Raw genomic sequence first — 167224 nt, forward strand, 5'->3', positions numbered from 1 at the left:
TTTCCAAAGCATTCCGAATGGCTTCGAAAAACTCCTCAACCATTGCTTTTGCGTCTGGTTTGGACAAATCCAATTCACTAAACAAGGTTTCTGCAATCATTGCTTTACTTAGTGCATTCACGATTTTAATCCCTCAACGTAATTGAAAAATCATCCTCAAGTGTTCTGAGTATAGCATCAATTACCTGGTTTATCTCGTTATCAATCAAGGTTTTATTGTCGTCCTGCAAGACCAGCGCAATAGCAGCGCTCTTCTTGCCTTGTGGAATATTCTCTCCGCGGTAGATATCAAACACATGAAAAGACTTCAACCAGTTATTGGGAATTACCGATTTAACCGCTTTTTCAATTTCCCCCATCTGGATGTTATCATCCATCAGAATGGACAGATCGCGACGGATCTGTGGAAATCGGGAAATTTGCGCATAGCGTATAACCGAGCTGGCCATCAGCTCATTCAAATACAACTCAAACAGTAATACTTCCTCCTGAATATCCAGGGCATCGGCAATACGGGGGTGAAGACTGCCGCACCATCCCGCCACTTTACCATTGATTAGTATTTTCGCTGTTTTTCCAGGATGCAAAGCAGAATGCTCGGCTAACACAAACTCTACGTCTGAAATTTGCAGCAGTGCAAACAGACCTTGCAGGTCACCCTTGATATCATAAAAATCAAACGAACGTGCAGGCTCACACCAATTCATACCGCCGCTCTCTCCGGCAATTAAACCGGCAAGGCAAGGGTGTTCTTTTACCTGGTCATTCTCGACTTCAAACACCACACCTGCCTCAAAAAACTTAATCGATGTTTGCTGCCGATGCATGTTGTAAATCATGGAAGCTAAAAGGCCAGGCCACATTCCGGTACGCATTTGCGACAGCTCGGAGGAAATAGGATTCAATAAGCTCAATGCCTTTGTATGCGGGTATAGAGCCTGCTGCAATTCGGGATCGACAAAACTATAGCTAATTGCCTCATGATATCCACGGTCAGCGAAATAATGCGCTGCACGCTTGGAGATTGACTCGACAGGGGCAATGCTGCCTGGCTGAACCGTCGTAATCATTTTTTGCCCTGGAATTCGGTCATATCCTCGAATACGAATGACTTCCTCGATTAAATCCACCTCAAGCTGGATATCAAAACGATAAGCGGGCGGCGTAACTTTCCAGCAGGATGACTCTTTGCTAACAGTCATTCCCAGACTCTGCAGCAGTGCCAATATCTCAGCCTCTTCCACAACCACGCCTGTTAATTGCTCCACCCTGGATGGATTAAAGCCGATGCAGGGAAGCTGGGGCATAAAGTTGTTTTCAACCACTTCGGTGACAGGCCCCGCTTGTCCCCCGCAAATATCCAATAGCAGACTGGTGGCTCTCTCGATAGCCTTTAATTGCAGTTGTGGATCGACCCCTCGCTCAAAACGTTGCGAGGAATCGGTGAACAGACCAAACTTTCTCGCGACTCCCGCGATGTGTACAGGTGTAAAATAGGCACTTTCCAGAAAAACAGCAGTGGTTTCATCACTCACAGCGGTTTCTTCCCCACCCATTACACCGGCCATTGCCAGCACCTTACTCTGATCAGCAATCACCAGAATATTATCGGCCAATGTAGTCTCCTGCCCATCCAGCAAGCGTAATGACTCATTGTTTCGAGCAAAACGTACTTCAATATTGCCGTCAAGCTTTTGCAAATCAAAAGCATGCATGGGCTGTCCCAGCTCAATCATCACATAATTTGTTATATCAACCACCGGATGAATACTGCGTATACCTGCACGGCGTAACCGCTCGCGCATCCACAGAGGAGTCACAGCATGGGAGTTAACACCCTGAACTACTCGTCCACAATAATGGGGGCAAGCCTCGGTGCTTCTGAGCTGAATTAAACGCTGCTCATCGATGACAGGCCGAGACGGGGTTTCAGCAATGCCAGCCAAAGTGGAGCGCGTTAATGCCGAGACTTCTCTGGCGATTCCTAAAACGCTCAGGCAATCAGCGCGATTTGGTGTTAAATCAATATCAAATACCTGGTCGTCCAAAGATAAATAAGTGCGCAGGTCTTGTCCTACAGGCGCATTTCCGTCTAATTCGATAATCCCGTCTGAACTTTCAGTCAAGCCTAACTCTGAAGCTGAGCACAGCATTCCCTGTGACAACTCTCCTCGTAATTTGGTTTCTTTAATATGAATTCCACCGGGTAAACTGGCGCCGATTTGTGCGAGCGCAACCTTTAAGCCTTTTCTGACATTGGACGCACCGCAAACCACATGCAGCAGCTCTTTGCCTGTGCTCACTTCACATAGTGTTAACTTGTCAGCCTGAGGGTGCGGCTTTGTATTTACAACTTCTGCAACAATAACCTGGTCAAAAGAGCCGGCCACGGGGCTGATGGAATCGACTTCTAATCCAGCCATTGTTAATAGTTCGGCCAATTCTTGTGCATTAAGGGAGGGTTTTACCCATTCACGTAACCATTCTTCACTTACTTTCATCGTTTCCTCTTACCAGGATTTTTCAAGCCGATTGCTCAGGAGGTGCTATTTAAAATTGCTTTAAAAAGCTGAGATCATTTTCAAACATCATTCTTAAATCGTCGATACCAAAGTAAAGCATCGCCAAACGATCCATTCCCATACCGAATGCCCATCCCTGATAGTGTTCTGGAGATATATTAACGGCTTTGAGCACATTGGGATGAACCATCCCGCAGCCCAGCACTTCAAGCCAGCCGGTAAATTTGCAGGAACGGCAGCCTTTTCCTGAACATTGGGTACACTCGATATCTACCTCAGCAGATGGTTCAGTAAAGGGGAAATAGGATGGTCTAAACCGCAATGCAAGCTCACGGCCAAAAAAGTCGGCGAAAAAATCATGGAGCAGACCGCGTAACTGAGACAGTGTGGCTGTTTTATCAATTAATAAGCCTTCAACCTGATGAAACATCGGCGTATGCGTTAAATCGGAGTCGCAGCGATAGACCCGTCCGGGTGCGATTAAACGCATTGGCGGCTGACGTTCTTCCATAGTGCGAATCTGAACAGGCGACGTATGCGTACGCAGCAAATGTCCATCGCCAAAATAAAAGGTATCATGCATTGCACGCGCAGGATGATGCCCTGGTATATTAAGGGCTTCAAAATTATAAAATTCTGTTTCTACTTCCGGCCCGGTAACGATATCGAATCCCAGACGGCTAAAATAGTCATTGACCCGTTGTTTGACCTGAGTAACTGGATGCAGAGATCCTGACTGGGTATTTCTTCCAGGAAGACTAATGTCGATTCGCTCATTACGAAGCTTTTGCTGCAGGGCTATTTCTTTAAGATCAATTAATTTATTTTCAATTAAGCTGTTAAGCTCTCGTTTGGCAAGATTTACCAACTGGCCAACTTTGGGTTTATCTTCAGCACTCAGATGGGCAAGACTTTTAAGAATTTCCGTCAAAAGACCTTTTTTACCCAGATAATCAATCCGAATAGCCTCCAAGATTTGTATACTATTGGCTTCTTGTACGGCCTTGGCAGCCTTTTCCTGTAATTCGACTATGTCTTGCATGATCTTGACCTGCATATAGAAAAGGAGGCTCAAGCCTCCCTATTCATCTAACAAAATGAAGCGCTTTGATAATAAACTCCAGTCCAATGCGTGTTTGCCCTGATCCTCTGCATAATCCAGCGAGCAGATCAGGGCGCAATGAACAATTATTATCTATTGGGCTAAAGCGGCCTTGGCTTGTTCAGCAACAGCAGCAAAAGCCTGCTTGTCATAAACCGCCATATCAGCCAGAACTTTTCTGTCTAATTCGATAGCGGCTTTTTTCAAACCATCAATCAAACGGCTGTATGACAAACCACACTCGCGAGCCTGAGCATTGATTCGAGTAATCCACAATGCACGGAATTGTCTTTTCTTTTGACGACGGTCACGGTAAGCATATTGACCGGCTTTGATCACTGCTTGTTTGGCTACTCGATAGGTACGACTACGGGCACCATAATAACCTTTGGCCTGATCTAAAATCTTTTTGTGACGTGCTTTGGCCGTCACTCCACGTTTAACTCTTGGCATTATTCACTCCTCCCCTTAACTACCGTGAAGCATACGTTCTGCGAGACGAGCATCACACTTTTTCAGTGTACCTGCCGCAACACGCAAATGACGTTTTTGCTTTGGCGATTTTTTGGTAAGGATGTGATTTCTGTAAGCGCGTCGACGCTTGATAGAACCACCCGCTGTCTTACGGAAGCGTTTACTCGCTCCACGATGCGACTTTAACTTTGGCATAGCATATACTCCGCATTTGTTTCGCTACTAATGTTGGCATCCAGTACTTTCAAACTCAAAACGAGCAATTTGCCTGTTGGCAATGAATTGCAGCAGTGTAAAGAGGTATTCAGCAATCAGCCTTTTTTCTTAGGCGACAAGACCATAACTAATTGGCGGCCTTCACGTTTAGCCTGTTGCTCAACAACAGCATGTTCTGCTGTATCTTGCATGAGACGCTCCATGATTTTCATACCAATGTCCTGATGGGCCATTTCACGACCGCGAAAACGCAGCGTAATTTTGACTTTGTCACCATGATTAAGGAACCGTATCAGGTTGCGTAGCTTGACCTGATAATCCCCGTCTTCCGTCGTAGGACGAAATTTCAACTCTTTGACCTGAATTTGCTTCTGCTTTTTCTTCGCTTCAGATAATTTTTTATTCAGTTCAAACAGATATTTACCATAATCCATAATCTTACAGACAGGCGGCTTGGCAGATGGCGATATCTCGACCAAATCATGCCCACTATCCTCTGCTGCGCGTAGAGCTTCTCGCGTAGACACAATGCCCACCTGGTTGCCGTCAGCATCAATGAGACGTACCTCAGGTACATTGATTTGTTCATTAACTCTTGCACGATCGCTATCGCGCTTATTTGGTGCAGTAATAGTTTAACCCTCCATCTGAGTTTTAAATACGACCTTTGGTCGCAATCTCTTTTTGCAACAGGTCGCAAACGCTGTCAATCGTCATTACACCCAGATCCGTACCTTCACGTGTCCTCACTGAAACGGAGCCGGTTTCCACTTCTTTGTCACCAATGACCAAGAGGAAGGGAATTTTCTGTAAAGTATGCTCGCGAATTTTAAAACCAATTTTCTCATTTCTCAAGTCAAAATTGGCTCTGATCCCCTGTTTTTGCAAAATTTTTGTTACTTGTTCGCCAAATTGCTGCTGTTTTTCACTTACAGTAAAGATTATAGCCTGAGTTGGTGCCAGCCATAACGGCATTTTTCCAGCATAATGCTCAATGAGAATTCCCATAAATCGCTCGAACGAACCCAGAATGGCCCGATGCACCATCACTGGAGTTTGCTTGCCGCCATCTTCGGCAATGTAACTTGCTCCCAAACGATCCGGCATTGAAAAATCAACCTGTATAGTACCACATTGCCAGATTCTTCCCAGGCAATCTGCCAGGGAACATTCAATTTTCGGGCCATAGAAAGCGCCTTCGCCAGGCGCATCCTGCCATCGAATGTCATGACCGGCCATCGCCTGTTTCAAGGCATTCTCCGCTTTGTCCCATACTTCATCACTTCCTACCCGTTTTTCGGGTCTTAGCGCCAGGCGATATTTAATTTCACTGAAACCGAAATCCGCATACACAGACTGAACCAATTCGAGCATCATTGCCACTTCAGACTGAATTTGCTCTTCTGTACAGAAAATATGCGCATCATCCTGCACCATATTGCGGACCCGCATTAAACCGTGTAGCGAACCGGAGGGTTCACAGCGGTGACAATTGCCGAACTCTGATAGGCGCAATGGCAAATCGCGGTAGCTTTTCAAACCATGATTATAAATTTGTACATGGCAGGGACAGTTCATGGGTTTAACAGCATAAAGCCGGTTTTCCGTCTCAGTAATAAACATTTCATCTCTGAAATTATCCCAATGGCCGGATTTCTCCCACAGAGAGCGATCGACTAATTGTGGAGTTTTTACTTCCTGATAACCAAAATCTGCCAGACGGCTGCGCATGTAACGCTCTAATTCCTGGTAAATTATCCAGCCATTCGGATGCCAGAAAACCATTCCTGGTGCGATATCCTGGAAGTGGAAAAGATCAAGGGCCTTGCCCAGTTTGCGGTGGTCACGTTTCTCTGCTTCTTCGATGCGATGTAAATAGGCTTCCAGCGACTTCTTATCATTCCAGGCTGTGCCATATACCCGTTGCAGCATTTCGTTATTGGAATCACCTCGCCAATAAGCCCCCGCCAGTTTGGTCAGTTTAAATGCTTTCAGTTTGCCGGTGGAAGGCACATGCGGACCTCGACAAAGATCTTCAAAATCTCCCTGTCGATAGAGGGAAATCACTTCGCCCTGGGGAATTTCGGCAATAATTTTAGCTTTGTATTCTTCCCCCAGACTACGGAAATAATCAATAGCTTCATCACGCGGCAGTTCACGCCTTGACACAGGATAATCCGCTTTGGCCAATTCAGTCATTTTTGCTTCAATACGCTCCAGATCTTCCGGCGTAAAGGGACGCTCAAAGGCAAAATCATAATAGAATCCATCCTCTATTACCGGGCCAATAGTTACCTGGGCACTTGGAAACAGCTGTTTGACTGCCTGTGCCAATAAATGGGCGGTAGAATGCCGAATAACCTCAAGGCCCTCTTCCTGTTTCTCGGTAATAATGACCAGATCACTATCTTCCTGAATCAGAAAGCTGGTATCCACAAGATGTCCGTCAACGGAGCCAGCCAAGGCCGCCTTAGCCAGCCCGGGGCTAATAGTATTTGCCACTTCATAGACAGTTACAGGCTGTTCAAAGTGTTTAATTTGTCCATCAGGCAATTTAATATGAGGCATCTTTATTCCTTCCGTCTTCAGATTGAAGCAAATTTTAGCAGTATGCACAGAGAAATGGGCTATCCTGGCATTATTAATTTATATATTGGCAAAACCTACAGACTAACCTATTTTTGAACAGAGGTAAAGCATGAAATAACAGTGCCTGCCTGCATTAGTCATTATCATTCATAAAAGCTGAATGAGCTTCAGCTTGGCTGTTGAGAGAATTAAGCAGACTGTCAGGAGAAACATAAAAACCAGGCTATGGGTGACTACATCTGCCACTCTCTTACTTGGTTTTTTTGGTCATATACATCTTGTAATCGGCCTGAGCCAGCATGTCTTCAAGAGTCTGATGTTCTCCTGGATTGAACTGAATGATGCCCACACTGAATTCGATGGCATACTCTTTCGGCTCTGCTGACTTCAGCGCTTGATTAAAGCGTTGAATAACTCCTGATACAGCTTTTTGATTCAGTTCGGAGCAAAATACACAAAATTCGTCGCCGCCCAAGCGGGCAATTATATCGTAATAACGAAAATTATGCACAAGAGCGTCTGCAACATGTTTTAATACTTTATCACCCTCTGCATGTCCAAATTGATCATTAATGTATTTAAATTTATCCAAATCAAAAAACAACAGGGTAAATATCTGATTCTCACGCTGGTATTTCTGAAACAGGTAGCCGGCCAGTTTTAGAAATCCCCGGCGGTTGGTTAAGCCGGTTAATTCATCGGTTATAGAAACCTGTAATTGTTCCAGATCCCTTTCAACCATCTGAGCAAGATCATGGATAAGATTCTGATCGACCTCAGCCTTCAATCGAGGCTTGTCATCAATCAGGCAAATAACTCCCACATTGTAACCTTTAATTTTTAAAGGACAGCCTAAGTAAAATCTGAAATTCGGCTCCCCTATTACAAAAGGATTATCATGAAAGCGCTCATCCCTGGTTGCATCTTCTACCACCATAATTTCATCTGAAAGAATAACATGACCACAAAATGAAGTTTTTCTGGCGGCCTCGGCAATATCAAATCCTTGGGTTGATTTCATCCATTGACGCTCCGCTTCCAGGAATGAAATCACCGAAATAGGCACGTCAAACAGCTTGCATGCGATTCGGGTTATTCTATCGAAACGCTCCTCTTTCTCGGTATCGAGTATTTGTAATTTATAAAGTGTCGCCAGGCGCTCTGCTTCATTTACTGGCTTATGCGGAGGTATCATTTATCCAATCCTTGCAAATACATTCCAATACCGATGGAGCTCTATATAGGAATAGTATATATCATAGAGGCAATCGTCTATTCCATAAATTTTATTGCTGCTTGAACAAAGCAAAACCTGATGTATGAAAATTGATTTAGATAACAGAGGGAATGAAATTGGTAGGCACGAGTGGGATCGAACCACCGACCACCACCATGTCAAGGTGGTGCTCTACCACTGAGCTACGTGCCTAGCACAACGTCGGGCATTATATTAAAGCTTTTTTCACAAAGCAAACAATTTATTTAATAATTCTGATAATAAAAAAGGCTTGAATGGACTGCGATCAATTCAAGCCTTACACGGCGAGGTTAATTGCCATGAGTTAAACCACTGCTGGCAGTTACCGGGGTAATTTGTTCCGTCTTCATACTCCCATCGCTACCAGAGCTTCGCGAAGTCGTTTCCGTTGACTTCGAGAGACATCATAGCAAATCAAAAATTAATGTCAACAATTAATTTCCAAAAGAAACCAAAAGTTTCCTTTTATCTTAGTAATTGCGCCCTGGTTTCCAATTTGTTACACTTCATTACCTTTCCTCTGATTATTAAACAATGGAAAAAGTCGACCTTAGTAAACAGTTTTCCTACCGATTACGAGACGCTATGATTGCAGCGGGATTAAACTCTCAGCGCTCAACTTCCGGTGTGTGTATTCATCAACTGGCCAGTATAACTGGCTATTCTGTGCAGATATGCAGGCGTTATCTGCGTGGCGAAGCGATTCCTGAGCCTGCCAAACTGGTAGAAATCGCGGAAAAATTGAACGTATCTCCAGGCTGGTTGTTATTTGGCGACAGTATTTCGCAGCAACCAGAAGGAGCTGAAACCCTCCTGATTCATAAGAATCTTCTGCACTATATTTTCACTCGCGCAGGAGATCTATATAATGCAAGCCGCAATAGAGGGGAGATCGCCAATTTTTTGCTGGATCTCATCAAGGACGTGAGTCAGATTAATGCAAATTCTGAACAAACCAGGAAGATTATTGATTTAGCGCTGGCATCTGCCGGGCATTTTAACCATTAGCATGGAACGTTTTAAGCAAATTCATGGAAACCAGTAGTATAGCAACAGCACATCCGCAAATGATGGATCTTCTATTTGGTCACAAGGATAAAATACAGCGCATATTTAGTGATGTACTAGGACTTCATCAAATCCATCATATGTCGGTGATATCAATTGATTCGCATGCTCGTATTCTGATTATTTCCTCTACTCCCTCGATGGAGTTTAACCTGTTTAGTCGTAATTTATGGGAATACGATTTAACTTATAACCCTGCCTGGTATCAGCGTTGTGAACAGGCAAGCTGGCAATCGCTCTATCATCCGGCGCGTTATGAGGAACTTTATTATTTACGACAGGTCAGACATGAACTGCCTGTCGGCACATCAATTGCCGAACAAGCGCAGGAAGGCGGCTATTTTATTTATTCATTAGGCAGTAACAATACCTGTATGCAAGTCCAATCTCAATTTGCTCATGAAAAAGAGTTCCTATGCAAAATTGGCCAGCATTGCAGCAGCCTGCTTGCGCCCCTGTTTTATGATTATAAGCAATAGTTTTCAAGGCTTAGCCCAGCCCGCCATAACCATTATTGATTATGAATAATAAGTCCTGCTTTTGCATTTTCACTGAGCTTTAAAGCTTCACGAATGGCCTCTTTCTTATTCTTAAAGTGTCCGCTCGCTCGCGATGCACCTTGCTTTTTCACAGTCCAGCCCTCTTCATCAGCAAATACAAGATAAAATGCGTTTTTGGCGGGTTTTAAATTCAGACTTTTTGCCAATAGTTTTTTAATGATTAGTAAATGCTCCTGCTCTTGTTTTAGAGCCGTCATAAATTCCTCTGCCAACTGTGGATATCCATTTTGCGCAGACAGTTCAATCAATGTTTCCCATGCTGCATTATCCGACAGCTCTACAGTCATTAAGGCTTCCACGGTTTGCGGAATGCTTGTTCTTGGATCAGTTAGTACCTGAATGATGCCCATCCCCAATACTCCGCTCACATCTGCACAGGGAGTCATCGCAGTAGGATCGGCGCCCAATCGGGTTATCGCTTCCTCTAACATGGCCATATGCTGAGCTTCCTCCGCGCGCAGATGCTGAAATTCCTTACATAATTCGTCTTGATTCAGTCCTTTAGCTTTTGCGAGTGCAGCATCATATATGCGAACACCAGAACGCTCATAAGCCAGGCGTTCACCCAGTTTGTCAATGAGTAATTGAAAACCCGATGGATTGCTGCTCTTGCCTTCAGCCTCAGGAATACTACCCACGGGATTGGCCTCTGCAGCCATTTGGCTTCGCTGCTTACTCAGCATGCGGCTATCTCCAGGCACGTCAGGAGGGAATTGAGTTTCCGCCTTTAGCATAGATTTCAGATTTTGTGGCTCCAGCAAGACGCCGGTAAAATTATGTCCTTGATAATTTTTCATAATAGACTCCTTGTCTTCAGTGTCTTGCACTACTAAGTTCAGTACCGGGACGCCACTGATAGCCAGCAGAGGCGATGTCAGCCGGAACACCTTCTGAATTCATATGCTCCCTGTAACGTATTGATCTTTTATCTTCTTTTTCTAAAGGTACATATTGAGCACCATTGGTGCGCAAATTAATTTCAGCTTTTAAAACTTCGAGCACAAACTCACGCTGACTTTTGAATTCAAGCATTACCGGCAAGTCACCAGTCAATAATTCAGCCGGATCTCTTTTTTCAAATTGCTTGAATAAATCGCATGCAAGATGAAATTGCCCTAATTCATAATCCAGAAATCTCTCCCATATAGCCTTAACCCGCAGGTTGCTCTCCTGCTCTACGCAGCTTAGATAAGTATAAATTTCCATTAATTCATGAATAATCCATTTTTCAATCAGAGACTCCTCTGGATCCATTAAAGAACCATATTGAGTGACATGCTGCTCTTCAATGGAGGCGATTTCAGCATAAAGCTGCCTTGCGATCGGATCAGCAAAAAGAGGCCCGATATTCATATAATAATCGTGAGTCTGGAATTCTGCGGCTGTAATCATAGCTGCATGTATTTTTGTGATTAACTGAGCCTTGTCTTTCTGATAGGAATCGCGAAGGTCATCCCTTGGTGCCCGGTGATGTTCTGATGTCGGACGCCCAGGAATTAAATCGGTATATCCCTGCAGAATATTGTTGGCATCTTTGCCTTCCAGCCGATCCAGCATTGCCGCATAGCGATACAGATGATCAAAATCTTCAAGTAATCCAAAGCGGTAAGTTTGTGCCTGATAAGGATCAGGCTCAGATTTTGCAACGGCGGCTGTTACTTCAATAGCCACTTGCTCATAGGCAATGGTGGTTTCAAGCGGTGAATGGTCAGCTGAGAGTAACCAGTTAATCTGTGTTGCCTGGTGCTGTTCTACCCGTCTTACCTGAGCTAATGGGAGCTGAAGTTCTTTATTGAAGCGGGATAAGAAATGTTTGGTGCGCAGCGCATCCAGCTCGATCCCATTTAGCAAAATAATGCGCACACGGGTAAATGCATCATCGTCCAGCTTGCTGATTGGTTTTCCTGCCAATTCTTTCCAGGTAAATTGTTGCTTATCAAGCGGACAGCCCTTCTCTTCTAAAATTGATCTGAAATTACTTGCCATATAAAGCTCCTTTTAGTTGGACTTAGCGCGTTCATCATCCTGAACAGTTTTGAAATCTGGTTTATATTATAACTATAGCATTGAACCATTTTTGACCAACCAATTCCTTGGCTTACTGCATTAAGGAGAAGTTATGACAATAGGGAAACTCATGTTCATAGGCGGTGCGGAAACACAAACAATCAATGAGTCCAAGAATTCGGAAAAATACCGCTTTGAGTTATTAGAGGAACTTTTTTCTGAATTGCGTATTGAAACACTCGAAGTGATAACCACACCCTCGAAAGAATTTGAAAAAATGAGAAAAAAATACAGTACAGTATTCGACAAAATTACCGGCACCAGACCTCATTTTATTATTTTGGGTGATGACAAGCCTGAACAATATCGCGACCGCCTTGAAAATGCCGACGCTGTTTTTTTTACAGGAGGAAACCAGGAACAGGTATTGGATTTAATGGACAATGAGTTAGTTCAAATCATTAGCCAACGCTATCACGAAGATAAATTAATTGTTGCGGGAACAAGCGCCGGAGCGATGATCCTTGCTGACCAGATGATTTGTGAAGGCGGGAATGAAGCATCGCAGGTGGATGACCATTTGAAAACAACAAAAGCTATCGGCTTGCTGGCAGAGTCAATCATTGATACGCATTTCATTCAGAGGGGCCGTTTTGCACGTCTTGCCCATGCGGTCAAACGTTTCCCGGGGCATATGGGTTATGGCATAGAAGAGAACGCCGCCCTGCTCGTTGAAAACGGTAACCATGCCAGTTGCTATGGTGGAGGAACCTTAACTATAATCGACGGCCGCAAATTACAGAAAAATGACTATAATATTACCCAGGAACTAAGCCATGAATTTGTGCTCAATTTAAAAGTACATTTGCTGATTAAGGGCTGTCAGTTCAGGCTGCCGGATTTTGATCAGGTTCATTGTTGAGGTGTCCTTCATTGTCATTTCCGCGCAGGCGGAAATCCATTTCAAACATGGCACTGTGCCAAACCATAAATAGATTTCCGCCTGCGCGGAAATGACAGGGTTGGGAGAAACTATCCATTTAAGGATTGGCGCAGATAGCGAGTCTTCAAGGCCTTCTTTATTTCCCGCCTAACAAGCGTTCCTCTTCAAAAAAGGTCACTTTTCCAGTTTTAATATCATGCAGACCAGCCACAATGCCAACCTGCCCCTTGTCCAGCAAGTCCCGGATGATGGGGCTTTGCTCCCTAATCTGTCGAACCACATTGAGCGCATTATTTCTGGCAATTTGATTGAGTAGCTGCGGACTCGTGCAATTTTCAGTGCCCGCTTCCTTTTTCGACTCTGAAACAACGGGTTTAATTTTATCCAGGATATGGTCGAGATGACCCAGATTCACATTTTCGCAGGCACCAGCCATTGCGCCGCAGGAACTGTGCCCCAAAACCACGATGAGACGCGAGCCAACCACCTTGGTTGCGAACTCCATGCTTCCCAGCATGTCATCATTGAGCACATTGCCAGCGACACGCAGAATAAACAAATCAGCCAAACCCTGATCAAAAAACAGCTCAGGTACGCTGCGCGAATCCATGCAATTGAGAATTACTGCCCAGGGATATTGTCCATAAGAGGATTGTTTAGCCTGAACCCTGTAATTTCGCTGCAGCATTTTCCCATCCAGAAAACGCTGGTTGCCTTCTTTAAGTTTCATTAACGCTTGTTTTGGAGTCATGTTCTGCTGTTTTTCAGAAGTACTGACCTTCTCAATCAGCAAAATCTCTTCCGTTGTTGCTGCAAACAGCCAGTGTCCGCAAACCCACAGTAAAACCGCTATCAAATATTTGAGCATTGTCATCTACATTCATCCTTGAAAAAATAACTAGTTAATCAGTTTCCAAGCTCTAATTCAACCCATACAGGCGCATGATCAGAAGGGCGCTCTGCTCGCCTTGGCTCTTTATCAATCCTTGAGCTAAGGCAGCAGGACGCAAGTTCATGGCTAAGCAAAATATGATCAATACGCAGACCCCGATTACGCCGAAAGGAGGCGGCGCGATAATCCCACCAGGTGAATTCAATCTCATTTTCCGGAAATAGACGAAAGCTGTCTTTTAGCCCCAGATTGAGCATGCTGGTGAAAGCTAGTCGTTCTTCAGGACTGACCATAACATTGCCAATCCATTCTGAGGGTTCATGCACATCCCGGTCTTCAGGTGCGATATTAAAATCGCCGAGAACGACTAATTTTGGGTATTGCTTCAACTGCTCTTCAATATAAGCGGTTATTTTATTGAGCCAGTCCAATTTGTACAGGTATTTATCCGAACCCACGCTGGAACCATTGGGGATGTAAAGATTTATAAAGCGTATTCCCTCCAGCGTGAGCGCCAGAATACGGCGTTGCGGATCCTCGAGATCGGGTATATCAGTAAGAATGTCCTGAGGTGCACTACGACTGATTACGGCCACTCCGTTATAGGATTTTTGACCGGAGAACACGACATGATAACCTAGCTCTCTGAATAAATTGGCGGGAAAATTGTCGTCGAGTAATTTGGTTTCCTGTAAGGCCAGAATATCAATTTCGTTTTTTTGAAGCCAATCAATAACCTGTTCCAGGCGTATTTTTAAAGAATTTACATTCCAGCTTGCAAATTTAAGCACACCAATCTCCAGTGTAGTCAATTATTAAGGGCGCATGATCAGAAAAGCGATCTGCAGCATGAATCGACACGGTATTTACTGACTCTGTTAAACCAGGAGTAATCACCTGATAATCAATCCGCCATCCAATATTATTTTCTCTGGCGGTTTTACTGCGCTGCGACCACCAGGTGTATTGCTCAGGATGAGGGTTTTTTACCCGAAAAGCATCGACAAATCCCAATTCGCCGAATAATTTATCCATCCAGGCTCTTTCTTCCGGTAAAAATCCGGAGTTTTTCTGATTGGAACGCCAGTTTTTCAAATCGATTTGCTTATGAGCGATATTGTAATCACCGCAAAGTATTAACTCTCTGCCCTCTTTCTTCAGGCTATCAAGATGCAGGGCAAACCGTTCAAGAAAATCAAATTTTACCTGTTGACGGATATCACCGCTGGTTCCTGAAGGAAGATAAAGAGAAACGACACTGAGTCTGGGATAATCAAACTGAATATAGCGGCCCTCCCTATCGCAAAAATCAAACCCCAGGCCCTTTACAATACGTTGTGGTTTATGGCGGGCATAAATTCCTACGCCGCTGTAACCTTTTTTTTCAGCGTCATAATAATCGCAAAAATAAGGCTCTGGATAATAGATGTTATCTAAAAGCAGCTGCTCGCGCTGCGCTTTGGTTTCCTGAATACAGACAAAATCGGCATCCTGCTGCATTAACCATGAATAAAAACCACCACGCGCTGCGGCACGAATCCCATTGGCATTAAAACTGATAACTTTCACAAATTGACCCTTTAGTACTTCTTACAAAATATACAGTATCTTTTAAAAGAGAAACTGAACTAATATTCCATAGTCATAAGATTAACTCACATTTTACCGAATTGCCTCGCAAAGCAAAATACTTTGCATTAAGGCTCTATGATTCGTTATGACTATCGTTTAGGATATTTCTCTAGCCACAACAGGGACAGTTTCATGCGATTAAAACGGACGACCATACTGATTAATCTAATCGTCCTTGCCATTGTTTCACTCAGCGCCTGTAATAAAGAGCAGAAAAAACCTGCCGCAGCGCCCGCTGAAGTGATTGTGGCCTATCCTTTGAAAAAGAAAATCATCGAATGGGATGAATATACCGGGCGCTTTCAGGCGATTCAGGAAGTGGATGTGCGCGCAAGAGTCACCGGCTACCTGCAGGAAATCAAATTCAAAGACGGACAGCGTGTAAAAAAAGGCGATGTGCTTTTCATTATCGATCCGCGGCCTTTTGAGTACGCACTGGCACGCGCACAGGCCCAGTTTGAAGTGGCGAAACGAGGTTATGAACGTGCAATTAAGTTGCAGAAAGAAAGTTTCATTTCCGCAGAAGTGATTGATCAACGTCTTCAGGAAATGCAAGTCGCAGAGACCCGAGTCAATGAGGCGAAACTCAATGTAGAATTTACACAGATTACCTCCCCAATCGATGGCAAGATCAGCCGCTACTTTGTCAGTGTCGGCAACTTGGTCCGCATGGATGATACGGTGTTAACCCGTGTGGTTTCAGTCGACCCTATCCATTTCTATTTTGAAGCCAGTCAGAATGACTTATTAAAATACATCCGACTCGATCGCGCCGGCAAACGTCCAAGCTCGGATCGCTATCCTAACCAGATTCTGATTCAGCTTCCCGATGAGAAAGGCTTCCCGCATCAGGGTAAAATGGATTTCGTAGACAATATAGTGGATCAGCAAACAGGCACCATTCAAGGCAGGGCGTTAGTTCCAAATCCTGATGCAGTAATCTATCCTGGCCTGTTTGGCAGAGCGCGTTTAATAGCCAGTGGGGAATATGAAGCTTTATTGCTTCCCGATAAAGCTATCAGCATGGATCAGAGCCGGCAGTTTGTCTATGTGGTGAACGATAAAAATCAGGTTAGCCGAGTCTATATTGAACTCGGTCCCTTAAGAGACAGTGGATTTTATATCATTCGCAAAGGGCTTAAAGCGAATGAAAAAGTAGTGATTGATGGGATACAACGCATTCAGATTGCTGATCAATTGGTGAAACCCAAACTTATTACGCTCAAGGAATAACTGACTCAATGAAAATTGCGCACTTTTTTATAGATCGCCCTATTTTTGCAACAGTTATTGCCCTTATTATTGTGCTGGTGGGCAGTCTTTCCTATATGAATCTGCCTGTTGAGCAATATCCCCCCATCGTTCCTCCCACTATTCAGGTGACTGCTCAGTATCCCGGGGCTGATGCCAAAACAGTAGCGGATACGGTGGCAACACCCATTGAGCAGGAAGTTAATGGAGTTGAGAATATGCTGTACATGGACTCTCAATCCACCAGTGACGGCCAGATGCGTCTGACTATTGCCTTCAAAATTGGTACCGATCTGGATCAGGCGCAGGTATTGGTGCAAAACAGGGTGGCGATTGTTGAGCCAAAACTTCCGGAAGAGGTTCGGCGCATCGGCATTACCACAGTGAAAAACTCGCCTGACTTAATGTTAGTGATTAACCTCTTCTCACCCAATAACAAATATGATCAAACCTATATCGGCAACTACGCCGTCCTGCAATTGCGCGATAAAATCCGGCGGATTGACGGTGTGGGCGATATTCGTCTTTTTGGTGCCAGTGAATACGCCATGCGCATTTGGCTCAATCCTGATCTGATGAATTCAGCCGATATTACCGCCAGCGATGTATTAGCAGCCCTTCGCTCACAAAATGTTCAGGTAGCCAGTGGGATTTTGAACCAGCAGCCACAAGATCGACAATTCGGGATCGAATTTAACATAGAGACGCAGGGAAGACTGATTAAACCTGAGGAATTCGAGAAGATCATTATCAAGTCCAAAGATGGACGCATTGTTTATCTTCGCGATATAGGAAGAGTTGAGCTGGGAACACAGAATTATTTAATCAAGGGATGGTTAAATAAATACCCTGCAGTCGCATTACCTGTTTTCCAGCGACCAGGCACTAATGCCCTGCAGACGGCAAAAGAAATCGTTGCAACCATGAAAGAGCTCTCCCCTCGCTTTCCTCCAGGCTTGTCCTATAAAATTGCCTATAACCCCACTCTATTTGTTCAAGAGTCAATCAATGCTGTACAGCATACTATTTTTGAAGCGATTGCTCTGGTTGTGCTCGTTATTATTATTTTTCTGCAGACCTGGCGTGCAGCAATTATCCCGATCATAGCAATCCCCGTTTCCCTGATTGGGAGTTTCGTAGTTCTTGAAGCGATTGGTTTTTCATTAAACTATCTGACTTTGTTTGGATTGGTTTTAGCTATTGGTATTGTGGTTGATGATGCGATTGTAGTCGTCGAAAATATGGAAAGAAATATCCATAATGGCATGGAACCGCGCGATGCGGCCAGGAAAACCATGACCGAGGTGGGCTCTGCCCTGGTCGCAATCGGGCTGGTTTTAGTCGCAGTCTTTTTGCCCACCTTATTTTTAGAGGGTATTTCCGGGAAATTTTACCAGCAGTTTGGAGCCACGGTTGCCGTCGCAACGATAATCTCGGTTTTTGTTTCCCTGACTTTAAGTCCGGCACTGGCGGCACTTCTACTTAGAAAACCACCGGAACATCAGCAGCAAAATCTGCCCTTCTGGCGAAAACCCTTTCACCGAATGGCCAGAGGATTTAACCACTGCATGGAAAGAGGTTCAGAAAAATACGGCAGGCTGGTCTGTAAGCTGACTCGCCGAAATGGTTTGATGATAGTGATTTATCTGATTTTAATAAGCTCCACCATTTTTCTGTTCAGAAGCATTCCCGGCGGCTTCATTCCCAAACAGGATATTGGATATTTTATCGTCTCCATCCAGTTACCCTCAGGCGCCTCACTTTCCCGCACTGATGAGGTAGTTAAACAGGCGATTGACAAACTGCTGGCAATTCCTGGCGTTGCGAATGCGGTTGGCTTCACCGGATTTTCGGGCGCGACCTTTACGAACTCATCAAATAACGGGGCAATTTTTGCAGTTCTCGAGTCCTTTGAAAAACGAGAAAAAAAGAATTTGTCTTATGATGGCATTCTAAATCGCATGCGTCAGGAGCTTGGCAGTATCCTTGATGCGACCATTGTGGTGATTCCACCGCCTCCGGTGCGCGGGATCGGCAACGCCGGTGGTTTTAAAATGATGATTCAGGATCGGGCCGGTCTTGGAACGAATGAACTTGAGAAAGCCACGCTTGATTTAGCTGCCCGCGCTAATCAGGCAGAGGCCACTACTTCAGTGTTTACCTTTTTTGAAAATAAGACACCGCGTCTTCGTCTTAATTTCGACAGGGATCGCGCGGAGCGGCTGGGCGTTCGTGTGGCCAGCGTTATTGAAGCCCTGGAAGTGTATCTGGGTTCGGTATTCATTAATGAATTCAACTATCTGGGCCGGACATTCAGAGTCATCGCGCAGGCAGATGCCAATTATCGCCTGACCCCGGATGACGTGCTGCGTTTAAAAGTACGTAATGAAGAAGGACAGATGGTTCCCATTGGCTCAGTAGCGAGATTAGAAAACACTACGGGCCCCTCGCGTATTCCCCATTTTAATTTATATCCCGCTATTGAATTATTGGGGGATACCAAGCCTGGCTATAGTTCAGGAACCGCACTGGACACAATGGAACAACTGGCCCGGCAGTTTTTGCCTTATGGCCTGGACTTTGAATGGACTGAAATCGCCTTTCAGGAACGAGCGGTTGGTAATACTGCGGTAATTGCCTTTACCTTAAGCGTAGTCTTCGTTTTCCTGCTGCTAGCGGCTCAGTATGAGAGCTGGATTTTGCCTTTAGCCATTATTTTAATTGTACCGATGTGCCTTTTTTCTTCACTTATTGGTATTAAATTATTGGGCATGGATAACAATATCATGACGCAAATCGGCTTTTTGGTGTTAGTCGGCCTGGCCTCCAAAAATGCGATTTTAATTGTGGAGTTTGCCCGCCAGCTTGAAAACCAGGGGGAGAGCCGCTGGAAAGCCGCGATGGAAGCCGCCCGGCTTCGGTTACGACCCATTTTGATGACTTCTTTTGCGTTTATCCTAGGGGTTTTTCCTTTGGTTATCGCAATTGGTGCAGGCGCTGAGATGAGACGAGCATTGGGGGTTGCGGTATTTAGCGGAATGCTGGGAGTTACTTTTTTTGGACTTGTCTTCACACCGGTGTTTTACGTTATCAGCAGTTATTTAGGCTCTCTCTGGAAGAAAGATGAAAAAATCCCCTCTCCCAAGCTGGGAGAGGGCAAGGGTGAGGGTTAATTTTAAATCCCTCTCTAACTCTCCCTGAGGGAGAGAGGATTTTCAGCAAAGAAAAGTGCCCAGATAATCGTCAGTTTTTAAAGGACAGTCCTCCACGCCCTCCAGGAGATTTAATTCCTGGGTTTGCTTCAGAAAATTATCTGGATTCTCAATGACGCGCTTTACCAATTCAACCAAGGCCTGCTGGCAGTACATGCTATCGCAAAGCGTTGAATAATATTCATAGCCTAAAACAACCTGGGCAACCGCGGTTAAACAATTATTAGGGCGCTGCATACTGCCATCTGGTTTCCTTTCCGGAAACAAATGATAAGGCCTTTTATATTCAATCAATTCTTTTTCCCTTGCTAAATAATCATCGGAACTCACTTTAACCCCAGGGCCTAAAGGCAATTGAGCAATCAGCAGAGGATAAGTGCCATTCAAGTTCAGGGATCGCTGATACCATTTCCTGATATCGCCCTTAAAACCATCAAACGTCGGATTATATACATACATTTGCTCGTCTAACTTCTGCTCCGAAGATTTACCCTCGAACTGAGCATCCCGATAGGCATTCCGCTTACCGACTATCGATAATGTATCAGGTCTTTTACTGACATGCCCCATAATTTGACCTTGAGTATTCGTCAAAAAGGAGAAGCCATGACCAGGATACAAACCAGCTCCCTTACTCATTTTCTGAGTGGGCGTCACCCCTATGAATAGTGAATTGGGATGCCTTTTGACCATCTGTTCCACTGAATCAGTTACGTGAATGATCGACTCTTGCTCCTTTTCTTCATCTTTATTTTTCTTATGAGCAACATCTGATGCATAATGAGTCTGCAGATTGATTTGAAGCAAGTGACCATTCCTGGAATGATTCTGGCTAAATAAAAATCCAAGCTGTCTGGTAACCAGTTGCTCAGGGCTGTTCAAGCCGCATATGCTGCGCACTTGTGGAGCTGGGAAAGCAGTTAATCGTGGACTCTGCTGTGTACTGAATGCTTTGAAAAAATTAAACATAAGATTCTCTCAGTTAAACCAAGATTATCTGTTCCATTGATAAATATGGTATTTGCGTATAAGTAGTTGCGCTAATAATGTCCTGTTCAAGCACAATGCCGAGGTTACAACGACAAGAGGCAAGGAAGGCGAAGGACAGTCATCTTATTCTTGAGTGTTCCAATAACCAGAGCAGCAGAGATTGAGGAGGCTTTGGTGTTTATCTGGATGTGAGAATAAGTTGCATGCATAATGACATCTCTAACAAGTTGGATTAATTTTAAACTGATACAGAATGTACTGTTACTATACATGATGAAGAGATTGTTATCAACATGAAATATACATCTCTGAGCTATCTAAAAATATTGACTGAGGGAAGATAGGTACACAAAAAACCGTCTTTGCGAGCGTTAGCGAAGCAATCCACCTCCTTACTTTGTTCAAATTTGATCTGGATTGCTTCACTTTGTTCGCAAAGACAACGACAGGTTTGGCTGCTGTTGATTCTATTTACGTAACAACGCCTCGCGGGAACTTCTTAACTTGATGGCAGTGTCCCTATAGCTCAGGGAACTGTCTCAAAGCCGCTTGAGCCAATCGCTGTCCGAGGCGGCGAGCCAGAACGATTTCATCTTCAGTTAAGGGACTTTGATTATCGAGTCCCGCCACATGAGAAGCGCCATAGGGAGAACCTCCGGATTGAGTTGTGTTAAGCGCCGCTTCCGTATAAGGGATCCCTAAAATTATCATGCCATGATGCAGCAAAGGCATCATCATACTGATTAATGTCGTCTCCTGGCCGCCATGCATGGAGCCGGTGGAAGTAAATACACAGGCTGGTTTATCCACTAAAGCACCTGAAAGCCATAATGCAGTGCTTGAATCAAGAAAATACTTAAGCGGTGCCGCCATATTCCCGAAACGAGTAGGACTTCCCAAAGCCAGACCGCTGCAATGCTGCAAGTCTTCGAGACTGGCATAGGGAGCTCCTTCCTCTGGAACCGGAGGAGCTGTCGCCTCACAGGCCGGCGAGACGGCTGGAACAGTTCGCAGGCGGGCCTCAATCCCTTCAATGCTTTCAACGCCTCTGGCAATGTATTTCGCCAATTGCGCGGTGGCCCCTTTGCGTGAGTAATATAAAATCAAAATATAGGGTTTTTGTTTCATCATAGAAATTCCTCTCTGAGTTCCTGAGCAGAGGAATGCACAGGAGATGCTATTCGAATGGTCGATTTGACAATCCAGAGCACCCAGGCACTAAACGTCAACCCGCCTACCGCCAGAAGCATGGGTAAACTGGCACCTACCTGCGCTATCATCCCGGTGAAAAGAGAGGTCAGGCCAAAGCATAAGGCCATAATCGAGCCGGTAACGCCCATAACCCAACCCTGCTCTCTGGCACTTACCAGATGAGAAAAAATAGTCAAAAGCACTGAGTATGCGACTGACAGGCTAATACCGATAATAAAAGTAGCCGTCCATGCAACCCAGGCTTCGCCGGCCAATAGCATAATCAACACTTGCGAAGCAGTTATCAATAACCCAATAATCACTACCCGGTTATATTCAAAGCGCCTGGTGCAAAAATCAACAATATAGCCGCAGCCAATACTAAATCCAAGTCCCATGAATGCCAGGAAAAAGGAATTTTCCATTACTGAATAATGGTAATACTGGAAAAGATACATGGGGATGAATGAAAAATAGTTACTCCAGCCAAAAATCATGATCAGAAGTACCACCGAATATTTGGCAATTTTGGGATGTTTAAAGGCTGAAATAATAATATTGATGGAATGATGCCAGCGGATATTAATTTTCTCATTGCCTGCGGTGAAGGTTTCTTTAAAGGAAAACGCCAGAATAATCGCGTTAAACAGCGAGATCGCCGCAGCAAAATACATCGGTGTGGAAAAATTAAACCAGCTTACCAGACGGGAGTCTGAAAGAAGACCTCCAAAAACAGGGCCAAGCACGAATCCCAGGGAAACCGCCAGGAGGATCCAGCCGATATTTCTTGCCTTGTTATCCTCGGAACTGACATCAACAATCGCAGCCTGCGCAATAGGCTGACTGCCAGCCGTAAATCCTGCAATCATTCTGCCGAGAATCAAGGCCCAGAAACTGCTGTACATAATTGCGATTGCCGATAGCAAATAGCCCAGGAAAGCCCCTACCAGACAGATCATCAATGATTTTTTACGCCCGACATTATCAGAAAGATCACCCAACACTGCCGCGCCAAAAAACCAGCAGAGCATAAAGATGCCAATGGTCAGTCCGTAATAAAAATCGCGCATACCTTCGCTGAGAGAAGCTGGTAGAAAGCCCGATCCTGGCTCAATAATGATGGCATTTAATATGGGAAATAATAAACCCAGCCCCATTCCATCGATAAATAATACCAAAAACAAAGGCAGAATTGCCGTCAGTGATTTTTGCTTAGTCATAATTCAATCCTAATAAAGCACTCTCATAACCCGCTGAAATATTAATAGCAACATGAGAGAACAGGAGCGCTACATTCTTGTAACAATCCCGACATTGAAGCGTCAGGTACTTTGATATGCACCAGGGCATAATATGAAGTTAGTTGTTCATTTTCTTAGCCAACCAAAAAGAGGACAACAGTCAGGAGAACTGATGAGCCTCTATATTAGCAAGAAGTTTGACGGATAGCCATCTATTAAAAAGCAATGTATAATAAGTGAACTTTTTTCGAGACTATTCATTCGCTCTACAAAGTACTCTGCCCATTTGTGAAAATCAGCAGTCGGGCCTGGATGACTGGCGGCTATTGGTAACACCATCTATGAATGCTCTCTTTTGTTTATGTTGATTGCCATGTCACAGCCTTTAATTAATATTTCCCGGAAACAGGCTTTATACTTTGCAGGTTTCCTTGTTCTGTACCAATTCCTGACCTACATTGCCAATGATATGATCATGCCAGGAATGATCCAGGTGGTTTCATCATTTAATGGTTCAGAAGCAGCCATCGCTACGTCTTTAACCGTGTATATCCTGGGTGGAGCCAGTCTGCAGCTTTTTTTAGGCCCACTTTCGGATGCCTTCGGCAGACGCCCGGTCATGCTCGTCGGAGTCGCTTTGTTTGGAATTTTTACATTACTCATTGCCGGCTCACACTCAATGACCCAGTTTTTGATCGCCCGCTATTTTCAGGGGATGGGCTTATGTTTTATTGCGGTGGTGGGCTATGCCACTCTGCAGGAAATTTTTGCCGAAATGGATGCTATTCGTTTAATCGCTGTTCTATCCAATGTTGCCTCTCTGGCTCCTCTTATTGGGCCGCTGGCTGGTGCCGCCTTCATCCTGTTATTTCACTGGCGAGGCATTTTTCTGCTGATCGCATTCTTTACTTTTATTGCCCTGCTTGGTCTGAACTATTTTATGCCGGAATCAGTGGGGGCTCGGAAAAAAGACGGTGAGCTGATACCAAAAATTTCGTTGGCGCCTCGTGTAATCGCAGGAAACTATTTCAGGTTACTAACCAACAGTGAATTCATGATCGGTGCGATTGCCTCAGGTATTCTGGCAATTCCCTGTATTGCCTGGATTGCCATCTCGCCGATCATTTTAGTTACGGATGCTAAACTAAGCGTTGTCCAGTATGCACTCTGGCAATTACCTATCTTTAGTGCCGGAATCGCCGGTAACTTTTATCTGCGCAGGCTCACCCATCATCAATCTGTCAGACAAATTATTATTAATGGTTCCCTGATTTTCAGTTTGGGTTTATTACTTTGTTATTTACTTCCAATACTATTCTCCTCAAGTTACATCTGGTTAATGCCAGGCCTTGTGATTTATGGATTTGCATTGGGCGTACTGCAGGCACCATTAAACCGCTATGTGTTATTCTGCACGCCGGTTGCAAAAGGAACAGCATATGCAATGATCAGTTTAATCAGTATGTGTGCTCAGGCGATTGGCGTGGAGATAGCTAATCATGTCTATGTAGAGCATAATAATCTTCATTTTGGCTTTTTTTGTTTTGTGGCGGGCTTTGTGTATTTGTTGGGATTAATACTAATGTTTAGATTATCCTCGAGAAAGCAGCTGAAACAAATCAGTCAGACAGCATGAGGCACGCCGTCATCTCGAACGCAGTGAGAGATCTCCCAAATCTTGGTTTGTGCCAGCATTCGGAAATCTCTCACTGCGTTCGAGATGACTGGGCATGACATGGCATGACACAGTTTGATGAACACTCTCAACGGTATCGATGATACAATAGGTATAAAAACTATAAAGGACAGTGCGAACGAATGGACTTGAAAATCTGGCTGAAAAACCGTTATGAAACCAGCAAACGTTTTGTCTATTTTGTGGTGGATCATTTTTTTGAAGATGACTGCACCTATCGAGCGTCTGCATTAGCATTTACCAGTCTTTTAGCGATCGTTCCATTAATGACCGTTGGTTTATCCATCTTGTCATCATTTCCGGTATTTCAGGGCCTTATCCAGCCCCTGCAGAATTTCATTTTCGATAATTTCGTCCCCGCTACCGGTGCGGTTATACAGACCTATATTCAGCAATTTACCGCGCAAGTTTCAAAATTACCGGTATGGGGAGTCATTTTTCTCATAGTAACTGCGCTATTAGTGATGGTGACTATTGAAAAGGCGATGAATAAAATCTGGCGAGTGAATTGCTCTCGCCATGGTGTTTCGGCGTTTTTACTTTACTGGGCTATCTTGTCGCTTGCACCAGTCTTTTTAGGCTTAAGTCTGGCTGCCAGCTCCTATCTTTTTTCTCTTCCCTTAATGAAGACCCCATTTACCCCTTCTTTTTTATTCAATTATTTACCTTTTTTTCTATCATTAACCGGTTTTACGTTTTTGTATGTGGTCGTACCTAATCGACCTGTGCAATTTCGCCACGGGTTTTGGGGCGCATTATTCGCAACTATTTTATTTGAATCAGCAAAGCAGGCTTTTGCCTATTATCTGGGGCGCTACAATACCTATCAGCTGCTTTATGGTGCTTTTGCCACCGTTCCCATCTTTTTTGTCTGGATATACTGGGTATGGATTATTACTTTATTGGGTGCGGAAATTTCCTATGCATTGGCTGTGCATCATCAAAGACGAACCGGCACGGCACTACCAGGCTTTCTCCATGCCTTACTGTGGCTTAAGCTTTTATGGGAAGCACAAAAGCGAGGTAAAGGATTAACATTGGCAGAACTAACCGAAGCCAGTGTAAGACCTTATGCGGTAGACATTGGTAAAATGATTGAAATTCTGGAAAATTTAAAGCTGATTCACCCTGACAACGATGAGACCTATCATTTAAGCCGTGATTTAAGTGATGTTTCGCTTTATTGGCTTAGCCAGCAATTACCCTTTCAGCTGCCGGTACAGAATGAATTGAAACATGATGACTGGCAGCCTTGGGCCAAGGTGTTTAGCGAAGCGGACAACGAGTTAAAATCGACACTGTCTCTATCCCTGAGAGATTTGTATACGAATGCTGACAGTAATGAGATAGCAATGGCCTTTTCCAAAAAAATCGACGAATAACTGCGCATTGATAAATTGAATATAGGGGCACAAAAACCGTCTTTGCGAACGTAGTGAAGCAATCCAGCGTCTCCCCCCGAGCAAGTTTCGATCTGGATTGCTTCACTACGTTCGCAAAGACGACATGGCTGGGAAGTCACGGTACGTGGCATCGTAAAGCCGTACATTGGGCCAAGGTCATCGCCTACTTCTTCTCTCCACCGCCATCCTGTTTATTGACAGTGCGCCAGGCTCGTTCTTCGGCCTCTTTATGAGAGACGCCTTTTTTCTCATAACTGTCTTCAATATGTTCGGCTTTGCGTTTTTGTTTGGCCGTATATTTTGATTTATCTCCACGTGGCATGGTAATCTCCCTAATGAATACAATCCTTATTAAATTATAGCAAACTGAGATCATCCGATTCTGATTGGTCTCAAATAAGACTATAGTTAAAGAATGAGACACCGATAAGGAGATCGTTATGTCTACCTGTCAAGTATGTGGAAATGCTTATCAGAATCCTTTGGTTATCCAGCAAAATGGCAATCACTATACTTTTGACTGCTTTGAATGCGCTATTCAGGAATTAGCCCCTGAATGCAAGCATTGTTCCTGTAAAATAATAGGACACGGAATAGAAGCGAACGGCGAGTTTTATTGTTGTGCTCACTGCGCCAGAGAATCTGGGAAGTGAAGGTTGATTGAGCTCCATTAATTACTGGATAATCATAAATTCAGTTTATTTATACTTATATCAATGTTTAAAACTATTTGCATTGCGGGCGATGGGCCAATCGGTTTATATCTTGCTATACGTTTAACCCAGCTTGGCGTTAAAAATGTAAAGCTGATAGGTAAACGCGAGGGAGTCTATACACGACCAGGACAAGTTACCATCCAAACCTTTGAGAATATTTCAGATAAAATAAATCACCACTTATTTGTTCATCGCTCAAGTGATATCCATATTGCTAATAATCATCTAAAGGAATTAGAGAGAGAACTTTATCAATATGCAGTATCACTTAACATTCAGTTTATACATCAAAGCTTTTATCAAGTGTCAGACGCGAAAAATATAATTATTGTCGATAAGGAAAATAAACAGACACTCGAGACATGTGACTTACTGTTTGATGCAAGTGGTTCCAAACGAGTTGTTGTAACTGACATCAATAAGAAAGAAAACAGTCCTCAATTCATTGTTTCTGATGTGAGTTATAACCCTCTGCGCAGGCATTATCAAACTCAAGTTGTAATGGATGCTGAAAGTGTGGAACGTATTACCCTTAAGCGAGGTATCATGAGCCTGTTTCAGCCTGAATTGACAATATCTGAGAAACTAAAGCGAAAGCTGGCTTTTTACGAGGTTTACAAAAAATACGGTTGGCCAACGTTTGCCACCCCCGAGGTTCATCGTTTCATTTTTCAAAAAAACAAGGTTATTCTCTGTGCTGAAAAGCCGGCAAACATGCCGGAAGAATTTAATGATGAATGGGTCAGAGAATTACTTGCCTGTGAAACCTTACAACCCGATTTACGATTTAAAGACTTACCTCCTGCAAGAAAATATAAAAAGAAACCTCGCAAACAAGAGTTTGATGTCAATCCAAAAAAAATTGAACCTTTCTTTCGGGAAGCTACTCCCTGTTGTCCTGCTATTATTCCCATAGGTGACGCATTATTTGAACCCGATTTTCGCCTGGGGCAAGGAGTAAATGAGGGTATCAAAAGGGTGGACGCTTTTTTGGAATGTATACAAGTAAATGAAGGCGAAATTACATCAATTGAATGGAATGCTTATACTCAAAATCTTAAAGAATTAATTTCGGCTCAAACGAAATCTATTCAAGAAGAATATTCGGAAAGAATTAGAAAAATTGATTGCGCTGAATTTTATGAGGAAGAGAAAATTAAACGTTTAATTGAAGATTCATCAATAGTTGCAGAGGATCAAATTTTGGAGGAAGGAAAGCGGCTATTCGACTTGTTTAATGAACTCACTAAAATGCCAACAAATTTTAGACACCGACTGGCAGAATTTAAATTCAGTCTATCGCAAAAAATAAAACTATCTCAGAAATTTGACCAAAAAGGCAAGCTTATTGGAGAAAATGATTATTATATTAAACAGTCTTTATTAGAAGAGGCTTTAACATTCCACAATCCCGGTCGATTAAAAAATGAAATTGAAAGGGCTTTATTAGAGCTTGCGGAAGACTATTTACAAGCGGCCTTATGCGCGCTTAAAACGAAATGTAATTCTCGAGTAACAGCACAGTTTTTCAAACAATCGTTTAAAATTTATGAATTAGTTTTTTCCAGAATAAATCAATGTGTTTTTTATACAAGCTCTTTTTTTAAAGTGTCCTCAAAAAATAGCACTCCGATATTCTTATTGATTAGCCTTCATAAAGCGATTGAGCTATTTGGCGATAGCTCTAACTTCCAAAATAGAATCGACAAATTAAACTATTTTAAACTGATGACCATGATGAAAGTTATTCTTAAAGAAAGCTCTTCTATAAGAAATATTAAAAATACAGCGACTTATAATGAAATTAAAACTTTATACGCAGATCTGACAACGAGAAACTATTTGAGTATAGATAAGAGGAATCAATTAACCCACATTATTGGTGATATAGAGAGGAATTTTCAAAAATCAGAACCATCTTATTCAATGTGGCTTCATTGAATAAGATGAATGTACCCATGTGAGAAAAGAGTCCGGGCTCAGGGGGGCCCGGGATCATGTGTAATCAATTAAAAAAGTCGCGGGACAGGCATCCTGTTAAATGCTTATTTCTGTAATTTTTTTACAGAACTGACCCTGTGGAAGTTCTTCCAGAAGATTAAGCCATTGATCTCTGATTTCATCAGGAATTTCTTTCACATGTTGCGCATGGCTTTCATGACTATCCCAATATTCGACACAGGTAAATTTATTGATGTTGGAACAGTCCTGGTACAGTTCAATACTTTGGAATCCGGGAACTGATTTCATCATTTCAAATGAATGAATAAACTCATCACGAGCATAATCTTTTGTTGTAACAGTAAATATAAAAACCATTTAATCTTCCTCTTTTTTAACCAGGACAGGATATCATAAATTCAGTTTTTGAGCAGGGGTAAACTATCGATTAGTTTTCAAGGCTTAATGGTAAAAGATGATTCTTCAGCTGTTTCAATCCGGCTATCCTCAGGCCCTAAATTATTTTCCTGGGCATCCAGCTCTTCTGTCGTATCAACAGGGCTGCCCGCTTGCGTATCAAGAAATCTGCTTTTTATTTCAGCGTCGGTATCCACCGGAGAATGATTATTTTCTGCTTCTGTCTGTTCTTTGATTTTAAGCCATTTGGAATGAGGGGGTCTTGCCATGATACATCTCACAAATCGTGTGTATGATTTTAGTATAGAAGCACAAACGCCTGAAGATGAATTAAAATACAATATAACAAGCGGCTATTTGCTCACATAATCAGCCAGTAATTTTTGAAAATCGGCCTTCGTCAGCGGTTTCATAAATAAATCATTCATTCCTGCCGAGAGCGCTTCTTCATTCATGGCATGAACAGTGAGCCCAATTATAGGAACAGGTTTTTTATTATTTAAAACTTCCCAGTCTCTGATCCTGGTTGCCAGCTCCAGGCCGGAAAAATCAGGTAATCCCAAATCAGTGATGATCAGATCAAATTGATTTTCGGTAGCCAAACTAAACGCCAGTTCAGCATTATCGGCAGATAGCCAGCGGCACTGGCTTTGCTTGGCTAAACTTTGAATTGTGGTCAAAGCAATTAAATTATCCTCTACCAACAATATGAAAGGAATTGGCATTCTTTCAGATCCTTATAAGCCATACCGCGGAACAAATACAACAATTCTTTAAATGTAATGGCTATGATTCTCTTAAATTCTGTGAGAACTCATTAACCGGGTGATATTCCCAAAAGCAATACATAAGCGTCAACTTAAAATCCTCTCTCCCTGGGGAAAGTAAGAGAGCGCACACTAGCCCTCACGGCTATTAAGTAAGGCTCATTCGCATATTATACTGTCATCCCCGCGAAGGCGGGGATCCATCTCTGAGCAAGCTCCAGTGTCTATTGCGAAATGGATTCCCGCCTTCGCGGGAATGACAAAATTCTGTAACTAATTTCAGTACCTAGTCCATCCCAACTTTAGGAGGGGGATTTCTCTGGTAAACACTCATCAATACGCATCTAATATTCAATCCTTTATAGGATTATAGTCCGAGGAATAGCTAGTGTCATAATTCTATAGCATTAAATTGCGCTGTCTATTTAATCAATAGGCATCGCAACCAACTTATAAAATATATCGAGCCAAATCCTCATCATCAACCAGTTTACCCAAGTGCTTTTCAACGTAGGCTGCATCAATGTGAACCGATTCACCTGATTTATCCGTTGCCTCAAATGAAATAACCTCTAAAAGACGTTCCATAACCGTATAGAGACGGCGGGCGCCAATGTTTTCAGTACGTTCATTCACTTTCCAGGCCACTTCAGCAATACGGCGAATACCGCTATCGCCGAAGGTCAGCGTTAATCCTTCAGTAGCCATTAATGCTGAATACTGCTCGGTTAATGATGCGCTTGGCTCAGTAAGAATACGGACGAAATCTTCCACGCTTAATGCCGACAGCTCCACACGAATGGGCAGACGTCCCTGAAGTTCAGCAATCAAATCCGAAGGTTTCGCGACATGGAATGCACCGGAAGCAATAAATAAAATGTGATCCGACTTAATCATTCCATATTTGGTTGAGACAGTAGAACCCTCCACCAAAGGCAGGAGATCCCGCTGAACCCCTTCTCTGGAAACAGAACTGCTCATTCCAGTGTCTGCGCGCTGGGCCACTTTATCCAGCTCATCAATAAACACAATGCCGTGCTGTTCGACCTTTTCAATAGCCCGTAGCTTTATATCATCTTCATTGATTAACTTTGCCGCCTCTTCTTCACGCAAAATTTTCATGGCTTTGGAAATGATCATTTTACGGGTTTTAGTCCGGCCGTTGCCTCCCACTTGCTGAAACATCGATTGCAGCTGGCTGGTCATTTCTTCCATACCCGGAGGGGCCATAATCTCAATGCCTACGGGTGAAGAAGCGATTTCTATTTCAATTTCATTATCATCGAGCTTACCTTCCCTCAGCTGTTTACGAAAAACCTGCCGGGTTGAGTTCTCTTTTTCGCTGGCGAACGTGGCACCACGAGCTGCAGGAAGCAAGGCATCCAGTACACGCTCTTCAGCCGCATCCTCTGCCAGATGCTCTACTTTTCGCATCGCGTTTTCGCGTTCCTGCTTAATAGCGATATCAGCCAAATCTCTGATAATTGAATCGACATCACGCCCAACATAGCCTACTTCAGTAAACTTGGTAGCTTCTACTTTGATAAAGGGTGCTTGCGCCAGTTTGGCCAGGCGTCGTGCAATTTCAGTTTTACCAACGCCAGTTGGACCAATCATCAGAATATTTTTAGGCATAATTTCATTGCGCAATGAATCATCCTGAATCTGCATGCGCCGCCAGCGATTCCGTAAGGCAATTGCTACTGCTCTTTTGGCTTCATCCTGACCAATAATATATCGATCTAACTCCTGTACGATCTCACGTGGAGTCATCATAGTATTACTCATGCTCACTATCCAATTCTTCAATGGTTAAATTATGGTTGGTGTAGATACAAATCTCACCTGCAATTTGCAGACTTTTTTCCACGATTTCCCGGGCTGATAATTCGGTGTTTTCAAGCAAAGCGCGTGCGGCAGACTGAGCGAATGGACCTCCGGAACCAATTGCAATGAGTCCATGTGCCTCCGGTTCAATCACATCACCATTTCCGGTAATAATCAGAGAAGCCTTATGATCGGCAACAGCCAGCAGGGCTTCCAGACGGCGCAGCATTTTATCGGTTCGCCAGTCTTTTGCCAGTTCAACTGCCGCTCGAACCAAATGACCCTGATGCATCTCAAGTTTGCGTTCAAATCGTTCAAATAAAGTGAAGGCATCTGCCGTACCGCCAGCGAAGCCCGCGATCACCTTGTCTTTATATATACGGCGTACTTTACGGGCATTGCCCTTCATCACCGTGTTACCCAGTGTCACTTGACCGTCGCCCCCAATTATTACTTTATTCCCTCGTCGTACCGAAAGAATCGTAGTACCGCGATATTGCTCCAAGGCTGATTCCTCTTTTTTAAAGTCAAAGCTGTCAAATGGGGATTGATTAGTCATTTTCAATAGATATTGAAATATTTTTTGTGAGCCTCAGGCGGTGCTGCTCAATCAGGCTGGCAAGTCATGCAGCCCTTTTCTTCGCAGAGCTGGCAGAGGCCTTTCAATTCAATAGCTGCTTGCCCCAGGTTGAAATGAGAATTTTCAGTGATCTGTTTGAATAATTGCCTGAGCTGGTTATCATACACTTCCTGCACCTGATGGCAGTGATTACAGACCATTAAGAGTTCGGATGGCAAATGCTGCTCTGGCTGCTGGCAAAGGGTATAACACTGTATCGACTCTACTTTGTGCACTAATCCTGCAAAAACGAAATAATCCAGCACCCTGTAGACGGTAGGCGGCTGCGCATTAATTTTCGTTTCCAGCAGCAATTCAAGAATCTCATAAGCCTTTAGGGGCCTGTTTGCCGACCAAAGAATATAGAGGATTGATTTGCGAAGAGAGGTCAGTCGATTAACAAGTCCATTACAATATTGATTAAAGCGCTCAGGATACATTGTCAGGGGCTACTGTCTTAAGAAAAGAGACGCCGTTTTCCAGTGGCTCAATTGCGAGATATTCGGCAATACTTTGTCCAATATCAGCAAAGCTGTCTCTTCTGCCAATAAAGCAGCTGGGAGTATTCTTGCCAAAAGCGAGAACCGGAATATGTTCGCGGGTATGATCAGAACCCGGCTGGGTGGGATCGCAACCATGATCTGCCGCTATTACGACCAAATCGTCTGGTTGCAATATCGACAGAAGTTCAGGCAGGCGCGCATCAAACGCTTCGAGAGCCCGTGCATACCCAATGACATCGCGACGGTGTCCAAAAGAAGAATCAAAATCAACAAAATTTGTAAAGACCAGACTACCCGATGGTGCTGTATTCATAGCCTTCAGAGTTGCATCGAACAGGGCCATGTTGCCGTCAGCTTTAATGGTTTGAGTTAAACCCTGATGGGCATAAATATCAGCTACTTTTCCGATTGCAATCACTTCCCGATTATTTGCTTTGAGCTTATCCAGTAAGGTGGGTGCCGGCGGCAATGTAGCGTAATCTTTACGATTTCCCGTTCGAGTGAACGCTCCCGGCTTGCCGATAAAGGGGCGTGCAATCACTCGGCCAATCTGGTACTCATCCACCAGGCGCCTTGCCACTTCGCAAATTTCGTACAGCCTGTCCAAACCAAAATAATCTTCATGGGCCGCAATCTGGAACACGCTGTCAGCGGAGGTATAAACAATTGGCTGATTGCTAAGAATATGCGCTTCACCCAATTCATCAATAATGTGGGTGCCGCTCGCATGTTTAAGCCCCAGTACCCCGGCGATTTTGGTTTCTCTGATAAAATCAGCGATCAATTTTTCGGGGAAACAGTTTGGGGTATCTGGAAAATAGCCCCATTCAAATAAAACAGGAACCCCTGCCAGCTCCCAATGTCCGCTGGGTGTATCTTTACCCAGACTCTGTTCCACCGCATAACCATAATAGCCTTGAGGTTCATCCAGAGTGCTCAAATCAATGCGGGGAATACCGGTACTTGCCAAAGCAGCATGATAGAGTCCCAGGCGTGCCAGATTAGGAAGCATCAATGGACCCTGACGAACATTTTCGCGGTCGGCTTGCCCCTCGGCACAGGCAGCGTGAATATGGCCAAAGGTATCAGCGCCCTGATCACCATAGCGGATTGCATCCTGACTCGCGCCAAGACCAAAAGAATCCATCAATAATATACAAACGCGACCCAACATATTACGCCTCCACATGCCGGCCATGAGTTTCTCTTAATCCCCATAGAGAAAACAGTGCGACTAACAAGCCTATAGGCAAAATGATGGCAGCAAACTGGTAATCGCCCAACGAATAGACCGGTGTACCGCCGTGCATTTGCATTTCCCCATGACTCATTAATAGCACACTAAAGAGATTCTGATAAATAATGTAGCCGCCCTGGGTTAAAATCGAGATTACGCTGACAGCAGTCGCTGTAATCGATATGGGACTACTTTCTGCAACCAGCGCATAGCTAATGACCTGACCTGCCGTAAAAAATCCCAGCAGAAAAAATAAAATCTTCATTACTGGCAGAGAAACCGGGGCATAAAGCACAACCAGTAATGTAGCCAGTGATGCAATGACGCTGACCTTCATAGGTATTATCCTCAGACCCAGCTTGTCGGAGATCCAGCCAATGAATGGGCCGCCAATGATTGCACCAAGAAATAGCAAGGTATTCACCATTGACGCATCGTCTTTACTGACTCCCAGGCGCTGTACCAGATACAAAGAACCCATCATGGCGCCAAATACTGCAATGGCCATATTCATCAGACTGGTATATAGCGCGGCTCTTAAGGTTTGAGGATTCAGATAGGTTTGTTTAGCAACTGAAAGTACATTTAGTGATTGAGAGGAAGAGGATGACTTGACTTGTTTTTTCTCGATAATGCCAAAGAACATTAAGCATAATATAACCATTCCCAGCCATCCTACCTGAATCAGCGCATCCCGCCAGCCAACCTGAGACACCAGCTTGGTTAAAGGATATTGGGCTAACATGCCGCCAGTCATAGCTATGGTCACAATAATACCGGTAACCATTGCCATCTTGCGAGGAGGAAACCAGCGCGAGGCCAGGCGAATTGGGCCAAGAAAGCAAAAAGCGCTGCCAATACCAGTAATAAAGCGGCAAAGCAATGCCAGATAAAACGATTGAGCATTTGCCAGAATAAATGTGCTTAAAACACACAAAAACATGGCCAGCAATACTGTTTTTTTAGTGGAATAGGTATCTAAAACCAGACCCGCTACGAACAGGAAAATTACATTAGAAACATAGTAAATGCTGGACAAAAAAGCCATTTTATCAGCCTGAATATGAAAATCCTGCATGATGTTGTCAGCAATGGAGGCAAACATATTGCCCTGAATAAATTCATAAAAGAAAAATAGAGAAGCGCTCACACAAACCAGCCAGGGGAGCAATGACTCACGAAGTTTTCCAGTTTCTCGGTATTCTTCCACCATATGCATGTTCACTCCTTAATTAATACGGTTGCAGTAAGTTTCGCGTATGAGCATAGAGGCAATAAATGCCAGGATGATAGCTAAGGGAAACATCCACATTGCAAACTGAAAATCCGCCGTTGAGTAATTTTGTGTGCCACTGCCCGCATGGTGTTGAATCAGAAAGCCGAATAGAACCTGTCCAATACCACCGCCACCCATAATAAGCACTGAGGCAATACCCGTTGCCGCACCCGTATTTTCAGACGTATTGCTTTCTGCTATCAATGGATAGCTAATTACCTGCGTGCTGGTAAACAAACCCAGCATAAAAAAGAGAGCGCTTAGCTGGAACTGCGATAATTCCATATTGAAAAAGAGCGGCATTACCACGACTAAACTGCCTATAGCACCTGCGATCATTAATAGCTTTCGGCGTCCCTGGTAATCGGAAAGCCAGCCCACCAGCGGACAGCCAATAATACTGCCAATGAAAATCATACTGACTACATTACTGGCAGCCATTTCGGATAACTGATGCGCTTTCTGAAGATAACTCGCGCCCCATAAAGCACAAAGCACCATAATCGGCAGATTCAGAAAGGAGGTATATAAACCCGCTAACCAGGTTTGAGAATTGCTTAAAGCCTGGAAAAAGCCAGGCAGTAATTCAGGCCGGGAAGCAGAACGAGAAACATTGCTTTTATGGGGGCTGTCCTGAATATTGATTGCAATCCATGCTAACAGCAGCCCGCCTACGGCGCTGTCAATCAGCAAGGCGTTTCGCCAGCCGAAATTATTAACTAACTGAGCCAGAGGCGTATGCGCTGTCATTCCCCCCAAAAAGGCCATGGTCACTAAAGAACCAATCACAAATGCCTGACGGCGCGGAGGAAACCAGCGTGAAACCAGCACTACACAGGATAAAAAACAAAACGCATTACCAATTCCGGATAAAAAATGAAATATCGAAGCCAAGAGAAACGAATGAGTGACTGCAAAACCCAAAGTGCCAGCCACACAGATAAACATGGCAGTCAGAATGACCCGACGCGGTGAAAATCGATCGAGAATCAATCCTGCCGGCAGCAGAAAAAGAATGTCCGCCCACAGATACATGCTGGACATCCAGCTTAGCTGGGCCGCATTCAGGTTGAAATCATCCCGTAAGGGCTGATTGATTACATCAAAAATGTTTAGCTGAAAAAATTCATAGAAGAAAAATAAACCTGCAGAAAGACAAACCAACCAGGCTTTCATACCACCACGAGGCACACCAACTACACCCGAATCCAAGGCCAATGAGTCAGACAAGCATTCCCCCAGAAAATAGACGCCAAAACTGGGGCGCATTATATCAAATATTTGCGTTAAATGGTATCGCTATTGGACAAATAACTTGCAATTTAATCCCAGCTCCCCGCAGGATGCAAGAAAGCATCGCTTGCTGCACTGAAGCAATAACGATTATCCATTATTTTGCATTTTTGTTTTTATCGGCCTAATATGTGGATTACTTAAAAATAAGTAAAGAGGACTAAAATGATTCCCGCAAAAGGATATGCTGCCCTGCAACCTAAAAAAGAACTTACTCTCTACAATTTTGAACGCCGCGCTCCTGGCGATCATGATGTATTAATCGACATTAAATATTGTGGTATCTGCCATAGCGATATTCATCAGGTTCGGGAAGAATGGGGAACAGGACTGTTTCCAATGGTTCCTGGGCATGAAATAACCGGGATTGTCCATAAAGTGGGCGCCAAAGTCAGCCGATTTAAAAAAGGCGATCATGTCGGCGTGGGCTGTTTTGTTGATTCCTGCCGGCATTGTGAAAACTGTCAGGAGCATGAGGAACAATATTGCCGGGAAGGCACTACTTTTACCTATAACAGTAAAGAAAGAGTTAACGGACATACCACCCAGGGCGGATATTCCGATGCCATCGTGGTCGATGAAAATTATGTTCTGCGAATTCCTGAAAACATTCCTCTGAATAGCGCAGCACCTCTTTTATGTGCGGGAATAACGCTCTACTCTCCCCTGAGGCATTGGAATGCGGGCCCAGGTAAAAAAGTAGCCATCATTGGGTTAGGCGGCCTTGGGCACATGGGAGTCAAGCTTGCTCATGCAATGGGTGCCGAAGTGACGGTCCTTAGTCAATCGATGAAAAAAGAATCCGATGGGAAACGATTGGGAGCTGACCATTTTTATTCGACCAGCAATCCCGAAATCTTTTCCAAACTCGCTAATCATTTTGATCTGATTATCAACACGGTGTCTTCAGCGATTAACTGGGGGGATTATATGCAACTTCTGAAAACCAATGGAACAATGGTTATTCTTGGCATTCCACCGGAAAATGTGCCTATGGTTGCTATGCCGCTGATTGCGCAAAGACGAAGTATTGCAGGCTCATTAATCGGTGGAATTAAACAAACTCAGGAAATGCTCGATTTTTGTGGTAAACACAATATCAGTTCCGACATTGAACTCATTCCCATCGATTATGTGAATGAAGCTTATGAGCGCATCCTCAGGAGTGATGTGCGCTACCGTTTTGTAATTGACATGCAAAGTCTCAATGATGATCATACATTGATGTAATACCTCATTTTTTCAAGGAGAGAAGTTAATGGCAAAAGTACTTTGTGTTCTTTATAAGGATCCGGTAAACGGCTATCCCAAATCCTACGCCAGGGAGGATATCCCTGCGATTAATAGCTATCCTGGCGGTCAGACCGTGCCAAACCCTGAACACATTGATTTTAAACCGGGCGAGTTATTAGGTTCAGTCTCCGGCGAATTGGGTTTGCGTCCTTTTTTGGAAAAAATGGGGCATCAATTGGTGGTTACCGCTGACAAGGAAGGACCAGATTCTGAGTTTGAAAAAGAGCTGGTTGACGCAGATGTCGTGATTTCCCAGCCCTTCTGGCCTGCTTATTTAACTGCCGAGCGGATTGCCAAAGCAAAAAATCTGAAACTGGTGATTACGGCCGGTATCGGTTCTGATCATACAGATTTAAATGCAGCGATAGCAAAAGGCATCACGGTGGCTGAAGTCACTTACTCCAATAGCATCAGCGTCTCTGAGCACGTGGTGATGATGATACTGGCTCTGGTGAGAAATTACATTCCCTCCTATCAATGGGTAATTAATGGGGGCTGGAATATTGCCGATTGCGCTGCCCGTTCTTACGATCTTGAAGGAATGACGGTAGGCTCTCTTGGCGCTGGAAGAATTGGTCTTGCGGTAATGAAACGTTTGAAACCTTTTGATGTAAAACTGCATTACACTGATCAGCATCGTTTGCCAGAAGCTACCGAAAAAGAATTAGGTCTGGTTTACCATGAAACACTGGAATCGATGATCCCGCTTTGTGATGTGTTCACCATTAATGTGCCTTTGCATGCTGAAACAGAACATTTGGTAAATGACGCCTTGATCGACAAAATGAAAAATGGCGTGTATATCGTCAATACTGCAAGAGGCAAAATCTGTGATCGCGATGCCATTGCCAGAGCGTGCAAGAATGGAAAAGTTGCAGGTTATGCAGGTGATGTATGGTTCCCGCAGCCAGCTCCGGAAGATCACCCCTGGCGCTCCATGCCTCATCATGCCATGACCCCTCATATTTCCGGAACAAGCTTATCTGCCCAGGCCCGGTATGCCGCAGGTACCCGTGAAATACTGGAGTGCTGGTTTGCAGGAAAACCGATTCGGGACGAGTATTTAATTGTCGATAAACACCAGCTTCGGGGTGCAGGCGCTCATTCCTACACCAGCGGCAAAATAACAGTCGGTGAAAATTAAATCCCCCGAGCGTTATCATCTAATGAGAATAGCAGGTCGGTCACTATGGCTAATGGCACTGCTTTAAAGCTTTAATCTACTCCCTACGTCCCTCGGCTTGAGTCCGAGGGATCCAGGCATCTCATGCTTTTTTAAAAGCATAGGGTATAAGAAAACACAGGGATAGAAACAAATATCCCCGCAGCATATTAATCAATAATTATTCACAATGGTTGAAATTTACAATATCACTGGTTATACTCAGCAACTTTTGACTCTATTGGAACCTTTATTATGCCGTCCAACTTTTCTGAAGAACGATACAAAGCTCTGAAATCGCAGGCTATTGAAGCAATTGACCAGAATAATCTGCAACAGTTGAAAGAACTTCTCAACCAATCCTATCATGGGCTTTTACCAGTACTTACAAGAAAAGGACGGGGAGTCACCTTCTCAACCAGAGAAGGCATGGTTCCTTATTTGAATACTCGCAATGAGAAAGCCTTTTTAAGAGATCGGGCGATTCAAAAAGATCACGTAGCCATCGTTGATTTTTTATTCACTGATGGCATGGGGGTCCGGACTGAATTAAACTGCGTTGACGTGGTAAGTGATGAAGTTCGTGAGAAGTCTTATAGAGAGCGCTTTCTGAATAAGGCTTTGGAATACAATAGCAGGAAGGTTATCGATCATTTGCTCACAAAAGGCTTTTCGCTTTCTGTAGAACAACTAAAGCAGTACGCCAGAAATAATAATGCAGAACAGTATTTAAATGCAGTCACCCCTCTTTTAAACAAACTTTCTTCCTTAGTTAAAAAAGCGGATAGTCTTCACAGTCGGGGATATTACCAGGAGTCTGCACGAGTTCGCTCACTGGAACTATTTATACGAAATCAAATTAAATTGTATCTTGATTCCTGTATTGCTCAGCCTGAGAAAAGTGCAGAACACTTGGAAAAGCAGCTTAAATCGCCCTGCTATCCATTCACTTCCACTGTGAAAGATGAACTCAGGAACCACAGGGGATATAAAGAATTTTTTGCAAACCTTATGATTACAATATCCACATTATTTATCGCAAATATTTATCAGGCAGTTGCCACAAAAGGCGAGTCGTTTTTCTTTAAATTCAACACAGATTCTGTAAATCAGTTAACTGAAGTACAAAACAGCCTTTATGAATGCAGCCTCTGATAAACAAAGGCTTGTATAAAAGTTGTTATGCCAGCCTGGGCTTATCTGATTTCTTGTTGTTAATTTCACTTTGTATTAGAATACAATTCAATCATTTGGCAGGAAGCCTCAATGCGTTCTTTGCACTCTGTTATCCTGCATAACTTACTCTGGACAGATCATGCAAGCACCAAGCATTTTACGCAAACTCGGCATCTTAATATCGGCATTAATCCCTTCTTTTGCAATGGCTGGCATACCGCTCTGGACCTTTAAGCCTTTGACGCCTACGGCACTTTCCTTATCCGCCAATGATACAGCGATAGTCCAATATCTGGTTACTAATCAATCCAGCCGGCCCCATACCCTGAATATGGTTCCTATTCGAGGCATCACCCAGTTAACTACAGGCCTTGGCGTTTGCGGCAGCAGCTTCGTATTATCGGCACATGCTTCCTGCACACTGTCACTGCAGATCAATGGCAGTTTAATAACCCAGCAGGTAACTAACGGTCCGAGTGTTTGTCAGAGCGGCTCTCCCAATCAATGTTATCAGCCTAATCCTGCGGACACTTTACGCATCACCATTAAACCCGCAGCTACTGATGCATTGATCTCGGTAAGCAACTCGCCGTTAAGCCTGCTTGCCGGAGAAAACGGGGTATTAATTATCCACAATAATTCACTTGAAGTGAGCGCTACAAACATTGTGTCCAATTTTTCAGGGACGGCTCTTGAAGGAAAAGTGATTGAAACAGGAAATACCTGCGCCAGTGTTCTTCCAGGGAAAAATTGCACGCTGACTTATACGGGGCTTCAGCCAGCGTTGCCTGGCAGTTTCAGTATAAAAGGGAGTAATACCAATACAGTCTATGCGGCCATTGAAATTAAATCCGCGGCCACTATATCCTCGATCAATCCCAATTCTGGACTGACAAATGGAGGCACAGGATTTGTTTTAACAGGCTCTGGATTATTGGGCGTGACTGGCGTCAGTTTTGATGGGGTGCCAGCCACCTATGTGAATGTAGTGAATTCAATGACCGTTACGGGTGTGACACCTGCGCATGCTGCAGGTACCGTCGATGTAACTGCTTTGACTGCGAATGGAACAGCTACTTTAAATAACGGATACACATTCGTCCCTCCCGCGATTGGAGAAGCCACTCAGGGGGGAATCGTTGCCTGTTCGGGCGGTCCGCAACTCAATTTGATTGCGGCTGTCACTGACAACAGTCCTGGCATGAACTGGGGGGGAGACGGTATTCCCACGGGAGCAACGAATTTCTTGAATGGGACAGCGAATACGGAAACGATTATCAGTGTTTTAGGTGCCAATGGCGGTAACCCCTATGCCGCTTTACTGTGCAGCAATTTTGAAGTGGACTCGCAGGGGAACACTCCCTGTGAGCCAGGTAATGCCTGTTACAATGACTGGTTTTTACCTGCTCTATTTCAGTTAAATTGTCTTTACAGTAATCAGGTAGCTATTGGAGGTTTTTCTGCAGTTCCTTACTGGACTTCTACCGAATTTAACCCCGCATTTGCCTACAGAGTCAATTTTGCAAATGGAGATAATCTATTTGCAGGCAAGGACACTAGTGGCTATCGCGTCCGCTGTGTGCGAAATCTTATGCCTTGACAGGGTTAAGATCTAAGCTCTTAAAATTAATTGCTTTCCAGAACGGGAGGGAATTTTTTCGCCGGGTAATAATACACCCACTAGATTTAAAGGGTCTACCGCAAAGATAGAGATTTCCTGCGCCTCAGTTTGCGCTGGAGTGGCTCGTAATGAGTCCACTGCATAAGCCAATGCAAACTGCTCACCGGTAAAGCCGCTGATAAATCGTCCGCCGCGGATTTCTCCCTGCGCTTCCAGTCGACGAAAACCGCTTAGCAATTCTGACCAGGATGCCGCGATTTTTTCCCGCATAACAATCTCACGAAAACAGACCCCGTAGCGCTTTAACAGGATTCGACAGATGGATTCAATACGCCGCTCTGGCTCTACTGGCTTAGCGGCACGCAATAAGGACCAGCGTCCCTGACTGAATAAATTATGGCGGCGAGGACGTCGGCCGGTCCGCCGCTGCGGGTCTATCATGGCACGTAAGTTATCGAAGCTGTCAGCGCTTATCAAACCTGCCGCCACCAACTCCCAGAGCGCATTTTCAACTTCTGTCTTTAACTTCTGCACATCACTGACAATATCGCTGAAGAATGAAGCGCCATGCGTTTGCAGGTAGCTATAAACCACTTGGGCGTTATAGCTTAAACTTTTTAATTCCTCTGCAGTATAGGCGGATTTTCCAGCCAGCCAGCCTGATTCTTCCCGGATTAAAAAGGTTATAGGCGTGACACTGTTCGCCTGAATCGACTTGTAACTGCTGATTTCAAGATCCTTCTCTTTCAGGGAGGATTCAATACTGGGATGGAGGCTGGGTCTGCCCCACATGACTACCCCCGAGAGACAAAGCCTGTCTAGCAAATCCGGACTGTAATCACTTACCCGTTTGGCAAAAATCTGCTTTTCCCAGGCATTTGCCGGAATTTCATAGGCCTGTAACTGGCGGATGACTTCTAAAACACCCTGCTCACCCTTAAGCTGGCTTTTGCCGGTGATATGCTGCCATTTAGCCAGCCAGCGAATAAATTGCAGAGCGCTTACCGGTTCAATTTCCTTTCGTAATTTCGCCAGTGTCTGCTGATGAATTCTTGCCAGTAGACGCCGTTCACACCACTCCATTACGCCCTGGTTTTGTCGAAAATGTCCTCGTAGAATCTGACCGCTTGCTTCCAGTTTTAACAGACCATTATTGATCTGGCTTTCAGGTAACTTTAATAAATCGACAAGCTCGCTTACATTGACTGGGCCAAGATGCTGCATCCACCCTCTCAGCATCATCAGCAAGGCATCATCTGCATCATAGACTTGACTATCCCATTCAATAAAATCCTCTGTAAAAACAGCAGATGGATAAACTGCCTGATAGGCATTCTTTTTCTCGGTTGCAACCCAGAATGCCTGACCCTCTACATGGGCAGTACCCGCACGATTCGCATTTTGCAATTGTTCAAACAACATAGACCAGCTATCAGAGATGCGCAGATTATCACAGGAAAGACCAATCATCGTTTGCAGAAAATCATGCAATTCGTCCGCGTTTCTGATATCTGGCCAGGCCTGTCTTTGTACATCGGCAATCACTTCCCCATCAAGCTGCCCCATATTGCCCTGCAGCCATTCAGGTAAAATCCGCCGCATGGCCACTGCCCGCGTTCGCCGCTCTTCCAAAGGCGCATCGTCAAGGAAAGCATAAGGGTTTGCATTGAGGATCTCATGCGAAAATACTGAAGGGGTTGGCGTATCCACGGCGATACAGTGTATCGTTCCCGCTTTAATCGCTTTAAGCAGTTCACGCAAGCCCTCAATATCCATCGCTTCGGTCAGGCAGTCTTTCATGGTTTCATCGATCAAAGGATGTTCAGGCAACTCCACATCCTTTCCACCCAGATTGTCCTGACAAGCGGCGGCTTGCGGGAAAACTGCAGCCAGAAGATCATCTGCACGCATGCGTAATATATTAGGCGGCACTTTGCGGCCATTGCGGTATCGCATTAAAGCCAAAGCCCTGATTGCATCCCAACGCCAGCGGGTTGTGAAAACAGGTGATTGCAAAACTGCCTGCACCAGAACCTTTTTTATTGTTGCCGGATGGAGAAACTGAAAAACATCTTCAAGCGGAAAGCTGTGTTGCTCGGCTAAAGAGATTGCTAACCCATCGTCCGTTGCCGCTGCCTGTAATTCAAAATTAAAGGAACGGCAGAAACGTTTGCGTAATGCCAGCCCCCAGGCCTTATTGATACGCGCACCAAATGGGGCATGAATAATTAGCTGCATTCCGCCTGACTCATCAAAAAACCGCTCGGCGATAATCGTCTTCTGGCTGGGAACTGCCCCTAATAAAGCACGTCCTTCAAGGACATAATCAATCATTTGGCCCGCAGCATAATCACTGACACGACAGTGGGCGGTTAACCATTCCCTTGCTTTTTTCTGAATTGCAGAGTCAGTAGCTGTTGGTATTGGAAGTAATTCATCTATTTTGTTTCTTAAGCTGGAAACCTGTAAAGACAATTCATTACTACGGGCTGGTGCTTCCCCCAGCCAGAAAGGCACTGTGGGTGCTGCACCCTGAGCGTCCTCAACAATGACTCTTCCTCTGGTATTTTCAACTTTGTACACCCTCCAGGACGTATTGCCCAACAAAATGACATCGCCGCGATGGCTTTCCACAGCGAACTCCTCATCGAGAGTACCCACTACAATTTCTTCAGGAGCGGCAATGACCGTAAATAAATTGGTTTCCGGAATTGCACCGCCATTCATAATGGCCGCCATGAGACTGCCTCTTCGCCCCTTTACAATGCCATTGATTCGATCGCGAAAGAGATAAGCTCCGTAGCGCCCGCGAGAAGCGGCAATGCCTTCACTTAGCATTTCCAGAACGGTATTAAAAACCTCTCTTTTCAAATGACGGTAAGGATAACTGCGTTTCACTAATTTGAATAATTCCTCTTCGCTCCATTCGTCGGTGGCGCAAGCCGCTACTATCTGCTGTGCCAGAATATCCAACGGCTGCTCGGGTATTATCAACCGATCCAAATCACCGCTGTAGATGCCATATACCAAAGCGGCACACTCCAGCAGCTCATCGCGGGTAGTAGCAAAAAAATGGCCTCTTGAAATTGCGCCGTGCCAATGGCCGGCACGGCCCACGCGCTGTAATGCAGCGGCCAAGGCCCGTGGTGATCCAATCTGGCACACCAGATCCACGGTACCAATATCAATGCCAAGTTCTAAAGAGGCGGTTGCCACAATCACTTTTAAGGCGCCGGTTTTCAACCCATTTTCGGCTGCCAATCTTAATTTGCGCGACAAACTGCCGTGATGGGCGGCCACCAATTCCTTGCCTATGCGGTTAGCAAGGTGATGCGACATGCGCTCTGATAGTTTCCGTGTATTGACAAAGACCAGCGTGGAGCGATTCTGCATGGCCAATTCTGCTACGCGATCATAAATTTCATCCCAGACATCATTGGAAGTGACAGCCTCCAGCGCGGTTTTAGGAACCTCTACCTTAAGATCCAGATGGCGCTGATGACCGATGTTAACGATATTCGGAACGGCGCGGCAACTGCCGCTTAAAAATTTAGCCACTTCTTCGATGGGTTTTTGGGTCGCAGATAAGCCAATCCGGACAGGCAATTCATAGGTCAGTTTTTCCAGGCGCTCGAGAGACAAGGCCAGATGAGTTCCGCGCTTACTATTAACCAGAGCATGGATTTCATCGACGATGACAGTGCGAACTGTTTTTAACAAAGCTCGGCTCTTTTCTGCAGTCAGTAACAAGTAGAATGATTCCGGTGTTGTTACCAGAATATGAGGCGGCTTTTTTAACATCGATTGCCTGTCCTTTGCCGGTGTGTCGCCAGTTCTGACGGCCACCCGAATATCATCCATTATTATGCCCGCCGCATTCGCATTCTCCTGAATTTGCTTTAAAGGGCCAAGAAGGTTCTTTTGGATATCATTGCCCAGGGCTTTCAGAGGTGAGATATAAATCACTTCGGTTTGATTCTCCAATCTGTTTTCCACTGCCGCGCGCATGAGTTGATCAAGGCAAACCATGAAGGCAGCAAAGGTTTTGCCCGAACCGGTTGGCGCAGAAATTAAAGTATGCTCGCCAGCCAGGATTCCTGGCCAACCTTCAATCTGCGGTGCGGTAGGCGTCTCAAACTGATTAATGAACCATTCCTTAATTAAGGGATGAGCCCAATCGATACTATGTGGATAGGAAGAGATCATGGCTATAGTATAGCAAATCTCGGCTTCGAAAAGGGCAAACCTGAGATTTGCAAAAAACGGATTTCAATCCTAAGTTTATTAAATGACAGGGAATAGTGAGACCCAACATGCTAGCCTTCAACCAGGATAAAGCAGAACAATTTTCGCAACATTTATTACTGCTTCTGAACCACGCCGCTTTAGCCTTAATGATATCAATAGGCCATCGCAGTAAACTCTTTGATGTAATGAGTACAATGGACGCTGCAAATAGTGAAACAATTGCCCAGAATGCAAACTTAAATGAGCGCTATGTCCGGGAGTGGCTCAATGCGATGGTTACAGGCGGCATCATTGATTATGATACGCAGCAAAAGCTCTATTCTTTACCAGCGGAACATGCCGCGTTTCTAACCCGGGCAGCCTCTCCGAATAATATTGCGGTGATCGCCCAGTTTATTCCTATTCTGGCCAACGTAGAAGATTTAATCCTCAATGCATTTATCCATGGCGGCGGCGTGCCTTATGAAGCCTATCACCGTTTTCACAGCGTCATGGCAGAACAAAGCGGACAAACTATTTATCTGGCTTTACTGGATAAGATTATTCCCTTAGTCAATGGTTTGAGGGAACAACTCCAGCAAGGGATTAAAGTGCTCGATATTGGCTGCGGTTATGGACGCGCGCTCAGCTTAATGGCCGAAAATTTTCCCAATAGCCAGTTTTATGGATTTGATTTATGTGAGGAAACCATTGACCATGCCAATGCACTGGCCCTGCAGAAAGGTCTGACTAATCTTCATTTTATGCGTAGGGATTTAGCGAAATGGCATGAACAAAATCAATACGATTTGATTACCAGCTTTGATGTGATTCATGATCAAGCCCATCCAAAGGACGTCCTCAAGGCTGTTTATGAGGCCTTAAAACCACAAGGAGTGTTTCTGATGCAAGATATAAAGACTTCCAGCCAGGTGGAAAAAAACACTAATCACCCGATTGCACCCCTGATTTATACCATTTCATGTCTGCATTGCATGACGGTTTCGCTGTCACAAAATGGAGCGGGGCTGGGGGCCGCCTGGGGAGAGGAGCTGGCGGAGGAAATGTTAAAAGATGCCGGATTTACCCAGATTGAAAAAAGCTATCTTGAACATGACATCATGAATACTTATTACATTGTTCACAAATAAAGGATTTTGCTTAAAATTCAATCTATATTTTAAACAGGCTATTTTCGCAGGTTAAACGTCATGAACTCTTTGCATCAGGCTCTTGTCGTGTGTTCCTTAAGCCTGATTATTTCTATTAGTCAGGCCCAAACTGTTCCAACTCAGCCTGGCACACTGCTTAATGATATCCATTCCGGCTTAAATCCTACTCAGCATCTACAAGTTATTCATCCGGTTTCGATAACAGAAATTCAAAATACAATTCAGAAAGCCAGGCAGAAGGGTTTATCAATCAGTATTAGCGGCGGTCAACATTCAATGGGCGGACAACAATATGGCAGAGGCACTATTAATCTGAATATGTCTCGCTTTAATAAGGTAATTGGTCTTGACAGTGACAAAGGGATTGTCGAAGTTCAGGCCGGAATTGAATGGCCAGAATTAGTTGCCTGGCTGCGTAAGAATCAAACTAATCCGCCACAGTGGGGAATCCGGCAAAAGCAAACCGGGGCGGACAAATTGAGTATTGGCGGCGCCCTGTCCTCCAATATTCATGGGAGAGGTCTTAATATGTCTCCCATAATTGATGATGTCGAATCGTTTACACTCGTGGATGCCAATGGAGATTTGCTGGAATGCAGCCGCACTCAGAACGCCGAGTTATTCAAGCTGGTTATTGGCGGTTATGGACTGTTTGGCGTTATTGCAACTGTCAAACTGCGCCTGGCACCGGTAACCACACTTGAAAGAGAGGTACAGGTAATTAATATTGATCAATTCATTCCTCTGGTAAGTCAGCGCATCAAAGAGGGTTATTTATATGGCGATTTCCAGTTTGCAATTGATCCCGCCTCGGATGATTTCATGAAGAAGGGCATTTATTCATTGTATAAGCCAGTCAATATTCAAGTGGATACGCAAAAACCCCAGAAAGAATTGACCAATCAGGACTGGACAAAACTGCTGATATTAGCCCATAAAAATAAATCGGCAGCCTTTACAATTTACTCAAACTATTATCTGGGAACCAATGGCCAGCTTTATCGATCTGACACGCATCAAATGGGATTTTATTTAAATAATTATCATCAGCTGATTGACTCCAATTCCTCGGAAATGATTAGCGAAATTTATGTACCGAGAGATCAGCTGGTTCCTTTGTTTAATCAATTACGCGGTGATTTTCGCAAATATAAAATCAATCTGATATACGGAACAATACGCCTGATAAAAAAAGACAATGAAAGTTATTTACCCTGGGCCACACAGGATTATGCCTGTATCGTTTTCAATTTTCATGTAGACCATTCAAAACAAGGCATAGCAAAAGCCCAGCATGATTTCCGATTAATTATCGACAGGGCCCTGGAACATGATGGCAGCTACTTCCTGACCTATCATCGCTGGGCCAGAAAAGATCAGGTTCTTAAAGCATATCCGCAATTTATTGAATTTTTAAAACTCAAAAAAAAGTATGATCCTGATGAAATTTTTCAATCCAACTGGTACCGGTATTACAAACAACTGTTTAATTTGGATAGCAGCACCTCTTGATGTTATAATCTTCAGCAAATTCTCTGTTTAGTCTGATATGCGACGAATCGCTTTTCTCTTTATTTTACTGCTCTTATCAATGCATGCCGACGCCCGTTCACACTTTAAAAGCCGCATCGAATCCATTCCTGAATCGACTCAAGTTTTGATGAAACAATACACATGGAAACCGGGCTGTCCTGTTCCTATTAACCAACTGGTTTTAATCAAACTTTCTTACTGGGGATTTGATAAGAAAACACACCAGGGAATGATGATTGTTCATCAGGATATTGCCCCGGAAGTGGTGGAAATTTTTCGCCGTCTGTACCAAAAAAAATACCCTGTTCAGCAAATGAAATTAATGGAAGAATATAAGGGCAATGACGAATTGTCCATGCAGGCGAATAATACATCCGCTTTTAACTGCCGCCAAGTGACCAATCAGCCGGGCATCTATTCACAACACAGTTATGGACGCGCTATTGATATTAATCCTCTCATTAATCCCTATGTTAAAGGTGCTTTAATTTTACCGGAGCAAGCAAAGAATTTTGCAAGCCGAAAGCAATCCTATCCAGGAAAAATTGCAGAAAATACCCCGTTTTATCAACTTTTCAAATCCTATCACTGGGATTGGGGCGGGAGTTGGTTTGATTTGCAGGACTATCAGCATTTTGAAAAAAGAGCCAATGGGGAAAGAAGAAATCCCTACGGCTATTCCTGATTTAATTAGACCACTATTCGCGCCAAAGGTTGTTTACCTGCCAAATCTGTGCTTAGTTTTAATGAGGGATATTTAAAATAACCGCAAAGGGAGCTTGTGATTATGGCAAATGGAATCACTAAACGAGCTAAAGCAGCAAGAAAGAAATCAGGTAACTCCTGGGAACCTATGCAACATACTCGCAGTATTGTACAACGCTGGCATAAGCAATTACTGTCCGCCGATTTTTCAATTGAGGATATCAAAAGACTGGAAAATGAAATTCTTCAGGACAGCCGATTTCATCCAATTGATCTAAGCTCCAATGAAAAAATAACTTACAGTGATAGCGCTTATACACAAAAAGAAGCCATGATTGATTTTGTTCTGGCTGTATGTCCTTATCTGTCATTACATGGCTTGCATCAACTGACGTCTTTAGCCTTAACCAAAGAAATCAATACTATTGATAATACCTTCTTGCGCAATAATGAACTGGCTCGTTATTTACTGGTTTACGAAGCAGGAATTTATGCCAGCCAACCCAGTGAATTAGAAGCGATGTTATTGTCTCAGTTTAAAGAAATTGCCGGTTATTTTAGCGAAGAAGGCTGGTTCAATGTCATTAATCACAGTATCTTGCAGACTCTGAGTAATTTAAAAAGAGATTATGCCGGCTTTGAACCCCTGCATCTGTCAGAAGGAGTTTCTCCGGAGATGATTCAACGCTTAAAGCACGCAGAATCTGAAATAGAAATATTCAAACCTGAGCTGGATCAGCCAGAGCTTCCTGAATGGTTTCATCCCCAAGGGGAACGAAAATGCCATCGTAAACTGCGCTTTTTTGGTTTTCGAGACAAAGAAGCCTCGCAAACCTTTAGCCACCCTTCACAAAGTGCATCCAGGATGGATTGAACACTGATGTGCCTTTGCCTTTTGGGGTAGCAACTTGCGAGACTTATTTTAGTGGCGGTGAAAAATAACATCTTACAGCGGGTATTTTACTTCCCTGAATTTCGTGATATTTTGCAGCATCGAAGTTCACAGAGGCTATTTCATGCCGCAGCTTCATTTGTTCTCTCAGGAGAAAAAAACAATTGTACTGGCTGCCTTGGGTGGAGCGCTTGAGTTTTATGACTTCATTATTTACGTCATCTTTGCTCCCTTAATCAGTGAAATATTTTTTCCACAAAGTGATCGCCTGGCCTCATTGATGAGCGTCTATGCGATTTTTGCGATTGGCTATTTTATTCGTCCGCTGGGCGGAATAATTTTCAGTCATTTTGGCGACAAATACGGGCGAAAAAAAACCTTCCTCGTTTCTATTGCCCTAATGGCAATTCCTACCTTTCTAATAGGTCTTTTGCCTACCTACGAGCAATTGGGTCTGGGCGCGAGCCTGCTGCTGATTATTCTTCGGGTTTTGCAGGGGCTGTCCATCGGCGGTGAAATACCTGGTGCACTGACCTTTACCTGCGAGCATGTTGCCAGGGGAAAGCGAAGTTTTGCCTGCGGTGTAATCTTCTCTTTCCTTAACATCGGTATTCTATTAGGCAATAGCCTAAGCCTGCTGCTCAATCAGCTATTAACAGCAGAACAATTAGCCAGTTACGGCTGGCGTATCCCCTTCCTTTTAGGCGGGGCCTTAGGCCTTATCAGCTTTATTATCCGCCGTCAGCTCAGCGAAAGTCCCCTTTTCCTGGCCTTGCACTCACAACATAAAAAAACCCGCCTTCCATTTTTTGAAGCCCTTGCTAATCACTGGCGGCAGATTTTGCAGGGAGTAGGACTTACAGTGTTAGCCTGTGCCGTTATTAATTTATTATTCCTCTATCTGCCGGGATATCTCTCCGGCGTTTTGACTTATCCCAAACAACAGGCCCATCTCTTTACTACAATTACACTGGTCATCTATACATTCCTCATGCTCTTTTTCTGCTGGATGGGCGATCGTCTTGGCCGGCGTCGACTTCTTTGTCTTGGCGCCCTCGGATTTAGTATTTTCAGCTATCTTATTTTCGTGATATTAAGTTTTGAAACAACAGCAAGCTTAAGTGCGGCGCTGCTGCTGATTGCCTTATTAAGCAGCATGATAATGGTTTATCCCAGTCTTTTGGTGGACTTATTCCCCACATCCATCCGTTTTACCGGGATTGCAATAGCCTACAATATCACTTTCGCTATTTTTGGAGGATTAACTCCATTAATTGCAACGCTTTTAATTAAATATACTCAAAATAAGCTCGCACCAGGATATTATTTAATCCTTTGTGCCTTACTCTGCCTCTTCTCACTCACGACAATCAGGACGTTGTGTTTTAACAAAAATGGCCCTGGTAAAATCCACAACGAATTATCCGCTTCTTTCGGAGAATAATATGAAACGATTGAGTAAACTGCTTATTCCGGCTTTCTTTCTAAGCTTAATTTTCTCGGGTAATGCCCAAGCCTGGTATGGTGTTTATGGCGGCGGAGGGTATAGAGATCACCATCATCACGGCTATGAGCGCGGTTATGGCTGGGGTGGTTTTTACGGTGGCGGCTGGGGTCCGGGACCAAATGTCATCATTAATATTCCAGCAGAGCCACGCTATTATGTGCCCTGCGAAACCGTGCGCATTTGCGATCAGGCCACCGAACAATGCTGGCTTGAACGACACTGCGGGTAAGCAGGCTGTTCTAAAATCCTCTCTCCCTCAGGGACACTGCCATTAAGTAAGGGCTTCTGTCATTCCCGCGAAGGCGGGAATCTATTCCTCAGTCGGCATTGTGGCTAGCTCAGAGATGGATCCCCGCCTTTCGCGGGGATGACAGTTTAATATATAATTGAGCTTAACTTAATGGCAGTGTCTGTGAGCATTATTTTTATCAGGCTGCTTGAGTGCGAGGGCATACACTTTGTATTGATGTTTCAGAATTACAATCTTTTTCCTCTCGTGTTTCAGCACCAGGCTTCATCAGCGGCATGTTTTTAAGTGCTTTAAGGAAACAAACAGAGTTTTTTCTGGTGGTTTCCAACTGGATAAATCCTGCTTTTTTATATAGGGATTGAGCTTGTTTAAGCTTGGGTTCCGTACCGGCATAGATTGAGCTATATCCTTTCTCTATTGCCGCCGCCAGGATCTTCTCCAATATTCTTAAACCAAAGCCCTGCCCGCGAAGCTCCGGCAAAAAATACAGTTTTTCCAGAGCGCAGGTTCGATTGATTAAATCCTCAGAAAAGAATCGGTTGGCATTGGAATACTTTAAAGAAGCCGCATTGGGCCGAAAACCGCCCCCACCCAAAATGCATTGGGTTTCAGTATCCTCAATCACAAAATAAACGCCTCCCTCTTTTTGGATGAAACCATAAAGATCGCTGATTCTATCTGGTAAGTTATCAATGTCATAACCGCCAGACCGGCTATCTCGATATCCGTATTCGGTTAAAACATCAACGATAATTTTAGCCATACTCGCATTGTCCTCAGGCTTCATTTTCCTGATTATTTTCATACCATTCTCCTTAACAGTACTAAACATCACTTCATGAAATCATTCTTCAATCTATGAATAAACTTTTTTTACGAGTTTTGTCTACAATAAAAGGATTGGCCACCAGTAATCTTCTGGAGCAAATATGCCCTGGACAACGTTGTTTAAGAAAATAGACGCAATCATCTTTGATTTTGACGGGGTTATTTTTGATAGCGAGTTCCTGCATTACCAAGCCTGTTGCCATGCACTAAAGCCCTTGGGAACTCCATTGAGCTATGAAGAATATGTTGAGCATTATCTGGGCTTTGTGGATAAGGAAATGTTCCCTCGACTGATCCACAATAAAAACCATAAATTATCGGCACAAGAGATTGATGACCTGATTGATAAAAAGGTCGCCGCATACACCCAGCTTATCCAGACCCACAATGAATTACCTCTGATTGCAGATTTCGAGGCGTTTCTTTTTAATGTGATTTCCAGGGTAAATCAGTTAGCCATTTGCAGCGGCTCTTCAAGAGCTGAAATATCAGCCGTGCTTTCCAAAGTCAACGAGGGCAGACTGTTGCAATATTTTCACACCATTGTCACAGCAGATGATGTCAAAACGGGAAAACCCTCTCCTGAAGGGTATTTATTGACTGCCAGCAAGCTGAATATTTCTCCAGAGCGCTGCCTGGTCTTTGAAGATACACCCCATGGGATCGATGCCGCCAAAAATGCCGGAATGCATGTTATTGGCCTGTTAACTACCTATAAGAATCATCATATTGCCAATGCGGATCAAATTGCCACAGGCTTCAGGCAATTGCTGGACGAAGCCCACCCGCTATGATTGAGGGCATTTAGTTGCTTCTCATTCTATCTTTGCTTAGAATAATCCCTCCTGCATTTCTCTTTAGATCGCCTGCTAAGAGATGGCCACTCGCAAAGACGATTCCCTAGCGATGCTATGGGCTGCCTTGTCGTTTTTCAGTTAGCTTATCGCCCCATTGGAGATTTCATAATGTTGGTTAAAGGACTATTTTTTATCCTGCTGCAATGCATAATCACACCGTTATTTGCACACACTGCCGATGTTCGGCTGCCCAATCCCGAGTTATCATTAATCCAAAAGGCAGAACGTCTTGGTCCATTCAATCAGAAGAATAAACTTAGTTTTACTCTCTGGCTTAAATTACGTAATCAAACACAGCTGGATCAGATAGTTAAGACTATATACGACCCGCAAAGCCCAGCCTTTCAGCAGTTCCTGAATGCGGATGAAGTGAAACGTGATTATCTACCCGATGAGAATATGATCAGGGCAGTTACAAGCTATTTTAAGCAAAGAGGCATGCAGGTTGAGCCGCTCTACTCCAACCTGAAAATTACCGGAACCGCAGGGCAAATCGAGCAGATTTTTCATATCAGGCTGAATAATTATCGTTACAAAAACAAGATTGTCTACGGCAATGACCAGGCCCCACTGATTCCTCAGGAAATCGCCGCTCATGTGGCAGGAGTCAGTGGACTGAGCAACATCCCTTATGCAAGCCCAAAACGGAGGTTCAAACCCAAAGATGTTAATATCGACACCACACATTGGCAGCCAGAGGAAATAAAACTGCTTTGGGATTCGTTTACCCCGGCCGCTCTGCCAACCACCACCTCTTTACAAGGCGTGTCCGGCAGTCATCTGAGAACGGTCTATCAGCTTAATCAAATTCCCCCGGTTAATGGGGTAGCCATTGATGGAGCTAATCAAACTATTGTGATCATCGATGGTTGCGGAAACTCAACCCCAAACCAGATACTGAACCATGTTAATCATTACAATACAGAAAATAGCCTGCCCCAGCTTAATGCCAGTAACTTTGCGGTAGTCAAGCCTGACGGCTCTCCCTACACCGGCCCCTGTGCAAATCCCAATGGATGGGATGGTGAAATTATCCTGGATATCGACGCCTCACATACCATTGCTCCCGCCGCCAATATTGTATTGGTGATGACCGATGATGTGAACAACGCAGAAGTAGCGCATGCGCTGACCACCATCACCAGCAACCAATTTTCCATTGGCGGTTTTTCCAATGCCTATGTGGTATCCAACAGCTGGGATAATGATGTGGAACATCCATTTGAAATGCTGGAAGCCATTTTACAGCTTTCTGCAGCCCAGGGTTTAAGCGTTAACTTTGCGGCCGGCGACTGCGGTGATCAAACCTATGCCAGCAGTTGGCCATGCACTATTATGGGTGCTGAACCGAGCGTGCAATATCCGGTCAGCTCAGCTTTTGTAACTGCTGTAAGCGGTACCAGTCTGTTTGTTGACCAATCCTGGAATTATGCCTTTGAAACAGGCTGGGGAACCCGGGTCAATGGCTCCTTCTACTCAGGCAGTATGGGTGGAGTCAGCCGCTATCGCAGTGCGCCAGCCTGGCAAAGTGTTATCAGTAATTTTATTGTCGGCGGCTATCCCCAGGGTACGAATAACAAACGAGCTCTGCCCGATATTGCTATGCTGGGCGACCTTTACACCGGCTTATTAACCTATTCAGACGGCTGCAATCCTTGTTGGGATGGTGGCGCCAGCCTGGCAACTCCTTTATTTTCAGGTACACTCACGCTGGTCAATCAGGCGAGAGCGGCTCTGATGGGTAATCCACACCCCCTAGGCCTCGCCGCCCCCTATTTCTATGTTTATAACGCCAGTTTACTGCAGAACAAGGCGATCAACCTGATTACCCCGCCCCATCTTGTCATCAGTGGAGCAACGCCCATCAACGGAGGCCCTGTTTCTGCCTTCAAGTTACACGACCCTTATTTTAATCAGGAGATTGGATTTAATTGGGATTCATCACTCACGATTGTAGAAAATCAGTTCTGGAATGATGTGGTCGGTGTGGGCTCCCCAAACATCCCTAATTTTGTGCAAATGATGGCTAGAATGTGAGAAGCAAAGTGAACAAATTAAATCAACTATTCAAAGTCTTAAGCCTGTTAACTTTATCTCTCGTAAGCAATCTGGCACTAGCCGGCTCGCCAGTATTCACCATGATTCCGCAAACACCAGTGGTTTTGCAATTAGTAAGCGGTGAGACAGCCATTGTTAAATATCTGGTGACTAACCAGTCGCTCAAACCGCACACTATTACAATGAAACCTATCGCCGGTGTCATTCAACTAACTGATGCCGGCAGTTGTTCGAATCCTTTTACCCTGACCGCCAGACAATCCTGTATTCTAAGTTTGCAGATTATTGCCAGTCAGATCCCCGGCAAAATCAATGAAGGGCCGATTATTTGTCAGATAGCGCCTGACGGGAATCCCAGTCCACTGCTTTGTAATCAACCCAGTTCTGCTAACAGCCTGAATATCAGCGTACAGGCAGCAAATCAATACTCAGTGAACATCAGCGCCGGCTCTGGCGGCAGTGTCTCTCCCAGCGGCACTCAAGCGGTTTACAGCGGCGCAAGTCTGCCATTGTATGCCAATCCAGCCCCGGGATTTTCTGTTTATCAGTGGCTTGTCGATGGCTCGGTAGTTCAAATGGGCGGCAGCAATTTTACACTGACTAATATCATCGCTAATCATCAGGTTTCAGTCAGTTTTACCAGCAATCCTGTTTTTTTTAGCGGCGCTCAAAACGGCAATATCTATTATTCATTTACTGGCGGCTTAAGCTGGAGTGCAACGGCACAAATGCCAGGCGCCGGCAGTCCGGTCAATAGTTTATGGATCAACCCGCTGGTGATGTATTCAGGGAATGCCAATGGCTTTATTTATTACTCCTTAAATAATGGGAATAGCTGGCAGCAAACCGCCTCTCCCGATGGCAGCGCCATTAACGCGGTGTTTGTACTAAATAATCAGCTGTATGCAGGAACCGCCAGTGGTTTTATTTACTATTCCGTCAATAATGGCAGCAACTGGAATCTTCTCTCTTCTCCGGATGGAAGCGCGGTAAACGCTCTGTTTTTAACTACCAGTGCCTTTTATGCTGGAACCAGTAATGGGAATGTCTATTATTCCTCCAATAACGGCATCAGCTGGACTGCAATCAATGGTTTGGTAGATGGCAGCCCGGTTAAGGGCGTTTATGTTGCGAATAACAGTCTGTTTACGAACACAGCAAACGAATATGTGTATTCCAGTAATGCACTTACAGGAGGAGGTAACTGGGGAAGTATTGCTCAGACAGTGTTTAGTCTTTTTGTTAATTCATCGGGTCTTTTATTCGCCGGAACTCAGGGAGGCTATGTCTATTCAGTCAGTGAAGGCCTGGATTTAGGTTTTATTACTTACAGCCCGATGAACGCAGTAGCGGTTTTAAATTGAAGAATAAATTGCTTAAGCATTAAGCAAACCTGTCGTCTTTGCGAACGAAGTAAAGCAACCCAGATCGAATTTTGAATAAGTAAGGAGCTTGATTGCTTCGCTAACGCTCGCAAAGACGATTGATGTATCTTAGCAAGCTAATAGCTCCTCTGTTGCGGAATGATACATTCGGAATCGAGCTTGGGAGCCCATGAGGGATCACTTGTACAATCCTTTTTGTAAAAGACCTGCTGGTAAACTCGCATATTAACGAACTTCCCTTCTTCATTCTGATCGGAATAGACCCAGAGCGTCGTCCTGGAAGGATCCAGAGCAAATGAACCGTCGGCGGGAAGTTTATTAGGGAAGTTCTTAAGCAATGGCGTAAAGTCTTTATAAGATATCTTCGACTCGGGTGAACTGAGCCAGGTAACCAGCTTGGCATAATCTTCGGCGGTGGGATTTAAACCTTGCTTATCCCAGGCAATTATTACCGAAAATTGTGCCTGGTTACCGCTATAATCAAAAAGCTTTTTCTTGGCATCCGCATTCCATTGAAAGCTGCTCCAGTATTGGGTTTCTCCATTGTCTGTAGTAATCGGAATTCCCAGGCTTTCGCTAACTTTCAGGATGGTCTGGTAGGGGTTTGAGCTGGGATTGGGGTTGGGATTACGCGGTGAAACATCCCCGCCCTTGTCGCTGATACTTATTATTTTCCCGACAGGACAGACACAGGCAGGACTTTTGTCCTTGCCGATGCTGTGCGTATCACCCCATATGTAGTCATTGAATAACCTGATATATAACTCTGCATGCTTCGTTCCTTCAGCAGTTAATGCATGAGGACCGGATGCGGTATCCTCCGCATGGCGTACCACAAAAACGACAGGCATACAGCCATTGGCATTTCTGAAAGCCCCTGAGGAGCTACAGGCTGATTCGGCAGCTGAGACATCAAAAGCCATCCATCCTAGAAATAAAGCAATAATGAGTCTCATCTTAAGCTCACAATCTGTTTATCTTCTTAACAGTTTAGCAGATGGCTGGCTGTTCGGAGCTGATTCATTTGTCCTTAATTGATGACATAACCAGTTCTTCCAATGCCCTGGTTATGTGGTATTTAAGGGATTTAATCTTTGAATTTTAAAGCATTTACAATCTGTTGTACGTGAGTATCAATCTCGCCATCATCTGAACTAAGGGAAAATACAGAAGCCTCCTTATACAAACGGTCATGCAGATGATGTCTTTTTTCTAAAAAATTCGCATAATTTTCGACTGGCAAAAGAGGACGATTATATGAGATTCTTTCTAATTGAATATTTAAACTGACTTGTAAATAGATAGTGAATTCAGAGGCCAATAATTTTCTGTTTTTTTCACTGAAGATAATACTTTCATCAGTAGTAACCACGATATTGTTTTTAGTCATTTGATAAGCCAATATCTCCGACAGGCAATTTTGAAATGCCTCAGCACCCTGCTCACTGATTATTTCCTCCATGTTTCGGCCAATAGAAGATTCCAGTGCAAAATCTGTACTTATAAATTTCCAGCCAAGCTCTTTGGCTAGTGCTTGCGCCAAAACACCCTTTCCGGCACCAGAATGGCCAATAATGAAAATGCGTTTACGCTCTGCCATGATAATTGCCCTCCTAATTGATACTAAAGAAAAGCATTGTAGATCACTCTGAAAAATGCAAGAAAAAATCAACACTACAGTGCCCGAATATATAAAACAGCGGCTTCAAATGAACTGATTCATTTTCACTAAAAGATCTGATTTATAGCCTACACTTTTCTTGAGCATGCCCATTTTATAGACAAGGAGAGTTACAATGAAAACTAAATTAATAGGTCTGGTATTCCTGAGCGGCTGTTTTATTGCCAGCCCAATTGCCTTTGCTTCACAAACTTTGAGTACGCAAGGTCAAAGCAGCAACGGCTGCCAGCCTTCCTGTGCCGGCATTCCGAAAGGACAATGTTCCTGTGTAACCACAAATCATATTAAGTGCTGCGGTAAGAAAACTGATGGCCTCACTTCCAAACCAGCATCTAACGACTAACATTCAGGAGATGGGCAAAATGCCCATAGCCGTCAGGCTAAGAATATCTGATCCCCTCTCCACCGCGCGCAGCGGGGGAGAGGGTTAGGGTGAGGGGGCTATAAACTAGGTCGCGTAGCGATTCATTAATCATATTTCTGTGGTTATGGTTTATTGCCACAACAAAATAGAATCACTAACGTGATAAATTATTTAACCCCCCCCTCACCCTACCCTCTCCCCCACGCTGCGCGCGGAGGAGAGGGGATACCATTACTTCTTAGCCTAAGCGCTATGGGCAAAATGCCCATCTCCCCCTTAGGGATGGTTGTTATATCCATGGCATTTTATGGGCAAAAAAAGTATACTGCGTAAAATTTTTAACAAGTGTATGGCAAATGCTTAAATCCACTATCAAATTTAAATATGAGTCAAATCCAGATTATTATGTGAGATTCAGGTGCTTAATCGATATCCCTCATCATGATTTTATTAATCAAGTGAATATTTGCATTACAGAATATGAAAATACAAAATATGAAAAAAAGACAGTGTGTAACCTCAGCTTGAGAATCCCGCAGTCTTGGTCAGACAGCCCTGAAACACTCAAGAAAACTAAAGAAGAGGAGGTCTCATCCTGGTTTAATAATGAAGAGAATTTTCTCTCTATTGACGATGAATCAAAGCTGATTTTTGCTTACATAACAGAACAGGAATGTGAACAAAAGCTGCAGATTATTCTTGATAAGCTTCCATTCGCTCCTGATGAAGTGCAGAAAATTAAAGGCTTTATTCAGAATAAAATGTATCGAACTACTGACGAGGCTTTGACTGATATTGAGAAGTTAATTAAAGAGGAACAGTATGAAGAGGCACTTAAAAAGACATTAACATGTATTGATTGGGGATATGGATGTGATTTATTACTGGTTGCCGGCGATCAGTTTTTTGAAAAACGCCGTTTTTTGGAAGCGATAGAGTGTTTTTCCAAGGTGCCCTTTGAAAGTACGCAGATAAAAGCAAAAATAGAAGAGGCAAAAAACACAATCAATGAGGCCCTTCATCAGCAAGCCTCTCTGCAAACACAAATAAAATCCCTTGCAGCCGAACTGAAGAGATATAAGAAACAACCTATAGAGATAGTTGGCTTCTTTCCAAGTGAAGAATCAAGCTCACCGAGAATGCCAAAATAGTTAGTTCAGTGAACCCATTAATCGTTTCCAGGCAGATAAAGCTCGCTGGTGGATATTGTTAATGGGTTAAAATATCTTAGATAATTAAATGTATTGCTTATGTTCTGATAACACTGGTCCCAGAACAGAATGCTGCAGGCACTGTCCAGTAAGCTAGAGGCCTGCTCCATCGAATCCCCATTCTTAACAAAACTTAGAAATTGATAATTAACAGGGAGTTCAGGTCTTTTAATCTCACTCAAAGTACCTTCAATTTTCGGAAAAGTGATCCAGCCCGCAAGCGTTTGCGGCTTTCCAATCGTTAATTCCTGCTCAGGAAATAACTGGACGTGATAATGCAACTCCTCCAGATGCTTGCCCATGATCATTTTGTACATGTCAGGAACCATTGCGCCTGGCGTTCTTGCAGCTGCTTCCAGGAATATTAATTCTCCAGTTTGACTATGCTTGAATACTTCTATATGAAATGCCGATGAAAAACGCCCAAGCGCGTTTAAAACCCTTTCAGTGAAATCTTTTAAACGGGAAAGCAGGCTATCATCGTTTACTGGAATGCTCCCCATAGGTGAGCCTTTGGAAAAGCGTGCCAGTGGCCAGGCATATTGACCCGCCATAAAAAACTCGCTGCGATTTTCACGAACAATTACATCACAATGGAACAGTTCGCCTTCAATGAATTCATCAATTTCAAAATCCCAGGGCTTTTCCGCTATCTTTTCAAATACTGCTCGCAATCTGTCCTTATCGGTAACATGAAATGTATCGATGCTGCTGACTAAATCAATCGGCTTGATAAACATTGGAAAGCCGATAGACTGGACCACTTCATTGATGTAAAGTTCCGCGTCAGTCTGGTAGGCTTTTTTCTCAAAGGGGGTAAACCGGGGAATTCTCAACTGCCCCTGAAGTTTATTCTTTGACACCAGCTTATTTACATAAGGCAATACCTGTACAAGAGAGTTTCCAGGGATACCATACTGCTCTCTTAATTGCGCACAGACCAATTGGGTACTGTCTTCGTTGGATAAGAGCCGTAAATTTTCTGCGCCATAACGTTTAATAAGGCTCAATACGATGTACTCTGCTTCCTGATAATGGATTTGATGGAAATTCCTGTTATGCACAGGATGAATTTCATCAAAAAGCGCTTTATTCTCAGCGGAAAGATGACTTAAACAATATTGGCTTCCAATCAGGATAAATGGGGTATCGGGCCTGTTTTTAAGCGCTGTCAAATCGGCTTTGACAGGAACCACATTGTATAGAAAAACATTAACGGTCATTTTCCCTCGAGGCGTAGAGTATCCTGAATAATCATAATATCAAATTAAATACACAATGTACAATATTTTTTCAGCAAATGCATTTTTCTCATCGCTCGACCCACCGATATCATCGATCACAACTCACTATTGTTGTTCAACTAACACCCAAATCAATCTATACTAGACGTATGTTAATCTGATGAACGCAACGGATGAATCCGACTCAGAAGTTAGAAATTCTCGAATTGCTCTTTAATAGCATGCCTTTTAATTACATTTTCTGGAAAAACAAAGAAGGCGTTTATATGGGGGCAAATACCAATCAAATCGCCCTGTTTGATCATAATGGACAAGGTTTCATAGGTAAAACAATTTATGAAATAATAACAGATTATGAAGCTGCCAGAAAAATCGATGAGATTGATAGGAAAGTAATGCAGGATGGAACCTCACTAACGCTTGAGGACCTGGTCACAACCGCGCAAGGCGAACAGCGGGTTTTTCTGACGCAAAAGCAACCTATTCGTAATCGCAGTGGAGAAATTGTCGGCCTTCTGGGTTTCTCAGTCGATATAACCGAGCGCAAAAAAATGGAAGATGACCTGAGGCGCTCCAAAGAGATGGCCGAAGAAGCCAATAAAGCCAAAACCGAGTTCCTTGAGAACATGCGCCATGACATTCGAACGCCCCTGACTGGAATTGTTGGATTTGCTGATTTACTCAAGATGGACTCCAATACCCCTCATATTCATGAATATGCCGATAACTTAATCGCCTCCAGTCATGCGCTGCTTGAGCTGATGGATGAAGTACTGGAAGCGATTCGCGTAAGCTCGGGAGAAATTCCAAAACTGAAGAAAAAATTCGACCTGCGCCATTCTTTAGAACACGTGATAAAACTGAACCGGGCCCGCGCCGCGCAAAAAAGTTTATCGCTCTCTTTGGATTTTGATAAGTCGATACCGCGTTATGTGATTGGCGATAAGGTGCGAATTCATCGGATTGTCCTTGAGTTAGTAGCAAATGCTTTAAACTTTACGGACACGGGATTTGTGAAGTTAACGGCGCTGCTTGCCAAACGTCAGGGGCAACAGCTGGTAATAAAATTGGCCATTGAAGACTCAGGGATTGGCATCCCCAAAGATAAACAGCAGGAAATCTATGTTCAATTCAAACGCCTTACCCCTTCCTATCAAGGCATTTATAAGGGCGCAGGTTTAGGACTATCGGTAGTCAAACAATTCGTGGACGAATTAAATGGTGAAATTTATGTTACCAGTGAACCGCGGATAGGCTCCTGCTTTACCTGTATTATTCCGCTGCAAGAGCCGCTGCTTGATGACGATTTGGGAATTGAAGAGTATTCATCAACAGCGGAAGATGAGCTCTACGAGACAACCTATGCCCAGCAAATTAAACCACCCGGGCCTTTTGTTCAATCTCTCGAACATCGGGTGCTTGTGGTCGAGGATAATATTATCGCCCAGCATGCGGCTAAATCGCTTCTTACCAAGCTTCAATGCACTGTAGATATCGCCGAAAATGGAATAAAAGCGTTGGAACTCTGGAAAACGCAGCACTATGATTTAATCTTAATGGACATCGGCTTACCTGATATTGACGGTTACGAAGTAACGCATGCCATTCGTGTCCATGAATTAACTAAAAAAACACATACGCCAATTATTGCTCTGACAGCTCATGCGGGTGATGAAAATAAAAAACGCTGTATTGATGCAGGGATGAACGCAGTACTCACCAAACCTTTAACCGCTAAAAATTGCTCTGATATTGTCATTGCCTTTATTCCAGGACGTCATGCACCTGAGAATGGCGCTGAAAATAGCTATCGTTCCGACCTGCCTCAAATTGAATCGCATCTGTTCAAACTGAATGCGTTCCCACTGCTAGATATTGAAGAAGGTCTAAAAACCAATGGAACGGAGAGTCAGCTCGCCGACATGCTTAGCTTCATGGTGAAAGACTCCCTGCCTCAGGACTTTCTTTTAATGAAGGAAGCCCATAATCAGGGAAATTGGGAGAAAACGCAGCAACTGGCTCATAAGATAAAAGGCGGCGCAGTCTACGTGGGAGCTCTTCGTATCAAAATGGCCTGTCAATATCTGGAACGCTACTGGAAGTCAGGCCAAAGAAAATTACTGGAGCCTCTTTATCAGCAGGCCGCAGCGGTCATTACGGAGAGTATTCGAGCGATTAATGATTGGCTGGAAGAAAGATTATAAGCTATTTGTTTATTTATGCTTGTCTACCAGACGAATGCCATTCGACTCGATAATAATTTCGCCACGTTTATAAAGCTGGCCAATGGCGCTTTTAAAGCTTTTTTTACTCTCGTTAAATGCTCTCATTATTTCGAGAGAAGTACTCTTGTCGTGCAGGGGTAAAAAGCCTCCATTTTTTCGTAAATCATTCAGAATTCGCTGAGAAAGATCAAGAATATTTTCCTGCCCCATTTTCCTCAGAACCACATCGATTTTCCCATCATCGCGCACTGTTTTGATATAGCCACGGGTTCTTTTACCATACTGCAAAGGCTGAAAAATATCTGAAGAATGAATAAGCCCCCAATGACGATTATTAATAATCACTTTTCGACCAAGAGGACTGGTATCCGCAATTAATAAATCCACTTCTTCACCACGCGTGAACTGACCAGGATTTTTTTCTAAAAAGCGATCCAGTTTGGAGCTTGCAATTATTCGTCCCTGATTATCCAGTTTCGCATAGACGAGATAGGATTTATTTTTTTCCATCGGACGCTGTTGTTCAGGAACCGGAACAAGCAAATCCTTATCCAGCCCCCAATCAAGAAATGCGCCGACGCGATTCACATCAATCACTTTCAAAAGCGCACAACTACCCACCAGAATAGCAGGCCTGGAGGTAGTGGCAATCATTCGATCGTCGGAGTCAAAATAGATAAACACCTCGACCAGATCACCCAAAGCGGTGTCTTTAGGCACATATTTTCTGGGCAATAAGACCTCTCCCCAATCATAGGCATCCAGATAAACACCAAAAGCAACCTCTTTAATAACCCTTAACTTATTATACTGTCCGACTTTAATCATAATCTGCTCTATTTTGTACTATTGCCGAGCTTACCATAAAAAGTGTTTTCCCGCTTGCGAGTTAAAAAGCGCAGCTAAACCAGAAAACATGATGCTATGTTATTTTAGGATTTGCGAAATAGTTATATTTTTTATATAGTAAATCCAGCTATATTCAGCGTCACGAAATAAAAGGATTTAGAAATAATGATGTATAGAAAAAAATATTTATCTTTGCTTTTAGCAAGTATATACGCCTCAGGAACTGCCTTTGCGGGAACCATGGGTGAAGCAGGATGTACATCAGTACTTTGTGCTGTTGATGCACCTGGTGGTTTCTATATTGGTGGAACAGCTTTTTATGTAAAACCCAGTGAAACTGGAATTGGCATGGTCACTGATAGCTGGGTTATTTAATAGCCCAGGCGGTTTTACAGCCAGAAGCAAACCCTTTAACCCTCCGCATCGTTGGGCAGGAAACGTCAAGCTGGGATACGATTTCCCTATGTCTGCCAATAATGTCGAAGCCAACTATCTGTTTTTAGAAAATAAAACACATGCAATCAATGATTTCTCAAATGGATCCATTGGATTTGGCAGTATTTTATTTCCTGATGCAACCATTCCCCCATCCTTCGATTTTGTAAGCGACGCTTATTTAAAATACGAAGTTGATCAGGTTGATCTGAAAGTTGGAAGAAAATATACCGATGTAAATCATAATTTCTCAATACGGCCTTCAGTAGGTGTCCGCTATGCTGAGCTGAAACACTCTCTTACCTTTGCTGCTCCTGGTAATATGATTAGCAAATATGACGGTGCAGGCCCAATGGTCAGTATCGAGGGAAATTATATGCTGGCTTATGGAGTTGGACTGGTAGGCTATTTTGATTATGGTTTGTTAGCTGGGCAAAGCAAAACAAACTCCTATGTAAGTCTGGCAGGTACAAACTTCGGGTTTAGCTGGCCAAAACAGGACAGAGTCGTTAGCAGTATAACAGCAAAAGTGGGTGCTAATTATTCTTATGCATTCTCAAATGCTGCCAATTTAACTCTGGAAGCGGGTTATCAGGTTAATGAATTCCTCAATGCATTGGATACAATCAGAGGAACACTCGCTTTTGATGGTATTCAGCGCATTAATGGGCTTGAAACCAACGACTTCGGCTTTCGTGGACCCTATATTAGTTTGACAGTACACGCTTAATTCTTCATTAAACAAAGCATCAGGTTTTCCACTCCTGATGCTTTGCTCAACATAGATCAACCTACTGATTTAGTATCATTTATCTGACGTAATTCATTCTTACTTATGGCAAAAAGCCAGGCATTGACTTAATGGCATTTACTTAAGTCTCCGTCCCTCACTTGTCCGAGGGATCTCCTCATTTTTTCATTTAAAAATACGTACCTTATCAGGTCAAACTGACTTTAAATAGTGTCGTTTCCGCGTAGGCGGAAATCCATCTTGCAAACAAAGTTAGGAATTACCTTGAGAAATAGATTCCCGCCTTCGCGGGAAAGACACGATAATAGAGCTATTTGAGCTAATGTTAAGTCATCCGCTGACTATATAAAAAAGGAGGGGAGCCCTCGGTTTGTCCGAGGGACGTAGGTAAATATCTTAACTAAAAGATTCCAAAAACAAAATCTGATCACCATTCAATCGCTTTGTATTAAATTATCCATGAATATCTCATTTTAAGCTAAACTAAGCATAAATATGTCAATGCTTAATTGAAATGGTTCACTCGCAATGGAAGAAAAAAGAGAAATTAAGGAAAATAATGGAATGCCATTCTGGCTGCAGTATGCGGATTTATATCTCAATCCTGAGTTTTTTAAACGGGGGCTATTAGTCGTTACACCGCACACGGAGGATGAATTCGTTTCCCGGGAAGCGCAGAGTTTCGTAATCAACAATCGTGAATTTTGTTTTCACCAGGAACAAAACGATAAAAGCTTACCCAGCCCGAACGCCCGTGCTGTTAAAAAAACCCAGGCCTTATTGGCAGCACTAACCCATACCTCAGGCTCGCAGAACCTTTTGCCACTGCCTGAGAAACCCGCTGTGCTGTTTAATAAACAACGACGGGATGAAATATTTTTACCCCTTCTTTTTAAAAATCAGCAAGAAACCTTTGGCACCTATGTTTATCCCTGGTTAGGTAAGTCATCCTCTCCTTTTCAGCAATTTAATGGGTTTAGTCAATTTGTTACAGCCGGATGTATGTTTGGAGCCAGCCTTCGGGCTGTGCCCGATAAAGGAGAAGAAATTGAGCTGATCAATCATCAGATTCGCCTGGAGCCTGGTGCTACGATTACCGCGGTTCGCCATGATAACCCTCTGGATAACGCCCAGGATAAGACCAGTAATCCCTTTGAGCTAATATTGTTAAATGAGTTCGAGAAGAACTGTCTGTTAATGAAATCACTCGCCAAGCCCAATGCAGATATTACAATACATTATCATTTGCCTGTTTATGATTATCTTTTATTTGGAATCAAACTCTCCTTGCATCACCAAATTACCGATCAAGCCTTTGGCGAATTCATTAAACTGATTTTGGAACGAAAAACTTTTTACCAGAAACAGCTGAGCCAAGTCGCCTCTCGGCAAGGAATCAAAGTTATTTTTCAATCTCCGTTTGACAACCTTTTGCAGGAATTAAACTCAGAGAATCCATCGGCCTCACTATCCAGCCAATTAAGTCTAAGTCGTTTTTTTGCCACTCAAAACCCGTATGAAAGAGAAAAATCATTCGTTAAACTATGCCTGAATCGCTTAGCTGAAAATGAAATAAATCCTTTACATAAACAAGTCTGGCAAGATGCTTTAAAAGCCCAGGAAACACTGCCAGAGACATTAGAAGATCTCTTCAAATTAGCCAATGCAGTGTTTATTGCGGCATCTGCCAGGAATCAAAAACCCTATGAAACCTGTTCTTTGCTTCCATTATCCGAAAAACAAATCCAGTTACATTATGAAACCTTGCATACTCAATTCGAGAAACACTTTCAGAAAGACCAGAATCCCTATTCTCCTGCTGTTAATATAACCGGTATGGAACCGGTGATAACCTACTCGCCAAACACCAAAGGTTTACTGTTTTATTTCGCCTGCTGCCTGCAAACCTTATCTGGTTTAATCTCTAATCAGAAACTCGCCCATCATGCCTCTCGCAATCTCGGCTTTTTCGCACAATCCGCATCCAACAGCCCCAAAGAAAAAACCACCGACGAGTTATCTGGCCCCCTGGACTTGCAATCACTGCTCCCCGAAGCAAAACCAGTTTTGAAACACTAAAATTGAGATAAGAGATTGATAAAAGGACCTGCTGATGAAAAATTCAAGTATTAGCCCTGAAACGCAACTAGGTGAGATAGAGCAACTCTTAAGCATTGACCATCGCCAGAATCATAGCGTTGAAGAAGTTCTTGAAAAAGTCATCCGTTATTATGAAACCATTATCGGCTGCATGCCAGGCAACGTGTATTGGCTTGATAAAGAGGGACGCGCAGTGGGCTGTAACAAGAATGTTTTAAACATGTTCGGCTTAAACTCTATTGATGAATTCAAAGGCTTGAGTTTCGATGAAATGCGCACCATCGGACGATGGAGTGATGATGCAGCTCAATCTTTTAAAAAGGACACACTTGAAGTCATTGCCACAGGCCTTCCCAAATTAAACATTGAGGAACCACCCATTCCCCATAGCGATGGACGTATTATTCATTTTCTAACCCATCGGGTTCCGCTTTTTGATGACAAAAAAGAAATCATTGGCGTGGTTGGGATTTCAATTGATATCACTGAGCGAAAACAATTGGAGCAGGCACTTAAGGAAGCCAAAGAACGTGCGGAAGCCGCCAATCAATCTAAAAATGAGTTTATGGAAAATATGCGGCATGACATTCGCACCCCATTGACTGGCATTGTAGGCTTTGCGGACCTGTTGAAGATGGAGCCTGATTCTAATAATGTTCAGGAGTATGCGGAGAATTTGGTCGCTTCCAGCCACGCTCTATTAGAGCTGCTCGATGAAGTCCTTGAAGCCATTCGCGTGAGTTCAGGCGAAATTCCCAAACTTAAGAAAAAGTTCAATCTTTTTGAGGTCCTGGAGCATGTGATTAGATTAAATCGTGCCAAAGCTGCACAGAAAAAATTGTCTCTTTCCATGCATTTTGATTCATCCCTGCCAAAATATGTGATTGGTGATAAGGTGCGGCTTCACCGAGTCGCCCTGGAGCTATTGGCTAATGCCTTGAATTTCACAGATAAGGGTTTTGTCAAACTGTCAGTCTGCCTTGCCAAATGCGACGAACAGAAACTGGTCATTAAACTCACCGTCGAAGATTCCGGGATAGGTATTCCCAAGGATAAGCAGGAAGAAATTTATGTGCAATTCAAGCGGCTTACCCCATCCTATCAGGGGATCTATAAGGGAGCTGGCCTTGGTTTGGCCGTGGTGAAGCAATTCATTGATGAACTCAATGGCGAAATTTATGTAGAAAGTGAACCTCTGAAAGGCACCTGTTTCACCTGCTTCATCCCTCTGCAAAAGCCCCTTCTGGAGGATGAATTTGGGGTGGATAGTACATTGGGCGCAACGATTGTTAGTGCCAATGAAACGACTTATGCTCAGCAAATAAAACCTGCCGTTACTACTAACCATCGTTTTCGCGTTCTGGTTGTGGAAGACAATGCCATTGCACAGACGGCTGCCCGCTCCATTTTATCAAAATTAAACTGCGAGGCAGAAATTGCAGAGTCAGGAAGAGCGGCGATCGATCTCTGGAAGAATGACCATTATGATGTGATTTTAATGGACATTGGCTTACCAGATCTGGATGGTTATGAAGTAACTCATCAAATCCGTGTCCAGGAATTAGCAAAAAAAACACATGTCCCGATCATTGCACTAACCGCCCATGTGGGTGATGAAAGCAAAAAACGCTGTATTGAGGCCGGCATGAATGCGGTACTTAGCAAACCTCTGACGATAAAAAACTGTGAGGATATGCTGGACACATTCATTCCTGGCCGCAGGTCAAAAGCAGAGGATTTAGCAGAAAAGAAAAATAATATATCAACGCTTAACCCACAAGAACATTGGTTTCAGCTTTCCGACTTCCCTCTGTTAGATATTGAGGAAGGATTAAAGACCTTAAACGATGTTGACAGTCTCTCTGAAATGCTTAAGTTCATGCTGTCTGAATCCCTGCCAGTCGATACCGAGCAATTGATACTTGCTCATCAGCAAGGAAACTGGGATAAAACTCAGCAGCTGATACACAAGATAAAAGGCGGTGCTGTGTATGTCGGCACAACCCAACTAAAAATGGCCTGTCAATACTTTGACCAATATTGGAAATCAGGAGAGCGTGAGTTATTAGAGCCGCTGTATCAGCATGTACTCACTATTATTGAAAACAGCAAGGATGCCATTTCTGATTGGCTAAACAAGAATTATTTACCAAACACCTGACCCTGCAACTAGAAAACCAGCGCATTGCAATCCATTTACGATGGAATACTTCCATGATACTTTTTAATGTGGCCAGATGCAGGATGCGTTTGACCCAATTGATTGAGTTATTGAACTTATGAATGTTTACAATATACAGCCTGAAAAGCGGCCATACCTGGGCTTCGGTTTAGGCTTGCGAACGCAACATTATGAAGACATATTGAATTATTTACCTGACATAGACTGGTTTGAAATCATCAGCGAGAATTATCTCATTCCAGGTGGAAAGCCTTTGTATTATCTTGACAAAATTCGCGAACATTATCCTATGGTTATGCATGGAGTCTCTCTGTCATTAGGCAGCAGCGATCCCATTCAGTGGGATTATCTTAAACAAGTGAAGGAGCTGGCTTCCCGCATTGAACCAGTCTGGATATCCGACCATCTTTGCTGGACAGGCGTGAATGGTTTGAATATGCACGATTTGCTGCCTGTACCCTATACGAAAGAAATAATTTTACATATCGTGTCACGACTGACACAGATTCAGGATTACCTGAAGAAACCATTTCTAATAGAAAATGTCTCCAGTTATCTTGGTTATAAGCAATCAGAGATGACAGAATGGGAGTTTATCACCAGTATCCTGAGACAATCCGGTTGTTATATGTTGCTCGATGTGAATAATGTCTATGTGAGTGCGGTGAATCATGGTTTTGACCCCATGGATTATTTGAACGCACTGCCGCCGGAGAAAATCATGCAAATTCATTTAGCCGGGCATTCAAACTGCGGCAATTATCAGATAGATACCCACGATGCATCCGTAATTGACCCGGTCTGGGAACTATACGAAAAAGCCGTGCAACGATTTGGCTCGGTATCAACCATGATTGAGCGTGATAACCATATCCCACCATTAGCAGATTTATTGACCGAGCTTGGGAAGGCCAGAGAGATTGCCAGCCTTGCTATGCAGGAGCTTTGCTCATGACTAACTGGGAACAATTACAACGTGATTTCCAGAATTATTTACATTTTGGGGATTTGGACATTGAAGAGGCGATTGTGAATGCCCCGCTTGCATCCGCGAAGACCCGTCTGCAGATATATCGTGATGCCTATCAGGCACGCCTGGAAGAGGCAATGGCCAGCAACTTCCCTCATCTTAAGACTTGTTTAGGGAATGAGGTCTTCCATCAAATGTCCCTGGATTATCTGGCCTCTTACCCATCTACCTATCGTTCGATTCGCTGGTATGGGGATAAACTGGCGTCTTTTTTAGCGAGTTATTATCGAGAACCGTTTATCGCCGAACTTGCGCAATTCGAATGGAATATGACGCTTGCCTTCGATGCTGCAGAGAGCCCTGTATTTCAGTTAGATCAGATGGCAGCGATTCCAGCCGAATTATGGGAAAGCATGATACTGAAAGCCCATCCTTCACTAAACCGCATGAATTTTTCATGGAATGTGGTTGACCTCTGGGAAGCATTGGCTAATGGTCAGAAGCTCCCGACAATGAACAAGAGCCTTAAGCCCTCGCCCTGGGTATTGTGGCGCCATGAATATATGAATCGCTTTTATTTACTGGCAGATGATGAAGCCTGGGCTCTTGACAATACATTACAGGGATTATCGTTCGGGGAACTCTGTGAAGGTTTATGCCAATGGCATGAGGAAGATGCAGTTGGCATGCGAGCTGCTTCTCTTTTAAAAAGCTGGATTCAGTCAGGATTTATTACCGATATTTCATTTCAATAATAAGGATATTTACAATGATTAAAAAAGACAAGCTTGTTCAATCAGCAATTACAGCTTTTTTAGTGCTGTCTTCCAGCCATTGCGCCATTGCAGCCTCAGATAACACAGACTCAGGGTCTAATGAAAAATGCTATGGCATTGTAAAAGCAGGTATGAATGATTGCTCTACAGCAACCTCCTCTTGTGCAGGATCTGCCACCAAGGATAGTCAACCCGACGCATTCGTATTTATGCCCAAAGGTCTCTGTGACAAATTGGTGGGCGGGAGCCTTAAATCAGAAACAAAACCAGCTAGTTAGATGCAGGCGTTTTTGTCAAAATAAGAATAATCAAGGGAGTTAATGATGATAATAACGGTTCTCTTTCGCCAGTTACTGGTGATGATGATAGCATTGCTAGCCTGCTTTCCCCTTCATGCGGCAGAAAAATGGACACTCGATAATCAGCATAGCTATGTTTTATGGCGAATTAAACATTTAGGTTTTTCTACCCAGACAGGCAAATGGTATGTGAACGGATCTGTGATTCTGGATAAAGAGAATCCTCAGAACAGTAAAGTTGAAGCCACAATTGATGTCGCCAAATTTATTACTGGAATACCGGAATTAGATAAGCATCTGCAGGGCCAATTATTTTTTGATGTGAAACGTTACCCCACAGCCACTTTTGTTAGCGACAAGGTGGAAATGACGGGTAAGAATAGCGCTAATGTGCATGGAATACTCACAGTGCGCGGGGTGAGCAAGCCAATAACGCTGGCTGTTACGCTTAATAAGGTTGGAAAAAACCCTATTAATGATCGAATGACTGCCGGTTTTGTCGCGACCACTGAATTGAAACGCTCAGATTTTGGTATCAAAACCTTATTACCTGATCTGGGTGATGATGTCAGCATTGAAATTGGTGCAGAAGCCTATCAGCCTGATAGTTCGGGGGATAACAATGCTACTCAAAAACAGTAACAATCATTTTGGACTGGTTGCTATTTTGTTGCATTGGATTATGGCGATTTTAATCATAGGCTTGCTGATCATGGGTATTTATATGGTAGAGCTGCCTATCAGCCTGCAAAAACTGAAACTCTATGGTTGGCATAAAGAATACGGCTTATTGGCGCTCGCTTTGGTGATAGTCAGATTGTGCTGGCGGATAATCAATATTAGTCCTGAACTATCATTACCGCGATATGAAATTATTGCAGCGCGGCTTGTGCACTGGGCTTTTTATGGCTTCATGTTCGCTATGCCCATTACCGGCTGGCTTATTACTTCCGCAGCCGGCTTGCCTGCTTCATTTTTTGGCTTATTTACTTTACCGAATCTCATTGCGCCTGATGAAGAACAGCGGCAGTTCTATGAGCTTGTTCATGAGTGGCTGGGGTATGGATTGATTGTGACGATCCTTCTTCATGCCAGTGCTGCTTTAAAGCATCATTTTATCAATCGGGACAATATCTTAAGGAGGATGATTTCATGATTATTGAAAAAAGGAAGTGGCCATGGCTTTGTTTGGCTATGATACCTCTGTCAGTAAAGGCAGCCCCGCCTTCCTGGGAGATTGTTCCGGCTGAAAGTCAGTTGATCTTTACCGCTACTCAGAATGGAGCGCCAGTTTCAGGGGAATTCAAGCATTTTTCCGGCACAATCCTGGTTGACCCTGCTGACTTAAAAAATAGCAGCATTGACATTATTGTCGATATTAGCTCCATCAGTGCTTCCTATGCTGAATTAAAAGCGACATTGATTACTCCGGATTGGTTTAATGCCAAGCTTTTCCCAAAGGCTGAGTTTAAATCCACCCAAATTGAGAAAACAGGTGAAAACGCTTATCAGGCAAAAGGAATGTTGACCATTCGCGATAAAACACAGCCGGTTGTCTTATCGTTTACAGGAGAGCAGCCTAATCCTGACAAGGGGGTTGTTAATGGAAGCACTGGAATTAAACGAATCGCTTTTGGAGTAGGACAGGGCGAGTGGTCAAGCACCGATGAAGTAAAGGACGAAGTAACTATTAATTTCAAAGTGACTGCAATTAAAAAATAGAATGACAGGAGTTTATTATGCGACTTTTCAAAACCCGATTGCTGGGTGTTTTGCTATCTTTTTTTGTAGTGCAATCTGCCGCCTTTTCTGAAGCCGCTGATTTTGGCGTGGCAGTGCAAGGCTATGATGTAGTAGGGTATTTTACGGATAAAAAGCCTGTCAAAGGTAATGGCGATCATGTGGTCTTCTATGATGGATTGAACTACTTGTTTGCCAGTGATGAGCATAAGAAAATGTTTAGTAAAAATCCTGAAAAATACCTGCCTCAATATGGCGGTTGGTGTGCTTTTGGTACTTCGGTGGGCAAAAAAATACCCAGCGATCCCCTGGCTTGGGCCATCGTTGACGGAAAGCTTTATTTGAATCTTAATACAAGGGTACAGGGGATCTGGAGTAAAAATACTAAAGATTATATAAATAAAGCGGATAATAATTGGCTAAAGATTAAAGACAAAGATCCTTCATCGCTTTAAGTTTTCAAGGGGAGATGTGTGCACTCCCCTTCAATTAATGCTAAACGCCAGGATTATCGCCTTTCGCAATGAACTTAAAATAATCAATTAAATCGTCCAGATCGTCATCTTTTAAACCCACATAACTAGAACCACTCATGCGGGAATTCGGGAGCTTTCGCACAGAATCCGGATTTCGTATAAATTGTTTCAGTTGATTTATGTCAGGATAATACTCAAAGATGGTCTTAGGATATATGAGATCTGGGCCTATTGTCGCTTTCCCAATATGTTTTAACGTATGGCAGGATGAGCAATGACTAACGTAAATATTGTATCCATTTAAAACTCTTGTTTTTATTTTTTGCGGTATGCGAGCAGGAGCAGAAATAACAATCGATTCATTAATACGCTGATGCTCAATGATTTGGACCACACTCCATGCCCAGTACTCATCTGAAATATAAGAAAGTTCGGGATCTGTCCAAATGACCGCATAGGGGCCCGCTGTGGTATTCGTATGATTAAACAAAAGAGGCCATTTTTTACCGGGTTCAATAGCCAGATAAGCAATAGAAGCATTCTTTTGACAATTTAAGATTAGACGAGCTGGAATTAAAACAGAAAATTGATCGTTTGCGACAAACTCTAAAATGTTGTCAGGATTAATTTGATATTTATCTAATAAATCACATAGCCTAATTGTTTGATACTTCATCTTTTTATTAGGATAGGCGCGGCTATAGTCCATCTCCAGCGTTTCCAGCTTTAAAGTTTGCAGCGCTGCTTTATTCAAAACAGCGCTTTGCTTTTGCCCTTTAATTTCTAATGGGAATGAAAAACAAACTTTGACAGGAAAGACCTGTAAAGCCATAAAAATCAAAATCATGAGGCTTGAAAACTTAATCATTAAAATCCTTTTTAATACAATGATGAGTAACTCAATACAACCCAATGATTCCTAGGCAGTCAGCTTGCAGTTATAGGGCTGAAAGCTCCTTGAAAGCAAAAACTAGGAAACTCTGTCAATAAGACTTTTAATTTCATCATAATTAAAAAAATTTTCTAAATTTAGGCTGGATTTATTTTTAAGAATGTCGCCAAATATCAGAAAATGTTTTTCGTAATACAATGAATCCAAATAATCAATCAGATTTTTCTTAAAAAAATCGCCAGACTTCTTACTTTTTTTAAATTGATTTAAATCAACAATTTTCTCTTTCTTCTCTAACTTCTGTTCGCTAATATTGATTTCCTTATTCAATTTATGCCTGTAAAGTGCCTCTATTTTCCCAACGGATATTGCATCTACTTTCAAAAATTGAGAAAGCGTTGTCAGGAAGCATAAGTCTTTATACTCATGAGTTTGCTTATAAATGTACTCTTGAGACCAGTGAGTGTGCAAAGCGACTGAAGCAGTATCTAAAAGAACTCCAACAGACCATTCTGGCTGACTGCGTTTAGTTTTATTCTCATTCCGCGAGACAAATTCCAAACCTTTAGCAAAAGCAATTATTAAGTCATGAACCAGCACTTCATCCTTAGCCTGGAATAAATAATCAGAATACCGCTCCCTGGCATACACAGTCCAGGTATCGAATAGTAGTCTTGCTGTTCCTTTTATTTTGAATATCAAGTGGGATTCAATAACAGCCTTAAAATGAACAGAATTTTTATCTATTATTAAATCCTCTTATATTCTAGCAATTTACTTTCAATCTATTATACCCAAAAATTTTATTAAAAATACGTACTATTGGTATCTCATTTCAATGAGATTATTTGAATCATCGTCGGCATCTCCTCCGAAAGAATCCGCTTCATCCAACACAGAGGATAAATCGTCATTTGCCGATTGATTTTTTGAGTTTTCACGAAATAAACGAAAGTATTCCTTATAAGTCTCTGTTTTTTTGAGCTTACACGCTTCATACGCTTTACTCTCTGCCTCTGGCGAAACTCTGGTCGCCTGCCCCTTTTGCACAGATTTTTCAAATTTTCGATGTACATCAATCAATAAAGCATGCATTTGATTAATGGAAAGTTCATCGTTTTCAGCCTTCTCTGCCTCATTTAACAAACGCGACATTCCTGGATTGGTTTCGATTGTCCGTGTTGGAGATTTTTTTGTTAATACTAAGTTAGTAGCTACTTTAAGGGGCATTAAAAGACTTGTTACCCCCAGCATCAGTCCAAGCCCTATTTCAGCGGTACCATCTACCATTCTGCCGAAAGAACTTACCAAACTGCTTTTAACCTGCTGCCAGTGCATTTTAAATTCTGACATTTTTGAAAGATTAACCGCAACAGTGAAAAGAAATCCCCCTAAACTCAGTGGAACATAAATTACTGAAGCCAAAGGAGACAATATTAATTTTGCAGCCCCTACCAGAATATGTCTCAATGCATTAAATGGCTGCAGCAGATCCCTGTATAGGTACTGATTGGATTTATAGGCACCAAAAAAGTTTTTAAAGTGACTCTTAATATCATTCCCATACTCTGAAAGGGGGACCGGTGTGCTTGTTAATATGGGATAGAAATAATTGCGTCGATGGAGATAAGGTGAGGTAAATGACTCCTTATCGGCACCATCTCGTTGACTAACATGATATAAATCAGCAAAGCGCTCAGCTTGTGCAGTATTGAGGATAAAGTCTCGCCCCAACAGCCTATTAAAAAATGAGGTGACGTATTCCGTAGAACGCGCAATATATTTACTATAAAAAGCAACCTCATTTATTTTACGCGGCGCTAAATCTTCATCAAACCAGGCCTGATATTCATCAAGCTTTTTTCTGCGTTCTGAAGCGGACTCGGTGTTCAATGCAGTCAGGGATTTTGACATGTTTTCGAGACCAGCATCTACACCTTTAAAATAGGATAATCCTAAGGCAGCGTCACCAGACAGCATAACGCAAACTTCACGGCCATCCTCGAGTTGATCGAATTTCACTACTTTTTGGGCGCGTGTCGCTGGCGCTTCGTTAACACTGAGGCGCACATCCGACATATCAATGCTTTCGCCGGTATTATGTTTGGTATAATGAGCGAGCCTGAAACCAAGATAACCTTTCACTTTTTTCATGACTCCAGGAGGAACCTGCTCTAATTTTGTTTCTCCATCATGAAATGGTCTGATGGGATCTTTTGAAAGAGCATAGGGTTTTAATGCATCGAAATCTTCTTTAGGGATCATAATTTGCATGGTGATCGGCGTTTTTCCATCAACTGTCTTACCGATAATTTCTTCTCCTGCCAATCCATAAGCTTGCAAATAAGCAGGCCATGTAGGCAAATCGACTTTGTCAGGTGTTTGGCCGGATACTTCAAAACGGACCTGCAACACATAATCAAATTCATGTTTTTGCTGGTTTTCTTTACCAAACATCTTGTCTGAAATTACACTGTGGGTACCATCGCAACCGAGAAGAACTTCAAGATTCGGATACTCATTATAAATATCCGTTTCCTCTGTAACTTCTGTATAATCAATCTCAGCCCCGGCCTTTTTGGCAATTTCTCTTAAAGCTTCTTCAAGCTCCCGAATTCTTATTGCAGAACTCTTCTTCATCCTACGATATAAATTCATGAGTTCAGGGATGTTCTCACCGCCAATTGCTTTTATGTATTCTTCAAGTTTTTTATGATTAAAGCGAACGACATGATTGCGGCTATAGGTTTCTCTTTTTTCGAGAATAAGCACTTTTTTTCCTGGATTTTTATGCAGCAATCCGATGGCATTCAATAATCCTGAGGGGCCTGCCCCAACAATAAGTGTATTTACTTCATTTTTATCCATCGGGTAACTCCAAAAACTACTTGCAACAGGCTTTTAAACTAAATTAAATCATTGAAGATTATTATAGAGCAGTAAGATTAGTGTTTTATTAAGGAGTAGATGCTTCCCTGGCGCTCGAAAAGACATTTTTTTGCGCTTTCTCATTATGCAATAACACCGAGTGGATGCTTCATAGAAGCACTTATTTAATTGACATCATCTGGCAAATAATGAACACTTTGTTAAAATTAGTATAAATATACAAGGAATCTAGAAATGCCGGGTTCAGATTCATCCAATAATAAACGACACCACAGCTCTATAGAACCGAACGTACAAAAACGACAAAAAAGGGATGAAGAGTCTGTTTCAACGAAGCAATACACCATTGAGCAGCTATTTAATATTATTGCAGAACTGGCAAGAAAAGTATCTTCAAGAGAAAGCCGGTCTGCTCCAGATCTCTTGGCAAATATTGAAAAAATCCTGGGAACAACTCCAGATCTTCTTAGGCTTCACTTTGAAAAAACTGCGGTTTCTGCCAATTTGTCACAGTTTATTTCCAATTTACGTGAGCTTGTCAGCCGCGGTTATCCAATAAGAGCCTTCCCTACCGCCATTATTGTCAAAATACTGGAAGCGATGCTCCGTGATGAGGCCTCGGCCTATTCATTTTCCACTATATTGTCTTGCCTGGGCTCGACATTACACAAAGTTCTTGACCAGAATATTCCTGCTGATTTGATTGAACAGGTTATACTCAAAGCAGTCAGACTAGATGCCGACTATCTAGCGTTAAAAGGCTGTATTATGGGAATATCGCAGCTCAACGAACATAAAAAAATAAACGGCCAGTTGCAAGCGAAGAGCTTGCAAAAAATCTTCCCATTAGTGGAGAATCGCTCGGATAATACTATTGTCACCTCAGCCCTTTGTGAATTACTTAAGAATCTCAAAAAAAATGAAGCCCTTTCTGGAAAGATAAGCGCGCCCCTGATTACTCATTGTCTGAAACATTTTACTCTTAGCCGAAGCAATAGATACAACGCAGACACTAAAGATAATTTCGGAAAAAAAAGTCGAAGTTTTATTTTCTTTAACATAAAAGCATTAGGTGATTATGAATGCTTAACTGATAGTTTGAAAATGTCAGACCTTATTCATACATTGAAGGAATTTCTGATTTATACACAATATGACAGATACATTGGAAATTATGTTTATTATCTGGGTATGTTATCGTTTCAAGGCTATATCCAGGGGCGTGCTACAGCTGCTGATTTAATGAAATGCCTTAAAACAATCTCCGGCAATGACGACAGCCTGGGATTGGCCATTTTTGGCTTGGGATTATTATCCGATAATGGCAAAATTCAGGGGCGAATTAGTCTTAATGAAATTTACCCCTATTTCCTGAAGCAAAAAACCCTGCAAAGGATTTCTCAAGGCATGGTCGCTCTGGGGTTAATGTCCAGAGATAATATGCTTTCAGGCTGTTTACCCCTGGACCCATTAATCGCATTCATCACCCCTTTTCTCGAAAAAAATACAATTCCTGATGAAAACCCTGCTCATTCTTATGTGTCCATTTTGGTGAATCTGCAAGAGATATTAAAAAAAGGCAGCTTTGAGGGAAAGATTCCACTTAATTTTCTTAAAAAAATACTTAATGGGCTCTTAAAGGATTATACCCCCAAACAATTGGGAGTCGCACTCAGTATGCTGAATGAACTTCTCACCCAGGGAAGCATCAGTCAATGGGAGGGTGCCTGGTTAAACGCGCTTTTAATTAAAAAGAAGATAAGCCAGCATATTAATTATGAGGTTGATCGCGGCGAAGCTATTTCTATTTTTTCTGAATTAGCACAGATTTCTCAAACCTGCCATGATTTCAGTAAAGAGCTATTGCTTCCATTGGCCGAGGGGATCCTTACGGATAACCTGGAGATAGAAGATGCTTTGGAGTTTCTTGATTCTGTAAAATTACTGGCTCACAAGGATAGAAACTATCTCTTCTGCTTCCTGAAGGCTCTTGATTGCATACCTCCTTATCCAGGTTTAGACGAGGAGCATCAGGATCTTGTAGAAGCACTGGCTGACAATTTAAAAAACCTGCCTTATTTACTGAACATAATGAAAAAGCAGTTAAAAATCCCTTCGAGTCAAACGGTTCGTTCCAAAGCTCCAGGCGTGCCATTTTCCAGACAAGAGACAAGATCCTCCGTAGAAATAAGGCCAGCTAATACAGCAATAGAAGCGAGTGAGCTTGAAAGAAGCGAAATCCACTGGGAGACACCGAGCAATGATTTTCATTCGGAAGTTGATAATGAAACGACGGGAGGGGAAGGAGATACCCTCCTGCCGAAGACAGGAAGAAAATTGAATTCAACTTCTAAAAAAACAGCGGAGAAAATCAATATCCCTGATAGACCAGGTATTGATCTTTACACCGCTATCTCTAATAACAAAAAAGCGGAATTATGCGCCTTACTTGGAATTCAGGATAAGGTATATGTACGAAAATTCAGAAGAGTACGCCTGACACAAGGGGAAAGCAATGACAGCTCAAGACATGAACCTATCCCCTTTACTAATTCCGAAGATCTTGTATTTGCGTTTTTTTCCCTTGAAGAAGAGGTTCTGAACCCTCTCATAAACCGCATTAACAATGCGGATTATTTATTAGCCTTATTTGATGCCTGCTCTATCAAAAAACGCTTTGAGCTGGTAAAAAGCACCGCCTGCATTCCCTTGATTATTCAAAATTTCAACTCACTCAATGAATTGGCTCGATTTGTAAAAATAGTTACCTTTGAGTTTCAATACTACAGGGATCATAAGGCTGTTTTAAGCCTTAATGACGAGTTAGCAGCGCGACGCGATAAAAATCTGGATGAGGCTTATCAATTATTAGTTTTACAAAAAATATTTTTAAAACGAGCCCTTAAAAATCATTTCAAACATACCCGTGTTCGTCCTCTGATAGAAGCCGCATTGGCCAAAGTCCAGATTGAGCTGGATAAATTGCCCAGACCGGCTCCAGAAACGGCACCAGTGGTCACTCAGGTTTCTTTTTTTCAAAAACGCCCACGCACTTTAAGACGAATTGACTCCCCACCCCCACAAGAGCCAGTTCGGGAAAAACCTGCAAGACCAGAAGGAGCAACAGGGTTTGCAAGAGTCAGAATCAATTGCAACTATTTCTATGAGACAGAAGATATACAAGCTATTCTGGCTGCGCGCATAAAACAGTTATTGATTCGGCAACCTTCTTTACCCAGAGTTTCTGTCCTTGCCTGCGCACAATTAAATATGTCAGGCAATAACATCGCGAATGTTTTGCTTGATTATTTGGAACATGAGCCACTGGGAGATTCAGAAACCCTGCTCATTCCCATTCAAGACCATCAGCATTGGGTGGGCTTACGTATTGATATACAGAATAAAGCCATTGTTAAAGTCAGTTATTTCGACAGTAATCGCGGTGAGAATTATGACTACCGCGAGGATGCGAGATACGAAGAGATATGCAGGCAACTGCGAGAAAATAATTTCCTAGGAAAGGAAGACGAATTAACTATTCCACCGAACTGCATGCAACAACCCGATGGCTCAAGCTGTGGTGCCTGGCTTATTGAGAATTTCTATTGTGACTTGAAAGGGAGATGGTACATGCCAGAACCGCGAGCTGATGAAATCAGAAAATTGCATCTTAGAACCCTGTATTCAGAACGGCCGGATTATTACGCAGGTTTTGCACCAAGGCAGGCATCTGGACAAAGTTCAATGCCGAGCGAAAGTGAGCAGCGAAGTGCGCATGGTTTAAATTCAAGGCCCTAGGCCTGTAAGCAGCAGGCTCAGTTTACGCTCCCAGGTTTTTCTTGTCTTTCTCCTCGTTGTCTTTTATAGTTCTAAAAAGCTTATTCCCGCCTTTAATTTTAACACACTGACAAAATATAGAGGCATCAGTCTTGCTCGCAAGATGCCAATTGGATGTATTTTATATGGAATTTTTATGGAAATCATAAATACAAAGAAGACTCGACATACATTAACTCAATCCATTTATGATTCTATCGCTGGAGGTGCCGGCGATGACTCTACCAGGAACAGGAACCATCCAAAATCATTGCGCGTTTTCTTCGCAACAGAGATGTGGGAACGCTACGGCTTCTACGTGATACAAACATTGCTGGCACTTTATCTTGCAAAACACTTTAATTGGAATGATAAAGATATTTATGCTCTTGTAGGTTCCTTCACAGCCCTGACTTATGTTTCCCCAGTTTTAGGCGGCTGGGTTGCCGATAAACTACTCGGCCAGAAAAGAACGATCATTACTGGAGGGATTATTTTATTCTGTTGCTATTTACTGCTGGGATTTATCGACTCCAATTTTGCTTTACTCTGTTCTCTGGCAGGAATCTCTGTTGGCACAGGGTTATTTAAGCCTAATATCTCCTCATTGCTCGGCAATGAGTATCCAGATGATTCTAATCAGAGAGAAAATGGGTTTACCATTTTTTATATGGGCATCACCTTAGGAATCATTTTTGGCTGTACTTTTCCAAACCAATTGACCTTCTATTTTGGATGGCCTGTGTCATTTATTAGCGCAGCTATTGGCATGCTATTGGGATTACTAGTCTTTGTTTTGGGCATTATTAAATATCAGATAAAAGATTATGCCGTCTACGAATATTCATTTAAAAGTATTCTATTAGCAGCTCTGATAGTGGTGATTTTATGGTTGGCGTCCTTTTTTATTCTGACCTATACCACCTTAGCCAATTTTGCATTTACAGGTATAGTACTGCTCTCGGCAGGTTATTTTGCATACACCATAAAAGTGCAATCCTCTTATGATGCACGAAAAACAATAGTCATCAGCTTGTTATGTATTATTTCTATTATTTTTTGGGCTTTTTACTTTCAAATGTTTTTGTCATTCACTTTGTTTATTGCACGAGTGGTAAAACAAGACTTATTCGGATTACACTTTCCCCCGCCTTACTATGTGAGCATTCAAAGTTTTGGCGCGATTGTGTTTGGTTTGTATTTATCTCGACGAAAATATAATACCGTCACCCAACATGCAGGAATTCAATCAGCCAATAAATTTTTGCTATCCATGTGTTTTATGACCGCAGCCTTTTTATCGTTAACCTTTATCTGCAGAACCAGTGAAAACGACCAGCTGTTATCACCCCTGCTGTTTATTCCTATTTATCTGATGATCTCACTAGCTGAATTATTGTTATATCCGATCGGACTTTCTATCGTTACAGTGCTCGCACCCCGTAAAAAAGTAAGCACCATGACAGGTATTTTTTTCGTCTCCCTGGGAGTCGGTGGTTTTCTGGCAGGAAAGTTAGCCGAATTAGCGGCGGTTCCACATCAGGAATTGTCTTTGCCGGTATTAAAAGCCTATTATGCATCTGGCTTTAGTACTATCACCTGCTTATTGATAGCCGCTCTTTTTATAAGCTTTATTTTGAATCGACTTATAAAACGCTTGCTATCCAATGCGCCTGGAGAATACAAAAATACTGGAGATCATTTCGCTCAAAATCAGATTGAATCGTGTTGATGCAGGAGAGCATTATGGCTGAATAATCTGCATATGGTTACAGACATAGGAACTCATGACAAAATATGTGGCAAGAGGGCCCGCTTAATCTTCGGGCCGAGGAACTCAGATAATCAACCCCATTAAAAAATCATCGAAATAATGCTCCCCAATCCTCAAGGCTTTAACTACTGTTCCCTCACAAACAAAACCGAATTTTTTATATAACTGAATTGCCTGATGATTATCTGTACGAACCTGGAGCTGGAGTTTGGCTAATTGCTTCTGTTTTGCCCATTCAATTGCCTGTGCAAGCATTTGTGAGCCCACTTTCTGCCCCCAATAATTACGAAGCACAGTTAAACCAATATAACCAATGTGCTTCAATCTGGATTGAGCAGAGGTTTCCAGGAAAAGTTGCGATATGATCTGATCATTCACCTTTCCTACTAACATTAAATTCCTTTCCTCGCCGATACATTCATCAATAATTTTGCTTTCATCTTCTACAGAAAGTGGAAACTCATTCAGACCAAAGGTAAGGAAATCCGTTTCCCCTCCAACAGCGTTTAAAAATTCAATAATGGCCTGGGCGTCCTCAGGCATTGCTTTCTTAATTTCACAATGGTGACTAATTGTCATTAATCGGACTCACAAATTAGAATTTCCACCATTCTGCCATCATCCATTGTGATTGTTAAACCATTACTAAATACAGATTGATTTGCCAATGCGTCTGGCTCAACCTTACTGATTTCCAATTTATTTTTTCATACAGTCATTTATATTTAAGAAAACCTGGCATAATCAGCACCGTAGCCTGATTGGCGCCTTGCGACAACCAGGTCTCTTGAAAGGTATGAAATAGTTAGAGAACAAGAGTAGCAAGTGTCTGTCGAGCTACAAATAGTCCAACAAATCTTTTTCGCCAAATATCCATCGAAGAAATTATTTACGCAATCGAAGGGGTTTTTTGCTAAATAGCTTTTAACAACATTAGATGTGTGTTTTTTATGTCAGGCAAATACGCAAGGTAATCATAAATATCAGCCGGTTGGAAGCTGGTTAAGTATATCTTATAATTGGCATAAAGAATAAAAGTCATCCTTAAAGAAGAGCCAGTGACATTTTGTCACCAAAGTATGTTCTTTATCGTTTTACCTCTAATTTTATTCGAATTGAAACTTATTACTCAAAACTTTGTTGTGTAATGGTCAAGTAAATTCGGACACTTATTTAAACAATTTACTTAACAAAACTCATCCCTGCTGACGCACCGCCTCTGCGGTTTGTCGACTACTCAATCCCGCGCAATCCAGCGCTCCTGATTGAGCAGTTTGATAAAATTCCTGTTCAAACGCCAATGGTGTTTTATAACCTAAAGTTGAATGAAGCCGTCTACCATTATAAAAGGCAAGATAGTCAATAATAGCAAGCTTGGCGCAGGCTTTGGTAGTGAAGCGCTGATAATTCAAGCATTCATGTTTGATGCTACGAAAAAACCGTTCTGTAGGCGAGTTATCCCAACAATTGCCTTTACGACTCATACTTTGCTTCATCCTCATTAATTTCAATAGCTCCCGGTATTCATAGCTGGCGTACTGGCTACCCCGGTCTGAGTGATGCAGTAATCCCGGAGATGGTTTTTTCCGCCCAAACGCCATCCGCAGAGCTAGAGCACAAAGCTGTGCGCATATGATCATCGACTGCCCAACCAATGATCTGGCGTGAATACAGGTCCATGACGACTGCAATATACACCCAGCCCTCCAAAGTCCATACATAGCTAATATCCGTGGTCCAAGCCTGATTCGGAGCAGCCATCTTAAATTGGCGATTCAAGAGGTTAGGAGACAGTTCAAATCCATGCCGACTATCAGTTGTAAGTTTGAAACGCTTTGGATAACATACAGTTAACTGTAGCTTCTCCATAATCCGACGGACTTTATAACGTCCCACTGGAAATCCCTGAGCCGTTAATTCCTTGGCCAGCCGCCTGGAACCATATGTATTTTTACTGTCCTCAAATAATGCTTTCAATCTAGCCTCAAGCATTGCGTCTTGTGGTTTGGGATGGTGGCCCTTAGAAGACCAGCGATAATAAGCACTTCGGCTAACCTGCATCATTTTGCATAACAGTTTAATCGAGTAGGCTTTCTCTTGCTCTTTGATAAATTCATATTTTATTTCTGTTCCTGAGCAAAGAAAGCGGCGGCCTTTTTTAAGATTTCTCTCTCCATCCTAAGCTTGTTATTTTCTTTTCTGAGGCGTAACAACTCTTCGCGCTCGTTTAAGTTCAGCTGAGAGCCTGAGGGACTAGCCCCTTTCTTTTCAGCCCCTTTTTCCATACTAACCCATTTCCTTAGAGCACTAATTGAAACTCCTAAACTTGTAGCTGCTTCTGGAATGCTATAGCCTTTTGATAACACCAATTGAACAGCGTCTTGCTTAAATTCCAAACTGAAATATGGTCTCTTTCTTTGATTCATTGCTTTCACTCCTATTGGTTATATTTTAACCTATAAAAGTGTCCGGGCATATTAGACCACTACAGTAAAGCGCTATCTCAGGAGAGTGTGACCAATCCAGAAAAGGTGTCCATAAACCATAATGTTGCCCAATAGCCCATAATTGTATTTTGTTATCAATGCCACACTTCATCATTTGTGTAAAATTAGATAACTGAATATCCACTACTTCTTGCCTTAAAAGCGAATCAACATTCATTCTTGACAGTGAAGATTCTAAGCGCCACTCTGAATTTTTATATTCTCGGAAAATAAAATCCATTGTGTTTTTTTTGAAATATGCATTAATAAAATGGAAATAATCTTCCCAAGAACCTAAACGTAAAGCATTTATTAAGTTTCCGAAAGAATCCTTCAGAATTACCATTTGCTCCTCTGTTTTCGTTGGATCCCATATCGGCACCTCTTCTATTCCTATGAATATCTTGCGCTCAGACATTTTTAACCTCACAGAAAATATCTTGAAATCACAACTTCATAACATCAATTTCAAAACCTTGGCTTACCATTTCTTTGGCTAACATAGGTCCCGCCTCTTTTTGAAGATTATCCTTAAATGCAATATAGATTAAACCTTGAATATCCGATGGTCTTTCCATCGTTTCTGGATCTTTCAACAAAATAGCTACTTTGTGTCGACCTAATTTTGTTAATAAAATACCTAACTCTAAAACAACATTTTGCCGCGTACGAAATGTTTTTTCATCTACTCTCCCCTTTTGATGCCCTTCATCATCAGGAGTTGCTAAAACCACTCCAAACCCAATTCCCTCCGTATACTCTTCCAGCTTTTCAATGATTGTTTGCCCTTTTGAGGGCAATTGATCAAGAATCAGTGGCTCTAGCCCCCAGCGTCTTAACATAGCATCTAACTGATCTCTTGCATGTTCATCATGCCCGTAGACAACAAAAACTTTGTTGCAAACATGCTTTTCTTGTTTGTTTAGAAGCGAATTATCTTGTAACAGAATTGAATGCATTTTTTTTTCAAGGTCTTCTTTACCCGGAGAGGTACCTTGGAAAGTTAGTGTACCCTTGGTACTCCACCAGTTAAGAACTGCACCATTATTAGCCTTAAATTGCTTTACACCATTAGAACTGTCCTTCCACTCGCCATCACAACCCGCCAGCTCTACAGTTTTCTTTAATGATTCAAAGTCATCCTTGTATTTCATCTAAGTTATCCAATTAATTTTCTAACCTATTAAAATTTTAGTTTGCGCTCTTATATATTCCAGTCCTACGTTATGAATAGCTGAGCCCTCCTTCTTGAATATTTTTGTCCAACTATCTGACTACAGTTTGACAAAATCAAAAGAGTAATATGGTCGTTCCTCTTTAAAAACATTTCAATCATCTTGATACTACTATCCCTCAGAGTTAAAAAATGACCCGTTATTGGGACTTGCTATGATGTTTATGGCTTGCTTAATAAAATGCTATTATGCAGTATCTGAAATATTATTCGATGCAAAATGTCTAAGCAGACAATGAAGAAAAAAGTATTTATTCAGGATAAAGAATTTGACTCACTTGAGAGTGCTGCTAAAGCTTTTGGTAAATCACGAAATACAGTAGATTATCGTCTTTCAAAAGGTTGGACTCCTGAGCAAGCTGTAGGACTTGATCCTCCTCCAGATTTTGCATCTAAAACTGCGGGTATTTCTGTTCAAGTGGAAGGGCGAGAATTTAAAACTCTAAAAGATGCAGCAAAATACTATAATCGAGCTTATACACACGTCATTGAAATGGTAAATAAAGGACGTTCAATTGAACAATCTCTTGGTTTGGTTAAAAGAATTGACACCTTACAGTCAGAAAATCCAAAACTATCACAACAATGGCACCCACATAAAAATTTACCTTTAACCCCTCAAGATGTTTCATCTGGTTCAGGAAGAAAAGTTTGGTGGTTATGTCCAAATAACCATGAATGGGAAGCTGTCATAAATAGCCGGAATCGTGGATGCGGCTGTCCTTACTGTGCTAGCCAAAAACCAACAAGGGATAGAAATTTTGCTACTGAATACCCTGAGTTATTGAAAGAGTTTGACTTAATTAAAAACAAAAATCTTAAACCGGAAAACCTTACTCCAAGAGCGAAGCAAAAAGTATGGTGGGAATGCCTAAAGGGGCATTCTTGGCAAGCTACAATTACAAACCGAACAAGAAATCAATATAACAATTCCTGTCCTTACTGTACCAATCGAAAGCTATGTGATGACAACAGCCTTGCTCAACTTCGCTCTGATATTGCTCAAGATTGGCATCCTACCAAGAACCAGCCATTAACTCCTCATGATGTTATTGCTGGCGGGGGAATAAAAGTCTGGTGGACTTGCAAGCATGGCCATGATTGGCAGGCAACAGTTGGAACAAGAGTAAATAATGGTGCGGGTTGCTCGAAGTGCGCACTGCAAACATCAAGAATTGAAATTGCTGTTTACACAGAAATAAAAGCATTATTTCCTAATGTTTCTTGGCGTGAAAAAATTGGAAAATACGAATGTGACATATTTCTCCCTGATAAAAAGCTTGGGATAGAAATTGACGGTGTTTACTGGCATAAGCCAAGATCAAATATTGATTCCATCAAGCAAAAATTGTTTGAAGAAACAGGTATTCTATTATTTCGCTTAAGAGAAGAGGGATTGTCGTTATTAAGTGCTCGAGACATTTCTTTTAAATGGTCAGGCAATACTTTTCCAATAATTTCTAGCCTCATTAACCAAGTCATTAAGTTTGCTGACTTCTCCGATTCAGAGCGCGAAAAGCTACAGGATTATATTGATAATGGCTTACTTATTAATAACAAGTTATATAGAGAAATAGTTTCCCAGCTTCCAGCTCCACCATATGAGCTTTCATTAGCGGCTAAAAAACCAGAGATTGCTAAAGAATGGGCTTATGATTTGAATGCTCCATTATCTCCTGAACATTTTCGCCCTGCGGCAAATAAAAATGTCTGGTGGAGATGTGAGCAAGGTCATACTTGGGAAACTTCACTAAATAATCGCTCATGCCAAAACACTGGTTGCCCTCATTGTCCTCGTGTTATTCCTAACAAGGCGACCAGTAAGTGGAATTTTGCAAAAATAAATCCCCAACTTGTTAACGAATGGCATTATGAAAAAAATGGTGGAGCTATTCCCGAAGAAATAACTCCAAACATGAATATAAAAGTTTGGTGGAAATGTAGAGAGGGACATGAATGGCAAGCAGCACCTCACAGTAGAACAGGTGGTACGGGTTGTCCATTTTGTTATGGCCGGTATGCTTCAGAGACAAATAACTTAGCTGTTTTTTACCCTGAACTGTTGGCCGAGTGGGATAGCGAATTGAATAAAGGATTAAATCCATCTGACTTCACTCCGCATGTAGGCAAGAAAGTATGGTGGAGATGCAAAGAAAACCACACTTGGCAGGCTACGATTTATAATCGAACGAAAAATAAGTCGAGATGCCCCATCTGTGCGCAAAGAAATTCTCGAAAATATTCAATAGACTATTTCCACGAATTCGCTAGCAGACATGGTGGTATATGCTTAACAACAGAGTATTTGAACGGTAAATCCAAAATTAAAATGGTGTGTAAAAATGGTCATAAATGGGAGTCTCGTGCCGATAATATATTATATAAGGAAAAGTGGTGTAGCAGCTGCAGCAAGGATTAACAACTTTTTTTCTTTTTTTCTTCAAAACTTACATTCTCCTTTTCTTGTTGCGGGATAGTAATACCAAGAGCCGATAAAGTAGTTACCAGGCATCGGATAAATATAAAGTTTTCTACAGCCATACCTACCAGTAATGTGATTTTTTCTATAACGTCCTTTTAGCCAACCTCCACCAATCTTAGCTTTTTCAATTTCCTCCCTAACTGCAAAAACTCCAGTTTGGTCCTTAAAATTGATTTGATTTGTTCCAACAGTCTCCGGGTGTATTGGAGAGGCCAGAACTATGCCATCAAAATTAATTGCAAAAATACGACTGGACTTTTTCCGAAACTCTAAAATTGCATTTTCTTTACCATGATGTGCAACATGGTTTTCTGCTTTCTTAACACTCTCAATTACTTTGTTTTTATTCAAATTTATAGGATTTGCTACAGCCGAAACATGAACAGGAAGTAAAACAAAAGTCAAAAATGAACAAATGCACAAGATTAGATTGACACTCATAAATGATTACCCATATTCCATATACAATTGCAACGAACATCTAATTTATTACAATATTAATGTGCTTAAACCTTCAAAATACCAAATCTGAGGCAAATAGACATTTGTTTTTACTTCTTCTTGGTTGATGGATTAATCCGATATTTCAACTGAACAAAACCACCGCTGATACATTGTGTTTCAGAATGTTCCAGCTCAAGGTCTTGCATCAAAGGTCCAAATAATGAACGACCAGAACCAAGCAATACCGGTGCGATGGTTATTGTTAATTCATGGATTAAATGCGCAGCTATAAAATTTTGGACCGTTATACCACCATCAATATAAAGATGCTTAAACCCTTCATCAGTTAACCGCCTCACGAGCTCAGTGGGCGTTTCAGAAGAGGTTGAAACATGTTTTAGTTGAGCTGGAATTTCTATAGGGTTGCTACTCATAACTACAACCGGAAGCTCCCCATAAGGCCAAGGGTCAAATGACAATACTTTCTCAAAAGAATTCCTACCCATAATTAGTCCATCGACCGTGGATATGAATTCTTTATAACCACCATCCTCACCTGAGGGCACCAGCCCATTTGCTTTCATTAACCAGTCAATAGAACCATCATCTCTTGCAATAAAGCCATCAAGGCTTGTAGCAATAAAAATAGAGCATTTAGCAAGCATCATTGGTTATATCCTTTGTATACAGACTTATTTATGGAGTTCAAGCAGCGAAACAGCATTTCCTTCAGAATTGATGATAATTGCCATTCTACAGACTGGTAATGAGAAAATATCCAGCTTGAATTTTACGCCATTCTTTTTTAATTATTGCGTGTTCTTTTAAAATTGATTGCAAACCAGATAATAAGTCATTAAATAAATGGTGAACTACCTTAAACTCTGTATGTCGTTTATTCATTTGCTACCTCATTATTCACTAAATCTTGAGACTCTTTTTTTCGTTCATCAGGTAAAAACCCACCTACCTGCGCACCCCACAGAGTTTTGTACAACCCATCGCGATTCAATAGTTCTGCATGTGTACCGTCTTCAATGATATGGCCTTTGTCGAATACTAAAATTCGGTCCATATGCAACAACGTCGATAAACGATGCGCAACAACCAGTGTTGTTTTTCCTTGCATCAACTCCCAAAGACTGTCCTGAATGTTGGACTCTGTAATGGAATCCAGTTGAGATGTGGCTTCGTCCAACATTAAAATGGGCGCATTTTTTAAAATCGCTCGAGCAATGGCAATACGCTGACGTTGACCACCTGAAAGCTTCACGCCACGTTCACCGACCAAGGTTTCATATCCTTCTGGCAAAAGACTGATGAATTCATGCGCATGGGCTTTCCTGGAAGCTAAAATGACTTCCTCATCCGAAGCGTTTGTCCTGCCATAACGAATATTATCCATGAGGCTTCGATGAAAAAGAGTTGGGTCTTGTGGAATCATGGCAATGGCTTGTCTTAAACTCTCTTGAGTCACTTCGGATAGATTTTGACCATCGATTAGAATTTGCCCTTCCACTACTTCATAAAGTCGCAAAATCAAATTAACAAAAGTGGACTTGCCACTTCCTGAATAGCCCACCAACCCCACTTTTTGACCTGCTTCAATGGTTACCGACTTATTCTGAAACAGGGAGTACCCCCCTTGATAATGAAATTTTACCCTGGAAAATTCAATTCGTCCTTGTGTAACCACTAATTGAGATGCATTGTTTTTATCCTGTATCTCATGGGGGATGACCAATGCATTTAAACTTTGCCTTGCTTTGCCTAAGGCTTGGTTAAATTGGTCCACTTGGTACATGGTGTACCACATCATATGCCCCAATTCCATGGAAAGCCCAAGAATCAAAGCAAAATCACCAATGCTCACTAGTCCCTTGCCATACAAATGGATTAATGCAATCGATGCCAAACCCATCATTACCGCAATCATTCCACCTTGTGCGCAGCATAACAAAACAATAAACAACTCTTTTCTTTGAAAAGCTCGTTGTACCAAGCTAAAAAACGTGTTCATACGTTCCACTTCATAGATTTTTCGCGAAAAGATACGAATATTGGATTGATTCGCTAGACTATCGACTAATTGCCCAGAAAGCTGCGATTCAGAATTTGCATAGTCATCGGACAACTGCACCAATCGTGCCGACATCCAAATACTAAATGAAGCAAAGACAATGAACCAAAGAAATAAAATATAAAAGAACAGGACATTAACGAAATAGGCTGTAATAAATGAAACCACTAATAATGAAGCACCACGAAGAAAGTCGACAGACACGCGATGCAAAATAATCTCAAGATTATCAGCAAGAATCGTAATTTGTGTGGCAATTCGTCCAGATAGGTTATCCTGAAAAAATTGCGTACTACTTCCCAACACATACTCAAACATTTGGCTAATGATTTGGTTTTTAATCACCGCTTCATATTTATAATTCAAGTACCCGATTGTTCGCCAGGTGATATTGTCAAAAACAATGAAGTTCACCACCAGTAACCCAGCAATCCAATACAAAGAGGAAAAGTCCATACTTGTTTTGGCCGCCAAGGTATTAATAAAGGATTTAATCAATAAACTATTAAACGGCCCCCAAAATCCAGCCATTAAAGCAAGCAGGATAAATAAAAAGACCATGCGTCGATACGGTTTTAAAAAATGCCATATAAAAGGGCCTATGTGATTAGGCAAACGATTAGTCATAATGAACACCCTCTGATTGTTCCCCATTGAAATAATGTATCTTCCGTCGATGAACGTGATACCTGGTCTCAATGTGAATGGATTCTAAAAAATCATGGTCGTGAGAAATAACCAACATTGCGCCAGGAAACTCACATAATACTTGAATGATATGAGCACGTGTTTCCAGGTCTACATTGTTGGTTACCTCATCTAAAATAAGCAGCTTGGGCGGATTGGCAGCAATTAAAGCTAAAGAAAGCCTTGCCTTTTCACCACCAGAAAGATATTTGACCTTTATTTCAACTTCTTCATTTTTACGAAATAAAAAGTCATTCAAATGGGCACGAAGTTCAGCATAAGAAGCATGGGGCGCCTGACTTTTCATCAAATCCAAAACTGTTTCATCACAATCCAGATGTTGATAATGCTGATCGAGATACCCAACTGTATTGCGCTGAGGAAGAGTCCACTCACCCGTTCTCTTAATGTGACTATCCACCAAGAGCGCTTTGACAAAAGTGGACTTCCCTGATGCGTTGTCCCCGTACAATGCCACCCGTTCGCAGCCATTCAAGTGAAAATGAATCTCTTCAAGAATCACATCTCCAGACTCGTAGGCAATAGAAGCATCTTGAATCCTGATTAAAGGTTTACGGTGGTCAAGACCGTTTAATTTAAATTTGGGTTTAATCGTTTCCGGAAGGTTTAGAGAAGAAAGCTCTTCAAGCAAGTGTTGTTTTTTATGATTAATCTGACTTAATCGTTTATTTCCTGTGGTCATTGCATTGGCGAGCTTTGTATGAGACTGAATCGTTGGCCATTTACGCTGCACTATCTTTTTTTCACCTTGAACACTAGAACGTTTATTACGTTCTTGTTCTCTCATTAGAGCAAGATGTGATTCTTTTTTCTGATGTGCAATCCGTGTTAATTCCTGTTCAATTGTTGCCTTCTTATCTTCAAGCAGTTGCTGATAATCACAATAAGCTCCTCTAAATACAGTCACTTGACCTAAATCAATATGCCATAGGGTATCTGCGACTGTATTGATGAGTTCTTTATCATGAGAAGCGATAACCAACGTCCCAGTATAATGCAGAAGCTTACGCACTAAAGAACGACGATTACGTCTATCCAGATGATTCGTTGGCTCATCTAATACCAAAACATTAGGATTCTCAGTCAATATTTTAGTCAACATTTGGTTTAATCGTTGACCACCACTTAAGTCAGGATATTCTTCAATCACTTGGGGTAAATAACCAATACGGACATCCTGAGGCATTTTAATTTCGCCATCAGAGGCCGAACAAAGACCACCAAGCATCTTAAGTAAGGTTGATTTTCCTGAGCCATTTCGGCCAATCAGTGCAATACGCTCACCAGAGCGAATTTCGCCACTGAAGTCTTGAAAACAGGTGTTATGCGGATAGATAAGACCTAGGTCTTTAAATTGAATCGGTTTATGGTGCATGGATTACTCTTAAGGTGTCTTTTAGGACAATAAAAAATAGAAACCAAAAATGGTTTTCTCTATTTGCCCTATAGATGGGCGTACTTAAGATGTAATTTTCATGGCGTCACAAACCTGCTTTTTGTATGGTTTTAAAAAAACTTGGAATTTTAATGCAAGATAGTTACTGACGTCAATATAATTTTTGTCTACCTAGAGGAGGTAGAAGCTTATTGCAAACATTATCACCGGCGCCACGGTAACATTTCTGGGCCGTTTTTTTGCCAAACAGGTGATGCATTAGGCCCTATAATTTTCAGAACACTTTCTCATTTATTTATTAATATATATGATTAGAGATTTAATCTCATAAGCAATAAATATGACCGCTTTAAAAAAAATAATAACACTCCATGATGACGATCTTTTTGAAGTTGAACTTAACGGTAATACTCTTCAAGCTAAAACTGCAGTTATTTTTGTACACGGCTTTGGCGTAAAACGTCAATCCAGAGGATTGTTTGTAGATATAGAATCTATCTGTCTTGATACTATGCTTTCAGTGCGAGCTGAGTATTCACACGTGTTAAATGACCGATGCATTGCTTTACCTTTTCAGATTCAGCGCCAACGCTTAAATAAAATTATCCACTATATTCAGGATCATTATAATATCGATAACTTCATTTTTGTTGGTCATTCCCAAGGTTGTATTACTATTGCTCTCGAGCGCCCCCATAATGCATTAATCCTATTGTTGGCTCCGCCACTTTTCTCTCCTTTTGAAGAATTTATTAATACGAAAGGATGGAAAAATCCAGGCTCACATCTAAATATTCAAGGCAACTCTCGTTTAGTTCGTTCCGATCTAATTATTGAAGTTCCTACGCATTTTTGGTCTGAATTCAAAACCATTGATGCACAATCATTATACAGCGATCTTGCTAAACACAATGATGTTCGTATTGTCTTTGCTGAAAATGATCAAGTTCTGGGAAATCAACAGCCAATCGGTCATATCCCAACCTATAGCATCAAAGAAGCTAATCATGATTTTTCTTCAATACCTCGTGTGAAATTATTGCAATTGATTTCAAAACTAATCTTGGATAGAATCTGATCTAATTTTTATAGTTGCAATCGATCTAAGCTTAGGTGATTAAAAGAAAAACAAAACGAACTGACGTAATGGATTTATGGATGGTGGTTCTTTGGTTTTCGTCTTTCTAATCCATACTTGCTAGGTGTTTCGGTGTTTCTGACTTTTTTCAGCGTTTCACCACCCTCTTATTTGTTGCAGTCTAATTTACACTTACTTTATCGTTTACTATCTACAAAATGTTCCATAGGCTGCAATAATGGATCTATTGGCTATAATATATCGATATCTGTCACAAAAATCTTGCGGATGACTATGCCAAAAGAAACAGACCCTCCTATTCTAGCCATTAGCTCAGCACCAAAAACAGAGTCTGGTGCAATTGATTTAACAAAAGCCCAACATATTGCAGAGGGCGGGACTCATGTGCTTTATCGATTTCCAGACGCTCCTTTTGTTATTAAATTAATGAAGCAAAATCCTAGCCCACAAGAGCTTGACGAGTTAGAGAGGAAGTATGCTGTCTTATATGATTCTTTTGATAAAGATGGGAAACAACGATGTATTCGAGAACAACATATAACCCATCAAGTACTACTTCCTGGAAAAGAACCTCAAAACGCGGCTTTATCATTGGTTCCATATGAACAGTGCTTTAAAGCTAAAGTTAAATTTGATTTTAAAATAGAACCTGCTGAACTCGATCCTTACTTAATGGAGCACAACAAGGAATTGTTCGATAAAGCAAATAAAGCGCTTACTCATAAAGAGGTAGATGAATCTGATTTTGATCTTAATAATTATGCAATTATTGACGAAAGAATTGGTGCTATTTTGCAACGCTTGGATGACGACCCCAAGCTCAGAGACACTATGATTGAATTTCTAAATCATTATCGTGATTTTTATCAAAAGACAGATATCATCCTCGATGCCATGGGTTTTGAAAACATCCTTTTTTTTAAAGACGAAACTGGTGATTGGCAATTTAAAGTTGGGAGCGCTATCAAACATGACACTGGAAAATATACAAATGAATTGTTTGATACAATGCACACAGGAAAAGTGGATTTAAATGAGTTTGTTAATTTTACTCATGCATATTTTTCACCAGCAAACATTAGGGCTGTTAATGTATGTGCGATGAAACTTGGTTTAGAGCCTGTTATTGATAATGTAACCATCGATTCAGAAGATTTACTTGCAATATCCCAAAAATTATCAATAGGAGAGCGAATGCTTGCCTACGCACGACATGGTGATTTTGAAAAAATGGAGCAAATACTCCAGGAAAATAAAGAACAGCTTAGTTTTAATATTAGGGATTTCTGGGCATATTCTCAAATCGCTGATGAATATATCAAGCATGGGCAGCCTCCACTAGCACTTAAAAATTATCTCGATACTGTGAATAAATTCCCTGTCGTTTTACCGGAGCCTCCAAACGAGGAGATTGTAAAACGAATACAAGATTCAAAAACAGACATGATAGATCGTAGAAATATGCACGATAAAAAAATAATGCTTCATCAAGAACTAAAAGCTGTCATACATAGAACAAACGCTCACAATGATAAAGAACAAACTGTCGCAGTGGCTAGGGATCAAAAACATAAAGAAATACCTGAATCAACACATATAGATGCGGTCGATAAACCTACAGAATCACATATTTCACAAAAAATGACAAAACAGTACAGAGATAAAACGCAAGAAATAAGGAAATCTGATCCAGGGTATATGGCTCCTACAGAATCCTCTATAGCAAAAGAAAGAGAAAAATATACTCCCTTTTCAACGACTCCAAAACCACCATGGAAAGCATAATATAAATTTACTTTATTGTTAGCGCTCTGTTTAAATATTATACCAATTGTTGGCCTTTCTCTGAAATCCCACTTTTTGCAGTTCTTTCAGTATCTAAGAGAAGGATGGCGAACTTTTTGTTTCTAATACCTCTTCAGCTGCCGAAGGTTTTACCTCCTCACATCTAGCATTGCCCACAGCTTCTCGAAATCGTTGATTTAAATCCCGAGCGGATTCTAAATTAACTACTTCTTGTGTTTCATGCACAGGCACATCAACCCTATCAGTATGTTGTCCCTGTTGAGCAGGCTGATGGCCTGACAATTCTAAAATAGCTGCAAAAAATGAAGAGTGCTCTCGAGATTCTGGTAAAGACTGTTCAAATAAAAATTTCGGATCGCTATGGATAAAATGGATGGTCACTTGGTCTCCCTTAATAGTTATTTTGAAATCTTGATTCTTTTCAGGTAAAAAATCAGTCTCTGAGATTCGCACCAATTTTATTTCCCTATCGAATTCCTTGCATATTAAACCGCCATCTTTGCTGTATATTTCTCGCTTCTCACCGAATGGATTCTTATATACTCCCGCAAATGTTTCCAATGGCTGGGAGAATTCTTTCTTATTGTGCTTGAATTTCTGTACCAAATCGAACCATTCCAAACGCTTTTTGGTTGTGTCATCGGGTAATGACACAACCGCTGCGGCAAAGCAACTTCTAGCCTTTTCAAGGTCTTTAATGCCACCCTGATTTTCCGCGATCATCCCTTCCAGGGTTTCTTTCCATCCTGGCTTATCACTTTGGGGATATTGAGGCATTTTTTCAAATAATGCTTGTGTCTCACCAATAGGCGCTAAATCAGGAGAACTCAATATTTGAGTTGCAATACTCATCCCCTGTTCAGAATTTGTAAAGAATGCCGCACCTTTCTTATCTGTGACATTGATAGCCATAAAAGCTCGTGTATTAAGGTTTTCACCATATTGATAAGCCATTACCTTATTATCTGTATTTTTATATATATGCCAGCCTAGGCCGCAGGTTTCCGTAATGCTGTAAACCCTTGTTGGCACAAGTTTCTGACTAAACACCTTGATTTCTGTTTGTGTAGATTCGTCTATTTCACGTTTTAAGTCATTAAACTCCGTTTTGCTGAAAGAAACACGCTTATAATTATCATCTGTTGCATTCTTGAGGTATTTTGGAGTGTTATCAGCTTTGCTTAGGCGCTTGAACTCTTCAGGTGTCAAATCTGAAAGTGCGAAACTCGTTTCAAACTCAAATGCTTGTTGGAAAGTAGGATCGTCCATATTTTTTAACCAGGCAGTCATGAATTTTGAAAAATCTTCGGCCGTTGTAAGTAGTGAACCGGCGGCATTAAGATGAGGGGTATGACCTGCTTTTGATGTTATTTCCAAGATATCGCGTTTGAATGAAAGATTATTAAGTTTAATTGCCAGGTTTGTTAAATCAATTTCTGGAGGCAAGGACGTTGGCTCACTCATTCCTTTTACATAGTATTTACGGAGATTTTCAGATAAATAAATTGTACCATTTTCAGACTGTTTGAGATCAGACAATGATGACATCAACTCAAGATCATACCTAAGGTTTGGGATGCTCTCATAGATTGATGTCGGTTCTCCTAACTCAGTATGAACTGATACAATATTGGTCCTGCTATCTGGTTGCGATAAAAACGTAGAGTGTTCCATTTTTAAAGGCGCAAAGACATACTTATGAGCCAAGGTTTCTAAATCTTTGCCTGTTTTTGTTTCAATGGCTTTTTGTAAGTAAAGAAAAGCTTCACCTGAATAAGAATATCCCTTGCCTAGAGCTAATTTATTATCAAAGGATAGTGGAGAAGATAAATCTGACCCTGACCCAAAATTGGGCAATCCAGTAGTGTGTGACAATACATGTCTGGCTGTTAATTGCATAGCTTTCTCAGGATAGGCACCGTTTACCTTTAATCTTTCATATTCCCGTTCTTTCTGTTGCATTATAGGAAGTAATGGTTCATCTAAATCGATTTGCTTATCCTTGACCAACTGTAACACTAAATATGTAAATACAATTTTACTAAGTGAAGATGCTGGAAATTGAGTATCATTATCTACTTCATCCTGACCAGCATTTGTAGTTTTTCCAACAGCGAGTGAAGTGCTTGCAAATTCATGCCCGCTTCCTTCTTTGGGTTCGACATAAGCATAACTTACGCCTGGAATATGAGCAGGCTCAGCTATATTTTTTAATTTATCTTTGGATGGTGTAGGCATAATATGGAAATAGCTCTAAAGATATATTCATTATAGGGCATAGCTTTCTACTGGATTGATATCTTCATATGGCAAAGTAAAATTTTGCTTAACCACACGCGAATGCCACGGGACTGCCTAATTTGCTAATACTCCTGCACTCAGGATGGACATTTACTGTACTTCACCACCCATAGACATTCCACTTTTTTTCATCTCATCCCGATGTTTTATAAGATAATCTATTTACTCTAATAACGACGAGCTTATGGGACTCCACTTTAATGCCTCAGGCTTTTTCTTCTCGCTTTAGCGAGCACAGGATAACTTTCAAGTTCAATTAAGTTCATTTAATAACACCCTCAAAATTCCATTGACTCTAGCAATCAAACACGCAAATATAAATCACAAATTAAACAATATGTTTAATTATTTTATATCTATTGATACTGATTGATATCAGATGTAACAACAAAAAAGATGGATTTAATATGGATTTTTTATTTATAAACTCCCAGGAATTATCGGCATTAGCTGGTCTTCCTTATGTTCAACAAGTCGCTTATTTGACTGGCATAAGACCTTATATGGATCGTAAAACCTTCATTGTTGGTGGGGTTAAACGGCGAATAAGTTATCAGTCATTATCTGAAGCTCTTTATGTTGAACCGCATCAAGGCATTACCAACTCTGGCAGTCCAAGTCGACAACAATTACGCAGGATTATTAAAGGTCTTGAAAAAGCAGGATTAATTCAGATTCAGTCTGCTGATATGCACCTCATTTTAAAGTGTCTTTTAGCCAATTCAGATATTCCTGACCAAAATAAACCCGACACAAAGCCGACACAGCAATCAGGCACAGTAAACCAGAGAAAAAATAACGATATTTCAGGTTATTACAATCAACAATCAGCAAAAACCCAACACAGGTGGAATTGTAAAACCCGACACACCTCATAACTCAGATCTTGATCTTGTTTGTTTAGGCGAACAATTTGAAAAATTTTGGGAAAGTTATCCACAACCCGCAGACAAACTTAAAACCTGGAATGCATTTCTTAAAGTTAATCTTGACAAGGCTTTATTCGCCAAAATGATGAATGCCCTTAAACAACAAATCGTTGCCCATCAGCAACTACAGAAGCAAGGAGAATGGGTTCCCAATTGGAAGTACCCTGCCAATTGGTTAGCTCAGGAAAGCTGGAATCAGGTTCTAACAGTACAAACAACAAAGGAGTCAGCAATAAATGAAAAGAGCCAACGAAGTCATACACCAAAAAATACTTTCGATGTCTTCTGGGCATCCTGCGGTCAAGGAGCCCACCTCGACTTCGATGACATCAAAGCAATTCAGTAAGAGAGATAACATGAACACTAGCTCACAAACGTCATCAACTTACGATTTGCGAATAGATATTTTATTCACTCGCCTTGGCGCTATCTATGGGCAGCTTTGGTGGAACAACTATAGAACTGAAGAGTTGCTATTACTAGCCAAACAGGAATGGTCCGAAGGCCTAAAGCGATTTGATAATCAAATTTTTAAAGATGTATTGGTGGTATATCGCGAACAAAAAAACTACCCCCCTTCACTACCTCAGTTTGCTGAAAGTTGTAGAGCCACACAGGCACGCAGAGTACCAATACCTGAAAGAATGCGAGAGGAAAGACGCCCATCTAGTCTCGAAACTGCAAAACTGCACCTCGCTGCCATGAAGCAGATGCTGAAAAATTAATAATAACCGGAGCTATACCATGCTAGTACTTACACGCCGTGTTGGAGAGCAAATCTTCATCGATAAAGGTCAAATCAAAATCAAGGTTTTATTTGTTCGTAATGGGAATATCGCCCTTGGGATTCAAGCACCTTCACAGATAGACGTGGACCGTGAAGAAATTTATTACCGTAAACAAGATAACCACGAAAACATTCCCGTTGAGTCCAATTAACCAGAAAAGCCGGGCATAAAGCTTGGCTGGAGTTTGCCATGTTGAAATTATCATTTGTTACTTCTTTAGCCTTGGTTGCACTAACAACCCAGGCAGCAAATGTTACACAAATTAACCGCTATGCCACCGTTGCTAATAAGCCACTGGCTGCCCAGGTAAACCCCTTACTAGCGGTACAACAAATTCATTTTCCTCAAGAAGTTAAAACCATAGGTCAGGCCATTGAATGGTGGCTTCGATATTCAGGTTTTACATTAGTCGCTAAAGAAAAGCAGTCTGAGAGTCTGCAAGCGGTTATGTCTCAATCCTTACCTCAGATTGACAGAAACCTAGGGCCACTAACTGTCAAAGACGGCCTAGAGGTCCTTGTTGGCCAACAAGCCTTTACTCTGATTGAAGACTCCTTGCTGCGACAGGTGAATTTTCAATTAAAACCAATTGTTAAGCCAAGGAGTAAATAATGATTACTTGTCCCTTAATTACAAAATATATAAGTATCGCAAGTTTGGGGATAGCGCTCGGCTGCAGATCTGTTTTTACACATGCTGAGCTATAAGAGTCTTGAAACTATATTTTTTGTGAGTAGATCTGTAAGTGAGTAATACTAGTGATGTAATAAAGTCAAAAAAGTAAAGGATTAGAAATGACAGGTATTTTAGATAGTTGAAGAGTCAAGCATAAGATTTAGCAGTTGAATCTTTATTGATGCAAACTTTATTGTCCTATTTTGATACAAAGCTCATGTTTAAACGCTACCGTTTTGCTGAATGCCGATCACCAAAGAAAACAAAATAGATAATTAAGTTGCCGCTTAATCATATGCATACTAGACATTACTATTAGCCTCAAACAGAATAATAGCTGCATTATTATTCATTCCATTTGAGGCTTTCTTACTATTCTAATTAGAATCTAGAAATTGATTTTGATAAATTATCTAATTCTAAATCCTCTTCTTCAACTGCCGGTAGTTTACCCTGGGCAATTGAGCTTAACTTTTTCGCAGGAATTTTAGAAACATCTTCTTTAATCACTTTCAAAGTATCTTTTTCTTGCTCTTCTTCAGTATATGGCTTTTGGCCTGGTAATAACGCAGCAGCTCCTGCTTGCGCAAATAATCCTTGTTTTGCTAATTTATCTGCCTTACGCTGATTTTTTTGATGGACAAGGGCCCCTTGAACCAACGACTCAACATCAATTTGATTAATTAAAATACATATCTTGGCAGCTAAAATAGCTGAAATTAAAGATTTCTCATGGGAGTCTGTCGTTGCAAAAGAAATCTGTTGTTCAGCAACCGCATTACTCACCTGGGGTGTTGGAGCGGGCAACATTTTTTTCTTTTTTGACTTCTTATGACTATCTTCTAACATCAGAGAGGCGCTAACAGATGGTTCAATAGCCAGGCCCTTCTGTGTAAAACTCTCAATTTTTAGAGGTTCATAGGCAGGCAACTGATATGAAATACCTAATTTATCTTTCTTAATCTCATCGTAACTAATAACTACTTCTGCATCCGGGTTTAGTAGACGGCTGAGTATACAATGGGTTAGATTATATGCGATAAACTCTTGCATATTGAGGCTAGAATTTGAAAGGTATATGCCTGCTTTTTTAAATCCTTTCTCTATTTTAGGTGCTAAATCATTAAGCGCTTTTTTATAAAACTGGTTGCGATTAAAATCATAGCCAAATACATCGTTTGGATTCCAGTGATCTAAGTCATAAGATTTATGTTTAAAAAGTGCCAAACCTTTTTCTTGTATGTTATCTAAGCAGAGCTCAGCAATTTCTCGCGAAATTGTTCCTGACATTACGTTTCCCATATATACCTTCTTAATAGTAAATAATGAAATGTGTAGCGAAAGCATTTTATCATAATCCGCCTGGAATGAACAATTAATGACCAGTGAATATTAATTTAATCGATTGAAAATGTAATTCATTCAGCGTTGAGCCTATAGCTTAGAAGTTTTTGAAATAAACGAAAAAGTTTTAGTGCCTAAACAAGAGGCTCGTGATTTTGAAAGTGTAGCCAAGAATTTTTATTTTGGAAGGATGACTCGTTATAACCCTTACTGGGGTTGGTCGGGACGGAAGGATTTGAACCTTCGACCACTAGCACCCCATTCTTAAAAAGACCGTTTTCAAACGGTATCATTTGATATCAAATAGTAAAACTAACTCATTGTATTTTATATATTTTCACCATGTGCTATACTTCAAAAAATATCAAACGATTTCATGTGAGATCTCACGAAAGTACACCTAGAAGTACACCTAATTTTTTGCAAGGTGCAATGATGGAAAGACAATTTACAGACGCCTATATTCGATCGCTAAAACCAAGATCTGCTCGCTACGAAGAGTTCAGAGATGGCGGTTTTGGCATCCGTGTCACCCCCAAAGGGCTAAAGACATTTCTTTATCGTTACAGAATCAACGGCCAAAGACATTTCATAACCATAGGTCACTACCCTGCTATAAGTTTATCGGAGGCGAAGAAACGTTTTATCGACTTAAGCGACATGCGTCATGGAGAAGTGAATCCCAAAGAACATATTGAAGAGCAAAAACAGAAAGACCAAAGCACGGTAAAAAATCTGATACTCCACTGGTACGCCAACTACATTGAAAAGCACCGCGCTCAACCGCTGCAAATCTGGCAACACATCAAGGTGGATATTATTCCCCTGTTGGGCAATAAAAAACTCGAACATTTAAAAACTCGTGAGATCACCCAAGCCCTAGATAAAATTGTAGGCCGTGGCTCACCTGTTCATGCCAATAAAGTACTAAGCACACTAAAGCAAGCCTTTAACTACGCAGTAAGCCGAGGCGAAATGCTGCTTAACCCTGCCATGACCATACGTGCCAGAGACATAGGCGGCATAGAAAAACCCAGAGAACGCTATTTAACCCTAGATGAAGTAAAAACACTATGGCAATTCCTCGACAGCGAAGAACACGGAACCTCCTTCCAGATCAGAGCAGCCCTAAAAATCATCCTGTTAACAGGTGTTAGAACAGGAGAAATCCGAGTAGCCAAATGGTCAGAATTCGATTTTGAAAACTCCTTGTGGACTATCCCAGCCGAAAATACCAAAACCAACATTGTCATGAGAATCCACCTCACAGAAATGACCAAAAAAGTATTGAGAGAACTCAAAGCTCACAGCAATTCAGAATACGTCATTACAGGCGCAGACGGCCAAAGCATTTTATCCGACCGAGCTATGCCAAGAGCAGTAATCAGAATACAATCACGAGTCGGCATCCCCCACTGGACAGCCCACGACTTAAGACGAACCTTTGCAACCCAGCTTGGTGAGGCTTTGCATGTTGATCCGGTGGTAATTGAGAAATGCCTTGGACATAAAATGCCGAAAATCATGGCCACTTATAACAAGAATGAAATGTTGCCTCAAAGAAAAGAGGCATTGGAACGATGGAGCCAACACCTTGAATATTTATCTCAAGACAATGTAGTACCAATTTTACTGAATAAGTACTAACACGGTTTATTTCTCAGTAGGTGACGTATTGTCACCTACTGAGATCTATCAATTTTTAAAGTACGAATTAAAAACGAAGATCATCCAAAGGATGGGGACAAATAATCCCTAGCCATACACTAGAAATTTGAATTAGTGCAACTATAGTGGTACAATTATAATGAATAGAGATATTGAATATATCGCCTATCAAGGTGAGAAATTTACGATTGAATGGTACTTTGATGAAAAAAAGCATAGCCAATCTCAAGAATACTATTGCTCTTTGACTAAAGACGAACGTATTCAGTTGTTAAAGCTCTTAAAGAGAATGGGTGATGCTGGTGTCATTCACGATAAAACTAAGTTTAGAAATGAAGGAGACAAAATTTACGCCTTCAAACCTAAGCCAGATAGATTTTTATGTTTCTTTTTTGAAGACAGAAAAATAATTTTAACTAATGCCTTCAGAAAGAAGCAGGATAAGTTACCTTTAACCGAAAAGGAAAAAGCCTTGAAGGTTATGGATCAATATACCAGTAGAGTAAAAAGAGGTGATTATTATGACTAAGAAACATTTATCTACTTTTGAACGAGAAATGCAAGACCCTCTTTTTCGCGAACAATTTGAAAAAGAATATGATGAATTTCTATTATCTGAAATCATCAAAGCACTTATGAAGAATGGTAAAATGACTGTGCGAAAACTAGCCGAAAAAGTAGGACTGTCCCCAACTGTAATTCAAAAAATTCGTTCCGGCGAACAAGAAGATGTAAAACTTAGTAACTTTCTCAACATCTCTCACACTTGCGGTTTTAAAGTAGTTTTAGAAAAAGGTGATGACAAGTATTACCTATAACACACTGACTGAGCAGATGTTTCCAGTTTGTAAACATTTAAAAATAAAACATAGTAGTAACTTTTCATACACAGCAATCAAAAAATACATATGTTCCAAAATGGAACATATGCTCTTTTATAAAAAGGTAATTCAAAATGCTGGTTCGCGTAAATTATTTATTTGGCGTTTGCCAAGTATAAAAAAATAAATAAGTAATAAAACAAATAAAAAAAGTAATAATATCAGAAATAAATTATTTAAAAGCTATATAAATCAATTAATTAAATTTAATTAAACTCTTTATAAAAAGTATAAAAAGATGAAGCAACAAGTAATAACTATGATTTTAAACGCACTGCTGTAGAGAGCACCCGAAGAATTGTATCTAAAACAACATCAAGCCGTTTACTAACATCTTCGGCGAGAAAACGCAAAACCATATATCCATGCTCCTGAAGTAACAAATCCTTGCGCCTGTCAGTACGATAGGCTTCTTTGGATGAAAGATGCTGAACCCCATCAATTTCAATAGCAACCCTCGCATCAAGGCAAATCAGATCCACTTCCATCCCACCTAGTCCGTCAAATGGGATAGTTAGCACATGATTTAATTGAAATCTCCCTTTGGTTTCCGGTAATGTTTCCAAACGACAAAACAAGAAAGCCTCAATGAGGCTACGAGCGCGATCAATTTGATCAGACTCCAACATCGCAACATCCGAGAATAATTGCGCTAATGAATTATCAATACCATCTGAAACCAAACGTCTAATGGTACTGCCATAATCATTTTTCCAAAGGGGTTCAACAGGTAGAACAACGTCCGATGGCCATCCTGGATAAGCACTTGCAGGTTGTATTATTTTATAGCCAACAGATTCATAAGCACTAGATCTTCGTTGGAACATACGCTCTAGCATAGGCACAGCGAAATCAGCATAATCATATACATGTACTTCCTTTTTTGTATCATGTAATCGATGCAGGCGACCAACATATTGTGCAATCGTTCCTTTCCAGGAAATAGGTAATGTCAAAAACAAAGTATCTAATCGCGCATCATCAAATCCTTCACCAACAAATCTCCCTGTTGCAAGTACAACACGCTCTTCGTTTAATGGGATAGATGTTAACTGCGAAACAGCTTGTTTCATTTCTTTAGCGCCGAGGCCACCTTTCAGCACAATTAAATGATGAACTTCTGAGCTTAATTGCTGATGAAGGATATCAAGATGTTCATTTCGTTCCGTTAAAATAATAGGCGAACGTCCTTTTTTAACGGCATGAATCACATCATTACAAATCATTTGATTGCGATAATCATCATGCATTAATTCTTCATATAAATCCTGAAATTGAATGCGCAAGTTTTCATGGATTTGCTTGTAAGGACGAAAACTTGTTGGACGCACAAAAACATAATGTTCAAAAGGTCTAACAATGGCTTGTGCTTTAGCATCCACTCGATGAAGAATAGGACCACAGCGCATCATAATAATAGGATGACGACCATCTTTACGAACAAGCGTGGCTGATAATCCTGTAATAAATTTAGCTTTGACTTGCCGAATTATATCGTCAAAACTTACTGACGGGATATGGTGGCATTCATCGACAATTACATAACCATATTGAGAAATCATACCCTCAATGTCAGTATGCTTGGTGAGACTTTGAATCAGGGCAATATCAATAAATCCTGTAATTTTCTTTCCCCCCCCACCAAAGCGGCCAATTTTTTTAGCAGGAAGCCCAAGAAAGGTTTGTAATCGCTCTACCCATTGATCTTGCAGTTGTTTCGTATGAACTACTATTAAGGTGTTAGTTTTTCTCTTGGCAATCATCCAGGCAGCAACAACTGTTTTACCGAATGCCGTCGTTGCAGACAGTACACCAATATCTGATTTAATTAATGCATCCACGGCAATTTGTTGTTCAGGTCTAAGCTCACCACAAAATTGAATATCTAATGGCTCACCCGCAAACAATTCTTCTTGGATGGTGTATTTAATTTTTAGCTCACGCAGCAATTTCGTAATATCATCAAAACATCCCCGAGGTAGCCCAATATGGTGCGAGTAATCACGAGCACACCCAATGATACGAGGCTTTTCATAGACTGGTAATCGCATAGCTTGAGCTTTATAGAAATCAGGATTTTGAAAGGCAGCAATACGAATCAGTCTATTTAATAATGGCGATGGCAATGATTCCTTTTCAATAAAAATCTCATTACTGATGACCAAGTGTATCTTTTTTGGTAATGTATCAATGATTGGCAATGGTACTGGTGGTTTCCAAGGCGTTCTATTTTCTTCTTCAGTAATTTCTAATCGAATACCAACAACACGTCCTTTAGTCTCTGCCTCATTTACTAATTGTTCTATTTCAAAACGAGTTATTTTCTTAATACCTGCAAGATAAGCCCATTGATCTTCAATAATTTGTAATTGTTCATCAATAAATACACTATTACCGGTATGTCGTGCTGCTTTTTGTAGAGGTAAAGCAATTAGGTTGCCAAAACCACCTCGGGGTAGAGTATCTTGATTGGGAAAAAATCGATCGTATGAATCCAAGCCAACTTCAGGATTAGACTCCATGGCCTCTGTTAAAATTGAAGCACCTAATTTTCTTGCTAGTGCTGCGGGGATTGATTCCTCAAAAAACAGCCAAACATGTGCGCCATTACCAGAGCGAGAACGCTCAAGTACTGCTGGCAAGTTTTTTTGATGACAGGTTTTCAAAAAAGCAACAGCATCCTGCTCCCAAGTTGCTTTGTCAAAATCAGCTGCAAGAAAATAACAGGTTTCATCCAATAACATAGGATAAATACCCATCACAAAATCCTGGCCTTTATTGTCATATCCTTGCAAATGCCAATATATAACCTCATCGTCTATGGGAATGAATTGTCGATGTTGGCAATCCATGCACTTGATGCGTGGTTTTTGGCAGACATTTCTAACCCATTCATTTTTACAAGCAGGCGCATATCCAGATTTATGTGTTTTTCTATTTTGAAACCGGCGAGGATAGACATCAGAACGCCCTCGAAAGAGAGATTGAAATAATGCGATTTTTTCTGCGGTTGAAGAATGTTGGGTAATCATAAATATCAGCTGGTTGGAAGCTGGTTAAGTATACCTTATAATTGGCATAAAGAATAAAAGTCATCCTTAAAGAAGAGCTAGTGACATTTTGCCACAAAAGTATGTTCTTTATCGTTTTACCTCTAATTTTATTCAAATCGAAAATTTATCACCCAAAACATTGTTGTTTGTTTTGTGCATGCTATAATATTAAAAAGCACTTTTTTATATAAATTATAAATAAATGTTATATATCATATGGATATAAAATAAATTAAATAATTTGATGTAATGTTTTTTATATAAAATATATTACATAGGCTAATCATGAAATCGACGAGCGACAGCATTTTAAGGCGAATCAGAGCGAAACAACGCGGTTGGGTTTTCACGCCTAAAGATTTTCTTGATATAGCGCCTCGCAATACAGTAGGTGTGACTTTACACAGGCTGGTTGAAAAAGGTGTTATCAGGAAAATTGGGCATGGGATATATGATTTTCCTGTCAAACATTCAAAACTCGGAACTTTATCAGCAAACCCAGATGCAATAGCAAGAGCGATTGCATCAAAAAAAGGTGATACTATTCAACCCGGTGGTGCTCAATTAGCTAATCAGCTTGGCTTTGATGATCAAGTATCAGCTACCCCGTCTTATATTGTTTCTGGTATCTCCCGACAAAAAACCATAGCGAACTATCCAATAAAATTTAGTCATTCAAAATTTATGAATAATATACCTTTAAATCCCAATGTGATTAAGGTACTTAATGCATTAAACCATATTGGAAAGAATCATATTACTGAAGACATGGTGCAGAAAAGTAAACAAATATTGTCGCAAAGAGATAAAGCCCAACTAAAAAAAATATTAAATCAGCTACCAGACTGGATGATTTACGTTGTTTTAAAAATCATAGGAAAATGATAATGCAAGATCTATTGGAATTTAGCCCTAAAGAGCGCCAACAAGCTTTTGAAGAAGCCACTGCTCGTTCCACAACAATTAAGAACCCAATTATAATTGAGAAGGATTTTTGGGTATGCTGGACTCTAGATCATATTTTCTCTAATAAAGACCTATCTCCTCATGTGATTTTTAAAGGAGGGACTTCACTTTCAAAATGTTACAACATCATTGACCGCTTTTCAGAAGATATTGATTTAACGTTCAGCAAAGAATATATGGGCATAGACGATGAAAATGATCCTGCAAGTTGTAATTCACGAAAACAGAGAGATAAGCGGCTTGAAGAGTTGAGCAAGACAGTCAAAAACAAAATTAGCGGGGAGATTAAGCCCATATTACAAACTGAATTTAGCAAGAGTCTTTCCGAATATGTTGATGATTCTGAGTGGCGATTGGAGCCAGATGAACATGATGAGCAAAGTCTGATATTTCATTACCCCAATAGCGTTCCTAAAAAAGATAATGAATATATTCAATCAGCCATAAAGCTGGAGTTTGGTGCCCAAGGGGGTATAAGTCCGTGTGAAAATAAAAGTGTTACTTCTTATTGTCATCAGCTACTACCCGAACTTAGAGGCAAAGCGCCAGAAGTTACTGTCCGTACTTTATTAGCTAAACGAACTTACTGGGAAAAGATCACGTTACTACACGCGGAATACCACCGTTCTCCAGATAAATTACTTCCTTATCGACTCTTTCGACATTATTACGATATTGTTATGTTAGATCACAAAAATCTAACCCAAGAAGCATTAGAAGATATTGCATTGCTAGAAGACGTTAGAAAGAATATATCAATTTATTTCCCTGCAAAATGGGCGAATTATGATAAAGGAGTCATTGGTTCATTGCGTCTATATCCTAATAAACTATTTATAGAGCAATTAAAAGCAGATCATAGCAAGATGGTTGATATGTTCTTTGGTAAAACCCCCGATTTTGATGAAACCTTAGAACACATAAAACGAATTGAGAAAATGGTTAACAAAACCGAGTAGTATAAAATAAGAAAGGAATATCCTCTAAAAAAGAAGGAAATACCATGAATACTAAAGTTGAACCCATACTCCTCTACGAAGGACTTGGTTTTCCTATTGAATTAGAAAATGTAGAAATGATTAATATCAATAACGAATGGCATCCCCAAATTGATGTCCGCTACGTGGCTGATGAAATAATCAAAAAATTGGCTACCCAAGCAGAAAGATTAACTGGTAATCAAGTTAAATTCATTCGTACTTATTTTTCCATGCCTCTACGTGAGTTTGGTGAAACCGTGGTTCATGAACCGCACACCGATGTCAGCGAATGGGAAAAATGTGGGGATGAAAAAACCAGTATGAATGAAAATACTGAGCAAGTGTTACGGATTTACATTATCGAACAAACACAGACCAAAACCTAAGTTGAACAAAAGAATTTCCATTCAAACTTCAAAAGAAGCCAAATATTTGTGAATACCGAATGCAAAAAGCCCAAGCCGATTCAATTAATTCATTGCGTATAACTGCTCCCCCCAATCTAAATTTATTTAAAATTTATCTTCCATCTCAAAATCAGACAAAGTCTTACCATTTATTTAAATTTGGTAAGACTTTGTCTGATTTTGATTAAATTAAACCGTGACAATTTGTCACAGTTTGAAAATAACTTCATATATATTCAATCAATAACAGGTAGAAAAAACCTTTGACAAATACTCCGATTTAAATAAACATCATCAATAGATGACCATTAAACTAAACTTTCACCACAATTTTTTTAACTCCCCAAATCAATGAGCCTAAATCCGTCCAAAACAAGGCCGACCTTAACCCGACACATCATCCCGACACAAACCCGACATAGCAAGATCCAATAGTAGCAAGGAGAAAAAACCTGTCGAATCTAAAAACCAGACAATGCAAAGTTCTCTAGGCCGACCCACCTCATAACTCCAAAATCTGTTTTTTATGTGTTTACGCGCGCGAGGAAAAAATTTTTAAACAATTTTGAACAAAAATAACCAATTACCAATGCAAAAACTTCTCAAAAAAAAAATATAAGGTTCATTTAATATCATTTGCTATCAAACCCATTTCCCCTATTGACACTCTCAACCAATTTCCTAGAATGAATCAAGTTTAATGCATCTTGGTTATCTAAATGTCATCGATTGATAGTATTTGATATCAATTGAAATCAAAATACAGGGTTAAAATAGGAGTAAAAATGGATTTCTTATTCGTCACCACCTACGAACTGGACGCACTAAGCGAAATCCCTCTCATGCAAAGAGTGGTCTATCTCATGGGCATCCGCCCCTACATGGACAGAAAAACGTTCATAGTCGGCATTAAACGCAAAATCAGTTACCAGTCACTGAGAGAAACACTTTATGTCGCGCCCATCAAAGGCGTAAAAACAGGCTGCCCCAGCCACCAACAAATGAAACGTGTAATAAAATCCCTGGCACGACAAGGCATCATAGAAATTCGCTCTACAACCAAAAACCTCATTGTTAAATGTCTTCTGGCTAACCCATATGAACCTATAGGCTTTGAAAATGAATCACATCCTGAAAAAGGTCCATCACCCCAAGCAGAACAGAATCAATCATTACCATCAGAAAATCTAAAATCAATCAAACCTGGAAAATCAGCCTACTCAAAACTAGACGTCAAAGCTCAGACCAGCAGTAACCTAAAAGATCTATACCAAAAATTCGAACAATTCTGGCAAGTCTACCCCCTCCCTAGCTATAAAAATGAAGCCTGGAAACAATTTCAGCAGATTGATCCTGATGAGAGACTTTTTGTGCAGATCATGGATGAATTAAAAACTCAGTTAACTAAAGTTAAAGGGTCAGGAGCTTATTGGCCGTATCCTGCTAGTTGGTTGGGTCAAAAAAGTTGGCGAAATAATGTCTAATCTCATATTGTCTCTTTCATATGCAACCTACATGCAAAATAAACTACTCACCAATCAAAAGACTTTTTTCTTAATTGTTCTAAAAAATGATTATTCTTAGCATCCATACAATTGTTCTGAACATAATAATCATAGAAAACAATAAACCTGTTTAGGTCTATTAAACTCAGCGACTGTGAAGTAGTGCGCTTAAACTCTATTGTCTTATAGTAAGCCCAAACAAAACTATTCCAATAGACTGGATAACATTTAATATCTAATGAAGAAAGTCCTCTACGGAGTATATTGGCCACATCATTTGGAAATGGATCAATTATAATAACTTGTGCTTTATTTTTTTGAAGATAATCACATATCAAATCATAAGTAACTACATCATAAATTTCATCGAAATTTTTCTTAAAAAAAGAATAGCCAACTATAACAATGTTTTTAAATTTATTGACCTTAAGAATATCAGAAAAAAGTCTATAGCTATCTCGCTTTATTAATAAACTCTCACTTTCTCTTGTTGCAAAGTATAAATCCTTGAAAAAATACCTCCTCAAATCTAAGTCTAATGAAAATGAGAGATACTTCATAATAATTTTTTTTTGTTTAGGTGTAATAGTTCCATGCAAAGTTATTACGTTTAATTTTTTAACGAAAAATTCGGCTAAATTATCATGATTTAAATTAATGATTATGGAAGCTGAATTAACATAATTAAATATTTGATATTCAGGACAAAATTCTGGGTATTCATCTAATGTATAATTTTTAGCACATATATATTCAATAAACTGAGGGTTGGCGTGAATCATTCTTTCTAAATAATCCTGCATATTGTTGTTATCAATAATCAATTTACCATCTTCAGGATTGTTCTTAATGAATTTGCTACCTATTATTTGTAACCTAATTTTCTCCTCTTCCGTATTATCATACTCATCATTTACTAATGGATAAGAATAAATTTTCACTAACTCCTCTTTAGCATCATTCATTAAATCATATCGAGATTTTATATAGGAATACGAAACCCCTGCACCAAGTATAAATAACGATTTGAAGCGAGATATTTCTATTATTTTTTTGAGTAAATTTACCGGATCCAGGCTACATTTAAACATTTACTCAAATTCCATTTCATTGTTATTACAAATTATAGTTTAAAAAAGAAACTCTCTGCGTCACTGCAGAATTATCCTGCAGTGACGCAAACAAACTTACTAAAAATTCAAATTTAAAATCAAACAATTAACAAATAAAATTCAATCCCACACCACAGGATTGAACAAAATATTCCTCCAAAACCTATTGCTCCAAGATCTCGCCTTTGCTAAATTTTTCATAAGCATAACTGATGAGCCTGTGCAACTCAGGCGAAACCTTCGGGTCTTATGCTAAGCCACTCTCATTCCCTAACCTGTGGCTGGACGTCTAGTCGGGAATCTGTAGTTCTAGGATAGGCTACCATCGGGTAGATAAGTTAATAATCACTTTTTTATTAACCATGGATCAGCGGCAGCTGCTGTTGGATTGCCGTGCGTTTTTGTATTTAAACAATAAGGAGATAAACCACTAAAAAACCGTTGTACCAAATAATCATTAACCTTTGATTTGCCCCACCATTTCGAGCCTTGCAGCGCAAGCTGGATATCCTCTTTGAGTGAATCGCTCGATTAACACTAAACCAAAGACAGGGCAAATAAATTGATTGAATAAAACTATGCGCAAACACTCTTTAAGACAAATAGCGAGCCAGTATCTGGATCATGATAATAGCGGTAGCCCTCGTGGCAAAAAATATCGTCGCTTTGTTATTCTCAGGATGATTGAGGATCTCTTTGTTCTTGGACTTGCACCATCCAATTGGCCTGGTTTGACTTCTCTCCATTTGCAGCAACTGATTCAACATTGGCATAAGAAAAAGGTTAAGCCTTCGACTCTTATGAATTACATGACCATCATTCGCAAATTCCTCTGCCATGTAGGCCATAAGGCAGAGAATATAGATAATCTCAGTCTAGGTTTGCAAACTAAGAAAATTAAGAAGAAAACTCGGAAATCCCCTGCTGATATAGTAGAGAAGCTCAATGACCCTGTTGCCAAAATCCTTTTGCGTTTTCAAATTCATTTTGGTTTGACCATGAGCGAAGCCATGCGAATTTTGCCCGGGGTACATATTCAAGAGCATGAATTACTACTGACACGAGAAATCACTTTTAATAGCAAGGATAGGAAGATTCCTATTCGCTCTGAAGCTCAAATAAAGCTTATACAGGATTTTAATATATTAACCCAAGGGAACGGCTGTCTTATCGCCACTCATGGTTATAGAGCTATCTGTTTTAGCTGGCAAAAGGTCATGAAGTCCTTAAGGCTCCCTGGAAAGAAATGCTGGCGTTATCTTTATGCCCAGCAATTAAGTTCAAAATTATCATCTCAAATATCCCATTACCGTTTGACCTTACTCATCATGGATGAAATGGGTCTGAAATCCCGTACCACACTTTGGAGTTATCTCAATGAGCAATAAACTACGTAGCGCACTTTACTCAGTACACCAATTAATCAGACAGATGCAGGGTTATTCCTATGCCAGCAAGGCAGATATGAAACATATGATTAACCGCTGCATGAAAGACCTGCATGAGTTGGGTTTTAAAGTTGGCCATTTAAATGGCTTAAAGCCCAAACATATTTATGTGCTTGTTGAACATTGGAAAAAACAGGGTAAGAGTCCCGCAACTATCAAGAATTATATGTCCAAACTGCGTAAACTCGCTTATTTTCTGGATAAGCCTAAACTGGTTAAAACTGGTAATGACTCCTATCAAATTGATAAGCGCACTTATATTCCTACTCAAAATAAAGCCATCCACCATATCGATTTAAATTTATGTACCGATCCGCACATACGCCTTTCACTTGAAGCACAAATGCTTTTTGGCCTACGAAGGGAAGAATCCATGAAATTTGTAGTCAGTGAAGCATGGCATGGTGATTGTTTGCATATCAAACCCAGTTGGACAAAGGGTGGTATTGGACGATTGCTTAAAATTACTAATGAAGAGCAAATGAAATGGCTATTAAAAGTCTCGCAACAGATTAGACGAGGTGAGTCCCTAATCCCTGCGGAAAGAACCTATAAGCAACATTTAAGTCATTATCAACAGCAGGCTAAGTTAATGGGTGTCTGTAAATTACATGGTATCCGTCATGCTTATGCTCAACGTAGATATATCGAATTAACGAAACAGTTAGATCCTTTAAATATAGGTTTGAGATGTCCAATTGCTGGGGGAAAAACAGCTCAAGAGCTAAGTCAAATAGAGAAAAAAATCGATAAACAGGTTAGAGCAATGATCAGTCGTGAACTTGGCCATTCACGTATAAATATCACCAGAACTTATTTAGGTTAACTGGACTAATTATGTTACACCTCGCTAACAGAAGCAGAGTTAGCTGCTTTATAGTGATCAAGCATTTCATTCCATAATAATTGAATATTAGCTCTTGAAATAGGAATATTAGTTACATTACTGGATAGAAACCCAGCGTGCTCACATGAGTTTACAAATGAGAATAACCCATCAAAATACCCCTTAATATTTAAAAAACCTATGGGTTTTATTAATTCTCCAATTTTTATAGCGTTCCATGTCTCAATTGCTTCTTCTAGCGTTCCAAGGCCACCTGGCATCACAACAAACATATCAGATATTTTTTGCATCATGGCCTTACGTTGTTGCATGGAATCAACAATATGTAATTCGTCTATTATTTTTAAAGGCTTTTCTTGTGCGATAAGATGATTAGTAATTATCCCTACTACCCTTCCGCCATATTCTTTTACAGTATTGGCAAGAAGCCCCATCATCCCTAGACTTGAACCACCATAAACTAGAGTAAAACCATCTGCAGCAATTTTTTTACCTAATAAAATTGCTGCATCACTATATTCATTATCATTACCAAATTGAGCGCCCAAATAAACGCAAACAGTTTTCATATAGATCCAGATAATTTCGAAAGAGAATTACAAATATGATGCCATGGTAGGTTAATTTAAGGCTGAGAGGCAAGCGTAGACTTGGTGCAGCTTACGCGCCAATAGGGTCGCTCCTTGCTTTTCCGTCATGTACCTACGGCTTTTGTTTTTCTAATAAAATTTAATTTCATTGAATTGTTAAAGATAAAGGCAAGACGCGACCCCATTAGCTGATTAAAAAACAAGAGCTTATTATTTAATTGTATTGTTACTATAAAACAAAACTACTTGTTCCTGTAAATGTTTTATAAAGCTTTGAAATTGTGAGACGACTTCTGTTAAATAACCTTCGCTAAATATAATTTCATCTCGGGAATACTTTTCCAGATTTAAAGTTTGGCTTGTAGAAATGATATTCAAAATATCATTATGTTTATCTATATAACCACCAGCGTGTGAAATTTTATCACGTATTTTATTTATATTATTTATTTTATTCCATTCATCTATGTCATCTGGAAAATCAAGTTGTATTACCTTCTTTAAATAAGTTCTTGCACGCTTAATACCTGAACCATACATATCATTATATGAAATTTGAGATTCAAGCTCTGATTCAAAACATACGCACAACTGATTCATGAAGTCCTCAAATTTTGCAAAAATTAACTGTATATAAGCTTGTCTCTGTAGTTGTGGAAAGTTATTTTTAAACTCCGTATATAAATCAACTCTTGATTCAAACGAGTCGATATGAGGAGATAATGCAGGATCGTCAACCTCTAAGTATTCGTTATAATCTTGCAAATCCTGAACCCAATGATCATTTGATCTTTTAACAAAAAAATTAAAGTCCTTCAGAAATTCTTGAAAATAGGCAATTTTTTGTAAGGGTACTAGTTGATTTTGATTAGCCATCATTATGAAATCCAATGTTTACATTTATTTAATTATAGTCCTCTGTTTTTTTCTTGATCGGCAAGCACGGCAATTATTAGCCGAAAACTTGGGCATTCGCGTTTGAATATTACTAAAACTTATCTTGGATGAATATTGTGATTATAAATTTGATGATCGAACAAAAGTAATGGAATTACATTTTAAAAATTGGAGACGCTACACAAACGACGAGTTATTCTCCATTAATATTGGCACCTTGCTTCATTTGAAATAAAGTCAGGCAATTAAAAATACTCCTAGCTGCAAAATCAACCATACCTACAAGTTTATAAGCAAAACTTCAATTACTGATCTATTATCGAAATAAAACAAATTAATTTTTCAAGTTTAAAGGCATTCTATGGATATTCAAGACTCAAGGATTGATGCAAGCCATAATACTCCGCAAATTAAATTTAGAACCTGGAGTGCATTTCTAAAATTTATCATTAAAAACAAAGACAAACTACAGAATTGTATATATAGAGGTCAGCGAAACCCAGACTGGTCATTAACACCTACTTTTTATAGAATTATCACTGGAAATAGGGATGAATCCATTAGGCATAGCAATTTTCATCTAGAAAATTTCAAAAAAAATACACGTGGACGACATACTATCTCGTACACTGATCCAATTGATTTCGATGATAACTGGTGGGCTCTTGGTCAGCATTACGGCTTAGCAACTCCACTATTAGATTGGGTATCTTCACCGTATGTAGCGGCTTTTTTTTCTTTTCACAAAGGAAATTCATTTGCGAAAAGCACTTATCGGTCAGTTCATGTATTAGATTTTGATAAAATTGAAAATATTCTGACCAGATATAATCGAGGTAACTCAGATCAGCTGAATGAAATAAGAAGAGTCGACCCATTAACACATGAAAATCAAAGATTAGTTAGTCAGCAAGGTATTTTTACTTTTATTCAGGAAACTAACAATGAGGATAATTATTCCTCTATTGATAAATACTTAATAACATTTAGAAATAAATTTGCTGAAAATATAGGCGACGAAATTTTGCATTTAAAAATTTTAATTCGTGAAACAGAAAGGAATAAAATTCTGGAACATCTCGATTTAATGAATATCAATGAATCAACCCTTTTCCCTGATCTAAATGGAGCGGCCGCTTATTGCAACTATTTACTGAAAAGGAGGGAATAGTAATGTGGATGAATATATCAAATTTCTTTCTCAATAATATAGTTGGTTTCATTGGCATATTTTTTTCATGGCTATTTACATACAAGTATTATAAGAAAAGCTTAAATCAGCAAGCCACAGAAGCCAACAAGGAAATAATAAATTTGATAAACCAATCCAATAACCAAACAATCTCAAAACAGTATTTGATTGAACAAGCTGTCACAGAATATTTAAAAAAAGGAACTCCTGTGAATTTTATTGATTCTCTTGCCATCTCAAATGAAGAAAAAGCTGAAATCTATGATACTGCTGTGCTTAGAGGCAAGGGAAGAGCAGCCAAAAATAATCCTTACCGATAATTAAGCAAGCGTAGGTCGGAATAGTCAATTTACCTTACTTAAGAATTATATTGTTGGGATGCCAACTTGACTCAGATAGTCATATACAGAATCATAAAATTCCGGCAATCTTGTTTCATCACTCTGATCGCCCTCTGGAACAAAAATTACCATTCCCTGTCGGGCCCTGGTAAGCAATACCCTGTAGGTATTTAATAAGTACCTTTTGCGTGTTTCATCATTGATGTTTGACCATTTTGTCCCGCTAAATTTTTTGTAACTCCAACCAGTAGCTGTTTTTCTTAAATTTGCATCCCAAGCAACACAGGTCCAATCGAGCTCTAGGCCTTGGATATCGAATTCCGTAGCGACGTCCTCCAAAAAATTAGATGAACGTACATCATCATGAGGATTTAAAAACCATTGAATTGGATCTATCTCAGACTTAATATGAATTCCATAAGGTTTTAATCTATATGCTCCTGACGAGGCAATGATACCCATGCTTTCGGAGCCCCTTGCCTTACTTTTAAGCCAATGTTTTGCTGTATTGAGATCTCGTGTTAAAACAATTGGATAGAGTGGATTTAAGTTATCCAGAATTCGTTTGGCATCTTCTAATTGGCAATCTAAAATTGCCTTCACGAACATTGAGAGCTTCTCTGACCGAAAAGACCTCATTGAAACCGCAAGATGAAGTTCATCCCTTATATTGATTTGACCTTCTCGAAAATCTGAGTAAATATTTTGTCCATTAGTATACTCAGTATCTGTAAGTTTGTTGGAAACATACACATCCCAATGAGGATAATCTTTTTTTATGGCATGAAACCACTCAGAAAGTCCTGCTTCACCAGTATTGATTTCTTGGCCACCGCCAATTAAGCATATAATAATGGACCAATCCTGGTGGCGATCCATAACACTAATTAAGAACTCAGGTTCTGACATATCAAAATCTGAGATACCTTTTTTTCTTTTCATGAAAAAAGTTGTTTGCTCTAAGGTCCAGGCCCGTTGAGCCTCATCAAATACAGCAACTCGCTCAACAGGAGGAAGGAAATGCTGAAGGGCATCATCTCTAAAATGATGAATATTCTGTATAAATGCCTTAGTTTTAGATTGTGCTTCCTTTTTGGATATTTTACTTTTAGTTCTTTTTCCGTCTGCCACTTCATCGCGTGCAAGTGCCTCTTGAAGCACAGCAACCAACGGACCATTACCAGATAAAAACACTGCATGTTCACCGGCATCTATATCATGTCGTTCGTTTGCAATATTAAGGCCAGCAAGAGTCTTTCCAGCACCAGGAACCCCTGTAATAAAACAAATTGATTTACGATTGTTTAACTTGGAACTATCAATTATCTCTGAAATTGCTTTAGAAGTGAGACTAAGATTAATTGCTCCAGAATCTGAACGGGAAATTTCTGTAACACTATGCCCTTTATAGAGTGCTTGTGCAGCTTCAATAATTGTTGGTGTTGGTTTATATATTGAGTCCATCCATGTTTCTGAAATGAGATTAGCAGCTGATATCGACCTCGTAACTTCATTTATGATTGCAAGAAGATTTTCCTTATTTGCCCTAAGCGGTGAATATACTTTGTCATTATATCTATCTATATTGTTATAGAAATTCGGTGCATCAGTAGCTACTAAAATTGGCACTATATAACGAGAATGGCTTTGTTCGTGAAAATTTTTCAAATCTAAAGCGTAATCTAGCGCCTGGGTTAACGCGCTATTTGTGTATTGTTTATCCCCTACTTTAAACTCTAAAACAAAGATGATTCCTTTGTGAAGAAGGATAACATCCACTCTTTTCCCCATTCTTGGAATAGAGAATTCAAATGCAATATAGGAACTCGCTAAGGCTGATCCAATGGTTTTACAGATCTCGATCTGTTTTAGCCAAGCGTTGCGCTGTAATTCATCAAGAGAAAAGGAATGGAAGGTAGATAACTCGCCAAGAATGTAACTTGGGGAGTCTTTGATAAATTGTTCGATGTCAGAAGCATAGTAAGCACGAGACATTGTATTAAGTTTGCTATCCCAATTATTTGTTGTTTAAAAGTCTATCCCTTATGAATTATAGGTCATTTAACTATCAATATTTAATGATGATTTATTTTGATTTAATAATTTCTAAAAAACAAAAGTACACCCAGAAGTACACCTAGCAGAATTTTTTATTTTTAAGAGGTTTAACTAAGAAGATGCAAGGTACTGATTTTAAAGGGTATTTATTGGTCGGGACGGAAGGATTTGAACCTTCGACCACTAGCACCCCATGCTAGTACGCTACCAGGCTGCGCTACGCCCCGAGATAGCGAATAATACTCTGATCTCTTGGAAATGACAAGATCACTTTTGGAGTTGCTGGGTAAATTCGTAGGCTTGTTTTTGCAGGTTGTTGCCGCTGCAGATGGGGCTTGCCCATTTATCCGGGCAGGGGCGGTCTCTGGCGATGGACCACATGGATAAAGCTCCGATGTTTTTGCTTATTGCAAATTCACGGAGTTTTCTTGCATTTTCGAGGGTGAATTGCTCTGAATTGATGTCGTTCACGCCAATCATCGGGGTTATTTCAATCATGGACCAGAGTTCGGACTCTGTTTTTTTGGGATAGAGAATTCGCAATTCATCTCGGAGAGAGTTTGCGGATTCGATTGCGTAATCGCCCATATCGCCTGTGTAGGCTGGGCCATAATCCATTGCCATGATATTGACGTTAAACACCAGCTCCGTCGCTTTGGCCATTTCAATCAGTTCTTTTCCCTGACTGGTTAGCCCTTCTGGCAAGATGGGCAGGGTAAAACTAATGGTGACTTCTGGATTTTGCTGCTGAAAAATCTGTAAAGCCTGAATCAGGGTGGGCACATCCGCTGTATTGTTTTCCACATCAAAATCCAGAGCTTTTGCATTATAGATCTCCCTGACTTTGCTTAAAATTAATTTCAACTGCTCAACATTACAATTCATGGATAAATCAGTGCCGGAGGCCCCGCCAAATGAAACGGTCACCTCCACATTATTCTTCATCAATTTGTCAGTTAAATGCTGGCCCCACTTATCGGAAACAAGATAGGCGGCATGGCCGCCCCAGGCAGGCTGGCAGTGTCCTGAATCGGTGATGAATGCTAAACGAAATGCTTTTAAATCCTGCTCCTTTGCAATCTTGCTTAAGTCCATTGGTTCTATCGACTGATAGGACGGATCCCAATAGGTATTGATAGTCATATCGGCATAGGGGCTAAACGGCGGTTTTGCCGTAGCTTCCAGAGGATGCGCTAAAACGCTTGTTTGAAAAAATGCACTGATTAATAAGAATCTTGTTAATTTATTAATCATTATTGAACCTTTTATTATCCCTAGCTAAAGGATAGTCCATTATTTGGCCATATGATTACATGCTGTTATTCAAATTATTGGTCTCATCAAACTGCTCTGCGGTTTCATCAATACCGGCATCGACACCGGTGGTGTAATAACCGGGAACCCCGTTGCCTAGCATGTTGACCATTCCATCGCCCACACAGGACTGTTGCATGAGTTCATTAGTACCGATTTTCAGGGATTCTTTCACGGACTCAGGAGTTAAAAGTTGCAGAGGATTCAGGCAAGTATCAGGCTTTTCACCCAGTTTTATGTCTTTTGCCTTTTTCTTTGCAAGAGACTTGTCATCATCCTTATCGTCTTTTGACTTGCTGGTATATTCACGAGTAAGAATAGGACGCGTTTTTAGAATGCCCATGAGTCTTCGCCTGTACAATTATTTATTTAATTATACAATATAAGACCTGATTTGGTCTACAGGAATACAATTTACTCTGAAAATTTTTATTAAAGCAGGAAACTCTATTACAGATGCCGCGGACAAAGCCGCGGCAGGCAGCGATATCAGCCAAAGGCATTAATACCCGTAATATGGCGTCCTAAAACCAGAGTATGCACGTTATCTGTTCCTTCGTAGGTAAAGACGGACTCCAGATTGAGCATATGACGAATCACTGGATATTCAAGACTGATACCATTGGCTCCCAAGAGATTACGGCAGGAGCGGGCGATTTTTATCGCTTCCCGGCAGGCATTGCCTTTGGCGAGAGAAATCATCACCGGTGTTTCGCGATGCTGATCTTTTAAGCGGCCAATTTGCAAATTAAGACATTGGGCTTTAATAATCTCGGTATACATATCCGCCAGGTCTTTCTGAACCAATTGAAATGAAGCCAATGGTTTGGCAAATTGTTTACGTTCAAGCAGATAATCCCGGGTCGCATCGAAGCAGGCCATAGCAGCACCCATTGCTCCCCATGCGATGCCGTACCGCGCCTGGCTTAAACAGCTTAGTGGAGCGCCCAGACCTTTAGTGCTGCCCGGCAGATAATTTTCATCCGGCACAAAGACGTCTTCAAATACCAGCTCGCCTGTCAGAGAAGCGCGCAACGACATTTTATGTTTTACTTCCGGTGCTGAAAATCCCTTGGATTTTGCGTCAACAATAAAGCCGCGGATCCCTTCTTCGGTTTTAGCCCAGACAATAGCGATGTCGGCAATAGGCGCATTGGTAATCCACATTTTAGAACCATTTAAACGCCAGCCGCCCTCTACTTTTTTAGCATAGGTACGCATACTGGCCGGGTCGGAGCCTGAGTCTGGCTCAGTCAGCCCAAAACAGCCAATGATATCTCCTCTGGCCATGCCGGGTAAATAACGCAGCCTTTGTTCTTCTGAGCCATAGCGAAAAATAGGATACATACATAAAGAGCTTTGGACAGAAACAAAGCTTCGTAAACCGCTATCCCCTTTTTCGAGCTCCTGACATACCAAACCATAGGAGACATAGGATGCCTCTGCCCCGCCGTATTCTGCAGGCAAGGTTAAACCGAGTAAGCCCAATTCCGCTGATTGCTTAATGAGTTGACGCGGAAATTCACCGTGCTCAAAGGCCTCCGCCATCAAGGGTATTACATCATGGTTTACAAAACGGGCGACACTGTCCCGAATCATTCGTTCATCATCTTGTAATTGTTCTTCAAGAAACAGCAAGTCGTCCACTTTCTTTCTCCCTTTTCACTGAATTCAAATCAAGAACCGCTTCAACAATGGATTCTTTGCTGGGCAATAGGTATTGCCATGCAGTTCCTAATGGGATGAAGCAATCTTCACCCGTAATGCGTTTTATTTTCAAACGAGATGAGGCTTCTTCCGCAAGCAAGGTGGTTAATCCTTCGCTAATGGAGGCACTGCGCCGTCCCTCATCGACAATCAGAACACGCTTTGCCTTTGCTACTTCGCGTAAAATGGCTTGTGCGGGCAGAGGGCTTAACCAGCGTAAATCAACGATCTTCACTTTGATTTGGTATTGATCGCGTAAAATTTTGGCGGCCTGCCGTGATAAGTAGTAGCCATTGGCATAGCTAAGAATCACCGTATCCCCCTCACCGAATACGCCAACCTCTCCCGCCTCAATGGTTTCATGAGCAGGCGGATACTCAAACAGCCAGCCATTGTCACCGTTTTCATGCAGATCTTTAGTCATGTACAGAGCGATAGGCTCAAGGAAGACCACAACACGGCCTTCTTCATGGGCCAGCTTTATGCAGGTCCTCAGCATTTTAGCAGCATCAGGGCCATTTGAAGGGCAGGCCACAATCACACCGGGTAAATCCCGAAGTACAGCAATCGAATTGTCATTATGAAAATGACCGCCAAAGCCTTTCTGATAGGCTAAACCGGCAATGCGTATGACCATCGGGTTACAATATTGACCATTGGAAAAGAACGACAAGGTCGATGCCTCTCCGCGCAACTGATCTTCCGCGTTATGTAAATAGGCTAAAAACTGGATTTCCGGAACCGGAATAAAGCCATTATGTGATAAACCAATCGCTGTTCCAAGAATTGTCGTCTCATCCAGAATGGAGTCAAACACACGACGCTGACCAAATCTTGCCTGCAAATCAGCAGTCACCCGGTATACACCGCCCTTTTTACCCACGTCCTCGCCAAAAACCAGCATATTAGGGTATTGAGCCATAAGATCAGTTAAAGCGAAATTGATATTCTGGCAAAGATTTCGTTTTAGACTCAGCTGGTTATAAGCACTGCCAAAAGCTTTGATCCGGGCAGCTTCGTCTGGCACGGGATAAGGAGTAGCTGATGTGGGCTTAGGGATAATCGAGGACATGACTTCCGCGGCGCTGCTCATGCGCGGCAAACGAACAGCTTCCATTGCCTTCGCTTCAATCAGCGACTTGTTATCAAGGTATAACTCAGCCATTGATTCCAGGCTCATCCAGTCCTGTTCATGTAATATTCTTGCAGTATGAAGCAAGGGATCATTGGCTTCTATCCGTTCAATCTCAGCCTGACTGTGATATTGCGACTCAATATCGGAACCCGCATGGCCTAAGAGGCGTACGCATTTCATATGCAGGAAAACTGGCTGCTTTTTCTGCCTTGCTATTTGTTGAGCTTCCTGCGCTTTCAGGAAGGTATCCGCTATGTTCAGCCCATCACAACTCAGGTAATGGATGGCCGGCCGGGTTTTTATAGAAGATTCAATCCAATGATTGGGCGTAGGCACGGAAATCCCAATCCCATTATCTTCACAAATGAAAACCAGGGGCAGCGGATAACCCTGACTGGCAATCCAGGAGCAGGCGTTTAAGGTGGTTTGTGAAGACGCGTGATTGGTAGATGCGTCTCCAAATGAGCAAAGGACAATGGAGTCAGCTGGGAGTTTCGATTCAATACTCAGTTCTCTGGCACGGGCAATGGAAATTGCCGCGCCCAGCGCTTTGGGCAAATGTGAGGCGATTGTTGAGGTTTGCGGGGGAATAGATAAAGGCACGCTGCCAAACACCTTATGCCGGCCTCCGGCAATCGGCTCTTCTGCAGCCGCCACCAGAGAGAGCAGGATATCGCGAACCCCGTCACAGCCTGCGACCTGTTTAGCCCGCTGAAGATAAAATCCTCCGCTTCTGTAATGAAGAAATGCCATATCAGCAGGGCGAAAGACTTGTCCGAAAACGGCATTACCTTCATGGCCGCTACTGCCAATCGTATAAAAAGATAAACCTTTTTCTTTCAGTTGGCGGGCGATTAAATCAAGCAGGCGCGATTTAATCTGCGAATCAAATAACTCCATGGCCAGTTTTTTATCGAGTCCAGCCTGCCCAGGTTGCGTATTACTTAACGCAGCCGGGAAATCAGCAGCCTTTATTTTTTTAAGGAACTGCTCATCCACTACACTTGCTCTATCCAGCATCATCACACCCTGTCAATTAGTTCCAATCCTTTCATGAACCATCAAGTATGCTCAATGAAAATCTGCGTATAAGCTACGTGAAAAAAGCGGTAATAGCCAGATCTTGCGTTATAAAAAGTGTATACTCTTATAAGAATTGCAGTAAATGTGCAAGGCTTATCCTTGGGGGTCACTGCCATTAAGTTAAGCTTAGTTGTATATTTAATGTCTTCCCCGCGAAGGCGGGGATTCCATCTCTGGGCTAGCTACAATGCCAGTTTAGGAATGGATTCCCGCCTTCGCGGGAAGGACAAAATTCCTTAACTCAATGGCAGTAATCCTTGGAGTGAGTGCCTGCGGCCCTAAGGAAGAACAAGATGGCCACGGAATTGGTTATTGCCCAAAACCTGCGTTTAAATCCTGTTTCCAGCGAACCTCGACCTGGCAGAAGTCAGGAGCTTTATATCGGGCAGCTTTTAAGAGCAGTCGTTAATTTTCAAAATGCGAATGAAGTCAGCATTAATATCAATGGTCAGAACATCAATGCCAAAACCTCTCACCATTTCACACCGGGCGAATTACTGGAGATCAAAGTCGCTAAAACAGGTGAATCTACCGTTTTACAAGTCATTAAAGACCCTGTTCCCTTAAACACCTTAAATCAGGCCTTATTACATTACTTACCGCGGCAACTGCCTGCCACCCAGTTAATGCCCCTGCTTAGCGTTATGCAGAATCAGGAAAATCTTCCTGAACCACTTAGAACGCAAGCACAGCAATTGCTGCAAAGTATCATTCCCTTAAACGATCTGCCGCAGAAATTTCAGCAGGCTTTGGTACAAAGCGGTTATTTTCTGGAAGCTTCCCTGCTTAATTTTAATAAGCAATCTAACCTGGGGAATGATTTTAAAGGCCAATGCCTGCAATTGCTGGCGGCCATTCAGAAAAATTATCCTGATAACAGCAGCGTTATCACAATAGCCAGCGATCACTCGGTTCAAAAAGAAAATCTGCCTCTGCCTGGTGTTTTGCCGCAGCCCTATGCCAGACCTGCTCCGATTGCCGATTTAGCCATTGATGAATTGCTGCCGCTGGTGCGTGACCACCTGGAACATGTACTGGCACGAATTACGGCGGGCCAACTCACTCACTTACTCCATACCAACAACATCCCTTACAGTGTAATGATTGATTTGCCCGTTAATACTAGTGAACAAGCCGATATTATCCCGCTTTTAATTAAAGAAGAACCTGAACGGAATGCCCAGGAAAGTAACTGGTCTATTCGCTTTGCAGTCAATTTGGAACATTTAGGTGCCATACAAGCTAAATTAACTTTGCAGGGAGATGCTCTGGATGTCCAGTTAAACAGCGAAGTCGCCTCTACACTGGAAATACTGCAGGAAAATGCAGCGGACTTTAGTGAATTATTGAAAGAAGCCGGATTAAACTTACGCAGTTGGCATTTGCGCCAAGGACTTGAAGAAAATCAGCTGGATACGGCCAATCTCAAATTATTGGATATTAAAGTATGATTAAAAAAAATCGGCAGGCAGTTGCTCTGCATTATGACGGGAAAAAAGCACCACGTGTAACCGCCAAGGGCGAAGGAGAAATTGCCGAGCGAATTATTCAGGTGGCAAAACAGCATGGCATTCCTCTCCAGGAAAATAAGGAATTGACTGCCTTACTTGCACAGGTGCAACTGGATAGTGAAATACCGCCGAAGCTTTATGTCGCTGTCGCTCAACTATTGGCATTTCTTTATTTTTTGAATGGCAAAACACCTAAAGACTATCATTCCTGATGAAGACGAAGCCCTCGTTTCAGGATTTAGTCTGATAGAATTCTTCAATCGTGCAATGCACCGATCCAAAGGCATAATGCAAACTGCTGTACGGGACTTCAATAATGTCCATTCTGTTTTCAGTCAAACTTAAAATAGCATCTCTGGTCTTTTCACTGAGGGAAAAAAAGTGATCGTAAACAGCAAACTCACTCTCTCTTTCTGTTGCACCAGAGCTGCCATTCACGAACATTTTATAACGAGAATCAGCATTACTTTTAAGAATAAGTCCATTCGCTCCATAGGCAATTGCCTCAGGAGTGCTTAACAGAATAATTTTCTCAGGATCGTAGAGCTTGCGCAGATAAGCACGATGGTAATCACTGATAGTTTGTGTGTGTTTTATCAATAATGGCAAACCCTGTTTATTTTTCAGTAAACGCGCCTGTTTATCTCTGATATATTCACCTTCGTAAAGTAAAAGCACATCATTGGGTAAAGGGGTCAGGCAGCAGTCCAAATGAAAAAATTCTTTGCGTAATAATTGGATGGGAATGACCTGTTCATCTATTATTTGGCTGATTACGGCATATGCTTTCTTTTCAGTCCTTTGGCCATAGCCTAAAAAATACAAAGCACGATCGGGCGCTTTAAGAAAATCCCCTCCCTCGAAATAAATCCCCTGCTCATCTGACGATGAAAGCGGCTGAATCCTTGCACCCAGCTTCTCGGCTTGTTTTATAGGCGTCTTTTCCTCACCCTGTCTTGAATCTTTTCTGAAATAACCCGGAATAAAAAATAGCTCTTCCTTGCTGGAGTAATAGTGGCCTGTATCGGTCAGGAAGACCTGATAAGGATAATAATACGTTTTATTATGCTCAATATAAGTGTCTTCATTAACTGCACATACTTCAATGCCCTGAGCCTCTATTTGCTGTTTCAAATGACTCATTTCTTCGTATACTAATGCCGCCCTTAGTCTTCTTATTTTTTCATCAAAGCTGATGTCTTCTTTTTCAAACTCTTCCTCACTCTTGTAGCCAAATTTATCGGTTAGCCGGATAAGCGCGGCATTGGGAGCGTCAGAAAAAGGAAAATCATCAATAGGCATAATTTGTTACATTTTTTGTATAAATATTATTATATTAGTACAAAACAAATCCTTTCCATAGTTTTGTGTGGATAAGCTTATGTGTGTAATTTGTCATTAATTGGCAAAGATTAAACAAGTAAACTACAATTAAATCAATAACAAAGACAAGAGGTCAATCATGCGATGGATAGCCCTGCTTCCTACAATTCTTCTTCTGGCAGCCTGCTGTAACACGAATCGAGAAGTCATTGAATACCGTCAGGTCCTTGCCACGCCGCCTTGCTATACCTCCGCATTTGTGGACGAGGAGCCAGTGGATGTCACTACAACAACGGTGCAATATTTTTAGGGAGGTTTTTATGACTCGTCACACATCCAGCCCACAGCCGCAGGCGGTAGAGAGGAAAGACAAAGCGGTCAATAAAGAACCGCCTTCCAATTTACAGGGAACAAAGCCTGATAAGTTACCCAAAGATAAACGCTTTAACCGATAAAGCAGCGTTTCGAACATTCCTCACGCAGATGAGTCTTTGCCCGAATCAAGGAAATGTCGGGCGCTTCGCCCATTAGCCGTCAGGCTTAGAATATCTGATCCCCTCTCCACCGCGCGCAGCGGGGGAGAGGGTTAGGGAGAGGGGGCTATAAACAAGGTCGCGTAGCGATTCATTAATCATATTTCTGTGGTTATGGTTTATTGCCACAATAAAATGGAATCACTAACGTGATAAATTTTTTAACCCCCCTCACCCTACCCTCTCCCCCACGCTGCGCGCGGTGGAGAGGGGATAACAATACTTCTTAGCCTCACGGCTATGAGCGAAGCGCCCGACCTACGCTGTTGAGTCGCTTATTATAGTAAATGAAGCTCCTGATCTCTGGCTGCAGTGTAAGTGGCAAAATCATTGCTAAACTCTTCCACCATGACTTTGGCCACTTTGTGGGCTTGCATTGACGAGGCATTTTTTTGCACGAGGCGATCGACATAACCGCTTTCGGCAATATTGGTATTGAAATCAAAAAAGCCTAGTTTTCCACCCTGATGATCTGTTTTTTCCAATTTGGAAGGGCCTCCCTGATCCGCATGGCTATGATAACAGGCGCCGCCATACGGTATGGAGCAATTGTAGGCAATATCCAGCTGTTTCTGCACTTCTTTCATCGGGACCGCTTCATTAACATAAGCTTTTAGACTGGCAAGCAATTCTTCCTTTGGTTTACTGGAATGCTCAACAGGCTCCGCCATACTCCATAATAATGCCACCCGCCCGGCAACCGCCTGGTATCGCTCATTCGCACTTTTACAGCCCGCCATTGAGGTCGGCTCGATAAAGATAGACAGCGATTGCATCAGCATACCGAACTGCTCATTACGATAATCGCCATTAGCCAGCGCTTTAAGCAGTACCTGAGCTACCAGCACATGAAGATCATTATCGCAGGGCTGGATGACTGCGTTTTTCCATTCACCTCGCATCATTTCAAAATAACCGAGACTCTCTTTTCCAGACGAGGAATCCTTATAAAACGGACACTCCGCCATGTCTGTATTTAGATAATTGAAGTAATTGCTTTGTAAGCGTTCATGAGCCTTGGCCAGACTCTCACTCAATGAGGGCGGCAAATGGGCACGATAATGCATTAAACTTGAGATCATTGCCATTTGAGTCATTAAGGTAGCTTCTCTGGTCACATCATCAAACGCCGAAGGATCCAGTTTGAGAGTATGCTGATTAACCGGAATATTCTGCACATAGACGAGAGAATCGAGTCTGGATGCGCTCAATTGTTCTTTATTATATAAATGCGCTCCCTGCAGAATTAATCTGGCACTTTCCCGCTGCTGATTGGCTCCCGGCCCATTATCACCAATGCGCGTATACAAAGAAGTCAGCAGATTATAAACAACCGGTGAGCGGTAACCTGGGTTTTTATTGTGTAATCGAGTCACATCAACGGCCAGTTTATCAGCCACATCTCGAATTGCATCGGTCGCACCCAGCACTGCTATCGAGGGCACACGTGCGTCTACTGCCTGATGTTTGAAAGCTGCAACAGTTTCTTCCTGTGGATTATAGCGGTTACGTGCAATCGCTCGGAATGCCTGGCGGTTAGCCCCTTTCTGTTTATTGTGCGCTGTCTCTTCCGTTGCGCTAACTCGCATCACCAGTTGATTGCTGGCATCTGTATGTAAATAATCCAAAGCCGAACCTGTGGTACTGGTAAAATGGTCTTTCTTTAACTCTTTAATTGCCGCCTGATAGTCGTCAAGATTATCCGCTTGACTTAACTTCTCCCGCATTGCGTTACGCAATAACTCTCGCACCTCAGAGGACAATTTCTTTCTTGTGCCATCCAGCTCTTTATTTAACTCAGTCACCACCAATGAACCCTTTCTGGCAATACTATCCCTTAGAGCTGCATGATAGCGAAGCATTACTTTCTTATTAATTTGTTCAAACAGTTGCTGCTTTTCTTCAGTTGAGAATATGGACTCATTGGCGTTTAGTAAACCTTTCTGAATAAGCAGGCGCTCAATTGCCCTTAACGCAAGAGAAGCATGCATGGTCATTTCTTCCTGAAGCGGAATAATGCTTCCCTGCTCTCCCTTGTCAAATAACTCTTCAAGATGTGAAGTGATGCTTTTTTCCTCAGGTAAGGGCTTATAGGATTCATGGATAATCACGGAGGGATTCACGGCTTGACCTGCGGATGCTTCAACATAGGCTAGAAACTGTCTGCGCAGACGTGGATGAAAACTGACATCGAGATTGCAAAAGGTAGTTTCCGTAATGCGTTCAACCCCCATCGCTGCAGCAAGTTTTTCGAGGCTGCCCTGGGTATCATTGCCTTCAGTGATTTGGCCGATTATCTCATCCATATCTTCCTGAGTTAGGCGTACTTCCAGCAGCACGTGCCCTTGCGTATCAAAAACCGGCTGGTCTTGTCTCTCAGCAATTGCTATTCCTTTATTGATTAAAAACTGCTGATAAATCGCTTCTGCACGCTGGCTGTTTTTTCCAAGGTTATATTGACCGAGATTAGCCATTGTTTTGTAAACACTCAATTCACTTTCAACAGTGCGGCCTAGCAAAGAGCCGCGGGCTCTTAGCGGGTCCATCAAAGATTGTTCAATATGATTGTTGATTACTCTGTCCAGTTTGTCCTCTTTATCTAACACTAACGGCAGCTCACCATCGGTTACCATTCGTTGTTGCTCAGCAGGTGTCAGGTTCTCTCCAAAACTGGCGATGTTAAATAATTGCGTCATTAAGCCCGCAGCCCGGGAGCGGGTGGGACCTGACCATTTGGCAAATAACCTGGGTAAATCGGCTGATGCCAGGATGTCCTGAAGCATTTCCACACTGATGTCCTTTTCATTCCTGATTCGGGATGCCAATTCGGAAAAAACATGGCTTTTATAATCGTCCGGGTTTAGTTGCAAATAGGTTCGAATGGCTAACAAGGCCTTTCTTGCCTGAGCGGTGTGGACAAATGAAGCCGCTTTCTCTCCCTGACGGATTTTAATATGATCGCGCAAACTGATTAAAACAGAGTCCGAGCCGCTTTGTTCATGCGAGCCTTTTTCTCCAGCCAAAAAGTTGGAAATTTCTCCCAGCCCGTGCTCAGCCATTACCGGATCAACCTTGTTCAAATAATCAGTTAAACTGGCTTCTAAGGCGGTGGTTTCTTCAAAACTTAGCGCATTGAGTACATCTTTTTGCGCAGACTGATTTAGTGAGAGGAAGAACCTTGGCCGTGCTTTAGTCAGAGCAGTCAGGATAGGGACATCGGTCTGGACCAATGAAATAAGTAATTGCTGATTACGCTCTGCATGCTCTTCGTCTTGCTCATCAAGCAACGGGAGTATTTCGCTTTTTAAAGATTCAGTGAACTCCTGTTCTCTTTCTTCGCCTTGATACTGTTTATATAGCTTATTGATTAAAACAGTCAGAAATCGGGGGGCACGCTTTATCACAGTCAGGAAACTATCGTCTAAGCGGACAGTGCCATCATCCAGGCCATTTTTTAATCCAGTTTCCAGTATCTCTGTATTGACAACCTCAGGAATTGTAAGCTTCAAATCGCTTAAAAGCTGGCGCTGCAACCAGACCTGGCGGGAAAGTCGAGATGGTGATTTTAACCATGCGTCATAAGGGTGCTGGCAAATCCTGTTAAAATTAGTATCGCTAAGGCCTTCTGCGACAAGCACGGCGAGGGAGAGGTCGCGAATTGGAATACCCAGATAATATACATAAATATCCGAGATTAACTGAGCGGCTCTACTGGAAATGGATGCCTTTCCACGCGAACGTTTGTAAAACAACGCATCTCGTTCCTCTTTAGACAATTCAGAAATTTTTCTACTCAGATATTCTGCGGATAACTTGCCGTTCTCAAGTTGCTCAAGAACATCGGAAAAAAATTCTTTCTTAATTTTGTTATACGCTACAACATCATCTTTGCTATCGATGTATTTTTTAATATCCTCAGCTAAAGACATTAGCTACTCCAAAAAATCTGGTTCTACTCAAATTATAGAATTTCACTTAAGGAAATATTATTATTTAGACAGCATGCATTTAATTTACACTTTTGTTACATTTATTTTGTCTGTTTTTAACTAAGAACTAACCCCCATAGGAATACTTATGCGTCGTTTTAAAGGATTACTTCTCTTTCTGGTCAATTTCCCCTGTTTCGCTCTGCCCTCAGATTTTGTGTATTTGCAGGATGCAGCTCCGGATATTATCGAGGAGCTACGTTACGCCAACTCCAATAACTTTACGGGAAAAGTGGTGCCAGGTTATTTGAGCGGGCGCTGTATTCTGACTCGGCAAGCGGCGAATCACCTGGCAAAAATAGAAGCGCAGGCGAAACGTTTGGGTTATACGCTAAAAGTATATGATTGCTATCGGCCTACGAAAGCGGTTAAAGCTTTTTATAACTGGAGCCAAAATATAAAAGAGGATAGCGAGAAGCCTTATTATTATCCCAGAGTGGAAAAATCCGAGCTTTTCGAGAAAGGTTATATTGCGCTTTCTTCAGGCCACAGTCGAGGCAGTACCGTTGATTTAACCCTGGTGTCACTGTCATCGCTTAACAAAGGAAGCTCTCGACCAGGCACCGCTTGTTTCGGAAGTTCACGCAATTATCAGGATGATAACAGCATTAATACCGGAACACGTTTTGATTGTCTGGATCCCAGCGCCCATGTTTTTTATAAAGAGCTTAGCGCTGAGCAGAAGAAAAATCGTTTATTGCTTAGAACACTGATGATCAGGGGCGGGTTTAAACCCTACGCCAAAGAATGGTGGCATTTTACTTTAAAAAATGAACCCTTTCCGAAGACTTATTTCAATTTTTCTGTTAAATGAAATATTCGAATTGTCATTTCCGCGTGGCATTGTTGCATGAATAGAATCAAGCAACTAACCTGTCGTCTTTGCGAACAAAGTGAAGCAATCCAGATCAGAGTTTGAACAAAGCAAGAAGCTGGATTGCTTCGCTAACGCTCGCAAAGACAGTTTTTTGCGTAGGGGCTGAGCAGTTAAAGCTCAGCCCCTCACACCCTAGCTAACCGCTTCTCTGATCATCCATACTCGTTGTGAATCACCAGGCAGGCTGGCTGTGTCCATCCATAACAGGTTTCCTCCTATGGATGTCTTTGAAGACACGGCAATTGCAAAGGGATATTTTTTCTTCAAAGCCAGTAAGGCATTCAGTACTCTGCCGGGATCAGACTGGGTGTCTTTCAGCAATAGTTCATTACCGCGATAGATTACAGTCACCGCCTGCCCATTCACAGCCTGTTTAACCACTGTCTCCAGACGGCGCCAGCGGGCTTGTTTGCCGCGTTGCTGTTCCGCCTGAGTCGGGTTCATCTGATACTTGATTCTATTTTTTGAAGCAAACATCCGTGACCAGGAATTATTCCCAGGCTTTTGCTGTAAAAAATAGGTACACAAAGCGTCAATCAGATAGCGGTATTTTCCTGAAATGGAAGGACTGGTGCCCGGGCGGTTATTAATATACATCGCAAAAGCCAGTGTATGGCCATTCGCGGTGTACAGATAACCCGACAAACTCACAATACCGGTCATGGTGCCCGTTTTCGCCCGCACCATATCCTGCTGCTCAGGCCGTTTAAATCGCCGTTGCAATGTACCGTCACGCCCGGACACAGGCAACGCGGCAATATATTCATAGGCCAGAGGGAATCGTTCATATAGAAAACGAAGCAGATTTACGGTTTGACCTGCAGTTAACAAATCATTACGCGATAAGCCCGAACCATCGGTCAGAATTGCTTGCTGCAAGGGAATACCGGTTTGATCCTGTAAGAATTTTTTAACAGTCTGCTGTGCTTCAGGCCAATTTTGCGGAGAACCATGTAATTTATGCGCCGCATGCAGAAACAGACTGTCCGCATACAAATTATCCGAAGGTTTCAATGTATCAGCCATAAGTTGCGCAATGGGCTTGGAGGAGTCTGTGGCCAGTAACATCGCGCCGCTTGGTGTACCACCAAGAAGGACATTGCCGTCCAGAATGATATTCTCTTTAGATAATTGCTGACGAACCAGACCTTTCGCATAGGCTAAAGGATTGCGGATCGCCATTTTTTGCTGGATTGCCCACTGACCGACACCAATACAACCTCTCACATTTAAATGATTTTCCTGATCCATCACAAAAGAAACACCGCAACGCGCTGATTTTTCTTTGGTTTTCACTTCATTGTTAACTATAATACTTCCGCTGTCATCATCCACTTCCACAACAGCCGGCTCTCCTGGTCTCCCGCCAGGATTGACGGTTGCTATCATGCGATTGGCATCAATCATGGTCGGCCCTAATGGAGCGCCATAGCTATAGGCTAAATCGCTGGTCATCCAGCCAGGAGCGTAAGGATTCACTATTGCATGGCTGCTATCAATAATCACATTGCCCTGAATATGGTTAATGTGCCAGTTTTTTAATACGGCGAGTAAATTGGCCAGGCGCTCACGGCTAAACGAAGGATCACCAGACAACTTCAGATACAGAGAACCTTTGAGAACCCCGTTCTGTAACTGGGAAGCATTTGTACTTAAGGTATTGATGAAGCGGTAATCAGGACCGAGCACCATCAGAGCCGCCGCATCGGAAAATAGCTTCATGTTACTGGCAGGCACAAACGGCTGATTCTGGTTTCGGCGGTAAAGGGTTGTTCCTGTGTTTAAATCAATAACTTCTATGCCGATATTAGTTGCCGGATCGACCTGATTAATCAGCCGGTCAGCCCCGCCTTTGATGGTGGCATGGCAGAGATCCGTAATTATCAGGCTAAGCAATGCGCACGACAAGATCCTTTTCATCGATGAGGTTCCTTAGTGATGTGATTATAAAATCAGAAAAATGTTGCTAATCATACCGCAAGCCCATGCGGTCAAGAAGACCTGCAAGCGTATCATTATTGAAAAATTTTACCTTTAACCAGCCGCCCTTTCCTTTCTCGCTGATTATTTCGACAGGCGCCCCCACCTGTTCCGATAGTTTCATCTCAAGCTGTAAGACATCACGGTCTTTAAATGAGGCGGAAACTTCTTCCTGCTGCGTTTTAAATTTTTTTATTTCCTGCTCGCTCTGTCTGACCGACCAGTCCTGCTCGATCATTTGTCTGGCTAAAAGCAACTGCTGAGCAGGCGACAGGCCCACCAGTAGACGAGCATGGCCAAAGCTCAACTTCCCCTCTCGAAGCAACAATTGCACTTCTGAACTTAAACCAAGCAGCCGCATAATATTGGTGACATGACTACGGGACTTTCCAACCAAAATGGCGATTTCATCCTGGCGGAAATGAAACTCATCGCATAAACGACGATAGCCGCTGGCCTCTTCAATCAGATTAAGTTCCTGGCGCTGGATATTTTCGATCAGCGTCAGGGCAGCAGCCTGTTGATCCGAATATTGTCCAATCATGCAGGGTATTTGCGCCAAACCAGCCATCCTGGCTGCTCGCCAGCGTCGCTCTCCGGCAATAATTTCATAGCAGTTGCTGGCTATTTCCCGGACCACCAGCGGTTCAATCAATCCCTGGGCTGCAATCGATTGCGCAAGCTCGGCCAATAAGTGCTCATCAAAATCAAGGCGCGGTTGATAACGTCCTCTTTGCAGACAATCAACAGGTAAAAGACGATAGACAGTGTCCTGAGACAGCACTGCACTAGTTTTTATCATACAGATACCATCCCAGATAAAAAATCATATGTGCAAATATCGTAATCAGCAGACCATACTGCCAGAAAATGTAGCCAAAAATCAGCGCTTGCCACAGGGATAACAATAACATGATATAAACAAACTGGCGGCTGGCACGGCATCCGGCGGCCAGATAAGCGGGAAGCTGGCTTATTGAAAAAAATAAGCCGCTGATGACAATGGAAGTCCACACCATCGCATCGCTCTTCTGGCCGGAAAATAACATGGCGAAATAAAGAATGACATTCAATAATCCCCAGCGGGCAAGTATCTCATCAACCACACCACCATAAAGAACACAGCCATCAAGACCAATTTTCTGCCGAAATGTTTTTAGAGCAAGCAGCGTAGGCGGCTCAAGTACTCTGGCAGCCAGCCCGTAATACAGCAGAAGAAACCCTACCAGACCAACCAGAGTCAAAATGCCAGTTGCCAATAAAGCATCCTGAATATGCCGCCAGATTTCTTTGCCGCTTAATAAGGCTGACAAAAGCGGATCGCCTAATCCTGTTTTGGTGGATAAAACGGTACCTGCCACTGCCATTAACAGCACCATAATCAGGGTTTGAATAACAACGAGACGACTCATTTTTTTCTGCACCGTTGGACTGTTATTCGGTAACAGCATCGCGATTAAACGAGGTAAGGTAATAAAAATCCCGGGGAGAGCCAGAATAAATAAAAAAAGAATCATCGGCCAATACATTGTCTTTTAATCCTTACGCAGAACGCTATAAAAAAATCCATCACAATTTTCCTGGCCCGGTAAAATCTGCCAGCCGTATTCATTGGCGCTTCCCCAGGGAGGATTAATCGGCAAAACCCGGCATTCAGACTGCTCTTTTAGAAACGCTTTGATTTGATCTTCATTTTCGCGCTTTAATATGGAACAGGTTGCATAGACTAGTAATCCTCCTTTTTTCAGCAAGGGCCAGACTGCATGCAGCAACTGCTTTTGCAAGCTAACAACAGGGTCAATATCCTGCTCCTGCCTGATAATTTTGATATCAGGATGCCGGCGAATAACGCCTGTAGCCGAACAAGGGGCATCGAGCAGAATGCGGTCAAACAATTGACCATCCCACCAATCCGAAGGCGTGAGAACATTTCCCTGCAACACCGTCGCTTTAAGTTGTAATCGTGCCAGATTTTCCTGCACCCGCTGCAAACGTCTCTGCTCGACATCCACAGCGACACATTCCTGTAAATCGGCCTGGGACTCAAGAATATAACTGGTTTTTCCGCCAGGAGCGCAGCAGGCGTCCAGCACTCGAAGACCCGGCTCAAGCGCCAATAACTTAACAGCCGCTTGCGCGGAGCCGTCCTGCACTGAAAAATAACCCTCGGCATAACCAGGTAATTCGCGAATATCCACTGCGGTATCAATTTGGATGCCATGCGGTAAATAAGACGGTGCTGCCACTTCAATACCTGCCTGCTCAAGTTGCGCTAAATAAGCATCGCGGGATGTTTTCAGCTGATTCGTGCGTAAGTAGAGGGGAGGATGCTGGTCATTGGCAGTTAAAATGTACTGATAATTATTGGGCCAATCTTTTTTCAAAGCCTTGATAAACCATTGCGGATGGTTACTGGAATAGGCCGGGTTATTTTCCAGCGATGCCAGAATTACCTCTTTTTCGCGGCAGAAACGCCGCAATACTGCATTAATCAAGCCTTTTGCCCAACTCTTTTTGAGCCGGTCGAGCAAGGCAACTGTTTCCTGAACAGTGGCATACTCTGGCTTATTCAGATACTGCAACTGGAACAATCCCATGAGGATCAAGAGCCAGATCTCAGGTGCTTCCGGCTTTTTGTTGAGCAGTTGCCTGGCAATCAGCTCCAATCGATAATAATAACGGCAAACACCAAAACAAATTGCCTTGGTTAAGGGGCTTATTTCGGCGGATTGCAGCGACTGATTTAATGAAACTTTGTTTTCAAACAGATCAATCAGAATCTTCAGTGCCTGCGCACGTTCATTTGGTTTCATTTAATACCTGACCAATCAAACTGTGGTATTTGCCGGCATTCATCCATTCCGTTATCGAAAGCGGTTTTCCTCCCGCAAATTGTAACTGCTGTATCGATAAAATACCGCTGCCTGTGGCTATACAGAGCCCTTCCTTGCTTATGGATAAAACCGTACCGGGTTCTGCATTACTCACTTCTGTTTCTACTTTGGCCTGATAAATTTTGATCATCTCGCCGCTTGCGGTGCTGGTATAACTAATTGGCCAGGGATTAAACGCTCTTATCTGTCTCTCAATAACATCAGCACCCAGCTGCCAATCGATAAGGGCCTGCTCTTTTTGTATCTTTCCGGCATAGGTCACGCCTTCAGCGCTTTGTGCTTCAGGATTTATCTTGTCCTGTGCCAATAAATTCAATGTTTCCAGCAAAGGGGCTATCGAAAGCAATGAAAGTTTGTCGTGTAAATTACCTGCCGTATCCTGAGCTTCGATGGCACAGTCCACTGACATCAGTTTTGCACCCGTATCCATGCCGGCATCCATCTGCATAATGGTTACTCCCGTTCTGGGATCGCCATGGAGTATGGCTTGCTGAATTGGCGAAGCTCCGCGCCAGCGCGGCAAGAGCGATGCATGCACATTGATACAACCAAGACGAGGTATAGCCAAAACCCTTTCTGGCAGAATTAAACCATAGGCAATCACCACCATTACATCAGGCTTTAATGCGGCAAGCTCAGCGACTGTCGATTCAGATTTAAAATTAAGCGGCTGATAAACTGGATACTGATTCTCCAATGCCCAGGTTTTAACCGCAGAAGCCTGTAATTTACGCCCACGACCGGCCGGGCGATCAGGCTGTGAATAAACAGCCTGCAAGCGATGTCCTGAGTGGGCCAGAGCATCCAGACAGGGAACGCCAAACTCAGGGGTGCCTGCGAAAACAATCGATAAAGAAGACGTCATGATTTTCGGGCTTGCATACGTTTAAATTTATCCAGTTTCCTTCTGGCCATAGTGCGTTTTAAAGGCGACAGCAAGTCAACAAATAATTTACCATTCAAATGGTCAATCTCATGCTGAAAACACTCTCCCAACACCCCTTCACCGCTCATTTCATAGGGCTTGCCGTAGCGATCCAGAGCTCGAATGGTTACCTTCTCCGCTCGAACCACCGTATCATATACACTGGGAACCGAGAGGCAGCCTTCCTGGTACTCCACTTTTCCTTCGGAAGCGATGATTTCCGGATTGATTAACACCAGTTGCTTCGCCTTATCCCCTTCTATATCAATTACAGAAAGCCTTAAGCTGATACCAATCTGGGGAGCGGCAAGTCCAACGCCATTAACGCTGTACATGGTTTCAAACATATCATCAATCAGCTGCTGCAATTCTTCGGTTATTTCCTGAACCGGCTCCGCCACCAGCCGCAGACGAGGATCCGGTAGATAAATAATTTTACGTATGGCCATGTAAACTCGTGAAAAAAATAGTTGATGGATAATATTATCGCGAATACAATGTTCGACTGCAAGATACTCCAACTAAGCTCTGCTTATAAATGTGATTAATATACAGGTTTCAGGGACAGAAAAATGCGGCATTTATTTGTCATAATAGGTTTGCTCATCTCATTCGCCACGCAGGCAGTCTCCATTCTGGAGGATTCACCCCGCCGTTATGTTGTGCAACCCGGTGACACCCTTTGGAGTATCGCCTGTAAATATCTTGCTAATCCATGGGAATGGAAGACCCTCTGGCACGCCAACCCTCGAATAAAAAATCCTAATCGTTTATACCCGGGCGCTATCATTGAGCTGCGCTATGCGCATAACCAGCCCTACCTTAAGGTGCTATCGAACGGCACCATTAAATTATCTCCGAATATCCGCCCGCGTCCCCTTGAAGAGGCGATCCCTCCTATTCCGCTGATGGTTATCAAACCCTTCCTGAACTCCTCGCTGGTCATGGATGAAGATCGCCTGAGAAAAGCGCCTTACATTGTGGCTTTTATGGGTGAGCATATGCTGGGAGGACAGGGGGATGAGGTCTATGTCAAAAATCTTCATCCGAATTGTAAAATGCCGCGCGGAGCGACTATTTCCTATGCCGTTTATCGTCCCAATTGCCCTTATATAGAACCCGAAACCAATCGTTTACTGGGCTACAAGGCTACACTTGTAGGCTATGCGGAATTAGTACGCGGCGGCGAACCTGCCACCATCCTGCTGACTGAAATTACTGAGGGAGTTCGGTTAAAAGATCGAGTGATGCTTAATGATTTTCCCGAATTTAATTTATATTTCGAACCCAAGACCCCCAATAGCCCCGTGTGCGGCTCTATTATCGATTTGCCCGGCGATTACACCCAGGGCGCGGTGGGATTAGTTGCTGTCATTGATCGCGGTCAGGATGCAGGTCTTGAGCCGGGTGATGTACTTGGCATATATTCTGAACGGAAACTGGTGGCAGACCCTCTGGATACCGCCAATCCAATTCTGCTTCCACGGGAGCGGGTCGGGGAAGTAATGATTTTCAGAACTTTCTCAAAGACCAGTTTTGGATTGGTTGTGCGCTCAATTCGAGCAATTCATCTTGGCGATAAGGTGACCAATCCATGAGTAACAAACCCTTTCTTCTTTTGCTAAACCGCATTGAAGGTATTGGTCCACGTACCGCACAGCGCCTGTTGAATCGCTGGCCCAGTCTGGAAGCACTTTTTTCCCTGTCTAAAGAGGAAATGATTGCTTCTGGCTTAACACCGCTGCTTGCCACCGCCCTGAGCTCTGCTGACAGAACGATGATTGATGCGGATTTAAAATGGGAACAGCAAAGCTCAATTCATCACCTGGTGACCTGGGAGGATGAACACTATCCTGCCTTGTTAAAAGAAATTCACGACCCGCCGCTGGTACTTTACGGCATTGGAAACTGGGCTTGTATAAAAAATAAGACTTTGGCGATGGTGGGAACCCGTAAGCCTTCCGTTAATGGAGATGAAATTGCATATCGCTTTGCATTTGAACTGGCCGGAAGAGAAATTACAATCGTCAGCGGAGGTGCATTGGGCGTTGACGCGAAGGCCCATCAGGGAAGTATTGATGCCAAGGGGCAAACAATAGCGGTCATGGGAACCGGCATTGATGTGGTTTATCCTGCCCGTCATCGCTCGCTTGTAAAAAAAATTATCGGCAATGGCTTGATTTTGAGTGAATTTCCTCTGGGGAAACCACCAAGCGCTGGACATTTCCCTCGCAGAAATCGTATAATAAGTGGTTTATCTATTGCCACATTGGTTGTTGAGGCAGCAATTAAGAGTGGTTCACTGATTACAGCCAGGTTAGCACTTGAGCAAAACCGTGATGTACTTGCCATACCCGGTTCTATACATAATCCACAGGCGCGGGGCTGCCACTATCTTTTACAACAGGGAGCCAGACTGGTGACCTCAGCTGCCGATATTCTGGATGCGCTTGGATGTGATAATTGGTCTAACAATGCAGGTGGTTCCGCACAATCCCTTGCAACACATAATAAAAACCTAGTAAAGTGCATTGGTTTTGAAATCACTACCGTTGATCAGATCTGTAATCGCAGCGGTATTCAAATCGATGAAGTGGCCTGTGGCTTGGCTGAACTTGAATTACAGGGCATTGTCAAAGCAGTACCCGGCGGCTACATGAGGTGTTATTAATGAAAGACAGCTTGTTTGAAATGCTAATGAATTTATTTGAGAAAAGTCTTTCCCAATTAAAAGATGGAAGCTCATCTGATATAGGACTTGAGGCAGATGGCGAAGAAAGCGTTCAGGATAAAAACTCTTTCTTTGTCAGAGCAGCGCGTGATTCCTCTATCAGAGTGTTTACCTATGAAGAGCAGATGAAATTCACAAAGGCAAGTTATCAGTTTTTAATGAAGTTAATGCTATTGGGAATCATTGCTTCCGAGACAATGGAGCAGATCATTAATCAGCTTCTTTTTTCGGAGTCTCGTTTCGTAACGCTTCAGGAAACAAAGTGGACTATTCGCAATTGTCTGGCTGAAAGCTTAAATACAGTGCAACTCGCTTTTCTTGATCTTGTGCTATATCAAAAGGAAGATGAATTACCTCTGCATTAATGATCCTTAATTAAAAAAATAAGCTAATCTCCTTCAGGCAAGGCCTGAATAATTGCTTCATTGATAGCAAGAGACGAGTCAATAATACTAACAATACTGTTAAGAAACTTCTAAAGGATAAAGGTCTTTTATGAGTAAACACCTGGTTATCGTAGAATCACCTGCTAAAGCCAAAACCATCCAGAAATATTTGGGTAATGACTATGATGTACTTGCCTCTTATGGCCATGTCAGAGATCTGCCCCCACGAAAAGGCTCTGTAAATCCCGACAATCATTTTAAAATGACCTATAGCCCCATTGAAAAAAATGTAAGGCATATTGAGTCAATCGCCAAAGCCTTAAAAAAATCGGATTCCCTGCTTCTCGCAACCGACCCCGATCGCGAAGGAGAGGCCATTTCCTGGCATGTGTTTGAATTGATGCAAGAGCGTAATTTGCTCACTAATAAAGCGGTTCATCGTATATTTTTTAACGAGATTACCAAATCAGCCATACAGGAAGCGATTAAAAATCCGCGTCAGATTTCAATGGATTTAGTCAATGCACAGCAAGCCAGACGAGCCCTGGACTATCTTGTAGGTTTCAATCTGTCGCCCCTTTTATGGAAAAAAATACGCCGTGGTCTTTCCGCGGGCCGCGTTCAAAGTCCAGCGCTCCGCTTAATCGTAGAACGGGAAGAAGAAATTGAACGTTTTGTAGCCCAGGAATATTGGCGGATTATTGCCTCCTGCCAGCATGATGCCAGCCCCTTTTCTGCCCGATTGACTCATTATCAGAAAGATAAACTGCAGCAGTTCAGTATTACTGGCAGTGAGCAGGCACATGAGGTCAGAGAGCGGTTATTACAGGCTGCCAATGGCGAGCTTATTGTCGACAATATTGAAAAGAAACAGCGCAAACGTAATCCAGCAGCCCCTTTTATCACCTCTACTCTACAGCAGGAGGCGGCTCGCAAGCTTGGCTTTACAGCACGTAAAACAATGATGGTTGCCCAGCAGCTCTATGAAGGGATTGATATTGGCACCGGCACCGCCGGATTGATCACTTATATGCGTACTGACTCGGTCAGTTTAGCCAATGAGGCGATTTTTGAGATTCGCGATTTCATTCAACAGCGCTATGGCGAGAAAAACTGCCCCAAAAGCCCACGGATGTTCAAAACCAAATCGAAAAATGCTCAGGAAGCTCATGAAGCAATTCGCCCAACGACTATTAAGCAAACCCCGGAGTCTATCCAGCAATATCTGACCAGTGATCAATATAAACTCTACAATCTCATCTGGAAACGGACCGTTGCCTGCCAGATGGCAGAGGCATTAATTGACACCGTTGCTGTTGATTTAAGCTGCGGTGCGGGTAATCTTTTCCGCGCCAATGGCTCAACAATCACCTTTCCCGGCTTTCTTACTGTGTATGAAGAAGGAATTGACGATTCTACCGATGACGAAAACTCAGGCCTGCTGCCCGCTATGTCCGTGGGAGAAAAGGTAAAACTTATTGATATTGCAGCCAATCAGCATTTCACAGAACCCCCGCCGCGCTATAGCGAGGCATCGCTGGTTAAGGCGCTGGAAGAATATGACATTGGCCGCCCCTCGACTTATGCGACCATTATTCATACCCTGCAACAGCGTGAATACGTGATAGTTGACAAGAAACGCTTTGTACCTACTGATGTTGGTCGAATTGTAAATCGCTTTCTGCTGAGTCATTTTACTCGTTATGTGGATTATAAGTTCACCGCCAAACTCGAAGATACTCTCGATGAAGTATCGCGCGGTGAAAAAGAATGGATCCCGGTACTGGAAGAATTCTGGCAGCCATTTATAAGTCAGATTCATACTACGGATACCCAGGTTCAGAGAAAGGATGTCACTTCGGAAATACTGGATGAACAATGCCCTAAATGCAGCAAACCCCTATCAATACGTCTTGGCAAACGCGGGCGATTTATCGGCTGCACCGGCTATCCGGAATGCGACTACACGCAGGATTTGAATAATCCGGAAGGAGAGAAAGCAGAGCCGGAAGTCATTGAAGGCAGGCAATGTCCTGATTGTAAAGGAGCGCTGCATATTAAAACAGGCCGCTATGGCCGCTTCATCGGCTGCAGCAATTATCCTGACTGCAAACACATGGAGCCCATAGAAAAACCAGCCGATACCGGAGTGGAATGTCCCAAGTGTCATAATCACAAAATTCTGAAACGCAAATCGCGTAAAGGGAAGATCTTTTACTCTTGCGGCGGTTATCCAAAATGCGATTATGCCTTATGGAATGAACCTATCGATACCCCCTGCCCGCAATGCGCCTGGCCGCTGTTGACAGTTAAGGAAACCAAGCGCTTTGGAAGGCAAATTATCTGCCCGAAAGAAGGCTGCGGTTATACGGCTAAGGATGAGGGATAGGATGCTCAAAGAAAGTGGCACCCACTCTTTGCGATTTAGGGTGCCACTATCAGAATTGTTAAGGTATCAGTATAACTTCCCTGCTTTGCCAGCACCTGGTTTGCCCCCAGGAGTTGCAAACGCATCGTGGCATTATTGGGCAAAACAAGACAGGTCAATCCTCCCAGAAGTTGCGCTGGGAAGGTTGATGTGGAATTTTGCCCGGAACTCAGAGAAACAAAGCTGGGCGTACCCCCGGAAGAGCCTGCCCATGAAACCGAATAATCCAGTTTATAGGCACTGTTTAAGCTATTAGTCATCTGGAATGCCGTGGAGGCACTGCCACTGCTGGTAGCGCGAACACGATAGGTACTTGCCTCAACGACGGCAGTATAGCCGACGCAGATACTGCCATCTGTCAATGTTAAATCGGGAAAAGGGGCCGTGATGGTGCCAAAATTATAGCTTGCGTCCACTCCTGTCAGATCATAAGCGTTTGCACTCGAAACAAAGAAAACAGGCAAAAGGCACAGATACACTAATCGGCCTATAAACATGACACATCCTCCAGGTAATAATACTCTTTATTTCCCTGCAAATTGGGTAAATCAATCTGACAATTTCCAAGCCCCTCTACTGAGAGTGAACTGATATTTTGTGACAGCTCTAACTGAAAGTAGCCCTCTTCATCACTGAAAATGCCATTTTGTCCCGAGTGAATCCAGCGATTTCTTAAAGGCTGACTTTTATCTCTGTTAAGTAATCTGCCGATGACAATGATGCGTCGCTCCACTTGCCAGGTGTAATGGTCGATATTGCCAGGATATAAAGTCACATGGCGCATGGGTTCCTGAATTGCATAATCGGCACTGGAAAGATTAGCCAGTGTAAAATTCTCATCAGTATAACCCGGCAAAGGCACAAATACTTTCTCATTGACTGGGATAATTGCCACTTTCCGGTTATAGGAGTCAATTAATGCAAATTGAGCAGACTTATCATTCAGATTACCAGAAAAAACCTGCGCAATGATCCCGGCTGAATTGCCGCGATCAGCCCCATTTAAAAATACCCCGTTTTCATTTGCAGCAATTTCGGTTTCAAGACTCCCCCCATACCCGATTGAACTGCCATCCTCCTGGGTTTGGTTGTAGTTAATGTATGAGGAAATAAACTCGTTTGCTGCGGTATAATTATAAATGCCGGCAAATGATGAGGCAGTTCTTGAAACCGTATGCATTTCATTGAGAGAATATCCCAATCCTCTTTCATTCTGATGGGAATAGACGGTACTACCCTGTGCCACAACAGGCATCGCCAAGGGATTATTTTGATTATTATTTTGCTGATTTTGCCAGGAAAGCGATTCAGTTCCAGCCAGCATACCCCGACTAAAATTCATGCTCAAACCAAGATAATAAGTATTACCTATATGAACAGCTTCGTTATAGGCGGTGTTAAGAAAAAATCCCATGCCTTTATAAAACCCAATTTGCCGTTGATAATAAGCACCCGCCCCATAAGAACGGGGTTGTTCCAGAAGCTTGCTATAATTGGCCTGCATACCGATCAGATCATTTTGTGTGAGCTGATAGCTTAATGAAGCTGAATTATTGTCCTCCAGATTATTAAGAAAATAATAATCTTCATTTTTATCCTGATAGAAAATTTTGGTCGCTATCACACTCAGATTCAATTGCTTTTTTTGCGTATTGATGAGGGTATACAAGCCATAATTACTCTTGGTGGTGATTAGTCCAGCAGTTTTTACAAAGGAGTTGCCTATAAAAAATGCAGGGCCAAAATCAAAAAGACCTTGATGAGAATTTAATAAGACATCCCCCATAATCGCCAGTCTTTGATTTAGGCGATTACTAAATCCTGCCTGAACTACCGGAACGTTCAGTACATCCGGTAGAAAGTTATAACTGTTATTATCGAGTGTCAGAGCATTGGTTAAACAGCCCGCCGTCACATAGTATTGTGGTGCCTGTGGAGGAGGCAGAGAGAATCCCTTGCTGAAAAAGCGCTGGGTCGTGTTATTCATACCCACTTTGATGGTTAATTCATATCCCCCGTCCGGGAATCCGCTGGTATTTATGGTTTGATAACCTGCCGCGAGATATTGAGAGTAAATCAGTTGTTCGTTTTTAAATATACTCACCTGGGAAGCCTGCGGTACAAATATCACTAAAGGAGACGCGGTGATACTCTCTGAATTCCGCAGGGTTTCGAGAGTGGTTTTAATCCCAACTCCTGCAAGAACCTGTGTTTGAAAAAATGGGGAAGTCGGGTTTACGATATACCCTCCCGTGTATATTTTATCCCGGTTTATGTTCTGAGCGTATAAGCTTTGTATCTGGAAACGCTGGCCATCATCAAGGCCATTATTCTGTGAAATATTGCCAATCAGGCTATTGTTTCCGTAGGCCAAAACATTATTGGAATAGAGGTTGTAGTAATCAGGGGTTGAGGGATAAATCGTTGAGCGAATATCAGGCTTATTAGTACTAAAGGATCCGGCAGCTCCCAGCTTATTTATATAGGACCAGCTCGCGGTAGAATCCGGTAAAAAATCAATCGTTTGAGCGAGATCAGGTTTTTGAAGATGGGAAGACGAAAGAAATAAATAAACTATTTCATGCTGGGGATCATAGATTATATAAGCCTCATTTTTCTTTAATTGCCTACAATCTTCCGGTAATTCTGCGACACCATTTGAAAGGCAATTAATATTTAACAAATAAGAATCGTTTAATAATTTAATTAATTTTTTTGAGTGTTTAACAGCTTTCAGATGGGAAAGTAATTGTTCTGGCGATTGAAATTTTAATCGTCCTTTCCTGATATTTACATAAAAATAACCCATATTTTCATGAAGAAAATTGACTGACACCCGCAAATGCTGAGTCACAGAAACCGCCTCAAATCCAGGCGGCGGACTCTCTGAATCAACAAATAAAGTTTTGGCTGAAGGACATGAAAAATAACTCAAAAAGAAAACAACAATTAATAAATCGCTTAATTTTAGCTGCCAGCTATTTTTAATCCGTAGTAAACGATCCAAGCGATTTATCCATAAAAGAGGCCTGTAAATTAACCGGGGTTAATTGAACCAATTGCTTTTTAAGCGTTTGGCCAGCAAACAAAGTATAAGCTGGTAAAGGAATTTCTTTCTTTTTGCCAGCTATTGTTTGCGTACAGGACGTAATTCTCACTGAAGTATTTCCAGTGTTTACAATCAATAATTCATTCGCTTTTCGTTTGACAGAAATAGATGGCACAGGATTATCCGGACGCAGGGTTACCCGTGCACCATATCCAACGATCACCCGAATTCCAAGCACAGCTCCTTCGGGACTTTTTTGACTTACCAGATGAGTGGCAATTTTAGGAATAAAATCAATTTCAAATACTTTTTCTGCCGGAATCTTGCTGGCTGTTTTCACTACCCGAACAAACTGGGTCTGACCTGGTAATAATACAAGTTTTGCAGGAAAAACCATCAGGCCATCCTTCTCAGGGTTTCTAACCCGTATTTTGGCTGAATTAAGACGCGCCGGATTGGCCAGATGATAGGGGATTACTTCGACATAAGCCTGATGGTTAGTATCGAGATTTCGCACTGCAATTTCCGCGTCTTTATTCTCGCTCGTCAGATCAACGACAATAGGTCCGACACTTATACCCGCATAGACGTCAGGAAATAAACAGCAGAGTATTAGCAGGAAAAATAAACGTGAAAATTCCATAGACTTGCTACAGCGTATTGAGTTAATTTAGATAGATTATCACTATAAAAACTGAATTCAATAGAAATATAAAAATTGAAGTTAAGCGCATGATTTTTAATTGAATTGGAAAGTAACTCCCCAGGTACATCATCCTGAGCGTAGCGAAGGATCTCAAACTGCTTGGAACTGAGCCAGATTCAGGAGATCCTTCACTGCGTTCAGGATGACGTACCTGGGGAGTTACATTGGAAATTAAGCGTTAACACGGATTTTAAAATTGACTCTAATCAGGGAAAGAACCATGTATTCACTTCAGCGATTGATGTTACTAGTTGTCCTGACTGGCAGTTTTAATGCGTTTGCAGCCACCGATGGCACATTGGGAACGACCTCCACAGGAACAGTCAATGTTTCCATTACGATTCCTGCATTAGTCCAGATAAGCGGGCTTGCCGATATTGCGCTGGGAACCCCCGTTGCTTTTCCTGTCACCGGTAATACCACCGCCTGTATCTATAGCAATGTGGCATCGCCCCTGGGAAGCTATTTTGTCACTGCAACCAGTACCAATGCGAGCGCCGGCGCTTTCCGGGTAAATGATGGCGGCACAAACTTTATCACTTATTCGGCCTATTGGAATAATGCCGCTGCAGCCGCTCAAACCACCTTGCTGACCTCTGGCACCAAAACAGCCCAGCAAACGGGCGGAAACGCGGTTTCCTTAACCTGCGGCGGCACACCTAATGCAAACTTCAATATCAGTTTCAGTGCTGCTCAGGTAGCCGGAGCTCCTGCTGCCACTTATACGGACACTGTAACTCTTTTAATTACACCCACCTGACAGAATGAGGGCTATTAATATTTATTTAATAGGCAAACAAACCAGCTGTATCGCTATTCTGTGGCTGCACTGCGCTTTTGCCTGCGCAGTTAATCCTTCTGCAGCCTCAGTCACTGTGACGATTCCGGCATTGGTCCAGATTAGCGGTCTAAGCAATATCACTTTGTCGCCAGTTAATTTAAGTAGTCCTGTCACCGGTAACACAACAGCCTGCATATATACCAACACGATAAGCCCTCTGGGAAGTTATTTTGTCACTGCAACGAGTGCGAACGCCGCATCTGGCGCATTTCGTGTCGTTAATGGGGGTAATTTTATCACCTACAACGCCTATTGGAATCCAGGGAGCGCGCCCTCGCAGACCATCACGCTGGTTTCTGGCGTTAAAACTGCCCAGCAAACCGGAGGCAGCAGTACATCACTCACCTGCGGCGGCACTCCCAATGCCAATTTCAATATCCGAATCACCAGCTCCCAGGTGGCTGGCGCGCCGGCAGCTGCGTATACAGATACTGTTACTTTGTTGATTTCCCCTTCTTAACTATTAAATTGTATCGCGCCCAATTAATGGGTCATGCCATGTGAGATTTGGAGATCTCTCACTGCGTTCGAGATGACGGCGTGCCTGGGAGTAATGTCACAGTTTAATGAACACTCTCAAAATATCCTATAATTACTGTGAAGTTAAGAGTTAAGGAGAACTCGCATGTCGTTTATTGATTTAGTGAATAGTAGTGATCACATTTTGCTTAGCGCTGAGAAAAAAGCGGACGCGGATAAAAAAGCAATGGAAAAAAGACCTGGCATCGATACCCCTGATCTGCCTCTGCCTTCCACACCCAAGGAACCCGAGATTAATATTCCGCCTAAAGAGTCGGCTATTTAATCCTTGTTGGAATCCATTTCCTCTTTGCATAAAGGCTTAAAAGCGTTAAGCGGCAAGGAACTGAAGTAGCCTGTTTTCATACAGGCTAAGGTGCGCAGCATCTGCTGTTTAATAAACGGCGTTTTGCAGAAAAGGCCATGGAGCAAATCTCTCAATACTCCCATGCCCGAATGGGAAGATTGAAACCAGGGCGTGATAAACCAGCTGGCGTTCTGATAATAGCGTAATTGCGCCTTTCTTCGATGGGTATACATCGACAATGCCTGCGGTAAAGGAAACTGGCTCAGACACTCATAAAGGGTTCTGGCATCCAGCAAACTTAAATTCGCACCCTGACCCAATTGAGGGCTCATCCCATGAGCAGCATCCCCAATGACCACTACCCGCCGGTCATGCCAGGGATAAACCCTGACATCAGCATAAGAAGCCAGTGCAAATTGCTGATGACTGTGCAGCTGCTCAAATAATGGCTGCAAGGCAGGCCAAATGGTGGTGACTTCTTCTTTCCACTGTTCAAAAGGCGTAGCAAGCCATTGCGGAAAATACTGCTTTTTTATACTCCAGAAAAAACTGACCATCGTTTGCTGGCTTTCAAAACCTATGGGTAATACACCTGCCATGATTTCAGTACTTCGGTACATTTGCTCCAGGGTTTGATTAAACTGGTTGTCACAATCTCTGGCAATTGTCCATAAAGCCCCCCAGTCATAAGGTTTGACCTTAATCCTGACCTCTAACTGTTGTCTTAGCAGAGAGCGTGAACCATCGGCAATCACGACACCATCAAAGGGTCCATGCATACACCCCTTGTGGTCATACAATTCCACTGCATCGGCCGACTGTTTGAATGAAACAATCTCACAGGGATTTATAATGCGAATTCCTGTGTCTTTTATTTTGGAAAACATTTCCTGGTACAGGGCTGCTCGATGGATACCTAATCCAAAATGATGCCTGACCAAATCGCGGTAACGTAAATCCAGTACGACTTTATTTCGGTGATTAACACCAAATAAACCCGCTATGGGGGCTCCTTTAGGGATTAGTGACTGGGCAATTCCAAGCTGATTCAGTACATCGAGACCTGCGGGCTGTAGTAAGAACCCTGCCCCCAGAGGAGCTAAATTTTCAACCCGGTCAAAAAGACTGACCTCAGCATTTAATCGCTGTAAGAAAAGTGCGGCGGCAGGACCTGCAATCCCGCAGCCAATTACGGCTATTCGCAACATCACAAAACTTCTTAGTAAATTTTTATCTGCATCGGCGTATTACTGCCAATCCATGCGCGCTTCATAATTTCTGTATTAAAGGCACAATGGATTTCGCCTTTTGTATTTACTGCAATAACACCCATTTCTCTTCGAGCAATATTTCGCTGATGAATCACATAGTCACAAGCCTGTTCCAGCGACCACTGATTTAGCTCTATTAACATGGCAATGGTATGCGCAACCACCTGGGTAATCAAGGCTTCGCCTTCACCCGTACCGGAAACGGCACAGGATTTATTATCAGCAAAGCAACCAGCGCCGATCATACAACTATCGCCGACTCGCCCCGGTAAACAATTACCTGTTCCACCTGTAGAGGTCGCTGCGGCCAGATTTCCCTGGGCATCCAAAGCCACCGCCCCGACAGTGCCTTTAATTTTCTTGGCAAGAATATCTTTCGTACTCTCCCGTTTACAGGCTTCCAGATACTGCTGATATTGATATTCAGTAACAAAATAATCTTTCGGTTTTAGCTCAAGATTATTCAATTCAGCAACAGCCAGCGCGCCATATCCGGAAAGAAACACATGATGTGTCTGAGTCATGATTTTTCTGGCCAGCGAAACCGGATTTTTAACCTGCTCAACCATAGAGACGGCGCCAGCATCCAGGATATGCCCATCCATAATAGAGGCGTCCATTTCCACGGCCCCCTGATTATTAAGCACCGAGCCTCTGCCTGCATTGAAGAGCGCATCATCCTCTAATTGCCGGACGGACGCTTCGACGGCATCCAGAGCAGAGCCGCCTTTTTGCAGCACCTCGTAGCCCTTGTGTAAAGCGACTTTGAGACTCTCCTCATATTCAGGTAAATGATCTCTTAATAAAGTCGTTTCTTCACTGGCTCCTCCGTGGATGGCCATTGCAATCCTATTCATCCTTGTTTCCTCTTTTAGGCGTTACTTTGGTTGGATTGTAAAGCTTACGTGTTTTAATCGAAAACCGACAGCCTTTAACCAGCAGATGAACTTTCAGATTTTCAACATAAACCGGCTCATTATCACGAACTCCGGTTATATTGGTCTGGCGTATGTGCTTGCCGTCAATAATAACCACCATTCCTGAGCCTCGACACTCTGCTTCTGAACCGTTTTTTATAATTAAGGCAGTATCTTCACCCAGACCGACTCCCAGTTGATCGGGATTAATGATAATCGCATGAGCCAGACGCGCAAAACGCCCGCGCTTGATGAAATGAGTATCAATAATGCAATTCTGGATAAAGCCCAAACCTGAAGATGTTTTTAAATCCTGCTCAATCAGCGCCTCTGCCAATCCACCTTCTGTAATCATGATGGAAGACATCACCATAGCCCCGGCACTGGTTCCGGCCACAATAAAATGCCTGTCATCAATATAACGCTGGCGGATAAAATCAATGAGGCTGGTTCCCCCGATGATAGTTGCTAATCTGAATTGATCACCTCCGGTGAAAAAGACCGCATCGGCAGCTTCTACCCGGCTCAGGTAATGCTTGTCTCTTGCCTCCATTTTATCTTCAATATGGATAAAGCCGGGGGCCTTATAGCCAATATCATGAAAAGCCTTTTGATAACGCTCTTTGACTTCTTCCTGAAAACGGCTTCCGGAAGTAATGATTTCAATTTTTTTATTTTTTGAGGCATTGAATAACTCCCGGAGAATTTCATAACGCTGTAACTCTCCGGTATCTCTCAAAGGGAATGGAGGTTCTTTATCGCCCACATCTTCCGCGCCGCCAATAATCAGCATTTTACCTTTAGCAAGCATGTACAGGCTCCTAGTTGGCTACGAGCGTCGTTGCATGAGCACTTGCCTGCAATTTTTTAATATGGGCAATTCCAGTCATCACATCCTCAGGAAAATAAAAAATGAAGGAGCCTGGAGCCGCCTTATGCAGGACATGCTGCAGAGCATCCATTTCATCTGATATTATTTTAATCTCTTTGGATTCAAAGTCTTTTGCCTGCTCTATTCCTTCCAGAAGCAAAGTCGTTAACTCCTCATTACTGCGCCCTCTGCCGTCTTTGTCATGACGAATTATAATTTCATCAAACATTCTGGCCGCATAGGTTCCAATTTTACGAATATCCGTCATTTTACGATCGCCGGTTGCAGCGATAATACCAATTTTTCTTGTGGCCGGCTGTTGACTGATATACCCCTCCAGATGCTCAAAAGCAGCTGCATTGTGACCATAATCAATGAGGATACGGTAATTTTCAAAAGCAAACAGATTCATTCGCCCAGGAAGGTTTTCAGCGTTGGGCTGAAATTCATGCAGCCATGCAGCGATATTTTCAAGACTAAAGCCGGAAAGATATCCAGCAAGCACAGCGGGCAAAACATTTTGGATCATTCCGGAAGCTTTACCGCCAAAGGTCAGCGGAATTTTGGACAAATGCGTGATCGTTACCTCTTTGTTGCCTTCTTTAAGCACAATTGAGCCGTCCGACAAATAAATTGCCAAACCACCCTCCTGACAATGTGTTCTGATCCGCTCATTGGCTGCCTGCATACTAAACAGTGCCACCGAAGCCTCCACTGCGTTCTTCATTTGATACACCAGATCATCATCAGCATTTAAAATGGCATATCCTGTTTTCATGGTACTGCGCGGCACCACTTCCTTCACGCGGGCGAGCTCTTCCAGTGTATGAATTTCATCAAGGCCAAGATGGTCTTCAGACACATTGGTCACAATACTGATGCTGCTCTGATCAAACCCTAAACCCTCACGTAAAATACCGCCTCTTGCACATTCGAGTACTGCATAGTCGACTAAGGGATCGCGAAGAACCACTCTGGCACTGAAAGGCCCGCTGCAATCGCCTCGATAGACTTCCTGCTCGTTAATATAAATTCCTTCAGTGGAAGTCAAACCCACATGCCGGCCCGCTTTTCTGGCGAACCATGCAACCAGTCTTGCAGTAGTGGTCTTGCCATTCGTTCCGGTTATCGCAACTAGCGGAATGCGGGATTCGCTTCCTGCCGGGAATAGCATATCAATCACCGGCCGGGCTACGTTACGTGCCTTTCCGCATTCAGGAGAAAGGTGCATGCGAAAGCCAGGGCCTGCATTCACTTCAATAATAGCCCCATTACTTCCGTTCAGGGGTACACTAATATTTTCAGCCACCACATCAATACCGCATATATCCAGGTGCATAACCCGCGACACCCGTTCGGCTATAAATATGGTTTGCGGATGAACAATATTGGTCACATCCACCGCAGTGCCCCCTGTGCTTAGATTGGCGGTATGCTTAAGATACAATACTTTTCCGGCTGGCAAGATAGAGTCCAGACTCAGATTTTTTTCCGCAAGAATAGCCATTGTGCTGGCATCTACTTTGATAGTGGTCAGAAACTTTTCATGATGCTCGCCACGATTTGGATCCTGATTCACGGCATCAATGAGCTGTTGTATAGTGGCTGTGCCGGTTCCTACAATCATAGCCGGGGTACGTTTGGCCACCGCAATGACTTTGTGATTAATCACCAGAAATCGGTAGTCATGACCGCTGATGAACTGCTCCACAATAATCCGGTCAGAAATCTCAGCTGCCAGCTGAAATGCCGCCCGCGCTTTTTCCTGATTGCAGATGTTAGTGGTTATTCCTCGCCCGTGATTGCCGTCAACTGGTTTGATGACACAGGGATAGCCCACTTTTTCCAGCGCCTGCCCCAGGGAGCTCAGATCTTCAATAATTATACCGCGCGGAACTGGAATATAGTCGTTCATCAATAATTGCTTGGTTCGCTCTTTATCCGCCGCATTATCCACACCAATATTGCTGGTCAGACCAGTGACTGTGGCGCAGATTAGTTTTTGCTGGCAGCCATGTCCCAACATAATCAGCGACGAATCATTCAAACGCGCATAGGGAATATTTCGTTTGGCCGCTTCATCCACCAGGGATTGGGTAGAAGGTCCGAACCCTTCATGCTGTTTGATTTGTTTTAGCTGCTCTAAATGATGGTCGACCAGGGTATAGGGACGCTGATGCGCCAGGGTGCTTATCAGCTCGACTGCCGCTTTGGCAGCATAAAGCCCTGCAGACTCAATTTCATAGGAGAATACGACATGATAAACGCCTTTTTCGTTGGCTGAGCGCGTTCTGCCAAAGCCGCACTCCATTCCCGCCAGCCACTGGAGCTCGAGAGCGACATGCTCAATGACATGGCCAAGCCAGGTTCCATCATCAAGCCGCTTAAAGAATCCACCTTCGCTGCTTTCAGAGCAGAAATGATTATACAAAGAAGGGAGTAATTGTTTTAAACTATCATTGAATCCAGGAATTGCGCTACTTGGAAACTCCTCGAACTCCTTTAAATCAAGCTTCATGACAATCAGTTTCTGTCTGGTATTTGACCAGTAATTAGGCCCACGCAAAACTCTTAGATTTAAAATATCCATTTTTTAGTTATTCCCTGTTAAATGCAATCCACTGTCATAAACTAAGGTAAATTTAACTGAAGTTGCGAATGTTCCTTGTAGTCACATCTTCCAGAACGGGTACAGATTACAAATGAAGACTTCCAAGCAGAAATAACACATTATTACATCATAACCTGTTGATCAATAACCCAATGTAGATATAGGCGGTTATACGTAATATTTTTCCAGTGACGAGGCAAAACTGCTGTCCGCAAAATTGGGCCAGTTATCCTTGTCAAATCCCGGAGCGTTTTTCAGACGCTCTTTCTCAATCTGCAAAACAAAACAGTCATCTTCTTTATTGTAGTTGAACAAATGCCAGGGAATGGCAAAAAATTTATTACCAAACCCCATGAAACCGCCAAAGTCTAAAACCAGATAGTTCACTCGTCCTGAAATCTTATCAAGAACCACCTCATTAATATCGCCCAGATATTCTCCGGCATTATTTTTGACTTTGACTCCGCTGACTTCACTGGCCTTGACTACATGCCGCTTCCCCATGTGTTCTCCTGCAAAAATCAGTCCTTAAATTAATGATAGAACAGATTACCTGCATGCGCTTTACAAATTGTGCCAGCCCGGCTAAAAGCTCCTGTTTGCTGATATGGCAATGACCCTGCCATTCTGAAAAAGCACTTCATAAAGAAATTCATTAGGAGACTGCTGATAGGTCCAGACTTCATACACATCAGAAGCAATACCATAGGGAATATCGAAATTATTCACCAGAAGGGAGGAGTCCTGGTAAATATCCTTTGCTAATGGAGGACCGCACTTGCGCTCTACAATATATTTGCTGTCACCTTCAAATACCAATGACTGCTTACAACGCATTGCAAAACCCACATCGGAGAGACACAGGGCAATAAACAAACCAGCTAGCAATCGGTGAATGTTCATGTTGTATTTTTACAGAAACTATATGCTAGATATAGCACATGCGATTTCGCTATTGCAGTTCCAGATAAATTTTTTGCATGCGCTTTAGATTGCATTTAATGACGTTCATCGCATCAAGACTTGGTTTGAGCTGTTCAGGCGCATTCATTTTCATGATATGGAGCAACCATAATAACCAGCTATGGAAGCATAAATACCATAACAGTTCATCCTCCTGAGGAAGCCTGGCGACAGACTGGTAGCCTTTTAGCGTCATGGAAAAATTAGTTTCACAGAAAATTGCCTCTGGCACAGCGGCACAGTTGATTGCCAGGCCAATTAACTCAACGAAGGGATGAATAAGGCCGGCGCTTTCCCAGTCAATGACTGCAACGAGCTGATTACCTGACCAAAGCAGATTCCCCATATGCAAATCACGATGACTGGCCACCCAATCCTGTTTTTTGTAATCCGGACTGTTCTCGATTAGATGAATTAAATCCATTATCCAGGATTGCAGTTTAAACTCGGACGGCCAACAGAGTGCGGGCCAATACTGAAAGTCTAAATCGGGTTTCTGGGTGGAATGAATCCTTGCCAACACCTGTCCAGACATAAAGGCCTGCTTAAGATCAGGTTTCTGGATGGTTTTGCCGTGATGATAGGGATAAAGCAAATGAATAGTATGCTCTTCCCTGAAAATCTGACTGTGGGAAGCGGCCTGATAATTATTGAAATGCTGAGCCAGATTTGAATTCACCTGGTATTTCAGCGCTTCGCTATTCGATATCGATTGATAATCGGTAGTTCCCAACCAGTTTTCCTGGGCAAACCGCTTATAAATCCATTCACTCCCATCGATGAAACGAAGATAGAAAAGCTGATGACCCGAATCCTGTTTCAGAACCCGTTCAGTGAGAATTCTATCCCCGAAATAACGTCTGACCCATTGATTCACTGCCATTAATTTACGCTTAGTTGTATATTAAACAGTCCTCCCCGCGAAGGCGGGGATCCATCTCTGAGCTAGCTATAATGCCAATTGAGGAATGGGTTCCCGCCTTCGCGGGAATGACAAATTTCCTTAACTTAATGGCAGTGACCCACTGGCTATGGCTCATGCATTAATTGTTCAATATAGCGTCTGCAGGTTAAAGGTTTATCTAAAAAGTTAATTGAATAACGCGTTCCTCCGGTTCCTGTGATCATTAGAGAACCATAGCGAAATAAACTGCCAATAATGGATTGGCGAATATCGATACTCTCAATTTTACCCAAGGGAATATCAATCGTATTGCGAACCATGATGCCAGCACGCAAGATGACCTGTTTTCTTCGTATAGTTAAGGAAGAAAAATGGTAATTAACCCAGGTTACCGCAGCCCAGGCCAAAGCAAAAATTAAGAAAAACAAAGCGACAATTTTAATCTGTTCGATATAAATCCCTAACAGCATGGCCAAACAGGCCATCACAAACGGACCTAAAAAAATTATCCAGTGGAGTCTGGCCACATACACCACATTACTGTCACTATCGATCATTTTTGTATCCCGGATAAAGAGTGAAAATATAATAGTGCAGATAGGATTAATTTGCTATGCTCCTGTTCGTCGTCATCCCAAATTGAGATCCTCAGCCAATGCGGCGTATCAATCATTGCATGAACAAACAATTGCAATCCATCTGTCAAAAGGCAGCAGAAATTGACAAGCTTAATTTACTGGTAAAACAATATTTACCGAGTCATTTAAGCGCACACTGTCGTGTCAGCAGTTTTAACAAGGGAACGTTGACGGTACAAATCAATGATCCCGCCTGGGCAACCGAATTACGCTATAGCTTGCCTGATCTGCGCGATGCCTTGAGAAAAGAAGGTCTGTATCAGCTGATATCGGTGAAACTGGCACTGGCGAATGAAAACTACACCCAGCCCTCTCCCAACAGGAAAAAGCGTCATTATCTTTCAGCCACAACCTGTTCATCCCTGCATGCCTTAAGTGACGTGTGCAGCTTCGAGCCGTTAAGAAATGCTCTAAGAGATTTGGCCAACAATAATAAGAACCCCGAGTGAAGCCTTTCACGAAAAGCGTTATAAAAATGTGAAATCTATTGCATTGAACCTCAATTTGTGCAAAAATTATACCACTGCAATAGTATTCTAATTGTTCGTGCAGCGAACTTTTTACAATGGTTTTCAAGTAATGTCTAAAATTTTTACAGCCACTGGAGATGGAGCCTGTCTTTTTAATGCCTTAGCTATTGGCATGGCCATAGAGATCTTAAGCGGCCGTCTTGACCATTATGCGCAGGAAGAAAACTATCAGGCGCTACTTGACGAGTTCGCCAGACAACATCCTAACTTTTTACCCAAATCCTGGGATACATTAAAGTCATGGCTTAACTATTATAACAGCCCTCGTGACATTGAACTGCTGTTGGCCCCGGTATTATTCAAGTTCAATAAACAGTTTTTGCCTGATCCACAGGACGTATTACTGAATGAATTGACCAGCTTAATGTGGCATCGAAAAGCGGATATCCAATCCAAACGGCAATGGTTTGAAATCACCATGCGAGCACCGCAAACGGTCAGCTTCCCTGCATTGGATATGCTAAGCAAAGAGACCAAGGCTCACATCCTGGAAAGTTTGCGAACGCTCTTTAAAGGGTTTAGGGGAAGAGAGCTTAAAGATTACAAAGCACGGATACAAACTGACCAAAATCTGCTTGAGTTGGTAACCCAGGAATATAATCACACTGATGAATTTCAACGAGGCTACAGCTGCGGTGATATCAAAGGGCTGAGTCAGGCCCTGCATCTTCAAATTTATGAAAACGCGACGCCTAACCCCAGAAATACAAAACCAGGTATCTATTTAAAACATAAAGACGCACATTGGGATGTCACCTGCACAGAGAATGACGGTGATCTGATTTATATGGATGAAGCAAAGCTTAAATTCAGCTCATTGGAAGCTTACAACAATACACAAGAGGTACCAGCGCCTCCAGCCGATGCCAGCGACCACATACCTCAGTTTATTATTCGCAATAAATCAGTTAATAATCCGGGGCTAGGAAATTGCGCATTTTATGCGCTGGCAACCGGGCTCATCCATATCATTCAGGAGGAAAGCTCGGGCAACAGCAGGGGGTTATTTGACCACTGGCTTGCATTACAAGAGCAGTTCCAGCTGGAGGCGAGTATTGATACGCTTTATCCCAGGATTTGCGCTTTTAATATCGAAGAGTCGAAACGTACCAGAGCGGATAGAGAATTACTTGATAACCTGCAAAAAGCACTCCGGGAATTACTTTTCAAAAGCCAACTGGAAGAATTGGAACAGGTTTGCTCGAACCCGGGTGATGACTATACCCTGTTTCGATCTAACTCCCAGTTCAGCGATTTTGCCGCTGTATATCATGAGGATATCAATCGAATCAGAAATTATAATGAATTTGCCAATTCAGCAGTCATATTAAGAGAAATCAGAGCATTAAAAGCGAAGCACGATCAATTACTCCGTGAATTAAGAGAGGGTGATGACACAGTAGAAGAAATTCCATTTGAACGAATCAACCTCGATTTACAGTCGCTATTCCTGCGTTTACTCTATGGAAAGGAAGTATCCCTCCCCACGAATATCCCTTTTGCTCAGGATTCACCCATTATTCTGGGCATGAAAAAGATTACTCAGAATTATACATGGGGCTCTCATAGCCATCTGGATAGTCTGGCACGCACTTTACATGTTAACTTGCATTATTTAGTCAATGGCCAGGCAACTCAGCCTTTTAAGGATATTCCCAACCTGCACTGTATTACAATTGATAATCAAAATAATCTGCATTGGGTTACTCGTATCCCAATAGCCTGTGATCGATTAAAAAAACTATCGTCTCCTACTCCCGAAGCCCCAAATAGCCCCGCTGCCGATACCAGCTTCGATGCGCCATTTTTTGATCTCAGTTATCCTGCGAAATCGCCGGAGAGAGAAACAAGGTCTTCATTAATGGAGTTAACAGACCTGACTGATCTCACTGAGAATAAGGACCCCCTCCGTGACCTGATCATACAGGCCGAGCGGAGTTTTGCTGAATATCAGTTCCACTACAAGCGAATATGGTTTTCCTTATTTAACCGTCATGGCGAAACCGGGCAGCGGAATGCAAATAATTTTGTACAGAAGTTGAAAACCAAGGAAACTTATCAGGAGGCTCTGGAGTTTCTTATTGATTATCTGGAGAATAAAAAGCCAGAAAATGGCAATACCAACCCCCACTCATTCCGGACCATCCTGTTGAAGCATGTGTTGGGTGAAGAATCTCTCACCCCGCTAAAGCTAATTTCCAATGGCTTTCCCTATTTTCTACAGCAATACAAAGCGAGAGTTGTCATTGAAGATTCAGCCACTAGTGAACCAAATAACAGCTCAGACACCTTAAACGACTGCACTCTATAAATCCATAACGTTTAATCCGGATAACCTCTACCTGCCTGCTGCGACATGTAGTCGAAGGCCTGAACTGTTTTAGCGAGGCAAAAAACAGAAGCTGGACAAGTTGTTATACCACTACATCTACTTTAATATTAATTACATTTTTTTTATTTACCCAGGATTGGTCATGTTTCCTAATACAGGGAAAGTATTTGCTGCTGCCTTGCTATTTCAATTTCCCGCGTCTTCACTTGTTTTTGCGGCCTGCACACCCGGTCCTGTCGTTGTGTGTAGCGGGGTGACCCTAACGCAGGTAGGGGCAGGACCTGCAAGTGATAACTGGCAGGTTACAGTTGAGGCCAACGCTATCCTGGATACAGGAAATACACCCGCTATTTCACTGGGTGACATGGCCACGATTATTATCGGTGAAAATGCAGTAGTATCGAATTTTGGCATAAACAATGGCGGCGGTTATGGTGCCGGCGCAAATACCATTGAATTTAATAATCAATCCACTTTAATGATTGGTTTAGGGGCTCTTGTTGCAGCAAATGGCCCACAGCTCTTTTCAGAAGCGGTGAATTTTATTGGTGATGGCAATGTTTTAACAAATTACGGCACTATCCAGGGAGGGCAAAGTTCGGCTCTCTATTTTCAAAATGTCAATACCGGATTTGGCCAAAATATTGTCAATAACTTTGGTACAATTACAGCTGGCGCAAACAATGAAATCATCGGTCAATTTGGTACTGAGGGTGTTATTTTTTCACAGCAAACAGGAGCCGTGTTAAACGGGAATTTAACCTTTGGCGATGGCAATGATACCCTTAATATTTATACAGGCTCGATCATCACAGGCACTGTTGACGGCGGCGGCGGAGCCAATACACTAACACTTAATGGTTTAGGAACCGATACTCTATCAGGCGAGTTTACCAATTTTGGAACTTTAATTAAGCAGGATATCGGCACCTGGACGCTTTCCGGTTCTTTAGGCAATTACGACAATGCTCATGTAGCCACCCCTTTAGCCGCTTCTGTATTAGCTGGAACACTCATCTTAACGGGAAATAATACGAACTATCTTGGCACAATGACGGTCGGTCCGGCTGGTATTTTATCCGGTGCTGCCAGCAATCTGATGCCGCTTATTACTGATAATGGATTAGTCGAGTTTAACCAGTTGGTTAACGAAATTTATCCCGGAAGTATTACTGGCAGCGGCGGCGTGCAGAAAATTGGACCGGGTATCCTTACACTTAATGGTATTCACTCCTATCAGGGTAATACCTTAATTGCCCAAGGGGCGTTAGTGGTAGGTGATGCAAGCAACCCTGCCGCAGCGCTTACGGGAACAGGCTCGGTTCAGGTTAGTCCAAATACGATTTTATCGGGATATGGTTTGATAAATGGTGTAGTTGTTAACCAGGGCATCCTGGGTGCTGGCAATTCCCTGGGAAACCTGGCCGGGAATGTCATTGGGACTCTGACTTTAGGCTCTGATTTAATTAATGCCGGCCTGATAAATCTGGCTGGGCAGTTAGCCATTGGTAACGTTTTGCAGGTGAATGGAAATTATAGTACCGGGATGGTTCCAGGCGCTTTGACACTCGCTACGTTCTTAAATGCCGGAGGACCTTTAGCCAATCAGGTTACAGACAGGCTCCTGATTTCAGGCAATGCCGCAGATAATACCAGGGTTACGGTCATTCCATACCTGGCAGCACCGTTCATGAGTCCTTTACCTGCGGCATCCACAGGTATTTCCTTAATTCAGGTTGCTGGCAGTGCAGCTCAGACAAGCTTTCAGCTTCTTAATAATGAACTGATTATTCCCACCTCACCCTATAGATTTCAGCTGAATGCGTATGGACCTGACTCAATTTATGGTCCTGCTGATCCGGCGCAAAATCTGGTTGGCAATCCTGGCGGCTATTGGGATTACCGTCTGCAAAGTGTCTACATGACGCCCTCAGGTCCCGTACTTCCGAATCAGCCTGTCCCTGATTCACGTTTTGCTGTTGCCCCCCAGGTTCCAGCTTACATTTCAGCACCACAGGCACTGTTTTCTGCAGAGTTTGAGGATATCAGTGAATTGCATCGACGACTGGGAGAAATTCGGAATACAATGGATGAAAACTCGCAGGATCATCCAGAGTTTTTTGTGCGAGGATTTGGTGACCATTTGAATTACTCCACCAGCAGAAGCTTTGCTCAATATGGATATAATTTTTCCAGCCGTTATTCAGCGGTTCAATTCGGTACAAATCTGGTTAAAGTGAAAGATAATAGAGGAACCTTGCGTATAGGTGTGGCAGGCATATTGGGGGATCTGAATTACAAACCTGTAGCTATCGATGGGTCGACTGACAATTCAACTCATACCGAAACCGTGTCAGGGCTACTCACCTGGCAAGCACAGTCAGGCTGGTACTGGGATTTTATTTTTGGCGGCGGCCGTTTTAATGAGCACATTGATACGCTTTCCCGGACCTGGCTGGCCAGATTAACCGGTAATAATATTGATGTTTCTTTGGAAACAGGATATCCCATAGCACTTAATTGGCATCAACTTATTCTGGAACCGGAACTACAAATAGTGTATCAGCAGCTACAATTTCATTCGCAATCAGATATAAACCAGATTGGTATCCATTGGGAACACCCCAGGCAAGGTATTTTTCGGGGTGGTTTGCGTTTATTACGGACTGAAGATACCACAAACCATTTTATTACCACCTATCTAGAGGGCAATATATTGCAGGGGCTGGGGGGCGGACGTATTATCCAAATAAGCAATATTGGCTTTGATACTGGAAAATTTGGCACCATGTTACAGCTTCGAGGCGGTCTAAGTGGTCACTTAACTCCCCGCCTCAGTATTTATGGGGATATAGCAAACCAGCAGGATGTGACAAGCTATGGTTTTCATGGTTGGAGTTATAATGGGGGCTTAAGATACATGTTATAAGCCCTGCTCACCCAAGCAGTTCTGGTGTAAGCAGCCTTAAGGAACCAATTCAGAATTTAACAATAAACTAAAAAACTTACTATAGTAAATTGGAGATGTTCTGGATTTTACTGAAAGGATCTATTATGGACAATAATATGGAAAACAGCCCAATCAATTACATTCACGGATATAATCAAAAAGAAACCCAGCGTTTATACCAGCAAGCCAAACTGATTTACCATTTTGCACATCAGGATCTGCCATTTCAGAAAAAAGAGCGATTGCTGGAAATAGGCTCAGGTGTTGGCGCCCAAACAGCACTTCTCCTAAAGGATTTTCCCAATCTCCATGTAACAGGAATTGATCGCGAGCCAGGACAAGTTGAGCAAGCCAGACACTATCTGTCAACACTCCCCTGGACCAAATGGCCAGATGGTACCCCGAGATATGAGTTTCTGGTAATGGATGCTACCAATCTTAAGCTGGAAAAGAACAAGTATGACTGCGCGTATTTCTGCTATGTCCTGGAGCACATGCAGCAACCGGATCTGGTCTTATCCTGTGTACGGGAAGTGCTTCAACCCGGCTCACCCATTTCCTGCTATGAAGAGCTCAACGAGACAGCATACATTTACCCTCCATTGCCTAACGTTAGCACTTATTGGAAAGCCATGAATGAATTACAGCATGAAATGGGCTGTGATGGCGATATTGGCGTGCGCCTGGGCAATCTGTTAATGGACGCAGGGTTTCAGAATATTCAAACCCAGGTTCATACCTTCCATCATGACAATCGAAATTTCAATAAAAAAACGGAGTTCTTTCATTATTTTCGTGATATTTTGCTGACTTGTTCTCACACCCTGCTCGAGACAAAACGAATTTCCTGGGAAACACATGATTTAATGCTTGAGGAAATCAACGAGGCTGCGCAGAACCCCGAAAGCGCGATTGTATTCTTTAATATGCAGGCGCTTGGATCAGCCTAAAACGTAGGTCGGGCGCTTCGCCCATAGCCGTCAGGCTAAGGAAAATATTTTTGTTTAACAGATTGAATAAATTGAAAAAAGAGCTAGAGTACCCTTTAAATTTTTTCCGGGCAGGAATAAACAAAGGGACTCTATGCTGTTGGATACCA

General features: G+C 42.2%; 148 protein-coding genes, 2 tRNA genes and 1 pseudogene (1 of these 151 running past the window's edge). 73 read left to right on the plus strand and 78 right to left on the minus strand.

The genetic code is table 11. The features are described 5' to 3' along the window. The 9 genes from B1207_RS11200 to B1207_RS11240 all read right to left on the minus strand — a co-directional run. Positions 1 to 121: the start of an integration host factor subunit alpha gene (locus B1207_RS11200; protein WP_058507819.1), read on the minus strand. The gene continues 173 nt to the left of window position 1, outside the view; 121 of the gene's 294 nt are visible here — the first part of the coding sequence; its start codon is at positions 119 to 121; its stop codon lies beyond the left edge, outside the window. Between the two features lie 4 nt (positions 122 to 125). Continuing rightward, positions 126 to 2501: a phenylalanine--tRNA ligase subunit beta gene (gene pheT, locus B1207_RS11205; RefSeq protein WP_112220060.1), complete on the minus strand. Its 2376-nt coding sequence runs from the start codon at positions 2499 to 2501 to the stop codon at positions 126 to 128. A gap of 49 nt (positions 2502 to 2550) precedes the next feature. Continuing rightward, positions 2551 to 3564, minus strand: a complete 1014-nt coding sequence (gene pheS / locus B1207_RS11210) for a phenylalanine--tRNA ligase subunit alpha (protein WP_112220183.1) — start codon at positions 3562 to 3564, stop codon at positions 2551 to 2553. Between the two features lie 153 nt (positions 3565 to 3717). After that, on the minus strand, positions 3718 to 4077 hold the full coding sequence (gene rplT, locus B1207_RS11215) for a 50S ribosomal protein L20 (RefSeq protein WP_112220061.1): 360 nt from the start codon (positions 4075 to 4077) through the stop codon (positions 3718 to 3720). Positions 4078 to 4092: 15 nt separating this feature from the next. Then, complete coding sequence (gene rpmI, locus B1207_RS11220) at positions 4093 to 4293, minus strand: 50S ribosomal protein L35 (protein WP_112220062.1); 201 nt, start codon at positions 4291 to 4293, stop codon at positions 4093 to 4095. A 116-nt stretch (positions 4294 to 4409) separates the two neighbouring features. Beyond that, entirely contained in the window at positions 4410 to 4946 is a 537-nt protein-coding gene (gene infC / locus B1207_RS11225) for a translation initiation factor IF-3 (protein ID WP_058507822.1), read from the minus strand. Between the two features lie 22 nt (positions 4947 to 4968). Continuing rightward, positions 4969 to 6882: a threonine--tRNA ligase gene (gene thrS, locus B1207_RS11230; protein ID WP_112220063.1), complete on the minus strand. Its 1914-nt coding sequence runs from the start codon at positions 6880 to 6882 to the stop codon at positions 4969 to 4971. Positions 6883 to 7153: 271 nt separating this feature from the next. Then, entirely contained in the window at positions 7154 to 8098 is a 945-nt protein-coding gene (locus B1207_RS11235) for a sensor domain-containing diguanylate cyclase (protein ID WP_112220064.1), read from the minus strand. A 159-nt stretch (positions 8099 to 8257) separates the two neighbouring features. Continuing rightward, positions 8258 to 8332, minus strand: a tRNA-Val gene (locus B1207_RS11240). Between the two features lie 363 nt (positions 8333 to 8695). Between B1207_RS11240 and B1207_RS11245 the strand changes: the two genes are divergently transcribed. Together B1207_RS11245 and B1207_RS11250 are read left to right on the plus strand one after the other, a co-directional pair. Beyond that, positions 8696 to 9169: a helix-turn-helix domain-containing protein gene (locus B1207_RS11245; protein WP_058507825.1), complete on the plus strand. Its 474-nt coding sequence runs from the start codon at positions 8696 to 8698 to the stop codon at positions 9167 to 9169. A 23-nt stretch (positions 9170 to 9192) separates the two neighbouring features. Beyond that, positions 9193 to 9708, plus strand: a complete 516-nt coding sequence (locus B1207_RS11250) for a hypothetical protein (RefSeq protein WP_112220065.1) — start codon at positions 9193 to 9195, stop codon at positions 9706 to 9708. A gap of 32 nt (positions 9709 to 9740) precedes the next feature. On the opposite strand, the gene B1207_RS11255 is transcribed toward B1207_RS11250, so the two are convergent. Together B1207_RS11255 and B1207_RS11260 are read right to left on the minus strand one after the other, a co-directional pair. Next, positions 9741 to 10586 (minus strand): demethoxyubiquinone hydroxylase family protein, encoded by an 846-nt coding sequence (locus B1207_RS11255; RefSeq protein WP_216362466.1) that lies wholly within the window; start codon positions 10584 to 10586, stop codon positions 9741 to 9743. A gap of 16 nt (positions 10587 to 10602) precedes the next feature. Beyond that, complete coding sequence (locus B1207_RS11260) at positions 10603 to 11775, minus strand: hypothetical protein (protein WP_112220066.1); 1173 nt, start codon at positions 11773 to 11775, stop codon at positions 10603 to 10605. A 133-nt stretch (positions 11776 to 11908) separates the two neighbouring features. Between B1207_RS11260 and B1207_RS11265 the strand changes: the two genes are divergently transcribed. Continuing rightward, positions 11909 to 12718: a cyanophycinase gene (locus B1207_RS11265; protein ID WP_112220067.1), complete on the plus strand. Its 810-nt coding sequence runs from the start codon at positions 11909 to 11911 to the stop codon at positions 12716 to 12718. A 157-nt stretch (positions 12719 to 12875) separates the two neighbouring features. On the opposite strand, the gene B1207_RS11270 is transcribed toward B1207_RS11265, so the two are convergent. From B1207_RS11270 to B1207_RS11280, 3 genes are read right to left on the minus strand one after another with little or no spacing between them, the layout of a single operon-like run. Continuing rightward, positions 12876 to 13613, minus strand: coding sequence for a carbonic anhydrase (locus B1207_RS11270; protein WP_112220068.1), 738 nt, complete (start codon positions 13611 to 13613; stop codon positions 12876 to 12878). Between the two features lie 32 nt (positions 13614 to 13645). Further along, complete coding sequence (gene xth / locus B1207_RS11275; protein WP_112220069.1) at positions 13646 to 14422, minus strand: exodeoxyribonuclease III; 777 nt, start codon at positions 14420 to 14422, stop codon at positions 13646 to 13648. Continuing rightward, positions 14415 to 15200 carry an exodeoxyribonuclease III gene (locus tag B1207_RS11280; protein WP_112220070.1) on the minus strand — a complete coding sequence of 262 codons (786 nt, stop codon included), beginning with the start codon at positions 15198 to 15200 and terminating at the stop codon, positions 14415 to 14417. The genes xth and B1207_RS11280 overlap by 8 nt, the downstream gene beginning before the upstream one ends. A gap of 195 nt (positions 15201 to 15395) precedes the next feature. Between B1207_RS11280 and B1207_RS11285 the strand changes: the two genes are divergently transcribed. Next, entirely contained in the window at positions 15396 to 16496 is a 1101-nt protein-coding gene (locus tag B1207_RS11285; RefSeq protein ID WP_112220071.1) for an efflux RND transporter periplasmic adaptor subunit, read from the plus strand. An 8-nt stretch (positions 16497 to 16504) separates the two neighbouring features. Then, a complete protein-coding gene (locus tag B1207_RS11290) occupies positions 16505 to 19687 on the plus strand; it encodes an efflux RND transporter permease subunit (protein WP_112220072.1) in 3183 nt (1060 codons plus the stop codon). Positions 19688 to 19729: 42 nt separating this feature from the next. Here the strand turns inward: B1207_RS11290 and B1207_RS11295 are convergent, their stop codons facing one another. From B1207_RS11295 to B1207_RS11305, 3 genes are all read right to left on the minus strand, one after another. Further along, positions 19730 to 20695 carry a hypothetical protein gene (locus B1207_RS11295; protein WP_112220073.1) on the minus strand — a complete coding sequence of 322 codons (966 nt, stop codon included), beginning with the start codon at positions 20693 to 20695 and terminating at the stop codon, positions 19730 to 19732. Between the two features lie 540 nt (positions 20696 to 21235). Then, a complete protein-coding gene (gene wrbA / locus B1207_RS11300; RefSeq protein ID WP_112220184.1) occupies positions 21236 to 21844 on the minus strand; it encodes an NAD(P)H:quinone oxidoreductase in 609 nt (202 codons plus the stop codon). Next, positions 21844 to 23127 (minus strand): MFS transporter, encoded by a 1284-nt coding sequence (locus tag B1207_RS11305; protein WP_112220074.1) that lies wholly within the window; start codon positions 23125 to 23127, stop codon positions 21844 to 21846. The genes wrbA and B1207_RS11305 overlap by 1 nt, the downstream gene beginning before the upstream one ends. A 394-nt stretch (positions 23128 to 23521) precedes the next feature. On the opposite strand from B1207_RS11305, the gene B1207_RS11310 reads away from it, so the two are divergent. Then, positions 23522 to 24784 (plus strand): MdfA family multidrug efflux MFS transporter, encoded by a 1263-nt coding sequence (locus tag B1207_RS11310; protein WP_112220185.1) that lies wholly within the window; start codon positions 23522 to 23524, stop codon positions 24782 to 24784. A gap of 182 nt (positions 24785 to 24966) precedes the next feature. Further along, positions 24967 to 26226 (plus strand): YihY family inner membrane protein, encoded by a 1260-nt coding sequence (locus B1207_RS11315; RefSeq protein WP_112220075.1) that lies wholly within the window; start codon positions 24967 to 24969, stop codon positions 26224 to 26226. 184 nt (positions 26227 to 26410) lie between these two features. Here B1207_RS11315 and B1207_RS15980 read toward each other — a convergent pair whose 3' ends face one another. After that, complete coding sequence (locus tag B1207_RS15980; protein ID WP_058507838.1) at positions 26411 to 26569, minus strand: hypothetical protein; 159 nt, start codon at positions 26567 to 26569, stop codon at positions 26411 to 26413. 118 nt (positions 26570 to 26687) lie between these two features. Here B1207_RS15980 and B1207_RS11320 point away from each other — a divergent pair, with 118 nt between their 5' ends. Together B1207_RS11320 and B1207_RS11325 are read left to right on the plus strand one after the other, a co-directional pair. Then, on the plus strand, positions 26688 to 26900 hold the full coding sequence (locus B1207_RS11320; protein WP_112220076.1) for a hypothetical protein: 213 nt from the start codon (positions 26688 to 26690) through the stop codon (positions 26898 to 26900). A gap of 63 nt (positions 26901 to 26963) precedes the next feature. Continuing rightward, the gene (locus tag B1207_RS11325) at positions 26964 to 28904 is read left to right on the plus strand and encodes a hypothetical protein (RefSeq protein ID WP_112220077.1); all 1941 of its coding nucleotides are present in this window, start codon (positions 26964 to 26966) and stop codon (positions 28902 to 28904) included. Positions 28905 to 29000: 96 nt separating this feature from the next. On the opposite strand, the gene B1207_RS11330 is transcribed toward B1207_RS11325, so the two are convergent. The 9 genes from B1207_RS11330 to B1207_RS11370 all read right to left on the minus strand — a co-directional run bounded on the left by B1207_RS11330 (position 29001) and on the right by B1207_RS11370 (position 36780). Further along, complete coding sequence (locus B1207_RS11330; protein WP_112220078.1) at positions 29001 to 29282, minus strand: antibiotic biosynthesis monooxygenase family protein; 282 nt, start codon at positions 29280 to 29282, stop codon at positions 29001 to 29003. A 77-nt stretch (positions 29283 to 29359) separates the two neighbouring features. Further along, positions 29360 to 29590 carry a hypothetical protein gene (locus tag B1207_RS11335; protein WP_233011570.1) on the minus strand — a complete coding sequence of 77 codons (231 nt, stop codon included), beginning with the start codon at positions 29588 to 29590 and terminating at the stop codon, positions 29360 to 29362. An 84-nt stretch (positions 29591 to 29674) separates the two neighbouring features. Then, positions 29675 to 30046: a response regulator gene (locus B1207_RS11340; protein WP_112220079.1), complete on the minus strand. Its 372-nt coding sequence runs from the start codon at positions 30044 to 30046 to the stop codon at positions 29675 to 29677. A gap of 492 nt (positions 30047 to 30538) precedes the next feature. Further along, positions 30539 to 31876, minus strand: coding sequence for an ATP-dependent protease ATPase subunit HslU (gene hslU / locus B1207_RS11345; protein WP_253255846.1), 1338 nt, complete (start codon positions 31874 to 31876; stop codon positions 30539 to 30541). Then, positions 31869 to 32420, minus strand: coding sequence for an ATP-dependent protease subunit HslV (hslV, locus tag B1207_RS11350; protein WP_112220188.1), 552 nt, complete (start codon positions 32418 to 32420; stop codon positions 31869 to 31871). The genes hslU and hslV overlap by 8 nt, the downstream gene beginning before the upstream one ends. A gap of 101 nt (positions 32421 to 32521) precedes the next feature. Next, entirely contained in the window at positions 32522 to 32974 is a 453-nt protein-coding gene (locus tag B1207_RS11355; RefSeq protein WP_112220080.1) for a Fur family transcriptional regulator, read from the minus strand. Then, positions 32964 to 34211: a phosphopentomutase gene (locus B1207_RS11360; protein ID WP_112220081.1), complete on the minus strand. Its 1248-nt coding sequence runs from the start codon at positions 34209 to 34211 to the stop codon at positions 32964 to 32966. Before B1207_RS11360 ends, B1207_RS11355 begins: the two co-directional genes overlap by 11 nt. A 1-nt stretch (position 34212) precedes the next feature. Then, positions 34213 to 35493, minus strand: a complete 1281-nt coding sequence (locus B1207_RS11365; RefSeq protein WP_112220082.1) for an MFS transporter — start codon at positions 35491 to 35493, stop codon at positions 34213 to 34215. A 9-nt stretch (positions 35494 to 35502) separates the two neighbouring features. Beyond that, a complete protein-coding gene (locus B1207_RS11370) occupies positions 35503 to 36780 on the minus strand; it encodes an MFS transporter (RefSeq protein WP_112220189.1) in 1278 nt (425 codons plus the stop codon). Positions 36781 to 37008: 228 nt separating this feature from the next. Here B1207_RS11370 and B1207_RS11375 point away from each other — a divergent pair, with 228 nt between their 5' ends. The 4 genes from B1207_RS11375 (at position 37009) to B1207_RS11390 (ending at position 42074) form a co-directional block, all read left to right on the plus strand. After that, positions 37009 to 38073 carry an NAD(P)-dependent alcohol dehydrogenase gene (locus tag B1207_RS11375; RefSeq protein WP_112220083.1) on the plus strand — a complete coding sequence of 355 codons (1065 nt, stop codon included), beginning with the start codon at positions 37009 to 37011 and terminating at the stop codon, positions 38071 to 38073. 28 nt (positions 38074 to 38101) lie between these two features. Continuing rightward, positions 38102 to 39280, plus strand: coding sequence for an NAD-dependent formate dehydrogenase (locus B1207_RS11380; protein WP_112220084.1), 1179 nt, complete (start codon positions 38102 to 38104; stop codon positions 39278 to 39280). Between the two features lie 273 nt (positions 39281 to 39553). Further along, entirely contained in the window at positions 39554 to 40453 is a 900-nt protein-coding gene (locus B1207_RS11385; RefSeq protein ID WP_112220085.1) for a hypothetical protein, read from the plus strand. Positions 40454 to 40613: 160 nt separating this feature from the next. Continuing rightward, entirely contained in the window at positions 40614 to 42074 is a 1461-nt protein-coding gene (locus tag B1207_RS11390; RefSeq protein ID WP_253255847.1) for an IPT/TIG domain-containing protein, read from the plus strand. Positions 42075 to 42086: 12 nt separating this feature from the next. On the opposite strand, the gene B1207_RS11395 is transcribed toward B1207_RS11390, so the two are convergent. After that, the gene (locus tag B1207_RS11395; RefSeq protein ID WP_112220086.1) at positions 42087 to 46301 is read right to left on the minus strand and encodes a DEAD/DEAH box helicase; all 4215 of its coding nucleotides are present in this window, start codon (positions 46299 to 46301) and stop codon (positions 42087 to 42089) included. Positions 46302 to 46408: 107 nt separating this feature from the next. Between B1207_RS11395 and B1207_RS11400 the strand changes: the two genes are divergently transcribed. From B1207_RS11400 to B1207_RS11425, 6 genes are all read left to right on the plus strand, one after another. Continuing rightward, the gene (locus B1207_RS11400) at positions 46409 to 47473 is read left to right on the plus strand and encodes a class I SAM-dependent methyltransferase (RefSeq protein ID WP_112220087.1); all 1065 of its coding nucleotides are present in this window, start codon (positions 46409 to 46411) and stop codon (positions 47471 to 47473) included. A 60-nt stretch (positions 47474 to 47533) separates the two neighbouring features. Next, complete coding sequence (locus tag B1207_RS11405; protein ID WP_112220088.1) at positions 47534 to 49006, plus strand: FAD-binding protein; 1473 nt, start codon at positions 47534 to 47536, stop codon at positions 49004 to 49006. 37 nt (positions 49007 to 49043) lie between these two features. Continuing rightward, positions 49044 to 49712: a M15 family metallopeptidase gene (locus B1207_RS11410; protein WP_112220089.1), complete on the plus strand. Its 669-nt coding sequence runs from the start codon at positions 49044 to 49046 to the stop codon at positions 49710 to 49712. A 102-nt stretch (positions 49713 to 49814) separates the two neighbouring features. Next, on the plus strand, positions 49815 to 50606 hold the full coding sequence (locus tag B1207_RS11415; protein WP_112220090.1) for a hypothetical protein: 792 nt from the start codon (positions 49815 to 49817) through the stop codon (positions 50604 to 50606). A gap of 142 nt (positions 50607 to 50748) precedes the next feature. After that, entirely contained in the window at positions 50749 to 52068 is a 1320-nt protein-coding gene (locus B1207_RS11420) for an MFS transporter (RefSeq protein WP_112220091.1), read from the plus strand. 1 nt (position 52069) lies between these two features. Beyond that, complete coding sequence (locus B1207_RS11425; RefSeq protein ID WP_112220092.1) at positions 52070 to 52360, plus strand: hypothetical protein; 291 nt, start codon at positions 52070 to 52072, stop codon at positions 52358 to 52360. A gap of 199 nt (positions 52361 to 52559) precedes the next feature. Here the strand turns inward: B1207_RS11425 and B1207_RS11430 are convergent, their stop codons facing one another. Then, positions 52560 to 53186 carry a GNAT family N-acetyltransferase gene (locus tag B1207_RS11430; RefSeq protein WP_172458286.1) on the minus strand — a complete coding sequence of 209 codons (627 nt, stop codon included), beginning with the start codon at positions 53184 to 53186 and terminating at the stop codon, positions 52560 to 52562. A gap of 124 nt (positions 53187 to 53310) precedes the next feature. On the opposite strand from B1207_RS11430, the gene B1207_RS11435 reads away from it, so the two are divergent. The 3 genes from B1207_RS11435 (at position 53311) to B1207_RS11445 (ending at position 57488) form a co-directional block, all read left to right on the plus strand. Beyond that, on the plus strand, positions 53311 to 54003 hold the full coding sequence (locus tag B1207_RS11435) for an HAD family hydrolase (protein ID WP_112220094.1): 693 nt from the start codon (positions 53311 to 53313) through the stop codon (positions 54001 to 54003). Positions 54004 to 54174: 171 nt separating this feature from the next. Next, on the plus strand, positions 54175 to 56103 hold the full coding sequence (locus B1207_RS11440) for a S53 family peptidase (protein ID WP_172458287.1): 1929 nt from the start codon (positions 54175 to 54177) through the stop codon (positions 56101 to 56103). A gap of 8 nt (positions 56104 to 56111) precedes the next feature. Further along, a complete protein-coding gene (locus B1207_RS11445) occupies positions 56112 to 57488 on the plus strand; it encodes a WD40/YVTN/BNR-like repeat-containing protein (RefSeq protein WP_146740065.1) in 1377 nt (458 codons plus the stop codon). Between the two features lie 137 nt (positions 57489 to 57625). Here B1207_RS11445 and B1207_RS11450 read toward each other — a convergent pair whose 3' ends face one another. Together B1207_RS11450 and B1207_RS11455 are read right to left on the minus strand one after the other, a co-directional pair. Further along, on the minus strand, positions 57626 to 58465 hold the full coding sequence (locus B1207_RS11450; protein ID WP_112220097.1) for a hypothetical protein: 840 nt from the start codon (positions 58463 to 58465) through the stop codon (positions 57626 to 57628). A gap of 131 nt (positions 58466 to 58596) precedes the next feature. Then, positions 58597 to 59109, minus strand: a complete 513-nt coding sequence (locus B1207_RS11455; protein ID WP_112220098.1) for a shikimate kinase — start codon at positions 59107 to 59109, stop codon at positions 58597 to 58599. A 196-nt stretch (positions 59110 to 59305) separates the two neighbouring features. On the opposite strand from B1207_RS11455, the gene B1207_RS11460 reads away from it, so the two are divergent. Both B1207_RS11460 and B1207_RS11465 read left to right on the plus strand, forming a co-directional pair. Continuing rightward, on the plus strand, positions 59306 to 59533 hold the full coding sequence (locus tag B1207_RS11460) for a hypothetical protein (protein ID WP_112220099.1): 228 nt from the start codon (positions 59306 to 59308) through the stop codon (positions 59531 to 59533). 377 nt (positions 59534 to 59910) lie between these two features. Then, the gene (locus B1207_RS11465) at positions 59911 to 60705 is read left to right on the plus strand and encodes a hypothetical protein (RefSeq protein WP_112220100.1); all 795 of its coding nucleotides are present in this window, start codon (positions 59911 to 59913) and stop codon (positions 60703 to 60705) included. A gap of 17 nt (positions 60706 to 60722) precedes the next feature. Here B1207_RS11465 and B1207_RS11470 read toward each other — a convergent pair whose 3' ends face one another. Beyond that, positions 60723 to 61988 carry an ATP-grasp domain-containing protein gene (locus B1207_RS11470; RefSeq protein WP_112220101.1) on the minus strand — a complete coding sequence of 422 codons (1266 nt, stop codon included), beginning with the start codon at positions 61986 to 61988 and terminating at the stop codon, positions 60723 to 60725. Positions 61989 to 62182: 194 nt separating this feature from the next. Here B1207_RS11470 and B1207_RS11475 point away from each other — a divergent pair, with 194 nt between their 5' ends. Then, positions 62183 to 64213, plus strand: a complete 2031-nt coding sequence (locus B1207_RS11475; RefSeq protein WP_112220102.1) for a response regulator — start codon at positions 62183 to 62185, stop codon at positions 64211 to 64213. Positions 64214 to 64222: 9 nt separating this feature from the next. On the opposite strand, the gene B1207_RS11480 is transcribed toward B1207_RS11475, so the two are convergent. Continuing rightward, entirely contained in the window at positions 64223 to 65062 is an 840-nt protein-coding gene (locus B1207_RS11480) for a CvfB family protein (RefSeq protein ID WP_112220103.1), read from the minus strand. 186 nt (positions 65063 to 65248) lie between these two features. On the opposite strand from B1207_RS11480, the gene B1207_RS16100 reads away from it, so the two are divergent. The 11 genes from B1207_RS16100 to B1207_RS11530 all read left to right on the plus strand — a co-directional run bounded on the left by B1207_RS16100 (position 65249) and on the right by B1207_RS11530 (position 74791). Further along, positions 65249 to 65458 (plus strand): hypothetical protein, encoded by a 210-nt coding sequence (locus B1207_RS16100; RefSeq protein ID WP_253255848.1) that lies wholly within the window; start codon positions 65249 to 65251, stop codon positions 65456 to 65458. Beyond that, the gene (locus B1207_RS11485; protein WP_253255849.1) at positions 65415 to 66248 is read left to right on the plus strand and encodes an Lpg1974 family pore-forming outer membrane protein; all 834 of its coding nucleotides are present in this window, start codon (positions 65415 to 65417) and stop codon (positions 66246 to 66248) included. Before B1207_RS16100 ends, B1207_RS11485 begins: the two co-directional genes overlap by 44 nt. Positions 66249 to 66797: 549 nt before the next feature. Beyond that, positions 66798 to 68348 (plus strand): hypothetical protein, encoded by a 1551-nt coding sequence (locus B1207_RS11490; RefSeq protein ID WP_112220104.1) that lies wholly within the window; start codon positions 66798 to 66800, stop codon positions 68346 to 68348. Between the two features lie 34 nt (positions 68349 to 68382). Further along, a complete protein-coding gene (locus B1207_RS11495; RefSeq protein WP_112220105.1) occupies positions 68383 to 70530 on the plus strand; it encodes a response regulator in 2148 nt (715 codons plus the stop codon). Between the two features lie 118 nt (positions 70531 to 70648). After that, the gene (bufB, locus tag B1207_RS11500; protein ID WP_112220106.1) at positions 70649 to 71506 is read left to right on the plus strand and encodes an MNIO family bufferin maturase; all 858 of its coding nucleotides are present in this window, start codon (positions 70649 to 70651) and stop codon (positions 71504 to 71506) included. After that, positions 71503 to 72276: an HvfC/BufC N-terminal domain-containing protein gene (locus tag B1207_RS11505; protein ID WP_112220107.1), complete on the plus strand. Its 774-nt coding sequence runs from the start codon at positions 71503 to 71505 to the stop codon at positions 72274 to 72276. Before bufB ends, B1207_RS11505 begins: the two co-directional genes overlap by 4 nt. Before the next feature lie 14 nt (positions 72277 to 72290). After that, entirely contained in the window at positions 72291 to 72575 is a 285-nt protein-coding gene (locus tag B1207_RS11510; RefSeq protein WP_112220108.1) for a BufA1 family periplasmic bufferin-type metallophore, read from the plus strand. An 81-nt stretch (positions 72576 to 72656) separates the two neighbouring features. Beyond that, positions 72657 to 73238 carry a YceI family protein gene (locus B1207_RS11515; protein WP_253255859.1) on the plus strand — a complete coding sequence of 194 codons (582 nt, stop codon included), beginning with the start codon at positions 72657 to 72659 and terminating at the stop codon, positions 73236 to 73238. Then, positions 73219 to 73752 (plus strand): cytochrome b, encoded by a 534-nt coding sequence (locus B1207_RS11520; RefSeq protein ID WP_112220110.1) that lies wholly within the window; start codon positions 73219 to 73221, stop codon positions 73750 to 73752. Before B1207_RS11515 ends, B1207_RS11520 begins: the two co-directional genes overlap by 20 nt. After that, positions 73749 to 74318 carry a YceI family protein gene (locus B1207_RS11525; RefSeq protein WP_112220111.1) on the plus strand — a complete coding sequence of 190 codons (570 nt, stop codon included), beginning with the start codon at positions 73749 to 73751 and terminating at the stop codon, positions 74316 to 74318. Before B1207_RS11520 ends, B1207_RS11525 begins: the two co-directional genes overlap by 4 nt. Before the next feature lie 17 nt (positions 74319 to 74335). Beyond that, positions 74336 to 74791: a YHS domain-containing (seleno)protein gene (locus B1207_RS11530; protein WP_112220112.1), complete on the plus strand. Its 456-nt coding sequence runs from the start codon at positions 74336 to 74338 to the stop codon at positions 74789 to 74791. A gap of 40 nt (positions 74792 to 74831) precedes the next feature. Here the strand turns inward: B1207_RS11530 and B1207_RS11535 are convergent, their stop codons facing one another. From B1207_RS11535 to B1207_RS11545, 3 genes are all read right to left on the minus strand, one after another. Then, positions 74832 to 75680, minus strand: a complete 849-nt coding sequence (locus B1207_RS11535; RefSeq protein ID WP_112220113.1) for a c-type cytochrome — start codon at positions 75678 to 75680, stop codon at positions 74832 to 74834. A gap of 102 nt (positions 75681 to 75782) precedes the next feature. Further along, positions 75783 to 76304 carry a hypothetical protein gene (locus tag B1207_RS11540; protein ID WP_146740067.1) on the minus strand — a complete coding sequence of 174 codons (522 nt, stop codon included), beginning with the start codon at positions 76302 to 76304 and terminating at the stop codon, positions 75783 to 75785. A 219-nt stretch (positions 76305 to 76523) separates the two neighbouring features. Then, positions 76524 to 78572: a hypothetical protein gene (locus tag B1207_RS11545; protein WP_112220115.1), complete on the minus strand. Its 2049-nt coding sequence runs from the start codon at positions 78570 to 78572 to the stop codon at positions 76524 to 76526. Positions 78573 to 78827: 255 nt separating this feature from the next. Here B1207_RS11545 and B1207_RS11550 point away from each other — a divergent pair, with 255 nt between their 5' ends. Next, complete coding sequence (locus B1207_RS11550; protein WP_112220116.1) at positions 78828 to 82391, plus strand: Ulp1 family isopeptidase; 3564 nt, start codon at positions 78828 to 78830, stop codon at positions 82389 to 82391. Between the two features lie 175 nt (positions 82392 to 82566). Continuing rightward, complete coding sequence (locus B1207_RS11555) at positions 82567 to 84141, plus strand: peptide MFS transporter (RefSeq protein WP_112220117.1); 1575 nt, start codon at positions 82567 to 82569, stop codon at positions 84139 to 84141. 105 nt (positions 84142 to 84246) lie between these two features. Here B1207_RS11555 and B1207_RS11560 read toward each other — a convergent pair whose 3' ends face one another. The 6 genes and pseudogenes from B1207_RS11560 to B1207_RS11585 form a co-directional block, all read right to left on the minus strand. Beyond that, positions 84247 to 84762, minus strand: a complete 516-nt coding sequence (locus B1207_RS11560) for a GNAT family N-acetyltransferase (RefSeq protein WP_112220118.1) — start codon at positions 84760 to 84762, stop codon at positions 84247 to 84249. A gap of 617 nt (positions 84763 to 85379) precedes the next feature. Further along, positions 85380 to 85685 (minus strand): transposase, encoded by a 306-nt coding sequence (locus tag B1207_RS11565; RefSeq protein ID WP_367379939.1) that lies wholly within the window; start codon positions 85683 to 85685, stop codon positions 85380 to 85382. A 21-nt stretch (positions 85686 to 85706) separates the two neighbouring features. Further along, positions 85707 to 86307: pseudogene (locus B1207_RS11570) on the minus strand (IS3 family transposase); the annotation flags it as partial. Continuing rightward, a complete protein-coding gene (locus B1207_RS11575; protein ID WP_112220121.1) occupies positions 86304 to 86609 on the minus strand; it encodes a transposase in 306 nt (101 codons plus the stop codon). The gene B1207_RS11575 and the pseudogene B1207_RS11570, both read right to left, overlap by 4 nt. Positions 86610 to 86634: 25 nt before the next feature. Continuing rightward, positions 86635 to 87087, minus strand: coding sequence for an FRG domain-containing protein (locus B1207_RS11580; protein WP_112220122.1), 453 nt, complete (start codon positions 87085 to 87087; stop codon positions 86635 to 86637). A gap of 28 nt (positions 87088 to 87115) precedes the next feature. After that, a complete protein-coding gene (locus tag B1207_RS11585) occupies positions 87116 to 87823 on the minus strand; it encodes a TIR domain-containing protein (RefSeq protein ID WP_112220123.1) in 708 nt (235 codons plus the stop codon). Positions 87824 to 88123: 300 nt separating this feature from the next. Between B1207_RS11585 and B1207_RS11590 the strand changes: the two genes are divergently transcribed. Continuing rightward, on the plus strand, positions 88124 to 90322 hold the full coding sequence (locus tag B1207_RS11590) for a zinc-ribbon domain-containing protein (protein WP_112220124.1): 2199 nt from the start codon (positions 88124 to 88126) through the stop codon (positions 90320 to 90322). A 21-nt stretch (positions 90323 to 90343) separates the two neighbouring features. Here B1207_RS11590 and B1207_RS11595 read toward each other — a convergent pair whose 3' ends face one another. The 5 genes from B1207_RS11595 to B1207_RS11615 form a co-directional block, all read right to left on the minus strand. Next, positions 90344 to 90826: a cache domain-containing protein gene (locus tag B1207_RS11595; protein ID WP_112220125.1), complete on the minus strand. Its 483-nt coding sequence runs from the start codon at positions 90824 to 90826 to the stop codon at positions 90344 to 90346. A 110-nt stretch (positions 90827 to 90936) separates the two neighbouring features. Continuing rightward, positions 90937 to 91494: a dihydrofolate reductase family protein gene (locus tag B1207_RS11600; RefSeq protein ID WP_112220191.1), complete on the minus strand. Its 558-nt coding sequence runs from the start codon at positions 91492 to 91494 to the stop codon at positions 90937 to 90939. A gap of 88 nt (positions 91495 to 91582) precedes the next feature. Further along, complete coding sequence (locus B1207_RS16105; protein ID WP_253255851.1) at positions 91583 to 91732, minus strand: hypothetical protein; 150 nt, start codon at positions 91730 to 91732, stop codon at positions 91583 to 91585. After that, positions 91725 to 93536 carry an ABC transporter ATP-binding protein gene (locus B1207_RS11610; RefSeq protein WP_112220126.1) on the minus strand — a complete coding sequence of 604 codons (1812 nt, stop codon included), beginning with the start codon at positions 93534 to 93536 and terminating at the stop codon, positions 91725 to 91727. The genes B1207_RS16105 and B1207_RS11610 overlap by 8 nt, the downstream gene beginning before the upstream one ends. Then, entirely contained in the window at positions 93529 to 94992 is a 1464-nt protein-coding gene (locus B1207_RS11615) for an ATP-binding cassette domain-containing protein (protein WP_112220127.1), read from the minus strand. The genes B1207_RS11610 and B1207_RS11615 overlap by 8 nt, the downstream gene beginning before the upstream one ends. A gap of 361 nt (positions 94993 to 95353) precedes the next feature. On the opposite strand from B1207_RS11615, the gene B1207_RS11620 reads away from it, so the two are divergent. Together B1207_RS11620 and B1207_RS11625 are read left to right on the plus strand one after the other, a co-directional pair. Beyond that, the gene (locus B1207_RS11620; RefSeq protein ID WP_112220128.1) at positions 95354 to 96091 is read left to right on the plus strand and encodes an alpha/beta hydrolase; all 738 of its coding nucleotides are present in this window, start codon (positions 95354 to 95356) and stop codon (positions 96089 to 96091) included. A gap of 288 nt (positions 96092 to 96379) precedes the next feature. Continuing rightward, a complete protein-coding gene (locus B1207_RS11625; RefSeq protein ID WP_253255852.1) occupies positions 96380 to 97897 on the plus strand; it encodes a hypothetical protein in 1518 nt (505 codons plus the stop codon). Between the two features lie 93 nt (positions 97898 to 97990). Here B1207_RS11625 and B1207_RS11630 read toward each other — a convergent pair whose 3' ends face one another. Continuing rightward, positions 97991 to 100156: a serine hydrolase domain-containing protein gene (locus B1207_RS11630; RefSeq protein ID WP_112220129.1), complete on the minus strand. Its 2166-nt coding sequence runs from the start codon at positions 100154 to 100156 to the stop codon at positions 97991 to 97993. 470 nt (positions 100157 to 100626) lie between these two features. On the opposite strand from B1207_RS11630, the gene B1207_RS16110 reads away from it, so the two are divergent. The 5 genes from B1207_RS16110 to B1207_RS11650 all read left to right on the plus strand — a co-directional run bounded on the left by B1207_RS16110 (position 100627) and on the right by B1207_RS11650 (position 102548). Next, a complete protein-coding gene (locus B1207_RS16110; protein ID WP_253255853.1) occupies positions 100627 to 101097 on the plus strand; it encodes a hypothetical protein in 471 nt (156 codons plus the stop codon). Between the two features lie 133 nt (positions 101098 to 101230). After that, positions 101231 to 101494 (plus strand): hypothetical protein, encoded by a 264-nt coding sequence (locus B1207_RS16115; RefSeq protein ID WP_253255854.1) that lies wholly within the window; start codon positions 101231 to 101233, stop codon positions 101492 to 101494. A 10-nt stretch (positions 101495 to 101504) separates the two neighbouring features. After that, on the plus strand, positions 101505 to 101873 hold the full coding sequence (locus B1207_RS11640) for a Vir protein (protein ID WP_112220192.1): 369 nt from the start codon (positions 101505 to 101507) through the stop codon (positions 101871 to 101873). A gap of 19 nt (positions 101874 to 101892) precedes the next feature. Continuing rightward, on the plus strand, positions 101893 to 102087 hold the full coding sequence (locus B1207_RS11645; protein ID WP_112220130.1) for a carbon storage regulator: 195 nt from the start codon (positions 101893 to 101895) through the stop codon (positions 102085 to 102087). A 38-nt stretch (positions 102088 to 102125) separates the two neighbouring features. Next, positions 102126 to 102548: a hypothetical protein gene (locus B1207_RS11650; protein ID WP_112220131.1), complete on the plus strand. Its 423-nt coding sequence runs from the start codon at positions 102126 to 102128 to the stop codon at positions 102546 to 102548. Positions 102549 to 102992: 444 nt separating this feature from the next. Here the strand turns inward: B1207_RS11650 and B1207_RS11655 are convergent, their stop codons facing one another. Continuing rightward, positions 102993 to 103901: a hypothetical protein gene (locus B1207_RS11655; protein WP_112220132.1), complete on the minus strand. Its 909-nt coding sequence runs from the start codon at positions 103899 to 103901 to the stop codon at positions 102993 to 102995. 486 nt (positions 103902 to 104387) lie between these two features. Here B1207_RS11655 and B1207_RS11660 point away from each other — a divergent pair, with 486 nt between their 5' ends. The 3 genes from B1207_RS11660 to B1207_RS11670 all read left to right on the plus strand — a co-directional run bounded on the left by B1207_RS11660 (position 104388) and on the right by B1207_RS11670 (position 106441). Continuing rightward, positions 104388 to 105602, plus strand: a complete 1215-nt coding sequence (locus B1207_RS11660) for a tyrosine-type recombinase/integrase (protein ID WP_112220133.1) — start codon at positions 104388 to 104390, stop codon at positions 105600 to 105602. A 160-nt stretch (positions 105603 to 105762) separates the two neighbouring features. Beyond that, complete coding sequence (locus tag B1207_RS11665; RefSeq protein WP_112220134.1) at positions 105763 to 106152, plus strand: type II toxin-antitoxin system RelE/ParE family toxin; 390 nt, start codon at positions 105763 to 105765, stop codon at positions 106150 to 106152. Beyond that, entirely contained in the window at positions 106145 to 106441 is a 297-nt protein-coding gene (locus B1207_RS11670) for an AsnC family protein (protein ID WP_112220135.1), read from the plus strand. Before B1207_RS11665 ends, B1207_RS11670 begins: the two co-directional genes overlap by 8 nt. 320 nt (positions 106442 to 106761) lie before the next feature. On the opposite strand, the gene B1207_RS11675 is transcribed toward B1207_RS11670, so the two are convergent. Continuing rightward, positions 106762 to 109536: a TOTE conflict system archaeo-eukaryotic primase domain-containing protein gene (locus B1207_RS11675; RefSeq protein WP_112220136.1), complete on the minus strand. Its 2775-nt coding sequence runs from the start codon at positions 109534 to 109536 to the stop codon at positions 106762 to 106764. Between the two features lie 306 nt (positions 109537 to 109842). On the opposite strand from B1207_RS11675, the gene B1207_RS11680 reads away from it, so the two are divergent. From B1207_RS11680 to B1207_RS11695, 4 genes are all read left to right on the plus strand, one after another. Further along, a complete protein-coding gene (locus B1207_RS11680) occupies positions 109843 to 110442 on the plus strand; it encodes a DUF6088 family protein (RefSeq protein ID WP_112220137.1) in 600 nt (199 codons plus the stop codon). A gap of 2 nt (positions 110443 to 110444) precedes the next feature. Continuing rightward, entirely contained in the window at positions 110445 to 111482 is a 1038-nt protein-coding gene (locus B1207_RS11685) for a nucleotidyl transferase AbiEii/AbiGii toxin family protein (protein WP_112220138.1), read from the plus strand. 44 nt (positions 111483 to 111526) lie between these two features. Further along, the gene (locus B1207_RS11690; RefSeq protein ID WP_253255855.1) at positions 111527 to 111889 is read left to right on the plus strand and encodes a hypothetical protein; all 363 of its coding nucleotides are present in this window, start codon (positions 111527 to 111529) and stop codon (positions 111887 to 111889) included. Positions 111890 to 112695: 806 nt separating this feature from the next. After that, a complete protein-coding gene (locus tag B1207_RS11695; protein ID WP_112220139.1) occupies positions 112696 to 113394 on the plus strand; it encodes a Vir protein in 699 nt (232 codons plus the stop codon). A gap of 47 nt (positions 113395 to 113441) precedes the next feature. Here the strand turns inward: B1207_RS11695 and B1207_RS11700 are convergent, their stop codons facing one another. Beyond that, a complete protein-coding gene (locus B1207_RS11700) occupies positions 113442 to 114506 on the minus strand; it encodes a hypothetical protein (protein WP_112220140.1) in 1065 nt (354 codons plus the stop codon). 599 nt (positions 114507 to 115105) lie between these two features. On the opposite strand from B1207_RS11700, the gene B1207_RS11705 reads away from it, so the two are divergent. Both B1207_RS11705 and B1207_RS11710 read left to right on the plus strand, forming a co-directional pair. After that, positions 115106 to 115915 carry a phage integrase N-terminal domain-containing protein gene (locus B1207_RS11705; RefSeq protein WP_112220141.1) on the plus strand — a complete coding sequence of 270 codons (810 nt, stop codon included), beginning with the start codon at positions 115106 to 115108 and terminating at the stop codon, positions 115913 to 115915. Next, positions 115905 to 116801 carry a phage integrase N-terminal domain-containing protein gene (locus tag B1207_RS11710; protein WP_058517942.1) on the plus strand — a complete coding sequence of 299 codons (897 nt, stop codon included), beginning with the start codon at positions 115905 to 115907 and terminating at the stop codon, positions 116799 to 116801. The genes B1207_RS11705 and B1207_RS11710 overlap by 11 nt, the downstream gene beginning before the upstream one ends. Before the next feature lie 14 nt (positions 116802 to 116815). Here B1207_RS11710 and B1207_RS11715 read toward each other — a convergent pair whose 3' ends face one another. Together B1207_RS11715 and B1207_RS11720 are read right to left on the minus strand one after the other, a co-directional pair. Continuing rightward, entirely contained in the window at positions 116816 to 117391 is a 576-nt protein-coding gene (locus B1207_RS11715; protein WP_112220142.1) for a TIGR00730 family Rossman fold protein, read from the minus strand. A gap of 231 nt (positions 117392 to 117622) precedes the next feature. After that, positions 117623 to 118291, minus strand: a complete 669-nt coding sequence (locus B1207_RS11720; protein ID WP_112220143.1) for a hypothetical protein — start codon at positions 118289 to 118291, stop codon at positions 117623 to 117625. 379 nt (positions 118292 to 118670) lie between these two features. On the opposite strand from B1207_RS11720, the gene B1207_RS11725 reads away from it, so the two are divergent. Then, on the plus strand, positions 118671 to 119480 hold the full coding sequence (locus tag B1207_RS11725; protein WP_112220144.1) for an FRG domain-containing protein: 810 nt from the start codon (positions 118671 to 118673) through the stop codon (positions 119478 to 119480). Positions 119481 to 119482: 2 nt separating this feature from the next. Continuing rightward, complete coding sequence (locus B1207_RS11730; protein WP_112220145.1) at positions 119483 to 119821, plus strand: hypothetical protein; 339 nt, start codon at positions 119483 to 119485, stop codon at positions 119819 to 119821. Positions 119822 to 119866: 45 nt separating this feature from the next. Here the strand turns inward: B1207_RS11730 and B1207_RS11735 are convergent, their stop codons facing one another. The 6 genes from B1207_RS11735 to B1207_RS11760 all read right to left on the minus strand — a co-directional run bounded on the left by B1207_RS11735 (position 119867) and on the right by B1207_RS11760 (position 127076). After that, on the minus strand, positions 119867 to 121837 hold the full coding sequence (locus tag B1207_RS11735; RefSeq protein WP_112220146.1) for a DUF2075 domain-containing protein: 1971 nt from the start codon (positions 121835 to 121837) through the stop codon (positions 119867 to 119869). 213 nt (positions 121838 to 122050) lie between these two features. Then, positions 122051 to 122127 (minus strand) — tRNA-Pro (locus B1207_RS11740). A gap of 40 nt (positions 122128 to 122167) precedes the next feature. Beyond that, on the minus strand, positions 122168 to 123154 hold the full coding sequence (locus B1207_RS11745) for a chitinase (RefSeq protein WP_112220147.1): 987 nt from the start codon (positions 123152 to 123154) through the stop codon (positions 122168 to 122170). 55 nt (positions 123155 to 123209) lie between these two features. Next, on the minus strand, positions 123210 to 123557 hold the full coding sequence (locus B1207_RS11750) for a hypothetical protein (RefSeq protein ID WP_112220148.1): 348 nt from the start codon (positions 123555 to 123557) through the stop codon (positions 123210 to 123212). 146 nt (positions 123558 to 123703) lie between these two features. Continuing rightward, positions 123704 to 124861: an acyl-CoA dehydrogenase family protein gene (locus B1207_RS11755; RefSeq protein ID WP_112220149.1), complete on the minus strand. Its 1158-nt coding sequence runs from the start codon at positions 124859 to 124861 to the stop codon at positions 123704 to 123706. Continuing rightward, on the minus strand, positions 124839 to 127076 hold the full coding sequence (locus B1207_RS11760; protein ID WP_112220193.1) for a thiamine pyrophosphate-dependent enzyme: 2238 nt from the start codon (positions 127074 to 127076) through the stop codon (positions 124839 to 124841). Before B1207_RS11760 ends, B1207_RS11755 begins: the two co-directional genes overlap by 23 nt. A gap of 356 nt (positions 127077 to 127432) precedes the next feature. Here B1207_RS11760 and B1207_RS11765 point away from each other — a divergent pair, with 356 nt between their 5' ends. Beyond that, positions 127433 to 128590, plus strand: a complete 1158-nt coding sequence (locus B1207_RS11765) for a flagellar hook-length control protein FliK (RefSeq protein ID WP_112220150.1) — start codon at positions 127433 to 127435, stop codon at positions 128588 to 128590. After that, positions 128587 to 128862, plus strand: coding sequence for an EscU/YscU/HrcU family type III secretion system export apparatus switch protein (locus B1207_RS11770; protein ID WP_058506258.1), 276 nt, complete (start codon positions 128587 to 128589; stop codon positions 128860 to 128862). Before B1207_RS11765 ends, B1207_RS11770 begins: the two co-directional genes overlap by 4 nt. A 19-nt stretch (positions 128863 to 128881) precedes the next feature. Here B1207_RS11770 and B1207_RS11775 read toward each other — a convergent pair whose 3' ends face one another. After that, entirely contained in the window at positions 128882 to 129952 is a 1071-nt protein-coding gene (locus B1207_RS11775; protein ID WP_112220151.1) for an arginine deiminase family protein, read from the minus strand. Positions 129953 to 130112: 160 nt separating this feature from the next. On the opposite strand from B1207_RS11775, the gene B1207_RS15985 reads away from it, so the two are divergent. Further along, complete coding sequence (locus tag B1207_RS15985) at positions 130113 to 130283, plus strand: hypothetical protein (protein WP_165483079.1); 171 nt, start codon at positions 130113 to 130115, stop codon at positions 130281 to 130283. 10 nt (positions 130284 to 130293) lie between these two features. Further along, the gene (locus tag B1207_RS16155) at positions 130294 to 130428 is read left to right on the plus strand and encodes a hypothetical protein (RefSeq protein WP_301182693.1); all 135 of its coding nucleotides are present in this window, start codon (positions 130294 to 130296) and stop codon (positions 130426 to 130428) included. Positions 130429 to 130784: 356 nt separating this feature from the next. Here B1207_RS16155 and B1207_RS11780 read toward each other — a convergent pair whose 3' ends face one another. After that, positions 130785 to 134435, minus strand: coding sequence for a hypothetical protein (locus tag B1207_RS11780; RefSeq protein WP_112220152.1), 3651 nt, complete (start codon positions 134433 to 134435; stop codon positions 130785 to 130787). A 148-nt stretch (positions 134436 to 134583) separates the two neighbouring features. On the opposite strand from B1207_RS11780, the gene B1207_RS11785 reads away from it, so the two are divergent. After that, entirely contained in the window at positions 134584 to 135309 is a 726-nt protein-coding gene (locus tag B1207_RS11785; protein ID WP_112220153.1) for a M15 family metallopeptidase, read from the plus strand. A gap of 195 nt (positions 135310 to 135504) precedes the next feature. Here the strand turns inward: B1207_RS11785 and dacB are convergent, their stop codons facing one another. The 6 genes from dacB to def are packed head-to-tail and all read right to left on the minus strand — an operon-like array spanning position 135505 to position 141620. Further along, positions 135505 to 137292 (minus strand): D-alanyl-D-alanine carboxypeptidase/D-alanyl-D-alanine endopeptidase, encoded by a 1788-nt coding sequence (dacB, locus tag B1207_RS11790; protein WP_112220154.1) that lies wholly within the window; start codon positions 137290 to 137292, stop codon positions 135505 to 135507. 46 nt (positions 137293 to 137338) lie between these two features. Continuing rightward, on the minus strand, positions 137339 to 138154 hold the full coding sequence (locus B1207_RS11795; RefSeq protein WP_112220155.1) for a ParB/RepB/Spo0J family partition protein: 816 nt from the start codon (positions 138152 to 138154) through the stop codon (positions 137339 to 137341). Then, positions 138141 to 138881, minus strand: a complete 741-nt coding sequence (locus B1207_RS11800; protein WP_112220156.1) for a CPBP family intramembrane metalloprotease — start codon at positions 138879 to 138881, stop codon at positions 138141 to 138143. Before B1207_RS11800 ends, B1207_RS11795 begins: the two co-directional genes overlap by 14 nt. Before the next feature lie 6 nt (positions 138882 to 138887). Beyond that, positions 138888 to 140165, minus strand: coding sequence for a 16S rRNA (cytosine(967)-C(5))-methyltransferase RsmB (gene rsmB / locus B1207_RS11805; RefSeq protein ID WP_112220157.1), 1278 nt, complete (start codon positions 140163 to 140165; stop codon positions 138888 to 138890). Continuing rightward, on the minus strand, positions 140152 to 141111 hold the full coding sequence (gene fmt / locus B1207_RS11810) for a methionyl-tRNA formyltransferase (protein WP_112220158.1): 960 nt from the start codon (positions 141109 to 141111) through the stop codon (positions 140152 to 140154). Before fmt ends, rsmB begins: the two co-directional genes overlap by 14 nt. Beyond that, entirely contained in the window at positions 141108 to 141620 is a 513-nt protein-coding gene (def, locus tag B1207_RS11815; protein WP_112220194.1) for a peptide deformylase, read from the minus strand. Before def ends, fmt begins: the two co-directional genes overlap by 4 nt. 123 nt (positions 141621 to 141743) lie before the next feature. On the opposite strand from def, the gene B1207_RS11820 reads away from it, so the two are divergent. The 4 genes from B1207_RS11820 (at position 141744) to topA (ending at position 146677) form a co-directional block, all read left to right on the plus strand. Further along, positions 141744 to 142769 (plus strand): LysM peptidoglycan-binding domain-containing protein, encoded by a 1026-nt coding sequence (locus B1207_RS11820; protein WP_112220159.1) that lies wholly within the window; start codon positions 141744 to 141746, stop codon positions 142767 to 142769. Next, complete coding sequence (gene dprA, locus B1207_RS11825; RefSeq protein WP_112220160.1) at positions 142766 to 143842, plus strand: DNA-processing protein DprA; 1077 nt, start codon at positions 142766 to 142768, stop codon at positions 143840 to 143842. The genes B1207_RS11820 and dprA overlap by 4 nt, the downstream gene beginning before the upstream one ends. Further along, positions 143842 to 144267 (plus strand): DUF494 family protein, encoded by a 426-nt coding sequence (locus tag B1207_RS11830; protein ID WP_112220161.1) that lies wholly within the window; start codon positions 143842 to 143844, stop codon positions 144265 to 144267. The genes dprA and B1207_RS11830 overlap by 1 nt, the downstream gene beginning before the upstream one ends. A gap of 130 nt (positions 144268 to 144397) precedes the next feature. Beyond that, positions 144398 to 146677, plus strand: coding sequence for a type I DNA topoisomerase (gene topA / locus B1207_RS11835; RefSeq protein WP_112220162.1), 2280 nt, complete (start codon positions 144398 to 144400; stop codon positions 146675 to 146677). A 35-nt stretch (positions 146678 to 146712) separates the two neighbouring features. Here topA and B1207_RS11840 read toward each other — a convergent pair whose 3' ends face one another. Genes B1207_RS11840 through B1207_RS11850 form a run of 3 tightly spaced genes read right to left on the minus strand, consistent with a single transcriptional unit; the run spans position 146713 to position 150408 of the window. Continuing rightward, the gene (locus B1207_RS11840; protein ID WP_058506271.1) at positions 146713 to 147213 is read right to left on the minus strand and encodes a hypothetical protein; all 501 of its coding nucleotides are present in this window, start codon (positions 147211 to 147213) and stop codon (positions 146713 to 146715) included. Beyond that, positions 147204 to 149723, minus strand: a complete 2520-nt coding sequence (locus B1207_RS11845; RefSeq protein ID WP_112220163.1) for a TcfC E-set like domain-containing protein — start codon at positions 149721 to 149723, stop codon at positions 147204 to 147206. Before B1207_RS11845 ends, B1207_RS11840 begins: the two co-directional genes overlap by 10 nt. Next, positions 149701 to 150408, minus strand: coding sequence for a hypothetical protein (locus B1207_RS11850; protein WP_112220164.1), 708 nt, complete (start codon positions 150406 to 150408; stop codon positions 149701 to 149703). Before B1207_RS11850 ends, B1207_RS11845 begins: the two co-directional genes overlap by 23 nt. 283 nt (positions 150409 to 150691) lie before the next feature. Between B1207_RS11850 and B1207_RS11855 the strand changes: the two genes are divergently transcribed. The 3 genes from B1207_RS11855 to B1207_RS11865 all read left to right on the plus strand — a co-directional run bounded on the left by B1207_RS11855 (position 150692) and on the right by B1207_RS11865 (position 152117). Further along, positions 150692 to 151231 carry a hypothetical protein gene (locus B1207_RS11855; protein WP_112220165.1) on the plus strand — a complete coding sequence of 180 codons (540 nt, stop codon included), beginning with the start codon at positions 150692 to 150694 and terminating at the stop codon, positions 151229 to 151231. A gap of 4 nt (positions 151232 to 151235) precedes the next feature. Then, the gene (locus B1207_RS11860) at positions 151236 to 151772 is read left to right on the plus strand and encodes a hypothetical protein (RefSeq protein ID WP_112220166.1); all 537 of its coding nucleotides are present in this window, start codon (positions 151236 to 151238) and stop codon (positions 151770 to 151772) included. Between the two features lie 165 nt (positions 151773 to 151937). Next, the gene (locus tag B1207_RS11865) at positions 151938 to 152117 is read left to right on the plus strand and encodes a hypothetical protein (RefSeq protein ID WP_112220167.1); all 180 of its coding nucleotides are present in this window, start codon (positions 151938 to 151940) and stop codon (positions 152115 to 152117) included. Here the strand turns inward: B1207_RS11865 and B1207_RS11870 are convergent. The 8 genes from B1207_RS11870 to B1207_RS11905 all read right to left on the minus strand — a co-directional run bounded on the left by B1207_RS11870 (position 152114) and on the right by B1207_RS11905 (position 160232). After that, the gene (locus tag B1207_RS11870; protein WP_112220168.1) at positions 152114 to 153346 is read right to left on the minus strand and encodes an FAD-dependent oxidoreductase; all 1233 of its coding nucleotides are present in this window, start codon (positions 153344 to 153346) and stop codon (positions 152114 to 152116) included. The genes B1207_RS11865 and B1207_RS11870 overlap by 4 nt on opposite strands. Before the next feature lie 11 nt (positions 153347 to 153357). Next, complete coding sequence (locus B1207_RS11875; RefSeq protein WP_112220169.1) at positions 153358 to 154266, minus strand: isoaspartyl peptidase/L-asparaginase family protein; 909 nt, start codon at positions 154264 to 154266, stop codon at positions 153358 to 153360. Further along, on the minus strand, positions 154259 to 155137 hold the full coding sequence (locus B1207_RS11880) for a cyanophycinase (RefSeq protein WP_112220170.1): 879 nt from the start codon (positions 155135 to 155137) through the stop codon (positions 154259 to 154261). Before B1207_RS11880 ends, B1207_RS11875 begins: the two co-directional genes overlap by 8 nt. Before the next feature lie 10 nt (positions 155138 to 155147). Beyond that, positions 155148 to 157787, minus strand: a complete 2640-nt coding sequence (gene cphA, locus B1207_RS11885) for a cyanophycin synthetase (protein WP_112220171.1) — start codon at positions 157785 to 157787, stop codon at positions 155148 to 155150. Positions 157788 to 157976: 189 nt separating this feature from the next. Continuing rightward, complete coding sequence (locus B1207_RS11890; protein ID WP_058506281.1) at positions 157977 to 158312, minus strand: PRC-barrel domain-containing protein; 336 nt, start codon at positions 158310 to 158312, stop codon at positions 157977 to 157979. An 81-nt stretch (positions 158313 to 158393) separates the two neighbouring features. Further along, on the minus strand, positions 158394 to 158711 hold the full coding sequence (locus B1207_RS11895) for a DUF2845 domain-containing protein (protein WP_112220172.1): 318 nt from the start codon (positions 158709 to 158711) through the stop codon (positions 158394 to 158396). Between the two features lie 49 nt (positions 158712 to 158760). Then, complete coding sequence (locus B1207_RS11900; protein WP_112220173.1) at positions 158761 to 159654, minus strand: phosphotransferase enzyme family protein; 894 nt, start codon at positions 159652 to 159654, stop codon at positions 158761 to 158763. Positions 159655 to 159800: 146 nt separating this feature from the next. Next, positions 159801 to 160232, minus strand: coding sequence for a PH domain-containing protein (locus tag B1207_RS11905; RefSeq protein WP_112220174.1), 432 nt, complete (start codon positions 160230 to 160232; stop codon positions 159801 to 159803). Positions 160233 to 160351: 119 nt separating this feature from the next. On the opposite strand from B1207_RS11905, the gene B1207_RS11910 reads away from it, so the two are divergent. From B1207_RS11910 to B1207_RS11925, 4 genes are all read left to right on the plus strand, one after another. After that, entirely contained in the window at positions 160352 to 160762 is a 411-nt protein-coding gene (locus tag B1207_RS11910) for a DUF721 domain-containing protein (RefSeq protein ID WP_172458289.1), read from the plus strand. Positions 160763 to 160892: 130 nt separating this feature from the next. Continuing rightward, on the plus strand, positions 160893 to 163154 hold the full coding sequence (locus B1207_RS11915; protein ID WP_112220176.1) for a hypothetical protein: 2262 nt from the start codon (positions 160893 to 160895) through the stop codon (positions 163152 to 163154). A gap of 163 nt (positions 163155 to 163317) precedes the next feature. Next, positions 163318 to 166104 (plus strand): hypothetical protein, encoded by a 2787-nt coding sequence (locus tag B1207_RS11920; protein ID WP_112220177.1) that lies wholly within the window; start codon positions 163318 to 163320, stop codon positions 166102 to 166104. Positions 166105 to 166229: 125 nt separating this feature from the next. Next, the gene (locus B1207_RS11925; RefSeq protein WP_172458290.1) at positions 166230 to 167075 is read left to right on the plus strand and encodes a class I SAM-dependent methyltransferase; all 846 of its coding nucleotides are present in this window, start codon (positions 166230 to 166232) and stop codon (positions 167073 to 167075) included. Positions 167076 to 167224 lie beyond the last annotated feature (149 nt).

Origin of the sequence: Legionella quinlivanii (assembly GCF_003265995.1) — a bacterium.
GTDB lineage: Bacteria > Pseudomonadota > Gammaproteobacteria > Legionellales > Legionellaceae > Legionella_C > Legionella_C quinlivanii_A.

What these genes read in the sequence shown, in the direction of transcription:
- B1207_RS11610 (WP_112220126.1), bottom strand. Translation starts at nt 93,536, where the DNA reads ATGACTAATCGTTTGCCTAATCACATAGGCCCTTTTATATGGCATTTT.
- B1207_RS11630 (WP_112220129.1), bottom strand. Translation starts at nt 100,156, where the DNA reads ATGCCTACACCATCCAAAGATAAATTAAAAAATATAGCTGAGCCTGCT.
- B1207_RS11515 (WP_253255859.1), top strand. Translation starts at nt 72,657, where the DNA reads ATGATGATAGCATTGCTAGCCTGCTTTCCCCTTCATGCGGCAGAAAAA.
- B1207_RS11430 (WP_172458286.1), bottom strand. Translation starts at nt 53,186, where the DNA reads ATGAAAATAATCAGGAAAATGAAGCCTGAGGACAATGCGAGTATGGCT.
- rsmB (WP_112220157.1), bottom strand. Translation starts at nt 140,165, where the DNA reads ATGAAACCAAATGAACGTGCGCAGGCACTGAAGATTCTGATTGATCTG.
- pheS (WP_112220183.1), bottom strand. Translation starts at nt 3,564, where the DNA reads ATGCAAGACATAGTCGAATTACAGGAAAAGGCTGCCAAGGCCGTACAA.
- B1207_RS11865 (WP_112220167.1), top strand. Translation starts at nt 151,938, where the DNA reads ATGTCGTTTATTGATTTAGTGAATAGTAGTGATCACATTTTGCTTAGC.
- bufB (WP_112220106.1), top strand. Translation starts at nt 70,649, where the DNA reads ATGAATGTTTACAATATACAGCCTGAAAAGCGGCCATACCTGGGCTTC.
- B1207_RS11565 (WP_367379939.1), bottom strand. Translation starts at nt 85,685, where the DNA reads ATGAGGATGAAGCAAAGTATGAGTCGTAAAGGCAATTGTTGGGATAAC.
- B1207_RS11890 (WP_058506281.1), bottom strand. Translation starts at nt 158,312, where the DNA reads ATGGGGAAGCGGCATGTAGTCAAGGCCAGTGAAGTCAGCGGAGTCAAA.
- B1207_RS11670 (WP_112220135.1), top strand. Translation starts at nt 106,145, where the DNA reads ATGACTAAGAAACATTTATCTACTTTTGAACGAGAAATGCAAGACCCT.
- fmt (WP_112220158.1), bottom strand. Translation starts at nt 141,111, where the DNA reads ATGACGTCTTCTTTATCGATTGTTTTCGCAGGCACCCCTGAGTTTGGC.
- B1207_RS11915 (WP_112220176.1), top strand. Translation starts at nt 160,893, where the DNA reads ATGTCTAAAATTTTTACAGCCACTGGAGATGGAGCCTGTCTTTTTAAT.
- B1207_RS11725 (WP_112220144.1), top strand. Translation starts at nt 118,671, where the DNA reads ATGGATATTCAAGACTCAAGGATTGATGCAAGCCATAATACTCCGCAA.
- B1207_RS11545 (WP_112220115.1), bottom strand. Translation starts at nt 78,572, where the DNA reads ATGGATAAAAATGAAGTAAATACACTTATTGTTGGGGCAGGCCCCTCA.
- B1207_RS11925 (WP_172458290.1), top strand. Translation starts at nt 166,230, where the DNA reads ATGGACAATAATATGGAAAACAGCCCAATCAATTACATTCACGGATAT.
- B1207_RS11560 (WP_112220118.1), bottom strand. Translation starts at nt 84,762, where the DNA reads ATGACAATTAGTCACCATTGTGAAATTAAGAAAGCAATGCCTGAGGAC.
- B1207_RS11305 (WP_112220074.1), bottom strand. Translation starts at nt 23,127, where the DNA reads ATGACTAAGCAAAAATCACTGACGGCAATTCTGCCTTTGTTTTTGGTA.
- B1207_RS11650 (WP_112220131.1), top strand. Translation starts at nt 102,126, where the DNA reads ATGTTGAAATTATCATTTGTTACTTCTTTAGCCTTGGTTGCACTAACA.
- B1207_RS11285 (WP_112220071.1), top strand. Translation starts at nt 15,396, where the DNA reads ATGCGATTAAAACGGACGACCATACTGATTAATCTAATCGTCCTTGCC.
- B1207_RS11900 (WP_112220173.1), bottom strand. Translation starts at nt 159,654, where the DNA reads ATGGCAGTGAATCAATGGGTCAGACGTTATTTCGGGGATAGAATTCTC.
- B1207_RS11475 (WP_112220102.1), top strand. Translation starts at nt 62,183, where the DNA reads ATGAATCCGACTCAGAAGTTAGAAATTCTCGAATTGCTCTTTAATAGC.
- B1207_RS11710 (WP_058517942.1), top strand. Translation starts at nt 115,905, where the DNA reads ATGAGCAATAAACTACGTAGCGCACTTTACTCAGTACACCAATTAATC.
- dprA (WP_112220160.1), top strand. Translation starts at nt 142,766, where the DNA reads ATGAGTAACAAACCCTTTCTTCTTTTGCTAAACCGCATTGAAGGTATT.
- cphA (WP_112220171.1), bottom strand. Translation starts at nt 157,787, where the DNA reads ATGGATATTTTAAATCTAAGAGTTTTGCGTGGGCCTAATTACTGGTCA.
- B1207_RS11660 (WP_112220133.1), top strand. Translation starts at nt 104,388, where the DNA reads ATGATGGAAAGACAATTTACAGACGCCTATATTCGATCGCTAAAACCA.
- B1207_RS11690 (WP_253255855.1), top strand. Translation starts at nt 111,527, where the DNA reads ATGAATACTAAAGTTGAACCCATACTCCTCTACGAAGGACTTGGTTTT.
- B1207_RS11455 (WP_112220098.1), bottom strand. Translation starts at nt 59,109, where the DNA reads ATGGCAGAGCGTAAACGCATTTTCATTATTGGCCATTCTGGTGCCGGA.
- B1207_RS11715 (WP_112220142.1), bottom strand. Translation starts at nt 117,391, where the DNA reads ATGAAAACTGTTTGCGTTTATTTGGGCGCTCAATTTGGTAATGATAAT.
- B1207_RS11695 (WP_112220139.1), top strand. Translation starts at nt 112,696, where the DNA reads ATGGATTTCTTATTCGTCACCACCTACGAACTGGACGCACTAAGCGAA.
- B1207_RS11435 (WP_112220094.1), top strand. Translation starts at nt 53,311, where the DNA reads ATGCCCTGGACAACGTTGTTTAAGAAAATAGACGCAATCATCTTTGAT.
- dacB (WP_112220154.1), bottom strand. Translation starts at nt 137,292, where the DNA reads ATGAAAAGGATCTTGTCGTGCGCATTGCTTAGCCTGATAATTACGGAT.
- pheT (WP_112220060.1), bottom strand. Translation starts at nt 2,501, where the DNA reads ATGAAAGTAAGTGAAGAATGGTTACGTGAATGGGTAAAACCCTCCCTT.
- B1207_RS11495 (WP_112220105.1), top strand. Translation starts at nt 68,383, where the DNA reads ATGAAAAATTCAAGTATTAGCCCTGAAACGCAACTAGGTGAGATAGAG.
- B1207_RS11615 (WP_112220127.1), bottom strand. Translation starts at nt 94,992, where the DNA reads ATGCACCATAAACCGATTCAATTTAAAGACCTAGGTCTTATCTATCCG.
- B1207_RS11330 (WP_112220078.1), bottom strand. Translation starts at nt 29,282, where the DNA reads ATGGTTTTTATATTTACTGTTACAACAAAAGATTATGCTCGTGATGAG.
- thrS (WP_112220063.1), bottom strand. Translation starts at nt 6,882, where the DNA reads ATGCCTCATATTAAATTGCCTGATGGACAAATTAAACACTTTGAACAG.
- B1207_RS11310 (WP_112220185.1), top strand. Translation starts at nt 23,522, where the DNA reads ATGTCACAGCCTTTAATTAATATTTCCCGGAAACAGGCTTTATACTTT.
- B1207_RS11625 (WP_253255852.1), top strand. Translation starts at nt 96,380, where the DNA reads ATGACTATGCCAAAAGAAACAGACCCTCCTATTCTAGCCATTAGCTCA.
- B1207_RS11265 (WP_112220067.1), top strand. Translation starts at nt 11,909, where the DNA reads ATGACAATAGGGAAACTCATGTTCATAGGCGGTGCGGAAACACAAACA.
- B1207_RS11830 (WP_112220161.1), top strand. Translation starts at nt 143,842, where the DNA reads ATGAAAGACAGCTTGTTTGAAATGCTAATGAATTTATTTGAGAAAAGT.
- B1207_RS11550 (WP_112220116.1), top strand. Translation starts at nt 78,828, where the DNA reads ATGCCGGGTTCAGATTCATCCAATAATAAACGACACCACAGCTCTATA.
- B1207_RS11510 (WP_112220108.1), top strand. Translation starts at nt 72,291, where the DNA reads ATGATTAAAAAAGACAAGCTTGTTCAATCAGCAATTACAGCTTTTTTA.
- B1207_RS16100 (WP_253255848.1), top strand. Translation starts at nt 65,249, where the DNA reads ATGATGTATAGAAAAAAATATTTATCTTTGCTTTTAGCAAGTATATAC.
- B1207_RS11395 (WP_112220086.1), bottom strand. Translation starts at nt 46,301, where the DNA reads ATGATCTCTTCCTATCCACATAGTATCGATTGGGCTCATCCCTTAATT.
- B1207_RS11295 (WP_112220073.1), bottom strand. Translation starts at nt 20,695, where the DNA reads ATGTTTAATTTTTTCAAAGCATTCAGTACACAGCAGAGTCCACGATTA.
- B1207_RS15980 (WP_058507838.1), bottom strand. Translation starts at nt 26,569, where the DNA reads ATGCCACGTGGAGATAAATCAAAATATACGGCCAAACAAAAACGCAAA.
- B1207_RS11410 (WP_112220089.1), top strand. Translation starts at nt 49,044, where the DNA reads ATGCGACGAATCGCTTTTCTCTTTATTTTACTGCTCTTATCAATGCAT.
- B1207_RS11780 (WP_112220152.1), bottom strand. Translation starts at nt 134,435, where the DNA reads ATGTCTTTAGCTGAGGATATTAAAAAATACATCGATAGCAAAGATGAT.
- B1207_RS11920 (WP_112220177.1), top strand. Translation starts at nt 163,318, where the DNA reads ATGTTTCCTAATACAGGGAAAGTATTTGCTGCTGCCTTGCTATTTCAA.
- B1207_RS11575 (WP_112220121.1), bottom strand. Translation starts at nt 86,609, where the DNA reads ATGAATCAAAGAAAGAGACCATATTTCAGTTTGGAATTTAAGCAAGAC.
- B1207_RS11735 (WP_112220146.1), bottom strand. Translation starts at nt 121,837, where the DNA reads ATGTCTCGTGCTTACTATGCTTCTGACATCGAACAATTTATCAAAGAC.
- B1207_RS11905 (WP_112220174.1), bottom strand. Translation starts at nt 160,232, where the DNA reads ATGATCGATAGTGACAGTAATGTGGTGTATGTGGCCAGACTCCACTGG.
- B1207_RS11525 (WP_112220111.1), top strand. Translation starts at nt 73,749, where the DNA reads ATGATTATTGAAAAAAGGAAGTGGCCATGGCTTTGTTTGGCTATGATA.
- B1207_RS11875 (WP_112220169.1), bottom strand. Translation starts at nt 154,266, where the DNA reads ATGAATAGGATTGCAATGGCCATCCACGGAGGAGCCAGTGAAGAAACG.
- B1207_RS11520 (WP_112220110.1), top strand. Translation starts at nt 73,219, where the DNA reads ATGCTACTCAAAAACAGTAACAATCATTTTGGACTGGTTGCTATTTTG.
- hslU (WP_253255846.1), bottom strand. Translation starts at nt 31,876, where the DNA reads ATGAGTAATACTATGATGACTCCACGTGAGATCGTACAGGAGTTAGAT.
- B1207_RS11480 (WP_112220103.1), bottom strand. Translation starts at nt 65,062, where the DNA reads ATGATTAAAGTCGGACAGTATAATAAGTTAAGGGTTATTAAAGAGGTT.
- B1207_RS11440 (WP_172458287.1), top strand. Translation starts at nt 54,175, where the DNA reads ATGTTGGTTAAAGGACTATTTTTTATCCTGCTGCAATGCATAATCACA.
- topA (WP_112220162.1), top strand. Translation starts at nt 144,398, where the DNA reads ATGAGTAAACACCTGGTTATCGTAGAATCACCTGCTAAAGCCAAAACC.
- B1207_RS15985 (WP_165483079.1), top strand. Translation starts at nt 130,113, where the DNA reads ATGCGATGGATAGCCCTGCTTCCTACAATTCTTCTTCTGGCAGCCTGC.
- B1207_RS11450 (WP_112220097.1), bottom strand. Translation starts at nt 58,465, where the DNA reads ATGAGACTCATTATTGCTTTATTTCTAGGATGGATGGCTTTTGATGTC.
- B1207_RS11870 (WP_112220168.1), bottom strand. Translation starts at nt 153,346, where the DNA reads ATGTTGCGAATAGCCGTAATTGGCTGCGGGATTGCAGGTCCTGCCGCC.
- B1207_RS11880 (WP_112220170.1), bottom strand. Translation starts at nt 155,137, where the DNA reads ATGCTTGCTAAAGGTAAAATGCTGATTATTGGCGGCGCGGAAGATGTG.
- B1207_RS11770 (WP_058506258.1), top strand. Translation starts at nt 128,587, where the DNA reads ATGATTAAAAAAAATCGGCAGGCAGTTGCTCTGCATTATGACGGGAAA.
- B1207_RS11530 (WP_112220112.1), top strand. Translation starts at nt 74,336, where the DNA reads ATGCGACTTTTCAAAACCCGATTGCTGGGTGTTTTGCTATCTTTTTTT.
- B1207_RS11355 (WP_112220080.1), bottom strand. Translation starts at nt 32,974, where the DNA reads ATGTATCCTGAGCGCTTTAATCAATATTGTAATGGACTTGTTAATCGA.
- B1207_RS11390 (WP_253255847.1), top strand. Translation starts at nt 40,614, where the DNA reads ATGCAAGCACCAAGCATTTTACGCAAACTCGGCATCTTAATATCGGCA.
- B1207_RS16115 (WP_253255854.1), top strand. Translation starts at nt 101,231, where the DNA reads ATGATGAATGCCCTTAAACAACAAATCGTTGCCCATCAGCAACTACAG.
- B1207_RS11320 (WP_112220076.1), top strand. Translation starts at nt 26,688, where the DNA reads ATGTCTACCTGTCAAGTATGTGGAAATGCTTATCAGAATCCTTTGGTT.
- B1207_RS11580 (WP_112220122.1), bottom strand. Translation starts at nt 87,087, where the DNA reads ATGTCTGAGCGCAAGATATTCATAGGAATAGAAGAGGTGCCGATATGG.
- B1207_RS11555 (WP_112220117.1), top strand. Translation starts at nt 82,567, where the DNA reads ATGGAAATCATAAATACAAAGAAGACTCGACATACATTAACTCAATCC.
- B1207_RS11260 (WP_112220066.1), bottom strand. Translation starts at nt 11,775, where the DNA reads ATGGCAAGTAATTTCAGATCAATTTTAGAAGAGAAGGGCTGTCCGCTT.
- B1207_RS11590 (WP_112220124.1), top strand. Translation starts at nt 88,124, where the DNA reads ATGTCTAAGCAGACAATGAAGAAAAAAGTATTTATTCAGGATAAAGAA.
- B1207_RS11795 (WP_112220155.1), bottom strand. Translation starts at nt 138,154, where the DNA reads ATGATAAAAACTAGTGCAGTGCTGTCTCAGGACACTGTCTATCGTCTT.
- B1207_RS11470 (WP_112220101.1), bottom strand. Translation starts at nt 61,988, where the DNA reads ATGACCGTTAATGTTTTTCTATACAATGTGGTTCCTGTCAAAGCCGAT.
- wrbA (WP_112220184.1), bottom strand. Translation starts at nt 21,844, where the DNA reads ATGAAACAAAAACCCTATATTTTGATTTTATATTACTCACGCAAAGGG.
- B1207_RS11535 (WP_112220113.1), bottom strand. Translation starts at nt 75,680, where the DNA reads ATGATTAAGTTTTCAAGCCTCATGATTTTGATTTTTATGGCTTTACAG.
- B1207_RS16155 (WP_301182693.1), top strand. Translation starts at nt 130,294, where the DNA reads ATGACTCGTCACACATCCAGCCCACAGCCGCAGGCGGTAGAGAGGAAA.
- B1207_RS11765 (WP_112220150.1), top strand. Translation starts at nt 127,433, where the DNA reads ATGGCCACGGAATTGGTTATTGCCCAAAACCTGCGTTTAAATCCTGTT.
- B1207_RS11895 (WP_112220172.1), bottom strand. Translation starts at nt 158,711, where the DNA reads ATGAACATTCACCGATTGCTAGCTGGTTTGTTTATTGCCCTGTGTCTC.
- B1207_RS11585 (WP_112220123.1), bottom strand. Translation starts at nt 87,823, where the DNA reads ATGAAATACAAGGATGACTTTGAATCATTAAAGAAAACTGTAGAGCTG.
- B1207_RS11860 (WP_112220166.1), top strand. Translation starts at nt 151,236, where the DNA reads ATGAGGGCTATTAATATTTATTTAATAGGCAAACAAACCAGCTGTATC.
- B1207_RS11340 (WP_112220079.1), bottom strand. Translation starts at nt 30,046, where the DNA reads ATGCCAATTCCTTTCATATTGTTGGTAGAGGATAATTTAATTGCTTTG.
- B1207_RS11335 (WP_233011570.1), bottom strand. Translation starts at nt 29,590, where the DNA reads ATGGCAAGACCCCCTCATTCCAAATGGCTTAAAATCAAAGAACAGACA.
- B1207_RS11400 (WP_112220087.1), top strand. Translation starts at nt 46,409, where the DNA reads ATGCTAGCCTTCAACCAGGATAAAGCAGAACAATTTTCGCAACATTTA.
- B1207_RS11315 (WP_112220075.1), top strand. Translation starts at nt 24,967, where the DNA reads ATGGACTTGAAAATCTGGCTGAAAAACCGTTATGAAACCAGCAAACGT.
- def (WP_112220194.1), bottom strand. Translation starts at nt 141,620, where the DNA reads ATGGCCATACGTAAAATTATTTATCTACCGGATCCTCGTCTGCGGCTG.
- B1207_RS11645 (WP_112220130.1), top strand. Translation starts at nt 101,893, where the DNA reads ATGCTAGTACTTACACGCCGTGTTGGAGAGCAAATCTTCATCGATAAA.
- B1207_RS11820 (WP_112220159.1), top strand. Translation starts at nt 141,744, where the DNA reads ATGCGGCATTTATTTGTCATAATAGGTTTGCTCATCTCATTCGCCACG.
- B1207_RS11245 (WP_058507825.1), top strand. Translation starts at nt 8,696, where the DNA reads ATGGAAAAAGTCGACCTTAGTAAACAGTTTTCCTACCGATTACGAGAC.
- B1207_RS11700 (WP_112220140.1), bottom strand. Translation starts at nt 114,506, where the DNA reads ATGTTTAAATGTAGCCTGGATCCGGTAAATTTACTCAAAAAAATAATA.
- B1207_RS11360 (WP_112220081.1), bottom strand. Translation starts at nt 34,211, where the DNA reads ATGTTGGGTCGCGTTTGTATATTATTGATGGATTCTTTTGGTCTTGGC.
- B1207_RS11840 (WP_058506271.1), bottom strand. Translation starts at nt 147,213, where the DNA reads ATGTTTATAGGCCGATTAGTGTATCTGTGCCTTTTGCCTGTTTTCTTT.
- B1207_RS11460 (WP_112220099.1), top strand. Translation starts at nt 59,306, where the DNA reads ATGAAAACTAAATTAATAGGTCTGGTATTCCTGAGCGGCTGTTTTATT.
- B1207_RS11730 (WP_112220145.1), top strand. Translation starts at nt 119,483, where the DNA reads ATGTGGATGAATATATCAAATTTCTTTCTCAATAATATAGTTGGTTTC.
- B1207_RS11800 (WP_112220156.1), bottom strand. Translation starts at nt 138,881, where the DNA reads ATGTATTGGCCGATGATTCTTTTTTTATTTATTCTGGCTCTCCCCGGG.
- B1207_RS11600 (WP_112220191.1), bottom strand. Translation starts at nt 91,494, where the DNA reads ATGCTTGCTAAATGCTCTATTTTTATTGCTACAAGCCTTGATGGCTTT.
- B1207_RS11750 (WP_112220148.1), bottom strand. Translation starts at nt 123,557, where the DNA reads ATGGGCATTCTAAAAACGCGTCCTATTCTTACTCGTGAATATACCAGC.
- B1207_RS11385 (WP_112220085.1), top strand. Translation starts at nt 39,554, where the DNA reads ATGCCGTCCAACTTTTCTGAAGAACGATACAAAGCTCTGAAATCGCAG.
- B1207_RS11425 (WP_112220092.1), top strand. Translation starts at nt 52,070, where the DNA reads ATGAAACGATTGAGTAAACTGCTTATTCCGGCTTTCTTTCTAAGCTTA.
- B1207_RS11855 (WP_112220165.1), top strand. Translation starts at nt 150,692, where the DNA reads ATGTATTCACTTCAGCGATTGATGTTACTAGTTGTCCTGACTGGCAGT.
- B1207_RS11380 (WP_112220084.1), top strand. Translation starts at nt 38,102, where the DNA reads ATGGCAAAAGTACTTTGTGTTCTTTATAAGGATCCGGTAAACGGCTAT.
- B1207_RS11685 (WP_112220138.1), top strand. Translation starts at nt 110,445, where the DNA reads ATGCAAGATCTATTGGAATTTAGCCCTAAAGAGCGCCAACAAGCTTTT.
- B1207_RS11705 (WP_112220141.1), top strand. Translation starts at nt 115,106, where the DNA reads ATGCGCAAACACTCTTTAAGACAAATAGCGAGCCAGTATCTGGATCAT.
- B1207_RS11850 (WP_112220164.1), bottom strand. Translation starts at nt 150,408, where the DNA reads ATGGAATTTTCACGTTTATTTTTCCTGCTAATACTCTGCTGTTTATTT.
- B1207_RS11405 (WP_112220088.1), top strand. Translation starts at nt 47,534, where the DNA reads ATGAACTCTTTGCATCAGGCTCTTGTCGTGTGTTCCTTAAGCCTGATT.
- B1207_RS11760 (WP_112220193.1), bottom strand. Translation starts at nt 127,076, where the DNA reads ATGCTGGATAGAGCAAGTGTAGTGGATGAGCAGTTCCTTAAAAAAATA.
- B1207_RS11595 (WP_112220125.1), bottom strand. Translation starts at nt 90,826, where the DNA reads ATGAGTGTCAATCTAATCTTGTGCATTTGTTCATTTTTGACTTTTGTT.
- B1207_RS16110 (WP_253255853.1), top strand. Translation starts at nt 100,627, where the DNA reads ATGGATTTTTTATTTATAAACTCCCAGGAATTATCGGCATTAGCTGGT.
- B1207_RS11640 (WP_112220192.1), top strand. Translation starts at nt 101,505, where the DNA reads ATGAACACTAGCTCACAAACGTCATCAACTTACGATTTGCGAATAGAT.
- B1207_RS16105 (WP_253255851.1), bottom strand. Translation starts at nt 91,732, where the DNA reads ATGAATAAACGACATACAGAGTTTAAGGTAGTTCACCATTTATTTAAT.
- B1207_RS11675 (WP_112220136.1), bottom strand. Translation starts at nt 109,536, where the DNA reads ATGATTACCCAACATTCTTCAACCGCAGAAAAAATCGCATTATTTCAA.
- rplT (WP_112220061.1), bottom strand. Translation starts at nt 4,077, where the DNA reads ATGCCAAGAGTTAAACGTGGAGTGACGGCCAAAGCACGTCACAAAAAG.
- B1207_RS11490 (WP_112220104.1), top strand. Translation starts at nt 66,798, where the DNA reads ATGGAAGAAAAAAGAGAAATTAAGGAAAATAATGGAATGCCATTCTGG.
- B1207_RS11720 (WP_112220143.1), bottom strand. Translation starts at nt 118,291, where the DNA reads ATGATGGCTAATCAAAATCAACTAGTACCCTTACAAAAAATTGCCTAT.
- B1207_RS11745 (WP_112220147.1), bottom strand. Translation starts at nt 123,154, where the DNA reads ATGATTAATAAATTAACAAGATTCTTATTAATCAGTGCATTTTTTCAA.
- B1207_RS11235 (WP_112220064.1), bottom strand. Translation starts at nt 8,098, where the DNA reads ATGATACCTCCGCATAAGCCAGTAAATGAAGCAGAGCGCCTGGCGACA.
- B1207_RS11270 (WP_112220068.1), bottom strand. Translation starts at nt 13,613, where the DNA reads ATGACAATGCTCAAATATTTGATAGCGGTTTTACTGTGGGTTTGCGGA.
- B1207_RS11680 (WP_112220137.1), top strand. Translation starts at nt 109,843, where the DNA reads ATGAAATCGACGAGCGACAGCATTTTAAGGCGAATCAGAGCGAAACAA.
- B1207_RS11250 (WP_112220065.1), top strand. Translation starts at nt 9,193, where the DNA reads ATGGAAACCAGTAGTATAGCAACAGCACATCCGCAAATGATGGATCTT.
- B1207_RS11620 (WP_112220128.1), top strand. Translation starts at nt 95,354, where the DNA reads ATGACCGCTTTAAAAAAAATAATAACACTCCATGATGACGATCTTTTT.
- B1207_RS11775 (WP_112220151.1), bottom strand. Translation starts at nt 129,952, where the DNA reads ATGCCTATTGATGATTTTCCTTTTTCTGACGCTCCCAATGCCGCGCTT.
- B1207_RS11375 (WP_112220083.1), top strand. Translation starts at nt 37,009, where the DNA reads ATGATTCCCGCAAAAGGATATGCTGCCCTGCAACCTAAAAAAGAACTT.
- B1207_RS11415 (WP_112220090.1), top strand. Translation starts at nt 49,815, where the DNA reads ATGGCAAATGGAATCACTAAACGAGCTAAAGCAGCAAGAAAGAAATCA.
- B1207_RS11465 (WP_112220100.1), top strand. Translation starts at nt 59,911, where the DNA reads ATGCTTAAATCCACTATCAAATTTAAATATGAGTCAAATCCAGATTAT.
- B1207_RS11290 (WP_112220072.1), top strand. Translation starts at nt 16,505, where the DNA reads ATGAAAATTGCGCACTTTTTTATAGATCGCCCTATTTTTGCAACAGTT.
- B1207_RS11505 (WP_112220107.1), top strand. Translation starts at nt 71,503, where the DNA reads ATGACTAACTGGGAACAATTACAACGTGATTTCCAGAATTATTTACAT.
- B1207_RS11655 (WP_112220132.1), bottom strand. Translation starts at nt 103,901, where the DNA reads ATGTCAGGAACAATTTCGCGAGAAATTGCTGAGCTCTGCTTAGATAAC.
- rpmI (WP_112220062.1), bottom strand. Translation starts at nt 4,293, where the DNA reads ATGCCAAAGTTAAAGTCGCATCGTGGAGCGAGTAAACGCTTCCGTAAG.
- B1207_RS11665 (WP_112220134.1), top strand. Translation starts at nt 105,763, where the DNA reads ATGAATAGAGATATTGAATATATCGCCTATCAAGGTGAGAAATTTACG.
- B1207_RS11325 (WP_112220077.1), top strand. Translation starts at nt 26,964, where the DNA reads ATGTTTAAAACTATTTGCATTGCGGGCGATGGGCCAATCGGTTTATAT.
- B1207_RS11910 (WP_172458289.1), top strand. Translation starts at nt 160,352, where the DNA reads ATGAACAAACAATTGCAATCCATCTGTCAAAAGGCAGCAGAAATTGAC.
- B1207_RS11785 (WP_112220153.1), top strand. Translation starts at nt 134,584, where the DNA reads ATGCGTCGTTTTAAAGGATTACTTCTCTTTCTGGTCAATTTCCCCTGT.
- B1207_RS11255 (WP_216362466.1), bottom strand. Translation starts at nt 10,586, where the DNA reads ATGAAAAATTATCAAGGACATAATTTTACCGGCGTCTTGCTGGAGCCA.
- B1207_RS11365 (WP_112220082.1), bottom strand. Translation starts at nt 35,493, where the DNA reads ATGCATATGGTGGAAGAATACCGAGAAACTGGAAAACTTCGTGAGTCA.
- B1207_RS11420 (WP_112220091.1), top strand. Translation starts at nt 50,749, where the DNA reads ATGCCGCAGCTTCATTTGTTCTCTCAGGAGAAAAAAACAATTGTACTG.